This is a genomic window from Burkholderia gladioli (assembly GCF_000959725.1).
GTDB classification, from domain to species: domain Bacteria; phylum Pseudomonadota; class Gammaproteobacteria; order Burkholderiales; family Burkholderiaceae; genus Burkholderia; species Burkholderia gladioli.
This window is the reverse complement of sequence record NZ_CP009323.1, coordinates 4421202-4651887: the sequence shown is the minus strand read 5'-3', so window position 1 is coordinate 4651887 and position 230686 is coordinate 4421202. Positions and strand designations below refer to the sequence as shown.

191 protein-coding genes and 16 pseudogenes (2 of these 207 only partly in view) are annotated in these 230686 nt (G+C 59.5%); 146 read left to right on the top strand and 61 right to left on the bottom strand.

Annotated elements, in window-relative coordinates:
• The 4 genes from BM43_RS37270 to BM43_RS37255 form a co-directional block, all read left to right on the top strand.
• Nucleotides 1-1122, top strand: the 3' portion of a protein-coding gene (locus tag BM43_RS37270; RefSeq protein WP_036050407.1) for a 3-hydroxybenzoate 6-monooxygenase. It extends 111 nt beyond the left edge of the window; only the last 1122 of its 1233 coding nucleotides appear in the window; the start codon falls outside the window, past its left edge; its stop codon occupies nucleotides 1120-1122.
• Between the two features lie 64 nt (nucleotides 1123-1186).
• The gene (locus BM43_RS39870) at nucleotides 1187-2056 is read left to right on the top strand and encodes a fumarylacetoacetate hydrolase family protein (RefSeq protein ID WP_036050411.1); all 870 of its coding nucleotides are present in this window, start codon (nucleotides 1187-1189) and stop codon (nucleotides 2054-2056) included.
• Between the two features lie 3 nt (nucleotides 2057-2059).
• Nucleotides 2060-3124 carry a gentisate 1,2-dioxygenase gene (gtdA, locus tag BM43_RS37260; protein WP_036050414.1) on the top strand — a complete coding sequence of 355 codons (1065 nt, stop codon included), beginning with the start codon at nucleotides 2060-2062 and terminating at the stop codon, nucleotides 3122-3124.
• Nucleotides 3125-3670: 546 nt separating this feature from the next.
• Nucleotides 3671-5221, top strand: a complete 1551-nt coding sequence (locus tag BM43_RS37255; RefSeq protein WP_042284795.1) for a DHA2 family efflux MFS transporter permease subunit — start codon at nucleotides 3671-3673, stop codon at nucleotides 5219-5221.
• 345 nt (nucleotides 5222-5566) lie between these two features.
• On the opposite strand, the gene BM43_RS37250 is transcribed toward BM43_RS37255, so the two are convergent.
• A complete protein-coding gene (locus tag BM43_RS37250; protein WP_036050417.1) occupies nucleotides 5567-6454 on the bottom strand; it encodes a LysR substrate-binding domain-containing protein in 888 nt (295 codons plus the stop codon).
• A gap of 116 nt (nucleotides 6455-6570) precedes the next feature.
• Here BM43_RS37250 and BM43_RS37245 point away from each other — a divergent pair, with 116 nt between their 5' ends.
• The 5 genes from BM43_RS37245 (at nucleotide 6571) to BM43_RS37225 (ending at nucleotide 12885) form a co-directional block, all read left to right on the top strand.
• Entirely contained in the window at nucleotides 6571-8190 is a 1620-nt protein-coding gene (locus BM43_RS37245) for an FAD-dependent monooxygenase (protein WP_036050419.1), read from the top strand.
• Between the two features lie 13 nt (nucleotides 8191-8203).
• Complete coding sequence (locus BM43_RS37240) at nucleotides 8204-9154, top strand: VOC family protein (protein WP_042284793.1); 951 nt, start codon at nucleotides 8204-8206, stop codon at nucleotides 9152-9154.
• Between the two features lie 82 nt (nucleotides 9155-9236).
• Nucleotides 9237-10040, top strand: coding sequence for a fumarylacetoacetate hydrolase family protein (locus tag BM43_RS37235; protein ID WP_311133315.1), 804 nt, complete (start codon nucleotides 9237-9239; stop codon nucleotides 10038-10040).
• A 486-nt stretch (nucleotides 10041-10526) separates the two neighbouring features.
• On the top strand, nucleotides 10527-12080 hold the full coding sequence (locus BM43_RS42630) for a methyl-accepting chemotaxis protein (RefSeq protein ID WP_036050429.1): 1554 nt from the start codon (nucleotides 10527-10529) through the stop codon (nucleotides 12078-12080).
• Nucleotides 12081-12429: 349 nt separating this feature from the next.
• Nucleotides 12430-12885, top strand: coding sequence for a thioesterase family protein (locus tag BM43_RS37225; RefSeq protein ID WP_036050431.1), 456 nt, complete (start codon nucleotides 12430-12432; stop codon nucleotides 12883-12885).
• A 143-nt stretch (nucleotides 12886-13028) separates the two neighbouring features.
• On the opposite strand, the gene BM43_RS37220 is transcribed toward BM43_RS37225, so the two are convergent.
• Entirely contained in the window at nucleotides 13029-14354 is a 1326-nt protein-coding gene (locus tag BM43_RS37220) for a sensor histidine kinase (protein WP_158380932.1), read from the bottom strand.
• 44 nt (nucleotides 14355-14398) lie between these two features.
• On the bottom strand, nucleotides 14399-15112 hold the full coding sequence (locus tag BM43_RS37215; RefSeq protein ID WP_036050436.1) for a response regulator: 714 nt from the start codon (nucleotides 15110-15112) through the stop codon (nucleotides 14399-14401).
• A 161-nt stretch (nucleotides 15113-15273) separates the two neighbouring features.
• Here BM43_RS37215 and BM43_RS39865 point away from each other — a divergent pair, with 161 nt between their 5' ends.
• The 4 genes from BM43_RS39865 to BM43_RS37200 all read left to right on the top strand — a co-directional run bounded on the left by BM43_RS39865 (nucleotide 15274) and on the right by BM43_RS37200 (nucleotide 22417).
• Nucleotides 15274-16248, top strand: coding sequence for a MipA/OmpV family protein (locus BM43_RS39865; protein WP_227742942.1), 975 nt, complete (start codon nucleotides 15274-15276; stop codon nucleotides 16246-16248).
• 183 nt (nucleotides 16249-16431) lie between these two features.
• A complete protein-coding gene (locus tag BM43_RS37210) occupies nucleotides 16432-17661 on the top strand; it encodes an efflux RND transporter periplasmic adaptor subunit (RefSeq protein ID WP_042284790.1) in 1230 nt (409 codons plus the stop codon).
• Between the two features lie 18 nt (nucleotides 17662-17679).
• Nucleotides 17680-20898 carry an efflux RND transporter permease subunit gene (locus BM43_RS37205; protein WP_036050439.1) on the top strand — a complete coding sequence of 1073 codons (3219 nt, stop codon included), beginning with the start codon at nucleotides 17680-17682 and terminating at the stop codon, nucleotides 20896-20898.
• A 1-nt stretch (nucleotide 20899) separates the two neighbouring features.
• The gene (locus tag BM43_RS37200) at nucleotides 20900-22417 is read left to right on the top strand and encodes an efflux transporter outer membrane subunit (protein ID WP_042284788.1); all 1518 of its coding nucleotides are present in this window, start codon (nucleotides 20900-20902) and stop codon (nucleotides 22415-22417) included.
• Nucleotides 22418-22728: 311 nt separating this feature from the next.
• Here BM43_RS37200 and BM43_RS42050 read toward each other — a convergent pair whose 3' ends face one another.
• From BM43_RS42050 to BM43_RS37185, 3 genes are all read right to left on the bottom strand, one after another.
• Nucleotides 22729-22962, bottom strand: a complete 234-nt coding sequence (locus BM43_RS42050) for a hypothetical protein (RefSeq protein ID WP_198399534.1) — start codon at nucleotides 22960-22962, stop codon at nucleotides 22729-22731.
• A 233-nt stretch (nucleotides 22963-23195) separates the two neighbouring features.
• Nucleotides 23196-24137, bottom strand: a complete 942-nt coding sequence (gene ctlX / locus BM43_RS37190; protein WP_036050442.1) for a citrulline utilization hydrolase CtlX — start codon at nucleotides 24135-24137, stop codon at nucleotides 23196-23198.
• Nucleotides 24138-24178: 41 nt separating this feature from the next.
• Entirely contained in the window at nucleotides 24179-25240 is a 1062-nt protein-coding gene (locus tag BM43_RS37185; RefSeq protein ID WP_036050445.1) for an ornithine cyclodeaminase, read from the bottom strand.
• Between the two features lie 217 nt (nucleotides 25241-25457).
• On the opposite strand from BM43_RS37185, the gene BM43_RS37180 reads away from it, so the two are divergent.
• The gene (locus BM43_RS37180; protein WP_036050448.1) at nucleotides 25458-25889 is read left to right on the top strand and encodes an Lrp/AsnC family transcriptional regulator; all 432 of its coding nucleotides are present in this window, start codon (nucleotides 25458-25460) and stop codon (nucleotides 25887-25889) included.
• Nucleotides 25890-26558: 669 nt separating this feature from the next.
• Here BM43_RS37180 and BM43_RS39860 read toward each other — a convergent pair.
• A complete protein-coding gene (locus BM43_RS39860) occupies nucleotides 26559-27587 on the bottom strand; it encodes a LacI family DNA-binding transcriptional regulator (RefSeq protein WP_036053190.1) in 1029 nt (342 codons plus the stop codon).
• A gap of 262 nt (nucleotides 27588-27849) precedes the next feature.
• Between BM43_RS39860 and BM43_RS37175 the strand changes: the two genes are divergently transcribed.
• The 6 genes from BM43_RS37175 (at nucleotide 27850) to BM43_RS37150 (ending at nucleotide 36658) form a co-directional block, all read left to right on the top strand.
• Nucleotides 27850-28983, top strand: a complete 1134-nt coding sequence (locus tag BM43_RS37175) for an ABC transporter ATP-binding protein (protein ID WP_036050451.1) — start codon at nucleotides 27850-27852, stop codon at nucleotides 28981-28983.
• A gap of 27 nt (nucleotides 28984-29010) precedes the next feature.
• Entirely contained in the window at nucleotides 29011-30243 is a 1233-nt protein-coding gene (locus BM43_RS37170) for an ABC transporter substrate-binding protein (RefSeq protein ID WP_036050454.1), read from the top strand.
• 94 nt (nucleotides 30244-30337) lie between these two features.
• Entirely contained in the window at nucleotides 30338-31213 is an 876-nt protein-coding gene (locus tag BM43_RS37165; protein WP_036050457.1) for a carbohydrate ABC transporter permease, read from the top strand.
• 14 nt (nucleotides 31214-31227) lie between these two features.
• Complete coding sequence (locus BM43_RS37160; RefSeq protein WP_036050461.1) at nucleotides 31228-32079, top strand: carbohydrate ABC transporter permease; 852 nt, start codon at nucleotides 31228-31230, stop codon at nucleotides 32077-32079.
• Nucleotides 32080-32140: 61 nt separating this feature from the next.
• Nucleotides 32141-34123, top strand: coding sequence for a beta-galactosidase (locus tag BM43_RS37155; RefSeq protein ID WP_036050464.1), 1983 nt, complete (start codon nucleotides 32141-32143; stop codon nucleotides 34121-34123).
• Between the two features lie 258 nt (nucleotides 34124-34381).
• On the top strand, nucleotides 34382-36658 hold the full coding sequence (locus BM43_RS37150) for a beta-glucosidase family protein (protein WP_375371861.1): 2277 nt from the start codon (nucleotides 34382-34384) through the stop codon (nucleotides 36656-36658).
• Between the two features lie 331 nt (nucleotides 36659-36989).
• Here BM43_RS37150 and BM43_RS37145 read toward each other — a convergent pair whose 3' ends face one another.
• Entirely contained in the window at nucleotides 36990-38003 is a 1014-nt protein-coding gene (locus BM43_RS37145; protein WP_036050467.1) for an aldo/keto reductase, read from the bottom strand.
• Nucleotides 38004-38261: 258 nt separating this feature from the next.
• Between BM43_RS37145 and BM43_RS37140 the strand changes: the two genes are divergently transcribed.
• Entirely contained in the window at nucleotides 38262-38906 is a 645-nt protein-coding gene (locus tag BM43_RS37140; protein ID WP_036050470.1) for a TetR/AcrR family transcriptional regulator, read from the top strand.
• A gap of 366 nt (nucleotides 38907-39272) precedes the next feature.
• On the opposite strand, the gene istB (BM43_RS37135) is transcribed toward BM43_RS37140, so the two are convergent.
• From istB (BM43_RS37135) to BM43_RS37125, 3 genes and pseudogenes are all read right to left on the bottom strand, one after another.
• Nucleotides 39273-40091 (bottom strand): IS21-like element helper ATPase IstB, encoded by an 819-nt coding sequence (gene istB, locus BM43_RS37135; protein WP_036050473.1) that lies wholly within the window; start codon nucleotides 40089-40091, stop codon nucleotides 39273-39275.
• A pseudogene (istA, locus tag BM43_RS37130) lies at nucleotides 40088-41137 on the bottom strand (IS21 family transposase). The gene istB (BM43_RS37135) and the pseudogene istA (BM43_RS37130) overlap by 4 nt, the downstream one beginning before the upstream one ends.
• A gap of 1059 nt (nucleotides 41138-42196) precedes the next feature.
• Entirely contained in the window at nucleotides 42197-43129 is a 933-nt protein-coding gene (locus BM43_RS37125) for a LysR family transcriptional regulator (protein ID WP_036050479.1), read from the bottom strand.
• 128 nt (nucleotides 43130-43257) lie between these two features.
• Between BM43_RS37125 and BM43_RS37120 the strand changes: the two genes are divergently transcribed.
• The 9 genes from BM43_RS37120 to BM43_RS37080 all read left to right on the top strand — a co-directional run bounded on the left by BM43_RS37120 (nucleotide 43258) and on the right by BM43_RS37080 (nucleotide 52805).
• Nucleotides 43258-44604 (top strand): MFS transporter, encoded by a 1347-nt coding sequence (locus tag BM43_RS37120; RefSeq protein WP_042286087.1) that lies wholly within the window; start codon nucleotides 43258-43260, stop codon nucleotides 44602-44604.
• Between the two features lie 143 nt (nucleotides 44605-44747).
• Entirely contained in the window at nucleotides 44748-45812 is a 1065-nt protein-coding gene (locus BM43_RS37115) for a porin (RefSeq protein WP_227742943.1), read from the top strand.
• 77 nt (nucleotides 45813-45889) lie between these two features.
• Complete coding sequence (locus tag BM43_RS37110; protein ID WP_255222514.1) at nucleotides 45890-47419, top strand: FAD-dependent oxidoreductase; 1530 nt, start codon at nucleotides 45890-45892, stop codon at nucleotides 47417-47419.
• A gap of 4 nt (nucleotides 47420-47423) precedes the next feature.
• Nucleotides 47424-48761, top strand: coding sequence for an amidohydrolase family protein (locus BM43_RS37105; protein ID WP_036050485.1), 1338 nt, complete (start codon nucleotides 47424-47426; stop codon nucleotides 48759-48761).
• Nucleotides 48758-49747 carry an alpha/beta hydrolase gene (locus tag BM43_RS37100; RefSeq protein WP_036050486.1) on the top strand — a complete coding sequence of 330 codons (990 nt, stop codon included), beginning with the start codon at nucleotides 48758-48760 and terminating at the stop codon, nucleotides 49745-49747. The genes BM43_RS37105 and BM43_RS37100 overlap by 4 nt, the downstream gene beginning before the upstream one ends.
• A gap of 38 nt (nucleotides 49748-49785) precedes the next feature.
• A complete protein-coding gene (locus BM43_RS37095) occupies nucleotides 49786-50628 on the top strand; it encodes a fumarylacetoacetate hydrolase family protein (protein ID WP_036050488.1) in 843 nt (280 codons plus the stop codon).
• A gap of 66 nt (nucleotides 50629-50694) precedes the next feature.
• Nucleotides 50695-51636, top strand: coding sequence for a VOC family protein (locus BM43_RS39850; RefSeq protein WP_080742203.1), 942 nt, complete (start codon nucleotides 50695-50697; stop codon nucleotides 51634-51636).
• 243 nt (nucleotides 51637-51879) lie between these two features.
• Entirely contained in the window at nucleotides 51880-52254 is a 375-nt protein-coding gene (locus BM43_RS37785) for an amidase family protein (protein WP_227743043.1), read from the top strand.
• On the top strand, nucleotides 52251-52805 hold the full coding sequence (locus BM43_RS37080) for a carboxymuconolactone decarboxylase family protein (protein WP_036050492.1): 555 nt from the start codon (nucleotides 52251-52253) through the stop codon (nucleotides 52803-52805). Before BM43_RS37785 ends, BM43_RS37080 begins: the two co-directional genes overlap by 4 nt.
• Before the next feature lie 413 nt (nucleotides 52806-53218).
• Here the strand turns inward: BM43_RS37080 and BM43_RS37075 are convergent, their stop codons facing one another.
• The 6 genes from BM43_RS37075 to BM43_RS39835 all read right to left on the bottom strand — a co-directional run bounded on the left by BM43_RS37075 (nucleotide 53219) and on the right by BM43_RS39835 (nucleotide 59511).
• Nucleotides 53219-54136: a dioxygenase family protein gene (locus BM43_RS37075; RefSeq protein WP_036050494.1), complete on the bottom strand. Its 918-nt coding sequence runs from the start codon at nucleotides 54134-54136 to the stop codon at nucleotides 53219-53221.
• A 13-nt stretch (nucleotides 54137-54149) separates the two neighbouring features.
• The gene (locus tag BM43_RS39840; protein ID WP_080742202.1) at nucleotides 54150-55259 is read right to left on the bottom strand and encodes a maleylacetate reductase; all 1110 of its coding nucleotides are present in this window, start codon (nucleotides 55257-55259) and stop codon (nucleotides 54150-54152) included.
• A gap of 21 nt (nucleotides 55260-55280) precedes the next feature.
• Complete coding sequence (locus BM43_RS37070) at nucleotides 55281-56645, bottom strand: MFS transporter (protein WP_042286083.1); 1365 nt, start codon at nucleotides 56643-56645, stop codon at nucleotides 55281-55283.
• A gap of 82 nt (nucleotides 56646-56727) precedes the next feature.
• A complete protein-coding gene (locus BM43_RS37065; protein WP_036050496.1) occupies nucleotides 56728-57717 on the bottom strand; it encodes an amidohydrolase family protein in 990 nt (329 codons plus the stop codon).
• A 12-nt stretch (nucleotides 57718-57729) separates the two neighbouring features.
• Nucleotides 57730-58965: an acyl-CoA dehydrogenase family protein gene (locus BM43_RS37060; protein ID WP_036053197.1), complete on the bottom strand. Its 1236-nt coding sequence runs from the start codon at nucleotides 58963-58965 to the stop codon at nucleotides 57730-57732.
• Between the two features lie 57 nt (nucleotides 58966-59022).
• Nucleotides 59023-59511, bottom strand: a complete 489-nt coding sequence (locus tag BM43_RS39835) for a flavin reductase family protein (RefSeq protein WP_036050499.1) — start codon at nucleotides 59509-59511, stop codon at nucleotides 59023-59025.
• 138 nt (nucleotides 59512-59649) lie between these two features.
• Here BM43_RS39835 and BM43_RS37055 point away from each other — a divergent pair, with 138 nt between their 5' ends.
• A complete protein-coding gene (locus BM43_RS37055; protein WP_036050502.1) occupies nucleotides 59650-60111 on the top strand; it encodes a MarR family winged helix-turn-helix transcriptional regulator in 462 nt (153 codons plus the stop codon).
• A 67-nt stretch (nucleotides 60112-60178) separates the two neighbouring features.
• Here the strand turns inward: BM43_RS37055 and BM43_RS37050 are convergent, their stop codons facing one another.
• Complete coding sequence (locus BM43_RS37050) at nucleotides 60179-61138, bottom strand: SphA family protein (protein ID WP_036050505.1); 960 nt, start codon at nucleotides 61136-61138, stop codon at nucleotides 60179-60181.
• A 494-nt stretch (nucleotides 61139-61632) separates the two neighbouring features.
• Here BM43_RS37050 and BM43_RS42800 point away from each other — a divergent pair.
• From BM43_RS42800 to BM43_RS37040, 6 genes and pseudogenes are all read left to right on the top strand, one after another.
• Nucleotides 61633-61836: pseudogene (locus BM43_RS42800) on the top strand (2Fe-2S iron-sulfur cluster-binding protein); the annotation flags it as partial.
• A gap of 36 nt (nucleotides 61837-61872) precedes the next feature.
• Nucleotides 61873-62274 (top strand): annotated as a pseudogene (locus BM43_RS39830) (hypothetical protein); the annotation flags it as partial.
• A gap of 89 nt (nucleotides 62275-62363) precedes the next feature.
• Nucleotides 62364-62717 carry a BON domain-containing protein gene (locus BM43_RS39825; RefSeq protein ID WP_080742200.1) on the top strand — a complete coding sequence of 118 codons (354 nt, stop codon included), beginning with the start codon at nucleotides 62364-62366 and terminating at the stop codon, nucleotides 62715-62717.
• A gap of 394 nt (nucleotides 62718-63111) precedes the next feature.
• Nucleotides 63112-64149 (top strand): CDP-6-deoxy-delta-3,4-glucoseen reductase, encoded by a 1038-nt coding sequence (locus BM43_RS39820; protein ID WP_080742199.1) that lies wholly within the window; start codon nucleotides 63112-63114, stop codon nucleotides 64147-64149.
• A 52-nt stretch (nucleotides 64150-64201) separates the two neighbouring features.
• Nucleotides 64202-64672 carry a VOC family protein gene (locus BM43_RS37045; RefSeq protein WP_227742944.1) on the top strand — a complete coding sequence of 157 codons (471 nt, stop codon included), beginning with the start codon at nucleotides 64202-64204 and terminating at the stop codon, nucleotides 64670-64672.
• Nucleotides 64673-64690: 18 nt separating this feature from the next.
• The gene (locus BM43_RS37040) at nucleotides 64691-65671 is read left to right on the top strand and encodes a fumarylacetoacetate hydrolase family protein (protein ID WP_036050508.1); all 981 of its coding nucleotides are present in this window, start codon (nucleotides 64691-64693) and stop codon (nucleotides 65669-65671) included.
• 58 nt (nucleotides 65672-65729) lie between these two features.
• On the opposite strand, the gene BM43_RS39815 is transcribed toward BM43_RS37040, so the two are convergent.
• A complete protein-coding gene (locus BM43_RS39815) occupies nucleotides 65730-66398 on the bottom strand; it encodes a TetR/AcrR family transcriptional regulator (protein WP_059443143.1) in 669 nt (222 codons plus the stop codon).
• 255 nt (nucleotides 66399-66653) lie between these two features.
• Here BM43_RS39815 and BM43_RS37030 point away from each other — a divergent pair, with 255 nt between their 5' ends.
• Nucleotides 66654-68294, top strand: a complete 1641-nt coding sequence (locus tag BM43_RS37030) for a CocE/NonD family hydrolase (RefSeq protein WP_036050511.1) — start codon at nucleotides 66654-66656, stop codon at nucleotides 68292-68294.
• An 18-nt stretch (nucleotides 68295-68312) separates the two neighbouring features.
• Here BM43_RS37030 and BM43_RS41155 read toward each other — a convergent pair.
• A pseudogene (locus tag BM43_RS41155) lies at nucleotides 68313-68498 on the bottom strand (IS5/IS1182 family transposase); the annotation flags it as partial.
• A 209-nt stretch (nucleotides 68499-68707) separates the two neighbouring features.
• Between BM43_RS41155 and BM43_RS37025 the strand changes: the two are divergent.
• The 10 genes from BM43_RS37025 to BM43_RS36980 all read left to right on the top strand — a co-directional run bounded on the left by BM43_RS37025 (nucleotide 68708) and on the right by BM43_RS36980 (nucleotide 80309).
• A complete protein-coding gene (locus tag BM43_RS37025; RefSeq protein WP_036050514.1) occupies nucleotides 68708-69910 on the top strand; it encodes an ABC transporter substrate-binding protein in 1203 nt (400 codons plus the stop codon).
• A 306-nt stretch (nucleotides 69911-70216) separates the two neighbouring features.
• Nucleotides 70217-71413 carry an ABC transporter substrate-binding protein gene (locus BM43_RS37020; protein WP_042286079.1) on the top strand — a complete coding sequence of 399 codons (1197 nt, stop codon included), beginning with the start codon at nucleotides 70217-70219 and terminating at the stop codon, nucleotides 71411-71413.
• A 22-nt stretch (nucleotides 71414-71435) separates the two neighbouring features.
• Complete coding sequence (locus BM43_RS37015) at nucleotides 71436-72308, top strand: branched-chain amino acid ABC transporter permease (protein WP_036050517.1); 873 nt, start codon at nucleotides 71436-71438, stop codon at nucleotides 72306-72308.
• 61 nt (nucleotides 72309-72369) lie between these two features.
• Entirely contained in the window at nucleotides 72370-73398 is a 1029-nt protein-coding gene (locus tag BM43_RS37010; RefSeq protein WP_063769162.1) for a branched-chain amino acid ABC transporter permease, read from the top strand.
• Nucleotides 73388-74164: an ABC transporter ATP-binding protein gene (locus BM43_RS37005; protein ID WP_036050520.1), complete on the top strand. Its 777-nt coding sequence runs from the start codon at nucleotides 73388-73390 to the stop codon at nucleotides 74162-74164. The genes BM43_RS37010 and BM43_RS37005 overlap by 11 nt, the downstream gene beginning before the upstream one ends.
• Nucleotides 74165-74169: 5 nt before the next feature.
• Nucleotides 74170-74940, top strand: coding sequence for a branched-chain amino acid ABC transporter ATP-binding protein (locus BM43_RS37000; protein ID WP_042286091.1), 771 nt, complete (start codon nucleotides 74170-74172; stop codon nucleotides 74938-74940).
• Nucleotides 74941-75004: 64 nt separating this feature from the next.
• Nucleotides 75005-77083, top strand: coding sequence for a hydantoinase/oxoprolinase family protein (locus BM43_RS36995; RefSeq protein ID WP_036050523.1), 2079 nt, complete (start codon nucleotides 75005-75007; stop codon nucleotides 77081-77083).
• Between the two features lie 14 nt (nucleotides 77084-77097).
• Nucleotides 77098-78792, top strand: a complete 1695-nt coding sequence (locus tag BM43_RS36990; RefSeq protein ID WP_036050526.1) for a hydantoinase B/oxoprolinase family protein — start codon at nucleotides 77098-77100, stop codon at nucleotides 78790-78792.
• Nucleotides 78793-79608, top strand: a complete 816-nt coding sequence (locus BM43_RS36985) for an SDR family oxidoreductase (protein WP_036050529.1) — start codon at nucleotides 78793-78795, stop codon at nucleotides 79606-79608.
• Nucleotides 79605-80309: an HpcH/HpaI aldolase family protein gene (locus BM43_RS36980; protein ID WP_036050533.1), complete on the top strand. Its 705-nt coding sequence runs from the start codon at nucleotides 79605-79607 to the stop codon at nucleotides 80307-80309. Before BM43_RS36985 ends, BM43_RS36980 begins: the two co-directional genes overlap by 4 nt.
• 31 nt (nucleotides 80310-80340) lie before the next feature.
• Here BM43_RS36980 and BM43_RS36975 read toward each other — a convergent pair whose 3' ends face one another.
• On the bottom strand, nucleotides 80341-81309 hold the full coding sequence (locus tag BM43_RS36975; RefSeq protein WP_036050535.1) for a LysR substrate-binding domain-containing protein: 969 nt from the start codon (nucleotides 81307-81309) through the stop codon (nucleotides 80341-80343).
• The gene (gene nac / locus BM43_RS36970; protein WP_227742945.1) at nucleotides 81306-82328 is read right to left on the bottom strand and encodes a nitrogen assimilation transcriptional regulator NAC; all 1023 of its coding nucleotides are present in this window, start codon (nucleotides 82326-82328) and stop codon (nucleotides 81306-81308) included. Before nac ends, BM43_RS36975 begins: the two co-directional genes overlap by 4 nt.
• Before the next feature lie 226 nt (nucleotides 82329-82554).
• Here nac and BM43_RS36965 point away from each other — a divergent pair, with 226 nt between their 5' ends.
• Together BM43_RS36965 and BM43_RS36960 are read left to right on the top strand one after the other, a co-directional pair.
• Nucleotides 82555-83763, top strand: coding sequence for an aspartate transaminase (locus BM43_RS36965; RefSeq protein ID WP_036050537.1), 1209 nt, complete (start codon nucleotides 82555-82557; stop codon nucleotides 83761-83763).
• Nucleotides 83764-83886: 123 nt separating this feature from the next.
• Nucleotides 83887-84990, top strand: a complete 1104-nt coding sequence (locus BM43_RS36960; RefSeq protein ID WP_036050538.1) for a porin — start codon at nucleotides 83887-83889, stop codon at nucleotides 84988-84990.
• A 124-nt stretch (nucleotides 84991-85114) separates the two neighbouring features.
• Here BM43_RS36960 and BM43_RS36955 read toward each other — a convergent pair whose 3' ends face one another.
• Nucleotides 85115-85606: a gluconokinase gene (locus tag BM43_RS36955; RefSeq protein ID WP_230676264.1), complete on the bottom strand. Its 492-nt coding sequence runs from the start codon at nucleotides 85604-85606 to the stop codon at nucleotides 85115-85117.
• A 32-nt stretch (nucleotides 85607-85638) separates the two neighbouring features.
• Nucleotides 85639-86649, bottom strand: a complete 1011-nt coding sequence (locus BM43_RS36950) for a 2-hydroxyacid dehydrogenase (protein ID WP_036050540.1) — start codon at nucleotides 86647-86649, stop codon at nucleotides 85639-85641.
• A gap of 305 nt (nucleotides 86650-86954) precedes the next feature.
• On the opposite strand from BM43_RS36950, the pseudogene BM43_RS39810 reads away from it, so the two are divergent.
• The 8 genes and pseudogenes from BM43_RS39810 to BM43_RS41935 all read left to right on the top strand — a co-directional run.
• Nucleotides 86955-87569, top strand: a pseudogene (locus BM43_RS39810) (Rossmann-fold NAD(P)-binding domain-containing protein); the annotation flags it as partial.
• Nucleotides 87556-87855, top strand: coding sequence for an NAD(P) transhydrogenase subunit alpha part 2 (locus BM43_RS36935; RefSeq protein ID WP_036050548.1), 300 nt, complete (start codon nucleotides 87556-87558; stop codon nucleotides 87853-87855). The pseudogene BM43_RS39810 and the gene BM43_RS36935, both read left to right, overlap by 14 nt.
• Nucleotides 87855-89315, top strand: a complete 1461-nt coding sequence (locus BM43_RS36930; protein ID WP_036050551.1) for an NAD(P)(+) transhydrogenase (Re/Si-specific) subunit beta — start codon at nucleotides 87855-87857, stop codon at nucleotides 89313-89315. Before BM43_RS36935 ends, BM43_RS36930 begins: the two co-directional genes overlap by 1 nt.
• A gap of 108 nt (nucleotides 89316-89423) precedes the next feature.
• Nucleotides 89424-90458 (top strand): L-idonate 5-dehydrogenase, encoded by a 1035-nt coding sequence (locus BM43_RS36925; protein WP_036050553.1) that lies wholly within the window; start codon nucleotides 89424-89426, stop codon nucleotides 90456-90458.
• 53 nt (nucleotides 90459-90511) lie between these two features.
• Nucleotides 90512-91267 carry a glucose 1-dehydrogenase gene (locus BM43_RS36920; RefSeq protein ID WP_042286074.1) on the top strand — a complete coding sequence of 252 codons (756 nt, stop codon included), beginning with the start codon at nucleotides 90512-90514 and terminating at the stop codon, nucleotides 91265-91267.
• 184 nt (nucleotides 91268-91451) lie between these two features.
• Nucleotides 91452-92043: pseudogene (locus tag BM43_RS36915) on the top strand (IS3 family transposase); the annotation flags it as partial.
• A 330-nt stretch (nucleotides 92044-92373) separates the two neighbouring features.
• Nucleotides 92374-92760 carry a hypothetical protein gene (locus tag BM43_RS41940; RefSeq protein WP_174490199.1) on the top strand — a complete coding sequence of 129 codons (387 nt, stop codon included), beginning with the start codon at nucleotides 92374-92376 and terminating at the stop codon, nucleotides 92758-92760.
• The gene (locus BM43_RS41935) at nucleotides 92745-93212 is read left to right on the top strand and encodes a hypothetical protein (protein WP_174499540.1); all 468 of its coding nucleotides are present in this window, start codon (nucleotides 92745-92747) and stop codon (nucleotides 93210-93212) included. Before BM43_RS41940 ends, BM43_RS41935 begins: the two co-directional genes overlap by 16 nt.
• Here BM43_RS41935 and BM43_RS36905 read toward each other — a convergent pair.
• Nucleotides 93170-93829: a TetR/AcrR family transcriptional regulator gene (locus BM43_RS36905; RefSeq protein ID WP_059443144.1), complete on the bottom strand. Its 660-nt coding sequence runs from the start codon at nucleotides 93827-93829 to the stop codon at nucleotides 93170-93172. The two genes, BM43_RS41935 and BM43_RS36905, sit on opposite strands and share 43 nt — an antisense overlap.
• A gap of 83 nt (nucleotides 93830-93912) precedes the next feature.
• Here BM43_RS36905 and BM43_RS36900 point away from each other — a divergent pair, with 83 nt between their 5' ends.
• From BM43_RS36900 to BM43_RS36875, 7 genes and pseudogenes are all read left to right on the top strand, one after another.
• On the top strand, nucleotides 93913-95466 hold the full coding sequence (locus tag BM43_RS36900) for an efflux transporter outer membrane subunit (RefSeq protein ID WP_080742204.1): 1554 nt from the start codon (nucleotides 93913-93915) through the stop codon (nucleotides 95464-95466).
• Between the two features lie 3 nt (nucleotides 95467-95469).
• The gene (locus BM43_RS36895) at nucleotides 95470-96663 is read left to right on the top strand and encodes an efflux RND transporter periplasmic adaptor subunit (RefSeq protein ID WP_227742947.1); all 1194 of its coding nucleotides are present in this window, start codon (nucleotides 95470-95472) and stop codon (nucleotides 96661-96663) included.
• A gap of 13 nt (nucleotides 96664-96676) precedes the next feature.
• The gene (locus BM43_RS36890) at nucleotides 96677-99772 is read left to right on the top strand and encodes an efflux RND transporter permease subunit (RefSeq protein WP_036050560.1); all 3096 of its coding nucleotides are present in this window, start codon (nucleotides 96677-96679) and stop codon (nucleotides 99770-99772) included.
• Nucleotides 99773-100026: 254 nt separating this feature from the next.
• Nucleotides 100027-100551, top strand: coding sequence for a tyrosine-type recombinase/integrase (locus tag BM43_RS36885; protein WP_227742948.1), 525 nt, complete (start codon nucleotides 100027-100029; stop codon nucleotides 100549-100551).
• A gap of 203 nt (nucleotides 100552-100754) precedes the next feature.
• A pseudogene (locus BM43_RS42795) lies at nucleotides 100755-101090 on the top strand (class II aldolase/adducin family protein); the annotation flags it as partial.
• Nucleotides 101091-101230: 140 nt separating this feature from the next.
• The gene (locus BM43_RS42790) at nucleotides 101231-101467 is read left to right on the top strand and encodes a class II aldolase/adducin family protein (RefSeq protein ID WP_052409251.1); all 237 of its coding nucleotides are present in this window, start codon (nucleotides 101231-101233) and stop codon (nucleotides 101465-101467) included.
• 271 nt (nucleotides 101468-101738) lie between these two features.
• On the top strand, nucleotides 101739-102164 hold the full coding sequence (locus BM43_RS36875) for an aldehyde dehydrogenase family protein (protein ID WP_080742197.1): 426 nt from the start codon (nucleotides 101739-101741) through the stop codon (nucleotides 102162-102164).
• A gap of 35 nt (nucleotides 102165-102199) precedes the next feature.
• Here the strand turns inward: BM43_RS36875 and BM43_RS36870 are convergent, their stop codons facing one another.
• Both BM43_RS36870 and BM43_RS36865 read right to left on the bottom strand, forming a co-directional pair.
• Nucleotides 102200-103063: a citrate/2-methylcitrate synthase gene (locus BM43_RS36870; RefSeq protein ID WP_227742950.1), complete on the bottom strand. Its 864-nt coding sequence runs from the start codon at nucleotides 103061-103063 to the stop codon at nucleotides 102200-102202.
• Between the two features lie 42 nt (nucleotides 103064-103105).
• Nucleotides 103106-103747 carry a TetR/AcrR family transcriptional regulator gene (locus tag BM43_RS36865; protein ID WP_036050564.1) on the bottom strand — a complete coding sequence of 214 codons (642 nt, stop codon included), beginning with the start codon at nucleotides 103745-103747 and terminating at the stop codon, nucleotides 103106-103108.
• 405 nt (nucleotides 103748-104152) lie between these two features.
• On the opposite strand from BM43_RS36865, the gene purU reads away from it, so the two are divergent.
• From purU to BM43_RS36845, 5 genes are read left to right on the top strand one after another with little or no spacing between them, the layout of a single operon-like run.
• Nucleotides 104153-105028 carry a formyltetrahydrofolate deformylase gene (gene purU / locus BM43_RS36860; protein ID WP_036050567.1) on the top strand — a complete coding sequence of 292 codons (876 nt, stop codon included), beginning with the start codon at nucleotides 104153-104155 and terminating at the stop codon, nucleotides 105026-105028.
• 17 nt (nucleotides 105029-105045) lie between these two features.
• Entirely contained in the window at nucleotides 105046-106296 is a 1251-nt protein-coding gene (locus tag BM43_RS36855; RefSeq protein ID WP_036050570.1) for a sarcosine oxidase subunit beta family protein, read from the top strand.
• A 12-nt stretch (nucleotides 106297-106308) separates the two neighbouring features.
• Complete coding sequence (locus BM43_RS39800; RefSeq protein WP_080742196.1) at nucleotides 106309-106629, top strand: sarcosine oxidase subunit delta; 321 nt, start codon at nucleotides 106309-106311, stop codon at nucleotides 106627-106629.
• On the top strand, nucleotides 106616-109615 hold the full coding sequence (locus tag BM43_RS36850) for a sarcosine oxidase subunit alpha family protein (RefSeq protein ID WP_036050573.1): 3000 nt from the start codon (nucleotides 106616-106618) through the stop codon (nucleotides 109613-109615). The genes BM43_RS39800 and BM43_RS36850 overlap by 14 nt, the downstream gene beginning before the upstream one ends.
• A complete protein-coding gene (locus tag BM43_RS36845; RefSeq protein ID WP_080742195.1) occupies nucleotides 109608-110192 on the top strand; it encodes a sarcosine oxidase subunit gamma in 585 nt (194 codons plus the stop codon). Before BM43_RS36850 ends, BM43_RS36845 begins: the two co-directional genes overlap by 8 nt.
• A gap of 465 nt (nucleotides 110193-110657) precedes the next feature.
• Here BM43_RS36845 and BM43_RS36840 read toward each other — a convergent pair whose 3' ends face one another.
• Nucleotides 110658-111842 (bottom strand): amino acid aminotransferase, encoded by a 1185-nt coding sequence (locus BM43_RS36840; RefSeq protein ID WP_036050579.1) that lies wholly within the window; start codon nucleotides 111840-111842, stop codon nucleotides 110658-110660.
• A 613-nt stretch (nucleotides 111843-112455) separates the two neighbouring features.
• Here BM43_RS36840 and folD point away from each other — a divergent pair.
• The 4 genes from folD (at nucleotide 112456) to BM43_RS36820 (ending at nucleotide 117670) form a co-directional block, all read left to right on the top strand.
• The gene (gene folD / locus BM43_RS36835) at nucleotides 112456-113319 is read left to right on the top strand and encodes a bifunctional methylenetetrahydrofolate dehydrogenase/methenyltetrahydrofolate cyclohydrolase FolD (protein ID WP_036050583.1); all 864 of its coding nucleotides are present in this window, start codon (nucleotides 112456-112458) and stop codon (nucleotides 113317-113319) included.
• A 440-nt stretch (nucleotides 113320-113759) separates the two neighbouring features.
• On the top strand, nucleotides 113760-114902 hold the full coding sequence (locus tag BM43_RS36830; protein ID WP_036050585.1) for a porin: 1143 nt from the start codon (nucleotides 113760-113762) through the stop codon (nucleotides 114900-114902).
• 492 nt (nucleotides 114903-115394) lie between these two features.
• Entirely contained in the window at nucleotides 115395-116642 is a 1248-nt protein-coding gene (locus tag BM43_RS36825) for an aromatic ring-hydroxylating oxygenase subunit alpha (protein ID WP_036050588.1), read from the top strand.
• Entirely contained in the window at nucleotides 116639-117670 is a 1032-nt protein-coding gene (locus BM43_RS36820; protein ID WP_042286072.1) for a flavin reductase family protein, read from the top strand. The genes BM43_RS36825 and BM43_RS36820 overlap by 4 nt, the downstream gene beginning before the upstream one ends.
• A 3-nt stretch (nucleotides 117671-117673) precedes the next feature.
• Here BM43_RS36820 and BM43_RS36815 read toward each other — a convergent pair whose 3' ends face one another.
• Complete coding sequence (locus BM43_RS36815) at nucleotides 117674-118585, bottom strand: LysR substrate-binding domain-containing protein (RefSeq protein WP_127841046.1); 912 nt, start codon at nucleotides 118583-118585, stop codon at nucleotides 117674-117676.
• Between the two features lie 361 nt (nucleotides 118586-118946).
• Between BM43_RS36815 and BM43_RS36810 the strand changes: the two genes are divergently transcribed.
• Together BM43_RS36810 and BM43_RS36805 are read left to right on the top strand one after the other, a co-directional pair.
• Nucleotides 118947-121370, top strand: a complete 2424-nt coding sequence (locus tag BM43_RS36810; protein WP_036050593.1) for a GcvT family protein — start codon at nucleotides 118947-118949, stop codon at nucleotides 121368-121370.
• A 17-nt stretch (nucleotides 121371-121387) separates the two neighbouring features.
• A pseudogene (locus BM43_RS36805) lies at nucleotides 121388-121648 on the top strand (electron transfer flavoprotein subunit beta/FixA family protein); the annotation flags it as partial.
• A 77-nt stretch (nucleotides 121649-121725) separates the two neighbouring features.
• On the opposite strand, the gene istB (BM43_RS36800) reads toward BM43_RS36805, so the two are convergent.
• Nucleotides 121726-122544 carry an IS21-like element helper ATPase IstB gene (gene istB / locus BM43_RS36800; protein ID WP_036050473.1) on the bottom strand — a complete coding sequence of 273 codons (819 nt, stop codon included), beginning with the start codon at nucleotides 122542-122544 and terminating at the stop codon, nucleotides 121726-121728.
• On the bottom strand, nucleotides 122541-123587 hold the full coding sequence (gene istA, locus BM43_RS36795) for an IS21 family transposase (protein ID WP_036050476.1): 1047 nt from the start codon (nucleotides 123585-123587) through the stop codon (nucleotides 122541-122543). Before istA (BM43_RS36795) ends, istB (BM43_RS36800) begins: the two co-directional genes overlap by 4 nt.
• An 80-nt stretch (nucleotides 123588-123667) precedes the next feature.
• Here istA (BM43_RS36795) and BM43_RS39795 point away from each other — a divergent pair.
• The 10 genes and pseudogenes from BM43_RS39795 to BM43_RS42620 form a co-directional block, all read left to right on the top strand.
• A pseudogene (locus tag BM43_RS39795) lies at nucleotides 123668-124153 on the top strand (electron transfer flavoprotein subunit beta/FixA family protein); the annotation flags it as partial.
• A 16-nt stretch (nucleotides 124154-124169) separates the two neighbouring features.
• Complete coding sequence (locus tag BM43_RS36780) at nucleotides 124170-125114, top strand: electron transfer flavoprotein subunit alpha/FixB family protein (protein ID WP_036050597.1); 945 nt, start codon at nucleotides 124170-124172, stop codon at nucleotides 125112-125114.
• Between the two features lie 74 nt (nucleotides 125115-125188).
• Nucleotides 125189-126232, top strand: a complete 1044-nt coding sequence (locus BM43_RS36775; RefSeq protein ID WP_036050599.1) for a glycine betaine ABC transporter substrate-binding protein — start codon at nucleotides 125189-125191, stop codon at nucleotides 126230-126232.
• A 2-nt stretch (nucleotides 126233-126234) separates the two neighbouring features.
• Entirely contained in the window at nucleotides 126235-127206 is a 972-nt protein-coding gene (locus BM43_RS36770) for an ABC transporter permease (RefSeq protein WP_098153865.1), read from the top strand.
• Nucleotides 127203-128033: a quaternary amine ABC transporter ATP-binding protein gene (locus BM43_RS36765; RefSeq protein WP_052409181.1), complete on the top strand. Its 831-nt coding sequence runs from the start codon at nucleotides 127203-127205 to the stop codon at nucleotides 128031-128033. The genes BM43_RS36770 and BM43_RS36765 overlap by 4 nt, the downstream gene beginning before the upstream one ends.
• Nucleotides 128030-128599 (top strand): hypothetical protein, encoded by a 570-nt coding sequence (locus BM43_RS36760; protein ID WP_127841047.1) that lies wholly within the window; start codon nucleotides 128030-128032, stop codon nucleotides 128597-128599. Before BM43_RS36765 ends, BM43_RS36760 begins: the two co-directional genes overlap by 4 nt.
• A 477-nt stretch (nucleotides 128600-129076) precedes the next feature.
• Nucleotides 129077-130219: a branched-chain amino acid ABC transporter substrate-binding protein gene (locus tag BM43_RS36755; protein WP_036053231.1), complete on the top strand. Its 1143-nt coding sequence runs from the start codon at nucleotides 129077-129079 to the stop codon at nucleotides 130217-130219.
• A 67-nt stretch (nucleotides 130220-130286) separates the two neighbouring features.
• Complete coding sequence (locus BM43_RS41490; RefSeq protein WP_155296522.1) at nucleotides 130287-130457, top strand: hypothetical protein; 171 nt, start codon at nucleotides 130287-130289, stop codon at nucleotides 130455-130457.
• A 372-nt stretch (nucleotides 130458-130829) separates the two neighbouring features.
• Nucleotides 130830-131132, top strand: coding sequence for a hypothetical protein (locus tag BM43_RS42625; RefSeq protein WP_329956030.1), 303 nt, complete (start codon nucleotides 130830-130832; stop codon nucleotides 131130-131132).
• Nucleotides 131133-131395: 263 nt separating this feature from the next.
• Nucleotides 131396-131638: a hypothetical protein gene (locus BM43_RS42620; RefSeq protein WP_330219066.1), complete on the top strand. Its 243-nt coding sequence runs from the start codon at nucleotides 131396-131398 to the stop codon at nucleotides 131636-131638.
• Between the two features lie 141 nt (nucleotides 131639-131779).
• Here the strand turns inward: BM43_RS42620 and BM43_RS36750 are convergent, their stop codons facing one another.
• The 5 genes from BM43_RS36750 to BM43_RS36730 form a co-directional block, all read right to left on the bottom strand.
• Complete coding sequence (locus tag BM43_RS36750) at nucleotides 131780-133237, bottom strand: glutamine synthetase family protein (protein WP_036050604.1); 1458 nt, start codon at nucleotides 133235-133237, stop codon at nucleotides 131780-131782.
• A complete protein-coding gene (locus tag BM43_RS36745) occupies nucleotides 133237-134613 on the bottom strand; it encodes an aromatic ring-hydroxylating dioxygenase subunit alpha (protein WP_080742117.1) in 1377 nt (458 codons plus the stop codon). Before BM43_RS36745 ends, BM43_RS36750 begins: the two co-directional genes overlap by 1 nt.
• Before the next feature lie 87 nt (nucleotides 134614-134700).
• Nucleotides 134701-136242 carry an amidohydrolase family protein gene (locus BM43_RS36740; RefSeq protein WP_052409183.1) on the bottom strand — a complete coding sequence of 514 codons (1542 nt, stop codon included), beginning with the start codon at nucleotides 136240-136242 and terminating at the stop codon, nucleotides 134701-134703.
• An 11-nt stretch (nucleotides 136243-136253) separates the two neighbouring features.
• Entirely contained in the window at nucleotides 136254-137711 is a 1458-nt protein-coding gene (allB, locus tag BM43_RS36735) for an allantoinase AllB (protein ID WP_042285335.1), read from the bottom strand.
• A gap of 67 nt (nucleotides 137712-137778) precedes the next feature.
• Entirely contained in the window at nucleotides 137779-138579 is an 801-nt protein-coding gene (locus BM43_RS36730) for an SDR family NAD(P)-dependent oxidoreductase (protein WP_036050606.1), read from the bottom strand.
• Between the two features lie 291 nt (nucleotides 138580-138870).
• Here BM43_RS36730 and BM43_RS36725 point away from each other — a divergent pair, with 291 nt between their 5' ends.
• Together BM43_RS36725 and BM43_RS36720 are read left to right on the top strand one after the other, a co-directional pair.
• On the top strand, nucleotides 138871-139851 hold the full coding sequence (locus BM43_RS36725) for a LysR family transcriptional regulator (protein ID WP_052409184.1): 981 nt from the start codon (nucleotides 138871-138873) through the stop codon (nucleotides 139849-139851).
• A 196-nt stretch (nucleotides 139852-140047) separates the two neighbouring features.
• Nucleotides 140048-143323: an amidohydrolase family protein gene (locus BM43_RS36720; protein WP_080742118.1), complete on the top strand. Its 3276-nt coding sequence runs from the start codon at nucleotides 140048-140050 to the stop codon at nucleotides 143321-143323.
• 76 nt (nucleotides 143324-143399) lie between these two features.
• Here BM43_RS36720 and BM43_RS36715 read toward each other — a convergent pair whose 3' ends face one another.
• The 3 genes from BM43_RS36715 to BM43_RS36705 are packed head-to-tail and all read right to left on the bottom strand — an operon-like array spanning nucleotide 143400 to nucleotide 148202.
• On the bottom strand, nucleotides 143400-145046 hold the full coding sequence (locus BM43_RS36715; RefSeq protein WP_036050608.1) for a hydantoinase B/oxoprolinase family protein: 1647 nt from the start codon (nucleotides 145044-145046) through the stop codon (nucleotides 143400-143402).
• Nucleotides 145043-147169, bottom strand: coding sequence for a hydantoinase/oxoprolinase family protein (locus BM43_RS36710; RefSeq protein WP_227742951.1), 2127 nt, complete (start codon nucleotides 147167-147169; stop codon nucleotides 145043-145045). Before BM43_RS36710 ends, BM43_RS36715 begins: the two co-directional genes overlap by 4 nt.
• A gap of 25 nt (nucleotides 147170-147194) precedes the next feature.
• On the bottom strand, nucleotides 147195-148202 hold the full coding sequence (locus BM43_RS36705; protein WP_036050613.1) for an isopenicillin N synthase family dioxygenase: 1008 nt from the start codon (nucleotides 148200-148202) through the stop codon (nucleotides 147195-147197).
• Nucleotides 148203-148263: 61 nt separating this feature from the next.
• Here BM43_RS36705 and BM43_RS41485 point away from each other — a divergent pair, with 61 nt between their 5' ends.
• From BM43_RS41485 to BM43_RS36635, 15 genes are all read left to right on the top strand, one after another.
• Nucleotides 148264-148476, top strand: a complete 213-nt coding sequence (locus BM43_RS41485) for a hypothetical protein (protein ID WP_157693207.1) — start codon at nucleotides 148264-148266, stop codon at nucleotides 148474-148476.
• A gap of 38 nt (nucleotides 148477-148514) precedes the next feature.
• Entirely contained in the window at nucleotides 148515-149615 is a 1101-nt protein-coding gene (locus BM43_RS37770) for an ABC transporter substrate-binding protein (protein ID WP_157693206.1), read from the top strand.
• 138 nt (nucleotides 149616-149753) lie between these two features.
• The gene (locus tag BM43_RS36695; RefSeq protein ID WP_042285344.1) at nucleotides 149754-150542 is read left to right on the top strand and encodes an ABC transporter ATP-binding protein; all 789 of its coding nucleotides are present in this window, start codon (nucleotides 149754-149756) and stop codon (nucleotides 150540-150542) included.
• A complete protein-coding gene (locus tag BM43_RS36690) occupies nucleotides 150532-151347 on the top strand; it encodes an ABC transporter permease (RefSeq protein ID WP_158380931.1) in 816 nt (271 codons plus the stop codon). The genes BM43_RS36695 and BM43_RS36690 overlap by 11 nt, the downstream gene beginning before the upstream one ends.
• Before the next feature lie 11 nt (nucleotides 151348-151358).
• The gene (locus tag BM43_RS36685; protein ID WP_157693204.1) at nucleotides 151359-152165 is read left to right on the top strand and encodes an ABC transporter permease; all 807 of its coding nucleotides are present in this window, start codon (nucleotides 151359-151361) and stop codon (nucleotides 152163-152165) included.
• Nucleotides 152165-152971 carry an SDR family NAD(P)-dependent oxidoreductase gene (locus BM43_RS36680; RefSeq protein ID WP_036050619.1) on the top strand — a complete coding sequence of 269 codons (807 nt, stop codon included), beginning with the start codon at nucleotides 152165-152167 and terminating at the stop codon, nucleotides 152969-152971. Before BM43_RS36685 ends, BM43_RS36680 begins: the two co-directional genes overlap by 1 nt.
• A gap of 39 nt (nucleotides 152972-153010) precedes the next feature.
• Entirely contained in the window at nucleotides 153011-154216 is a 1206-nt protein-coding gene (gene metC / locus BM43_RS36675; protein WP_042285349.1) for a cystathionine beta-lyase, read from the top strand.
• Nucleotides 154217-154303: 87 nt separating this feature from the next.
• A complete protein-coding gene (locus BM43_RS36670; protein ID WP_036050625.1) occupies nucleotides 154304-155797 on the top strand; it encodes an aldehyde dehydrogenase family protein in 1494 nt (497 codons plus the stop codon).
• A gap of 359 nt (nucleotides 155798-156156) precedes the next feature.
• Nucleotides 156157-158526 (top strand): TonB-dependent receptor, encoded by a 2370-nt coding sequence (locus tag BM43_RS36665; protein ID WP_127841049.1) that lies wholly within the window; start codon nucleotides 156157-156159, stop codon nucleotides 158524-158526.
• Nucleotides 158527-158535: 9 nt separating this feature from the next.
• On the top strand, nucleotides 158536-159180 hold the full coding sequence (locus tag BM43_RS36660; RefSeq protein WP_052409188.1) for a MotA/TolQ/ExbB proton channel family protein: 645 nt from the start codon (nucleotides 158536-158538) through the stop codon (nucleotides 159178-159180).
• Nucleotides 159181-159213: 33 nt separating this feature from the next.
• Complete coding sequence (locus BM43_RS36655; RefSeq protein ID WP_036050628.1) at nucleotides 159214-159618, top strand: ExbD/TolR family protein; 405 nt, start codon at nucleotides 159214-159216, stop codon at nucleotides 159616-159618.
• Nucleotides 159619-159621: 3 nt separating this feature from the next.
• The gene (locus tag BM43_RS36650) at nucleotides 159622-160332 is read left to right on the top strand and encodes an energy transducer TonB (protein WP_052710585.1); all 711 of its coding nucleotides are present in this window, start codon (nucleotides 159622-159624) and stop codon (nucleotides 160330-160332) included.
• Nucleotides 160329-161147, top strand: a complete 819-nt coding sequence (locus BM43_RS36645; protein WP_036050631.1) for a putative hydro-lyase — start codon at nucleotides 160329-160331, stop codon at nucleotides 161145-161147. The genes BM43_RS36650 and BM43_RS36645 overlap by 4 nt, the downstream gene beginning before the upstream one ends.
• A gap of 50 nt (nucleotides 161148-161197) precedes the next feature.
• A complete protein-coding gene (locus BM43_RS36640) occupies nucleotides 161198-162082 on the top strand; it encodes a phytanoyl-CoA dioxygenase family protein (RefSeq protein ID WP_036050633.1) in 885 nt (294 codons plus the stop codon).
• Nucleotides 162079-162888, top strand: a complete 810-nt coding sequence (locus BM43_RS36635) for an SDR family NAD(P)-dependent oxidoreductase (protein ID WP_036050636.1) — start codon at nucleotides 162079-162081, stop codon at nucleotides 162886-162888. Before BM43_RS36640 ends, BM43_RS36635 begins: the two co-directional genes overlap by 4 nt.
• Before the next feature lie 54 nt (nucleotides 162889-162942).
• Here the strand turns inward: BM43_RS36635 and BM43_RS41145 are convergent, their stop codons facing one another.
• A complete protein-coding gene (locus BM43_RS41145) occupies nucleotides 162943-163356 on the bottom strand; it encodes a hypothetical protein (RefSeq protein WP_127841050.1) in 414 nt (137 codons plus the stop codon).
• A gap of 354 nt (nucleotides 163357-163710) precedes the next feature.
• Between BM43_RS41145 and BM43_RS36625 the strand changes: the two genes are divergently transcribed.
• Nucleotides 163711-164136, top strand: coding sequence for a DUF3830 family protein (locus BM43_RS36625; protein WP_036050642.1), 426 nt, complete (start codon nucleotides 163711-163713; stop codon nucleotides 164134-164136).
• Between the two features lie 300 nt (nucleotides 164137-164436).
• Here the strand turns inward: BM43_RS36625 and BM43_RS41480 are convergent, their stop codons facing one another.
• Nucleotides 164437-164598, bottom strand: coding sequence for a hypothetical protein (locus BM43_RS41480; RefSeq protein ID WP_155296523.1), 162 nt, complete (start codon nucleotides 164596-164598; stop codon nucleotides 164437-164439).
• Between the two features lie 954 nt (nucleotides 164599-165552).
• Here BM43_RS41480 and BM43_RS36620 point away from each other — a divergent pair.
• Nucleotides 165553-167688 carry a hypothetical protein gene (locus BM43_RS36620; protein WP_198399531.1) on the top strand — a complete coding sequence of 712 codons (2136 nt, stop codon included), beginning with the start codon at nucleotides 165553-165555 and terminating at the stop codon, nucleotides 167686-167688.
• A gap of 58 nt (nucleotides 167689-167746) precedes the next feature.
• Nucleotides 167747-168268: pseudogene (locus BM43_RS39790) on the top strand (transposase); the annotation flags it as partial.
• 154 nt (nucleotides 168269-168422) lie between these two features.
• On the opposite strand, the pseudogene BM43_RS36610 reads toward BM43_RS39790, so the two are convergent.
• Nucleotides 168423-169321, bottom strand: a pseudogene (locus BM43_RS36610) (IS30 family transposase); the annotation flags it as partial.
• A gap of 19 nt (nucleotides 169322-169340) precedes the next feature.
• On the opposite strand from BM43_RS36610, the pseudogene BM43_RS42420 reads away from it, so the two are divergent.
• The 8 genes and pseudogenes from BM43_RS42420 to BM43_RS36575 form a co-directional block, all read left to right on the top strand.
• Nucleotides 169341-169757, top strand: a pseudogene (locus BM43_RS42420) (ATP-binding cassette domain-containing protein); the annotation flags it as partial.
• Between the two features lie 366 nt (nucleotides 169758-170123).
• Nucleotides 170124-170429 (top strand): annotated as a pseudogene (locus BM43_RS41140) (IS21 family transposase); the annotation flags it as partial.
• A 723-nt stretch (nucleotides 170430-171152) separates the two neighbouring features.
• On the top strand, nucleotides 171153-172265 hold the full coding sequence (locus BM43_RS36600) for an ATP-binding cassette domain-containing protein (protein ID WP_036050648.1): 1113 nt from the start codon (nucleotides 171153-171155) through the stop codon (nucleotides 172263-172265).
• Complete coding sequence (locus BM43_RS36595; protein ID WP_036050651.1) at nucleotides 172262-172912, top strand: ABC transporter permease; 651 nt, start codon at nucleotides 172262-172264, stop codon at nucleotides 172910-172912. The genes BM43_RS36600 and BM43_RS36595 overlap by 4 nt, the downstream gene beginning before the upstream one ends.
• A complete protein-coding gene (locus BM43_RS36590) occupies nucleotides 172909-173610 on the top strand; it encodes an ABC transporter permease (RefSeq protein WP_036050655.1) in 702 nt (233 codons plus the stop codon). Before BM43_RS36595 ends, BM43_RS36590 begins: the two co-directional genes overlap by 4 nt.
• Nucleotides 173611-173668: 58 nt before the next feature.
• Nucleotides 173669-174583, top strand: coding sequence for an ABC transporter substrate-binding protein (locus BM43_RS36585; protein WP_036053257.1), 915 nt, complete (start codon nucleotides 173669-173671; stop codon nucleotides 174581-174583).
• A 60-nt stretch (nucleotides 174584-174643) separates the two neighbouring features.
• A complete protein-coding gene (locus tag BM43_RS36580) occupies nucleotides 174644-176179 on the top strand; it encodes an HAL/PAL/TAL family ammonia-lyase (RefSeq protein WP_052409190.1) in 1536 nt (511 codons plus the stop codon).
• Nucleotides 176180-176247: 68 nt separating this feature from the next.
• On the top strand, nucleotides 176248-177147 hold the full coding sequence (locus BM43_RS36575) for a 3-hydroxyacyl-CoA dehydrogenase family protein (protein WP_036050657.1): 900 nt from the start codon (nucleotides 176248-176250) through the stop codon (nucleotides 177145-177147).
• 22 nt (nucleotides 177148-177169) lie between these two features.
• Here BM43_RS36575 and hutC read toward each other — a convergent pair whose 3' ends face one another.
• The gene (gene hutC / locus BM43_RS36570) at nucleotides 177170-177931 is read right to left on the bottom strand and encodes a histidine utilization transcriptional repressor HutC (protein ID WP_059443145.1); all 762 of its coding nucleotides are present in this window, start codon (nucleotides 177929-177931) and stop codon (nucleotides 177170-177172) included.
• Nucleotides 177932-178121: 190 nt separating this feature from the next.
• Here hutC and BM43_RS36565 point away from each other — a divergent pair, with 190 nt between their 5' ends.
• The 5 genes and pseudogenes from BM43_RS36565 to BM43_RS39780 all read left to right on the top strand — a co-directional run bounded on the left by BM43_RS36565 (nucleotide 178122) and on the right by BM43_RS39780 (nucleotide 183634).
• A complete protein-coding gene (locus BM43_RS36565; protein ID WP_042285353.1) occupies nucleotides 178122-179309 on the top strand; it encodes a CaiB/BaiF CoA transferase family protein in 1188 nt (395 codons plus the stop codon).
• A 20-nt stretch (nucleotides 179310-179329) separates the two neighbouring features.
• Nucleotides 179330-180109, top strand: a complete 780-nt coding sequence (locus tag BM43_RS36560; protein ID WP_036050659.1) for an enoyl-CoA hydratase/isomerase family protein — start codon at nucleotides 179330-179332, stop codon at nucleotides 180107-180109.
• Nucleotides 180110-180190: 81 nt separating this feature from the next.
• On the top strand, nucleotides 180191-181360 hold the full coding sequence (locus tag BM43_RS36555) for a porin (RefSeq protein WP_036050661.1): 1170 nt from the start codon (nucleotides 180191-180193) through the stop codon (nucleotides 181358-181360).
• Nucleotides 181361-181546: 186 nt separating this feature from the next.
• Nucleotides 181547-182562 (top strand): annotated as a pseudogene (locus BM43_RS36550) (IS110 family RNA-guided transposase).
• 391 nt (nucleotides 182563-182953) lie between these two features.
• On the top strand, nucleotides 182954-183634 hold the full coding sequence (locus tag BM43_RS39780) for an IS5 family transposase (RefSeq protein WP_230676266.1): 681 nt from the start codon (nucleotides 182954-182956) through the stop codon (nucleotides 183632-183634).
• Between the two features lie 75 nt (nucleotides 183635-183709).
• Here BM43_RS39780 and BM43_RS36545 read toward each other — a convergent pair whose 3' ends face one another.
• From BM43_RS36545 to acnA, 3 genes are read right to left on the bottom strand one after another with little or no spacing between them, the layout of a single operon-like run.
• Nucleotides 183710-184438 (bottom strand): ABC transporter substrate-binding protein, encoded by a 729-nt coding sequence (locus BM43_RS36545; protein WP_036050663.1) that lies wholly within the window; start codon nucleotides 184436-184438, stop codon nucleotides 183710-183712.
• A gap of 9 nt (nucleotides 184439-184447) precedes the next feature.
• Complete coding sequence (locus BM43_RS36540; protein ID WP_036050665.1) at nucleotides 184448-185341, bottom strand: GntR family transcriptional regulator; 894 nt, start codon at nucleotides 185339-185341, stop codon at nucleotides 184448-184450.
• 36 nt (nucleotides 185342-185377) lie between these two features.
• Nucleotides 185378-188002 carry an aconitate hydratase AcnA gene (gene acnA / locus BM43_RS36535; protein WP_036050666.1) on the bottom strand — a complete coding sequence of 875 codons (2625 nt, stop codon included), beginning with the start codon at nucleotides 188000-188002 and terminating at the stop codon, nucleotides 185378-185380.
• Nucleotides 188003-188081: 79 nt separating this feature from the next.
• Between acnA and BM43_RS36530 the strand changes: the two genes are divergently transcribed.
• The 7 genes from BM43_RS36530 (at nucleotide 188082) to BM43_RS39775 (ending at nucleotide 196284) form a co-directional block, all read left to right on the top strand.
• Entirely contained in the window at nucleotides 188082-189311 is a 1230-nt protein-coding gene (locus BM43_RS36530; RefSeq protein ID WP_375371862.1) for a lactonase family protein, read from the top strand.
• 53 nt (nucleotides 189312-189364) lie between these two features.
• The gene (locus tag BM43_RS36525) at nucleotides 189365-190684 is read left to right on the top strand and encodes an MFS transporter (protein ID WP_036050671.1); all 1320 of its coding nucleotides are present in this window, start codon (nucleotides 189365-189367) and stop codon (nucleotides 190682-190684) included.
• Between the two features lie 70 nt (nucleotides 190685-190754).
• Nucleotides 190755-191948: a porin gene (locus BM43_RS36520; RefSeq protein ID WP_036050675.1), complete on the top strand. Its 1194-nt coding sequence runs from the start codon at nucleotides 190755-190757 to the stop codon at nucleotides 191946-191948.
• 381 nt (nucleotides 191949-192329) lie between these two features.
• Nucleotides 192330-192959, top strand: coding sequence for a helix-turn-helix transcriptional regulator (locus BM43_RS36515; RefSeq protein ID WP_036050678.1), 630 nt, complete (start codon nucleotides 192330-192332; stop codon nucleotides 192957-192959).
• Nucleotides 192949-193920 carry an ornithine cyclodeaminase family protein gene (locus BM43_RS36510; protein ID WP_036050679.1) on the top strand — a complete coding sequence of 324 codons (972 nt, stop codon included), beginning with the start codon at nucleotides 192949-192951 and terminating at the stop codon, nucleotides 193918-193920. Before BM43_RS36515 ends, BM43_RS36510 begins: the two co-directional genes overlap by 11 nt.
• A 276-nt stretch (nucleotides 193921-194196) precedes the next feature.
• Nucleotides 194197-195342, top strand: coding sequence for a threonine synthase (locus tag BM43_RS36505; RefSeq protein WP_227742952.1), 1146 nt, complete (start codon nucleotides 194197-194199; stop codon nucleotides 195340-195342).
• 12 nt (nucleotides 195343-195354) lie between these two features.
• Nucleotides 195355-196284, top strand: a complete 930-nt coding sequence (locus BM43_RS39775; RefSeq protein ID WP_036050685.1) for an asparaginase domain-containing protein — start codon at nucleotides 195355-195357, stop codon at nucleotides 196282-196284.
• 319 nt (nucleotides 196285-196603) lie between these two features.
• Here BM43_RS39775 and BM43_RS36500 read toward each other — a convergent pair whose 3' ends face one another.
• Nucleotides 196604-197749: a branched-chain amino acid ABC transporter substrate-binding protein gene (locus BM43_RS36500; RefSeq protein WP_036050688.1), complete on the bottom strand. Its 1146-nt coding sequence runs from the start codon at nucleotides 197747-197749 to the stop codon at nucleotides 196604-196606.
• Between the two features lie 450 nt (nucleotides 197750-198199).
• Between BM43_RS36500 and BM43_RS36495 the strand changes: the two genes are divergently transcribed.
• The gene (locus BM43_RS36495; RefSeq protein WP_375371863.1) at nucleotides 198200-198328 is read left to right on the top strand and encodes a RidA family protein; all 129 of its coding nucleotides are present in this window, start codon (nucleotides 198200-198202) and stop codon (nucleotides 198326-198328) included.
• Between the two features lie 217 nt (nucleotides 198329-198545).
• Nucleotides 198546-199664, top strand: a complete 1119-nt coding sequence (locus BM43_RS36490) for a sensor histidine kinase (protein ID WP_036050691.1) — start codon at nucleotides 198546-198548, stop codon at nucleotides 199662-199664.
• Between the two features lie 34 nt (nucleotides 199665-199698).
• On the opposite strand, the gene BM43_RS36485 is transcribed toward BM43_RS36490, so the two are convergent.
• Nucleotides 199699-200340 carry an acyltransferase family protein gene (locus tag BM43_RS36485; protein WP_042285383.1) on the bottom strand — a complete coding sequence of 214 codons (642 nt, stop codon included), beginning with the start codon at nucleotides 200338-200340 and terminating at the stop codon, nucleotides 199699-199701.
• A gap of 20 nt (nucleotides 200341-200360) precedes the next feature.
• On the opposite strand from BM43_RS36485, the gene BM43_RS36480 reads away from it, so the two are divergent.
• The gene (locus tag BM43_RS36480) at nucleotides 200361-200639 is read left to right on the top strand and encodes an HU family DNA-binding protein (RefSeq protein ID WP_036050693.1); all 279 of its coding nucleotides are present in this window, start codon (nucleotides 200361-200363) and stop codon (nucleotides 200637-200639) included.
• 364 nt (nucleotides 200640-201003) lie between these two features.
• On the opposite strand, the gene BM43_RS42785 is transcribed toward BM43_RS36480, so the two are convergent.
• On the bottom strand, nucleotides 201004-201375 hold the full coding sequence (locus BM43_RS42785; RefSeq protein WP_375371864.1) for a phage portal family protein: 372 nt from the start codon (nucleotides 201373-201375) through the stop codon (nucleotides 201004-201006).
• Nucleotides 201376-201442: 67 nt separating this feature from the next.
• Between BM43_RS42785 and BM43_RS36475 the strand changes: the two genes are divergently transcribed.
• The 4 genes from BM43_RS36475 to BM43_RS36470 all read left to right on the top strand — a co-directional run bounded on the left by BM43_RS36475 (nucleotide 201443) and on the right by BM43_RS36470 (nucleotide 204814).
• A complete protein-coding gene (locus BM43_RS36475) occupies nucleotides 201443-201889 on the top strand; it encodes a hypothetical protein (protein ID WP_127841052.1) in 447 nt (148 codons plus the stop codon).
• A gap of 443 nt (nucleotides 201890-202332) precedes the next feature.
• Complete coding sequence (locus tag BM43_RS39770) at nucleotides 202333-202596, top strand: BBE domain-containing protein (RefSeq protein ID WP_227742954.1); 264 nt, start codon at nucleotides 202333-202335, stop codon at nucleotides 202594-202596.
• Nucleotides 202597-202926: 330 nt separating this feature from the next.
• The gene (locus tag BM43_RS39765) at nucleotides 202927-203808 is read left to right on the top strand and encodes an AraC family transcriptional regulator (protein WP_036050699.1); all 882 of its coding nucleotides are present in this window, start codon (nucleotides 202927-202929) and stop codon (nucleotides 203806-203808) included.
• Between the two features lie 343 nt (nucleotides 203809-204151).
• Nucleotides 204152-204814 carry a glutathione S-transferase family protein gene (locus BM43_RS36470; protein WP_042285359.1) on the top strand — a complete coding sequence of 221 codons (663 nt, stop codon included), beginning with the start codon at nucleotides 204152-204154 and terminating at the stop codon, nucleotides 204812-204814.
• A gap of 95 nt (nucleotides 204815-204909) precedes the next feature.
• On the opposite strand, the gene BM43_RS36465 is transcribed toward BM43_RS36470, so the two are convergent.
• The 5 genes and pseudogenes from BM43_RS36465 to BM43_RS36440 all read right to left on the bottom strand — a co-directional run.
• Nucleotides 204910-206103 (bottom strand): acyltransferase family protein, encoded by a 1194-nt coding sequence (locus BM43_RS36465; protein WP_042285361.1) that lies wholly within the window; start codon nucleotides 206101-206103, stop codon nucleotides 204910-204912.
• Nucleotides 206100-206972 carry a class A beta-lactamase gene (bla, locus tag BM43_RS36460; RefSeq protein ID WP_036050702.1) on the bottom strand — a complete coding sequence of 291 codons (873 nt, stop codon included), beginning with the start codon at nucleotides 206970-206972 and terminating at the stop codon, nucleotides 206100-206102. The genes BM43_RS36465 and bla overlap by 4 nt, the downstream gene beginning before the upstream one ends.
• Nucleotides 206973-207022: 50 nt before the next feature.
• The gene (locus tag BM43_RS37765) at nucleotides 207023-208783 is read right to left on the bottom strand and encodes a M56 family metallopeptidase (protein ID WP_052409192.1); all 1761 of its coding nucleotides are present in this window, start codon (nucleotides 208781-208783) and stop codon (nucleotides 207023-207025) included.
• On the bottom strand, nucleotides 208780-209163 hold the full coding sequence (locus BM43_RS36445; protein ID WP_036050706.1) for a BlaI/MecI/CopY family transcriptional regulator: 384 nt from the start codon (nucleotides 209161-209163) through the stop codon (nucleotides 208780-208782). The genes BM43_RS37765 and BM43_RS36445 overlap by 4 nt, the downstream gene beginning before the upstream one ends.
• 350 nt (nucleotides 209164-209513) lie before the next feature.
• Nucleotides 209514-209819 (bottom strand): annotated as a pseudogene (locus tag BM43_RS36440) (transposase); the annotation flags it as partial.
• On the opposite strand from BM43_RS36440, the pseudogene BM43_RS39760 reads away from it, so the two are divergent.
• From BM43_RS39760 to BM43_RS36425, 6 genes and pseudogenes are all read left to right on the top strand, one after another.
• A pseudogene (locus tag BM43_RS39760) lies at nucleotides 209813-210299 on the top strand (transposase); the annotation flags it as partial. The pseudogenes BM43_RS36440 and BM43_RS39760 overlap by 7 nt on opposite strands.
• Complete coding sequence (locus BM43_RS41125) at nucleotides 210296-210604, top strand: hypothetical protein (protein ID WP_127841053.1); 309 nt, start codon at nucleotides 210296-210298, stop codon at nucleotides 210602-210604. The pseudogene BM43_RS39760 and the gene BM43_RS41125, both read left to right, overlap by 4 nt.
• A gap of 252 nt (nucleotides 210605-210856) precedes the next feature.
• A complete protein-coding gene (locus BM43_RS41120) occupies nucleotides 210857-211165 on the top strand; it encodes a hypothetical protein (RefSeq protein ID WP_127841054.1) in 309 nt (102 codons plus the stop codon).
• A gap of 247 nt (nucleotides 211166-211412) precedes the next feature.
• Complete coding sequence (locus BM43_RS39755; protein WP_080742122.1) at nucleotides 211413-211943, top strand: hypothetical protein; 531 nt, start codon at nucleotides 211413-211415, stop codon at nucleotides 211941-211943.
• A gap of 10 nt (nucleotides 211944-211953) precedes the next feature.
• Nucleotides 211954-212646: a nucleotide-binding protein gene (locus BM43_RS36430; protein WP_036050713.1), complete on the top strand. Its 693-nt coding sequence runs from the start codon at nucleotides 211954-211956 to the stop codon at nucleotides 212644-212646.
• The gene (locus tag BM43_RS36425; RefSeq protein ID WP_045577506.1) at nucleotides 212639-213358 is read left to right on the top strand and encodes a hypothetical protein; all 720 of its coding nucleotides are present in this window, start codon (nucleotides 212639-212641) and stop codon (nucleotides 213356-213358) included. The genes BM43_RS36430 and BM43_RS36425 overlap by 8 nt, the downstream gene beginning before the upstream one ends.
• Here the strand turns inward: BM43_RS36425 and BM43_RS41115 are convergent.
• From BM43_RS41115 to BM43_RS36415, 3 genes are all read right to left on the bottom strand, one after another.
• Nucleotides 213276-213677, bottom strand: a complete 402-nt coding sequence (locus BM43_RS41115; RefSeq protein ID WP_127841055.1) for a hypothetical protein — start codon at nucleotides 213675-213677, stop codon at nucleotides 213276-213278. The two genes, BM43_RS36425 and BM43_RS41115, sit on opposite strands and share 83 nt — an antisense overlap.
• Nucleotides 213678-213791: 114 nt before the next feature.
• On the bottom strand, nucleotides 213792-216134 hold the full coding sequence (locus BM43_RS36420) for a ParB/RepB/Spo0J family partition protein (protein WP_227742955.1): 2343 nt from the start codon (nucleotides 216132-216134) through the stop codon (nucleotides 213792-213794).
• A gap of 134 nt (nucleotides 216135-216268) precedes the next feature.
• On the bottom strand, nucleotides 216269-217102 hold the full coding sequence (locus BM43_RS36415) for a DUF932 domain-containing protein (RefSeq protein ID WP_036050716.1): 834 nt from the start codon (nucleotides 217100-217102) through the stop codon (nucleotides 216269-216271).
• A gap of 732 nt (nucleotides 217103-217834) precedes the next feature.
• Here BM43_RS36415 and BM43_RS41110 point away from each other — a divergent pair.
• Nucleotides 217835-218119 (top strand): hypothetical protein, encoded by a 285-nt coding sequence (locus tag BM43_RS41110; RefSeq protein ID WP_127841056.1) that lies wholly within the window; start codon nucleotides 217835-217837, stop codon nucleotides 218117-218119.
• A gap of 423 nt (nucleotides 218120-218542) precedes the next feature.
• Here BM43_RS41110 and BM43_RS36405 read toward each other — a convergent pair whose 3' ends face one another.
• The 3 genes from BM43_RS36405 to BM43_RS36395 form a co-directional block, all read right to left on the bottom strand.
• On the bottom strand, nucleotides 218543-219166 hold the full coding sequence (locus tag BM43_RS36405; RefSeq protein WP_080742123.1) for an SET domain-containing protein: 624 nt from the start codon (nucleotides 219164-219166) through the stop codon (nucleotides 218543-218545).
• Between the two features lie 185 nt (nucleotides 219167-219351).
• Complete coding sequence (locus BM43_RS42415; RefSeq protein ID WP_036050718.1) at nucleotides 219352-219543, bottom strand: hypothetical protein; 192 nt, start codon at nucleotides 219541-219543, stop codon at nucleotides 219352-219354.
• Between the two features lie 520 nt (nucleotides 219544-220063).
• On the bottom strand, nucleotides 220064-220474 hold the full coding sequence (locus tag BM43_RS36395) for a hypothetical protein (RefSeq protein WP_036053280.1): 411 nt from the start codon (nucleotides 220472-220474) through the stop codon (nucleotides 220064-220066).
• Between the two features lie 1349 nt (nucleotides 220475-221823).
• Here BM43_RS36395 and BM43_RS39750 point away from each other — a divergent pair.
• On the top strand, nucleotides 221824-222729 hold the full coding sequence (locus BM43_RS39750) for a tyrosine-type recombinase/integrase (RefSeq protein WP_080742124.1): 906 nt from the start codon (nucleotides 221824-221826) through the stop codon (nucleotides 222727-222729).
• 9 nt (nucleotides 222730-222738) lie between these two features.
• Complete coding sequence (locus BM43_RS39745; RefSeq protein ID WP_080742125.1) at nucleotides 222739-223764, top strand: hypothetical protein; 1026 nt, start codon at nucleotides 222739-222741, stop codon at nucleotides 223762-223764.
• Here BM43_RS39745 and BM43_RS36390 read toward each other — a convergent pair.
• Nucleotides 223714-226161: an AAA family ATPase gene (locus BM43_RS36390; RefSeq protein ID WP_036050721.1), complete on the bottom strand. Its 2448-nt coding sequence runs from the start codon at nucleotides 226159-226161 to the stop codon at nucleotides 223714-223716. The genes BM43_RS39745 and BM43_RS36390 overlap by 51 nt on opposite strands.
• An 813-nt stretch (nucleotides 226162-226974) precedes the next feature.
• Here BM43_RS36390 and BM43_RS36385 point away from each other — a divergent pair.
• The 4 genes from BM43_RS36385 to BM43_RS36370 all read left to right on the top strand — a co-directional run.
• Nucleotides 226975-227673, top strand: a complete 699-nt coding sequence (locus tag BM43_RS36385) for a DUF6088 family protein (RefSeq protein WP_036050724.1) — start codon at nucleotides 226975-226977, stop codon at nucleotides 227671-227673.
• Complete coding sequence (locus BM43_RS36380; protein ID WP_036050726.1) at nucleotides 227670-228716, top strand: nucleotidyl transferase AbiEii/AbiGii toxin family protein; 1047 nt, start codon at nucleotides 227670-227672, stop codon at nucleotides 228714-228716. The genes BM43_RS36385 and BM43_RS36380 overlap by 4 nt, the downstream gene beginning before the upstream one ends.
• 206 nt (nucleotides 228717-228922) lie before the next feature.
• On the top strand, nucleotides 228923-229825 hold the full coding sequence (locus BM43_RS36375; RefSeq protein WP_036050729.1) for a DUF4007 family protein: 903 nt from the start codon (nucleotides 228923-228925) through the stop codon (nucleotides 229823-229825).
• Nucleotides 229818-230686, top strand: the beginning of a protein-coding gene (locus tag BM43_RS36370) for a hypothetical protein (protein WP_127841057.1). The gene runs 2575 nt beyond the window's last position; 869 of the gene's 3444 nt are visible here — the first part of the coding sequence; the start codon lies at nucleotides 229818-229820; its stop codon lies off the right edge, out of view. Before BM43_RS36375 ends, BM43_RS36370 begins: the two co-directional genes overlap by 8 nt.

Below are 230686 nucleotides of genomic sequence, written 5' to 3'. Positions count from 1 at the left end.
GAGAAGGCACAGGAAATCAGGGAGATCGGCGCCGGCATTCAGATCGGCCCTAATGCCTTCCATGTCTTCGAGCGACTCGGCGTCACCGCAGCGGTTCGGGCAAAGGCAGCAATGCCGGAACGGCTGGTGATGATGGACGGAATATCGGGAGAGCAGGTGGTCTCCATTCCTCTTGACGACCAGTTTGTAAGGCGGTTCAAACATCCTTACGCGCTGATACATCGGGCGGATCTGCATCGGATTCTGCTTGATGCGTGCGTGCGTTCCAGTCGCATCGAGGTGTCGACGAATACGACAGTCATCGGTTTCACTGACAACGGCGATGGTGTCACCCTTCACACAACGGAGGGGGACATTTCAGGCCACGCATTGATCGGCGCCGATGGACTGTGGTCGACCATTCGGGACCAGATTGTTGGCGATGGTTCGCCAAGGGTTTCGGGGCACATCGCTTATCGGGCTGTCCTTCCTATCAGCGAGGTGCCCGACGAATTGCGCTCCAACACCATGACCCTATGGGCAGGCGCGAAGACTCACCTCGTACATTATCCGCTACGGGGCGGAGATCTGTTCAATCTGGTCGCTGTGTTTCACAGCGATCGATATGTGGAGGGGTGGGACGCAGTGGGCGATGCACAGGAACTCCACCTGCGGTTCCGTGACGCGGTACCTACGGTTAAGGCTCTCCTCGCGAAGATCGATACGTGGCGCATGTGGGTTCTTTGCGATCGCGACCCCATAAGAAACTGGTCAAAGGGTAACGTCACCCTTTTGGGAGACGCGGCTCATCCGATGCTGCAGTACATGGCCCAAGGTGCGTGCATGGCAATGGAGGATGCGGTTGTACTCGCGGATGAACTGGCGTGTGAGAGTAGCGACGTGCCTGCCGCATTTTTGCGCTACCAGGACCGACGCTATCTGCGGACTGGAAAGGTACAAATGAGCGCGCGACTATATGGGGAGTTCTACCACGCAAGTGAGGTGAAACGCGAGCTTCGCAACCAGTTTTTGCAGGCGCGATCGCTTGAGCAGACACTGGACGGTATGGCATGGCTATATGACCCCACGCCGATTCAGCCGATTTCCACGGAGTCGGACCAGGGCGTCGTTGCCTCCAGTTGACGTGGCCCAAGAAAAACCTGGCCACCGCGCGATCCGCCGCTTCTCGAACTTTTCCAGGCTAACTATGAAGATCTGTCGCTTTAACGAAAATTGTCTCGGCCTCGTTGAAGGCAATGTAGTTCGGGACGTGACGCAAGCACTCAAAGTGCTACGTCCGGCTGACTATCCTTTTCCCCGGTATGACGTACTGATCGCTAATCTCGATCTGATCCGCAGCGCTGTGACGGAACTGGCGCCGCGCGCACGTACTGTTCCACTATCGGATGTGGCCCTTCTCAGCCCCGTCGCGAATCCTGGAAAGATTGTGGCCGCACCAGTAAATTACCAGAAGCATCTCAAGGAGGTTCTCTGCGATCCTAATCTGCATCACGACAATCAGATCAATCACATCCAACGCGCCGGTCTCTTTCTTAAGGCGACGAGTTCGCTCGTTGGCCCGTCTGAAGGGGTTGCGCTTCGAAAGCTTGACCGTCGTAACGACCATGAGGTGGAACTCGCCGTCATCATTGGCAAGAAAGCAGCCAACGTGTCCAAGGTCGATGCACTCAAATTCGTTGCGGGGTATTGCATCGGTCTCGATATCACGATCCGCGGACCGGAAGAGCGAAGTTTCCGGAAGTCTCCGGACTCTTATACTGTGCTAGGGCCGTGGCTTGTGACGAGCGACGAACTTCCAGACCCGAGCAATCTCAGCTTCTCCATTTCCGTCAATGGTGAGATTCGTCAGCGGTCCAACACAAGTGAACTGATTCTTGGTGTTAGCGAACTGATCGAATTTGCTTCCTCTTATTACACTTTGCTACCCGGTGACGTGATCATCACCGGGACACCAGAAGGCGTTGCATCGATCCGGCCGGGCGACTCCATGTTTGCAGAATTCGAGGGGATCGGCTCGATGGAAGTCGATGTGCGATGCAGTGTTCAGGAGGGTTGAGTCATGGCAACGTCTTCCCTTCAGTCTGCAACATGCGGGGACAGCGCTGAACGCCTTGCGCTGTACGACCAACTCGACAACGCGAACTCCGCTCCGTTGTGGGCCGTGATGTCCCAACTCGTGACGCCTGAGCCGCGACCGTACTGTGTACCCTACAAGTGGGACTATTCAGTCATGCGGGAACTGCTCCTGAGTGCTGGGAAGCTCATCACCGCGAAGGAAGCAGAGCGCAGAGTGCTGGTGCTGGAAAATCCGGGGATTCGCGGTATCTCACAGATTACTCAGAGTCTGTACGCCGGGCTTCAGCTAATTCTTCCAGGCGAAGTTGCGCCGACTCACCGACACGCAGCGGCGGCCTTGCGCCTGATCATCGAAGGTGGAGGCGGGTACACGTCAGTAAGTGGCGAACGAATACCGATGTCGCCAGGTGATTTCATTCTCACGCCATCCTGGACGTTTCATGACCATGGGAATCTCGGGGATGACCCCGTGATATGGCTTGACGGTCTGGACGTTCCCATGGTCAACCTCTTCGACGCGAGCTTTGCCGAGGCCTACCCGGCGGGTGAAACACAGAAGGTTGAGCGATTGACTGGTGACGCGCTGGCGCGTTACGGATCGAACCTGCTTCCGGTGGAGTACGTCCCGCAAGGCGCGGCTTCCCCGGTTTTTCATTACCCCTACTCGAGGGTAAAGGACGTCCTTCAGCGATTGCATGCAAGCGGCAGCCTGGATCCGCGCCACGGCATAAAGCTTCAGTATGCCAATCCCGCCACCGGTGGTTATCCGCTGCCGACCATCGCGGCATTCATGCAGCAGTTGCCCGCGCGATTCACTGGAGCTCCCTATCGCTCCACCGATTCAACAGTTTATTGCGTCCGCGAAGGCCGCGGGTTCAGTTCGATAAGCGGTGAGTGCATCCGCTGGCAGGCCGGCGATGTCTTTGTCGCGCCATCCTGGAGCGTCACCTCGCATCACGCGGTTGAACCGGCTGTGCTGTTCAGCTTCTCTGATCGGCCGGCGCAGAAGGCACTGGGATTGTGGCGGGAAGAAGCCCTCGATTACTGAATTGAGTTTGTTGTAGTCGGCTGGAGACCCGGCGTTCGGTGCATTGGTGCATCGGCGGAAGTCCAGGCCTTCTGAGCTGGCGTCGCGTCGGAAGTAGGTCCCGGCTGGAGACCGAAGCGCAGGCCTTCGGATCAGCCTGCTTCAGCATTTCCGAGACGGTCAATGCGCAAATAAACTTGCCTAGGCTATGATAGCTATAGCATTGACTAGCGTGTTATTTCGCAGTTGAGAAGGTCGTTGAGTCCAAGCGCGCGCTGGCAGACGCGAGCTGAGGTTGGGCCCTTGGTTCTAGCGGTATACGGGAAAAGGGGGCCTGTTTGGTGCAGGCAAGTCGCGTCGTAGATGACTGTCAACTAGTGGTTAAATTGGATGACATGGCAATTATTTATATAACTTCTCCAGTCCAATGTTGTTGCCTGGCCTGTCTATTCCGGCACGAGACAAATGGACCGGCGCACGCCGCGGGCCGTTTGCGGACATCGTAACCGGGCCATAGCGGGGCACTTCCAAACTCCAAACGAGTAACACGAAATACGCGGTGAACCCATGAATCAACCGAATATCGATCTTCCGCCTCTTACAGGCGGCCGTCTGGCTCTCGCGACGATTGCCGTTGCGTTGGCCACATTCATGAACGTGCTCGACTCCTCGATCGCGAACGTGGCCATTCCAACCATCTCGGGCAATCTCGGTGTGTCTGTCGATGAAGGCACGTGGGTTATAACTGTATTCGGCGCAGCTAATGCCGTGTCGATTCCGCTGACCGGATGGCTCACGCAGCGCTTCGGACAGGTAAGACTGTTCGTTGGCGCCATCCTAAGTTTTGTATTTGCGTCCTGGGTATGCGGCGTTGCCCCGAGTCTTCCGATTTTGCTGGTCGCGCGCATCTGCCAGGGTGCCGTGGCGGGTCCGCTGATTCCGCTGTCTCAAGCCATTCTGCTAGGCTCATATCCGAAGCAGAAGGCGTCGACAGCCCTCTCGCTGTGGGCGATGACCGCGACTGTTGGTCCGATCGCCGGTCCTGCTCTGGGCGGATGGATTACAGACAGTTATAGCTGGTCGTGGATCTTTTACATCAACATTCCGGTGGGGATCTTCGCGGCGGCCGTCACGTGGATGATTTATCGTAGCCGCGAGTCGGCCACACGCAAGCCGCCTATCGACCTCGTTGGACTCGGGCTTCTGATCGCCTGGGTCGCCTCCCTGCAGATCATGCTTGACAAAGGTAGAGACCTAGACTGGTTCTCGTCGTCAACGATCGTACTTTTGGGTATCACGGCACTTGTCAGCTTCGCGTTCTTCCTCGTTTGGGAACTGACAGACGAGAATCCAATCGTCGATATCAAGCTCTTTGCACAGCGCAACTTTCTCGGCGGGACGGTCGCGATTTCAGTCGCGTACGCTGTCTTCTTCGGCAATCTGGTTCTCATGCCGCAATGGATGCAGGAATATCTTAACTATCGCTCTCTCGACGCCGGCCTCGTGACGGCACCTCTCGGGATTTTCGCAGTGCTGCTTGCGCCTGTTATGAGTCGGGTGCTTCCGCGAACCGACGCGCGCGTCATTGCGACAATGTCGTTTATCGGTTTCTCGGTAGTTTTCTATATGCGATCAAAGTACGTGATCGAAATAGACACGTGGCACCTGGTGATTCCGACGCTCCTTCAGGGAATCCCGACGGCCCTCTTCTTCGTGCCGCTAACTGCAATAATACTTTCCGGACAACCGCCCAGCCGGATTCCAGCGGCGGCAGGCCTATCGAACTTTGTACGCGTGTTCTGTGGCGCGATCGGGACTTCCATGGCGGGCAACGAATGGAACAACCGCACAGTGTTGCATCATGAAAGGCTGACAGAGCAGGCCTCGATCAATAATCCGCTGTTCACCGGGCAGATCGATTCAACACAGTCGCTGCTCCATATGAATTCACAGTCGGCGCACGCGCTGTTCGACCTCACCGTCACGAGTGAGGCTGCGATGATGGGCCTGAACGATATCTTTTTCGCCTCGGCTGTAATTTTTCTGCTCATCATTCCGCTTATCTGGATCACGCGTTCAGTCAGGGGAGGCGCCGGTGAGGCAACCGGTGCGCACTAAGGTCTCAAAGGTTAAGCGGCGGGGCTGACGCCGGTCCCGCAAAAGGAGCGCTGCCGCCAGGTTTTCTTTTGGGAAAGTGTTGTTGGCGATGGGCAATGGAGCAAGACGCCTGGCTAACGCCGACCATATGAATTCACGACGGCGTCCGGTTGATCGCAAAAGATATGCACCGGAATACGGGGTGTTTCGGAGGTGCGTATGAGGAATGGCTCCCGACGTCGTCCAGCAAGCCGGCAGGAGGTCGGCGATCCGCAGGCAGCCGGGCAGGCGGCGATGGTTTTGCGCAAAGTGGAGTTCTGGTGGGTGAGTCTCGTCAATTACACACACGCCAGCAATGCGGTTCGGTCACGTCGCAATACGACGAATCAGTGTACAAAAATACTCCGTTGCCGGAGTGAGCGGTAGCCCGGTGCGCTGGACAATGCAAACCGGAGGGGCATGCAACGGTTCTGCAACCCTGATTTCTTCAAACAACTCGCTTAGTGGTGGATACTTGATCCACTGGACCGGCAGCATCATCAACAAGTTCGAGTTTGCCAGCGCAGTCATGAAAGTTAACGCCGACTGTGCCCGCATTGCCAGGCGCGGCGCAGGCAACCCGTGCTTTTCAAACAACGGACCGAGTTCCTCTTCGGCACGGTGCGTGATGGATGTCGTTATCCATTCAGCTTCGACCAGTTCGCACAGTGACCTCGCCTTGGCCAGCGGATGCCCCCGCCGGGCGATGATCACCCTGTTGTTGTCAAACAATTTCTCGATCTGAAGTTCGCCTGGCACCGTTACTGGTGCCGGTCCAATGTAACAGTCGACTGTCCCATCCATGAGGGACGCTTCCACTACCGGATACACTCCGTCAATGATCTCAAGGTTGATGTCTGGGTAGCGGCTGCGAAATGGTCGCAGAACGCCCGGCAAGAGTCCAAGATGCGCCGCGGTTGACATGCACAGTGTCACACGGCCGTGCGTTTCGCCGCGCATCTGCTCGATTTCATCTCTGGCACGCTGGAGCTCATTGCGGACCACGTTGGCACGCCGCAGGAAAGCGCTTCCGGCCGTTGTCAGCCGCACGCCCTTGACATGGCGTTCGAACAGCGCGACCCCAAGTTCTTTCTCCAGGTCGCGAATGCTGCGGGAAATTGCAGGTTGTGGTTGGCCAAGAAACCGCGCGGCTGCCCGCAACCCACCACGCTCAGCCACAGCAATGAAGTCCCGCAACGTGTTCAGTTTCACCATTGACACCGATTCAGTTCTGATATCACCTCGACGATTTTGCCATCTTTGTGAATCGCGTGGAAGTCCCTACGATGCAGCAATACATGATTCAAGAACGGGTAGAAGGAGACTGAGCCGTGGGTAAGTTGGGAAAACCGCGCGTATTGATTGTGGGGGCGGGCCCGGCCGGCCTGGCAATGGCAATCGAGCTGGGACATAGAGGTATTCCGTGTCTGCTCGTTGAACGGAACGATAGGGTTGGCTATGCACCTCGCGCCAAGACCACCAACGTGCGCACCAGGGAACACCTGCGCCGTTGGGGTATTGCCGATCGGCTTCGGGCGGCCTCGCCGCTTGGCGTCGACTATCCTTCGAACGTCGTATTCTGCACGCGGCTAGCCGGGTTCGAACTGGCACGGCACGAGAACGCAATGTTCTGTGCGCCTGGCCGCAATCCGCTCTATTCGGAGCATGCCCAGTGGATTCCGCAGTACACGGTTGAAGATGTGCTGCGATCGCACGCGCAGTCGTTGCCCGGCGTTGAAATCCGGTTCCGCTGCGAACTGCGAGAGTTTGTGCAGGACGATGAGGTGGTAACTGCCATTCTGCACGACCTCGATCAGCAGCGCGACGTGGTGGTCGACGTGGACTACCTGGTAGGGACTGATGGCGCACGCAGTCTCGTGCGAAATATCATTGGAACGCGGATGGAAGGCCAATATGGTCTCTCGAAGAATTACAACATTGTATTTCGAGCACCAGGACTGGCTGATGCGCATGGTCTGGGACCGGCCATCATGTATTGGCAGATAAACCGCGATGCACCGAGTCTCATCGGACCGATGGATGTTGGTGATACGTGGTTCTTCATGCCCACCCACGTCTCGTCGGGCGCACCCATCGAGGGTGCTGATGCGCGTGCGATGATTGCCACCGCCACCGGCATTGACCTGCCGTACGAAGTGTTGTCTAGCGATGAGTGGGTCGCAAGCAAGCTGCTTGGCGACCGATACCGCAAGGGGCGTGCTTTCCTGGCAGGGGACGCCTGTCACTTGCATCCGCCCTTTGGGGGATACGGGATGAATATGGGCGTCGCGGACAGCGTCGATCTTGGCTGGAAGCTGGCCGCCGTATTACAAGGTTGGGGCGGACCCGCGCTTCTCGATAGCTATGAGGCCGAGCGGCGCCCGGTGCACCAGTGGGTGCTTGACGAAGCCGTAGTTAACCACGCGACGCTTGGTAACCAGTTGGTCATGGACGATATCGAGGCCGACTGTGAAAGGGGGGAGAGCGTGCGCCGTGAAATTGGCAGCCGTATAACCGCTGCGAAGATGCGGGAATTTTCCACCTTGGGCGTGGTGCTTGGCTACCGCTATGACGATTCGCCGATCGTGATACCAGATGGCAGCGCCTCGCCGGAGAAGGACTTCATCAACTATGTGGCTTCGTCGCGGCCAGGCGCGCTCGCACCACACGCGTGGTTGCACGACGGCAGTTCCCTCTACGACCACTTCGGCAGCGGATTTACATTGCTTGCGTCGACCAGGGCGAGCAAAGAGGAAGTTGCATCAGTCGTTTCGGATGCGACAGATTGCGGGTTGCCGTTAAAGGTCATCCAACCTCCGGAGGGCGGCATTGCGAACCTCTACCCGGCCCGTTTTACGCTGATCCGCCCCGATCAGCACGTTGCATGGCGTGGCGATGCACAGCCAGCAATGGCGACGATCAGAACGGTGGCCGGCTTCGCTGCAGATTGAGAAGGGGAAGCCTATGACGACGCAAACAGGCCGCCGGCCGAATACCATTGGCGTTCATTCCGTTCACGAGTTCGTTTTCTCGGTTCCCGATTTGGGCGAAGCTGAGCGGTTTTATACAACTTTTGGCCTCGACGTGCGAAGACATGACGATCGTCTCGATTTATATACGTATGGCCATTCGCACCGCTGGGCGTCGGTCCATCTCAATGCGGAACGCAAACGGCTTGAGTATGTGAGCTTCGGGATCTTTGCTCAGGACCTGGAGGCCTTTCGTTCGCGCATCACATATCACGGTCTGGAGGCCGCTCCACATCGTTTGTCAGATGGCGCTGGCATCTGGTTGCGCAGCCCGGACGGCACGCTCATGCGACTGTTGGTTGTCGACAAGGTGTCGCCGGACGAGAAAAGTCAGCCGACGCCCGCGCGACCCGTCACCCGCGGTCGCGGAGCTGCTCCGTCGCGTGGCACCGTCGCTCCGGTACGCCCGCGCAGGCTGTCTCACATTCTTCTCTTCAGTCCGGACGTGCTGCGTATGGTTAGCTTTTGCGAAGCCGTGCTGGGCATGCGACTGTCCGACCGTTCAGGGGATCTTGTTGCGTTTCTGCACGGCCAACACGGTTCCGATCATCACCTCGTCGCGTTTGCGAAGTCGACGGCGCCTGGTTTGCACCACTCCAGCTGGGATGTGGGCAGCATTGATGAAGTCGGAGCCGGTAGTGAACAGATGCGTAATGCTGGCTACCTCGAGGGATGGGGCGTCGGCCGACACGTGCTGGGCTCCAACTACTTTTACTACGTCCGCGATCCGTGGGGCAGCTTCGCAGAATACTCGTTCGATATTGACTATGTGCCGAACGACATCGACTGGCCATCTGCGAACCATGCGCCCGAGGATTCCCTGTATGTCTGGGGCCCCGCCGTCCCGGACTACTTCTTTACCAACTTTGAGCAGGCTGCGACCTGAAGGAGACAATGTGAGACTTGTAGCATTCCTTGATGTCAATGGACGACCGGCAATCGGCGCACGTATCGATGCAGATACAATCGTGAACCTGACCGCCGCAGGCCTGCCCGATTCGCTGGACGCATTGCTGCACATGGAGAGCGCCGGCATGCAAGCCGCACGGCAGGCGCTGGAGCGTCGCGGCGTGACTGTCTCGACCCATGGGCTGCGATACTTGCCGCCAATAAGTACCCCATCGAAAGTCTTCGCGATCGGGCTGAACTATATCGACCACGCAGCAGAGAGCAACTTTGCGCCGCCGAAATACCCGGTCATTTTCAGCCGGTATCCATCGTCGTGGGTCGCGCACGACGAGCCGATTGTGCGGCCGCATGTATCGACGCAATTTGATTACGAGGCCGAGCTCGTCGTGGTAGTCGGCAAGGCTGGGCGATATATCTCCAAAGAGGCGGCGCTCGATCACGTGGCGGGTTATTCAGTGTTCAACGAAGGCTCCATCCGCGATTTTCAACTGCGCACCAATCAGTGGACAATCGGCAAGACCTTCGACTCTAGTGGCGCTTTCGGCCCGGAGCTCGTCACCGCCGATGAGTTACCCGCAGGTGCAAAGGGGCTGCGGATCAGCTGCCGGCTGAACGGAGTGACGATGCAGGACGCGAATACCGCTGACATGATTTTTGATGTCGCGACTCTCATCGCTGCCTGTTCGGAAGCGGTTGAATTGCAGCCAGGCGACATCATTATCTCCGGTACGCCGTCGGGTGTCGGACTTGCTCGCGATCCACAGGTGTGGATGAAACCCGGGGACGTTTGCGAAATCGAGATCGAAGGAGTCGGCCTACTGCGCAACCGCGTTGTCGATGAGGAAAGAAACACGCGGCCCTGACTCATCAATGCTCTTGGCGACCGGTATAGTTCGACGGACATGACAAAAACTGCATGCCGGTCCATGTCTGCGTACCGTCGGCTTTATTGGAGTGTAGCCAGACTTTATGTGCTTTGTAACGTCGGGTCTCGGCATGCGACCGGTATGAGACAACAGTGGATCCCGGACACGCGACAGCCAGCGGCGGCTTCGTTGCCCATTTCTTCCAGCAGCATTCCGACCGCTTCGCCGGAATTCGACAATGCACGGAAACCCAGGGCGGGTTCGCCCCAGTCCGAACAGCGCGCCGACAGTGTCAGCCGCGCTAAGGCGCTTGCCGGTCGGGCGATTTCTCTATCAATGTTCCAAGATGCGCGATGGCGACCAGTGACCGATGGTTATTGCGGTTCGCCGATCAAGGTCGGCTCAGTTTGACCGTTTAAGGCAACTCGCAGGCGCGGCATTGTTTGCACTTCAAGGCAAACTGGATAATTTCTCGAGGGCTCCGTGAGACTGACCGTTCGAAACAGACTTCTGTCGAGTATTGTCCTGCTCGTGATTTGCATGATTGGGCTCTCCACATTCCTCCTTCAGCGCCTCGAAGAAGCCAATGATCGAACAACGTCATTGTATCAACGCGACTTCGCGAACGCGTCGACGCTGGCTGAGATCGACGGGCTATTGACGCGCTCCTACATCAACATTCAGCGGATGGTCGCCGCTGGTGACCCAGCTACTACGGTAGCCCTGAAGCAGGAGAACGAGGAACGCTACGCGGCCATTGAAAAGTCTCTAGCGGCACTTGTGGCAAACAGCAGTGTCAACGAGAAGGCAAACGTCGCCAAGCTGCAGAACGCATGGTACGGGATGCAAGTCGGTCTAAAACACCAGATGGAAAAAATTGACGCTGGTGATAGCAAGGGTACCGCTGAGGTAACCCGGCGGGAACTGGGCGGCAATGTCAGTCAGATCTTTGCGATACTGGCCGATCTGAAGCGCAGCGCGGGAGACGAGGCTCGGCAGACCATTCGGGAGAACGTCGCGAGTGCCGCGCGAGTCCTATCCGTCTCCATTACCGTTATTGCGCTGGTGTCTATGCTGGCATTGGCGTTTGGCTTCTATGTAGTCCGCTCGGTAACCGGAGCCCTCGATACTGCGCTCGGCATCGCGAATCGGATCGCTAACGGATACCTCGGCAACAAGATAGAGGTGCATGGGGAAGATGAAAGCGGTGCCTTGCTCGACGCCCTATGCAAGATGGACCAGCAGCTTCGTCATCCCGTGCGCCGGATCATGGCCAGTGCAGAGTCCGTGACAGCTGCGTCGCGGCAGATCGCGGTCGGCAACACCGACCTGTCTTCGCGCACGATCGAACAGGCTGCCTCTTTAGAGGAGACTGCAGCCAGTATGACGCAACTCACGCAAACAGTGAAGCAGAACGCCGACAACGCCCGGCAGGCCAAGGAACTGGCGACGCGCGCCACACTTACTGCCGACGAAGGCCATGAAGCTGTACAAAACGTGGTTCGGACTATTGACCGTATCAATAGCAGTTCCGCCAAGATCTCGGAAATTACGGGCGTAATCGAGGCTATCGCATTTCAAACCAACATACTCGCGTTGAACGCAGCCGTCGAGGCGGCGCGCGCGGGGGAACAGGGACGCGGCTTCGCGGTCGTCGCGACGGAAGTGCGCGGGCTCGCGCAACGCTCTTCCGCTGCGGCGAAGGAGATCAAGGCGCTTATTGAATCGTCGGTGGCAATGATCGATGAGGGTGTACGTCAGGCCTCTGAAGCCGGTTCGACAATGAGCAATGTAAAGCACGTCATAAAGCGGGCTTCGGACTTCGTAGGCGAAATCGCCATGGCATCAGGCGAGCAGAGTCTAGGAATCGAGCAGGTGCATCAGGCCATTGTTCAAATGGACCACGCGACTCAGCAGAGTGCATTGCTGGTGCAGGCGGCCGCCCTAGCGGCGCAGTCACTCGACGAACAGGCTGGCAATTTGAACAGCGCAGTGGCAGTGTTCAGGTTGCCTGACGCCGATCTCGCGGCAGAGTGAACAAGTCGTATCATGTCGCTACGGAAGTCGGCGAAACATATTCACCGCTCCGGCTTTTCGACAACTTCGGATCAACGACGCGTTGCGTGGCAGCACCACACGGAATTGCAAACCGTGCCGCTAGACGTCCTCCTGCTGCCAAGGGCGGGCTTGGTGAGTTCAATTGGCGGATCGTCGCGCTAATGCCCTCGGGTAGAAAATCCTGAAACTCCGATTCCGTTTCGGCGCGCCGCATTAGACGGCCCAGTTTAGGCTAGCTTTATCCGTGAGTGCGTTGTTGCGGCCGATTCTGATATGCTAAATTGCGCCGGAATCCAAATGCACCGCTCATTTATGTGGAGGCTACAACATGTTCGAAACGGAAGCCTTCGCCAGCTGGGGCGATATGGATTTCAACTCACATATGCGTAACACCGCCTATCTGGACAAATCGGTTGATGCGCGGATGTTGTATCTGACGAGCCAGGGATTCTCAATGTCGGCACTCATGCAGCTACGCATTGGCCCGGTCGTGATGAGAGACGAGATTGAATATTTCCGCGAAATCTATCTCCTCGAACGAGTTTCAGTGAACCTCGCACTCGCTGGCTTGTCTGCCGATGGAAGCCGAATGTTGTTGCGCAACGAGTTTCTTCGCGGCGACCAGATGGTAGCTCGCGTGACGTCGTCAGTGGGTTGGCTCGATCTAGAAAAACGCAGGTTGACATGTCCGCCCTCTCAGTTGTTCGACGCAATGAATGCATTGGAAAGAACCGAACAGTTTGTTGAATTGCCCAGCTGCGTAAAAGCGACGCGATCCAGTTGATTGCCTGGTTCGGCGCACCGCAAATCCGGACTTTGAGTCGTTGCGATGGGCCATGTGCGGGCAGTGTGACTGCACTTGCAGCGAACCGGAAGGGCGCCCGAGGCAGGACGACTCGCAACATATTCGTTCACCGTACATGAAGCTTAAGGGCCGTAGGTTGGAAGGCCAATTGGGAGGGTTATGCCCACCTGTAGTCCACCGCTTGGACGGTTGGCGAGCTTAATGTCGCCGCCGTGCGCGCGGACAATAGCGCGCGCAGACGTAAGCCCCAAGCCCATTCCACCTGTCGTGCGGTTACGGGATTTTTCGAGGCGAAAAAAGGGCGCAAACACCTGCTCGAAAGTGCCAGCCGGGATCCCGGGGCCGCGGTCACAAATCGTGATTCTGATCTGACTTTCGTCCCCGTGGAGTTCGAGCTCTGCGCAATCGCCGTATTTCAAGGCATTGTCTACAAGGTTCATACAGGCGCGTCTCAATGAAAACGGGCGCCCAGTGAAAACCAGGCGCTCCGGTCCCGCATAAGACACATGCTCGCCGTGATCGGCGTAGTCATCGGCCATCGCATGTAAAAGACCTGCGAAGTCGAAAGCGGTTGGCTCTTCAGCCGTAAAATCGTCCCTGAAAAAAGACAACGCCGAATCGGCCATCGCCTGCAAATCGTCGACATCCCGAAACAGGCGCGTCCGCTGGTCCTCGTCTTCAATAAACTCGCCGCGGAGCCGGATCTTCGTGAGTGGAGTCCGGAGATCATGCGACATTGCCGCCAGCATCGCTGTGCGGTCTTCGACAAACCTCCGGAGCTGCGCCTGTAAGGTGTTGAAAGCCGCGATCGCCGCACGTAATTCATGGGGGCCTGCTTCAAGCAAGGGACTGGTTCGCGGATCGCCTCCGAATGCGCGAAGGTCATCCGCAAATTGCCTGATCGGTCTGGCGAGGTAATGAGTGGCAAGCAAAGCTGCGGCAAGAATTGAAACCGCAACGAAGATGAGGGCAAAGGCCACCTGCGCAGGCTCTGATAACCCCCATACCCGGCGAGTCGCATTGAACGCGACCCAACTGTGGTCGCGAAGCTCGAGCGCAAGGAGATAGGCGTGCGGCTGCGACTCTACGCCGTACTTTTGACCGGGTACGGGTCTGTCCGATTCGAACAGTAGTGTGCGGCGCCGCTGTCCGCCGTTGTCAAACCAACTGGACAGTTCCACATCATTCTCGTTCATTGTTGATGTGGCAAAGCTTCGCGCCAGCGACGTGTTTGCCGCGTACCATTCGGCATTCACTTCCGGAATCTGTGCGGCTTTCGCCAGAGGCTCGCGAAACTCCGGGGGAACGATCTCGATCATTCTGACAAGATCGTTGGCTCTACTGAGAAGTACAGACTCCTCGGCCACCGGCCGGACCCAAACCCCCGCGTACCGGTTAAACAGGGCGCTAACCACCAGCACACCGACAATGGCGGCGCCGACCGTCATAGCGATTCGCCAGCCGATTGTGTCGCGCGGTAGGGGCATCGGGATCATCCCCGTCGCACCATCGGCGTGAACATATAGCCGCCGCCGCGCACCGTACGGATGACAGATGGTTCCTTGTCGTCGATATCGAGCTTTCTGCGCAGTCGGCCAACCTGTACATCGATGCTTCTATCGTAGACGTCGTGAGACGAACCTCGCGCAATATCAAGCAACTGGTCTCGGCTCAGGACCCGTTGCGGGTTTTCCGCAAACGCAAGAAGCAAATCGAATTCGCTGCTGGACAGGATCGTAAGGGTGTTCTCCGGCGAACGCAGTTCACGTCGGGCAATATCCAGCCGCCATCCCGCAAATGAGAGGAATGGCCTGGTTTGCGTCCCCGTCTTCGTCATGTCAAGGTACCCGCTTCTACGCAGGAGCGCCCTGACGCGTGCAAGTAGTTCTCGTGCATCAAATGGCTTGACGAGGTAATCGTCGGCACCTATCTCCAGTCCCACGACGCGGTCGACGTGGTCCGTAACCGCGGTAAGCATGATGACAGGCACCTTCGACACGGAGCGCAGTCGGCGGCACAGGCTGAGACCATCTTCTCCAGGCAGCATGACGTCAAGGACCACGACGTCTATCAACTGTGTATCGAGCACTTCAAAAAGGTTGTCTCCGTCGGTCGCAACACTGACCGTATAGCCGTGTCTGTGAAAAAACGCGCTCAATAAAGATCTGATGTCCTCTTCGTCATCAACTACGAGTATGTTCGGCATCGCATCCATTCCCGAATAGTAACCAGCGACCGCGTTCCCAAGATGTCGAACGCCGGCTCGAATGTGTCAACCCTGACACATTGTATCCGGGCCGAAATCCGACGCACATCATCCGGTTGAACTTCCTGTTTAGCCTTGAAACTCCTCAACGGAGGTTTCGAATGGCGTTTCAACCAGAACAGACGGGTCCTAACGGCAGGTCACTGCCATTGCGCCATGCGATGACGGCATCCAGGTTCGCCAATGCATTGCGTGCGAGTTTTTCCGATGCCGCAGCGAAGGAAGACCGGGCAGCGCATCTGGCGCGCGAACAGGTTGGCGCAGCGGCAGCGCGACGAAAGGCGAGGTCAACATGGTGGCCATTTCTGGCTATCACTTCATTCTTCATCTCCAGCGTAGCGTCGGCGGACGATGGTGCGGGCAGCGACCCGTCCGGCTTCACGCTGCTGAGCAACGCGACGAACGTCACGCATTGGGGTCTCGGTGCGGGTGCGGAAGTGCAGACAATGCCATACAAACACTATGGCGCCAATGTCGCACCGATTCCGCTAATCTATTTCGACGACAAATGGGTGAACGTTGTTGGCACGACGGTCGACCTGAAGGTAGGCCAGTGGGATAGCGTCTCTATCGCACTGCGTGGACGGGTGGGAATTCTCGAAGGGTACAAACAATCGGACGCGCCTGTCCTTAACGGCATGCAAAATCGCGATTCGGTCGCATTCTGGTACGGACCTACGCTTGCATGGGATAGCGCGCTCGGGACGCTCTCAAGCAGCTATCTCTTCGGCGGAAACAAGGGACGACAGGCCAGTCTCGACTTCAGAAAAGAAATTCAGGCGGCCAGGTGGACGGTGGTGCCGCATATGACCGTCGAATGGCTAAGTGGCGATTACGTCGACTACTACTATGGTGTAACGCCTTCGGAAATGCGGCCTGGACGCCCGGCGTATAAAGGTTCCAGTGCTTCGAAGGTTTCGATCGGCACACGCGTGGCGTATCAGCTCACAGAGCACCAGTCGGTAGGTGTCGACATCAGCGTTGCGCATCTGGGTGGAGGCATTACTGATAGCCCGCTGGTAGGTCGGCGGTTCGTTACCGGTGCGACGCTCGGCTACGTCTATCAGTTCAGGTGAGTGAGCCCGCCCGAAGCAGGTGTGCGGCGATCAAACCATCCGATGTTCGACCATTGGCACAGCCGTCGCCACAGCTACCTTTATATCTTCTTTTGCGCTGCTGCTGCAGCAGGAGGCCCGTCGTTTAATGGCGATGCAGGCACAGCCTTCTTTTTTTAAAAATCCATAAATTACAGGAATCCTATGTTAGGCAGGAGACTGTTTGACCTGTCGTGTGTTACCATCGCAGCCCTTCTGCTTACAGCGTGCGGACCAAGACAATCTGTCCCGCCGCAACAGACGCCCGAAGTAGGCGTCGTCACAGTCCGGCCGACTACCGTACCTGTCGTCACTGAATTGCCGGGCCGTACCAGTGCTTTCCTTATCGCGCAAGTGCGCGCGCGGGTGGACGGCATCGTGCTGCGCCGCGAATTCACCGAAGGCGGCCAGGTCAAGGCTGGCCAGCGCCTGTACAAGATCGATCCGGCGCCGTACATCGCCACGCTGAACAACGCGAAGGCGACGCTCGCCAAGGCGCAGGCCAACCTCGCGTCCACCGCGGCGCAGGCAAGCCGCTTCAAGGTGCTGGTTGCCGCCAATGCGGTCAGCAAGCAGGACTACGACAACGCGGTCGCCTCGGAAGGCCAGGCCGCCGCCGACGTCGCCGCGGGCAAGGCCGCGGTCGAGACGGCGCAGATCAACCTGGGCTATACCGACGTGACCTCGCCCGTGACGGGCCAGATCGGCGTGTCGCAAGTCACGCCGGGCGCTTATGTGCAGGCGAGCGCCGCGACCCTGCTCGCCACCGTACAGCAACTCGATCCGGTCTACGTCGACCTGACGCAGTCGAGCCTCGAAGGTCTGAAGTTGCGTCGCCAGATGCAGGAAGGGCGTCTCAAGACGAACGGCCCAGACGCCGCGAAGGTTTCGCTCATTCTCGAAGACGGCCGTACGTATTCCGAAAAGGGCAAGCTGCAGTTCACCGACGTGACGGTCGACCAGAGCACCGGTTCGGTCACGGTCCGCGCGATCTTCCAGAACAAGGACAAGGTGCTGCTGCCGGGCATGTTCGTGCGCGCGAAGATCGAGGAAGGCGTGAACGAGAACGCGCTCGTCGTGCCGCAAGTGGGCATCACGCACGACCAGAAGGGTCAGCCGACCGCGCTCGTCGTCGGCGACGACAACAAGGTCGTATTGCGTCAGCTCGTCACCTCGGGCACGTACGGTTCGAACTGGGTGGTCGAGAGCGGCCTGAAGGCCGGCGACCGCGTGATCGTGCAGGGCACCGACAAGGCGAAACCCGGCATGCAGGTCAAGACCGTTGCCGCGCAACTTCCCGCTACGCCCGCCTCCGGCGCAGCCGCTCAAGGGGCGCCAGCCGCCAGCGGCAGCGCCCAGACGGCTCAACCTGCCTCCGCTGCATCGGGCGCGTAATAACAGGGAGCCCGCCACATGGCAAAGTTCTTCATTGATCGCCCGATTTTTGCATGGGTGATCGCCATCATCTTGATGCTCGCGGGTATCGCGTCGGTGTTTACGTTGCCGATCGCGCAATACCCGACCATCGCGCCGCCGGCCGTGCAGATCAGCGCAACGTATCCGGGCGCTTCGGCGAAGACGGTGGAAAACACCGTCACGCAGGTGATCGAGCAGCAGATGAGTGGTCTCGACCACTTGCTGTACCTGTCGTCCACGTCGGACGACTCGGGTACCGCAACCATCACGCTGACGTTCGCGGCCGGCACCAATCCCGACATCGCCCAGGTGCAGGTGCAGAACAAGCTGCAGCTCGCCACGCCGCTCCTGCCGCAAGCCGTGCAGCAACTGGGCACCAAGGTCACGAAGTCGAGCAGCAGCTTCCTGCTGGTCATGGCGTTCGTGTCCGAAGACGGCAGCATGGCGAACATCGATCTCACCAATTACGTCGCATCGCATGTCCAGGACCCAATCAGCCGCATAGATGGAGTCGGAACGACTACCTTGTTCGGGGCCCAGTACGCCATGCGGATCTGGCTGAATCCAGAGAAGCTCATGAGCTTTGCACTGACACCCGTCGACGTCACGACCGCTCTTGAAGAGCAGAACGTGCAAGTGGCGGGGGGGCAGCTTGGCGGAACGCCAGCAGTTTCCGGGCAGATGTTACAAGCCACCGTCACAGAGGCGACCCTGCTGCGTACGCCGCAGGAGTTCGGCAACATTTTACTGAAGGTAAGCAAGGACGGTTCGCAGGTGCGCGTCAGGGACGTTGCACGTGTGGAGCTGGGCGGCGAAACGTACAATCTGGAAACCATGTACAACGGCCGCCCCACGGCAGGCGTGGGTATACAGCTCACGAGCGGCGCAAACGCCCTTGAGACAGCAAATCAGGTGCGTCAGAAGATCGACGAGCTGTCGAAGTACTTCCCGCACGGCCTCGTCGTGAAGTATCCGTACGACACCACGCCGTTCGTGCGTCTGTCTATCGAGGAAGTGGTCAAGACGCTGCTCGAGGGCATCGTGCTCGTGTTCCTCGTGATGTATCTGTTCCTGCAGAACCTGCGGGCCACGCTGATCCCGACGATCGCCGTGCCGGTGGTGCTGTTGGGCACGTTCGCGGTCATGAGCATAGTGGGCTTTTCGATCAACACGTTGTCCATGTTCGGGCTCGTGCTGGCAATCGGCCTGCTGGTGGACGACGCGATCGTGGTGGTGGAAAACGTCGAGCGGGTGATGGCGGAGGAGGGCCTATCCCCTCGCGAAGCCACGCGCAAGGCGATGGACCAGATTACCGGCGCGCTCGTCGGCGTGGCGCTCGTGCTGTCGGCGGTGTTCGTGCCGGTGGCGTTCTCGGGCGGTTCGGTCGGCGCTATTTACCGGCAATTCTCGCTGACCATCGTGGCGGCCATGGTGCTGTCGGTGCTGGTCGCGTTGGTTCTGACGCCGGCTTTGTGCGCGACGATTCTCAAGCCGATTCCGCAAGGTCATCACGAAGAGAAGAAGGGTTTCTTCGGCTGGTTCAACCGGAACTTCAACAAGAGCCGCGACAAGTATCACTCGGGCGTGCACCACGTGATCAAGCGCTCGGGCCGCTGGCTCATCATCTACATGGTGGTGATCTTCGCGGTCGGCCTGCTGTTCGTGCGGCTGCCCAAATCGTTTCTGCCGGAAGAGGATCAAGGCAGCTTCTTCGTGCTAGTCCAGACCCCGTCCGGGTCGACCCAGCAGAGGACCGCAAGAGTGCTCTCTAACATTTCCGATTACCTGCTTGATAATGAGAAAGCGATTGTCGAATCGGTCTTCACGGTTAACGGCTTCAGTTTCGCCGGTAGTTCCCAGAATTCGGGGATGATCTTTGTGCGCCTGAAGGATTACTCCCGAAGGCGAGGCGCAGAGCAGGGTGTGCAGGCCATAGGAGAGCGCTTGTATGGGCGCTACATGAACTTCAATGACGCGATGGTCATACCGGTGAACCCGCCGTCCATCCCCGAGCTCGGCACGGCCGGGGGCTTGGGCTTCGAGCTGCAGGACCGCGCGGGTGTCGGCCACGAAAGGCTGATGCAAGCGCGCAACATGCTGCTCGGCATGGCCGCGCAGGATCCGACGCTGGCGCAGGTGCGCCCGAACGGCCTGAACGATACGCCGCAGTTCAAGGTGAACATCGACCACGAAAAGGCCTCGGCACTCGGCGTATCGCTGTCCGCAATCGACCAGACGTTCTCGATCGCGTGGGCGTCGCAGTACGTGAACAACTTCCTCGATACCGACGGCCGTATCAAGAAGGTGTACCTGCAGGGCGATGCACCGTTCCGTATGACGCCGGAAGACCTGAACACCTGGTACGTGCGTAACACGGCAGGCGGCATGGTGCCGTTCTCGTCGTTCGCAAGCGGCCAGTGGACCTATGGTTCGCCGAAGCTCGAGCGTTACAACGGTATTTCCGCAGTAGAAATCCAGGGCGCGGCGGCGCCGGGCAAGTCGACCGGTCAGGCAATGACGGCGATGGAAGCACTCGTGGCGAAGTTGCCGGCGGGTGTCGGCTACGAATGGACGGGCCTGTCGTTGCAGGAACGCCAGTCCGGTTCGCAGGCGCCCATCCTGTACGGCATCTCGATCCTCGTCGTGTTCCTGTGTCTCGCGGCGTTGTATGAAAGCTGGTCGATCCCGTTCTCGGTGATCATGGTGGTGCCGCTCGGCGTGATCGGCGCATTGCTGGCCGCTACGCTGCGCGGGCTCGAGAACGACGTGTTCTTCCAGGTCGGTCTCCTGACCACGGTGGGCTTGTCGGCGAAGAACGCGATTCTGATCGTCGAATTCGCGCGCGAGTTGCAACAGAGTGAAGGAATGGGCCCGGTCGAGGCCGCGCTGGAAGCAGCGCGTCTGCGGTTGCGTCCGATTCTGATGACCTCGCTCGCGTTCATTCTCGGCGTGATGCCGCTCGCGATCAGTAACGGCGCCGGCTCGGCCAGCCAGCACGCAATCGGTACGGGCGTGATCGGCGGCATGTTGACGGCCACCTTCCTCGCGATTTTTATGATCCCGATGTTCTTCGTCGTGATCCGCGCGAAATTCGGCGGTGAGAAGGAAGACCCGGATGAGGCGCTCGCACACTACAACCAGCACCATCCGCATGACGGCCAGGGCGGCGCTTCGGCCGGGTCGACGGATGAAGGCTCGGGCAAGGACGGACATTGAGATGCAAAAACACTCTCTGATTGCAGTGGCGGTCGCGCTGTTCGCCGCGGGGTGCACGATGGCGCCGAAGTACGAACGCCCCGCCGCGCCGGTGACGAGCACGTTCCCGACCGGCGGCGTGTACGCCATGCAGCCGGGCGCGACGCAGCCTGGCGGGGCCGGCGCGCGCAGCGCGAACGGCCTGGCGGCGGCCGACATCGGCTGGCGCGATTTCTTTATCGATCCGCGCATGCAGCAGTTGATCGACATCGCGCTGAAGAACAACCGCGATCTGCGCGTGACGGTGCTGAACATGCAGGCGTCGCAGGCGCAGTTCCGTATCGTTCGCGCAGGGCTGTTCCCGACGCTCGACGCCGCGGCATCGCAAGGCAAACAGCGGACGCCGAAAGATCTGTCGGTGTTCGGCAATACGATTTCGAATTCGTATTCGGTCGGCCTGAACGCATCGTGGGAAATCGACTTCTTCGGGCGGGTTCAAAGCCTGAAGGACCAGGCGTTGGCTCAGTACCTGGCCACGGCTCAAGCGCGCAAGGCGGCTGAAATCGCGTTGGTCTCGCAGGTGGCGAATCAGTACCTGACGGTGCTCGAACTCGACGATCTGCTGAAGGTCACGCAAGGTACGCTGAAGACCGCGCAGGAGTCGTTTCGCATCACGAAGCTGCAGTTCGACAACGGCACCGGCTCCGAACTCGACGTTCGCCAGGCGCAGACCGTGGTCGAGCAGGCAGAGGCGAACCTGCAAGCGCAGGCGCGTCTGCGGGCACAGGCGGAAAACGCGCTGGTGCTGCTGGTCGGCGAGCCGTTGCCTGCCGGCCTCGCGCCGGGCCTCACTTTGAACGACCAGAATCTGCTCACGGATATTCCGGTGGGTCTGCCGTCCGATCTGCTGACGCGTCGTCCCGATATCATGGAGGCCGAAGAGAATCTGCTTGCGGCCAACGCGAATATCGGCGCCGCGCGCGCGGCCTTCTTCCCGAAGGTTTCGCTCACGGGCAGCTTTGGCACGCTGAGCCCGACGCTCGGCGGCTTGTTCAAGCCGGGTTCGGCAGCGTGGAGTTTCGCGCCGTCGATCACGCTGCCAATTTTCGAGGGCGGTCAGAACATGGCCAACCTCGATCTCTCGAATATCCAGAAGAACGTCCAGATCGCCACGTACGAAAAGGCGATCCAGACGGCCTTCCGCGAGGTAGCAGACGCGCTAGCCGCGCGCGGCACATACGATCAGCAGATCCAGTCCCTCGAGCGCAACGCGTTTGCGGAACAGCGCCGGCTGGATCTGTCGGATCTGCGCTATACGAACGGGGTCGACAGTTACCTGGCGGTGCTGACCGCGCAGACCGCTTTGTATTCGGCGCAGCAGTCGTTGATTACTGCGCGCATGGAGCGTCTGCAGAACCTGGTGACGTTGTACCAGGCGCTCGGCGGCGGCTGGATCGAGCATAGCGGCGATCAGCTGCGCGAGGCCGATGCCACTGATCCCGTGGTGCCTTGCGGAACGTCGGCGTTTCAGACGTGTTGAGGCGGAAGTACAGGCCGACGCCCGCCAGCAATGCACTGGCGGGAAACGGAACGCTCCATCCCCACGACAGCAGCGACTCGGCGGCAAGCCCGGTGCTGTGAAGAGAAAGGCGAGGTTGGCCATCAGTGTGCCGGCGGCCACGTCGATCTGCACCCACGAGCCGTACGGTCCGCGCTTGGCCGCGAGCGGATGTTCGACAGCCATCAGCATGGCGCCCCCCATTCGCCGCCGAGCGCCAGTCCCTGGATGGTGCGCAGCGTCAGCAGCAGAACAGGCGCCCAGATACCGATTGCCGCATAGTTGGGCAGCGGTCAGATGCAGAAGGTCGCACAGCCCATCAACAGGAGCGAAACCAGCAGCATCGATTTACAGCCGAGCCGGTCGCCGAAGTGACCGAACAACGCAACGCCGACGATGCGCGCAAGATACGCGGACGCGAACGTGCCAAACGCGAGCAGATGCCGATGAGCGGGACGAAACCCGGAAAGAACACCTTGTTCAACACGAGCGCGGATGTCGTCGCGAACACAAATAGGTCGTACCATTCGACCGTCGTGCCGATCACGCTGGCACGGCGATCTTCGTCATCTCGTTGGGAGCGGCATCGTCTGCGACGGGCGATGCGGCAGGGCGGACGGTACTCATGGTCTTCTCCGGACAGTGTAGCGTTGACGGGGGATGCCGCGTGGGGAGCACGGCGTTCCCCGTCTTTATCCGGAGCCAAAAACGACAAGTAAAAGTCTGATTCCTAACTCAGTGTATTAATGGCGTTGATGATTCAGGTGCGACGCGCGAGATGAATACCGGCGAGCATGCAACGCACCGAGCCGCCTGCCAGTTCGATAGTCGGCACGTCGAGCGGTAGCAGCTGCGCGGAGCGCTCGATCAGCCTGCGCTGCCGCTGTGTGAGGCTATCGAGTGCGCGCCGCGAGAGTGCCAGCACCCGAGCGTCGCACCCCGTGAGCTCCAGCGCATTGCCAGCGAAATTGGCAATCTGCGCGGTATCGAGTGGGATGACCGTGCGGCCGGTTTCTACCAGGCGCCGAAGAATCTGCTCGCGGCGGCCGGCGTCGCTGATCAGATCGAAGCCAACGAGCGCGAAGTCCGTCGCGACGCTCATCATTACGTTGGAGTGATAGATGGGATCACCGTTGGCGTCGGCGGTATCGAAACACATTGGTTCGAAGTTGAAATGCGTGCAGAAGCGTTCGAGTGCGATGGGATCGGCGCGTCGCGAGCGGGCCGTGTACGCGATGCGCGCCACGTGATCGAGCACCATCGAGCCCGTACCTTCGAGAAAGATGCCATCGTGTTCAAGGCCCGAATAATCGACGACATCCTGCACCCGATACTCGGTCTTGAGCATGTCGATCACATCAGTGCGTCGCTCACGTCTGCGGTTATGGCAGTACATCGGATATAGCGCGACATGGCCGCCCGGATGCGTCGAGAACCAGTTGTTGGGAAAGACAGAGTCGGGCGTGCCCTTGTCTCCGGGGTCATCGAATACATGCACGCGCACGCCCGCGTCTGACAGGAGTTGCGCGGCCGCCGTTACTTCGTTGCGCGCGGTCTCGGCCAGAGCTTGCGCATCGGTATCATCATGGCTCGTGGGCGGGCGTTGAAAGGCGTTGTCCCCCGCGGTCTCGGGGTTCGGTGTGAAGCGGTGAGGCCGTACCATCACGACGGCCGACGGGGCCTGTATCGACAAGCGGTTCATAGATGAAAGCAGGATGCGGTTGATCGATGAAACGTTGTGAGTCAATGCGCCAGTTCGATCGCTGCGAACTCCAAAGCAGACTCGTTTGACGCACCTATCAGTGCAAAGAGGTTCTTCGGATCAGCGGCAGGGGGGATCAGCGAGATATCCGTTCCGGCGCCATATTGAACGGCGAGGGCATGGAGATAGCGCAGGGCGGCGTAATCCTCGAGCGCAAAGCCGACGGAATCGAAGATGGTGACTTGCGATGCGCTTTCCCGGCCTGCGACTTCCCCTTTGAGCAAGCGCCAGAATTCGACGACGGGAAAATCGACGGGCATCTGCTGGATATCGCCTTCGATGCGCGTTTGCGGCTCGTACTCGACGAACACGCGGCCCATGCGCAGCACGTCGGCATGCAACTCGGTCTTGCCGGGGCAATCGCCGCCCACTGCGTTCAGATGCATGCCGGGTTCGATCATGTCAGGGGTAACGATCGTCGCGTAGGTCTTGTCGGCGGTTACCGTCGTCACGATGTCGGCGCCGCGTACGGCCTCGGCAATGGATGCTGCACGCATGACCCGAAGGGCAGGCCATGCACGCAGATTGTGAAGCAGCTTGTCCGTTGCGTGCGCATCGACATCGAACACGCGGATTTCGTCGATGCCGAGTTGCGTGTGAAAGGCGATTGCCTGGAATTCGCTTTGCGCGCCGTTGCCGATCAGCGCCAATGTTCTTGAGTCAGGACGTGCAAGCGCCTGGGCGGCGAGCACCGAGGTCGCAGCCGTACGCAACGCGGTAGTTAGCGTGAGTTCGGCAAGCAGCAAAGGGTAACCAGTATCGACATTGGCGAGTGCGCCGAAGGCCATAACCGTGTGAATGCCGCGTTGCGCGTTGACGGGATGACCGTTGACGTACTTGAAGGCGAACAGCTTCGCATCGGCTACAGGCATCAGTTCGATCACGCCGTCGCGCGAATGGCACGCGACACGCGGTGATTTGTCGAATTCCGCCCATCGAAGAAAGTCGGCGCGCAAAGTGCCGACCAGTTCGTTGATAAAGCGCGGCACGCCGACGGTCGCAATGAGGCGGCTTGTGGCGGGAACGTCGAGGAAGCGGGTCATGGTTTTGTCTCCGGTGAAGTCTTGCGGCTTCGATATGCCGCCCGATAGAGACATTATTTCCAACCGCGAAGCCAACAGAAAGATGGCAAAGCTGACAAAATTGCTGGTGTTTCTGGCATTCTGGTAACTGTGGATAGCATTTGGTTCGGTTCCCGCTGTCCAGACGGGTGCTGGAGCCGTATCGTCAACCTCCGCTCAATGCATTCGAGGTATTTACGTGATCAATCTTGACGACGTCGATCGTCAACTCATCGCGCTATTGCGTGATGACGCGCGTGCGTCAGTCGTTACGCTGGCGAAGCAATTAAGAGTCGCTCGCGCCACCGTGCAAAACCGGCTGACCCGGCTGGAACAGAATGGTGTGATCGTGGGTTACACGGTGCGACTCAAGCAGGTGGCAGAAAAGCATCGGATACGTGCGCTAATGTCAATTGCCGTGCACGGCAACCGTGCCGCTGAAGTGATCAAGGTCCTGCGTGGGCATCCGAGCGTGGCTACTATCCACAGCACCAATGGGCGTTGGGACTTGATCGCAGAACTCCACGCCGATTCGCTGGAGAATTTCGATCGGGTGCTCGGGGCGATCCGCCTGATAGATGGCATTGCGAACACTGAAACCAGCATTCTGCTGTCGACGCATAAGGCGTAAGGGAGTTCGGGCCAACCGTGGTCGACGCATCGGGTTGTGGGCCGGGCTGTTGCTAGCTTGCGAGCGTCAGAAACGCGACACCTGTAAATAGCCAGAACACGACTGCCGCTGTCGGATGAATAGTCCTGTTCCGGGCATGAGCTGCTCGCTGAGACTGCGCGATGGGTAACATAGTCTTACACGCGACTGGCTGTGCGCAGTGCTGCGAGCGTAGGTGGGAGGATAGGAAGCTGTTTGGCATAGCTTCGTTCACGCTTCGGGACCGGCGGAGCAGGTGCGCTTCCAGTAGCTTCCTTAATGTCTCCCGTTCCAGTGCGCTCCACGGACATAGGCTGCGTTACTGGTAGCTCTGGCCTTAGGCAGTCGTGGCCATATGGCCGGAAAGACTCGCATTTACCAAGGGTTTTTTCGCGCGGAAGCGGTGTGGCGACCGCGCTGGTTCGATCTGCGAAAGACGGCGCGACTCCGGAGAGCCGATCTCGAAGCGTAGCGAACTTAGTGACTCAATAAAGCGAGGTGGGCGCTCACTGGGCAGAAAAGCGGGCGTCGCAGTTGCGGCGAAGACGGATCAGCGTCGCGTCACAGAATTGAAACGCCTACCGTCAGTATCTGCAAAACAAGTCAAGTTGAAGGCAGCCGACGGCCTTCCGGCTCTTCACAAAATTGGTTCTAAGTGTTTGTTCCTTGCTTCACATAAGTCGTCGACGCACGCTGTATCAGCACGGGTTCAGCAGTTCGAACCATGTGAGGCACGTCGTGCGCGTTCGATGCCAGTTTGATAAGGAGTTCAATGCTCTGCTCGGCCATCTCCGCAGTGGGTATCGCGACCGTAGTTAGAGCTGGCCGTGATTGGCTCGCCAACTCGATATCAGTTATGCCAACAATGGAAAGATCCTCGGGCACATTCAACCCTAGCGAAGCAGCGGCGTTCAGGGCACCTAGTGCGGGCAGATCGTTTGAAACGAATAGCGCCGTGAGGTCGGGGCGGCGTGTGAGCAGCTCGATAGCTGCGTCGTAACCACCTTGATACGAGTCTTTGCCGAAATGCGCATCGGCGAGGACGTGCTTGACCTTCCTCGCCCTTAGCGCTTCCCGGAATCCCTGATAGCGACCGCCGTGAATTCCATTTTTCTTGCTCGCAACGAGTGCACCGATCCTTCGATGTCCAAGGTCGATCAAATGCTCTGCAGCGACGAAACCCGCCTTGGGTGAATCGAAGACCACACACGGGATGCCGGGATACACATCGGGGTGCTCCCAGACCGATATCACCACTGGTGTTCCAGATGCCTGAATGACCTTGAGTTCTTCGATGCGGAGCTCGCCGTTATTTGCCACCAAAATGCCATCGGACAGAGATCCCGCAACGTCGGCCAGAAAGCTGGTGCCGCCGTCCGGCTCATAATCTGTATTGCATACCAGCAAGAATCGCCCATGTCGACGTGCAGCATTATTAGCCTGCAAGGTGAATTCTGGGTAAAACGGATTGGTGATGCAGCCGACCATCAGCGCGAGTGTCGGCGCGCGACGCTCGACGAGGGCGCGCGCATTCAGGTTAGGCCGATACCCTTTGGCGGCGACCGCCTTCAACACTCTCTCGCGGGTGGCCTCTCCGACACGGCCTCGCTCGCGGAGCACATTAGACACCGTCGTCGGCGTGACGCCAGCGAGCTCAGCGACTTCCTTGATCGTAGCCATCAGGCTTTCCCGCTTACCCATTCATTATCCCTAGGTGCCCATGAGGAACCGCTTGCACTGCGTCAGTCATTATCACCTAGCCTATATGTTATCAACATAGCGGGAGGAATTCCGGGAAGACCCTTGATCAAAAAGGCTTGCCAAGTTGTCCGAGCACTGCTAACTTGCAGGACATATACACGTTGTCGGAGTCACCTACGCGGCCTCACGCCGTTTTTTTTCGGTGCGCTGATTTAACGTTAAACCAAAACTGGAGACGTTGGTGGCAGCCATATCCTTGCGACGCATCTCAAAGCAATTTGTCGGTAGTGCGCCCGTGCTGCGCGACGTCAATCTTGAGATCGAGCACGACGAATTCTGTGTGTTCCTTGGCCCATCGGGCTGCGGAAAATCCACCTTGCTTCGCATCATTGCGGGGCTGGAAGATCCTAGTCATGGTGAAATTTCCATTGGTGGTCATATTGTCAACGAGGTACCTCCGGCAAAGCGCGGCGTTGCAATGGTGTTCCAGAGCTACGCGCTGTTTCCACACATGACCGTCGCGGAAAACATGAGCTTTGGGCTCAAGCTAGGCGGACTGCCTGCGAAGGAGCGCCTTCGCAAGGTTGCGGAAGCTGCGCGGATTCTTCAGTTAGAGCCGCTGCTGGATCGCAAACCGGCGGCGCTGTCCGGCGGCCAGCGACAGCGCGTTGCGATCGGACGGGCTATCGTCCGCGAGCCAGGGGTTTTTCTCTTCGATGAGCCTCTCTCCAATCTTGATGCGACGCTGCGCGGCCAGACGCGTGTGGAAATCGCGCGCATTCATCGACGCTTCAGTGCATCGAGCACGGTCTACGTGACCCACGATCAGGTGGAAGCGATGACGTTGGCCGACAAAATCGTGTTGCTCAACGTGAGCCGTGACGCCTCCGATTCGAGCAGCATTGCGCAGGTCGGCGCACCCATGGACCTCTATTTACGCCCGAACAGCCGTTTTGTCGCAGGCTTTATCGGTACGCCGCAGATGAATTTCTTGCCGGCCACCGTCCGGCACGCGACGGATTCAGACGTCATCATTACGTTGAACGGCTCCGGGGAACAAATTCTCATAACCGGCGTCCGGAGAAGCGTAGCCGCTGGGGAGCAGGTGACGCTTGGTGTGCGTCCTGAGCATATTTCCGTCAATGGGATAGATGGACAACACCATGATGCGAGGCCGCGGTCAGCTGTCACGCGCTGTGTAACGCTTGTTGAGCGACTGGGTGAGCAAACCTTTGTGCATTGCAGTGAACAGGATGGGACCAGCATCCTTGCCAAGGTGCAGGGGGATGCGTCAGTCAGGCCGGGCGAACTGATCAAATTAGCATTCGATCCGGCATCCAGTCATTTATTTACAGAAGACGGATTCGCCGTTTGAGCGGACGCGTAATTTCAGGAGACGACAATGAAGAAAAGGTTGCTTTTTTCCCTGCTTTTCGCGGCGTTGACCATGGCGGTACAGGTTCAGGCCGGCGAGTTGACCATCAATCTCGCGTTCAAGGGCGCCAATCAGCGTGCCTTCTGGGACGCCACGATCGCACAGTTCGAGAAGGCGAATCCGGATATCAAGGTGAGAGCGTCGTTTATCGAGGAGGAGGCATATAAGGTCCAGCTGCCCGGCTGGTTGATCTCACAGGCACCCGATATCATCAAGTGGCATGAAGGCGAGCGGATGCGCTATTACGCGCAGCGGGGATTGCTGGAGGACGTCTCAGCAGACTGGCAAAGGAACGGCTGGAATACCAGCTTTGCGTCCTTGGAGGATCCGTCGTCTTTTGCGGGCAAGCAGTATGCGTTACCGACTGACTACTTCTCGTGGGGACTGTTCTATAGAAAGGATCTGTTCGAGAAAGCGGGTATCAAGAGCGATCCGAAAACATGGGACGAGTTTCTCGACGACTGCAAGAAACTGAAGGCAGCAGGTTTCACGCCCATTGCAGTCGGAGGTCGTGATTCGTGGACGCTCGCAGCGTGGTTCGACTATATCGACCTGCGTCTGAATGGCTACGCGTTCCACATGCAGCTTATGGACGGCAAGATTCCCTACACCGACGATCGCGTCAAGAAGGTCTATGCTGCGTGGAAAAGCCTCATTGACAACAGATACTTCGTTGATAACGCACTGTCCTATACTCTCGATTCTGCGCAACCTTTACTGATACAAGGGCAGGCCGCGATGATGTTGATGGGCACGTTTATCTCCGCCGGTTTGCCCAGCGCAGTCAAGTCGAAAATGGGTTATTTCCAGTTTCCTGTCATCGACCCGAAGCAACCCATTGCAGAAGACGGCTCCGCCGACTGCCTGAATATTCCGGCTCGAGCGAAGAACAAGGCCGACGCGCGACGCTTCCTTGCATTCATGGCGAAGCCCGAAATCGATGGGGCGCTTGCCAAAGCGTTTGGGTCACTTCCCGCAAACAATCAGGCTGCCGTTCCAGACGACCCGTTTGCAAAGAAAGGCTTTGAGATCCTTTCCAACACGAAGGGTGGCATTGCCCAGTTTTACGACCGCGATATGAACAAGGAGATGGCGGACGAGGGGATGAAAGGAATGCAGCGTTTTGTAAATGATCCGTCTACGCTTAGTGAGGTGCTGGCGCACCTCGAAGCGACACGCGCACGCATCTACAAGCAATAACACGGTCCGTGGTCGCTTGCCCTGACACAAGCTCACGTCGGGTCAAGCCTTCGGAATCCACAAGCGCGACCTGCGCGCCTTACCGAGCCGTACCATGTCCTCATCTATCGTTGCGTCTCCGCTCGCACAGCGCCGCCGCCGCGCAGCCGCTCTTTTTTTGACGCCTGCGTGTTTGATGTTCCTGATCTATGTGATCTACCCGATCATTCGCAGTCTTGTCTTGAGTTTTTACGCCTGGGACGGCGTCGGACCGAGCACTTTCGTCGGGCTCGACAATTACCGTGAACTACTGCATTCCGATACGTTTTACACCGCGCTAAAGAACAACGTGATCTGGCTCGTTCTGCTTCTCCTCGCGCCGCCGATTGGACTTCTCCTCGCCTTGTATCTAAATCAGAGTGTTCGCGGGATGCGGATCGTCAAGTCGCTATTCTTCACTCCGTTCGTCGTGTCGGGCGTGGTTATCGGCCTCGTCTTTAGCTGGTTCTATGATCCGGCTTTCGGTTTGCTAAAACTGATTGTGGGTCACGGCATCCCCATACTCGGTAGCGAGCATGAGGCCACGTTTGGCATCATTGTCGCTGCGCTCTGGGTGCAGGTGCCGTTCTGCATGATCCTGTTTCTGACCAATCTCACGAGCATCAATCCGGAAGTGATTGAAGCGGGTCGCCTGGAAGGCGCGCAGGGATTGTCCTTGCTGTGGCACGTCGTTCTGCCGCAACTGCGACCCGCCACGTTTATGGCCGTCACATTGACCGTAATTGGCGCGTTGCGCAGCTTCGATTTGATCTCCGTGATGACAGCCGGCGGCCCGTTCGACAGTTCAACGGTACTCGCGTACTTCATGTACGACCAGGCGATCAAGTATTTTCGCTTTGGTTATTCGGCCTCGATTGCGGTTGTATTGTTCCTGATCATGCTCGTATTCATTGCCTATCAACTGCGCAGGTTACTGCGCGCTGACCGTTAATCTGCGAGGCTACTGTGTATCCGCTACCCGTTGCTCGCTGGAAGGCCGCGAATCGTGTCCTGTACAAGATCTCGCTGCCCGTTTCACTACTTATCTGGTTATTGCCCCTGCTTGCAGTCCTCGTGACCTCCGTACGGTCATCGGACGAACTCATGCAAGGAAACTATTGGGGTTGGCCGCATGATTTTGCGGCTTGGCACAACTATCGGACCGTGCTTGTGGACTCGCCCATGTTGCACTACGCATGGAATAGTTGCCTGATCACCTTTCCGTCGGTTCTTGGCGCGATCGTTCTGTCTGCGATGGCCGGTTTCGCACTCTCCACCTATCAGTTTAAGAGCAACGCAGCCGTGCTCGCCGCGTTCGTCGCGGGGAATTTCGTGCCCATCCAGATTTTGATGATTCCCGTTCGTGATTTGACGTTGCAGCTGGGTTTGTTCAACACCGTTGGTGGTCTGATCCTCTTTCACCTGTCGTTTCAGACCGGCTTTTGTACGCTGTTTCTGCGCAATTTTATTAAAGAGTTGCCATATGAACTCATCGAAGCGGGTCGCGTGGAAGGCGCGAACGAATGGCAACTGTTTTACAGGATCGTGCTTCCGCTGATTCGTCCCGCACTTGCAGCACTTGCAGTTCTGGTCTTTACGTTCGTCTGGAACGACTACTTCTGGGCACTCTGTCTGACCCAGGGTGACGATGCTGCTCCGCTCACTGTTGGTGTTGCGGCGCTCAAGGGGCAGTGGACCACTTCATGGAACCTCGTGTCCGCAGGCTCACTGCTCGCAGCCTTGCCTTCCGTGTCACTGTTTTTCACTATGCAACGGCATTTCGTCGCCGGTCTGACGTTCGGTGCGACCAAAGGTTGAGCGGTCCTTTACGCCGTTCTGCGAGGCAGTCGGCACATATCCCTATTTTCGGAAAACGTTTATGAAGGTTGGAGTTGATTATTATCCCGAGCACTGGGACCGCGAAATGTGGGAGGAAGATGCCGCTCGCATGCAAGCCGCAGGGATCACAATAGTGCGACTGGCGGAGTTCGCCTGGTCACGACTGGAACCGTCGGAGGGCCAGTTCGATTTTGCATGGCTCGACGATGCTATCGCTACACTTGGCAGAAAAGGCATTCAGATCGTGATCGGCACGCCTACGGCTACACCACCGAACTGGCTGGTGGCCAGATTTCCCGATGTGCTTCCGCTTGATAACAAGCGCCAGCCGGTCTATCCCGGCGTGCGTTTGCATCGTTGCTACAACAGTCCTTCCTTGCGCCGCTACACGGAGATCGTGGTCGAGAGGATGACTGTACATTATGCGAAGAATCCGCATGTGATCGGTTGGCAAACTGATAACGAAATGATTGGCAATGACAGCCATAGTGATGGGGCTATCAATGGCTTCCGGCTTTGGCTACAAAACAAATACGGTGATCTGAAGACGCTTAACCACGAATGGGGGACGGTAGTCTGGAGTGGCGAATATACCGAATGGTCGCAAGTAACCACGCCCCTCGGTGGATCACCGTATCTCAATCCTTCGTACCTGCTGGACTATCGCCGCTTCTGTTCGGATTCGGTTGCAGATTTCAATCGTTTTCAGGCGCGTATTATCCGCACGAATTGTCCGGGCCACTTTATTACGCATAACCTGTGGGGCTATCCGGTCGTCAACGACTATTATGATCTGTTCGAGAGCATGGACTTTGCGTCGGTGGACTACTATCCCAGCACTGATCTCGTGAATGACGGCAAATCCCGGATCTACCACGGTGCCTTGACACATGACCTTACTCGCGGAATAAAACAGCAAAACTTCTGGGTGATGGAACAGTTGAGTGGCACTCCTGGTTGCTGGCATCCGATGTCGCGGATGCCGTTTCCGGGTATGGTCCGCGCGTATGCGTGGCAGAGCGTCTCCCGTGGCGCGGACGCTGTGGTGCAATTTCGTTGGAGGACAGCGAGAATCGGCGCCGAACAGTTCTGGCACGGCCTTCACGACCACCACGGCAAGCCGGGACGTCGATTTGATGAGTTCCTCCAGTTCAGCGAAGAAGTGCGTCGATTGTCCCCGATTCTCGACGGCACTGCTGTTGTAAATGATGTCGCCATGCTGTTTTCCCATGAACAGTTGAACGCACTGACGATTCAACCGCAATCGGACGGATTCGAGTACCTTGCCAACTTCAAACAGATCCACCGGGCATTTGTCCGCCTTGGTATCGGCACTGATGTCATTAACTGGACTTCCGACTTCAGCAAGTACCGCCTTGTGGTTGCGCCATTTCTGTTTCTCGAGAATCCACAGGTTGTAGACAGGCTAACTCGTTACGTTAGGGCGGGGGGGACGGTCATCCTGACGACGCGCTCAGGTGTGAAGAACATGAAAAACGTCTGCCTCGCGTCAGAATTGCCCGGCGCGCTTAGCAACGTGACCGGCGTGGTCGTGGAGGAATATGATCCCGTCGGCCATGACGTCCAGTCGCTCATGCTGAACGATGCAGTTGAGGTGACATGCTCGCAGTGGTGCGACGTTCTTGTTCCTACGTCGGCACAAACGGTCGCCGCTTACTCGACGGACTTTTTTGCCGGACGCGCGGCGATCACACGGAATTCGTTTGGTCAGGGCACGGCGTACTACGTCGGAACAATCCTTGACGACGCGGGGAATAGGGCGTTGATTCTCGGCATCGCGAGGGCCGTCGGGCTTGACGTAGTGGAGAACCTGCCAGCGGGCGTTGAGATATCCGTGCGATCGGGCGAGGGTAGACGCCTCATGTTCATACTTAATCTGACAAAGGAAGCAACTACGATTCACCTCCGTATGGACGGCGCCGACAGTGTGCTTACTGGCCAGCGCGTGGCGCCATCATTTGTTCTTGAACCGATGGGCGTTGAGATTTTGGAAGTTCATTAGTCGACAGATGATTTGCGTAAGTCTGGTGGCCATCTCAGGCGTTAGACGGCCGGAGTAGCGTCTGCCAAAGGATGCATGAATGAGACCCGGAGTTAAACGGGCGAGTCTTTGAAACTACGACGAGGAGGACGTCGTAACGGGGAAGTTCTCCATTGTAACTAATTTAACGTTAAATCAAATCCGCTGTGCGCACGGATGTATTTCTTAGCTCGCACGTCAGCGGCTTGATCGTAATCATCGAAAGAGTAAGGAGACGAGATGAAATCGCTGCTGAAAGTGCAAATGCATTCCGGGCGGCCCCTCACCTGGGTCACGTCGGTCGCTGCGGCGGCAATGGTTGTTGCCTGCGGCGGAAACGTGTCGGATGGCAACACTGCGTCTGGCGGGAGTACTGATCCTGACACGGCTGCAGATCAAAAGGCTGCGGCGCTCGTCGCCCGGATGACACAGGACGAAAAAATCCAGCTCGTGCATGGTGTGGGGATCGAAAATCTGCCGCTGGGCGGGGCGAGTTACATCCCAGGGATTGCCCGACTGGGCATTCCGGGGGTAAGCAGCGTCGACTCCGCGAGCGGCCCGACTATTGCCGGAGCAACTGCACTTCCATCGACTCTGGCGCTAGCAGCCAGTTGGGATCTGCAATTGGCGTACGACTTTGGGGCGGGAATCGCGAAGGAGATTCGGGCACTTGGCTTCGGTGAAGGCCTGGGCGGAGGCGTAGATCTGGCGCGCGAGCCCCGAGACGGCCGAACCTTCGAATACATGGGTGAAGATCCCGTCCTTGCTGGAACGATGATCGCACAACGATCCCAGGGCACCCAATCGCAGAACGTCATTGCGACAATCAAGCACTATGCAATGAATGATCAGGAGACGAACCGGTTTTCCTCCAACTCGGAGGTCGACGAACGCACGATGCGCGAATTGCACTTGCTATCCTTCGAAATCGGCGTGAAAGAAGGTGCGCCAGGCAATATCATGTGCTCATACAACCACGTAAATGGTTTGCGCGCATGCGAAAACCCGTATCTGTTAACCGATGTATTAAAGAAGGATTGGGGGTTCAAGGGGGTAGTTCAATCCGACTGGTTCTTCGCTGTCTCGGACACCGCTCGAGCCGCAAATGCGGGGCTTGACGAAGAAGAGGCGGGATCGACAGATGACGCTGTTGGCACGATAGGGGTGCCCACTTATTTCAACCAGAAGCTCAAGGCGGCGGTGGCTAATGGTAGCGTGCCCCAGTCCCGCCTGGACGACATGGTTCAGCGCAAGATCCGCACCTATTACAGAGTGGGGCTGATGGACAACCCTCCGGCGAAAGGGGCGATCGATGCGGTAGCGGGAGACGCGCTGGCGCTTAGGACGTCAGAGCAGTCAATGGTATTGCTGAAGAATGGGACACCAGACGGAGGCACTTCTCAGGTATTACCTCTGTCCGCGGCTAGCGTGCACTCGATCGCAGTTATTGGCGGGCATGCCGACGCAGGGGTCATTTCTGGCGGCGGGTCGGCTAGTGGGCCGGGCCGTGCGGCGAATGCCGTCGCCTGTGCGAGCCCGTCATACAAAATCGGTAACCTTCAGGCGATTTCAGGCTGCGGGTACTGGTATCCGTCGGCGCCGCTTGCAGCGATTCGTGCGAAGGTGCCGAATGCGACGGTCACCTACCTTGACGGCAACGACACGACAGCGGCACTAAGTGCGGCTGCCAGCGCGGACGTGACGATCGTCTTTGCGACGCAGTGGGAAAGCGAGGACATGGATCTCAAGAGCCTGTCTCTACCCGATGCGGCTGCAGATCCGGCGAACCAGACCTACGATCAAAATGCGTTGATCGCAGCAGTCGGGGCTCGGGCAAAACGCGCGATCGTTGTGTTGGAGAGCGGGACTGCGGTGACGATGCCGTGGATCGATAAAGTCCACGGGGTTCTGGCCGCCTGGTATCCGGGATCGCAAGGCGGGTCTGCGATTGCAAACGTGCTGTTTGGCGACGTCAATCCGTCCGGGAAACTTCCCTTGACATTCCCCGTTGCCGACACTGATCTGCCGCAGAAGAGTATTTCGGCGACCGACTTGAATGTCGTGTATTCGGAAGGCCTGCAGATTGGATACAGATGGTTTGATGCGCAGCAGATCCAGCCGCTTTTTCCTTTCGGTTTCGGTCTGTCGTACACGACATACTCGTACTCTGGAATGCAGACGTCACTGGACAGCTCGGGCAACCTTACTGTCGCTTTCCGGCTGACAAATTCGGGGCAGCGTGCTGGCTCCGAGGTCGCTCAGGTCTATGCACAGTTGCCTTCGAACACTGGCGAGCCGCCGAAGCGCCTGGTCGGCTGGCAAAAGGTGTCGCTGGAAGCGGGGACTAGCCAGACTGTCACCATCGCAATTCCCGCAAGTCGCCTGAAGATTTGGGACGTTGCCAGCCACTCGTGGCTACTGCCGGCGGGAGGCTTTACCATCTACGTTGGAGGATCGTCTCGTGACAGCCAGGCGCTTGTCAGCCAGGTGAACGTGAACGGCAGCACAGCGCATTGACAGTTATCGCTCGAGACGCGACCTGGATCTTGTTGGGACCGTTTCGATATCCGGGTGAGTCGCGTTTTTTGAGCCGCAGGACTCAAATGTCGAGGCGCCTGCAGCGGTCCGAGGGCCGCTGCAGGCGAGGCTACCCTTTGTTTCCTCGTGGTTTTGCATGTTCCTGGCTATTAAGCTTCGTAATATGCCTGGTCCAAAACATCCGGCAGATCGTTTTTGAAGCCGGTTATGGCCACGGAACTCGCTTATAACTATATGTTTGAATTCTCGCCGGCGATGCATTTGGTTCGCGCCCACACCGGCGTACGTAGTCGTTCCAAGGCGAACACGATTACCCGTGATTGCGCTTTTCGCTATCCAGATGCGCCATCTGCGCGGCTGCGTACCGATCGCCTGCTGCAGTCCCCTTAGGCACTGCCCTGCTAATCGCCGCCAGATCGTCAGAGCTCAGTGTGACATGCATTGCCCCCAGTGCCTCCGCCAGACGGTCGCGCCGGCGTGCTCCAACCAAAGGCACAATATCGCTGCCTTGTGCAGCGACCCAGGCAATGGCGATCTGCGCGACGGTGACCCCTTTCGTATCGGCGACTTTGCGCAAAGCTTCGACGAGAATGAGATTGTGGTCAACGTTCTCGCCCTGGAAGCGAGGGTTCATTCCCCGGAAATCACCCATGGCTGCATTATCCTTGCTCCAGTGTCCGCTGATGAGACCACGTGACAACACACCGTATGCTGTCACGCCAATGCCGAGTTCCCGACACGTTGGCAGGATATCCTCTTCAGCGTCACGCGAAATCAGCGAGTATTCGATCTGGAGATCGCTCACCGGATGAATCGATACCGCGCGACGGATGGTCTGCACGCCGACTTCCGACAGACCGACATGCCGCACGTAACCCGCCTTGATCATGTCAGCGATCGCGCCAACCGTGTCTTCGACGGGCACGCTTGGGTCAAGGCGGGCTGGTCGGTATATGTCAATGTGATCCACACCGAGTCGCTGCAAGGAGTAGGCAAGGAAATTCTTCGTGGCGGCTGGGCGCCCATCATTAGCCGCCCAGCCGCCTGCCGGATCACGCATCGCGCCGAATTTAACGCTCAGTACCGCGGAATCCCGCCTCGACGGCGGCGCGCTTGCCAGCGCTTCGGCAATCAGCATCTCGTTGTGGCCGGAACCGTAAAAGTCCCCGGTATCCAGCAGCGTTACGCCCGCCTCAAGTGCAGCGTGGATCGTTGCGATGGATTCTGTGCGGTCTGATGGCCCATACATTCCGGACATTCCCATACAGCCGAGGCCGATGGCGGAGATGTGCGGCCCTGTCTGGCCGAGTTGCGTTTGCCTCATGATGATCCTTGTCGGATGAGCCCGCGAGCGGGCGTTTATTTGAGATTCCATGGATTCGCCGGAGCGATGTCGGGCTGCTGGTCCGAACGGGATTCGTGCGGAGCGGCTGACGATGCGGTGCCCGCACCGCAACTTGCATTGTCTTCAAAATTGTCGCACCCGGCGCGGCATAGCAATCCGTCCTTTTCAGCTTGTTGTCTCGATCGTTTCACGATGTTCGATAGAATACGACGAAGCAGTGAGACTTGGAATTCGCATATGCCGATTGATAACAGAAAGGGGCCATACTCCCGCAGGCAGCCGCAACAGGCCCGTTCCCGCGCCACCGTAGATGCCATTCTCGTTGCCACTGTTCAGGTTTTGCTGGCTGATGGGTTGCCGCGACTTACGACTGTCCGGGTGGCCGAGAGAGCAGGGGTATCGGTCGGCACGCTTTATCAGTATTTTCCTCAGAAGCGGGAACTCCTTTTCGCCGTGCTTAAGCAACGATTCGAACGAGTCGCGAGTGCGATTGAGGATGCGGCGGCGTCCGCACATAACGCGCATTTGCCGACGATGGTGAAGACAGTTGTCGCAGCATCCCTGAAGACAAAGGCGGAAAACCTCGAGGAAGCACGCGCCCTGTACGCGATCGCCCTCGAACTGGACTCGCGCGGCTATGCTCGAGAAGTGGAAGCTCGCCATCATGCTGCAATAGAAGCAATGCTGGAGACAGCTCCAGACGTGCATTTCGTTGACATTGCCGCTACCACTTCGATGTTCATGGGCGCATTGATGGGCCCGATTCGCCTGCTCCTTGAAGGGGCGTTGCCGCAACCAATGATCTCGAAGCTCAGTGATCATCTGGAGTCACTGTGTCTTGGGTATCTCGAAGGAGAGTCTGTCAGAGGGGGCTCAACCTGATAGTCCGTCGGGCGTCGGTGAGCTTCATCCGGCCTCCGACCGCTGACTTTCCGCGCGTCCCATGCAATGATCGCGCTGTTGCGAAGTCACCTTCGTCGGTGGGAGTCTTATTGACGGACTTTACCAGTGGCTACCGAAGTCCCTCCGGCGGCGGACAGGACGAGGCATGTTCGGTAGGGTTACCTGGATTGGTCACCCTGTCGATCATCCATGAGCAGACTGGTGCGGCACGGGGCGGCCCCCGGCTGCAGTGCAGACCCCTCAAAGCTCAGCGTCCAGGTTTTTTGACGATGTCAACGGCACTCAGGAATTGATACAGTTTCTGTCGGCATCGGCACTCCAGATTTGATACACCGGGTTGTAGTGTTATTGCGGTGCCGACCGCATTCCGCTGGCGGCGTTCTCCTTTGTTGTAGTCGATCTCTTCATAACCAGTCCGGCGCGCCGCTTGTCGCGTAGTCGATAGCTCTCGCCCTGGATTGCCACGACGTGAGCGTGATGCAATAGCCGGTCGAGCATGGCAGCAGTGAGCGTTGCGTCATCGGCGAACGTCTGGTCCCACTGCCCGAACGGAAGGTTGCTGGTCACGATCAGACTGCCACGCTCGTATCGTTTGGCGATCACCTGGAAGAACAGGTTGGCCTGCTCACGGCTCATCGGCAGGTATCCGATCTCATCGATGATCAACAGCCTGTACGGGTTGACGAATCGTTTTAGCGCGTCTCCCAGCTGATTCTGTCGATGTGCCGTGGTCAGTATCATCAGCAGGTCCGCTGCGGTGATGAAGCGCACCTTGATCCCAGCTTGCGTTGCTGCATAACCAAGTGCCATTGCAATGTGCGTTTTGCCTGTGCCACTCGGTCCGAGTAATACGACGTTCTCGTTTCGCTCCAGAAACGTCAGACTTGCCAGCTCCTGGACCTGAGATCTGGGCACACCGCTGGCTGCTGCGAAGTCGAAGCCGTCGAGGGTCTTGATCGTCGGGAAGCCTGCCAGGCGTGCAAACGTCGCCCGCTGTCTGACGAGCCGCGCTGTGTGCTCGGCCTTTAGTACCGATTCGAGAAACTCGGTCAGGTTCACCTCGTCGGCGATCGCCTTTTGCGCCAGGTGTGGCAACGCGTCCGCGATGGTCGTGAGCTTCAGCTGGGCGCATAGCTGCGCCACTCGTTCGTGTGCGATGTTCATGCGGCAACCCGAATCAGCTGGTCGTACACGGACAGCGGATGCTGTAGCGGAGATAGCCAGTCGTGGAATCGCTCGCGCAACTCCTGTCCGCTCGCCGGTGTCGTTGCTGGCAACAGCGACGGATACGGTGGCGGTACGCTCTGCAAGGCCTTCTGCTCAACAAGCAGTTGCTCGCCTGGCTTAAGGCGGGTCGTTCCATGTATCCGGACATGCGCAACTTCGCGTAGCCCAACGGCCAAACTTCAGTGTTGGCGGTCGGTCACGTCCAGTTCGACGTTGGCCGCCTTGAACTGGGCGGCCAGCGGAACGTAGAAACTGCGGCGCAAATATCCGTTCATCCGTTCGACCTTGCCTTTGGTCTTCGCGCGATAGGGCCGACAAAGCTCGGGCTTAAACCCGTAGTGCCGGGCGAAGTCGAGAAACCCCGGCTGGAAGCGGTGCTGCTTCGGACCGTATGCATCCCGCTCGATGACAACGGTCTTCATGTTGTCGAAAAGCGCCCGGCGCGGCACACCGCCGAACCAGTTAAAACAGTTGACGTGACACCTGAGCAAAGTATCGAGTCGCATGTCGGAAACGAATTCGACGTAGGTCGCGCGGCTATGGCCAAGAGTGGCCACGAATGCGAACAGATTCGCTCCTTTGCGCCGACGGAACTCGACCCAGTCGACCTGCATCTGATCGCCCGCAGCAGTCTCGAATCGCACGAGAGGATCGGGCGCCGGTACAGGCCGCAATGTCGCAACGAACTTGCGCACGATTCTCTCGCCACCATCGAATCCCTGCGACTGGATTTCGCGCCACAGAACTGTCGCTGGAATCCAGTCCGGTGCCGCTGACGCGATCCGTTTCCGAAGATAGGCTTCGAACGGTTTCAGTATCGACTCGCGCGGAGTCGCCGCGGGCCGAAACGTCGGCGCATCCTGCGTCGCCAGATACTTCCTCACGGTGTTGACGGAGCAGCCAACCTCACAAGCAATGGCACGCAGGCTCTTGCCCTGCTTGTGCAATATCCTGATCTGCATGTATCCCTCGTACGAGATCATCGCCGCTCAAAGCGGCCATTATCCCTTCGTCGAGGTGTATCAATTCCTCAGTGCCGACGGTGTATCAATTTACAGGTGCCGATGACAACGAGCGCCGATGCCGGCCAAATTGGCATGATCGGATACTTGGCCGGTGGCTATACTGCGCTGATTCTGGCGGGAGCCTTCCCTGATTTTGCGTATGCCTGTGCGAACTGCGCAAATCACGATGATCCGGGATCCTGTCCGCGCTCAGCAGGCAGCAATGGTACGCAAGGCGCGCAGGTGAGAAACTCTCTTGCCGTTGTATCAGGCTTGCCTACACCGCCTAAAGTCCACATAGTGTCAGTAACCACTTCGTTTTCATCGATCCTTGTCCGGCCCCCGTGGCGGCCACTGTGGCACCGATCTGTCAGGATGCTCCGGGGATTGATCGTATGGAGACTTATCGACTTATCGTCAGATCGACCACGAGGTTGTGGGCTTCCTGCGCGCAAATCTGTCACTCATTCGGGCTGAACTCACATGCTCCAACGAGGCGGCGCAGCTCGGTCGTCGAGGTCTTTTGCTGGCGTCAATCGCTAAAGACAGTAGGCCGAGGTAACGATGTAGGTCGATACGACAGGCTGTGCAGATTTTGACGAAAGAGCAAAGATTGGCGCTCGCCATCGCCAGTGTCCCCGAACTGTCAAGCGGCGTCTCTTCCACTCGCCGTTCGCGACGTAGAGGATCAGGTTTGAGCACAGTTCACGCGGGCACGTCAGGGGGCCGCGCGATCAGGCTGTGGAGCACGACGCCAAGTGATTGATTAGCGCCGATGGCGGAGCGAAGACGCGGCGCGATGTCGGCGCGTCCCTGCCCGATGAGATAGCGCTCTCAAGAAAGCGCAAGTGACAATAGCGCAGCAGCGTGAAACGCACGAAAGCGGTGCGCCGACGGGGTTGGGGTTGGCGGACGACCCGGAACGAGAATGAGGCCGCGTTTCGTAACGCCGTCAGCGATTACACTCGACGCGGATCTCGTAGTATGGGGAAAGCGCCCCGCACTTTCGCGCCGACTAATGACACGTCCGGAAGTGATTTAGTCTGCAGAGAACCGTGCAGGGACAGGCAGGCTACGTGCCGTTTCCCTCAGCAGATCGCGCAACCAGGAAATTGCTGGATCGTGTTCCTGATACTTGTGCCACTGGACTCGCTCAGCGAACCTCGGAATCTCGATCGGACATTCGATGACTCGCAGTGGGAATCTCCGGGCCATCTGCAGGGCTAATCGCGTCGGGAGCGTGGCGATTCGCGACGTGCCGAGGAGCAGTTCCGGTACCAGCGTGAAGGTCGGCGAAATCACATCCTGCCGGCGAACACGTTTGCCCGTGGAGATCATGCGTGCATCGTAGGTCACTCGCCTGCCGCCGCCCCATTCCACGCCGACATGTGCCAGTTCGAAATACTGGTCTGCGGTGATCGAGCTACCTTTCGCTGGATGGTCGGTACAAACCAGACATGAAAATGTGTCGTCGAACAGTATCTCGGCCGGATGCCCCGCGACGTTATTGAATTCCGGTGCAATAAGCAACTCGACCTCGCCTGCCTCGAGGTGCTCCGGAGACTGGGGACTAATTGCTCTCAGATCAAACTGCATCAAGGGCGCGAGGGTCGCCGCTCTTCTCACCACCTCGGAGAGAAACACGCTAATCACGTAGTCGGAGGATTCCACCGTGAATCGCCGGGTCGATGTCGCTGGATCGAACGTCGGTCTGGCGCGCGTGATGGTCTGAATCTGCAGCAAAACTTCGCGAACCGGTTTCACCAGTTCGCTCGCCAGCGGCGTCAGAACCTGGGTCTTTCCCACGGACACCAGAAGCTCGTCTTCAAAATACTCACGCAGACGGGCGAGGGAGCAACTCGTGGCCGGCTGACTGAGAAACAGTCGCTCGGCCGCGCGTCCCACACTACGCGTGGCCAGGATGGCATCGAGTACGACCAGCTGGTTGAGATCCAGTTTGTTGAAGCGCATGTCGAGCGACCTTTACCGTATCAATGTAGCACATTTAAACAATAAATTCGGTAAATGTCCCGCCAAATTTATACTTGACCCAAAAGACGGCCATGCGTGGCACGCAAATCATCTTCGGAGACAGAAACATGGAGGAAAACCATGACCGCAGGCCCGTTGCGCGGCAGTGGGTGCTGGTCGCATGCCTGACCGCGGTGAGTATGCTGGCCCAGATAGACAAGAACATTCTTGTGCTGATGGCGGGGCCAATCCAACGGGACTTCAGTGCGAGCGACGTCCAGATCAGCCTTCTGATCGGCGCGGCGTTTGCCGTCTCCAACATCGTGGTGGGTCTGCCCGCAGGCTGGCTGGCGGATCGACTCAACAGGCGTACCATCATCGCCCTGGGCGTGGGGGTCTGGTCGCTCGCGGTTGCTTCCAATGCGCTTGCGTCGGCATTCGTAGCGCTTCTCGTGGCGCGAATCATCGTCGGAGGCGCGGAGGCATTAATTCCGCCTTCTTCCTACTCGCTGATCCGCGACGGCGTCGATGAACGCCGGAGGGCGCGCGCGCTGTCGGTGTACACGATGTCGTTGATGCTAGGAACGGGTCTGTCGCTCGTGCTGGGCGGCCCGCTTGTAGGCGCCATCCAGTTGTCGGGCATCCGGTCGATGCCATTCATTGGTGCTGTGTCGCCCTGGCAAATTACATTGTTTCTCGTTGGCGTCGTCGGGCTGCCGATGAGTCTGCTGATTTTTCTGGCGAGAGAACCGGGGCGACAGCAGGAGAGCGGCTCGACGACGGGTCGCAGCCTGGCGGGCGTCGCTCGATATCTTGCTTTGAATCGAGCCATCTTCTTGCCGCTATTCATCTTCGCCGTATTCAACGCGATGATTACTTTTGGACTTGGGAGCTGGATGCCGACGATGACCGCACGCCGCTTCCACCTTGGACTGCGTGAAATCGGTCTGATGCAAGGCAGCCTGTTGCTGACGATGGGGCCGCTCGGTCTGTGGCTCGCAGGCATGGCGATGGACCTGAAAGGAAAACGGAGCCTCTCGGGGGTTGCGCTGGTTGGTGTGTTCGTCACTATCGCCGTCACGGTGCTGACTGTCATGATGTGTCTGATCGGTTCAGTAACCGCCTTCTGGATTGTCGATGCGATGGTCGTGCTGTTCTCGTGGACCTTTATGGCTGTCACCTCAACGGTCGTCGCGAAAGTCGCACCTGCATCCATTGTCGGCGCGGTCATGGCTATTGTTCTGGTCCTCAATGGACTGATTGGCCAGGGCAGTTCGCCCACGGTGATCGCGCTCGTTAGCCAGCACCTGTTTGCGGACAGCGCAGACGCATTGCCGCGCGCGATGGCTTCTGTATTTGCCGTCGCCGGCGCGGTCGCGCTCTCGGCCGCCGTCGTGTTGTACCGCCACGTCAGTCGTAGCAATGTTGCCGGTGACCAGGTCGCTCTTGGCGTTCACATGGGCGACGCGGGATGAGATGCAAATGATCGGACCGGCGCGATGATGTACAGGAAGCCTCTCATTAGAAGGTTCGGTATGGTCCTGTCCGTGTGTTGTGAACCGCATTCATAGCGGTCGTGCATGAACGGGTTTATGGAGGAGGTGAGGAGACATGCAAAATGAAAGCAAGACTGTTGTTTTGCACTACTATGTATCTGGCGATTTCAGGTGTCGCATGTGCACAATCAAGTGTGACTCTTTCCGGTCTACTCGGAACGGGGATTGCGTACAGTTCAAATTCAGGAAAAGGCGGCGCGCAATATCAGATGAATGGGACTCACGCCGTTCCATTCTGGTCCCTGTCGGGGAGGGAAGAACTAGACTCGGACTCGACTGCGCTGTTTCGCCTGGCCCAGTATGCATTTCTTAATAATGGCGGTAGCTCTCCGCTTGAAAGCTACCTCGGTTTGAAGTCGATCCGGCTTGGAACAATCACGCTGGGCCTGCAATACGATCTGCTCACGGATATGCTTCCATACACATCAGAGCGCTGGACTTCGCTACTCGCCACTCATCCCGGCAATCTGGATCGTACTGTGGGCACTGCGCTTCCCAATCTGATCAAGTACAAATCGCCGGTTTTCGGCGGAGCCCTTCAGTTTGGCGCCCAGTACGGGTTCGGGCAGCAGGGTTCGACAACCAACACGGGACGTACGGTGGGGGCCGAGGCCAGTTTCACGAGTGGTTCGTTCCAGTCGTTGCTGGTATGGCAGTCGGTCGATGGCGTGCCGTACGCGCCTTATACGAGGCTGGGCGTGAGCCAGTTGTACGGCATTAACTTCGCTGCAAACCCTACGCGAACTGTCAGTCAGAACCAGAACACGGCGACAGTCGGCGTGGCCTACTCGAGCGAAACCGTGCGGGTTATGGGCAACTACAGCTACACGCACCTGACGGCCGCCGGCCAATCCGAAACGGCGCAGACTGTCGATGTTGGCGCCTATAAGTACATCACGACGCAAATGCGCATCGGTGGGGGCTATTCATACACAAAGCTGGATACATATAAATGGAACCAGGTTCACGCGCATGTCGACTATGCGCTGTCGAAACGCACGAGCCTCTACGCTCTCAGTGTGCTGCAACTTGCGGGCAGCGGCCAATTGGCGGTGTTGCGCAATCAGGCACCGGCGTCGACGTCGCGGCAGATTGTATTCGAGGTCGGGATGACACACCTTTTCTGATAACGCAACTGCCGGTCCGGTCCCGCACTTCCGGGGCCGGCTCTGGGACCAACTCAACGAAGGGGTCGCAGTAGCGGATCCCTGGCACTCGATGGAGAAATACGATGCAGTGGGATGTGATAGTGGTCGGTGGCGGTCCGTCGGGCCTGACGGTTGCCGCGGAACTTGCTGGCGCCGGTGTGAAGACGGTGGTGCTTGAACGCCGCACGGAGGGTGTTCAGTCACGCGCCGGCACGATCTTGCCGCGAGTGCTTGAGTTATTCGACGCACGAGGTATTGCCGACAGGTTTATCGAAAAGACGCGCAAGATGATCGCCGACTATCCATTTCGGCCATCCCACATCTGGGCGGGATTCCATCCTATCGAATGGAAGTATCTGGACACGCGTTTCGGCTTCACGTTAGGTCTGCCGCAGAACATGACTGAGGAAGTGCTTTGGGATTGGGCGATAGAAATGGGTGCTCAAGTTCGACGCGGCGCAGAGGTACAGGATGTCCGACAGCACGCGGAAGGCGTCGAGGTCGAAGTGACTGATGCTTTGGGCGTTGTCTCGACGTTGCGCGCACGCTTCCTGATCGGCGCTGACGGCGGGCGCAGTATCGTCCGCTCGAAAATCGGCCTGCCGTTCGAGGGCCGTTCGGGCACGTTCCGCGGCATCGTGCTGGATGCCGAGCTCAAGGCGCCGTGGCCCGGTGGGCGGATCAACATCGATAACGAAATGGGCTGGGTGCGCGGCTATACGTTCGGTGATGGCATTACCCGGTTCAATATCGTGCACCGCGACCGTCGCCATGCGCCGAAGGACGAGCCCGTCACGCTCGAAGAAGCGTTGCAGTGTATCCGTGACGTGCACGGTACGGACTACGGCATCAAGGGTCATCGCTGGGCGTCGCGCTTCGACGATCAGATGCGCGCGGTACCGAGCTTGCGCCAGGGCAACACTTTCCTCGTGGGCGAATCCGCGCGCATTCATTACCCCGCAAGTGGCGTGGGCATGAATTTCTGTCTGCAGGACGCCTTCAATCTTGGCTGGAAAGTTGCCAACGTCATCAATGGCGTGGCCGATGTGGCCACGCTCGACACCTACAACGCGGAACGTCTGCCGGTCATGCACGCACTGCTTGCCAGCGTGAAGGCGCAGTGCGCGCTGCAGTTCAATTTCGAACCGGAGGCCGTAGCCCTGAAGCGTCGTATGCAGGAGCACATCGTGCCGCTGCCCGATGTGCAGCGCAAACTCGCGCTCGAATTGTGCGGACTCGAAGCGTCCTATCCTCATGATGCTAATAGCCATTCACTAACTGGTCAGCGTTGCCCCGATTTCGATCTGGTCTTGCCCGACGGCCGCTCCTTTTCGGTAACCGAAGCGCTTCGGCGCCGACACTTCGTGTTGCTTGATCTCGAAGGCTTCAGTCGCCAGTTCGCTGCACTGGACATGACCGGGTTGCCGGTCACCGTATTGCAGGCGCGTGCCGCGCACATTCCGGCGTCGATGGAGGGCGTAAAGAGCTTGCTGGTGCGGCCCGACGGCTACGTCGCATGGGCGTGCACCGAGCTGGCGAGCGTGGGAGATGTAGAAGCGCAAATCGGTAAATGGCTGAAGCGGTGACATCATGAACGAACGACGAATTCTGCTGACGGGTGGCTGGGTCCTGAGTATGGACGAGACCATCGGCGACTTGCGCTCCGGCGACGTTCTCATCGAAGGGCAAGACATCGTTGCCGTCGGACCCCGCATCGACGCCCCAGATGTTGAGCGTATCGACGCCATCGGAATGATCGTGCTGCCCGGCTTTGTCGATACGCATCGCCATACATGGCAAACCTGCGTGCGCCATCGCTATGCGGATATCGATCCGCAAATCTACTTCGCCGAGATGCTGGGCGCCAAAGGCGCCGCATTCCGGCCGGAGGATGTCTATGTCGGCACGCTGCTCGGCGCCGTCTCCGCGCTTGATGGCGGCATTACCACCATGCTCGACTGGTCGCACGTGCAGAACAGTCCGGAGCATTCGGACGCGGCGATCATGGGCCTGCGCGACGCCAACATTCGCGGCGTCTTCGCCCATGGCTGGCCGCTGGTCGACGGCGCTTCGTGGATGTTCGACAGCCAGCGCAGCCACCCTGATGACATTCGCCGCATACGCGAACGGTTCTTCTCGTCGGACGATCAACTGCTCACGCTGGCGATGGCGGCACGCGGCCCCGAAATGGCCCGGCGCGATGTATGGCTTGCCGATCTGCGGCTCGCCCGCGAACTCGATATTCGTTCAACCATCCACATGGGCGCCTATGCGCGCAACGGGGCAGTGAGAGGGATTGCGCAGATGCACGAGGCTGGCGTGCTGCACGACGACCTCACGTTTGTGCATTGCTGTCATTGCGGCGCAGACGAAATCGCAATGATGGCCGATGCCGGCGTCAGTGCCTCGCTCGGCGTGCACTGCGAACTCAACGCTCAGGGCATCGGCGATATTCCGTTCGACCGGCTGCTCGCAGTGGGCATCCGTCCCAGCCTCAGTGGCGACACCGAAACGAAATGCTCGGGCGATATGTTCACCCAGATGCGGCATGCATTCGCCTATTACCGATCATGGATGGGCGGAAACCACTCGAACGTTGCGGACGCACCGGCCACCCTATCGATGCGCGACGTACTCGAGTTCGCCACGCTCGCCGGCGCGCGCGCGAACGGTCTGGATCACAAGGTCGGTTCGCTCACGCCCGGCAAGCAGGCGGACATCATCATGATTCGCGGCGACGACCTCAATCTCACGCCGGTTTCCGACGCGGTGGGCGCCGTCGTGCTGGCCGCGCATCCGGGCAATGTGGACACAGTCCTCGTTGCCGGGCGTGCGGTGAAGAGGCACGGACAGATGCTCAACGTCGATCTCGACGCGCTGCGACAGCGCGCGTTTGCATCGCAACAGTACATTCTCGGAATTCCATGAGAGACACGCCCCTTTCGCGACCGCTCGACCCGGAACTCGGCGACATTGTGGCAGCGATGCGAAGCGCCCATGCGCCACCTCCGTTCTCCGGTACGTCTGAGGAGGCCCGGGAGCGGTTCCGGCGCGCGGTCCTGACCGCACGCGAGCGTTTTCCGTCGCCTCAGGTTGGTGCGGTCGAGGACGCGCTCGCCGGAATGGATGGCGCCTACGTGCCCGTGCGCGTCTATCGTCCGCTGGGTGCACGCGAGGAGCTCCCAACCATCGTTTTTTTTCACGGCGGCGGCTTCGTGCTCGGCAGCGTCGAGCTGATGGATGACATCGCACGCAAACTTTGTCGCGACATGAACGCGGTCGTCGTCTCCGTCGACTACCGGCTCGCGCCGGAGCATCCATTTCCTGCCGCGCACGACGACGCATTGACTGCCACGCGATGGGTTATCCGCAACGTGTCAGCACTCGGGGGGGATGCTTCTCGAGTCGCGGTGGTAGGGGAGAGCGCAGGAGGCAATCTCGCTGCTTCTACCGCTATCACGTTGCGCGACCGCGGAGAGCGACTCGCGGCGCAGTTGCTGGTGGTGCCTGGCGTCGATCTCGCACGTGACGTATCGGCGATCGAAGCCAGAGGGCGTGACTTTCCGATGCTGTCGCCGTCAGACCTGCGTGATATTTCGCGGCTTTACATGGGAGCCAATTCGACGCAGGCCGGAATGTTTCCGCCGTCGCCTCTGCACGCTCCCGACTTGCGCGGGGTGGCGCCCGCTGTGATCGTGGTGGCCGGACACGATCCGCTTCGCGAAGAAGGGCTCGCCTATGCTCAACGCCTCGGCTCTGCCGGCGTTCCTGTACAAGTGCACCGGTTCGACGACATGTTTCATTCGTTCCTCGCATTTTTCGAGGCTTCGGCCGCGGCACGCCGTGCGAACGACGAGATTTGCCGTGCCTTCGCGGCGTGGCTTCTCAACCATGCGTGCTCGTCGCCCCGGTGAGGGACACGCTTTCCTGATCTAATATTTGGGAGTTTTCCATGCGTTATGTCTCGTTTCTCAAAGATGGTAAATCGCTTCTCGGGTTGCGCGAAGGCGACGATATTCGCGTGATCGGCGAAGTGTCACTTGAGTCCTTGCTCGCAAGGGGCGTCGACCTCGCGTCCTATGGGCTCGAATGGGGAGGTGACGAGATGGTCAGCGCTCAATCTGTAACTTTCCTGCCGCCGCTGACCCGTCCGCCGAAGATCATTTGCATCGGACTTAACTATTCCGACCATACGAAGGAGAGCAAATATGAACAGCCGACCTACCCGACGGTTTTTTTCCGCGTTCATACGAGTCTGATCGCGCATCAGCAGCCGATGATCCGGCCCGCGAGTTCCGATTCGCTCGACTTTGAGGGCGAGATCGCCGCAGTCCTGGGCAAGGGCGGCCGGCATATCAGCAAGGGCGACGCGTTGTCCTGCGTCGCGGGTTACACGCTATTTAACGATGGCTCTGTGCGGGAATACCAGTTCAAATCGCCGCAATGGACGGTGGGGAAAAATTTCGACGGCACGGGTGCCTTTGGGCCCGATCTGGTAACGGCAGACGAACTGCCTGCCGGTGCCAGGGGGTTGCGACTTGAGACCCGCCTGAACGGTGAAGTTGTGCAATCCGCCAGCACCGACGATTTGGTGTTCGACATCGCCAGCCTCATTAGCATTTTGAGTGAAGCGATCACCCTTGAGGCAGGTGACGTGATCGTTACGGGCACGCCGTCGGGTATCGGTTGGGCACGCACACCGAAACTGCTCATGAAACACGGCGATGTGTGCGAAGTCAGTGTCGAGGGCATCGGCACGCTGCGCAACGAGGTTGTCGACGAACAGCAGGCCTGAGCGGCCACGTCGGCATGATGCAGGCCTCAGCCTCAGCCTCCGCCAGTCTGTCTTCAGGAGATTACGATGACAAAATCTATAGCGGCACAATCCCGGGCCGGTGTGCACTCGATTGACCATTTTGCGCTCAACGTGCCATCCCTCAGCGAGGCGCAGAGATTCTTCGACGCGTTCGGCCTCGATGTCACACCAGCGGGCGTGGATGCGCAGGAACTCGAACTGCGGGCTGCGGATGGGCATCGTTGGGCTCGCATTTTCGCTGCCGGACGAAAGTCATTGGCGTATTTGCGGTTCAACTGTTTTGAGCGGGATTTACCTGTGTTACGCGATCAGGCGGCAGCCGGAGGCGGTGAGTTGATTCCTTCGCCAGACGGTAACGACGACAAGGCTTTCTGGTTTCGCGATCCGGACGGCAATCTGGTCCAGGTCGCGATAGGTCCAAAGACAAGTCCCGATGTCAAGACGGGCAGAGCGAGCGTGGGCGCGACCGCCAACGTGCGCGGTACTTGTACGCGCTCTGAGGTACGACATGTCAAGCCGCACCGACTCTCTCACGTTTTACTATTCACACCTGACGTGCTCCGCGCGGTCGATTTTTATGAGCGGGTGCTTGGTCTGCGCCTGTCGGACAAGTCGCAGGACCTGATCGCGTTCACGCACGCGCCGCACGGCTGCGATCATCATCTCGTGGCGTTTGCGAAAAGCCACGCGCGCGGCTGGCATCATTCGTCCTGGGACGTGGATAACGTCGATGCGGTCGGTCAGGGTGCGGCGCAAATGGCGGCGGCCGGATATGAAAAAGGTTGGGGTACTGGCCGACATGTTCTCGGTTCAAATTACTTCCACTATGTTCAGGACCCTTGGGGATCCTTTTGCGAGTACTCGGCGAATATCGATTTTGTTTCGGCTGGCCACGTGTGGCCAGCCGGTGACTTTTCTCCCGAGGAGTCAATGTATCTTTGGGGGCCGCCCGTGCCCGCCGATTTCGTGCGAAACACTGAGGTATGATCTTCTTCAAGGCGTCGATATTAAGCGGGTGGTTCGAAACGTACGCATTCAACGAGCGCGGGACGCGGTGCTGAAAACAGCATCGCTCATCGGGCCGCATGGATCAATCGAAATGTCCAACGACGATATGCAACTCGTGCGTGGTGCCGCGACGATCGTCTCGAACGTGGAGGTCGCGACCGCGCACGCGAATCTGCTTGACGCACCGGGAGACAACCGTTGCGCAAGCGCCTGCTCGCGAGGGTGTTGAGTCCAGCCGCGTGGTACGGCCGTCCGCGGCACTATCAACGGCACTTCCGAGCGCGCATGACACGGCTTTTCACCGACTTCGACGTCCTGCTCGCGCCGTACACCCCCTTCGCCGCACAGAGGTTCACCGACGCGACTGTCACAGTCGGCGGTCAGGAACTCGAACCCGCAAAGCATCTCCTCATGTTGACTCAGCCGGTGTCCTTCGGCGGACTGCCTGTTGTTACGGCTCCCGTCTTGCGCGGCAGTCATGTGCCGTTCAGCGTGCAGATTATCGGTGCGCCGTTCGCCGAACCGGAGTGCTTCGCGGCCGCTGGAAGCATTGAACAATGCCTCATGAACACCTCACGGACATCAATCGAATTATGAACAAACGACTTCCCGATTTCCAGATTGCCACCGCGTCCGACGAACAGAAGGCCGTTTTAGAGGACATTCTGAGTGGCCCGCGCGGCAGTCTGAATGGGCCGTTCCTCGGCTGGATCTTCAGCCCGGAGCTCGCGCAGAACGCCCAAAAGCTCGGCGCGTTCTGCCGCTACAACACCGGTTTGCCACTGCGCCTTTCCGAACTTGCTATTCTCGTGACTGCGGCGCGCTGGCGATCGCAGGCGGAATGGCACATCCATTGTCCGATTGCGCTGGAAGCCGGCCTGCCAACCGAACTCGCCGAGGCTTTGCGCACAGGAGAAACGCCCACATTTGTCGATGCTGACGACAAGATCATCTTCGATTTGGCCACTGAGCTCTATGACAGGAAGCGCGTAAGCGAAGCAACGTATGACGCCGCTGTCGCGCGCTTCGGTCATACCGTCCTCGTGAATCTCGTCGGATTGCTCGGCTATTACGCGCTCGTTGCGATGACGCTCAACACGTTCGGAATGCGCGCAGAAGGGCAGACGCATCTCCCCTTCGCTGAGTGAAAAAATTCTATCGAGGTTTTATTGGAACGCCTTGTCGAGCGGCTCCGCATACCAACTAGCAAGCGTCCATAATGGGCCGCAGTCTGGTTCTGGCGACATAGTCTCTTGCGTTCTACCGTCTTTCTGCCGCCAGCCTGTCAGCCGGCAGGGAAGTAATGACTGCGGTCCAAGTCCTCGGTCAGGCCAGGCTGAGTGGGCTCCAAGCCGAGGGCCCGGCGAGTGATTGCGCTCGATGCCGCGAGGTCTAGCGTCACTACCGCTACGAGGAGCCAAAGTAGCCTGGCAGCATAAGTTCGTCAGCGCGAATGCTCTCGGCGGGCACATCGCGGCGCGCGGCAATGGCATCTGCTATTTCGCGGGACCGGATACCCTCGTCGCCGACCGCATGGCAGGTCTAGCCGGGAAGTTGTTTTTCAAGCGCCAGGCGAAACAAAGAAACCTGTCTTCGTCCGGTTTAAAACGAAGTCCTGATGAACCGACCAGAATGGAATTGTGAATCCAAGCGATCTCGCTTCATGCTGATCCGCGTGACTGACAAAGTTGCCGATGAGGCTCTCCTTGACGCCGAAGACCGTGTCTTCGGCGAGCCAAGGACAGTCGGGGGAAAAGATGTGCGTAATGACAGTGTCGTACCCAGGCGCCTGAACCAGGAAGTGCATATGTGCAGCACGATTCGGGTGTCGTCCGAGCTTGCGCAGAAGCTTGCCCACCGGACCGTCGTCCGGAATAGGGTAGTGTCGGGGCTTGACCGACTTGAACCAGAAGGCGCCGTCAGCATCGGATACAAATTTCCCCCGGAGGTTTCCCTCCGGCTGAATCCCTTTCTGCTGAACATCGTAGAATCCATCATCATTCGTCTGCCATACGTCGATGACTGCTCCCTGAATGGGCTTGCCTTCGGTATCGCGGACGGACGCAACGACTACGAGCGGCTCCCCCTTGCCATCTTTGCAAATGTCGACTCCATGGGGCGACGCCTCCACTCCTTCGACAAAAAACGGTCCGAGAATGGTATTTTCGGTTGCCTGATCGGGCCGTCGGTGATTGATGGCGTCAACCAGCATCGATACGCCGAGTACATCCGACAGGAGAATGAACTCCTGTCGCCAGTCGGTGCACATATGGCCGGTATCCGTGAGGAATCTAATCGCGGCATGCCATTCATCGTGAGTGGGTTCGATCTCTTTGACTGCCGCATGTAGATGGCGCACGACTGTCTCGGCGATGAGATGGGTTCGGGCGTCGACGTTCGAGCCGATGCGGGCATTAACGATTGCGGCAGAATCCTCTTCCCGAAATAGCGGGAAATTGTATTTGCGGTTTGTGTTCATCACTTGTCCTTGGTTAGCGAGCCGTATCAGACATGAGTCGTGCAATGGGTGGTACACCAGCGTATGCGCGTCCAATCAGATCTCGCAGGCCATTTCGCTCTAGAGGTCGCGGATTCCAATACGGATTGGCAAGCGCCAGCTCAACGGCCTTATCCACACCGTCTTCAGGCATGCCGATTTCGGAAAGGGCCATCGGTGTCCCGATAGCTCTGCTCATTTCATAGAGCGCTTGCGCCGGGTCCGCATGATTCAAAGCCTCAGACAGCCGCTCCATAACTGCGGGAATCGCTGGTGCGTTGTAGGCGAGCGCGTGCGGTAACACGATTGCGTGGCTCTCTGCGTGAGGGAGGTCGAACGTGCCGCCTAATGTGTGGCAGAGCTTGTGATGCAAGGCCATGCCGACCGAGCCCAGACAAACGCCCGCGAGCCACGCGCCGTAGAGCGCCTTGCTGCGGGCGGCGCGGTCGCGCGCGTTCGAACCGATGGCAGGCAACGACTGAGCGAATGCCCGAATGCTCTCAATGGCCAGAGAGCTGACAATGGGGTTTGCTTCTTTTGAGTAAAGGGCTTCTACGGCGTGGGCGATTGCGTTCATCCCACTGACGCCGGAAAGAGCCTTTGGAAGATCTAATGTCAGGTCGACGTCGTATATAACGGTTTCCGGCAGCACTTTAGGCGAGCGGATCGTGGTCTTGACACCATCTCGTGTTTCGCCGAGGATTGGCGTCATCTCGGAACCGGCGTACGTTGTCGGCAAAACGAGCTGAGGAAAATCTGTGCGTAATGCGATCGCTTTGGAAAGTCCGGTAGTTGAACCTCCGCCAATCGCAATCACCCCGTCAACGCCTGCGTCAGCGGCAAGTGCAAGTGCTTCTTCCGTTACCTGGATTGGCGTGTGCATCTGTGCGCCACCAAAAGTAGCAACATGTTGTCTGCCAAGGTCTTCGACGATAGCCTCTGCAATCACAGCGTGGGCGGGGTTATGCAAGATGAGAGGGCGCGCGATGCCAAGGCGTTCTGCTTCCTCTTTCACTTTGACACGCGTCCCGTCACCAAAAATGACGCGGCTAGGCAAGCTTTCGTAGATAAAGGACACAGATGCTATCGTTGTCGCGTCAGTCATAATGTGCTCTTGATAAACGGTCTAAACAGTGCGTACGGTTGCGTTCGTGCTGGAGATCTCGTTTGGTTCGGAACAGGCGCTGCGGGTTTTAACTGCGAAAAGGATGCTGATCCCTGCTGCAGCTGCAGCTGCGCTCATCGCCAGCAGCATCATGTTCTGCCCCTGAAACACCTGTTGCAGCGAGCCGCTGATGAACGGGCCAAGAATCGCGCCAAGCCGGCCGACGCTGAGCTCCATGCCAACGGCTGTTGCCCTGACATCCGTGTGGTACGAATGAGCGGTGAAATTGTTGAGCATGAACTGAGCGCCGATGACGCAAAAGCCCGTCAAGGCACAGAAGATCAGGTTACTCAGGTGGCCATGAAAAAATACAAGTCCACCAACTGCCACCGCGCCTCCCAGCCACCAGGCACTGAGCCATGCGCGGGGTGCGCCACGCCGGTCGATGATGTATCCGCACACCAGTCCGCCGACGAGCGACATGATCTGCATCAGGGCGCCAAAAGCGAAACTTGTCGCGAAACTCTCCCCGCGAGCTTGCATTAGAGTTGGGATCCAGCCAGACAGCCCAAAGATGCAGAAAAGGCTCAGGAAACTTGTCAGCCAGATAGAGAACGACAGCCGTCTGTGCGCGCTGATGAGGCTGGACGCGGTGGCGCGTGCGGAGATTTGCGGCGTGAGCAACGGGAGAACACGATACAGGTCGGCACGCTCTGGACGGAGTTTTGCGAGAATCACTCTGATTTCATCTGTTCGTCCGCGCAGCAGGGAAAACCTGGGTGATTCGGGAAGGTACATGTACAGCAGCGGAATGAGAAACGCGGAAAGGGATCCCACCCAATAGAGTCCTCGCCAGCCCGTGATGGGCGTAAGAAAAACTCCGATGATGGCGGCCGCGGCCCCGCCCAACGCCCAGCCCAGCGCCACGCCCCAGAGGGAAAAAGTGTTGGCTACCCGGCGCGGAGCCAGTTCGTTGATATAGGTAGTGGAAAGCGGAAGAAGAACGCCCAGCCCAAGTCCCGTGAGTACGCGCAGAACGCAAAAGGTAGTAAACGAGCCTGCGAACAGGGCAGTCAGTATCGAGAAGACGGTGGTTATCCAGAGGCCACTGATGAGTGTGTCCCTTCGTCCGAGTCTGTCAGCGATGAGCCCATGCAAGGCAGCACCACAAAGAAACCCAATCAGTCCGCTTGACACGAGCATGCCGGCCTGCTGCAGCAAGAGGGACCATGGTTCCCGTATGTAGTGGATAACATACGCCGGACTGAACGTATCGTATCCATCGAACATCGTAAGCAGGGTGAGTATGACGCCCAGACTGATGTGTGTTTTTCCGATGCTGGCACTGGCCAGCTCTTCATGCACGTCAATAGCTTCTTCTTGCATGGTGTCTCACTCCAGTGTAACGCCGGTGCCCTGCGCCATCCCTCGTGTCGTCTGTATCACCGGGCGTGAGGAAACTGCCTTGTTAAACTTCGAACTTGAAAAGTCGTGCTGCATTTGTGCGGCCGATTTTGATGCGATCGTTATCGCTGATGGACGCCGAGTCGAACCACTGCGCAGCATGATCGACGTTTTCGAAGGGCCAGTCGGCTGAAAATAGAATGCGATCCGAGCCGATCTCGAGGATTGCGTCGACGAGCGTCTGAGTCCGGAAGTTGCCTGACGTCGTCAGCCAGAAATTGGCCTGGAAGTAATCGGCAATTCGCTTCTTCGCCGGATAGTTCGGCGTTGTCTCGACCCATGCGTTGCGGTTGTCAACTCGCCACATGCTGTAGGGAAGTCCTTCCCCCATATGGCCCAGAATGATCTTCAGATCCGGGTAATCATCGAACAGACCGGAGCCCATCAGGCGCAGTGCGTGGACCGCCGTTTCGTGTCCGAAGGCCCACGTCGGGCCGAGCAGCCACGGGTGCCCATCATAGATAGGCGCGTGTGCCGTGAGCGGGTTGCGCGGATGCAGATAAAAGGGTACGTCAAGCCTCTGAACGGTCGCCCAGAAGGGGCGGAACTGCTGCAGGTCGTAGTAAAGGATTCCGTCGTTCTCGCTTTGGGAAAAGCCGTTAACCAATGTGCCGACGAAGCCGAGTTCGGTTACGCATCGCTCCAGTTCCCGGGCAGCAAGCTCGGGGGATTGCATCGGAAGAGCTGCGAACCCCTTGAAACGATCCGGCCGCCTCGCGATCTGCTCAGCCAGATAGTCGTTTGCGCGTCGCGACAATTCGTATGCGATATTGGTGTCGGGAATGGCCTGAACGGTGGGGGCGTTCAACGACAGAATCATCAGTTCGATGCCGTTCTCGTCCATCTCGCGGATGCGCCGCTCGTGCAGGTCGAGCAGGCGGGACTTAAGTTCTCCCCAGTATGATTGGGGAACAAACCCCGCTGAGTCCTGAACTGTCTGCTCGATCGCGAAGTGTTCCTCAAGAGCAATTTTCATTTCTGCCTTAAATTTCATTTCCCGCTCCGTTCAATATTGACCCTTCGGCTCGAGACCGAGGGCCATCTGTCCGTACATCGTCCCTACCGTGTCCCAGTTCATGCTGATATGGCGGCCGACCGCGTTTGCGTCGCGCCATGCGCGTTGTACCGGATGGGAAACGTCCAGCCCTTGCCCGCCCGTCGACGCGTTCAATGCTTCCGTCGCGCGAATCGCCAGGGAAACCGCAAACGCCTGTCCGCGGCGGCTTGTGATGCGGTCTTCCACAGTGATTTCCTTGGCACCCTTAACGGTAGCCTCACGATCCCGCAGATCAGCCAGCAGGATCTTCCTGGCTGCGTCGCAACTGGCGGCTGCGTCAGCCACACGGAGTTGAATGGTGGGAAACTCAGCCATTTTGTTGGCTGCGCCCGCCACCGCACCGCGCGTCACGCGCCAACTGGTGCGCTCGAGATAGTCATGCAGCGCGCCTTGCGCCGTTCCGACGGCGACGGAAGCCAGACAGGACGGGATAGCACTTAGCATGGGAATCGAGAAACCCGGCTGTTGCCCGTACAGTCGAGCTCCGGGCGTGTTTCCGGATGTCGTTTCCGAAAAAAGCAGCGCACGATGGGCGGGGACAAGGACCTTGTCGAGAACCAGCGTTTTGCTTCCCGTGCCGGCAAGACCAATGACATGCCATGTGTCTTCAATCCTGTAATCTGTTTCCGGGACGAGCAGGAACGCTGGAGCCGGTGCTTCGCGCTCCCCGGTGGCTGGCAGAATTGCAGCGCAGAGAGACCACTGTGCACAATCGCAACCGCTCGCGAAGCTCCAGCGGCCGCTGATCACATAACCGCCCTCGACCGGCTCCGCCTTGCAAACAGGAGCGTACGAGCCGCATACAAGGGCGTTCGGATCACTGTCCCATACGTCGTGCTGCGCCTGTTGCGGGAAGCTTGCCACGAGCCATTGGTGCGCTGATAGCAGACCAGCAACCCACGCCGTGGACGCGCACCACTTTGCGAGGTCGATGTTCAGGTCGACAAGCACCGAAAAGTCCTGCTCGTATCCGCCGAAGGCTCGCGGCTTGAGCAGATCAAAGTAACCGATAGCCCGCAGCTCTTCGATGCTTTCCATTGACACGCGTCGGTCGATCTCAACCTGTGCCGCGTACTCGAGCAGGGTCTTGCCCAATGCAGCGATCCGGTCACGCAGCACGTCGGCGGATGGAGCTTGAGCGGACGGGGGGAGAACAGCTTCAAGTTCCTTGTCATCAGCTAACATCATGTCGCCTCACTGGATATGTCTCTGGGGATTTCGTCATGGTCGACCCGGAATCGGTCAGCAATAGGATGCGTTTCGATATAGAAGCGGCTCCCCATCGTCATTCAACCGAACGTCGGTAACCGTTCCGATAAAAATCGTATGGGTGCCGAAAGGCACCGCGGCCACTTTCTTGCAAAAAACATTTGCCTGAGCGTCGGAGAGCCGATGAATGCTATTTTCGACGATCCATTCTCCGACCTGGAATCTCTCCTCAGGCGGTGCCTTGCCACTGAAGACAGTCGAAACCGCGACGTGATCCCGACGCAGAACGTTCACGCAAAAGCTTTGTGCCGATTGAAGGATGTCGTGCAAAAAGGTGGACTGATGTGTGCAGACGATCATGGAGGGCGGGTCCATCGAAAGCGAGCTGACGGCAGTCATCGTCATGCCGTGACGACGGCTGCCGTCGTCAGCCGTCACGATAGTCACGGTGGAAGTGATTCGCCGCATCGCAGCGCGAAAAGAATCGCCTAGTTGAGGATGGGGTACTGACAGGGCTTCCATGGTGTTTCCTGGTCGGTATTCGGTAATACAGCAGCCTTAAGACAATATACTTGCAAAAGCAATAGTTGCCAATGAAAATTAACCACGTGGAACAGTTGCTTTGATAGAATTTGGCCATGACCGCACAGGACCCAATCCGTGTACAAGCTCACCGACTCCGTTCCCTATCTTCTCAACCGCGTCGGGGTACGTATGGGCGAACTGTTTTCGCGCCGTATTGCCTCCTACGGGGTCACGTTGCCGATGTACCGGGTGATGGCTTCGCTGAAGGAGACCCCGGACCAACGGCTGAACGACCTGTCTGAGATGACAACCATCGAGCTGTCGACGCTCTCGAGGCTCATTGGCACGATGGAAAAAATGCGTCTGGTTTCCCGTAGCCGACTCGAGAACAACGCCCGGACGGTTGCAATTGCGCTGACCAAGGAGGGTGCTCGACTCGTGGCCGAACTGATGCCCATTGCCCAGCACTTCGAAGAGGTGGCGGTGAACTCGCTTTCGCCTGCAACGGTGAAGGTCTTCAAGAAAACCCTTATCGATGTCTATGCCCGGCTGGATAGCATTGAGGAAGAGCTGCATCTTCAGGTCAACGAGAAGTGACGTTGCGTCATGCCTTCGGACGTTGCGTCATGCCTTCGGGCTGAGAAGGCGCAGTTGCGGCAATCGATCAAAACTTGTAGGCCATCTGTATCCAGAAGCGGTTGCCACGTGTACGGTTTTCGACAAGCATTTCGTGCTGCCATTTGGCGGCGAATGCCAACGATCTCGTCGGCTGGTATTTGATGAACGGACCTGCCGACAGCACGCGGCCTTTATTCCCGTCTCCTGCCCTCACACCATTTTGTGTGTCATCGGTGGTTTGCTGGTAGAAGTATCCGTTGACTCCAAACTGGATTTTTGGTGTTGCCTGGTAACCTATGCCGTAGTCAATGATCAGTTCGTTGCCGGAATGGTAATTCGTCTCGTTGTTCGGACCATTGAACAGATACAAGGCCTTGGCGCTCACCTCGATGCTTGGAGTCGGCGTCAACGTGAAGAAGTATTCGGGAGCAGCCGAATAATAGTGCCTTCCCGCGTTCGCGACTCGATGCACGTCATAATCCCCAGTCGGAAAAAACAGCTCAACGCCAACCATCTGATGTAGCCAGGAACTGTGCCATCCGAGCGCAAGCGGAATGATCGCAGCATCAGACAATCCTGTGTCCGAGGACTGCTGATGGACGATGCCCTTCGGTGTCTTGACGTCGAAACTCAAGTGCAAGTCCACAAAAGGTACCCCCACACGAGTCATCAGATTGGCACCAAGAAAACTGATGCCATTCCAGACATGGTCGTAGCGCACAGCGAACGCGTTCACATGAGCGTTGAAATCGCTGATATTGGTCTTGTCGTTCCCATTGCTGTCGAGCGTGTGGTTCGCGTCATACCGGGCCCCGTACAGATAGACGTAGTCACCGGGTGGAGGCATGATGCCTGCAAGGACCGTGTTGCCCCCCACTGGATAGATCGAGCCACCTCCCTCCGTGGCGAACGCGGTCACGGGCGTACCCATTGCCAGCATGACTGCGGACGGTGCGAGCAGTAGGCGCGAAAGCGAGCTGGCGGTGCTCCGATGTGTCGTTTGCAAGTTACCTGTCTCCTTTGTTACCGCGGGCTTTTATTAATTTAAATAGTTGTACTTATTGATATGTGGCGCTGTGGCAGGTTGGACGACCACGCTCTGATTCTTGATCTTTAAGTTGCATGGGAAACACTTGCATGCGCAATTGAATTGCATCATGGCTTCATTTGAGTTGCAAGCGCAATGTTGGCGGAGGCAGGTAAGAAAAACCCTGGGTGAAGGTCGGATACATTGATGCGGGGCGGGTGGCCCCGATGCCCTGTGCGGAGCAGCGCATGAAGCTGCTTCCCAATCCCCCGACTTGCCAGGCAGGTTCAGTGTTAACGCCTACGGCGACAGGATTAACTTCCATTTACAATAATTGCATAACCAAGTTAAGTCTCCGTTTAGCTCCGATCGCTCGTTGCTCTTGCAGCAGATCGGGCACAGGTCGGGACTGCGCGTCGAGTTCCAGGGGCCCAACATGTCGTACCAGGTAGTGGTCTAAGCCAAGTGGTCACTCAGTGGAGGTTCAAGACAGCACGACGATCCTCGCTGCAGGGCTTTCGGCTGGCGGGTTTCTGCCGCACAGCCGTCGCACTGGCGTGTGCAACATCTGTAGGACTAGGGTCGCCGAAGAGATCGTCGATCATGGGAAGGTGTTGAAGACGTACGTCAACGATGAGACAAGGGGAAGGGTCCCTGCCGGTCAACGCAACGATTGAGGCAGAGCATGCGCGTGAAGCTGGAAAGGGTTCGCGGTCGTGGCGAGCGAGGTTCGCAAGCTCGCCGACCGGTCGGCAGAGGCAAGTCGCGGAAAAGGGGTCATCGCGAACGCTCTCAGTGAGTCGGCGTCCAGAGCAACGCAGGGAATTGAGGATGTCATCGAACATGCAGAGGCAGGCAGGGAACGTGCCGGTGAGGTGATTTCTTCAATGGGGGAAATTTTCGACATGGCCGAAGTTCCCGCGGAAGCAATGTCGGGCGTGCGCGACGGGATCAGCAGCCTTGAGTTCTCACGAGGGGACTGGCCGGGCATGCTGGCGGTTTGGCGTGATTGCGTCGTCGTTGCGCGACAACACCGCACTTACTCGATAAAGTTGGCGCCGAGGAAATCTGCCATTTTAGTTCGGGAGCGCATTGGAATCGGTCGCGCAGGATGACTATCGGTACTTTTGTGCTGTGCAAAGACCATTGCTGTTTGTTTGCACGAAGCGCGTGACTCACCAGGAGGAGTTTTAAAGTGGCGACCATGTCCGATCCTTTAGCAGTGGCAGTCGTAGTGTGCATCACCATCGCGGGATGCTCCGTGTCGTATGCGCAACAACCGACGTCCACAACCAGTGCTCACGCGGCATCCGCGGGTGTCAAGACGGATCGGAAAGCTGACCGCGCCCTGGCAGTATTGGTGAGAACGCAGCTTGGAAAATTCTTGGGCTTTGACGTTTCAGCGATAGCGGTCCGTGTGAAGAGCGGCGCTGTGACACTTAGTGGATCGGTGCTGACCGAAGACGAGAAAAACGAGGCTGAGACGGTCGCCCGGGGTGTAGGGGGTGTCTCGTCAGTTACCAACAATTTGCGTGTTTTGCATCGGAAGGGGAGTTGAGGTCAGTACCGATCCGCGTACATCCACTTTCCCGTCCGAGCAAGATGCGGGCGACGATGCAAGCGTTCCGCGGAACCTATTTCCTTTCAAGGTCCGGCTGACAGCCCGCCATGATCGAACCCTAAAAAATCATATTTTGCGCGTAAAAAAATGTACTATGATCGCAAATATAACGATCACCGACCGGTACTCGGGGACTGTCTCCGCTGTTATAGGGCAGTCGATTCTCGGATAAAGAGATCGTGATCGCTTTAGTGGCGGAGGCGATAACGCGATGGTCTTCTGCGTGAGCGACTCCTGGCAGCTTGTATTGGCTACAAACTGCATCAGCAGAGTGGACCAAGAGTCAGGAAGGCGCTTGGTCTCACTCTGGATCGGTAACGGAGACGAAAAAGTGAATTATCAAGTACTGCTAAGCCCTAGTGGGAATCGCTGCGTGGCTAAAAGCGGCGAGACCGTACTAAGCGCAGCCACGAACGCGGGACTTTTCTTGCCATATAGCTGCCGTTCTGGAGTGTGCAGAACCTGCAAAGGGCGGGTGATCAAAGGTCAAGTTGACCATGGACATTCTTTAGGAAAGGCGCTCTCCTCCGAAGAGCGACAGCAAGGTTATGCGCTGCTTTGCTCGGCGAAACCTGTCACCGACGTGACAATCGAGATAGCGGAGCTAAGCGGTCTTGATACCGTCAAAGCTTCAACTTATCCTTGCCGCGTCGCAGAAATTACGAGGCCCGCAGATGATGTTGCCGTTCTGAAGTTGCGCCTTCCATTGAACGAAACATTTTTTTTTCGGGCGGGTCAGTACATTGATATCCTGTTGAAGGACGGTGTGCGCCGCAGCTACTCCATTGCGGTGCCACCCGATCCGGTGTCATTGACACACATCGAGTTGCACATTCGACGTCATCCGGGCGGACTCTTCACAGAGCACGTTTTTTCCGCACTAGCGCAGCGCGACATGCTCCGCTTTGAAGGGCCGTTTGGTTCGTTCTTTCTGCGAGAGACAGCGGCGAAGCCTGTTGTTCTGCTCGCAGGTGGTACGGGCTTTGCCCCGATTAAAGCCATTGTCGAGTACGCGCTGCAACGAGATAGCTTGCGTCAATTTCACATCTACTGGGGCGGCCGCCAACGGCGCGATCTTTATCTAGCCGATCTGCCTCAAAAATGGGCCGCTGAACGCTCCAATGTTCGCTTCGAACCGGTCCTGTCAGGTCCGGAGATCGATGCCGACTGGACGGGACGCACAGGATGGGTTCATCGAGCCGTGGTTGAGGACTTTCCTGATCTTTCTGGCTACGAAGTGTATGCGTGCGGCGCACCGGCAATGGTCAACGCCGCGCGTGAAGAATTGACGGGTCAATGCAGTCTTCCGCAGGAAGCTTTCTATGCGGATGCGTTTATTACTCAAGCCGAAACCGCGAAGTGCGGCTGACTCGACCTTGACCGACCACAGCCGTTTCACTACAAAATGGAGTGCTCCCCTGATGCTTGAAATTCCCACCGAGGCCGTAGCACCGGTTACGAACAACCGAGCAATCAATCAGCCGTATCTGCTCGGGCACGGTACGCTCGAGTGCCGTGACATCGCGGAAACGCGGTGCTTCTACGAGGAGTTCCTCGGACTCGAAACTGTTCGGCACGCAGCGCCTGCGTTCGCCTTCAGACTAGGGTTGAAATTCCATGTGTTCTGCGTCGAAGTTGGCGACAAGATTCACGACGTGTCGTTCCTGACGCACTGGGGACTCGATGTGCGCAGTCGCGAAGAAGTCGAGGCGGCATATCGGGCGGCACATGAGCACAAAGATCGCTACAAGATTCGGCAGATCACGGAAGTAACGCTGCAGCATGGTGTGTATTCGTTTTACCTGCAGGATCTCGATTACAACTGGTGGGAATTCCAGTACTACGAGGGTTTCCAGGACGACGATATTTTTGACTTTGGCGACCGCTTTTAAGTACGGGGATCTTGCACAATGAACGACCGCTATCAGTTGCTAAGTTTCAACGATGCAGGGTGTCAGCGGGCCGGCCTACTGATCGGTGAGCGTGTTTTCCCTTGGAGTCAACGTCTCGGTGAGGCTCTGCAAATCGAGATGCAAGAGCGAACTGTCACTGAACTCGTCACCGGCTGGGCGGAATACGGGCCGCAATTGCGGGAGGTTGCCACTCGCATCAATATGGCGCCAGGGTCAATTGCGGGTTACTCGCTCGATGAACTGGAACTGCTTGCCCCATTGCTGCCCGGAACCATTTATGGTGCCGGAGCTAACTACCATGATCACGTGGCGGAGATGGACCGCGCGCTGGGCATGCCGTCGTCTCCGGATCCCCGCACGGTGTCAGGCACGCCTTGGCATTTCATCAAGGCTCCGTCACGCTCGGTTGTCGTCGGTCCCGGCGAGCCAGTGACCTTGCCGCCATACAGCGGCAGTGTTGATTGGGAAGCGGAGCTTGCGGTGGTGATCGGAAGAGCGGCGCGTAACGTCAGCGTCGATGATGCATTGTCATATGTCGCCGGCTACACGGTTGCCAATGATCTTTCGGTACGTGATGCCTTTGTGCGCGAGTATGTGGGAACCCATTCGCCGTTTCACTTCGACTGGATCGCGCAGAAGTGCTGGGAGGGAAGCTGCCCCCTTGGTCCATGGATCACGCCGGCAGACGATATTTCAGACGTGCAGTCGCTAGGCATCCGGCTTTGGCTCAACGGTGAATTGCGCCAGGACTCTAGTACTGCCCAGATGATCTTTGGCATTGCTGAACAGATCGCCTTTCTGAGTAGCCGGGTAGGCTTGTATCCGGGCGACGTAATCCTCTCTGGTACGCCCGCAGGGGTTGGAATGCCGCACAAACATTTCATCAAGCCTGGCGACAGGATCGAGGTCTGGATCGAGCATATTGGGTCGCTCACGACCACGTTCTCCGCGTTCGGCAGTGCGATGACGGAGCAGTGAATGAAGTACGGAGATGGCTTTACGAACAGATAGTGCAGCGTGGCGCGCGCCGCGAGTCTCACGGCGTACAAGCGGTTCCGGCGTCGGACTCCGGCATCGCGTGACCAATTCCGGTGACCAGCAGACGGAGCAGCTGCCGCAGTTCTACCATGCCGGAGGCGATGCTCCGGTCTTTCTCACCGATCCAGAGTCGTACTTCGGCGGAATAAATATCGAAAATTGCGCGCGCGATGCGGGAATCCGACGTCGTTGTATTGATTTCACCATGTTGGCGCGCAGCAGTGACGACTTCGGTAAGACGTAGCATCAGTGCTTCGCGCACCTGATAGAACTTGCGCGCCTGTGCGCCTTCAGCATAGAAGTGCAGCTCCCGAAGCGTGAGGCGTGCGAGTTCAGGTTGTGCATCAAAGAATGTGTAGAAGATCTGCCAGATATACATAAGTTGATCGAGTAGTGGTACGTCGGCCGGCGCGTTTTCAAACGCGTGGCGATTCATTTCCCGTAGATCATCAGTGACAACGAGAAATAAAAGGTCGCGCTTACTCGATGCGTACCGGAACAAGGTGCCGAAGCCCACATCGGCACGCGCCGCGATTTGCCGAAGTGTGGTGTCGTCAAAGCCATCTGTAACGAACAATTCATGCGCCGCCTCACGAATCCGCCGCAGTTTGTCTGCCTTGTTCTGCTCGCGTCGACTGGGCGAACTATTCGTCTCGGAGGCCGGCATCGTAGATGACTTCTCTTGTGGGTCTGCGTTGCGATTCATGGGCCTTAAGCAACAGGGTGACAGTTGAGAGATTTTAGCAGTCAGTTCGGTTTTGCCAGGAGTGGACAATTACTGGGCCTTGCAGCTGTCTGTGGAAGCCAGGCGCATCCAGTCTGAACTGGCAGCGACGCATGTCACACGGAAACGTTCGAATCCTCGAACAAGAGAGATCAACGTCACCTTCTTCAAGTGAAGAAACATAGAAAGGAAAGTAAAATGCTGACATCCGAGAGTACAATCCTGTCCGTGACGATGAGCGATGGCATTAGTGTCGCCGTGCGCGTGTACGGCCCGCTCGATAAGGCAAGGCCTGTGCTGTTCGCGGCCTCTCCTTACCGCTTCGACAATGACGATATCCCAGAGACAACGACGTTCCTATGGCGAGAAACCGGGCCGATCGATTGGTATGTGGAGCAAGGCTACACGTATGTTCACCTCGATGTAAGGGGGACAGGGCGATCGGGAGGTGAGTACGAGTTCTTCAGTTCGCGGGAACGCCGCGATCTCTTCGAGACTATCGAATGGATCGCCGTGCAGGACTGGTGCACAGGGAAAATCGGTGGAATCGGCCACTCCTACTATGCAATTAGTCAGTGGTGTATGGCTTCGGAGCGCCCTCCCAGTCTGGCATGTATCGCACCCTATGATGGCGGGTTGGATCTCTATCGCCAGTGGGCCTATCACGGCGGCCTTTTCTGCCATTTTACAGCTGAGTGGTGGCACGGCAATGTGCGCCCGATCAATCTGCACCCGCTGATGAGGGACGCTCCGAAACGTGACATCTCTCTGGATCTTCCGCGTCTACTTTCACTGCACCCGACTATCGACGCTTTCTGGGAGGATCGCGCATTCGCGCACAAGCTGGATGGGTGCCAAATACCGGTGCTTTCGTTCGGCGCCTGGGCCAAACGCGATCTGCATTTACCCGGCAATATTGAAGGGTTCAACAGGTTCGCAGGTCCTCGACATTTGCTGATCAGCGGAACGCCAAGCATGCCGGCTATTCAAGGTGACTTCGAGTCGATTTCGTTTCATCAGAAGCACTTGCTCCCCTTTTACGACAAATATCTGAAAGGATTGGACACGGGTTTCGAAAGGAGGCCGTCCGTCACATTCGAAATGCGCGAAGCGGGACAGACCGTCCTGTCGACCGCGTGGCCCCCAAAATCGCAGGATCTGGCGTTCTGGCTGTCAGGAACCAAGGCTGACGCTTGCGTGTCATTGAACGATGGTGCCTTGTTATCCGAGCCTCGTGATTGCGTCGCGTCGACGAGCTATAGCTATCCGGATCCCAGATGGGCATTTGGAAACGTCGAACTCACCTCGCGTGGTCCAGATCCGACGTCGCGCAATCTCACCTTTACATCCGCGATGCTGGAAGAGGACCTGGATGTTGTTGGATATCCGAAACTGCGACTATTCCTCAGCACCAACCGCTCTGATGCCGATGTTATCGTGAAGTTGGTGGAGTTGCGCCACCAGGCCGATGCATCCGTATCTTCTATCCAATCGATCGTGGTGGCAAAAGGTTGGCTGCGAGGCTCACATAGAGCTATTCGAGACCGTCGCTTCGGCATCAGTCATTGCCACGCTGCGTTGGATTTGCTGGCGCCCGGCGAGATCTATGAACTTGAATTCACCCTGACGCCCGTAGGACATAAGTTCAAGGCAGGCTCTCGTATTCGGTTGGATGTGAGTTGCGCCGATTCGCCCATTACCGATTCCATTTTTGTACACGAGTTCACGCCCGATAAGGTCGGCGAGGACACGATTTACCATAGTTTGAAGCATGGCTCGGTTCTCCATCTTCCTGTGATGGACGCCAGCGCGGTCGTATTCGAGCCGTGGCCAGGCTAACCGTAAGAGCCCAGTTTGAAAAGGCTGCACCGTACGCCTGACGATGTTCCAGCAGACGGCGGCGCAGCCGAATTGCAAGAACGCTTCGAGAATGTCAGCTAGACGATCGAAGCGTATCCGAAGACGACGGAAGTTGCGGAGCCAGGAGCGAGTCCGTGTCCGTTCAATGAACCAACGAAATTTACCCAAGTAGGGGTTACCGTGACACTTTTTTTGCCGGGAGGACCGAGCGGCTCCCTGGATCCACAGACACCTGCAAGCGGCAACTTGCCATCGCCACGATGACAGACACAACGAGCTTTCAGGAGTGGCGCATTACAGAACGTAATGCCAGAATCGGCATTTCTATGTATGATTTTTTTGGCGTCGGTAACGTGGAAGGAGGCGAACCCATTGAATCTTAGGAGGAGAAAATGGCTCGACGACTTCGCAGACCGGGACCACGCGCCGCTCTTGCATTGACGGTCTGCGCAATGACTGCTGCGCCAGGCGCATTTTCGCAGGAAAGCAAAAGTGGAGGCGAGACGTTAAAGATCGGGATCATCAGTCCTCAAAGCGGTGCCAATTCCCGGTACGGCGCATTCGCGTGGAAGGGCGCGCAACTGGCCGCCGAGGAAATCAACGCGGCCGGCGGCGTGCTGGGTCGCAGGATCATCCTTGTGAACGGCGACAGCCAGTGCTCGTCGGCCGAAGGCGTATCGGCCACACAGCGATTAATCCGCTTCGACCACGTGTCGATGATCATCGGCGACGTGTGCAGTTCCGTCACGCTCGCCATGCAGCCGGTCGTCGAAGCGGCGCACGTGATCCTGATGAACGCCGCGTCGTCGAATCCTGAGATCACCTATCGGGCCGGTGTCGGTGGATTCAAATGGACGTTCCGCAACTATCCGACCGACGAGTTGCGCGCCGCTATCGCACTGCAATACGCGGTGCAGGTCAAGCACCACCAGAAGTTCGCGGTCCTGTCGGTCGACTCCGACTACGGGCGTGGCGCCATTGCGTTCACGAAGAAATATCTATCGCGCTACACGGCGCAAATCCTGAGCGAAGACTACTACAAGGAAACCGAAACCGATTTCCGGCCGGTGCTCACGAAGATCAAATATTCTGGCGCACAGGCGATCATCGTGTACGGCCAGGCCGATACCACGCCGATCGTCGCGCGGCAGATGAACGAGATGATGCTTGCTGGTAAGGTCGGTCTGGTCGGCAATGGCGAGTTCGCGAGTCCGGTGACGATCGCCGCGGGGCCCAAGGTGATGGAAGGCGCGGTCGAAGTCGCCGCGTGGTTGCCGGAGTGGCAGAACCCGCGGAGCCGTAAATTCGTCCGCGATTACGAGCATGCGTATGACGGCGAGGTGCCGAGCGTGCAGGCCTACTCGCCGTGGGAGTCTCTCCACATGCTCGCGCAAGCAGTCCAGCAGGCGGGGAGAGTGGACAACCACAGCATTCGTGTCGCGCTTAAAAATATGAGATACAACGGCGTCATGGGCGAGGTGACGTTCGACGATCATCAACAGGCGGTCCTGCCGATGGTGCTTGTCGAAGACGAAGGCGGAAAGCCGGTGATCAAAGGCGCGATGTACTCGAAGGTCGACTACCTCCGGCGCTGATTCATCTGTTGTTTACAACATCGCACACGAGATGCGGCCATTGTTCCCGGCCGCATTGCCGAGCGCCCCAGGTCCCTGCTTCCCTGCTTCCCCGCTTTCTGCTTCTCCCTCTGCGTGATTTTGGGCTGTATTTCGTTTTTGCTCCTGCCGGCGGTTCTTTCGACCGCAGCGGTGCACTGTGCCTGTTGCCGCGCACGCTGCCCCCATCACGAACCGTTATGGCGGAAGCTGCATTCCATATTAGTCGGCCCTTATTGGTGTTGTACCTTGTTTCCCGTGCCCACTCTTCATCTACGGAGAAACTCTATGGGAAGGAAACTGCTGGCGAGTCGACTGCGGAGCGTGGCGTCTATCGCGGTATTTGCCGTCACGAGCTTTGTCATCGCCGCAACAGCATCCGCGCAGGATGACGACGTGATCAAGATCGGCGTCGTAAGTCCGCAAAGCGGTGCCAACTCACGCTATGGCGCCTATGCGTTGAAGGGCGCGACCCTGGCCGTCAATCAGATCAACGCTGCGGGCGGTGTGCTGGGCAAGAAGCTGAAACTCGTTCCGGGCGACAGTCAGTGCGTGCCTGCGGAGGGCGTGTCGGCAACGCAGCGGCTGATTCGTTTCGACAACGTGTCGATCATCATCGGCGACGTGTGCAGTTCGGTGACGCTCGCGATGCAGCCGGTCGTCGAGCAGGCTGGCGTTCTGCTGCTGAACGCGGCATCCTCGAATCCGGAGATCACCTACAAGGCGGGCGTCGGCGGTTACAAGTGGACGTTCCGAAACTATCCCACCGACGAAGCTCGCGCAGCGGCCGCACTGGCCTATGCGACGAAGCGGGGCTATACGAAGTTCGCCGTGCTTTCGGTTGACACCGACTTCGGACGTGGTGCGATCAACTTCACGAGGAAGTATCTTCAGCAGGACCACGCGACAATCGTCAGCGAGGACTACTACAAGGAGGCGGAAACAGACTTCCGTCCGGTGCTCAGCAAGATCCGCTACTCCGGCGCGCAGGCGATCCTGATGTACGGTCTTGCGGATACGACGCCGATCGTCGCGCGCCAGATGCACGAGATGGGACTTGGCGGAAAAATCAAGCTCGTGGGCAATGCCGAATTTACGACGCCCGGCACGATCGCAGCGGCGCCTGACGTGCTGAATGGTGCGATCGAAACCGTGGCATGGCTGCCTTCGTGGTCCGATCCGCGCAGTCTCAAGTTCGTTGCCGACTACAGGAAGGCCTACGATGGCGACACGCCCAACGTCCACGCCTATACGCACTGGGATACCGTGAACCTGCTGGCTCAGGCCATCAGGAATGCAAACAGTACCAAGCCGACCGATGTGCGCGCCGCGCTCGCAAAGATCCGGTACGACAGCGTAATGGGGCCGGTTACATTCGACGACCATCAGCAGGCGATCGTGCCGATCGTGCTGCTGGAGGTGGATGGCGGCAAGGCCGTGGACAAGGGCGTTTTGTCGTCGCGCGTCGACTATCAGGCCCGCTGATACCGTTCTGGAGCATTTGGCTATGGGCAATTTTCTGCTGGAGCAGATCGTCAACGGAGTCGTCGCGGGGTCTGTCTACGCGCTGATCGCCGCCGGCATGACGATGATCTTTGGAGTTCTGCGCGCGATCAATTTCGCGCATGGCGAGTACTACATGATCGGCACGTTCGCCGCGTGGTACGTGATCTCGAAGCTGGGTATCGACTACGGCGCGTCGATCGTCATTGCGGTTGCGGTCAGTGCGCTGATTGCCGCGTTGATCGGACGCCTTGTCATGCAGCGGCTGGTGAACGCTCCGTTTCAATCAGGTGTGCTTGCAACTTTAGGCATCTCGCTGGTCCTTCAGAACGCCGTCATTCTCGCATTCGGCGGCGGTTACAAGGTGTTTCCGGGCGGCTGGCTGGACCCGGTCGAACTCTTCGGCATCGGCATGGCGCAGCAGCGGGTGGTGCTGGTGGTGGCTTCGCTCGTAATGTTCGCGGGACTCGAATGGATGGTACGTCGCACGCGGATGGGCAAGTCGATCCGCGCGGTGTCGCAGAACCCCGAGTGCTGCCAGGTCATCGGTATCGATGTCGAGAAGGTCGTGCGGCAAACCTTCATTCTGGGTACCGCACTGGCGGCATTCTCCGGCGCACTTACAGGGCCGGTCAACGTCAGCGTGTATGGCGGCATGGGTGAGACGATCACATTGAAGACCTTCGCGGTGATCGTGATGGGCGGGATGGGCAACGTGCGCGGAACGCTCTTCGCTGGTTGGATGCTTGGCATTGCGGAGAGTCTGGTTGCCGGATCGATTGGCCTCGAGTACCGCGACAGCGTTGGGTTCATTGCGCTCCTTCTGATGCTGATGTTCCGGCCAATGGGGCTGTTCGCACCCAAAGCCCGGTTCTAAATGAAACGGCAATGTGTCGATTGAACCACTCCCGGCCCAGCCACTCTTTGGAAACTTAAACATGTCTACCACCCTCGAGACGATGGCCCCTGTGCCACGTCATCTGCCAGCCTTGCGCTGGGTTGGCGCGGTTACGGTGGTCGCCGCACTGGCGACCGCACCGCTCATGCTGGGCGGGTACTACCTGCACGCCCTGATCATCGCGATGATTTTCCTGCTGCCCGCGCACGGGCTGAATCTCATCCTCGGCTACACCGGCATGCTATCGCTCGCGCAGGGGGTGTTCTTCGGCATCGGCGCCTATGTGTCCGCGTTGCTGTCGCTGCATTTCAACACGCCGTTCGTGCTCAATTTCGTGGCGAGCGGCGTCGTAGCCGGGCTGATTGCGTTACCAATCGGCATTCCCGCGTTGCGGCTGCGAACTTATTCGTTCGTGATGTGCACGCTCGGCTTCGTCGTGATCGCAGAGACTGTTGCGAAGAACTGGATTAGCGTGACTCGCGGCGACATGGGGCTTGCGGGCGTGCCTTCGCCGTCGTTTCACGTCGGCGGATTCGACCTGGTTGTCAATTCGATTCCCGCCTACTACTACCTCGCGCTTGTGATTGCCATTGTCGCGACGCTCGCCTTCTATGCGCTCATCAAGTCCCCCGCCGGGAGTTGTATGGTGGCGATTCGTGACAACGAAACCCTGGCGGCATCTTTCGGCATACCGACCTGGACCTACAAGCTGGTCGTCTTCATGTTAAGCGCGCTGTTCGCCGGGTTGGGTGGAAGTCTCTATGCGCACTATATGACGGTGGTGAGCCCACTGGTTTTCCAGATGTATTACTCGACGACGATTCTCGTCATCGTGCTTGGCGGCGGAGTGGGGCGGGTGCCGGGTGCCGTCATCGGCAGCATTCTGTTCGTGGCGCTATCCGAAGCGCTACGGATCACGCCGGAACTGCGCATGATCATCTACGGGTTCGTGCTGCTCCTGCTGGTTTTCGTCGTACCACACGGCATTGCTCCGGTGCTGGACCGCGGTCTGGAGCGGCTCGCCCGGATCCGCTTCGACGTGCGCGGGGAGGTCCGTCATGACCGCTGATCGCGATGTGCTCCTGAGCGTCGAAGGCCTACGAAAGAAATACGGCGGCGTGCTCGCTTTACGCGGCGTCGACTTCAAGATACGGCGTGGCGAGGTCTGCGGTCTGATCGGACCGAACGGCTCCGGCAAGTCGACGCTGTTCGATTGCTGCACCGGTCTGCAGCGCAGCGACGGCGGCAAGGTTGTCATGAACGGCCACGACATTACGAAGTGGTCGATGAGTCGCATCGTTCGCGAAGGGCGTTTGCTGCGAAGTTTCCAGAAGACCGTCGTCTTCCCTAGCCTGAATGCGGAAGAGAACCTGGTACTCGCGGGGCAGATGGCGAGTTTCCCCGGGATACTCTCGACGTTTTCGCTTGGCCCCGCCGCCAGGCGGCGCTTGCGCCGCCTGCGGGAACGGGCTGCCGAACTTATCGAAATCTCGGGGCTGCAGCGGGTCGCGCGGTTGCCTGCCGGGAATCTCTCTGGCGGTCAGCAGAAGCTGATCCAGTTCGCGTCGATGCTGATGCCGGAACCCGAATTGATTCTGCTTGACGAGCCGCTTGCCGGCATCAATCCGGTGCTGATCGAAAAGGTGATCAACAGCATTCGCGAAGCGAACCGTCGTTTCGGTGTGAGCTTCGTTGTGATCGAGCACAACACCGACGTGCTGATGGATCTATCGCACAGGGTGATCGTACTGCATCAGGGGGGGAAGCTCGCCGATGGCGAACCCGAGGAAATTGTCCGGAATCCGCAGGTCATTGAGGCCTATCTGGGAGTGTGACGACGATGCTTGAAATCGAAGGACTGCGTGCAGGGTATGGCCATCTGGAAATCCTCCAGGGAGTCGACCTGCGGATCAAACAAGGCGAGTTCGTCACGTTGCTCGGGCCGAACGGCGCGGGCAAATCGAGCTTGCTGAAAACCTTGTACGGCATGACGACCCACAAGGGTGGGACGATCCGCTGGAAAGGGACGGAGCTGGCGGGCAAGCGTCCACGCGCCTTCCTGTCGCAAGGCATTGCCTACGTGCCGCAAGGCCGCTGCAATTTTCCGCTGATGACGGTTGAAGAAAACCTGGAGATGGCGGCGTACACGGTACGCGATGCGAAGACCCACGCCGAAAGGGAGTACGTCTACGAGTTGTTTCCTGTTCTGCGCGACCGGCGGAATCAATTTGCAGGAAATATGTCCGGCGGCGAACAGCAGTTGCTGGAAATGGCGATGGCGGTGCTGCGCCGTCCGGAAATCCTGCTGGTGGACGAACCATCGGTCGGGCTTTCGCCGCAGGCGGTGACGCTCGTATTCAACGAACTCAAGCGTCTGCACGAAGGGGGCCGAACCATCCTGCTGGTTGAGCAGAACACCCGCAAAGCGATGGAAACGGCCGAGCGCGCGGTGGTACTCCGTCTGGGCAAGGTGATCTGGGACAGTCCGGTTGGCGATCTAAGTCAGGCGAAGCTCGGCGAGCTCTTCATGACAGGACACGGTCTCGGCGACCAGCAGGCGACCCTAGCGCCCGGCTGGGGACGGCTCAGCAACGGCGAACAGGCAGGTTGACTTAAGTATTAACGATTTTTCAGTGATGGTCCGACAGGGCGACATGACATAAGGAACAGGAAAGATGAAGCTGGCATTCGATACGGGCGGTACGTTCACCGACTTCGCGATGGCGGACGACAAGGGAAACATTCTTCTGCACAAGGTGCTAAGCACACCTGATGATCCAGCGCGCGCCGTGCTGCAGGGCATCGACGAGCTGCTGGTGCGGGTAAGTGGCGGCGGCCGGGGCAATGGCGCGCCGCAAGTGCTCGGCGCGACGACGGTCGTGACCAATGCGGTGCTGGAGCGAAAAGGCGTGGAAACCGCCTTCATCACGACCGATGGCTTTCAGGACATGCTCCGTATTCGCACGGAAGGGCGTTACGATCTGTACGACCTTAACATCCAGTATCCGGAGCCGCTCGTCTCTCGTGACCTGTGCTTCGGTGCGGACGAGCGAGTGACGGCGGATGGTGTGATCGTACGCTCGCTGAATGAGCTCCAGGTGCAGGATATTGCCATTCAGCTCCGTGATGCCGGCATCCGATCGGTGGCGGTCTGCCTGCTGCATGCCTATAAATATCCTGGGCACGAGCAGCGTGTGCTCGAACTCTTCAACAGCGTCGCACCGGAGATCGCGGTGTCGCTGTCGTCTTCCGTCTGCCCCGAGGTTCGCGAGTTCGATCGCGCATCGACCACGGTCGCCAATGCGTACACGCAGCCGCTGATGGTCCGTCACGTCGACCACCTCGAACGTGAGCTGTCTAAACGCGGCATCGAGCGGCAACTGTTGTGGATGACATCGAGCGGCGGCGTCGTGCCGAGCTCGACTGCGGCGAGAGTGCCGGTGCGGCTGATCGAATCCGGGCCAGCCGCCGGCGCAGTGGCCGCTTCGGACTATGCGCGCACGGCAGGCGAGGAGAGCGTGCTGTCGTTCGACATGGGCGGTACGACTGCCAAGCTTTGCCTGATTCCGAACGGACAGCCGATGATCGCCAATGAACTGGAAGTCGCCCGCTACGAGCGGTTCCGGAAGGGCAGTGGTTTCCCGCTGAAGATCCAGTCCATTCACATGATCGAGATCGGCGCTGGTGGCGGCAGCATCGCATCGCGCAGTCAGCTGGGATTGCTGGCGGTCGGTCCGCGTAGCGCGGGCGCGGCGCCCGGCCCCGCCTGTTATGGCCGGGGCGGCACCGAGCCGACTGTGACGGACGCCGATCTGCTGCTCGGCTACGTGGACGAGCACTCGTTCCTTGGTGGCGACTTCGCGCTCGACCGCGCTGCGGCGAAGGCCGCGATGTCGCATCTGGCTGATCGACTCGAGATCAGCGCCGACCGTTGCGCGTGGGGGATCCACGACATGGTTAACGAAAGCATGAGCAAGGCGGCTGCAATGCAGGCGACGGAAAGCGGCGTCGATCCGCGCGCGCTGCCGCTGATCGCGTTCGGCGGCGCGGGTCCGGTGCACGCGTATGGTGTCGCGCGCAAGCTCGGGATCGGCAAGGTCATCTGCCCGCTGGGTGCTGGCGTAACGTCGGCAATCGGTCTGCTGGGCGCTCCGGTGGCATCCGATCTTTCTGCGAGCCGTCCGCTCGCACTCGCGTCGTGGGATCCAGCGCTGATCCATGCGGTGCTCGATCCGCTCGTCGAACAGGGACGCGAAGTGGTGCTCGCGAGCGGCGTTGCGTCCGCAGACATCACGGCGACCTTTACCGTGGATATGCGGCACGTGGGCCAGGGCCACGAGATTTCGGTCGGGCTGCCGGAGCGGGACTTGGCATCCGACGGGTTCGTCGAGGAACTGCTCGCGCGATTCTATGCAGCGTATGAATCGCTGTACGGCCGCACGGTGGCGGGCTCGCCAGTCGAGGTTATTACGTGGCGCGTGCGCGTCAGCGGTCCACGCAGCCACGTTACCGCTGGCCGCATCGGCGGTACGGGTGCCGCAACGAAAGATCCGCTCAAAGGTACGCGTTCGGTGTTCTTCGACGAACTCGGCACATACGTCGACACGCCCGTGTACGATCACTACGCGCTAACGCAGGACCGGCAGATTCAGGGCCCCGCGATCATCGAACAACGCGAGTCGACGGTGGTCGTCGGCCCGAGCGCGACGGCTTCGGTCGACGCACAGCAAAATCTGATCATGCTTCTTGCTTGAGGAAGGAATACGTCATGCCCATCCGCAACCCCGATTTCAACGACCCGATCACGCTGCAGGTGATGTGGGATCGACTCGTTTTCATCGCCGACCAGGCGGACAGCGCGCTGGGGCGCACCGCCTTCTCGCCAATCGTGCGCGAAAACCACGACTACGTGACGGTGCTGCTCGATGCGAAAGGCCGCGCACTGTCGCAGTGCACGTGGTCGATTCCGGTGTTCATCACGTCGCTGCCGATGGCGGCGCAGAATTACTTCCTCAAGGCGTTTCCGCCAGAGACGCTGGAGCCGGGCGATATCCTGGCCACGAACGATCCGATGATCGGCACCGGCCACCTGCCGGACCTTGTGATGCTGACGCCGATCTTCCGAAACGGGACAATCGTCGCGTACGCCGGCAGCATTGCGCATTTGCCCGACATCGGTGGACGGCCACAGTCGCCCGATTCGACCGACATGTTCGAGGAAGGCATCCGCCTACCGATCCTGAAGCTCTTCAAGGCCGGCAAGCCTAATGAAGACGTGTTCGCGGTGCTGGAGGCGAGCGTGCGTCTGCCGCATGAAGTTCGCGGCGACATCCAGAGCATGGTCGCGGCTAACGACGTGATCAACCGCGAACTGACGCGCTTCATGGACGAATACGGTCTCGACGATCTCGAGGGCCTTGGCGCGGCGATCTATGGCCGCTCGGAGCGCTTCATGCGCCGTGCGATCGCCGCGTTGCCGAACGGCAAATACGGTGCGGAAGTAATGCTCGACGGCTTCGAGAAAGACGTGCAACTGAAGGTCAGCGTCGAGATCCGCGACGAGTCGATTCACATCGACTATGACGGAACGTCGCCGGAAGTGGCGCGTGGCATCAACGTGATGCCACACTATCGAGTGGCGCACAGCGTGTATGCGTTGAAGTGCCTGCTCGATCCGGATACGCCGAACAACGAAGGCTGCATGCTCCCAATCACCGACGAAGCGCCGGCGGGCTGTATCCTGAACCCGGGTCGCACAGCTGCGGGCAGCGCGCGCAATCTGATCGGCCACGTGATTCCGAGCCTCATCTTCCGCGCGCTTCAGGATGTGCTGCCGGAACGCGTACAGGGCGATAGCGGCGGTGCGCCGATCTGGGGCGTCAATTGCCAGGGGCAACGCGAAGACGGGAGCGCGTACGGCAGCATCCAGAATTTCCACGGGGGCCAGGGCGGTCGCGCGACGGTGGATGGCAACGATACCCTCAGCTTCCCTTCGAACTGCAAGGTGACGCCGGTCGAAATGTACGAGATCGCAGTGCCGGTCCTCACCGAGCGCAAGGAGCTGATTCCCGATTCGGGCGGTGCCGGCAAATATCGCGGCGGTCTCGGCCAGCGCGGCGTGCTGCGCAATCTCTCGACGCGCCCGATGAATATCTATCTGAGCACCGAACGCGTCAACCATCCGTGCTTCGGAGTGGTCGGCGGAAAGTCCGGTCGCGCGGGCGCCGTGCTGCTCGAGGGTCGGGCCGCATTTCCGAAGGGGAAGATGGTTCTCGAGCCGGGACAGCAGCTGGTGCTCGAAATGCCGGGCGGTGGCGGTTGGGGTAATCCAGACGATCGACCCCACGAGCTGATCGAACGCGACCTGCGGGAAGGCCTGGTCACCGCAGCTGGTGCAAAGTCGGACTACGGCTACGCGAATCCGGTTACCGGCAGTGCGGGTACGTCCGGCAAGGGGCAATAAATGCGTGCGCTCGACGGACAGATTGCGATCGTCACGGGCGGCGGTTCGGGCATTGGCCGCTCGACCGCGCTCCGACTTGCCGCCGAAGGCGCGCGGGTCGTTGTTGTCGGCCGGCGGCTGGACGCGCTCGAAGCGGTGGCGCGTGAGGTCGGTGTGGCGGGCGGTCAGGCATACGCTCGCCAGGTCGACCTGCAGAAGCGGGCCGAAATGATTGACATGGTGCGCTGGGTGGAAGCGGAGCTCGGCACCGTCGACATCCTCGTCAACAATGCGGGAGCATCGAGCCGGGTCCGAAATATCCAGTGGATCGACGAAGCGGACTGGGACTCGACCGTGTCGGTGAATCTGACCGCGGTCTACGTGCTGGTCCAGGCAGTGCTTCCGGGCATGCTAGCCCGCGGCGGCGGAACGGTGATCACCGTGTCGTCGCTCGCCGCGGTGCGCCCGAGCCTGCTCGGCGGTGCTCCCTACGGCGCCGCGAAAGCCGGCGTGCGCAACCTGATGACCTATCTGCACTCGACGTTTCGCAACAACCACATCCGCTCCACGACGATTCTGCCGGGCGAAGTCAACACGCCGATCATGGATACCCGCGTGCGCCCGCCAAGTGCCGAAGAACGCGAAGCGATGGTCAGTCCGGACGACGTCGCGCAGGCGGTTCTGCTGTGTTGCACCTTGCCGGCGCGTACCACGATCGAGGAACTCGTCATCAGCCCGACCTTGCAGCGCGACCAGGGACCGGACACGGAAATTAGCCGCTGGCTCGGCGCGCCCGATGGCGTCGCGCCCGCAAACTTATCAGGAAAGCAAGCATGAGCACAACGCTTAAGCAACGACTCGCGAACGGGCAGTCCGTTCTGATGGTGAACCCGAATCACGTTTCGGTGACGCTTGCCGAGAAGCTGACTCGCTCAGGCGTGGATTCGATCTTCGTCGACTGCGAACACGGTGCTGCAGGCTTCGATCAGCTTCAGTTGATTGCAAAAGCGGCTCGCTTCGGCGGCGGGTATACGATCGTGCGTCCGCAGAGCCAGGATCGTTCGACCATTACGCGTTGCCTCAACTGCGGCGCGGATGGCGTGATGGTCCCGCTCGTGCATACCGCCGACAGCGCGCGCGAAGTCGTTGCTACGATCCGCTATGCTTGCCCCGACGACTTCGAGAACCGGCTGGTCGTCGTGATGATCGAGTCGATGCAAGCCGTGGAGAATCTCGATGAGATCCTGAAAGTGGAAGGAATCGATGTGTTCTTCGTCGGCCCAGGCGATCTGTCCCAATCGATGGGCTATTCGCCGAACGTCGCGCCCGGTGCGCGCCGGCCGCAGCCGGTGCTCGACCTGGTCGACCGCACGCTGGGACGGATCCGTCTGGCTGGCAAGCATGCGGGCACGCTGGTGGTGAAGGAGAACGTCGAGCATCTGGTGAAGGCCGGCGCCCAGCTTCTGTACTACCACGCGGATCCATTCGTGGCGGATGGCGTGAAGCTGATGCGCGGGTTGTCCGGGCAAGCGGTGTAGCAGAAGAACCGGCGGCCGCAACCCGGCCGCGTCAATCGATCGGCGCGCCCGAATGAGCGGGCGCGCTTACGCCAACGAAACGCTGCTCGGCAACGAGATCGCTGACCAGCTGTGCAAGCGCGCCGCGCACTGCCTGCGCCGCTTCCGAGACCGGCAGGCTATCCGACACGCAGAGCGAAACCGTCGCGCGCAAGGTCGGTTCGATCAGGCGGCGGGTAAGTGGACGTTGGGTTTCAGAGAACGTGCTGGCGAGTGCCCACGGCAGAATGGTCGCGCCTAGTCCGGCTTCGATCGCGTCGCGCAACGTCGCTTCCGATTCGATTTCCGCCGCGACGAGCGGTCTGACTCCAGCATCCGCGAACGATTTCTCGATCATCTGCCGCAGGAAGTGTGTGCGTCCCGGCAGCAACAGTTCGACGCTCTCCAGCGCCGTGAGCGGAATGGCGCCGTCGATGTCCGGTGGCAAATCCATGTGAGGCGGGGCGATCAGGAAGAGTTCCTCATCGAGAAGCGGCTGCAACACCACGCCTTTGATGGGCTGAGACGCGTAAATGATCGCCATGTCCATGCGGCCGGTAAAGACCATCTCGCTTAACACGAGACCGAAATTGTCGTTGAGGAACAGGTTGATGTCCGGATAGTCGCGTCTGATCGCCTTGAGCAACGGGATTGACAGGATCGATGACGTCGTACTGTACGTCGCGAAGCCGACGCGCACATTGCCGGAAATCACATTGGCCGACCGTGCGACATCGATCTCGGCCTTGTCGAGCTGGTCGAGGATGGCAAGCGCATGTCGGTACAACTCTTTACCTGCGTGGGTTGGCTGCACACCGACGTTGGTACGGATCAACAGCTTCTGTCCGAAGTGCTTCTCCAGGAGATTGACGTGCTGACTTAGCGCGGGTTGCGCGATATGCAGATGGCTTGCCGCGCCCGAGAGGCTCTCCAGCTCGATGGCCGCGACGAAGCTCTTCAACAGTTTGAAGTTGATGGTCATGAATTCTGCTCCGTCGCTTTGCGATGGCATCGAACCTCATCAGAACTGGCGCACGTCCCGCCGTCCAGCGACAGGTTCGATATCAGGTCGAGGAGAATCTGCTGAACCGCGACCGCCGGTTCCGAAAGCGGAAGATGGTCGGACACGCAGATAGATAGCGGTGCTTCGATTCTCGGCGCCACAATGCGGCGCTGGACGCCGTCTCCCGCGTTCGCGATGATGCGGGCCGCCGACTCCGGCAGGATGGTGGCGCCAATCCCTTCGCGGATTGCCGCGGAGAGGGGCGATGCCGATTCGATCTCGGCCACGATGCGCGGCCTCACTCTCGCGATATTCAGCGCGTCGTCGATGTACTTGCGAAGGTAGTTATAGGGGCTCGGCAGCATCAGGTCGACATCCTGCAGCATCGAGAGCGGTATCGGACCCACGGGCATGGTCATGTCGCGAGGCGTGACCAGAAACAGCTCTTCGCCTTTCAGGCGCCGGAAGGACAGTCCATGTGACGCATGGTCGCCATAGAGCACCGCCATGTCCATGCGGCCGTTTATGATCAATTCGCTGAGCGTCGTGCCGAAACTTTCGTTCAGGTAAAGAAGGATGCCGGGATGCTGCGCGCGAACCGTCTTCAGCAATGGTAGTGACAGCGCCGATGCGGCGGTTCCCGGCGCGAGACCGATGGCGACCTTGCCGACAAGCGAGTCGTCCCGCTTGTCCATATCGCTGCGCGCCTGCTCGAGTTGGCGAAGCACGATCTGCGCATGACGGTATAGCGTCAGGCCGGCCTCGGTAGGGGTCACGCCACGCTTTGTGCGAATGAGAAGCTGGTGACGGAACTCGCCCTCCAGAATCATGATCTGCTGGCTCAGGGCAGGCTGCGCAATATGGAGGATATCGGAGGCCTGCGTCAGGCTGCCCAGATCGACGATCTTCACGAAATACTTCAAACGTCTGAGGTTCACGGTCGTCCGTCCTGCGATTTGCGCATCATTCGACAATCGATGCCTGGAATCGTAAGGCATACGGCGGCGATCCGACATCCGGAAAAATAATAAGAATCGCCAGCCGGGGCGACGCGATCGCGAGGGTCGGCAGCGGCGGACGGATTCGCACGCGTGACCCAGGTTCGCTGCATTTTGACGGGGTATGGGTATAAGCGAACGCGATTCCGCCAGAGCGAATCCATCTTTGTGCGAAGAATTTGGCCCGCTTACCTTTCTCGCATACCCAGCAGACAAGGAGCGAAGAGTGAGTTCTTCCCGTATCGCGGCGCGGATGCAGCGCATCAAGACATCGCCGAGCAGCGCCGCTGCCGATCGCGTCGCGGAACTGCGTCGCCAGGGCCGTGCGATCATCAACCTCGCCATCGGCGAACCTGACTTTCCGACTCCCGTGCATATCAGACGGGCAGCCGCCGAGGCGATCGAGCGTGGCGAGACCCGCTATACCCAGACGGCCGGAACCATTGCGCTTCGCAGCGCAATCGCCGAAAAGCTTGCGCGTGAGAACGATCTGCGCTTCGACCCGAAGCAGATCATCGTCACATGCGGCGCGAAGCACGCGATCTTCAACGCGCTGTCCGTTTCGGTCGAGGCGGGCGATGAAGTTCTGATTGCCGCGCCGTATTGGGTCTCGTACCCTGATATGGTGGTCGCGTGCGAAGGCGTGCCGGTCATTCTGCCGTGCAGCGATTCCGCCGGCTTCAAAATGACGCCAGAGCTGCTCGAGTCGGCCATCACCGCTCGCACGCGGTGGCTCATCCTGAACTCGCCGAGTAATCCTACCGGGGCTTCGTACACAGCCGAAGAGTTGAGAGCATTGGCGAATGTTCTGTTGCGACATCCCAACATCCTCGTCCTGACTGACGACATCTACGAACATATCCGTTACGACACTGAGGGTAATCCCCATATCGCGGCGATCGAGCCCGCGCTTCGCGACCGGACGGTGGTGGTGAACGGCGTTTCGAAGACCTACGCGATGACGGGTTGGCGAATTGGTTATGCGGCTGGGCCTTCCGACATCATCGCCGCAATGGACACGCTGCAATCGCAGTCGACCAGTTGCGCTTCATCCGTCAGTCAGGCCGCTGCACTTGCTGCGCTGCAGGGACATCAGGGCAGCGTTGCCGAAGCCGTACAGATCTACCGCAAGCGCCGCGACCGGGCAGTGGCGCTGCTCAACGCGATACCTGAGTTGAGCTGCGCAGCGCCAGCGGGTGCCTTCTATCTGTTCGTCAAATGCGCGGGCGTTATCGGAAAGCAGACGCCAGCCGGCGACTTTATCGGTAGCGACAGCGACTTTGTGCTCTATCTGATCGAATCGGCTGGCGTCGTGGTCGTCGCGGGATCGGCATATGGCGTGCCGTCCTATTTCCGGATGTCGATCGCGACCGGTATCGGCGTGATCGAAGAAGGCTGCGAAAAGATCGGCAAAGCGGTAAGCGAACTGGTGTGATGCGGTGCCATGAGGTGGCCACGCAGATCGGAATGCCGATGCCGGTCGCGCGTGTGTCGTACCGCGCCTGACCGGATGTCGTGTGTAGTAGCGTGATTCATCCATAAACATGCAGGGGAAAACATGAAAGACAAATTATTAGTATTACTGATTGTTGGGGCGTTTTCGTCAATCGCCTCTGCGCAGTCCAGCGTGACGCTGTACGGCGTTCTCGATGTCGGCATACGGATGGATACCCATCAAACGGCAAACGGTGGCAAGCTATTCACGATGGGCAATGGGGGGATGCTGTCGAGCAATCGATGGGGAATTCTTGGAAGCGAAGACCTTGGTGGAGGCATGAAAGCGTTCTTCCGGCTCGAGTCGGGCTTCACACCTAACACTGGCGCGCTGCAGCAGGCGACGCCTGCTGGCGCCCCGCGCATCTTCGGGCGGTCTGCCTATGTTGGGTTGTCGAACAACTACGGGTCGGTAACGCTGGGGCGTCAATATACGCTGATTCACGAAACTGTCGCGTCCAACGACGTCTTCCAACTGGCGAACTATTCGCAAACCTACGCGTTCCAGGCAGCCGGCGAAACCGGTGGTGCGCGGCTGGACAATTCAATACGTTATACGTCGCCGCAGTTTGCTGGCTTCACCATCCGAGGACAATACACTCTCGGCGGAGTAGCCGGAGACTTCCATCATGCCTCTTCGCCGGAGATCTCGTTCACCTATGCGAGTGGCCCGCTCACGGTGAACGGCGCGTACGTCGTGATCAACGACATCGGCGGATTGACACCGGCCACCTCGACGTACGGCAGCACGTACTACGGCATCACGATTCCGGACAGCAAGCAGAAGGCTGCCGCGATTGGGGCGACGTACGCGTTCTCGAAATTCACGCTATACGCAAACTACATCTATAGCCACGTCTCGCCGGCCGACTACAAGAACAATTCGTTTTCCGTGGCGGGCGACTATTTCGTCACGCCGAGCTTCGATATCCGTCTGCCGGTATACTTCGATTTCCTGCACCATGCAGGCACGAGCGGCGCCCGCATCACAACCGGTCCTGTGTTCGACTATTTCCTGAGCAAGCTGACGGATGTCTACGCTGGATTCGACTACAACCACTTCACCGGCGCATGGACGACGCTCGCATCGAATTCGAGCTTCACGATGCCAATCCACGGTTATAACAGCGTACTCGAAACGTACGTCGGTTTGCGGCATAAGTTTTGAGCAGGTGCAGGTACTTTGAGGAGGGTGGCGCAAACGCGCTGTTAGGCGGCCAGGAATTTTGAATTCCGAGGCCGCTTTTTTTTGCGATCAATGCCGCTGCGTGACCAGCATCGGCAAACGCCTATCAGGCGGGCATTAACCAATCCATCGCGGCCCGAAGCTGCTGGGTTTCGCAATCGCTGGCGGATAGGCTCAGGACACCGGGCTCGCCCGCTGGCGACTCGAGCGTCGCGAACTGGTTCGCTACCAGACGGGCGGGGAAGGTATGGTTGCTGCGAAGGGAGACCCGCCTGTGCGCAGTCTGTTGGTCGAGTTCCAGAAACACGATCTTCAGGCCCGGAATCATGGCTCTGAGCGCGGATCGATACTCAGTCTTCAGCGCGGAGCAAGAGAGCACGACGTTCGTGGTTTGCGATGCACCTAGGCTACCCAGACGAATCAGCCAGGGCATACGATCGTCGTCGTTCAGTGCGATGCCGTTGCGCATCTTGTCCTGGTCCGCGGCAGAGTGATGATCGTCGCCTTCGATGAACACCGCTCCGATTGCGACGGAGAGGCTGGCTGCCAATGTCGATTTTCCGGATCCGGAGACGCCCATCACCAGTACCCTGATCACTGAGGCACTGCCGCCGTGTTCGCCAGGGCCTGTCATTCGGGCAAGTCCCATGATTGCAGGACCTCTCGATTCACAGGGGTGGGCGGCATCCGTGTGGACGCGTTCGGTGACAAAGCGGCGATCAGGTTGTCGGTGGCCAGCGACGCCATCGCGTGCCGCGTCGCCACGGAGGCGCTGCCGATATGCGGTGTCAACACGACATTCGACGCATCGAGCAGATCGGGATGAACGCGAGGCTCACCCTCGAACACGTCGAGACCGGCCGCCGCGATTAGGTGTTCGTTCAGTGCGAGAGCAAGCGCGGCATCGTCGACTACTCCGCCACGAGCGATGTTGACGAGCGTGGCCGTACGCTTCATTAACGCGAGCTCCCGCGTTGCTATCGCATGATGCGAACTCTTCGAGTACGGAACGACGATGATCAGGTGGTCGCTTTCGCGCAGCAGCGTGTCTTTGTCGACGTAATGCGCGCGATGGCTCGCTTCGACTTCGGGGGCGAGCCTTGAGCGGTTGTGGTAGATCACGCGCATATTGAAGCCGAACGCGCCCCGGCGCGCAATCGCCTGGCCGATGCGCCCCATGCCGAGGATGCCGAGGGTCGTGCCGTGAATATCCGACCCGACGAACATGTCGTAACGTCCGGTGAGCGTCCAGTCGCCTCGTCGAACGAAGTGCTCGGATTCGGTGATGCGGCGCGCGGTTGCCATTAACAGCGCGAATCCGAAGTCGGCCGTCGTATCCGTCAACACGTCGGGCGTATTTGTTACCAGAACGCGGCGAAGCGTGCAGGCTTCCACGTCGATGTTGTTGTAGCCAACGCCGATGTTGCAGACGGCGCGCAGTTTCGGACATGCATCCAGCAAGGTTCCATCGATGCGGTCGCTTCCGTGAACGACGGCGCCCGACCGGTTCTGCAGACGCCGGATGAGTTCGGGTTGGCTCCATATCGTATCGCTCGGGTTGTCGAGCACGTCGAAATGCTCGCGCAAGCGATCGGTGATACTCGGAAAGGTGGCGCGCGTGACGAGCACGGACTCCCGCATGATGGTTCTCCTGGTTGCTTGTGTTGAGACGGCTGGCATGTCATGCCGGCGCAGAAATGCGACTCTTGCGCGTAGCAGCCTACCGTCGGCTGTGCGGATCGGCCAAGACTGATTCGCTTTAGCCCGATAACGGATTTTTATGGCGTTGGCGGTTATCCGAGGCCGCTTCAGGAGCGTGTGCCGATGCGTAGTGCGCGCGAAAGATGACAGCCATAAGGGTTCGCTATTCCGTTAGAGGAAATAGGTCTTTGTGCTTCCCGCTTGCATCGATGTACGCTCGCGCTCGTCCATCAATGGAGGAACGCATGAAAATCGGCATCCCTGCCGAGACGCGGGTGAACGAAACCCGCATCGCCGCGACGCCCGAAACGGTCAAGAAGTACGTGACCCAGGGCCACCGGGTCACGATCCAGAGCGGCGCCGGCACCGGCGCCAGCTTTCCAGACGATGCCTTCACGGCCGCCGGCGCGGAGATCGTCGACGCGGCGAGCGCATTCGGCGCGGATCTCGTCCTGAAGGTCCAGTCGCCGACCGACGCCGAGTTGCCGCTGCTTAAACGCGGCGCGACGCTGGTCGGCATGCTCGATCCGTTTAATACCGAAAACTCATCAAAGCTGGCAGCGGCGGGCGTCACGGCGTTCGCTTTAGAGGCCGCGCCGCGCACCACGCGCGCGCAGAGCCTCGACGTTTTGAGCTCGCAGGCGAATATCGCAGGGTACAAGGCGGTCCTACTGGCCGCCACGCTTTATCCGCGCTTCATGCCGATGCTGATGACCGCGGCCGGCACCGTGAAAGCCGCGCGTGTGCTGATTCTCGGCGCGGGTGTGGCGGGCCTGCAGGCGATCGCGACCGCCAAGCGCCTGGGCGCGGTGATCGAAGCCTCCGATGTGCGTCCCGCGGTAAAGGATCATCTTCGTGCTGGCGATCTACGTCGGCTACCACGTGGTCTGGAACGTCACGCCCGCACTGCACACGCCGCTGATGGCCGTGACCAATGCGATCTCGGCGATCGTGATCGTCGGCGCGATGCTTGCCGCGGGTCTCACGTTGGGCGCGCCCGGCAAGTTCTTCGGCACGCTCGCGGTCGCGCTCGCGGCGGTCAACGTGTTCGGCGGCTTTCTCGTCACCCGGCGAATGCTGGAAATGTTCCGCAAGAAAGAGCCGAAGAAACTCATCGCTGACAAGACGGCCAAGGAGAACGCGTAATGAGTCTGAACGTCGTCACGCTGCTTTATCTGGTCGCGTCGGTTTGCTTCATTCAGGCGCTCAAGGGGCTGTCGAATCCGAAGACGGCGCGCGTCGGCAATACCTTCGGCATGGTCGGGATGGCGATTGCGATCCTCACGACCATCGCGCTGATCGCGAAACAGGCCTCGGCGCTCGGCTCGAACCTCGGTCTCGGGCTCGGACTGCTGCTGGTCGCGCTGGTGATCGGCGGCGCGGTCGGCGCGTTCGTCGCCGCGCGCGTCGAGATGACCAAGATGCCCGAACTGGTCGCGGCGATGCACTCGCTGATCGGTCTCGCGGCGGTCTGCATCGCGTATGCGGTGGTGTCGGAGCCGGCCGCGTTCGGGCTCGGCGATCCGGACTATCCGATCCCGGGCTTCCTGCCGTTCGGCAATCGCATCGAGCTGTTCATCGGCACGTTCGTCGGCGCGATCACGTTCTCGGGCTCGGTGATCGCGTTCGGCAAGCTGTCGGGCAAGTACAAGTTCCGGCTCTTCCAGGGCGCGCCGGTCGTGTACAGCGGTCAGCATCTGATCAACCTGATGCTCGCCATCGCGATGCTCGGCTTCGGCATCATCTTCTTTCTCACGCAGGCGTGGCTGCCGTTCATCATCATGACGATCATCGCGTTCGTGCTCGGCGTGCTGATCATCATCCCGATCGGCGGCGCGGACATGCCGGTGGTCGTGTCGATGCTGAACTCGTACTCGTACTCGGGCTGGGCGGCGGCGGGCATCGGCTTCTCGCTGAACAATCCGATGCTGATCATCGCGGGGTCGCTCGTCGGCTCGTCGGGGGCGATTCTGTCGTACATCATGTGCCGCGCGATGAACCGCTCGTTCTTCAACGTGATTCTCGGCGGCTTCGGCAACGATGCGGGCGCGGCGGTGGCCGGCGGCACGGCGGAGCAGCGTCCGGTGAAATCCGGTTCCGCCGACGACGCGTCGTTCATGCTCGGCAACGCCGAGACCGTGGTGATCGTGCCGGGTTACGGGCTGGCCGTGGCGCGCGCGCAGCATGCGTTGAAGGAGCTGACCGACAAGCTGGTCGAGAAGGGCATCGAGGTGAAGTACGCGATTCACCCGGTGGCCGGACGGATGCCGGGACACATGAACGTGCTGCTCGCCGAAGCCGAAGTGCCCTACGACATGGTGTTCGAAATGGACGACATCAACGGCGAATTCGGCCAGGTCGACGTGGTGCTGGTGCTCGGCGCGAACGACGTGGTGAACCCTGCCGCGAAGAACGATCCGAAGTCGCCGATCGCGGGGATGCCGATCATCGAGGCGTACAAGGCGAGGACGGTGATCGTCAACAAGCGCTCGATGGCGGCGGGCTACGCCGGGCTCGACAACGACCTGTTCTACATCGACAAGACGATGATGGTGTTCGGCGACGCCAAGAAGGTCATCGAGGACATGGTGAGGACCATCGAGTGAGCCATAAGCGGCCGCGATAGCCCTATAGGGCTTTTGTCTTTGCCGGCAAAGCGGATCGTCGCTACAGTATCTGAACTCTTCCTGTTTTTACCATCACAGGCGGTCATCATGGATGCACTTGTCATACACGCGCCGTTGGATCTTCGTATCGAGGACGTACCCACGCCGGAACCGGGCGAGCATCAGCTTCTGGTCAGGGTTCGCGCGGGCGGCATCTGCGGCTCCGATCTTCACTATTTCAACCACGGCGGATTCGGCACTGTGCGGATTCGCGAGCCGATGGTGCTGGGCCACGAAGTATCCGGCGTCGTCGAGCGGACTGGGCCACTCGTCACGGACATGGCGGCTGGAATTCGCGTCGCAATCAGTCCGAGCCGGCCGTGCGGCCTGTGCCGATACTGCCAGCAAGGTCTGCAGAATCACTGTCTCGACATGCGCTATTACGGCAGCGCGATGCGAACGCCGCATGTACAAGGTGCATTTCGCCAGGAAATCGTCGTCGACCGTTCGCAGGCGCATGTCGTGGCCGACACGTTGAGCGACGCCGAGGCAGCGATGACTGAGCCGTTGTCCGTCGCGCTGCACGCTGTTCGCCGGGCGGGACCCATGCTCGGCAAGAACGTGCTGGTCACCGGCTGCGGCCCTATCGGTGCGTTGATTGTGGCCGCTGCGCGCCGGGCCGGTGCCGCGAAGATTGTCGCGACCGATGTCAGCAGCTTTCCTTTGGAGGCTGCGAAGAAAGTCGGTGCGGATATCACGCTGAATGTCGCCGAGTCGCCGGATGCGCTGCAGCCGTTCGCGGCCGACAAAGGCAGTTTCGACATATTGTTCGAAGCCAGTGGCAATGCAGCGGCATTGCGAAGCGCGTTCGACGTCCTTAAGCCGCGTGGCATCGTGGTTCAGGTAGGGCTCGCCGGCGAAATCTCACTGCCGATCAATGTGATCGTCGCGAAAGAATTCGACCTGCGTGGCGCATTCCGTTTTCACGAGGAGTTCGCTGTGGCCGTGGAACTGCTGAATAAAGGACTGGTCGACGTCAAGCCCCTGATCACGGGCATCTTCCACTACAAGGAATCGCTGCGAGCGTTCCAGACCGCAGGCGATCGGTCGCAGTCGATGAAGGTACTGATGACGTTCGAATAGGATGCGTGACATCTAGGGCCTTCCAGGGAGTCAATTTGAAATCCAACCTGACAATGTTTAGTCTCGCAGGCCGTCGTGCCTTGATAACCGGTTCGAGCACGGGGATCGGCTTTGCTCTCGCGCAGGGACTGACTGGCGCCGGGGCCGAAGTCGTTCTGAATGCGCGCAACGAGAAACGTCTAGCGGAGGCGGTCGATCGGCTCCGCGACGCGGGGGCTACGGCCCATGCGGCAAGTTTCGACGTCACGAACCCGGAGGATGTCGACGCGGCTATCGAGGACATCGAGAGCCGGATTGGTGCTATCGATATCCTCGTGAACAATGCAGGTATGCAGCGGCGGGCACCACTGGAAGCGTTCACCCATCGGCAATGGGAAGAACTGATGAAGACGAATGTGGAAAGCGTCTTCCTGGTTGCGAAAGCGGTTGCTCGACACATGATTGCGCGCAAGCGCGGCAAGATCATCAATATCTGTTCGGTCCAGAGCGAACTCGGCCGGCCCAATATCGCTGCCTATACCGCTAGCAAGGGTGCGGTCAAAATGCTGACCAAGGGTATGGCGATCGATTGGGGAAAACACGGAATCCAGGTGAATGGCCTGGGGCCCGGGTACTTCAAGACAGAGTTGACTCAGGCGCTGGTCGAAGACGAGAAATTTTCCAGCTGGCTGATTTCGCGCACCCCTTCGCGACGCTGGGGCAATGTCGAGGATCTAACTGGAGCCGCGGTCTTTCTGGCCGGTGATGCGTCCGATTTCGTGAACGGCCATATTCTTTACGTCGATGGAGGCGTTACTGCAACGCTTTGAGCGATCCAATATCCGAAGTTGACCGAGACGTTGAAGGGGGACCGGCAGACCGTGCTCGCGGTTTACGACTTTCGCCTGAGTGTTGACGTTCACCAGAATTAACCCAAGAGGATGCGGACCAAATCTTGGACTGCTTTGGAGGTAGTCCATGTATTCATACGAAGAGCGCGTTCGGGCGGTCTAGCTGTACCTGAAACTTGGGAAGCGCATCAAGGCGACCATTCGCCAATTGGGTTACCCGAAGAAGAATTCTCTCAAGGCGTGGTGTGAGGAATTCGAGAAGAGTGGCAATCTGCAGAAGGGTATGCTCATGTAAAGCCGAAGTACTCAGAAGAGCAGAAGAACATAGCACTCGAGCATTACATCAACCACGGGCACTGCTATCTCCACCCTCAGGGCATTAGGCTGTCCCTGTCGCCAGATACTGTCGGCTTGGGTTCGCGAGCGCTATCCGGAAACCAGGAAACGCGTGGTTGGCCACGCAGGCCGACCGGCCGCGTCATTGGCGTCCAAGCAGGTCGCGGTGTACGAACTGTCCACACGGGAAGGGAGTGCACAGGCGGTGGCGCGAAAGCTGGACGTCGACAGGGTGACGCTGTACAACTGGAAGAACCAGTTGCTCGGCCGAGAGCTCCTGCATCCATGAAACGCGACAAGGGATCACCCGCAGAGACGGATCGCGACGAACTGGAGCGGCAGGTCGAAGGCTCCGGCGCGACATTCGCAATCTGCAGCTTGAATACCACCTGTTGAAGAGGGCGAATGAACTCCTAAAAAACTGCCCCACGCGCTTGCCCGCGTCCCTCATGAATAGAAGCTCCGGACGAGTACACTGGATACACGCAGAGACAGTGGTCGTAAGCTTCTTGGAGGCATGAACCCCGTCAAAAAAACCTGGCCCAGGGGAAGCTGCGGACTTCTGTGGCGGCGTCTTCGGATGACCCCGTTTAGGAAATTGATCAATTCCGAGTTCCGTCCTGCGCCTGACTATCCAGGAGGTGGGCCATGGCCAGCGACCGAACACGATCCAAGCCCTCGGGGTTGCCGATCATTCATCCGTTTGCAGCCGGTATCGATATATCGGTGCGCGGTTCCACGTTGCCGCCGTGAGTCCCGACCTGTGCGACGAACCGGTGCAGACATTCCAGGCATTTACCGGCGACCTGCAACGCATGGCGGACTTGCCCGTCGCGACCGGCACAAAGACGGTCGTGATGGAGTCGACCGGCGTGTATCGGGTCGCCGCCTACGAGGTGCTGAAGTCCCGGGGTCTTGAAGTTGTTCTCGCCGATGCACGCGAGGCGCGCGCAGTTTCCGGCAGGAAGAGCGACGTCACGACGCACAATGGCCGCAGCGACTGCACGCGTGCGGGTTGCTACGGGCCAGCTTTCGGCCTGGCCGAGACATCGCGGAACTGCGCGCGTACCTGCGTTGTCGCGAAAAGCATACCGACTATGCCGCCGCGCATATCCAGCATATGCAGAAGGCGCTGACCTTCATGAAGATCCAGTTGTACAACGTGACCGCGACTATTGCGGGCGTCACCGGAATGCGGATCGTCCGCGAGATTGTCGCCAGCGAACGCGATCCGGACAGGCTGTCGGCGATGCGCGACGTCCGCTGCAAGGAAAGCCTTGAGACCATGCGTGATGCGCTGGTGGGCAACTACCAGCCCGAGCATGTATTCGCCCTGAAGGCGCTCGCGCTCTACGACTTTTACCAGCAGTGCATCGACCAGTGCGATGTCGAGATCGAACGCGCTGTCGCGATTCTCAATATCGCTCAGCCGATTCCGGAAGCACCGCTGCCGATTGCGAAGCATCGCAGCAAGATGCTCAGTGATCCAAACTTTGATGTGTGCACAGCCATGTACCAATTGGCGGGGACCGACCTGACGCAAATTCACGGCATCGACAATTGCTTGCGCTTTCGTGGATTTCCGTAAGCGCGCAAAAATACATTCGTGCCGCGCAGTGCTTGCTGCGCGATTTCCTCCTCAGCCGCAGGCTCGACCACTCCGAACACGATTCGCGCCGGCAATCCACCTTCCCATAAGCTGACAAGATCCTGCGCCGCTTCTGCCGGCGAGTCGAGCAACAGTTCATCACGCTCCGCGGCCTCTTTGAGAATGCTCGCGAGCGCCGCCACGGTCCGTCCCGTCCCCGCGTTGTAAAACCGGTGTCTGAGCGCCTGATCTCCGCTAGACATGGGCAGGGAGTGCGCGATGCCGGTCACGTGCACGTTGATCATGACTGTCAGGAACGCGGTCCCAATGTCCGTCAGTCGCTCCCGCAGTGGCAGCTTCTCGGAGCCGACGTACGATAAACCACGCGTCATCCGGTCCGACACACCGCGCACCACGTCCTCGAGCAACGCCTCTTTGTCGGCGAAATGGCTGTACACCGTCATCTTGGACACCCCAGCCTTCGCGGCGACATCTTCCATGGTGACCATGTCATAGCGCTGCTCGGCGAACAGGCTGGTTGCGGCTTCCACAATAGCTACCCGCTTGGCCGGATCTTTCGGCCGGCCGGCGCGGCTCACAGGCAAAGATTTCTGCACGAAACAATTCCTTTTTTGCAATTTATGTACGGAGGAGTATAGTATCTAACATATTGTACTCATGGGTATAGAAATAGATGCGCATGCCAAAGATCTACCAGTCCCTACATCTTAAGTGCACACCCCGACTATTCGAAGCGCTCGAGTATGTCGCCGCGCATGGGCCACTCGTGCTGGTTGCACTTGTGGCACTCGCCACGTCGCTCGCGGGCTGCGCGGTCGGGCCAGATTTCGCCGCGCCGGCCGCACCCGAGGCGGCGGCCTTTACGGAAAAGCCCGTCCCCACGCGCACTGTTTCTGCTGACACCACGGCGGGCGCGGCGCAAAAACTCTGGGCCGGACGCGACATTCAGGGTGACTGGTGGGCGCTGTTCCATTCGCCCCAGATAAATGCGCTGGTCGAACGAGCATTAAAGGCAAATCCTACGCTTGCCGCTGCGCAAGCGAGCTTGCGTGAGGCGCGCGAGAATACACGCGCGCAGCAGGGTACCTTCTTTCCGCAACTCAGTGCGAGTACGTCTGGTGAGCGGGAGCGCAACGCTCTACACGGCTCCGTGCCCTCCACGTATAACGTGATCAGCGGATCTCTCAGCGTGTCATACACGATCGATGCCTTCGGCGGCGTACGTCGGCAAGTCGAGCAACTGAATGCCCAGGCCGAGTATCAGCGTTTTGAGCTCGAGGCGACCGAACTGACACTGATCGCAAACGTGGTCAATGCGGCAATCAACGAAGCGTCGCTGCAGGCCCAGATCGATACTACGCACGACATCATCCGTGCGTATGCCGCCGCTCTCGACATTAACCGCCGCCGCTTCGAGCTCGGCGGAGTAAGTCAGGTGGACGTGCTGCAGCAGCAATCGCTGCTCGATGCGCAGACCGCCACGCTGCCCGGTTTGCAGAAGCAGCTCGAACAGCAGCGCAATCAGTTAGCGGTGTACCTGGGAGGCCTGCCGAGCGATTACACAGCGCCTACACTTGATCTCGCGAACCTTGTTTTGCCCGAAGATCTCCCGGTATCGCTACCCTCGAGTCTCGTCGCCCAGCGGCCCGACATTCAGGCCTACAGCGCACTTTTGCATTCGGCGACCGCGAGCGTCGGCATCGCGGTGGCGAACATGTTGCCGCAAATATCGCTGACGGGGAGTTATGGCCGCGACGGAAACAACTTTTCGAATCTCTTCAATCCCGCAGGGATCGTGTGGAGCATCGCCGCTAGCCTTACGCAACCGGTTTTCGAGGGGGGCACGCTGAAAGCGAGAAAGCGTGCTGCTGATGCAGCAGTCGATGTTGCCGCCGCCCAGTACAGCAGCACGGTGAATTCGGCGTTCCAGGACGTGGCAAATGCGCTGGTGGCAATCCACCGTGATGCCGAGACGCTCGCCGCCAACCTGGCGGCGCAAAAGACGGCGGCCGCAAGTCTCAAAGTCTCCGAGGCGCAATACCGTGCGGGCGGCGGCACCTATCTTAACGTATTGAGCGCCGAGCAATCCGATGAGAGTGCGCGCCTCAAGCTGATTTCCTCGCAGGCCACTCGTTACACCGATACCGTCGCGCTCTTTCAGGCGCTCGGCGGTGGCTGGTGGCATCGAAACGATGTCGATCCCAAAGTTGCGCAATGTTGCGGAGTGCTTTAACTCATGATCTCTCTTTCCACGCGTGTTGATACGCCAAATTCGCCTGCAGAACGGCAGCGGCCTCCCCGAACCATGCTTCGGCTCTTCCTTATGTTGCTCGTAGTGGGGCTACTGACCGCTGCGCTCATCGGATTTCATCTGTTCAAGAGCAATATCCTGAAGAAAGTCACGGGGACGATCCAGTCGCAGCAGGCGATCGTGTCGACTACATCTGCCGTCATGCAGCAGTGGCAGCCAACTATCAACGCTGTTGGATCGCTGCGGGCGTCGAAGGGCGCAGATTTATCGTTGGAAACAAGTGGTGTGATCGACCAGATCAACTTCGATTCCGGGCGCGACGTCGAGGCTGGAGCGGTTTTGTTACGCCTGCGTCCGAATGATGATCCTGCAAAGCTCGATCAACTGAAAGCCAGCGCCGACCTGAGCGAGATCAACTACAGGCGCGACCTACAGCAACTTGCCGCACGGGGCGTAGCGCAATCGACCGTGGACACCGATTCGAGCAACCTGAAGTCCGCGCGGGCACAAGTCGTAGCACAGCAGGCGCTGATGGGCGAGAAAGTCATGCGTGCGCCGTTCCGGGGACGTTTGGGCGTACGGCAGGTCGATGTGGGGCAGTACCTGCCAGCGGGCACGACAGTCGTTACGCTGCAGGCGCTCGACCCGATGTTCCTCGATTTCTATCTGCCACAGCAGACGTTGGGTCAGATTCGCGTCGGGCAGGCGGTATTGGTGACGGTCGATGCCTATCCGGGCAAGACGTTTACTGGCAAGGTGACGTCGATGAATTCCAAGATTGATGCCTCCAGCCGCATGCTGCAGGTCCGTGCATCGTTGGCTAACCCGGATGGCGCTCTACTGCCCGGTATGTTCGCCACCGCAGGCGTAACAAGCGGCGAGCCACAATCGCTCGTGACCATTCCGCAGACGGCCGTGGCCTACAATCCGTACGGCAGCCTCGTATATGTGGTACAGAGCGGCAAGGACGCACAGGGCAAATCGCAGGCAAGCGTGCGTCAGCAATTCGTGACGACCGGCGAAACACGCGGCGATCAGGTCAGCATCCTCAAGGGACTGAAGGCTGGGGATGTGATTGTCACCGCCGGGCAACTCAAGCTACACAACGATTCGCTTGTGCAGATTGATAACAGTGTGAAACTGACGAACGACGTCGCGCCTGTCCCGCAAGATCACTGAGAGGCATGGCTCGATGAAATTCACTGATATCTTTGTCCGCCGGCCCGTGCTGGCGTGTGTAATCAGTCTGATGATCCTTGTAATTGGCTACAAGGCCTTCGCCTCGCTGCCCATTCTTGAGTATCCGAAGACCGAAAACGCTGTCGTGACTGTTACCACGACATACTACGGCGCTGACCCGCAGACCGTAGCGGGCTTCGTTACCACTCCGCTTGAAAACGCGATTGCACAGGCAAACGGCATTGATTACCTGACCTCGAAAAGCATTGCCGGTACAAGCACGATTACGGCAAACCTCGTGCTCAATTTCGATGCCGATAAGGCCGTCACCGAGATCAGCACAAAAATCAACTCCGTGCTTAACCAGTTGCCGAGCGGCGTGCAGCAGCCGACGATCACGGTGGCTATCGGACAGTCGCTGGACGCGCTGATAATCGGTTATTCCAGCGATGAGCTCACGCCCAACCAGATCACCGATTATCTCGTGCGCAACGTGCAGCCGCGCCTGCAAGCGGTGAAGGGTGTGCAGACGGCTGAGCTGCTTGGACCACAGTATTTCGCAATGCGTGCGTGGCTTGATCCGCAGAAGCTCGCCGCATATGGCCTCACCGCCACCGATGTCACCAACGCGCTAGCTGCCAATAGCGTGATTGCAGGACTGGGCACGACGAAAGGGCAGATGGTGCAGTTCAACCTGACGGCATCGACGGATCTCCATTCCGCACAGCAATTTCGCGAGCTCGTCGTGAAGCAGGTCAATGGCGGGATTATCCGTTTGAAAGACGTAGCGAACGTGACCCTGGGGTCGGAGGACTACGAGTCTGGCGTTTCATACAATGGAAAGAAGGGCGTGTACCTGGGCATCCAGTTGGCGCCATCCGCGAGTCTGCTTGACGTCATCAAGGGCGTGAAGGCCGTCTTGCCCGATATCCAGAAGGCGCTCCCTACCGGTCTGCACAGTGCAGTCATTTACGACTCGACCGTGTTTGTCGATAGCTCGATTCGCGAGGTGGAGGCGTCGCTTGTCGAGACAGTCGCGATTGTCACGCTCGTCGTGTTCGCGTTCCTAGGCTCGCCGCGTTCGGTGATGATACCCGTTGTCGCAATTCCTTTGTCGCTGGTCGGCACGTTCGGCATAATGCTCATGTTCGGCTTCTCTATCAACCTCCTCACCTTGCTGGCGCTTGTTCTGGCTATCGGGTTGGTAGTCGACGACGCAATCATCGTTGTTGAAAGCGTCAGTCGTCATCTGGAAGAGGGTATGCGTCCACGAGATGCAGCGATCAGAGCGGCGCGTGATCTCGCCAGCCCAATCATAGCGATGACCGTCGTACTGATTGCAGTTTACGTACCGATCGGCTTCCGGGGCGGGTTGACTGGCGCGTTGTTCACTGAGTTTGCGTTCACGCTGGTCGGTGCGGTAACAACGTCGGCTGTCGTTTCCCTCACACTATCACCCATGATGTGCGGCCAGTTCCTCAAGCCGCCGAGTCGGAGCGGCCCGTGGGTGGCGTCCATCGTGGAGATGATCGATCGTGTTTTCGGTTCCCTTCAACGCGGCTACGAACGGTCGTTGCGCAACAGTCTGAGGACGGTTCCGGTGACGCTGCTGTTCGCGGGGCTGGTCGTCGGCAGCATCTATTTCCTGTACACGAGCGCTGACAGTGAACTTGCACCGCAAGAGGATCAAGGCGTCGTGATTTTGCAGCCAACGTCCGCGCCCAACGCGACGCTGCAGCAAAAGCAGGTGTACGGGAGTCAAGTGGAGGACATCATGGCTGGTATGCCCGAAGCCGCGCAGACGTTTCAGATTGAAAGCCCGTCGCAGTCTATCGGCGGAGTCACGTTCAAACCGTGGGACGAACGCCACCGGGGCGCGACAGAAATCCAGCGCGACTTGCAAAACAAGTTCAACGGGGTAGCGGGGCAGAAGATTGTAGCGTTCCAGCCACCTCCATTGCCGGGTTCGCAGGGTTTACCGATCCAGTTCGTGCTGAAATCAACGCAGCCGTTGGGTACGCTGAATGCCGAAGCCCGGCAGTTCCTCGCCGATGCTGCCGCCACCGGTATGTTTCTTTTCATTGATAGCGACCTGAAGATCGATCAGCCGCAAATAGTAGTTGATATCGATCGCGACAAAGCCTCGGAACTTGGTTTGACGATGACGCAGGTCGGGACCGCACTGGGTGGTCTGCTGGGCGGCGGCTACACGAACTACTTCAGTCTCGATTCGCGCTCTTACAAGGTGATTGCACAAGTGCAGCAGCGCTCGCGCCTGACACTCGACCAGATCATGAATTACCGGATCGCGACGGTAAACAACGTTCCGATACCACTATCGTCAATTGGCCATGAGCGCACCGAGACCGTGCCCGAGACCATCAACCATTTCCAGCAGGTTAACTCGGCAACTATCTCCGGCGTAGCGGCGCTTGGCGTTTCGCAGGAGGCCGCGCTCAAGTCGCTGCAGGCCCTTGCAGCGCGTACGCTCCCTGCCGATGTCTCCATCGACTATGCGGGGCCCCTGCGGCAACTGGTGCAGGAGTCGAGCGGGTTTGTCGGTACGTTCGTGCTTGCCCTGATCATCATTTATCTTAGCCTTGCAGCCCTGTTCGAAAGCTTCCGTGACCCGCTGGTGATTCTGATTTCCATTCCGATGTCGGTCGCTGGCGCACTTATCTTTATCAGCCTTGGGATCGGCGGCGCGTCGCTGAATATTTATACCGAGGTCGGCCTGGTGACATTGATGGGACTGATCAGCAAGCACGGCATTCTGATAGTGGAGGTGGCTAATGAGGCGCAGCACGGGGGGATGTCGAAACTTGAATCGGTCGTTCATGCCGCAGGAATCCGGTTAAGGCCGATCCTCATGACCACCGCTGCAATGGTGCTCGGTGTTGTGCCGCTCATTCTCTCCACAGGAGCGGGAGCGGCGTCGCGATTCAACATGGGACTGGTCATTGCCAGTGGCCTGGCGATCGGCACCATTTTTACGTTGTTTGTGCTGCCAGCGGTTTATCTCGCTATCGCGGCGCGGCATGTGCCGGAGTCGCAGGCTGTGGAGGCAATGGACATCCGGGCTGATGAGGTTCGCAGCACGACCTCGTGACGACCGGGCAGCGCCACTCGCCGTTCAGCGTTTGAGGGGATAACCGCGTTAGTACTAAACCGCTGACGCGGTAGGGGGAGGTGGGCACAGGTCTATGGCTGACGTTTCATGAAGAGGGTTGTCTGACGCTGAACCCCAGCGAGGTGGTGAGCGGTGTCGCCAGGAGCAGTATGTGAACGCCCGGTTGGGCATTCTACCCACTGCTTCCAGGAGGCTCGCCATGACACCACTGCGCCAGCGCATGCATGCATGACATGCAGATCCGCAACCTTGCGGATAATACCCAGAAGTCCTATCTGATTCAGGTGCGCAGTTTCGCCCGGCACTTCAGCCGCTCGCCCGAACTGCTGGGTCCCGACGAGATCCGGGCCTGGCTCGTCTACCTCCTCGAAGAGCGCAAGCTGGCACCCGCCAGTCTCGGCGCAACGATCGGTGCACTGCGCTTTCTTTACCGCGTGACGCTCAAACGCGACTGGAGTGACGAGGACTTTCCCTTGCCCAGGAAGCCGTTCCGACTGCCAGTCGTCCTCAGCCTGGAGGAGATCACCACCTTCTTCGAGTCGGTCGCCAGTCTCAAGCACCGCACCATCCTGATGACCGCGTACGCCGCCGGACTGCGGGTGTCGGAAGTCGTGCATCTGAAGGTCACCGATATCGACAGCAAACGCATGGTTATTCGTGTGAACCAGGGTAAGAACCATAAGGCAGAGATTTTTTTGGTTGGCGGTCGCGGCAACCAGCGCATCGCCATGTCGTCGGACCTGATCCGCGACCGGTAATCAAAAAAATGTCTGCCTTATGTTGATTTTATTTCTCAATCTTGATGAATATGCGAAGGCACTTTACTGTCTCGCTACGGACAACTCCAGCAAGCGACAGACATAGGCTGCGGCGATGATCCTGCTTCCGTTCCTGCCTGAATTTGGTCCACTAGAGGCGACGAAGGGCTGGTTTCAAATGTGCATAGGAGGCACTCGTGAGTATGAGCGTAGACGAAGCTATCGATCTGCTGGTTACCGCCAATCACATTCTGGCCGATCAGGGCGTAGTCGATGGCTTTGGGCATGTCAGCGTCAGACATCCCGAACGCAACGGACTTTTTCTGCTTTCCCGTTCTATGGCGCCGGCGCGAGTCACGCGGGGCGACATCATCCTGCACGATGACAACGGTGAACCGGTCGATGCCGACAGTCGCGCCGTCTATGTCGAACGCTTTCTCCATGCCGAAACCTATCGCCGGCGTCCCGACGTGACGGCCGTCGCTCATAGCCATTCGCCCTCGGTCATTCCATTTTCGATTTCGTCGGTGAAATTGCGGCCCTGCTTTCATATGGCATCGTTTCTCAACGATTCGTCACGCTTCGAGATCCGTGAGCATTTCGGCCGCGACACGAATTTGCTGATCAGCGATTCCAGAAAGGGACGTTATATGGCGCAGGCTTTGCCGCAGGGAGCGCCGTGCTGTTGCGCGGGCACGGAACCGTCACGGTTGGGCGCGATCTGCAGAAGGCGGTTTTCCGGGTCGTGTATCGGGAGGTCAATGCGAGGATTCAGACTCAGGCACTGGCGCTCGGCGGCGAGGTCGAATTCCTGAGCGACGGCGAGGCGCTTGCGGGAACTGAAGCGAATGCCGCTCAAACGGGGCGGCCGTGGGCGCTGTGGGCAGAGCAGGCGCGCGTGAGGCGGGCTGCGTAGGGCGCAGCGTTTCCGCGATGGCAGTTTGCGTGACGCCCTTATTGGTTTCCAGCAGCGCGAGGTTGCAATAGTCGACGGGGCGGATTCCATGCTGTTCGAACACAGGTTCGAGCAGCATGTTCTTGAAGATTTCGATCTGGTGGATGATTAGCCGAGACGCCGTCGCAGGAAGCGCTAATCGAGCGTCGCGCTGGTCCACCCGCTTTGGGGCAGAGATATTGAAACACGATGAGCGTGTGCCGTCAGAAGCCGTAAGCAATCAGTTTGAGTTCTGGACGCGAGCGCACGGCTGGTGTGCGGTGGCAAGCCGTCGTCAGATCCGTCTCTGTCCCGCGGCCTTTTCGTCGAGCCGACCATCTTCGCGGACGTCGACGTATCGATGTCGATCGCTCGCGAAGAGATATTCGGTCCGGTGCTGTCGGTGATTCGTTGGCGCGACGAGAGGAAACTGTTCGATGCCCTCAATGCGCTCGATGTCGGCGTCACGGCATCGGTATGGACGACCACCCTGAACAAGGCGCACCGCAGCGCGGCGCGCATCGCAGCCGGCTACGTGTGGGTGAACAACTGCTCGATCCACATCCCCGGCGCACCTTTCGGCGGTTACAAGCAGTCGGGAATCGGCCGCGAAGAATCGGAAGAGGAACTCCCTGAATTCGCGCGTCTGAAGAACGTGATTGTTGCATTGGCGGAGTAGTTTTTGAACGGGGCGGCGGCTTGATTCGATCACGACTAGAGTCTCGACCCGGCAATATATTTTGCGTGCGGTGGAAGCAGGAGCGCCTGCGCACGCTGTTCCAGAACGTGTGCGACCCAACCCGCCGTTCGACTGATGATCCACAACGCCGTTGCCGTCCCGTCCGGCAAACCGAGCGCGCGCGCAAGCGTAACCAGCGCGATCGCGACGCCCGTACGTGTGCCGAGCTTTTTCTCGACGACCGCGAGAAACTCAAGCGTCGGAGCCGTTGCTGACGTGCTCTGACGGAGCGCGCGTACTTGCGCGAGGATGAGATTGGCGCGCGCGTCGCCGTCGGGATAAAGCGGGTGATTGAAACCGAACAGGCTGGCACCATACTCGCGCACGAGTCGCAGACGTGCGGCCGAATCGGTTGACGTAATGTCCCGGAGCGGCACCGTTTCAACCTTCTCTGTCGCGGTGCCTGTGGAGAATCCGACGTGAGAGCCGATCGCTGCCGCTATGCAGTTGAACAGATCGGCGTGCGTCAAGGCCGCAACCCGAGCCGCAAAAGTGGCAGGGGCGAGTTCATTGTCGGTTAACACCGTGAGTGCGCCATTCACCGCGAACAGGGCATCGGGCGTACGCTTTGCGCCCGCTGCGCGCAACACATGCGCGGCCAGGCTTTCGCCCGGTTCGCGAGGAACGAACCCTCGTTTTTTGCCGAGAAATCCGATACATCCCGCCATGGTTTGCATCATGAGGCGGGCGCATTGCACGGCAACGCCATCGGCGATTTCGGCCGCGCCGCGTCCGTGCATACGCAGCGCGAACGGCACCATACCCAGCAAATTGGCGATGTCGGTGCCGCGCAGCTTGCCTGCATACGCCGTTTGAATTGCCTTGTAGGCGCGAGTCACAGCGAGGCGCTCGCCCCAGTTCCGTGGGTGGCCTCTGACTCGTTAGCCGGCTTTCCCGGCTTGAACGATGACCCGCACCAACACCTCCAACTGGCCGTCGGTCTCCGTTTGGGCCACATCAAACAGATCGAAGAGGCTCATGCCTCGGAGCGATGCGAAGACGAACCCGGCAAATTGCTCAGGATGTGGATGGTTCGCCCCTATCTCCGGAAAGCAGGATATGAATCGCGCGAAGAACACCGGGTCGGAACGGGCCCTCGTGGCGTCAATCTTGGCAAACAACTCTGGCGACGCCTTACAGCCAAAAAACAGGCTCCATGCTGCGATATAGCTCGGGACGCCATAGATTGTCTCCCAGGCGAGGCGGACAAATTCGCGTGCTCGCTCCTCCAAAGGAAGGCCGTCCGGCGGCCAGACAACTCCATCATCGGACAGGGGCTCCATCACCTCGTCGATGAGTCGCTCCATTAAAACCTGACGATTCGCGAAATGATGCTGAAGTGCGCCGAGGGTCACACGGGCTCCACGTGCGATTTCCTGGAGATTCATCGCCTTGAACCCCTTCTTGTGCAACAGGCGCATGGCGGACTGCACGATGCGACGACGTGTGTGGTCGCTACGTTCTTCTTGTGTCCGGCGCGCAGGTGCGCGGCGAGGTTTCTCAGGCTTGGGCAGGGTGCTCATCGGTCGAACGAGTCATTGGCATGCGGCAGAAGTCTATTACAGACCGGATGCGGGTGGGACTTCTTGGGGGCAAAGTCGGGTTAACCCACAAACAAGTAACAATAATTTTTAATTGTTTTTTGATGCGGGTGCAATCTATACTTGCCCTCAAGCACCGCAAGAGAATGCGCCGCGGTTTGGCGCTTCCTCAACACTCGGCGACTCTGAGTCGGTCAGAAACATTTAATATTTATTGTTTCTTGGAGCCCTCAGCGACGACGGCGCAGGACCCGGCGAGTGCTCATCGCAACGCTGTGCGTCTCGTGAGCGACCGAGCCGTTCGCAGCAACCAGATGGACTGGCAGCCGTCTTTGCTTTTAGCGCTAGCCCATGTACGACTTCAAACCTTTGCCCTTGTAAGCCATCATGACCGCACCGACGCAGACCCCCGACGCTATCAGCTACCTGTTCACCTTCCAGTGTCCTGACCGGTTGGGTATTCTCGCCAAAGTCTCGACCCTGCTTTTCCAGGAGGGCGCCTATGTAACAGAGTCGTTGCACTACGGCGACCCGAAGACGGAGCAGTTTTTCGCGCGTATGGTTTTCGACGACCATGTGATGAAGGACGGTATCGGGGCGTTGAACCAGAAGATGTCATCGCTTGCGAGCGAGCTGGATATGAAGTTCGAAATTCGTCCAGCGGCTTACCGTCCCAAGGCGCTAATCGCCGTGTCGAAGTACGACCACTGCCTGAACTTGCTCCTGACGAAGTGGCGCGCAGGTGCACTCCATATCGACATTGTCGGCGTTGTCTCGAACCATAACGACTGTCGCAGTCTCGTCGAATGGTACGGCATCGCGTTTCACCACTTGCCGATTACGCCTGACACCAAGCCCCAGCAGGAAACACAGATTCTCGACCTCTTCGCAACGACGGGTGCAGAGTTGCTCGTCCTTGCCCGGTACATGCAGATTCTGTCTGACGACCTGAGCCGCAAGCTCGAAGGGCGCGCTATGAACATTCACCACTCGTTCCTGCCCGGATTCAAAGGCGCGCGTCCGTATCACCAGGCCTACGACCGGGGCGTCAAAGTGATTGGCGCTACGGCCCACTTTGTGACGAGCGACCTCGATGAAGGTCCGATTATCGCGCAAGAGGTCAAGACGATTGACCATGCCCACACGGCCGAAGACATGGTTCTCGTGGGTCACGACACGGAAGCTGTCGCCTTGGCCAATGCAGTTCGCCTATTCAGCGAAGGCAGGATTTTCCTGAACGGCCATCGCACGGTCATCCTGTAATCAGTGTCGAGGTTCGCTTGGAAAAATACTCTTTCTGGTCACTCGCAAAACACGCGCTCAGCGGCCATCGCCGCTGGACCCCGGCGTGGCGTACAAGCGAGCCGAAAAGTCGCTACGACGTGGTAATCATTGGTGGTGGCGGTCAAGGATTGTCGACTGCCTATTATCTGGCCAAGAATCACGGCATCACGAACGTGGCAGTAATTGAGAAGGGTTGGTTGGGCGGCGGCAATACTGGTCGCAACACGACAGCCATTCGCTCGAACTACTTCTATCCGGAAAGTACTCGATTCTTCGAGCGCTCCTTGCAGCTTTACGAAGGTCTTAGTAAAGAGTTCAACTATAACGTGATGCTCAGCCAGCGCGGCGTGCTCACGTTAGCGCATACACCGCACCAGCTTGACGGGCTCAACCGCTGGTCGAACTCAATTCAGCTGCAAGGCATTGACGCCGAAATGCTTAGTGTCGAGCAGATTCGCGAGTATCTGCCTTTATTGGATTTGAGCAAAGACGCGCGATTCCCGGTGCTCGGTGGTTTCATTCAACGCCGCGGCGGTGTCGCGCGACATGACGCTGTGGCATGGGGCTACGCGCGTGGCGCGGACGCGATGGGCGTCGACATCGTCCAGAACTGCGAAGTCACTGGTTTGCGCATTGGGGCAAATCGTATCCAGGGTGTCGAAACAAATAAGGGTTTCGTCGCAGCGGATAAGGTGGTCCTATCTGTCGCAGGGAATTCGTCAGTTCTTGCGCGCATGGCTGGTATCAGGCTCCCCATCATTTCGATGCCGTTGCAGGCGATGGTAAGTGAGCCAGTGAAGCCAATCCTCGATGGTGTCGTCAATTCTCCGGCGGTGCATGCATACGTGAGCCAGTCAGATAGAGGTGAAATCCTCATCGGCGGAAGAACTGACGCATACCCTTCATACGGTCAGCGGGGAACGCTACCCGCACTCGAAGACACTCTGAGCGCAACTCTTAACCTCTTCCCGGCGTTTAGTCGATTGAAGCTTATGCGCCAGTGGGCGGGCGTCGTCGACATTTCACCGGACTCAAGCCCAATTCTCGGAAAGACCCCGGTCAAATCGCTGTTCATGAGCACAGGCTGGGGTACCGGCGGATTCAAGGCGATACCAGTTGGCGGCGAAACCATGGCCTACACCGTGGCCAATGATCGGCCTCATCCTCTCATTGAACCATTTGGCCTCGACCGGTTCTCCACGGGTCGCTTCGTCAACGAAGCGGCGGCTGCCGGCGTCGAACACTGAACGGAAAGACCTATGTTACGCATTGCTTGCCCCTACTGCGGAAGCTCGCGCGATGAAGACGAGTTTTCATACGGTGGACCCTACCAACGCGTGCGACCTGCTAACCCGGCACAACTGAGTGACGAGGAATGGGGCGACTACCTTTTCACCCGCGAGAACGCTCGAGGCCACAGCCTTGAACGCTGGCGCCATACTTTCGGATGCCGCCAATGGTTTGGCATCGAGCGCGACACGGTCAGCCACGCACTGCTCAAGGTTTTTACCTTTGACGAGGTTCCACGCAGCGGTCCCTACGCGTTGAAGCAGGAAGGAGACGTTCATGAAGCGATTTGAACGCGTCCCGGTCTTCGGCGAGGCCAAAAGTACCCGACGCCAGTCGGTTGAATTCTGGTTCGACGGAAAACGATATACCGGACTCAAAGGGGACACGCTTGCATCGGCGTTGCTCGCAAGTGGCATCAGCATTGTCGGCCGTAGTTTCAAGCTGCATCGCCCCCGCGGCATCATGGGTCGTGGCATCGAGGAGCCCAATGGCCTTGTGCAGCTCGAGTCAGGAGGCTTCGACGAACCGAATGTTCGCTCGACCCTCGTGCCGCTCTATCCTGGCCTGAAGGCTACCAGCCAGAACGCATGGCCTAGTGCGGACCTCGATGTCATGGGCATTCTCGATAAGTTTTCGAGCTTGTTGCCCGCGTCGTTCTATTACAAGTCGATGATTTGGCCCAACTGGCATTTCTATGAGCGAATTGTCCGCCCGATTGCCGGCCTCGGAAAATCGCCAACAGTTCCTGACGCGCAGAAATATCAGAAGCGCAATGTTCATTGCGACGTCCTGGTCGTTGGTGGTGGTCCCGCCGGCCTCCATGCCGCCTATGTCGCCGGCTTGTCCGGGCTCAGGGTTATCCTTGCGGACGATGCGGAAGAGTTCGGTGGCTCCGTTCTGGGAGAACGTTTCGAGGTCGACGGTATCCCTGCCGCGCTCTGGGCCCGCGCTATCGTTTCGAAGCTGGAGCAATTGCCAAACGTTCAGCTTCTGTCACGAACAAACGTGAGCGGCTACTACGAGCAAAGCGTCGTTTCCGCTCAGCAGCGTGTGACGAACCATCTCGGACCGGCCGGTCAATCCGGACGACTCCGCGAGCGGCTTTGGAAAATCCGCGCGCGTGAAGTCATCCTGGCAACAGGCGCGATTGAACGTCCTCTGGTTTTTGCAAACAACGACAGACCTGGGGTAATGCTGGCATCTGCCGTTCGGATGTATGCAAATCAGTATGGTGTCGCTCCGGGCAACAAAGTGGTCATTGCAACCAACAACGACAACGCATACCTGACTGCATTTGACCTTCACTCGGTAGGCGTGCGCTCTCTCACTGTCGTCGATACGCGTGATGTGGTCGACGGGGCGCTGACCGCGAAACTGAAGGCGGCGGGCATCAAGCATTACCTTGGCTATGGAATTTCGGATGTCGTTGGAAGACGTAAAGTCAAAGCGATAAAGCTCGCGAAACATGGCGGTGACGGAGCACTCTTGGGGTCGACACAAACCGTGTCATGTGACCTGCTCGCGATGTCGAGTGGGTGGACCCCGACAATCCATCTATACAGCCAGGCGGGTGGTTCGCTGAAACTCGATAGCGCCCAGATGTGTCTCGTTCCTGACTCCTGCGTGCAGAATGTTCGAGTAATCGGTGCTGCCAACGGTGAGTTTTCGCTCGCGGCATGCCTGACTTCCGCCGCTACCGCGACGGCGGAAACGCTGCGCAAGCTCGGCGTTCAGCAAGTGCTGGAGTGCCTTGCGCCCCGTGTGCAAGCAGAGGACGAGGACTCTCTTCGTATCCAACCGTTCTGGTACACGCAGAGCGAGCGCACAAACAGGCAGTGGCTTGATTTTCAGTACGACGTGAAGGTCTCGGACGTCGAGCTTGCGATGCGAGAAAACTTCGTATCGGTCGAGCACGTGAAGCGTTACACAACGGGCGGCATGAGCGTCGACCAGGGTAAATCGAGCAATTTCAATATTCTCGCCATCATGGCAGAGCTGAGCGGCCGCCCAATTGTGAAAGTAGGAACGACGCGGTTCCGGCCCCCTTATCAGCCGGTTACACTCGGCACGTTTGCCGGAGGTACGGTCGGCAAGCTCTACGCTCCATATCAAAGCTTGCACGCGGCGGCGGCACATAGCGCACTGAACGCGTTGTTCGGAGACTACGGGTGGCAGCGTCCAGACTACTATCCATGCGGGTCCGAGGATATCCATCAGGCAACGCGTCGGGAAGTCGCTGCAGTCCGGGGCAACGTCGGGATGTTTGACGGCTCGCCGCTCGGAAAGCTCGAAGTAAAGGGGCCCGACGCGGCGAAGTTTCTGAACCGGATGTACGTGAACAACCTGTTGACGGTTAAGCCTGGTTCGGCACGTTACGCCATGTTGGCAAACGAGAACGGTGTTCTCGTTGACGACGGTGTCGTCGTGCGTCTCGCCGAAGAGCATTATCTTGTCCACACGACGAGCGCGGCGTCCGGAAGGGTCTTTCTCTTGATGGAAGAGTATCTCCAATGCGAATGGCCGGACTTGAAGGTCTATGTGAACAACGTCACCACCCAGTGGGCGAATGTCACGATTTCCGGCCCGAACGCTCGCGCCGTAATGCAGCGGGTGAAATCCGACGTCGACTTTTCACTCGACGCGTTTGCTCACATGCAGTTCAGGACGGGAAAGTTTGCTGGTGTGGACGCACGTATCTTACGCGCCAGCTTCACAGGGGAAGTGACCTATGAAATCTCGGTTCCTGCCCGATATGGACGCGCACTCTGGGTCTTCATGGCAAAAACCGGAGAACCCCTTGGAATCACGCCGTATGGCGTTGAGGCACTCGAGGTAATGCGTACAGAGAAAGGCTACCTTCACATCGGCGCGGATACTGATGGTTGTTCCAACGCACTTGACATCGGATGGGGAAAAATCGTCGAGAAGAAGAGCGACGACTTCATTGGCCGTCGCTCGATGCAACGCCCGGAAGACAAGAAGACGGGCCGCCTTGAGTTCGTCGGCCTTGAATGTCTCGACTCATCGACGCAATTACCTGTCGGTGGACACTTTGTCGAAGACTACACATCGGGAGAACCGTCACGCTCTGAAGGCTACGTCACGTCGTCTTGCCTCAGTCCCACATTGAGCAAGTCGATTGGCCTGGGCATCCTGCGAGACGGCTCGAGCCGACTTGGTCAAGAAGTACGAGTCTATTCCAACGGTCGCATCCTTGCTGCCCGCGTTGTACCTACCGCACACTACGACCCGAAAGGGGAGCGTCTCAATGCATAACCTACAAGCTCGCTCGACCGTCACATCCCACCTCGTGACAAAACGCACATTTCCGATTGCTACGCCTTCGTTGCGACTTGCGGAGATTCCGCTGCACGGCCTTATCAGGATTCAGGGTGATGGAAAAGCCTCAAAGTTGAAGGCGAGCATCGAGGCCGCGTTGGGTGTGGCTCTCCCACTTCCAGAGCGTTCGACCGTGAATGGGACAACCCGGCTTGTGTGGGTGGGACCAAACGAATGGCTGGTACTGTGTGCCCTGAAGGACGAGGAAACTATCCTGCAAAACCTGACGAGCAGCCTTGCGAATCAATTCGCCGCCGTCACCCTGGTATCTGACGCACGAGTGTCGTTCCTCGCATCTGGCAGCGAAGCTGTAGTCTTCCTCGCGAAAGGATGCGGGATTGACGTCAACGTCGCGGCATTTCCGGTTGATGCAGCGGTTACGACTCGCTTCGCCAGCCTGCCCGCGATGCTGCTGCGCCAAGCGACCTTCGAATATGTCCTGTACTTCGATGTATCGATGGCCGGGTTTCTCGTCGAGTGGTTAGCTGACGCAGCGGAAGAATTTGAAGCCTGAACGAATTCGTCGCGAAGGAATAGGAGCCTGAGTAGTTCGCGACCCCGAGAAGGAAAGACGCAGGTCCGCGTCTCGTCTTTCTCGTAGGTAGTCGCTCGAGGTTATTCCTTTATGCCGCCCAACACTTTGCGGTAACGCAGTCCGATGCGTTCGCGAACAATCGTGTTTTCCTTGATGGCGGTTAGGTAGTAGTCAAACTGCCCTGCTCAATCAGGATGGCGCGTGCGGCATCAAGCCTAACTCCCTGTCGACGACGAGACAAGACGCCTTTGTCATTCTCTTGCTCTGCATCCCGGTCGCCACGAGCTTTCGCTAATCATGTTGCTGGACGCAGGTCATGCCAAGCATGGCACCGTGTCTGACAAGCCTTCTGACTAAACATTCCGATGTATTCGAATGCTGTTGCACGTCGTAAAGCTCTATATGCGAAACGACGCACAACAAGTAGAAGTAGCTACATCCGGCTCATCGAAGGACTCGGGCAAAGGCCTCGCCGACGTAATCGACGTTCGAGTTGTTCAGACCGGCGGCGCAAATTCGACCACTCGATACCGCGTACACACCGAAGTCGGATTGCAAAGTTGCTACTTGGTCCACTGACAACCCTGTGTAGGCGAACATTCCGCGTTGGTCTACAAGGTATTCAAAGTTCTTCGAAGGTACGAGTTCGCTGAGCGTGTCGTACAGCCGCTTGCGCATAGCTGAAATGCGAAGACGCATCCCTTCGAGTTCGCCGGCCCACTGCTGCTGAAGTAGTCCATCGGAAAGTACGGTGGCGATGAGCCTCATCCCCTGAGTAGGAGGGCTGGAGTAGTTACGGCGGATGGTGAACTTGAGTTGCCCGATAACATTGACAGCTTCTTTCGCGTTTGCACAATGCACTGTCAAGGCGCCGCAGCGCTCCCCGTACAGGGAGAAAATCTTCGAGAACGAGTTGCTGGCCAGGAAGTCAAGGTTTCTGCGCGTCAGCTCGCGAACGACGAATGCGTCGTCTGCCAGACTTTCGGCGAAACCTTGATAGGCGATGTCAACGAACGGGATGAGCCTACGCCGTTCGACGACATCAAGAATTTTGAGCCAATGGTCTCGCGTCGGATCGACGCCAGTCGGGTTGTGACAGCAAGGGTGAAGAAGAACGATATCGTGCTCCGCCATACGCTCGAGGTCCTCAAGCATGCCATCAAGGTCGAGGCCTTTCGTTTCTGAATCGTAGTAGCGGTACCGACCAACCTTGAATCCAGCACCTTCGAAAATACCGATGTGGTTATCCCATGTTGGGTCACTGGCGAACACGGAACTGTTCGGAAAGTGAAACCGGAGGAAATCCGCACCAACTTTCAGTGCGCCGCTTCCTCCAAGGGTTTGAATGACGGCAAGGGAATCGGCTCTGACTTCCTTTCCAAAGAGCAAACCAGTTACCAATGACCGATATGTTCGGTCGCCTTCGATAGGCAGATAGGAAGTGGGTGTGTTGGACTCGAACACCCGCGCCGCAGCGGCCCTAACAGATTGCAAGACGGGAACTCGACCATCCTCGTCATAGTAGATACCTACGCCGAGGTTGACTTTATGCGGTCGCGAGTCCAAGGCGAATTTTTCCATCAAGCCGAGAATCGGGTCGCCAGCATAGGGCTGTACGTGAGAAAACATTTCATTGTTCCTTGAACGGGAGGCGGTCGTGAAAGCGGTCTACGTGAAAGCGCAGCGCCAGCCTTGGCGGCGTGTGAAGCGCGAGCCGAACGATGGCTCACCGGGGCCTTCGCATACGAGCTCGATGTGCGCTGCCTCAATGGGCGATTTCATGAGTTCATCAAGGGCCCGGTCAATAAATTCCGGTGAGTCTGGCGGTCCCGCCTGGAGAAGAGCTTCGCGCATCACGTTGTAATCCAGAACGTCGCTAAGTTCGTCGGTCTTTGCCGAAGCGTTTTCGTATCGAACCCAAATCTCAACGTTAACGTGCGTTCTGTGAAGTCCGTTCTCGGGCGCCGCAGGTTTCCAGCACCGAAGAAAGAGACGTCGACAGTCAATTGGGCAGTCTACTGGCCGGCAGCTATGCTCGTGCTTCACGATGTTTTATGGACAGGTGTGTATTGAATCTATCCTTCACCGAGAGTCTTTGCAATACGCCAAAACGGATGATTTCTGGCCCTATGGATGCAAAAAAATGGTGCATGGAGCGCTTTTCTGCTTATGTACAGTAATGGACATTTGAGCGATACAAGGCAGCGCACGGCTGCCCATTGCGGACAATGCGGAGCTGGATATGAGTCAGGCAACGGTCATTAACGGTGTGGCGGTGTCGAACCGCCTGCGGCATGAAGTTTCGATTCGAGCAGAGCAGCTTCGGAACAAAGGTGTGGTACCAGGGTTGTCTGTGATTTTGGTGGGCGATGACCCAGCGAGTGCCGTTTATGTGAGGAATAAGGTCAAGGCTTGCGAGCAGCATGGATTGCGTTCCACACTCGACCGCGTGCCGGCGGAGACGACGGAAGCACAGTTGCTCAATCGGATTCAAGAACTAAACCTGGACCCTACCGTGCACGGCATTCTCGTTCAACTGCCGTTGCCTCGGCATATCGACAGTCACAAGGTAATCGAGGCAATCGCGGCTGAAAAGGATGTAGACGGGTTTCATGTCGCAAATGCCGGCGCCCTCATGACGGGCAGCGCCCGCTTTAAACCCTGCACGCCATATGGTGTGATGAAGCTGCTCGAAGCCTATGAAATTCCGGTCTCAGGGAAACAGGCCGTCGTCATCGGTCGCTCAAATATCGTCGGGAAGCCGATGGCGCTGCTTCTGCTTGAGGCCGGTGCGACGGTCACTATCTGCCACAGCAAGACCCCCGACCTGACCGCATACACGAAGACTGCCGACATTGTCGTGGCCGCTGTTGGAAAACGGAATGTTGTGACGGGTGCGATGGTCAAGCCTGGCGCAACCGTAGTCGACGTGGGAATGAACAAGAATGACGAAGGCAAGCTCTGCGGCGATATCGATTATGCGTCGGTCTGTGAAGTGGCCGGCTTCGTGACCCCTGTCCCAGGTGGCGTCGGTCCGATGACCATTACGATGCTGCTGGTAAACACGTTGCAGTCGGCGGAGCGCGCTGCCGCCGGGCGGTTGTAGGGCACTCGCTCACAGCCCAGCTGTTCAAATATAATTTACAGTTCTGCCTGACGGGGCGTGAGAGCCGTCAGGCAGCCTCTACGCATCAAATCCGCCGAAATCTGCTGCAGTTTTCATATCAAGTTGTTCAGCATTCCCTTCCTTTGAATCTCAGGTTCGATGCTGGAGTCGTGCATGCGAGTTGCGAAGCCGCAACAACGTGCACGTGAACGCGCTCGTTGGGGCCTGGTGTTTTCACTCAGCGCTTGGTGGGCATGAGCCAACGAGGCCTTATGCCACGCATACATTCCGTAACGAATGCAGTGCATTCGTTTCTTTGGTTTGCGATGCACATTTCGGCTTCTTAGGCTCCTCCATGCCTCATTTCACAATGGCCAAAGGCCAAGCGAATTTTGCTCTGCCCGTAGCCACATTCACTAAGTGCATGTTCGGAGATACAAATGAAAAAGCAGCTTACTATCCTCGCCTTGGCGCTTGCGGCCGCCCCGACGGCTTTCGCACAGTCGACGGTTACGCTTTACGGGGTTATCGATGAAGGTGTGAACTACACGAACAACACCGGCGGTCACAGTAACGTCGAAATGCAGTCCGGCTACGCGTACGGTAGCCGGTGGGGGATGAGAGGCGCAGAGGACCTCGGCGGGGGGATGAAAGCCATCTTCACGCTCGAAAATGGGTTCGACCTCAATACGGGAAGGGCAAATCAGGGCGGCCGGATGTTCGGACGACAAGCGCTCGTCGGGGTCTCGAGCAACTATGGCACCTTCACCATGGGTCGTCAGTATGATTCGGTGGTGGACTATGTCGGCCCCACGACCGCAAATGGTTCGTGGGCTGGCTATCTCTTTGCGCACCCTTACGACAACGACAATACGGATAACTCGTTTCGGGTGAGCAACTCCGTGAAGTACGCAAGTCCGAATTTGGGCGGCTTCACCTTCGGCGGCGTTTATGGCTTCAGTAACGCGGCTGGGCAATTTGCCAACAACCGGCTGATGAGTGTTGGCGCGAGCTATTCTGGCGGACCAGTCACGGTCGCCGTCGCGTACATGGACATCGACAATGTGGGCGGCAATTCGACGGGTGCTGTTGCGACCAATGACAGTAGTTTCTTTGCTGGACATCAGCGTGAAGTTACTGCAGGTATCAACTACAACATATCCGGGGCGACGGTTGGCTTTGCGTACAGCCACGTTCGCCTCGAGAATCCGACGGGCAACGGGTATCTGACTCCTGGGACGTTTCCGACGGGCGTCAGCGTTAGCTCCCTGACCTTTGACAACTTCGAATTCAACGCGCTCTACCATTTCACGACAGCCTTCTATGTTGGTGGTATGTACACCTACACGCGCGGCCACTATGACGGCAGCAACGGTAGTTCGCACCCCAACTGGAACCAGTTCGGGTTGATGGCTGACTACAACATCTCGAAGCGGACAGATGTCTACGTGCAGGGTGTCTACCAGAAGGTTTCCGGTTCGACGGGCACGTTCCTCGACCAGGCATATATCACGGGGGCGGACAACTCCTCATCGAGCAACAAGCAGTTCGTGGCACGTGTAGCGCTGCGCCACCTCTTCTAATCAACGGTCTCAGTCGACAGCGCCCGGCGCTGTCACGCGTCATCATGCGAGGCCGCGTGCGGCCTCGCAAATACCCCCTTTGGCCAACGTCATCACGCCGGAAGTGTTGGGCCAAGCGACTGCGTTGGCGTGCATGCAGTTCATCTATCACGTCTAGAATTCGCGTGTGCCGTGCAAGTTATGTATGAATTTTTGAATGGCATATCGGTGCATTGGCGACGCTGACGGATTTCGCGTCCGGATAAGTGGAAGCATTTGGTTCACCTTGCAAAATGCGGAAAACCTTTATCCATGTTGATTTGACGGATGGGGCGCCGCAGTTTGCCGAAATCTCTCGGTCATCACTAACGCTTCCGGCGAAGCATTTTCTTGACCTCTAAAAAGACATGCAAAGCATCAAGATTTCTCGCTTGCGTGGGATTCTCGTAGGGATTCAAATTCGCATGTACATCAGTTCCCCACGATACATCTGAAACGAACACAGGCCCCATCATGCTGTCAAATTCGCAACTTTCTGCACTCGTCGATTCCCGTCAGCCCGGTCGGTCGCTGCCACAACCGTTCTACACGGACCAAGCCGTGTTCGACCGGGAGCTTGAGCTCATCTGGGAACGTCAGTGGCTGCTTGCGGGTATGACGGCGCAGATTCCCAAGTCGGGCAATTGGTTCACGGTCCAGGTTGGCAAAAGCTCCATCGTGGTCGTTCGCGACCGAACGAAAGCAGTTCGCGCCTTTTACAATACGTGTCGACACCGTGGCTCGCGGATTTGCGCGGGTGAGAAGGGTTCATCTGGCACCTTGGTCTGTCCATATCACCAGTGGACGTATGGGCTCGACGGCAAACTGATGTTTGCCAAGGAAATGGGGCACGAATTCGATACGTCCGAATTCTCATTGCGGCCAGTACATTGTGAAACCGTCGAAGGCTACATCTTCATCTCCCTCGCCGACGACCCCACGCCATTCGCGGAATTCAGAGAAAAGGTTTCGCCGTACATCCAGCCGCATGGTCTCGACAATGCGAAGATTGCGTACGAGACGACTATCGTCGAGAAGGGAAACTGGAAGCTGGTCCTGGAGAATAACCGCGAGTGCTATCACTGCACAGGCAGCCACCCGGAACTGCTGCGGACTATTTCCGAATTCGATGGTCCGACTGACCCGCGCTTCGGCGGAGATTACGCAGTTAAGTGCGAACTCGACGAGGCGCGTTGGACGGCTGCGGGACTGCCGCACAAACCCATCGAAACCGACGAGGGTTACCGCCTTGTTCGCGTCGCGATGGAGCGTGGTCTGTCGTTCACGATGAGCGGTGAGCTTGCCTGCAAGAAGTTCCTTGGGACCAACGGAGACGCCGACGTCGGTTCGCTTCGACTCCTGCGATTCCCGAACACGTGGAATCATGTGTTATCCGACCATGCGGTTGCATTCCGCGTACTCCCCTTGAGCCCCACTGAAACTCAAGTTACGACCTGGTGGCTGGTCAGCGGAGATGCAGTTGAGGGCGAAGACTACACGCTCAATGACCTTACTGCAGTTTGGACGGCGACGAATGCACAGGACCAAAAGCTGGTTGAGGCAAATCAGCAAGGCATCAACTCGAAAGGCTACCAGCCCGGCCCGTACTCACCGCTAGTTGAAAGTGGAGTGTCCGAATTCATTGACTGGTACCTCGAAACGCTTCGCAGCGAACTGCGTGCGGCGCCGAGGGTTATCCCGGTGGAGTGCAGCGTAATATGACTGGAAGTCCGTTCGTCGAGGCGACATGCTTTGGTATCCGACGCGAGAGTTGGAACGTCAAGACGTTTCGCTTCCGTGTCGCTAATCTCGAGCATGGGTTCGATTTCGCGGCCGGACAGTATGTAACCCTCGGACTCGAGCTTGGAGCTGAGACCATCTACCGCTGTTATACCGTGTCTTGTGCACCTGGCAGCCAGGGGCCTGGCGAATTCGAAATCACGGTCAAACACTCACCCGAGGGGCTTGTGTCGGCGTGGCTGCATGAGGCACTTGAAGTCGGCGTGAAGATTCAGGTCTCCCGGGCCACAGGCGATTTCGTGCTTCCGGAGGCCACCAGTGCGCCACTTCTGTTCATCGCCGGCGGCGTTGGGATTACGCCCCTGATGTCGATGGCGCGGCACCTGCATGCGCAAGGTAAGTTCTCGGACATCCAGTTTTTGCAGTTTTCCCGAACGCCCGACGACATTCTGTTTCGCGAAGAGTTGACGGAGATGGGCGCATCGGCGGGCGGGATTGTGCCGCACTTCTTTGCTTCGAGATCGAGTAGTGAAGCTTGTCAGGCAGGCAGGCTTTGCCCGGACCTGCTGAATAGGACGGTTCCTGACTGGACGACTCGTACGGTGCTGTGTTGCGGGCCAGACTCCTTCATGGCAGACATGCGGGAAGCCTTCGTAAGCAATGGTGGCGCCCCGGCAAGGTTTCATCAGGAAAGCTTCAATGTGCCCGAAGCGCCGCCGTTGCACGTTGTCAAAAACACAAGCGTGGCGACCGTCCGCCTCTCAGATTCTGGCTTCGATGTTGTCTGTGAACCGGGAAAGACAATCCTGGATGCGGTACATGCGTCACCGCACGGCGTCAAGATTCCGAATGCCTGCCGCTCTGGGGTATGCGGAACGTGCAAACTCCGTAAGCTTGAGGGCGAGGTAGATATGCAGCACAACGGCGGGATTACGGACGAAGAGGTCGAGGAAGGCTACATCCTTTCCTGCTGCTCGATACCTCTGTCGAACGTCATAATCGAATACTGATAGTCAGCTCCAGATGCTCCGCTTGCCGAAGTCAATCAACCAGTCAAGAAAGATTCGGGCTGGCGAGCTGAGCTCCTCGTTCTCGGTGTATATGATGTATTCGGACAGTCCTGTCTTTATGGAAATGTCGAGTGGCTTCACGAGTAGCGTTTCGCGGGCCTCATGCGGAATGCCGTACGACCATGCAAGAGCCACACCTTTTCCACTACATGCCGCTCTATACACCAGGTCATAGTTCGATACGGTAAGATTTTTGTGCAGTACGCCCGGCTGCACACCTGCTTCTTCGAACCACGTATCCCATGAGTTAAACGCTGAGATGCTGGAGTCGAGCTCTATAAGCTCGCATGTCAGCAGGTCTTCCGTGCTCTCAATCTTATGCCCCCGTTGGTATGCGGGGGCACACACCGGAAAAATCTCTTCCTCGAAGAGTTTTACCTTAGTGACGTTGGGCCAATGGCCGTCTCCGTAACGGATGGCGAGGTCGACCGGGTCCTGCCACGGGTCGACCGGTGAGTTACTCGCCAGAACCCGAATGTCGATGTCTGGATGCTGACTTCGAAAATCTATGATAGCCGGCATAAGCCAGAAACTGGCCATGGCGTTGCTTGCAGCAATGGTGACAGTGCTTGTGTCCAAAGCTTCAATCATCGTTACTGCGCGGCGAATTGAGTTCAGGCTTTGCGCGATGGCCTGCTGAAAGATGAGCCCGGCGCGTGTCAGTTGAATTTCCTTGTGGCGTCGATTGAACAGCGTCACGCCCATGCGCTCTTCAAGCACCTGAATCTGCCGACTCACGGCCCCCTGCGACAGGTGCAATTCCTCCGCTGCGCGCGTAAAGCTCATCAGTCGGGCCGACGCCTCGAAAGCCGCAATGGTGTTGAGCGGCGGTAGCCGCTTGCGTTGCGTTGCCACTTTTAAGCCTCTTTTCAGTGCGACCTGGGGCGCTGCATGCCACCGGGGATGTTGAATTTTCCGTCAATTTACTGGATTCCAAAAAAGCGGGCTACGCGATGAGTGCTTGCCGGCGTCAGGAGTTTCCCTACCCTCGTTCCGCTTGTTAGATAAAGGCTCGAGCGAAAGTCTCGTCGTATCAGTCCTTTGAAAGGGTTTCTTCTTTGCATGAAAAATTTCATGCTCAACCCCAAACTTTTTCAGTTTCCCCCTGATTTCTGGCTACCTACTTTTGAGGCTCGAAATTCACCCGTCGGTGGATGCGCTGATTGGCCTGCTCGATTCGCTCGGGTGCAGACCGCTAGATTGGAACTGACGAAAAATGAAATCTCACTATCAGGCTGTCGTAATCGGTGGCGGCGTTGTCGGCTGTTCAGTCCTCTATCACCTGACCAAGTTCGGCTGGAAAGACGTTGCCCTGATTGAGCGCAAGGTACTGACCGCGGGCTCGACGTGGCACGCTGCTGCGGGCTTTCACTCCATCAATAGCGACCCGAACGTCGTCCGCCTGCAGGCATATACCATCGCCCTGTACAAAGAGATTCAGGAAGTCGGCGACCAGGATGTTGGTCTGCATGTGCCGGGAGGCGTCGCTTTTGCTGCTACGCGCGAGCGCTGGGAGTTCCTGCGCACTGAATGGAGCCGCCATCGCTTCATGGGCATCGAAAGCGAGCTCATCACACCGGCCGAAATCAAGGCCCTCTGTCCCCTTGTAGAAACTGGAGAAGTGCTAGGAGGCCTGTGGACTCCAGACGAGGGCCACCTCGACCCGTACGGTGCCACGCAGGCTTATGCGCGGGCGGCCAAGAAGCAGGGTGCCGAGATTCACCAGCACACGAAGGTGGAACGTCTCGAGCAGCGGCCCGATGGAACCTGGAATGTCTATACGGGCAAGGGGATTATTCACGCAGAGCACGTCGTAAACGCTGCGGGTCTCTGGGCGCGTGAAGTCGGAATGATGGCGGGCGTGAAGCTACCCCTCATCCCGATGGAACATCACTATCTGATTACAGAGTCGATTCCGGAACTCGAATCGTTTGGCAAAGAGATTCCCGTCATGGTCGACCTCGACGGGGAAATCTATATGCGCCAGGAGCATTCTGGGGTGCTGTTCGGCGTCTACGAGAAGAACTCGACCCCTTGGTCCCTCGCGGGCACACCGTGGGATTATGGTGAAACTGACCTGCTTCAGCCGAATCTCGAAAAGCTGGAGAATGAATTGATGAAGGGTTTCGAGCGCTTTCCGAGCGTCGGCAACGCTGGCATCAAGCGTATAGTGAATGGTCCGTTCACCTTCACCCCTGACGGCAACCCTCTTGTCGGTCCTGTGCGTGGCAAGAAGAATTACTGGGCCGCTTGCGGATGTATGGCGGGATTCAGCCAAGGCGGCGGTATGGGCTTCGCGCTCGCTCAGTGGATGATTAACGGCGAACCGTCGGACAACGTGTTCGGTTTCGACGTGGCACGCTTTCCGAAGCTGACCCAGAACTTCGTTACCGCGAAGGCGCAAGAGTTCTACGAACACCGCTTCTACCTTGCCCGCCCGAACGAGCAGTGGCCAGCTGGACGCCCGATGCGCACCACGCCGCTCTACGAATACCAGCAGGAAAAGAACGCGGTGTTTGGCGTCAGCTACGGCCTCGAGACGCCCATGTGGTTTGCGCGCCCTGACGAGGACGCGTTTGAAACGCCCACTTTCAAGCGCTCGAACGCATTCGATGTTGTCGCTGAAGAATGCGCAAATGTGCGCCAGAACGTTGGCCTGTTCGACGCCAGCGGGTACGCCAAGTACGAAGTGACGGGTCCAGGTGCGTATGCGTGGCTGGACCGAATGTTCGCATCGAAGATTCCTGCCGTAGGTCGTGCACGCCTCGCTCCGATGCTTGGCGAATCCGGCCGTCTGATGGGTGATTTGACGATTCTACGGCCGAAGGAGGAGACATTCCTCATCACGGGCTCTGGGTATCTGCAGGAATGGCACATGCGCTGGTTTGAATCGCATCTGCCCTCCGACGGCTCGGTACGTATCGAAAACCGAAGCGACTCGCTTTCGATGCTCGCGGTCGCAGGTCCAAAGGCGGCCCAGCTTGTCGAACGGCTTGTTGGCAAGACGGCAATCGACGCGGCGAAACCTTTGCTCTCCGTGACCAATGCCGAAGCGGGCACCGTACCCGTGATGATGGCACGCATGTCCTTGACGGGCGAGTACGGGTTCGAGCTCTATTGCGAATCCGCGTATGTACGCACGCTCTACAAGCAACTCTTCGAAAACGGTAGCGAGCTCGGTCTGCGTGAATATGGCGTGTGGGCCCTCCTTTCGATGCGTCTCGAGAAAGGTTTCGGTATCTGGTCTCGAGAATTCGCACCGGAGTACACGCCATTCCAGAATGACCTCGGCCATTTTGTCGATTTGGCCAAGCCGGATTTCATCGGTCGCGATGGCGCGATTCAGGCGCAAGGAGAAACTCCGACTCACAAGCTAGTGATGCTCGAAGTGGAAGCGACTGATGCAGACGCGAGCGGATTCGAACCTATCTGGATTGGTGAGCAGGTTGTCGGGTTCACTACATCGGGCGGATACGGGCATGCGGTAAAGAAGAGCCTCGCACTGGGCTATATCCAAACGGCACTTATCAACGCCGACACGAGCTACGAAGTCCACGTGCTCGGCGAACGTCGGCCCGCAAAACTCCTTCAGCAAGTTCCGTATGACCCGACGGGCGCCCGCATGCGCGCGCCGAAGTAATCAAGGAAGCGATAGCAATGAAGATTCTCGTAGGTGTAAAGCGTGTGCCCGACCCGAACGTAAAGGTACGCGTGCGCGGCGATGGCGTGGACCTGGCAAACATCAAGATGACCGTAAATCCCTTCGACGAAATTGCTGTCGAAGCTGCGGTGAGACTGAGGGAAAAGGGCGACGCCTCGGAGGTCGTGGTCGTGTCCTGCGGAACAGCTCAATCGCAGGAGGCATTAAGGACGGCACTCGCAATGGGCGCCGACCGGGCAATTCTCGTCCAGACAGATGTTGTCAACGGCACTCAGGAATTGATACAGTTTCTGTCGGCATCGGCACTCCAGATTTGATACACCGGGTTGTAGTGTTATTGCGGTGCCGACCGCATTCCGCTGGCGGCGTTCTCCTTTGTTGTAGTCGATCTCTTCATAACCAGTCCGGCGCGCCGCTTGTCGCGTAGTCGATAGCTCTCGCCCTGGATTGCCACGACGTGAGCGTGATGCAATAGCCGGTCGAGCATGGCAGCAGTGAGCGTTGCGTCATCGGCGAACGTCTGGTCCCACTGCCCGAACGGAAGGTTGCTGGTCACGATCAGACTGCCACGCTCGTATCGTTTGGCGATCACCTGGAAGAACAGGTTGGCCTGCTCACGGCTCATCGGCAGGTATCCGATCTCATCGATGATCAACAGCCTGTACGGGTTGACGAATCGTTTTAGCGCGTCTCCCAGCTGATTCTGTCGATGTGCCGTGGTCAGTATCATCAGCAGGTCCGCTGCGGTGATGAAGCGCACCTTGATCCCAGCTTGCGTTGCTGCATAACCAAGTGCCATTGCAATGTGCGTTTTGCCTGTGCCACTCGGTCCGAGTAATACGACGTTCTCGTTTCGCTCCAGAAACGTCAGACTTGCCAGCTCCTGGACCTGAGATCTGGGCACACCGCTGGCTGCTGCGAAGTCGAAGCCGTCGAGGGTCTTGATCGTCGGGAAGCCTGCCAGGCGTGCAAACGTCGCCCGCTGTCTGACGAGCCGCGCTGTGTGCTCGGCCTTTAGTACCGATTCGAGAAACTCGGTCAGGTTCACCTCGTCGGCGATCGCCTTTTGCGCCAGGTGTGGCAACGCGTCCGCGATGGTCGTGAGCTTCAGCTGGGCGCATAGCTGCGCCACTCGTTCGTGTGCGATGTTCATGCGGCAACCCGAATCAGCTGGTCGTACACGGACAGCGGATGCTGTAGCGGAGATAGCCAGTCGTGGAATCGCTCGCGCAACTCCTGTCCGCTCGCCGGTGTCGTTGCTGGCAACAGCGACGGATACGGTGGCGGTACGCTCTGCAAGGCCTTCTGCTCAACAAGCAGTTGCTCGCCTGGCTTCAGGCGGGTCGTTCCATGTATCCGGACATGCGCAACTTCGCGTAGCCAACGCCAAACTTCAGTGTTGGCGGTCGTCACGTCCAGTTCGACGTTGGCCGCCTTGAACTGGGCGGCCAGCGGAACGTAGAAACTGCGGCGCAAATATCCGTTCATCCGTTCGACCTTGCCTTTGGTCTTCGCGCGATAGGGCCGACAAAGCTCGGGCTTAAACCCGTAGTGCCGGGCGAAGTCGAGAAACCCCGGCTGGAAGCGGTGCTGCTTCGGACCGTATGCATCCCGCTCGATGACAACGGTCTTCATGTTGTCGAAAAGCGCCCGGCGCGGCACACCGCCGAACCAGTTAAAACAGTTGACGTGACACCTGAGCAAAGTATCGAGTCGCATGTCGGAAACGAATTCGACGTAGGTCGCGCGGCTATGGCCAAGAGTGGCCACGAATGCGAACAGATTCGCTCCTTTGCGCCGACGGAACTCGACCCAGTCGACCTGCATCTGATCGCCCGCAGCAGTCTCGAATCGCACGAGAGGATCGGGCGCCGGTACAGGCCGCAATGTCGCAACGAACTTGCGCACGATTCTCTCGCCACCATCGAATCCCTGCGACTGGATTTCGCGCCACAGAACTGTCGCTGGAATCCAGTCCGGTGCCGCTGACGCGATCCGTTTCCGAAGATAGGCTTCGAACGGTTTCAGTATCGACTCGCGCGGAGTCGCCGCGGGCCGAAACGTCGGCGCATCCTGCGTCGCCAGATACTTCCTCACGGTGTTGACGGAGCAGCCAACCTCACAAGCAATGGCACGCAGGCTCTTGCCCTGCTTGTGCAATATCCTGATCTGCATGTATCCCTCGTACGAGATCATCGCCGCTCAAAGCGGCCATTATCCCTTCGTCGAGGTGTATCAATTCCTCAGTGCCGACGGTGTATCAATTTACAGGTGCCGATGACAATGTCGAACTGCAGCCGCTGGCCGTCGCGAAGATTTTGAAGGAACTGGTCGTCAAAGAAGCGGTCGGCCTCGTTCTCCTCGGCAAGCAGGCCATTGACGACGACTGCAACCAGACCGGCCAGCTGCTCGCCGCATTGCTCGATGCACCGCAAGCGACGTACGCCTCATTCGTTGAACGTTGCGGCGAACGGCTCGTGGTTGAAACAGAAACTGACGACGGTCGCGAGACGGTGGAGACGAGCTTTCCTGCCGTCATAACTGCGGACCTCCGCCTTAATGAGCCGCGCTACGTTACGTTGCCTAACCTCATGAAGGCGAAGAAGAAGCAGCTGGACGTAATCGACGCTATGAGCTTGAGCGTAGATATTGCACCGCGTTTGCGCACGGTGAGTGTGCGAGAGCCCGCACCCCGCAAGCCGGGTGAACTGGTCCCTGATGTAGTTACGCTCGTGTCTCGTCTGCGTGCCGAAACAATCTGAATCCGGAAGAAACGTCATGTCCATCCTTGTTATTGCAGATGTCCTGGGTGACACGCTGCTTCCATCAACCTTCAACACCGTGACAGCGGCGCGTGAAATCGCGAGCCACACCGACACTGAGATTCATCTCCTGCTGGCAGGAGAGCAATCCAACGATTTGGCGAAGTCTGCTTTCCAGCTTCCTGTCACGAAGGTTCTGACAGCGACTTTCGCCAGTCTCTCAGACCGCAATGCGGAAAGTGTGGCGAAGACCGTTCTTGCTGTAGCCAGGAACGGCTACACGCACGTGCTATTCAGTGCCTCGAGTTTTGGCAAAAGCGTTGCGCCACGCGTTGCGGCGAAACTGGATGTTGCACAGCTCTCCGATATCACTGCGGTCAAGGGGCCCTCGACCTTCGAGCGCCCGACTTACGCAGGCAATGTGATAGCAACTGTCGAAGCGCTTGATGGCGTAAAAGTCATTACCGTGCGTTCGACAGCATTCCATGCAGCGCAAGATCCAGGTAACGAAGCTGCGGTTGTTTCGATTGAGGCTGTTACTGACGAACGCGGTGCGCGAATCACGGGACGACATAGCGAGGTCTCCGACCGGCCGGACCTGGCGTCCGCAAAAATCATCGTCTCGGGCGGTCGCGGCCTCGGCAGCAAAGAAAACTACGACCGTGTCTTGACACCCCTCGCCGACAAGCTCGGCGCGGCTCTGGGGGCTTCCCGTGCGGCGGTCGACGCCGGCTTTGCTCCGAACGACCACCAGGTTGGGCAGACAGGGAAGGTTGTCGCGCCCGACGTGTACGTCGCGATTGGGTTGTCTGGCGCAATTCAACACCTCGCGGGCATGCGCGATTCGAAAATCATCGTCGCTGTCAACTCCGACCCTGATGCGCCAATTTTCGGTGTCGCGGACTACGGACTTGTCGCGGACCTCTTTGCAGCAATACCTCAGTGGCTTGAGGCGCAGTAAATGTTTGGCTGACCGACGTCGACCCGGCAAGCATTTGACGAGTCGAGTTTATTCTAAGACCCCACGAGGTACCCATGAATTATCGGAAGATTTTTGGAGCAGCGGCGGTTACTCTTGGCTTTGTCTGTTTGTCCGCGTCGGCGTCGGCCGCGACCACTTCGCCCTGGTGCACTTCTGGGAAGCCCATCAAGTTTGCGGAAGTCGGCTGGGACAGTGGCAAGTTCTTTACCGAAGTTGCGCGATACGTTCTCGAGAACGGTTATGGCTGCAAGACCGAAACGGTGAACGGCTCAAACTCCATTACGCTTGGCGCGGTCGCGACGAACGACCTCCAGGTGTTCGTCGAGTACTGGAACGGCCGCACGGCCGCTGTCGAAACGGCCGCCAAGGAAGGGAAGGTCAAACTCGTCGGCGACCTCGTCAAGGGCGGTAGCGTGGAAGGCTTCTATGTTCCCGCATATGTCGTCCAAGGGGACCCGAAGCGAGGTATCAAGCCGATTGCTCCCGACCTCAAGTCGGTCGCGCAACTGGCCTCTTACAGCAAGGTGTTCACTGACCCGGAAGACCCGACAAAGGGAAGCGTTCTCAACTGTCCTATCGGGTGGCAGTGCGAGTCCGACAACTCGCAAAAGCTGAAGGCGTACAAGCTGGACAGCGCGTTCACAAACACGCACCCTGGAACGGGGGCTGCGATGGACGCGACCATCGCCTCCGCATATGAACGTGGCAAGCCGATTGTCTACTACTACTACCAGCCGTCGACGCTGCTCGCACGTTATCCGTCAGTCAGGCTTGATGAGCCGGCATTCAATGAGCAATGCTGGAAGACCATCAACAGCAGTAAGGATGCCAATCCCTGCCCGTCGGCATCGCCCGTCACGAACCTCAAAGTCGTTGTCTCCGCTCCGTTCGCCGCGGCGGACCCGACAGCCGTCGACTTCCTGAGCAAGATGTCGTTGCCCATGTCGGCAGTGAACCAGGCTCTCGCGAACATGGGCGCGACGAAGGCGGACCCGCGAGCTCTCGCCGTCCAGTACCTGAAGAACAATCCGCAGGAGCTTGCCGCGTGGGTCCCCGCCGATGTGGCCCAGAAGGTCGAAGCTTCAATTTCGAAATAGGCATGACGCCCGATGCTCCTTGGTGCGCATCGGGATGTGGAGGCAATGCGGTGAAAGACATCTTTCTGTCGGTGAACCTGGCTGATAGCATCAATCAGGGCTTCACCCATATCGTCCAGCAGTATGCTGACCAGTTCCACGCGGTCAGCACCTGGCTGCTGGTTTGGGTCCTCAACCCGGTTGAACATGGGCTTCAGGCTGCCCCCCCTCTAATCGTGTTGCTCGCAGTCGCGGTTCTGGCATGGTTTGGCACCAAGCGCCTCGTTCCCACGTTTGGGATGGTCGCGCTTCTGTATGCGATTGGTTGCCTGGGACTGTGGGGCAAGCTCATGTCTACCGTTTCCATCATGCTTGTTTCTGTGCTGGTGACCGTCATCATCGGCATACCGATGGGGATTGCGATGGCAAAGTCCCGCATGCTCCGGAGGGTGCTGAACCCGATTCTGGACATGATGCAGACGTTGCCTTCATTCGTGTATCTGATTCCTGTCCTGATGCTTTTCGGCTTGGGGCGCGTGCCGGCAATTTTCGCGACAACCGTGTATGCCTTGCCGCCTTTGATGCGTTTGACGGAACTCGGACTTCGGCAACTACCCGAGGACGTGCTTGAGGCATCGCGGGCATTTGGCGCAACGGGATTGCAGCAACTACTCTCGGTCGAACTTCCCCTCTCTTTGCCATCAATCATGGCAGGCCTCAATCAGGCAGTGATGATGTCTCTCGCTATGGTGGTCATCGCGTCGATGATCGGAGCCAAGGGGCTCGGGGAAGATGTGCTGTCGAGTATCAACAACCTGGACATGGGACAGGGGATTCAGGCTGGTCTGGCAATTGTTATGTTGGCAGTTGTCTTTGACCGGGTCACGCAGGGGTACGGCCGCTCCCGCCGCGAGCGACTGAAGTCAGAGGCTGGTACGCTGCGCAGCCGTAAGGCGAGTCCCGTGGGTGCCGAACATCAGGAGGCAAACGTATGAGCTCCACGTTGATTGAACTGCGAAACGTCTACAAGATTTTCGGACGTGATTCCCGGAGTTTGCGTGCCGCGCAGGAGGCCGCGCGAAAAGGAAGCAGCAGACAGGACATTCTCGAAAGCACCCAATGCACCGTGGCAGTTCGGGACGTCTCGCTTGAGATTCGCGAAGGTGAAATATTCGTCATCATGGGGCTGTCGGGCTCAGGAAAGTCCACTCTCGTTCGGCATTTCAACCGCCTTATCGAGCCGACGGCAGGTCAGCTGCTTTTCCGGGGCAAAGACCTTTTGAAACTTTCCAAATCCGAAATGCGGAACGTGCGGCGATACAACATCGGCATGGTGTTCCAAAGCTTCGCCCTGCTTCCCCACAAGACGGTCATGGAGAACATCATCTTCGGAAGGATGCTACGGGGCGATTCGAAGTCCACCTCGATTGCAGAAGCAGAAAAGTGGTTGCAAGGACGCATTGGTTTACGGGGATATGGCGACAAGTTCCCCGATGAACTGTCAGGCGGTATGCGGCAGCGCGTGGGACTCGCCCGGGCGCTTGTGTCGAACCCAGATATCCTCTTGATGGACGAAGCCTTTTCGGCACTCGACCCGCTAATCAGGACTGACCTGCAGGACTTGCTGCTCGAAATGCAAACGGAATTGAAGAAAACAGTCATCTTCATCACGCATGACATTGATGAAGCCATGAAGCTGGGTTCCCGGATTGCAATCATGAAGGACGGGGAGGTCGTGCAGGTAGGAACCCCTCAAGTGATTCGGGATAACCCAGCGAATGACTACGTGCGGCGATTCTTTAAGAAGGGACCTGCTCATTGAGCAAAACGCTGTGCCGCAACGTCAACGGACGCGACATGGACCACCAAGCTCGGAGTTGGCAAACGGAGATAACGGACGCCTATGAGCAGGAACTTCTCGGTGTGTATAGAGGCGAGGTGTTGGGTCACAGGTTCTTCCTCGAGATGGCCGGACACTACCGACGGGACACCTACGCGAGGCGTGCCTTTGCGCTATTGGCGGTAGTCGAGCACGAGACGGGGCTGTTGCTGCGTGGCTTGCTGGTGAGACATCGTATCGAATGTCCTTTGCCCATCGAATCGTCAGCGAGCGGAGTGGCTGCCGCCCAGGCCATGACGGGTCTGCCGTGGCCCCTCCTCATGGAAGCGATGGCAGAAAGAATTTGCCCGGCAATCGTTCGTTTTGAAGCGCTGTTGGGAACGGCGCCAGCTGAAGACCATGAGCTTATCGAGCTACTGGTCGAGCATGAACGAGCCCTAGAGGCGTTTGTGCGATGCGGGCGGAGTCGGCGCAACGACGCGCTGAAGGCGAGTGTGAGGTATCTGCGTCGCCTGAAACCCACCAATTCGCAGAGACTGCTCATCTGACGCAAGAGTTTCCAGGCACAAAGAGTCGGTCAGACGGCGCCTCAGTCTTTCGGGTAACTGTGGAGCAACGCTGGCTCCCGTGCCTGAAAGAACAGCCGTCCGCTTACCATTCAGGTGCGCGGTACCACCTGTATCCACGGTCACTTATCTTCAGAGGTGAGGGAACTTTGGCGTCGTACGGATTTCCATACGACGCTTTTCTTTTTGTTGTGCGCCCGGTTTCGAACAGGCGCCTGGCTGGTGTTGATTCATGCAAGGTTCGGCGATTTTTCTCAGATCGCACTCAGAGAACAGGGCTTTACCCTGGCGCTGAGCATCGGTCGCAGAACCCCACAGACTGTGCGCCATTGTGGATGATGCTCCCGAGTGTGCATGATTATCCTCATGCAATGCACCGGTTCTTTCGTGTTGACTAGCACGTTTTGGCTCGAAATGATGAGCCAGGCTGATAGGTCAAATTGGAGTTTGGAGAGACATATGAAGTCAAAAATCGTAAGCGGGGTCGTCACGCAGGTGGCGCTTCTTGCTTGTTGCGGCGCGGCGATGGCACAGCAGACGGTCAAAATTGGCTATGCGGGACCGATGACGGGTCCGGTCGCTCAAATCGGCAAAGATAGCGAGAACGGCGTCCGTCTCGCAATCGACGAGGCGAACGCAAGCAACATCAGCATCGGCGGCCAACCCGTTCGATTCGAACTTGACTCTCAAGACGACATGGGAGACCCGAAGACGGCAACGACGGTCGCGCAAAAGCTGGTGGACGACGGCGTAGTCGGTGTCGTCGGACACCTGAACTCCGGGGCCACACTACCCGCCTCGAAGATATATTCCGACGCCGGCGTGACAGAGGTCTCGCCTGCTTCGACTAACTCTCTATATACGAGACAGGGCTTCAAGACAGCGTATCGTGTCATCGGAGACGACCACGACGTGGTTCGAGTGTTGGTGGGATATGTTCTCGACAAGATGCACGCCAAGCGCATTGCTGTGGTCGACGACCGCAGCGCCTACGGTCAGTCCTTCTCAGACGATGTCATTGCGCAACTCAAGGCGAAGGGCATTACGCCCGTCGACCGCCAGTATGTCTCGACGCAGACTATCGATTTCCGCAGCGTGTTGACGGCGCTAAAGTCCAACAACCCGGACGTGCTGATATATGCGGGTGTGGACGCGCAGGCAGGCCCTATGCGCAGGCAAATGGTCGCGTTGGGAATGAGCAAAACCCTGATTGCTGGCTGCGCAATCGAAACTGACAAGTTCGTTGAGCTCGCGGGAGGTCCCGCGAACGCAGAGGGTAACATCTCCTCTGAGTCCGGATTCGCGCTCGATGCCATGCCGAAGGGCAAGGAATTCACGCAAAAGTTCTCGAAATACGGAAAGCCGGTTCTCTATTCACCGTATGCATATGACGCAACATGGGCGTTAATCAAGGCCGTGCAGGCGGCTAATTCGGTAAAGCGTGCAGACCTGCAGCCGGCGCTTCGAAAAGTGAGCTTCGATGGTGTTACCGGCAAGATTTCTTTTGACGACCGGGGCGACCTGCAGATTGCGCGTGTCACGATTTTCAAAGTCGTCGACGGACATTGGAAAGGCGTCCAGTCGGTGTCGGTCGCGAAATAGGTTGTTTGTTGGTGTGATTTATCATACGTCGTTATCAGCAAAACGCGGATGAGATGGAAGGTATCAGATGACATACCACGTGTCTGACGTGAACAAGACGTTACACAATCGGCTTCCCTATGCATTTGTTGCGCTGAACTGTCCGGTTGTGCTGTTTGATTTCGCTGGTGCAAATACCTCACCGAAGGAAACCGGCACGTTGACAAAATCCGGTCTGCTCGCAGTGCGACGTATCTGATGTACGCATCGGACTTGGCCACGGAAGGTATCTTTTGCTTGCTTGCTTGCTGGGTGCGTGCGTGCGAAGCACGTCTTCAATCACTTTTGGCCAGCCACGCGGTGAGCGATATTCGAGCAGATTAATCGTTTGAATACCTGGATACCGTTCGCGCAGAGAAGAGCCGATGTTGTCAGCATCAATACCTCACGGTATCGGTGGGTAGCCTGTAGTTTTGGGGTCTTCATCAGGCTCCGCATGGTGAGCGGCGAAAACAATTGAACTCTACATCGTGCACTATCTGCTCCGCGTCGCCGAAGCCGGACTCTCCAGGGAGTCCTGCTATCTGACAGTTGTACCCGGACGCGCGGCGCGCGCATTGTCGCGCTTTTCATGGCCGGTCTGCCACTGTCGAGCATGGTCGGCAGCCCGATTTCCGGCTGGATCACGGCGGTCTTTAACGGCGCGCACGGTTTGAGCGGCTGGCAATGGTTGTTTCTGCTCGAAGCGTTGCCGCCGATCACATTCGGCATCGCGATTCTTGCGTGGCCGCCGAACAGCATCGAAACGGCGGGCTGCTCACTGCCGAGGGAAAGAAAACGCTGCGCGCGAATCTCGACGCGGAATCGTCGGCGGACAAGAGCCTTTTGCTGCGCGGCGCGTTCGCCGATTTCAAGGTCTGGGCGCTGGGCCTGATCGATCTATGCGTGTTGCTACGCCTGTACGCGACGAGTTTCTGGTTGCCGTCGATCCTGCGCGATACCGTGTCAAGGACCCGTACCACATCGGTTGGCACTGGTGGTGCCGAATGCGCTGGCCTTGTTGACCACACGTACTGCGGCGCCAGTTCCGACCGCCTGCGCGAGCGCCGCCGGCATATCGCTCCACGACATGTATGCCATCGAGCCTCAGACACGCTCCGAACTGGCTGTGCGTTATACGCGCGCGGAGGCGGTGGCGTGCTTCATCAGTTGCCCGGCAATCCGCACTGCGGGCGTGACGCCAAGCTGGAGGCAAGGCTCTCTGCGCTTGTACTTGCCAGCAACCAGATGATCGTGGAGGATCTCGCGCGCCGAATATTGCCTGAGGCGCCAATTGAGGGGTTTCGGCGCGCTATTCAGCTAGGTCTGCGTGCGCGCATTTCTGTATTCGGGAAGGGGCACGTATTGATCGTGAATCAGGACTGGTCGACACATGCCTGAGGTCTACGCTGACCTGTATGGCCCGGATCCTGCGGGCCGCTCTTTCGGTGTTCTAAGAAAGATGAACAGGCCAACGAATTAGTGGAGTGATTGTCAGGTGCGGCATTCGCACGGAGCGCTGATGCGGAAACGCGCCTACTGCTAGAGCAGATTGAAATACTCCCGTTGTTCCCATTGGGAAACCTCGTCCTCGTATCGCGCGATCTCGGCGCGTTTGATCCGGACGAAGTAATCGACAAAGGCCGCTCCGAGCGTTTCGCGCAGCATCGCATCGCGCTCGAGCGCGTCTAGCGCTGCGGATAGCGAGCCGGGCAGCGTATCGGCGGGCGTGGCGTAGGGGTTGTCGGCCGATTTGCCGGGGTCGGTTTGGCGTTCGATACCGTCGAGCCCCGATACGATCTGCGAGGCGAAATACAGATACGGATTCGCCGCCGGTTCCCCGACGCGATTTTCGATCCGCGTCGCTTCATCGCCAGCGCCTCCGAGCACACGCGCCATCGCACCGCGATTGTCATGTGCCCAGCAGGCGCGATCCGGCGCCAGCGAATTCGCGCGAAAACGCTTGTAGCCATTGATGGTCGGCGTCGCGAAGGGCGTCGCGGCGCGTGCGTGCGCCAGCAGGCCGCCGAGATAATGCATCCCGAGCGGCGAGAGCGCGGCGTTCGTCTCTTTCGGTATGAACAGGTTCCTACCGTGCGGATTCTCGCTCGAAGGCAACGTGGTCAGCGATTGATGCAGATGCCACCCGCTCGACACGACATTCGGAATTCTCGGACGACACATAAACGTGGCGTGATAGCCGTGACGCGCGCAGACCTGTTTGACTGCGTTGCGAAACAGCAGCATCGAATCGGCAGCGACAGCGGCGGTTTGTGGCGCAAACGTGAATTCGAACTGGCTCGGACCGAACTCGATTTCGAGCGAACTGACGGGCAGTTCGAGCCGCTGGCACGTGTCGCGCAGCAGTTGCATCAGATCGTCGACGGCATCGAAACGCAATTCCGTCAGGTACTGGTAGCCGTGCGTCAACAGTTCGATCTCGACCGGCGAACCGGGTTGTCCGGCATCCGTCGCGGCCATATGCGCGTCGGTGAGGCGGAATACGTGAAACTCGACTTCAAGCCCGGTAAGAAGTTGCCAACCGCGTCGTGCGAGTTCGCCTGTCGCGCGGCCGAGAATCGCACGTGTCGCAAACGGCACCGGCGCGCCGTCGGGCAGATACGCGTCGCACAGCAGCCAGCCCGTGCGCGGCGACCACGGCAACGCCCTGAAGGTCGTCGGGTCACCGACCAGCAATGTATTCGCAGTGCCGGCCAGCCCATCGAGGCCGAGCCCGCCGTCCGCCGAGAACACTGAAAACACTGACCGGTGCGATGTGTCCTTGGCGTACATCGTCGCGGTGAAGCCGACGCCCGACCGCAAGGCCTTACGCGCTTCGCTGGCGACCAGTGTCTTGCCGCGCAGAATGCCGTGCTGATCCGGAAACGAGAAACGCACGGTATCGAAATCGCCCTGATCGAGGCGGGCGATCAAACGCTCGGCGGCCGCGGCTTGCGCGTCGCTCCACAGCGCATGACGTTCTACGAACGGCCCGCTCATCAGTGCGACTCCGTAGGTAACGATGCTAACCGCGACGCCGGCTTCGGCGCGGGCGCGTCGGTGGTGACAGACGCCGCCCAACCCGCCGTCGCACGTCGTCGCTGGTCGGCGTCCTGCCAGTAAGTGGCTACCTCGGTAGCGGCGCTCACGCCGTCGATTGACGGCGGCCCATTCAGCGTTTTTGCTTCGTCGGGGGATAGCATCATGGTCGTGGTTTCGCCGCGCTGTACCGCTCGAATCGCTTCCTTCAGCATCCGTCTATACCGGACGATCGCCTTGTCCGCCGTGCCCAGATGTTCGCGCGTGCGATCCTGAATCGCGCCTTGCGATTCGACCGCCCACTGATCGTGGACGTTGATATCGTGGCCCATGCCGGTGTAGGTCTCGGTTAGCTGTTCGCCGATGTCGTAGCCGTAATTGTTGCGGCGATTGCGACGCGAGGTGTAGTCGGGCAGTTCATACAGTTCGAGGCGTTGCGCGCGCATCTGCGCCTTGTCGACCGGCGCGCCGAAGCTCGTGAAGATCGCATACCAGTAGCAATGCGTATCGTCGACCGGGACATGCCATTGGGCAATCGTCATTTCCGAACTCATCGGAATCACGAACGCCTGCGGAAACACCAGATTGGTCACGCGCACATGGGTGCGCTCGCTATCGAGTTCGCGCAGCGCGGTCAGTCGCATGCCATACGGCGTCGCGTCGACCTGGATGGTGGGGCGATCGTACTCGCGGAGCACGGTGGTAATCGCCACATCGGAATCTGACGACGTCCCGCGAAACTGTTTGCCGTAGCTTTCCGCCGGATTCCCGTCTTCGAAAAAGCGATGCAGATACGACGCGTGCGACGGATCGATGCCAACTTCGAGCGCCTGCAGCCAGTTGCATTCGAACAGACCCTTGAACGCAAAGATGTATTCGTCCGGCGCGACGAAGCAGTCGAAGTCGGGAAAGGCAGGCGGCTCGCCCTTGCCGATAAACGCAAACAGGATGCCCGCGCGCTCGGTCACCGGATACGCAGCCTGCTTAACGCGGTCGCAAAGCCGCACGTTCGGCGGTTCGGCGGGCGTTTCGAGGCACTTGCCTTCTACATCGAACAGCCAGCCGTGAAACAGGCAGCGTAAGCCGCCGTTTTCAAGGCGGCCATACGCGAGATCGGCGGCGCGGTGCGGGCAATGCCGGTCGAGCATGCCGTAGCGGCCCTGTTCGTCGCGAAACAGGACGAAGTCTTCGGCCATCAGGCGCACGGTCTTGACCGGGCGCTCTCCCGCCAGTTCCTCGATCAACGCGACCGGTTGCCAGTATTGGCGAAGCAAGGCGCCCCCCGGCGTGCCGGGTCCGACGCGCGTCATCATTTCATTGTCTGCCGCTGTTTCCATCCGGGATGCTCCTGAAGCGTAAATCTGGATACGTGAAAAGGCATGATGGCAGCGGAATCGCACCGCGTCCGCGAAGCGGCCGCGTACTCAAGCGGTGATCAGATGGCAGCCGCATGCGTAGAAATCGGATAGCGCAGCCTGAAGTCGGGCAATCCGCGCGGGATCGGCGGGCGAGCCGGTCTGCGCGGCGCCCGCCCGGCTGGCGTCGTCGAGTAGCGCCTGCTGAAGCGCATCGCGCGAGACACTCGCACAGGCGCCGTTGCGGACCACCGTGCGGCCCGCGACGACGAGCGAGTCAATGTCCTGCTTGCGCATGCGCGTCAGCAGCAGTTCGAGCAGACGTTCGTCGCCATCCGCGCTGTGTAGCGTGCCGGGCAAGTCGTGAAGATCTGGTGTGTCGGCAGTGATGCGTGACAGGTCGATCAAGAGGATGTCGGCAGACATGCCGGCTTCGAGCGTGCCGCCGCCGTCACCGACGATGGTCGCGCGCCCGTGCGTACTGGCCGCTTCGAACAGCGTCGCCAGCGGTAGGGTCATTTGTCCGTTCGCCTGATGCAGATGACGCAGCAGGCGCAACTCGCGCAGCATGTCGTCATCGTCGTCGAGCGCCATGCCGTCCAGACCGACCCCGAACTTCACGCCGCATTCGCGCAATAGGGCAAGCGGCGCGATACCCGATTGCAACCGCAGATTCGACGACGTATTCAGCGACACCGTGACGCCATGCGCAGCGAGCACGTCACACTCTTCGCGGGTCAACCACACGCCGTGCGCGAGCGTCAGGCGCGGCGACAGAAAGCCGATTTTCGCGAGCAGCGCGATCAGGCCGCCTTGACCATACCGCGCGTCGGCCCATTCGCGTTGCCGGCGCGTTTCGAACAGATGCATATGAATGCGCCGACCGGTCCGCGCCGACGCCTTTGCAACGGCTTCGAGCGTCGCGTGATCGACCCATTGTGGCCCGACAGGTCCGTACTGAACCGAGAACCACGGATGCTCTAGAGCGGCGATCCGTTCGGTGAGCGCGAGGTTCTCGGCGAGCGATCGGGCAGGGGTTTGCGAGGCGAGAACGGCGGCGTGGTCGGTGGGATCGAGACGCGACAGCAGCGCGCCGAGGTTGCCGTAGACGCTCGGATTGACGCCCGCAAAGGGCACCGCGAAGGCGATCCGCAAGCCGATATCGCGCGCGGCTTTCGAGACGGCGAGCGCTTCGTCGTACAGTGCGCTGCCGAGCTGCGTGTTGTGACAGTGATTGGCCGCGCACACGCCACCCTCGACCATCGCAGCAAAGGCGGTGGCGGCGCGTAGATAAGGATCGACGAGCGGCTCGCGCGCGAGCGCGGCCAGCCAGTGTTCGAGCGGTCCGTCGTGCGCGCCGAAGGCCACGCTGCGCAAGCCGCGACCGTGGTTGTGCGCATCGACCGGCGCGGGCAGTGCGACGAGATGCGCGACTGCTTGCGCCGCCTCGGAGTGTGGCGCAAGCGCCTCGACCTCGACGATGCGGCCGTCGCGGATCCTTATGCTCGACGGCCCGAGCGACGGCACACGGCCAGGCGCTGCGAACAGCCTCCCGACGTGAAGCGTAGTGTCGGAATTGCTCGTCGCGCGAGTGCCGTCCATCGCGATCATCGGCGCGGCCTTCAGGACGCGCCCGCTGCGGCATTGACCGATGCCGCCGCCGACACTGCCGCTGACGACGTAATCGCAGCGCTGGTCTGATCGATGTTGCGCGGCGTCGCGGCCGGCATCTTCTGGATGCGCGTGACCGGCTGGCCGTGTCCGCGCGCGCTTTCTACCAGTTCGCGGTCACGCATCACGAAACGCCCGCGCACGAGGGTATGGATCGGCACGCCCTTGACCGGCGTGAGATTGAACGGCGACGAGTTGCCGATCGACTTAAGCCGCTTTGACGAAATGATTTCTTCGCGATCCATATCGATCACCACGATATCGGCGTCCGCGCCGGGCAGGAGCACACCCTTGAACGGATAAAGACCGAAGGCATTGGCCGGTGCGGTGGCCGTCAGGCGCACGTAGTCGTTCAACGTCAAACGTCCGGCGGCGACCTGCGTGAGCATCAGCGGCATTTGCGTTTCGACGCCCGTGAAGCCGCAATCCGCGCACCAGATATCGTCCTTGAATTTTTCGGTTTCGGCGTGCGGTGCGTGATCGGTCGCGATCATGTCTATCGTGCGATTGCGGATAGCCTGCCACAGCGCATCCTGATGCCGCTTCTGACGTATCGGGGGATTCACACGGATCAGCGAGCGTTTATCGCGATAGGCGCGCTCGTCGAGCAGCAGATAGTGCGGCGCGGTTTCGGCCGTGATGTCGACGCCGCGCGCTTTCGCTTCGGCAAGCGGGCGCAATTCGTCGGCGGACGACACATGCAGGATATGAATCCGCGCGCCGGTCCACTCGGCCAGAATCGCTGCCCGAGCGACCGCTTCGACCGCAACCACCGGGGGACGCGCGTCGAGGTGTGCTAGCGGATCGTGACGTCCGGCTGCTTTCAACTGCTGCTGGCGACGCGCCATGATCGATGCGTTTTCCGCGTGCAGCGAAATCCGCATGCCGTGCTTCGCGACGATCTCGAAGCCTTCGAGCATCGCGCCTGTCGGCGGCGAAGGCAAGTTGCCGAAGGTATTGCCCATGAAACATTTGAACGCCGCAACGCCACCGCCGATCAGGTCTTCGAGCTGATCGAGATTGTGTTCGCCGAGCAGCCCATAGATACCGTAGTCGACATACGCTTTCTGCGCGGCTTCCTGCTTCATTTTCAGCGCTTCGAGCGTGCCGGTCGGCGGATTCGTGTTCGGCATTTCGAATACCGTCGTGACGCCGCCCATCGCCGCGCTCGCCGTTCCGGTCGCCCAGGTTTCCTTGTGCGTATAGCCGGGCTCTCGAAAGTGAACATGAACGTCGATCGCGCCTGGCAGTACGTGCTTGCCGTGCGCGTCGAGCGTTTCCTTCGCCTCGGGCATGCTCGCGTCGTCGCCGAGGCAGAGCACGCGCCCGTCCTTGATGGCAATGGAAGCGACGAACTGCGTGGTGTCGGTGACGATCGTGCCGCCGCGAATAATCAGGTCTGCAATCATGGAAGGTCGTGCGAGTGTGGGATCGGAGGGCGCAGAGCGCGGGGCGTGAGCGACGGGTGGCGGCGAATCAGAGCATGGCCCAGCCGCCGTCGACCGGAAGGTCGATGCCGGTGATCTGCCGCGACACGTCGGAGGCGAGGAAGAGGCACGCGTGCGCGACGTCGGCATCGACGCTGATCCGCTGCAAGGCGTAGTCCTGCGCGTGATGCGCGACCGCCTGCTCTTCGCTGATCGAAAGCTTGCGCATCACGTCGGGCACGACCTTGGTGCGGAACCGCTCGCCGTCCACCATGCCGGGCGCCACGTAATTCACGTTGATGTTGTGACGGCCCGCTTCGAGTGCCGCCGATTTCGTGACGCCGCGCAAACCCCATTTCGAAGCGGAATAGGCCATGCGTCCCGCACGACCACGCATCCCGAAGGTGCCGCCGACGTTGACGATCTTGCCGTAGCGCCGCTCGATCATCGACGGCATCACCGCATGCATCATGTTGAAACAGCCGGTGAGGTTCAGTCCGACGATCTGGTCGAACTCTTCAGTAGTGGTGGTCCACGTCGTGCCGCCGACCGGACCCGTGCCGCCCGCTACATTGACCAGCACGTCGATCTGTCCGAACCGTTCGAGCGTGGCCACCGCCAGTGCTTCGGCATCGGCGGGCTGCGTGACGTCGCAGCGTATCGTCAGGGTTTCGATGTGCAAGTCATGCACATCGTGCAACTCGCGGGCGAGCGCGTCGATGGCCGCCGTATCGCGACCCGCAAGCACCAGATGCGCGCCTTCGTGAGCAAACGCTCGCGTGATCGCCGGGCCCATCCCCTTGGCAGGTCCGGTGATGACGACGACTTTTTTGCCGAGTTGCAGTTCCATTTATTTTCCTCCCGGTAATGATCCATGACGCGCAGGGGGCATATCGCGCTCACCTTGCCGGTCGTATCCGGCCAATGGCATCAAGCTTGCTTTTTGCCGTACCCGGTTACTGCGCGTTCGGCGTGAATTGTCCGGTTGCAACGCTGTGCAACGTGATTGGACGATACTCGATCAATAACCGGCGACCAGGTGTTAATTTGGTTTGAACGTGTTGCCGAATCGGCTATGGAGAACGATTTTGAGTCTGCGTAACATGCGGGTGGTTCAACCCCTCTATAAAGGAGTGCGACCGTGACGCTGCGTAGCATGCGGGTATTGCGATACCTGGAAGAGGTTGCGCGAGCGGGCTCGGTCCGTCAGGCTGCCGAGCGGCTTTATGTGACGCCTTCGGCGCTGTTGAGAAGAATTCAGGACATCGAGGAAGAACTGGGTATCCCGGTGTTCGAACGCACGCCTTCCGGGGTTCAGTTGACGGCGGGCGGCGAGCTGTTTTTGGGCTGGATACGCAATCAGAACGCGGGACTACGCCATGTGATGTCGCAGATCGAAGCGCTGTCGGGATTGCGTCGCGGCGAAGTGCGCGTGTCCGCAAGTCAGGCAGTCGCGCGCAGTTTTCTGCTGCATGAGATCGTCGAGTTCCGACGTCTGCATCCACTCGTCAAGTTCCACGTGACGATCTGCGACCACGGCCGCGCAATGCGTTCGCTGATCGGCTACGAGACCGATCTCGTGCTGATCTTCCGTCCGCCGCAAGCGGCCGAACTGCAACCGCTGATGTCGGTCGGGCAGGGACTGGTCGCGATCATGGCGGCCCATCATCCGCTCGCGGGCCGTGCGTCGTTGAGGATGCGCGAGTGCCTCGAATATGAAATCGGTTTGCCCGACAGCACGTTTTCCGGGCGTGAGATCATCGATGAAATCGTCGCGCGCAGTTCGGTGCGCCTCAACCCGATCGTCGAGGCGAATTCGTTCGATCTGTTGGTCGATCTGGTGCGCGAGTCGCAGATCATCACGTTTCAGATCGAAGTCGGCTCACTGGGCTGGAAGCGCGATCCGGCGCTGGCCGTCGTGCCAATCGACGATGCCGACGCCGCGCACGGTCCGCTCGTGCTCGGGCAGTTGCGCGGACGTGCGTTGCCGCTGGCCGCCGCGAAGTTCAGCGAGCAACTGTCGAGAAAGCTGCACGAATGGCGCTCGCCACATGTGCCCGAAAGTCCCGACCCTGCGGGTGAGCGTTCGAGATTGAGGGAGACTTACGCGGTGGGTTCATGAGCCGCATCATCCGCTGATCTCGCGATACGTTGCCACGAGCTGATCGACGCTGCTTCCTGACGGAACGTTTCTCAACTCTCGCACCAGATCGCGTCGTATCGAACGTGGCGTGATAGCCGCTTGTGCATCGTGCACGGATGCAGGGCGCGGCACGCCCTGTGCGCGACCCGGTCCGCATGCGTCCAACCGATGAACGATGAAAGATTGCGATGTACCGCACCCGCTTCCAGACGAAGCCAAGGAGACCGACGTTACCGGATCCACGATTACGGTCGAACTGACCGAAGGCACGAGTCTCGCGATCGCGTTATCGCCCGATGGCCGCACGATTGCGATGGATCTGCAAGGCATCTTGTGGACGATGCGCGTCGAAGGCGGAACCGCGCGCCGTCTGACGGACGACTTCGGCGATATCGCGCGGCCGCAATGGTCGTCGGATGGTTCGCGGATCGTGTTTCAGTCGTATCGGAGCGGCAATTTCCATCTCTGGTCGATCGACGCCGACGGCACACACCTGAACCAGCTGACGCACGGCGAATTCGACTGTCGCGAGCCGCGTTTTTCGCCCGACGGCCGTGAACTTGCGTTTGCTTCGGACCTTAGCGGCCGTTACGCTATCTATGCGATGGATCTCGCTACCGGCGCGCGTCGCTTGCTCTCAAGCGAACATGCTGCGAGTGAGGCGTCCGAGCCGTGCTGGTCGCCCGATGGCCACCGGGTCGTGTTCGTTCGCGACGGCGCTTTGGCATGTGCCGACCGCAATGGAATCGACGTGACGACCGAAACGGTGGCTGCCCGATGCTCGCATCCCGGTGCCGTCGTGGGGGCGCCGGCGTGGACGCCGGACGGGCGCAGCCTCGTGTATCGGGTGGCGCTCGGCAGCGCGCGCGACATGCGGGCGAGCCGTCTGTTTGTCGACGGCGTCGCGTTGACGGGCGACGATGAAGACGTGTTTCCGTTTCCCATCGTCTGGCTCGATCACGATCGCTTCCTGTATACGTCGGACGGCAAGATCCGGTGTCGTTCGCTGTCGCGCGGCGCGTTGGGCACGATCCCTTTCGCGGCGAGCGTCCAGGTCACGAAGCCGCAGTACACGCGTAAGTACCGCGACTTCCATGCGGATACGCCGCGCAAGGTCAAAGGTCTGTCGTTCCCGGTGCTCTCACCCGATGCGCGCCACGTCGCGTTCGGCGCGCTGAACCAGTTGTGGCTGTTGACGATCGGCGACCCGCAACCGGTGGCGCTCAGCGCAGACCCCTACGCGAAAATCTGGCCCGCCTTCTCGCCCGACGGCACCCGTCTCGCTTATATCTGCGATCGCGCGGGCAATATGGATATCTGGGTTCGCGAGCTGGCGAGTGGGATCGAAGTACAACTCACGGATGCGGGTCATGCGCTAAAGCAATGCAAATGGTCGCCTGACGGGATGCAGATTGCGTGTGCGTCGCAAGACGGTTTCATCTACCGGGTCGATGCCGTGAGCGGATCGATGCGGCGCGAATTGCATCAGACGGTGTGGTCCGGACGGCCCGACTGGTCGCCCGACGGTATGTACCTGGTGCTGGCCGCCGTGCGCCCGTATTCCGCGCGATTCCGCGAAGGCCGCAATGCCATCCTGATTCACGAACTCGCGAGCGGGCGGCTTCAGTATCACGACCCGTCGCCGACTGCGGGCGACGCGCTCGACGTGCGCAACGCCAACGGTCCGATCTGGCTCGGTGGCGCGGACGCCAACGGCGTCGGCGCATCGCGCCTGTTGTTTACGATGCGTGGAACACTGTGGTCGCTTCCGCTCGACGCGCATCACATGCCCTGCGCGGCGCCGCTGCCGCTCGGCGACGAAACCGCCGACGCGATTAGCGCAAGCGCCGATGGCCGGCACGTGATGTTTCTGTCGAACGCGCGCTTGCGCCTGCTCGATCTGACGGATGGCACCGTGTCGGAAGTTCCTCTCGATCTGACATGGACGCCGCACAGCGCGAGCGGACGAACCGTAGTTCGGGCAGGGAAGCTATGGGATGGCGTCGCAGATCACTCCCTAAATGATATGGACATCGTCGTCGAACATGGTCATATCGTGTCGATCGCGCCGCATGATCCGACGGACGCCGCGGATCGTCAAAACCCCACCGCCCGCTACATCGACGCGCGCGCATACACCGTGATGCCGGGCCTGACCGATATGCATACGCATCGCGAGATGGGCAATCAGCTTGGCGCGCGTGAACCTCGGATCTTTCTGTCGTTCGGCATTACGAGTACTCGCGGTCTGTCCGACAACCCATATCTGGCGCTCGAAAACAAGGAGTCGGTGGATGCAGGCGCGCGCATCGGTCCGCGCAGTTTTGCAACCGGCGATGCACTCGACGGCACACGCACGTTCTGGGATGGCATGCGGCCTATCGGCGGCCGGCAGCAACTCGAACGCGAACTCGGCCGTGCGCAGGCGCTCGACTACGATCTGATCAAATGCTACGTACGTCTGCCGCCCGACCTGCAACAGATGGCGACGCGGGGCGCGCACGCGCTCGGCATTCCGGTCACCTCGCACTACCTGTTTCCTGCGATGGCGTTCGGCGCGGACGGCTACGAACATATGGGCGGCACCAGCCGCTTCGGGTACTCGCGCACCGGTAGCGCGTTGGGCCGGATGTATCAGGACGTGCTCGCGATTTCGGCGGCGGCGGAGTGCTACCGCACGCCGACCCTGTTCGGACTCGAATCGATGCTGGCCGATTCACCCGCGTGGTTGTATAGCGACCGACGCCTCAAGACACTGTTCAAACCGGACGATCTGTCCGCCTTGCAGCACGCAGCGGATAGCGAGCCTGGACGATATATTCCGATGGTCGCGAGTCAGGTGCAGGCCATCGACACGATGATGAGGGCCGGCGTCAGGATCGTCACGGGTAGCGATTTTCCGATCGTCGCACCGGGCATCAGTCTGCATCTGAATCTGCGCGCAATGGTCCGTTACGGCATGACGCCGGTCGACGCGTTGCGCACGGCGACGAGTGTATCGGGCAGCGCGCTGCACCCGAATCTAGGCACGCTGAGGCCGGGCGCGCTCGCCGATGTCGTGTTCGTCTCGGGCGATCCGACGAGCTGCATCGACGACGCGGCGAATGTCGAAGCGGTGATGGTCGGCGGCGAGTACCGGACGCTCGACGAGCTTATCGAACCGTTTGCTGGAACAGCACTGAAGGGACACAGCGCGCGGCATTCCGGCACCGCACCGCCGCCCGCCGTCGAAGCGTCGCATACTGCATCGGCAACGCATTACTGGTGGCACGACGCGCGCTGGATCGAATGTGTGAATGCGGCCTGCTGCAGCGCATTGATGCCGATCCCGTCATTGGACGGGTCTGATGCGCCGGATGGAGCCGATCCTGCCAACAGGAGCGGTCCAGTTGGCCCGGCTGCCCGGCGGGTGTCACGCTGGTCCGGCGCCTATCGCAGCGGCGAGGCCTGAACTACGCCGTGCGGTCAGCACAAAACGGCGGCATGACACGAGGTCATGCCGCCGTTTTACCGTGCAAGCTGAACGTTCAACCCACCGCTTGCGAATATGCCTGCGCTGCAAACTCCGCTGACAACCGCCCGTGTTCGATGTCCTGTGCGACGTGCTGCGGGTCGCGCGCCGACGGATCGCCCAATCCCGCTCCGCCCGGCAGTTCGAGCACCAGCCGGTCGTCGGTGGGAATGCGCTGCAAGCCTTTCGCGCGCAACGCCGGGCCGGAGCCGAGGCGCACGATACCCGTCGCGCCATCGTGACCGCCTGCGCGACCGCGCGCGGCCGACTGCACGCGCTCGAACATCGCCAGCACTTCGAAGCTGGAACCGTCGCGCGTGCCGACTTCGACGATCTGACCCAGCCCACCTTGCGTGCGTCCCGCTCCTCCGCTGTCGGGCCGCAGTTCTTTGCGCCAGATGACGATCGGAGCGCCCGCTTCGGTGACTTCGACCGGCATCGCGCGCACACCGCTCGGAAATGCGGTGGCCGACAAGCCATCGAGCGTCGCCCGCGCGCCGGAGCCACCGCTATTGAAGAACACGGTATCGAAACTCGCACCTGTATTGCCGTCGACGCCGCGCAACTGCACGCTCCACAGGCACGACGATCCTTCTGCGGGCGTCTTGTCCGGCAATGCCTGACCAAGACAACCAAATACCAGATCGGGCAGCATCTGACCGATCACATGGCGCGCGGCGACCGGAGCAGGGCGCTGCGCGTTGAGGATACTGCCCTGCGGCGCATCGACGATAAAGGGCAGGAGGGCGCCGTGATTGTTCGGAATCTCGGCAGCCACCACGCATTTCAGGCCGAACACCGTATAGGCGCGGCAGTAGTTCAGCACGACGTTGATGCCCTGGCTGACTGCGGGCGCACTGCCTCCGTAGTCGACGGAGATGGTGTCGGCAGCGATCGTCAGGCGGGCGCGCAAGGTGATCGGCGTGTCGTAACCGTCGATCGTCATGTCCGCGTGCCAACTGCCTTGGGGCAGCTTCGCGATGGCCGCGCGCGTCGCCGCGAGCGACTCGTCGACGATATAGTCGGCCAACGTGTCGAGCTCGCGCATTCCATACTCGTCGAGCATCGAGCGCAACCGCACCGAGCCCGACTGGTTGCACGCGATATACGACAGCATGTCGCCTTCGGCCTGCAAGGGCGTGCGCACGTTGGCGCGCAGGATGTCCATCAGATCCTGGTTCAGCACGCCGCGCGAGGCCAGCTTGAGCAACGGAATCTGGAGGCCTTCCTCGAAGATCGAGCGGCCGTCCGGTCCTTGTCCCAATCCGCCGATATCCAGCTGGTGACAGCAGCAGCCGATAAACGCGACCACCTTGCCATCTGCGACCACCGGGCTGACTACTGTGATGTCGTGCAGATGCCCGGCTGTCAGCCAAGGGTCGTTGGTGACGAAGTGATCACCGTCTTCCATGCGCTCGACGGGGAAGCGTTCGAGAAAGTGGCGCACGCCTTCGGCCATCGAATTGACGTGTCCCGGCGTGCCCGTCACCGCTTCGGCGATCATCCGTCCACGGCTGTCGAAGATCGCCGCCGACAGATCGCCCGCATCGCGCACCGTCGTCGAAAACGCGGTGCGCATCAAGGCCTGGGCCGATTCCTCGACGATCGAAATCAGCCGGGTCCACATCAACTGCTTGCGCAGGTCGTTCAACGCGCCGCTCATACGGTGACTCCGGAAGATTCACGACGCGTCAGCACGATATAGCCGTGCGCGTCGATGGTCGCATCGAACGAGGCCGAGACGACCGTCGTGGTTTCGTGTTCGACGATCAGCGCCGGTCCTTCGATCCGGTCGCCAGGCAGCAAACCTGCGCGTCCGGCGACCGCGAACTCGACCGTCTCGCCGCTCGCCGGATCGACCACCCGGCGCGTGCTGCCGGGCCTGACGGTGCGCTGCGACGCGCTCGACTCGACGCGACGCACCGGCGTGGCTTCGGTCGTCACCGACATCCGCCAGGTCAGCACTTCCACCGCGAGTCCTTCGGCAGTCGCGCCGTACAGCGCGCGATACGCCGCGTCGAAGGTCGCGCCGAGCACGGCGGCATCGTCCGCGCCGAGCGTGCGCACCGGCACCTCGATCGCGATCTCGAAGCCCTGGCCGCAATAGCGCGCGAACGCGGTGCGCCGCTCGATGCGCGCAACCGATGCATCGGTGCGCGCGACGATTTCGTGCGCTTCGCCCGCCATCCGATCGAGCATCGCGTTGATCGCGTCTGGCTCGAAGCGGTCGAGCCGCTGATGCAGGCTGCGCGACACTTCATAGGCGATGGGCGCGCGCAGGAAGCCGACCGCCGAGCCGACACCCGCGCTGCGCGGAATCACCACTTCGCGGATACCGAGTTTTTCGGCGATGCGCGCGGCATGCAAGGGCGCCGCGCCGCCGAACGCGAACAGCGTGTGCGCGGCGGTGTCCGCGCCGTTTTCCATCGCGTGGACGCGGGCGGCGCTGGCCATGGCTTCGTCGACGGTTTCGCTGACGCCGAGCGCCAGTTGCGTGGCACTCGCATCCCACACGTTCAGGGATTCGAGCGCGGCGCGCGATGCCTCGGCGTCGAGCCGGATCGAGCCGCCGGCAAATGCGGCGGGGTCGATCCGGCCGAGCACGAGGTCGGCGTCGGTCACGGTCGGCGAGGTGCCGCCGCGTCCGTAACAGGCCGGACCTGGCTCGGAGCCGGCGCTGCGCGGGCCGACGTTCAGACGGCGCGCGCTATCGAGATGCGCGATCGAACCGCCGCCCGCGCCGATCTCGACCATTTCCACCACGGGAATCCGCAACGGCAAGCCGCTGCCTTTGCGAAAGCGGTGCACGCGCGCTACTTCGAACATCTGCGAGATGCGTGGACGGGCGTGATCGATAAAGCAGATTTTGGCGGTCGTGCCACCGACATCGAGCGCCAGCATGTTGTCGATGCCGCGTTCGGCTGCGACGCTGGCTGCGAAAATTGCGCCGCCCGCCGGACCCGATTCGACCAGCCGGACCGGAAAGCGCGCAGCGGTATCGACCGTCGTCAAGCCGCCCGACGACAACATGAGGAAGAGCGGACACTGAAAACCCAGCGTTCCGAGCTTGTCTTCGAGACGGCGCAGGTAGCTCGCGACCAGCGGTTGCACATAGGCATTTGCGACGGTCGTGGAGAATCGCTCGTACTCGCGCATCTCCGGCGACACTTCTGACGACAGCGAAATGCTCACGCCGGGTAGGCATTCGGCGAGCAATGCGGCGGCCGCCTGTTCGTGCGCGGGATTGGCGTAGCTATGCAGGAACGCGACTGCGACGCTCTCGACGCCAGCCGCACCGAATTGCGCTGCGGCCGCGCGGACCGCCGCGGCATCGAGCGGCAACAACACGTCGCCGCCCGCCGCGATGCGTTCGGCGATACCGACGCGCATGGTACGCGGCACCAGCGGCGTGGGCGACTGCATTGTCAGGTCGTACTGATCGAAGCGGCTTTCCGAGGCCAGCTCGAGCACGTCGCGAAAGCCGCTGGTAGTCAGCAACGCAGTCTTTGCGCCGCGCCGCTCGATTAGCGCATTGGTGGCGAGCGTGGTGCCATGCACGATCAACCCGACATCCTCAACGCGCAGACCGGCGCGTGCCAGAACGATGTCGATGCCTTCGAGCAGGGCGCGCTCGGGCGCGTCGTAGGTGGTGAGGATTTTGGTCGACTCGCGGCGGCCGTCGAATTCGAGCACCACGTCCGTGAACGTGCCGCCGATGTCCGCACCGATCCGTGCGTTCTTGCCTGGCTTCGTACCAGGTTTCATTTCTGCCTTCACTGCTGGCATCACTGCGATCTCCCCGGTTCCATGCTCACATCTGCGCGGCTGCTTCGGCAGCGCGCTTGTTGAGACTCTCGTAGAAACGGCTCAGGTGCTTGCCGACGTTCACGGCTTCGAAGCGCCTCTCGTGGTCCTGCGCAATCAGTTCGGGCAAGGGCTCGACCACGACGTCGCGATCCGGGTTCATGAAGAACGGGATCGAAAAGCGTTCGTGGCGCGACCGGTTGCGTACCCGATGGAAGTTCGACAGGTACCGGCCGTTCGACCACCACATCATCATGTCGCCGACGTTGATGGTCAGCGCGCCGGGAATCGGCGGCGCTTCGATCCATGTACCGTCACGGCGCTTCACTTCGAGACCGCCGCGCATATCCTGCGCGAGGATCGTGAAGGGGCCTTCGTCGGTGTGCGAGACGGTATTCGACACTTCGATATCGGCGTCGTCGGGTAGCGGAATGTAGTAAAGGAGACTCAGCTGCGAAAGCGGCCTGTGAAAGTACCCGTCGAAGCGGTTCTCATGCAGCCCGAGGCCAATCGCGAACGCCTTGAGCAACTCCCGCGACAGAGCGGTCATCGCGTCGTAGTAGCGCGTACAGGTGTCGCGGAACACCGGCATGTCGGCGGGCCAGCGGTTCGGTCGATAGAACAGCGGATCGACCTCGCCGTCGTCGAATTCGCTTTGCAAGCGGTATTGCTCGTGCAACCGGCTGTTGCGCGAGAGCTTCTGCGCCGGCGGCATCGGCACCCAGCCGCGATACCAGTCGACGGTCGCAAGCGCCTGCTGCTTCTCTTCGGCGGGACGATGATAGAACTCGGCCGATTGCTCGAATGCACCGTCGATCAGCGCCTGATCGACGCCATGGCCACTGAGGTAGAAGAATCCGATGCGCGTGCAGGCCTCGGCGATCTGGGTGGCGACCCGCGCCTTGCCCGAAAGATCGCCACGCAGGAAAGGCGAGAAATCGATGATGGGAATTTCGGAGATATCGACCATGCGGGCGACGATCTTGTCTTCAATGCCTTCCGAGCTACGGGACATGTGATGTGCCTTGAAGGAGAGGGGAGCGGGCCAGTGAACGCGCGGCGAAACGAGATGCGTCATGCACGCGCAATCAAGCGACGATCGCAAGACTACACTCGCCGAAAAAACGCATGGAGTGCCGTTTGCGCATTTGCGTGTGACCGATTCGGCTACGACTCATGCGTATTTTTTTTTACTACCCGTCGTGCGTTTTCGCGAAGTAGGCTATGTCCCACCGCATGTGACGGCACGCTTCGATGCCCTGCACATGTACCGACTCTCGACGATGTGAGGCGTTGCTTCCGGACGCCGCACGCTGCGCAGTGGACCATGAGCCAATCAATAAATGTCAATCAGCACGTGGAGGGGCCGGACGCCGGTCGCAACAATCCGGATAGCCGTCGGCGGTCGCTGCTTGCGGGCATCGGCGCGCTGTCGGTGCTAGGCGTCGGAGCGTTGTCGATGCACGTATTGCCGCGCATGAGTAACGAACGGAGCGCCGTCGCAGGGCATGCGCGCATCACCCATCAACTCGGGTGGCTCAACGGCGTGCAGTTCGGCGGCGACTTCGTCGCGATCGAACGCGGCTACTTCGCGCATCAGGGGCTGGACGTGCAATACACGGCGGGCGGCCCCGGCACCGACTACCGGATGCTGGTCGCCAGCGGCCGCTCGACGGTCAGCGAATCCAATCCCGCCGGGATGATCTCGGGCTATCTGCGCAAGCAGCCGCTGGTGGCCTTTGCCGCCGTGATGCAGCGCGACCCGAGCTGTTTCGTGAGTCTCGGCGAACGGCCCGTGACCTCGCTGCAGGACATGGTGGGCAAGATCATCGGTGTGCCGAACAGTATTCGCGGCCAGGTTGAAGCGCTGCTGCGGCGCGCGAAGATTGCGCCCGAGCGCGTCAAGCTGGTGCCGGTCGGCAACGATCCGACGCTGCTGGCCGCACGTCAGGTCGACGCATACTATGGCTGGGAGACCACGGCGGTGCCGCCATTGCGCCGCGCGCATCTGAAGCCGCACGTCCTGCGTTTCTCTGATCTTGGCTTTCGGGGCTACGGCCAGGTGCTGATGGCCCGCCAGGACACGCTCGACGATCACCACGACGAACTGGTGCGCTACACCCGCGCGCTGGTGCAGGGCTGGTCGTGGATGGTCCGTCATCCGCGCGAGACCGCCGAAATGGTGGTGCGCCGCTACGCGCCACCGGGCACGCTGCTCGACGAACAGCTCGAAGAAGCCGACATGATGATGAGCTATCTGACCACCGGCGACGCGATGAAACACGGCATGTTGTGGATCGATCCCGGCGTGTTCGAAGACAGCGTCGCGCTGGGCGTCGAGGCCGGCTCGATCCCCGCGGGCAGCCGGATCGACATCTCGAAGATCGTCACCCAAAGCGTGATTCGCGCCGCGCTCGATCAGGCCTGACGCCGCATTCGGGGTGGTGTCAAAACGGCGCGCGTGAGGCGCGGAATTGGCAACTGCGCCGCGCTTTTGTCCGCGTAGTCTTTCAACCGGACGTGCGACCCGTTCGCACGCCACGCTTGCAACGCATCTGGAGTGTTCATGGCTGGTTTGTCCATCAACGCCGTGTCGAAGTCGTTCGACGTCGGCGGTCAACCGTTCGTCGCGCTCGATCGGACGACGCTCAATCTGGCCCCCGGTGAGTTCGGTGCGCTGATCGGTCCGTCGGGTTGCGGCAAGTCCACCTTGCTGCGGATGGTCGCGGACCTGGTGGCGCCAACCAGCGGCTCGATCGCCATCGACGGCGCGCCGCCACGTACCGCGCGTCTGCGTCACGAAATCGGCTTCGTGTTTCAGGACGCAACGCTGCTGCCGTGGCGCTCGGTTCTCGACAACATCAGACTGCCGCTGGAAATGCTCGGTAAGGAGGGCAAGCGCGGCGCGCTCACGCCGGCTCAACTGATCGAACTGGTCGGACTCGGCGGCTTCGAGCATGCGCGGCCCGCGCAACTGTCGGGCGGCATGCAGCAGCGTTGCGCGATTGCGCGAGCGCTGGCGGTCGCGCCGCAAGTGCTGCTGCTCGACGAGCCGTTCGGCGCGCTCGACGAAATCACACGCTACAAGATGAACTTCGAACTGCTGCGGATCTGGGCGCAAACGGGCACGACTGCGCTGATGGTCACGCATTCGATCGAGGAGGCCGTGCTGATGGCCGATCGCATCTTCATTCTGGCAGCGCGTCCGGGCCGCATCGTGGAGACGGTGGAGGTAGATATCGAACGGCCGCGCCGGTTCGATCATCTCTGCACGCCGCGCTTTGCAGCGCTCGTCGATCAGGTGCGTCGCTCGTTGTTCGGTGATGCCGGACAGAGGTTCGATCATGCAGCCTGACCGAACCGCTCCGCGTGTCGGCGCTGCATTGTCCGGCTTCGCACCCTCAGTGCTTCAGGCAATCCCGCCGGTGCTACTGATTCTCGCGATTCTCGCGCTCGGGGAATGGGCCGCGCGTGCGGGCGTGTCGCCCGCCGCCTTGCCCGCGCCGTCGCAGGTGGCCCGAGCGGCCGTGCACGATGCGGGCGCGCTGGTCGAGCAAACGCTACCGACCTTGCTGGTCGCAATCTACGGCTGCATTGCCGCGACGCTCGTGTCCCTGCTGCTCGCGTTCGCCGTCTATGCGATCCGCGGCATCGAGACCACGGTCATGACCTGCGCGGCCGTGCTGAGCAGCATACCCATCATGGCCATCGCGCCGATGCTGCTCATCTGGATGGGGCCTTCGGTGATCACGCGAATCGCCATCACGGCAGTGATCTGCGTGTTCCCGATTCTGGTGTCGGTGGTGCAGGGGATCCGCGCGGTCGGCGAGCGGCTCGACGAACTGTTCGTCGTGATGGCGGCCAGCCCGTGGCAGCGCTTCACGCGGCTGGCGTTGCCCGTCTCCGTGCCGTATCTGTTCGTGGGCTTGCGGATCGCCGCGCCGCTGTCGATTCTCGGTGCGCTGGTCGCCGAATGGAACGGCGCGGACACGGGACTCGGCGTCATCATGATCAACGCCATGTTCAGCCTGCAGATCGACCGCCTGTGGACCACGGTCGGCGTCGCTTGCGCGGTGTCGCTGCTGGCTTACGGCTATGTATGCATGATCGAGCGGCTGGCGATCTCCGCCGATCGCGTCGTCAGGAAGGCTTCGGTATGAACGTACTCAAGATGAGCGGCGCGCCGCGCCAGATACCGCGACCCTGGCGGCAAGGCTCTGCTGCGTTGCGCGTCACGATGGAGCGCCTCGCGAACTACGGCGCGTTTCTGGTGGTAGCCGGATTAGTGTGGACAGCGGTCGTCGCGATCTTCCATCTGCCCGATTACCTGTTGCCGTCGCCGGCGCAGGCGCTCAACGCGCTGGTGGTACATGCGCATGTGGTGGCCTCGGCCGCGTGGCTGACCGTGTGGTGCACGGTGGTCGGCACGTTGGTCGCGATGGTCGTGGCGATCGGTTTCGCGCTGCTGTTCGTGCTGTCGCCGCTGGCGAGCCGCACGGTCACGCCGCTGCTGATCGTGATCCGCACCATTCCGATGATCGCGGTGACGCCGCTGATTATCGTGCTGTTCGGCCGCGACCGCTGGAACACGATCGGCATGGTGGCGCTGCTGACATTTTTCCAGGTGATGCTCGCCGCGAAGAAAGGCTTCGAAGCGCCGGGCGAGAACATGCTGGAACTGATGCGTACCTGCGGCGCGAGCTTTACGCAGACGCTGATCAAGGTGCGGCTGCCCTGCGCGATTCCCTACGTTTTCACGGGGCTTCGACTGGCCGCGAGTTCGGCGATCCTGTGCGCGATGTTCGCGGAGTGGCTGTCGGGCTCGCCCGGTCTCGGCACGCTGATGCTCGACGCCTACTCGCAACAGCAACTCGACCTGATGTGGGCCGCGATTCTGGTCAGCACCACAGTTGCCTACCTGTTCTTCACGCTGACGATTGCACTCGAACGCGCCGTACTCGACCGGAGCGGCACGTGATGAGCACGCTGCAGGCCGGTGTTCCGGCGCTAACGCTGCAAGGCAAGGTTGCACTCGTGACCGGCGGCACGCGTGGTGTGGGCGCGCAGATGGCGTATGCGCTAGCGGCTGCGGGCGCCCATGTCGCTGTGCTGGGGCGTGACGCTGGCGCGGGCGCGTCGGTGGTCGCCGGAATTCGCGAGAAGGGCGGCACGGCAAGCCTCGAAATCGCCGACGTCTCGGACAGTGCGCAGATGGAGCGCGCGGCGCACGCGGTGCTCGCAGAAAAAGGGCGCATCGACATTCTGCTTTGCGCGGCCGGGATCGCCACCGGCAAAGGGCCGGTGTGGCACCTGAGCGAAGCGGATCTGCGCACCTGTCTCGACGTCAACGTACTCGGCGTGTTGCTGGCGATCAAGGCCGTCATGCCGTCGATGATCGAACGCCGCAGCGGCCGGGTGATCGCGATCGGCGGCACCTACGGTCACAAGGGCGTGGCCGGATTCGCTGGCTATGCCGCATCGAAATGGGCGCTGCGTGGGCTGATCAAATCCGCCGCGCTCGATGCGGGCGCCTATGGTATCGGCGTCAATCTGGTGTCGCCGGGCGGTGTCGAAGGCGACCGGCTGACCGGGCTATTCGAGCGCTCGGCGTGTCACGAAGGTCTCACCTACGAAGCGGTACTCGAGCGCTTCACGTCGCGCACGGCGTTGCGCCGCCTCGTCAGTCCCGACGATATCGCGCGCGCCGTGCTGTATCTCGCCAGCGACGCATCCCGCATGATCACCGGCCAGGACCTCGTCGTCGATGCGGGGATGCTGGTCTGATCCACGCCGTTCCATCACTGTTTCCACTTCTACGACATCATGGATTCCGCTCAAGACCCGAAACCGTATAACGTCGACACTCGCGTGGTGCATAGCGGCCGCAATCCGGCCGGCTTTCACGGCGTCGTCAATCCCCCGGTGTATCACGCATCCACCTTCATCTTCGACAGCGTCGAGCAGTTGCTCGAGACGCGCCGCGACCGCGCGAGCGGCGCTTACGAAGGCTTCACCTATGGGCGCGAAGGCACGCCCACCACGCGCGCGCTCGAAGACGCCATCACGGAACTCGAAGGCGGTTATCGCGCCGTAGTGACGTCGTGCGGGCTGGGTGCGATTGCGGCGTCGTTGCTGGCGTATCTGTCGGCCGGAGATCATCTGCTGATCGTCGACAGCCTGTACGGTCCTGCACGGGCCTTCTGCGAAGAGACGCTGCGCAAGTTCGGCGTCGAGGTGACGTATTTCGATCCGAATCTGGGCGCGGATATCACATCGCTGTTCCAGCCGAATACGCGCGTCGTCTATCTCGAGTCGCCGTGTTCGCTGACCTTCGAAGTGGTCGATGTCCCGGCGATTGCGAAAGCCTGCCGTGCACGCGGCATCGTGTCGATCATGGACAACACCTGGGCGTCGCCGCTCGGTTTTCATCCGCTCAAACACGGCATCGATGTGTCGATCCATGCGGCCACCAAATATATCTCCGGTCACTCGGACCTGATGCTCGGCATCGCAGTGTGCACGGAAGAGGCCTTTATCCCGCTGAAGAAGACCGCTTCGGGCGCGGGGTACTGCGGTGGACCAGATGACGTCTATATGGCCCTGCGCGGACTGCGCACCTTGCCGATCCGGATGGAGCGCCACCAGCGCAGCGCGACGCGCATCGCGCAGTGGTTGCAGCAGCGTGCCGAAGTCGAACGCGTGATGTATCCGGCCCTGCCCGACGATCCCGGTCACGCCATCTGGAAGCGCGATTTCGAAGCCGCCTCGGGTCTGTTCGGGCTCGTGCTCAAGCCGTGCAGCGACGCGCAGTTCGCTGCGATGCTCGACAACATGTCGCTGTTCAAGATGGGTTATTCGTGGGGCGGCTACGAAAGTCTGGTGGTGCCGACCTACCCCGGCACACTGCGCACCGCGCGCCCGTGGCTCTCCGAGGGTCGCGGGCTGCGCCTGCATGTCGGCCTCGAACATTGCGAGGACCTGATCGAGGATCTCGAACGCGGCTTTGCCAGGCTTGCCGCGGGCGGGTAAGCCGTCGCCGCCCAGTCACATGTCGCGGCACGATGCGCCGCATCGTCCCTTACTGCCTGAACCTGCCAATCTGTTTACCGCACGCCCATGACCCTGAACGACGCAGCAAGCCAGACACCCGCATTTCTCGACGGACGCGTGAAGCCGATGCTGATCGGCGGCCAATGGGTGCAATCGCTATCCGGTAGGACTTTCGAGGCGCGCAATCCGGCGAACGGTGCGCTGCTTGCCACTATCGCCGAAGGCGACAGCGCCGATATCGACCGTGCGGTGCACGCCGCGCGAAGCGCTTTCGACGGTCCATGGCGCACGATGAAACCGGATGAGCGGCAGATGATCCTGCTGCGTCTCGCTGATCTCGTCGAGCGTCATTTCGACGAACTGAGCCTGCTCGACACGCTCGATATGGGCGCGCCTTTGCGGCATACGCGCGGCAGCAAGCGGCATATGCTCGGCCTGTTGCGCTACTTCGCCTCGATGGCGGTCTCGTTGTACGGACAGACGGCCAGCACCTCGCTCGGTGGCGATCTGTTCGCCTGCACGCTACGCGAGCCGGTCGGCGTGGTGGGCGCGATCGTGCCGTGGAACGGTCCGTTGATGGCCGCGATCTGGAAGACCGGACCTGTGCTCGCGACCGGTTGCACGCTGGTGCTCAAGCCCGCCGAAGATGCCTCGCTGACGCCATTGCGCTTCGGCGAACTGCTGCTCGAAGCGGGCGTGCCGGAAGGCGTCGTGAATATCGTGCCGGGATTCGGCACGACCGCAGGTGCGGCGCTGGCTGCGCACCCGGATGTGGACAAGGTGTCGTTCACGGGTTCGCATGTGACCGGGCAGCAGATCGTTCGGGCATCGGCGGGCAACCTCAAGCGGCTGTCCCTGGAGCTTGGCGGGAAGTCGCCGAACATCGTGTTCAGCGATGCAGATCTCGATCGCGCCGCGCCCGCAGCAGCGATCGCCGCGTTTGCGAACGCGGGGCAGATCTGTAGCGCGGGCACGCGGTTGTTCATCCAACGGCCCGTCTTCGACGAATTCGTCGAAGCGGTGTCGCGCGCTGCGCGTGCGTTGCAGGTGGGTGACGGGCTCGACGCAACAACCGATATCGGGCCCCTCGTGTCGGCAAAGCAACTCGATCGTGTGACCGGCTATCTGCGCGCGGGCAAGGAGGAGGGCGCGCGGGCGATGACGGGCGGCGCGCGGCTCGACGACGACGCGCACCGCAATGGCTTCTTCGTGCCGCCGACCGTGTTCACCGATATTCGCGACGGGATGCGGATCGCGCAGGAAGAAATCTTCGGGCCGGTCGTGGCTGCGATTCCGTTCGATACCGTCGACGAAGTGGTGGCCCGTGCGAATGCCACGCCGTACGGTCTCGGCGCGGGCGTCTGGACGCGCGATGTAGGCCGCGCGCATGCGATTGCGCCGCGCATCCGCTCGGGTTCGGTGTGGGTCAACTGCTACAACACGATGGACCCGTCGATGCCGTTCGGGGGCTACAAGATGAGCGGCTACGGACGCGAGTCCGGCACGCAGCAACTCGACGACTATCTGAACACCAAGGCGCTGTGGATCCGTCGCGAGTGAGCGACCGCTAAGGCTTCCTGTGCGATGCGTGGCCGAACGGGCATAACGCATCGCTTTCCATGGCTTTTCACCCTGACGGCGACGCTTTGCGCGGCGCTGCACCGGCACGTCGCGAGCATGCCGTACACAGCGGAGACGACGCAACGCAATGTGTCCCGCGTCCCGAAAAATGCACGGCGAGGCGTAGCCACTTATGCGCCGGCGGCTCAAGAAAAAAGCACTCCTGGCACGCAAATTGGCCCGATACATTAAGCCTCAAGGAATGCATGTATCGACCGGTCCAAAGCAAACCCGACGGGCGCAATGCTGATCGACAGCGAGCCGCCCATTAACAACTTACGCGTTATCAGGGGTCTACGTTGAAACGGAAAACAGTCCTCACATGGATGGTGGTGGGTGCCGCCATTCCCCCGAGCGTCTACGCTCAGACCGCGCCGGCCGCAGGCAGCGGCGACACGACCGATATCGGTCGCGTCAGCGCAACCGGTTCGGGTGGTAAGGCGGCATCGACGGTCAATGGTCCGTCGGCGACGGGTGTGACACGCAAGGAGATCGGTGGTGGTCTGATCGTCGACGAAGATGTGCCGAAGTCGAAAAGTTCGGTGACGCGCGACTTCATCCAGAAGCAGCAGCCGTCGGCAGACGTGTTCCAGATTCTCAAGTACTCGCCGGGTGCAAACGCAGCCGCCGGCGATGCGTACGGCCTCAATCAGGGCGTGATTTCCGTGCGCGGCCTCGAAGGCGGCCAGATGGGTTTCAACTTCGAAGGCATGCCGCTCAACGTAGCATCGAACTGGTCGGTCTTTCCGGGCGAATGGATCGATACAGAAAACACCGACGTGGTGACGCTGAACCAGGGCACCCCGGACCTGTCCTCGCCCGACGTCAACGCAACCGGCGGCGTGGTGGACCTGTTCCTGCATACGCCATCGCATGAACGCGGCGGGTTGGTCGATATGTCGTATGGCACGGACGCGGCGCGACGCGTGTTCGCGCGGCTCGAAAGCGGCGATATCGGCGATACCGGCTTGCGCGGTTTCATCTCGTTCTCGCATATCGACGCGAATCATTTTCGCGGCCCGGGCAAGGACCGCAAGGACCATGTGGATATGGGCGTCGTCAAGGACTGGGGCGGCGGCAGCATGACCAAGTTTGCGCTGACGTATTCGGAGATCGTGCGCGACACGTACAAGAATCCGACGCTTGCGCAGTACAGCAGGGACCGCGGCATGGGTTCCGCATCGAACTATGCGCCGACCTATGCATCGGGCGGCACGAGCTACTATCAGCTCCTGAAGAACCCGTGGCGCAACCTGCTGGTGTCGGTGCCGTCGACCTTCGTCGTGAACGAGGCGACGCGAGTGACGGTCACGCCGTATGTGTTCTACGGCTACGGTGCCTCCGGTTCGGCCACGACGCTTAACGAAAGCTCGGTGGGCTTCGGCAATACCGTTCAGGCGGTGGACCTCAATAACAACGGCACGGTCAACGATCGCAGTGTGCTGGTCTATAACCCGATTCTCGAGAGCAACGTGCGAGCAGGCGTGACGGCCAAAGTCGATTACACGATCTCGAATCACGAACTTGTGGCGGGCGCCTGGTTCCAGCACTCCACGGACCATCTGTATCGCCCGTATAGCTATGCGAACAGCGACGGCACGGCGGTGGATTATCGCGGCAGCTCGAATCAGATCCGACTTTCCAACGGCCAGGTGATCAACGGTTGGGACCAGGATACACGAGACAATTTTGGTGCGCTTTTTGTCGGTGATACCGTCAGCTACCTCGGTGAGCGGTTGAAGTTCGATGCAGGCGTCAAACAACTCTGGATGCAACGCAAAGGCATCAACGGCGTGCCAAGCACCGTGACCGAAACGGAAGCCACGCATTGGGCCACTTTGCCGACCTTCGCCGTGCGCTTCACGCCGGCCGACGGTCATCAACTGTTTGCGGGTGTCTCGACAGGCTACCGGATCCTGCCAGCAGGTTCGCTCTATCCGCGCTACAACGCGACGACGGGCGCCGTCTCGACCCAGGCACAGCCGAACCAACCGTCGGAAAGGTCGGTGTCGTTCGAACTGGGTTATCGCTTTCATGGACCGATTTTCACGACGTCAACCACGCTTTTCCGTTATGACTTCAAGAATCGCCAGATCTCGTCGACCGTGTGCGATCCGGGCTGCTACAGCTCGCCGATCAACGGCGGGCGCCAGAGCGGCGAAGGCGTGGATTTCGAAATCGGTCTGCGTCCGTTTCACAACTTCCGTCCGTATGCGTCGTTCGAATATCTGCACACTGAGATCAAGGACGATATCGCCACTTCCGGCACGACCTTGCCGACGAGCGGCAAATCCGCCGTGCGTTCGCCGAAAGTGCAGGCCGCCTTCGCGGTCGATTACGACGATGGCCGCTGGTTCGGCAATCTGGGCGTCAAATATGTCGGCTCGCAATACTCGACGTTCATGAACGACGAAAAGATCCCGTCCTATACGACGATCGACACGACGATGGGTGTCCGTCTGCCCAGCACGCGTTTCCTGAAGAAGCCGGAAATCCGCGTCAACGTGCTGAACCTGCTCAATCGCCATTATCTGTCGGGTGCCTATAGCGTGACCACCAACGCGAAGGCCACCACCGCCGATAACGGCGCGACGATTGCCGGCAGCTCGCCGACTTACCTGGTGGGCAACGGTGTTACCGCAGTCCTGACTTTTGCAACAGCCTTCTGAAGGAACGTCATGTCGATCAACCGAGAATTCCTGCACGCCGCTTCGATCAACCTGCTGTACGTGGGGCTGGTTCTGCTCACGTTCGTGATTGTCGAACGGCTGGTCTATTACGTCTATCTGACTATACAGCGCGCGCGCATCGCGAAAGCGATCGCCATCGCGGTGGAAGCCTGTCCAGGCTATCCGCAGCCGCAGATCGAACCGGCCGCTGACGTGATGACGCGTTCGATGTCCGAGTACATCGACGCGCAAAAGGGCGGCGAGTTGCCGCGCGCACGCATCGAAGACCTGTCTTCGGCGCTGTACCTGCGGGTGGACGGCCGGATAAATCGCGGCTTGTGGATTCTCGATACGATCGTCACGGCGGCACCGCTGCTTGGTTTGCTCGGCACGATTCTCGGCATCATGGACACCTTCAACGCGCTGTCGGCCGGTGGTATTTCGGACCCTGGCGCGGTGAGTCGCGGCATCGGTTCGGCGCTGTTCGCCACGGCGATCGGGATCGGCACGGCGCTGTATGGCTTGCTCGGACACAACGTCCTGCACCGGATCGGCGAGCGTCTGACCGACCACTTCAAGGTGTTTCTGCTGGAAACGACGCTATCAGGCCAGGTGCAGCGCCGCGAGATGCTCGCCCAGCGCGCTGCCGCCTGATCGCCAATCTCGCCGAGCCGACGGAGTGTTCTTATGAGGCAGTTTCCGCAGCGTCGCGAACGCAAAGCACGCATCGAAATCATTCCGATGATCGACGTGATGATGTTTCTGCTCGCGTTCTTTGTATTGATCAGCATGAACGTGTTGCCCGCACTCGGACTGAAAGTGTCGCTGCCGAGTTCGGCGAGTCCCCAGAAGATCGACGAGCAGAAGCGCATCACGCTGACCATCGACAACGACGGTCATCTGCAGGTGGACGGCAAGCCCACCGAAGTGCCGCAGCTCGCCGCTGTGTTGCGCGCCGAAGCGGGTAACGACAAGCCGAGCGTCATCATCGCGGGGGATGGCCGCTCGAATCTCCAGGTGCTGGTGGATGTACTCGACCAACTGAAGGATGCGGGTCTGCCGGCCGCATCGATCATCGCGAAGGCGAAGTAAGCGATGCGCGCCGATCCGATGGAGCGCGTCAGTCACGGTACGGCGCTGGCGGCAGTGGTCGCTGTGTCGATCGCGATGAGTCTGGTCGCCTCGAAAATCCCGCTGCCCGAGCGCGTCAAGCCGAAAGAGCAGGAGTTCGTGGTGGCGCTTCAGGCGCCAGCCGAACCTGTGCATGCGGAGCCGCCCAAGCCGGTGCCACCGCCGCCGGCCAGGACACCGCCGCCGCCCAGGCCGGTACCGCCACGGCCTACGCCTGCGCCACTGCATGCGAGCACCGCGCCGACGCCGGTCGCAGCGCCGAAGCCGGTAGCCGTGCCGGTTACGCCGCAGCCGGTCACGCCGCCCAAGGCCGTTGCGCCCGATCCGACGCCTGCACCGGTCCCTACGCCCGCGCCGCCGCCTGCGAACAACGTGGCGCTGGAGACGACCTTCGTCGGCAAGCTGCGCACGTATATCCGTTCGATGACCGAGTACCCGACCTCGGGGGAAGCGCGCCGGTTGCGACCCGAAGGCGTGGTTGTGGTCCGCTTTACGTTGAGCCGCTCGGGAGCGGTCCAGGACGTCGATGTCGAGCACAGTTCGAATTCGCCGATTCTGGACAGGCAGGCGGTCGCGATCGTAAAGCGCGGCACCTATCCCGCGATCCCGTCCGACGCCTGGCGAGGAGAAGACGCGCACACATTCACTGTCACGCTGGATTTCGTCGCGCCATGAGTACCACTCAGACCAAAGATCTGTCGTTCGACACGCCGGTAGCCCTGCGGCGTGCGATCCGTGAAGGTCGTTATCGCGGCTTCACGAATCTGCACGCGCAGGAGTACGTGCAAGGCAATCTGATGATCGTGCCGGCCGATCATGCTGACCCTTTCGAGGCATTCTGCCGCGCGAATCCGCAGGCGTTGCCGCTACTCGGACGTTCGGAAAGGGGCGTGCCGTTCATTGCGTCGCTGGGTGCCGAGCTGGATTTGCGTACCGATGTGGGCGGCTACACGGTGTTTCGCGATGGCGTAGCAGTGGAGACGCCGGTGTCGATCGTCGAGCACTGGCGCGACGATCTGGTGGCGTTCGTGCTCGGTTGCTCGTTTTCGTTCGAAACCTTGCTGCGCAATCACGGCGTGACGCTGCGTCATCTCGACGAAGGCAATGTATCGGCGATGTACGTTACGTCGCTTCCGACGATTGGCAGCGGGCCGTTCGGTGGTCCGCTGGTGGTTTCGATGCGGGCGCTTTCACCGGCCGACGCGATCCGCGCGACGATGGTCTCCGCCCGTCATCCGATGTTTCATGGCGCGCCGGTGCATATCGGCCTGCCGGAGCTGATCGGCATCGACGATCTCGCGCAGTCGTATGGTGGACACGGTTTGACCGCATTGCGCGCCGACGAACTGCCAGTTTTCTGGGCTTGCGGCGCAACTGCGCAACTCGCAGCAATGCATGCCCGCCTGCCGTTTTGCATCACCCATTACAAGGCGCACATGGTCGTGACCGACGTGCGTATCGACGACCTCGTTGCATCGCCGCTGATCTGAGATCAAGGGTCTCAGGTCTGAACCGGCGACATCGTATTCAAGGACATAAATTGACTTCCGATCTATTCGACACTGCTTTTGCACAGTATCAGGCTCACGGGTACGCGATCGTGCCCGGCTTGCTGGACGCGACGCTGACCGCATCGCTGCGCGCATTGACCGACCGGCTGATGAACGACGCCGTCGACGACGGCGACAGGAACGCCGTGTTCGATTTCGAGGAGGGTTTCGACGGCGGCAAGCCGACCGTGCAGCGAATCAAAAAGCCGCATCGCGTCGATCCATTTTATTTCGAACTGGCGAAGCATCCTGAGCTGGTCGCGTTCGTGCAGCGCATCGTCGGGCCCGGTGTGCGTCTGAACCACAGCAAGATCAACGTGAAAGCCGCGCGCATCGGTTCGTCGCTGGAATGGCATCAGGACTGGGCGTTTGCGCCGCATACGAACATGTCGACCTGCGTGGCCTCGGTGATGATCGACGATGCGTCGGTCGAGAACGGCGCGATGCAGGTGTTGCCGGGCAGTCATCGCGGGCCGCTGTATCGCCATCACGACGCGAACGATCGCTTCGTCGGCGCGATCGATCCGTCGACGCCGGGTCTGGATTTTTCGGCGGCGGCCTCGTTGACCGGCACAGCGGGCACGGTGGCATTCCATCATCCGATGACGATCCACGGCTCGGGTCTGAACCGCTCCGGCTCCCACCGCCGCATCCTGTTTCTCGAGTTCGCGGCGATCGACGCGTGGCCGCTGTTCTATCACGTCGAATGGAATGAATACAATTCGCGGATCGTCGCGGGCGAGCCGTCGAGCACGGTGCGCGTGGAGGCCAATCCGTTGACGCTGCCGTTCCCGAGCGAAGCGGGCAGTTCGATCTACAAGACGCAATCGATGGTGCGCTCGCGCTTCTTCGATACGGCGGCGACAGCATCATGAGCACGTCTGCCGCAACGCAGGGCGAGCCGATGCCGGTCGCGTTCGTCACCGGTGCATCGAGCGGCACCGGCCGCGAGATCGCCGAACAGTTGGCGCAAGCCGGATACCTTGTCGCATTGGCGGGACGCAAGCTCGATGAACTTGACCGGACGGCGACGCATATCGCGGCGAAGGGCGGCGAGTCGCGCATATTCGCTTTCGATATCCGCGACGAAATCGCGACCGCCGAAGCGATCGACGCGTTTCTCGTCTGGTCCGGGCGGCGTATCGATGTGCTGGTGAATGCGGCAGCGATTCCCGGCCCGGTCGAAGTGCCGATCGGAAAGCTGTCGCTGGCCGAATTCGACGCGATGCTCGACACCAATCTGCGCGGTCCGTTTCTGACGATGTCGCATCTGTTGCCGGTGATGATCGGGCAGAAACATGGCCGCGTCATCAATATCGGTGGCAACCACGGGATGCGTGGACGCGCGGGACGGGTTGGCTACTCGTCGTCCAAATGGGGGTTGCGGGGCCTGACGCGGTGCGCGGCGCTCGAAGCGGGGAGTGCGGGCGTGACGGTCAATTATATTGCGCCAGGTCCGATTGCGGTCGAGCGGATGAAGCGCAATTGGGCCGAGCGCGCGCGTCGCGATGGAATCGACGATGCGACGGCAGTGCGTCGCTACACCGCTGAAATGGGACCGGCACTGGGCCAGTTGAACGAGCCTGCCGACATCGCTGCGATGGTGCTGTTTCTGGCAGGTGAAGGCGGCCGGAACATCACCGGACAGGAACTCGTGATCGACGGTGGAATCGTTGTTTAACAGCAGGCGTCCCGGCAGATGTGCGGGGACGCAATGCTAACGCGGCCGCCGGTATCAGCGTGAAGCGGCGACGCCGAAGTCTGCGGCAATTCGCAGTTGCAGCACCAGAATATCGGTATCCAGTGTGGCCTCGGTGCTGTCCGTGTATGGGTAAGTGCGCGATTGCAGCACCGTGTCCGATGCCGCGTCGATCAGATTGATTCGGGCGATCCCGCGATGCGCGTCGAGTGCGAACAACTGCTCGCCGAGTGTAGGAGACTCTTCAATAAAACGCGCCAGCGACAGATAGACTTTCTGATCGCGGGGAAGGCGCAGGCGCGAGCGGCTCGCAGTGCGTTGCGATGCCGTTCCAGAAGCAGGTTCGACGCGGCAGTCGAGACCGGCGAGGGCATTTTCAATCAGGCTGACGATCTCTGCGTGAGGGGTTGAAGACCCGGAAGCGTCGAACTGGAGTCGAATGGTTTTCATTTGATACTTTGGATGCCGAATGACAGTTGGTAGTTTCTATTCTTGCCGAAAAATATTCGACGATCCAATGTTTTTGTCCCGTATCGAAGATGAAAAGAAAGATGAGTGAAGTGATGATTTCAGCGCGAGTTCGTACCGTGCGATACGGTGCCGATCGCGTGCTTTGTTTGAGATCGTGCCGTTGCGGACGCACGGTTTACCTAGCTCAACTGCTTTTACCAAGCGCGGCGGTCAACGCGACGTGCGGTCCACTGTCCACTGCGTCGCTTGGCAGATGGCCCATCTTCCTCGCACACACTTCAGGGATGCCGTGCCGGACTGTGAAAAGCGCTAACTACTAGAGGAGAAATGGGAATGGCACGAGTACGTATCATCGCAGCAGGATACATGTTTGAAGCCGAGACACATCCGGATGCGCCGGAAACCGTCAAGGCGTTCTTGTCGCTGCTGCCTTACAGACAGAAGCTGATACATGTCCGATGGAGTGGCGAAGGATGCTGGGTCCCGCTGGGCGGATACCAACTCGAAAACGACGGCAAACCTGTTGGATTCGAGAACCATACAAGTCATCCGTCAGTTGGCGATGTGTTGTTCTACCCCGGCGGCTATAGCGAGGCGGAGATTATAATGGCGTACGGTCCCTGCGTGTTCTCGAGCAAGATGGGACAACTTGCTGGTAATCATTTCCTAACGATCGTGAAGGGTAAGGAACAGTTGCGGCCCTTCGGCCTTAAGATCCTGTGGGAAGGTGCACAGGAGGTGTTGTTCGGGTTGATGTAAAAACTCTTTGTTGGATCGTGAGGCTCGCGGTGCTCGTGATCGTGACACCGACTGAAAAACCAAGTGCTAAAGTTCTGTAACCTAGAGGAACGGGGGCATTGATAAGGCGAATCCCGAAAACGGCCTGCACGGGGGCTTCGAGTAGGCAGTCAAGCTAGCGTTGAGCGCCGTTGTATCACGGGCCCGTCGAAATCCCGGTGACGGGCATCGACAATCGCCGCTGCACCCTGTCAAGACTATCGGCAAACGGAAAGATCTCGGACGCTGCTGCGTTCAGTTCGGAAAACGACGGGCAACCGGCTATCTGGGGAGTTCGCGGATGCAAGCGGTGGCGTCGTCGCGCCATCGCAGCACGACGGTGAGGAAGACATCGAAGGTTGCCTGAACACCTTTGAACGCAAAGCGCCAACCAGAGCGCGTTGCCTCGGGCGATATCGGGCGGCGCATGAACCGTTCATCCATCTGATAGTGCCATCCGCGTCAACTGGACCGCGCCCTCGCAAGCTTCGATCAAAGCGTTCAGCGCCCGAACCGCTGCCGCCCCTGAGAAGGTATTCCAAATGGAAGTTTTTTATCGCGCTGATCCGAGCGCATGCCCATTGCGTAATCGCGTCACTCAGGTACTCCGGACCGTTATCGCACCATATCGCCGCTGGTTTTCCACGCCAACCAGTGATTTGCTCCAGGGCCCCTATCACACCAGACGGTAGCGAGAAGTTAATCTCGATACCCAATGCTTCTCGGTGAAATCGTCTCTCACCTTGAGCAGCCTGATGCTACGAGCGTCCTTTAACTGGTTATGCATGAAATCCACCTACCACACTGCGTCCATCGACGCCGATGCAGCCATCGGCTCCTAGGCCCCGCGCACAAGCCGCTTGCGCGGCTTGATGCGCAGATTCAGTTCGAGCTCGCGTTAGATGCGGTAGATCCTCTTATGGGTCCACCCGAACCGCTTCACAGGCTACTCTGCTTGAGTAATCTGAGCGCAATCAGGAACGCAGGAATGCGTGGCGCGCAACCTGATCGATGAGGGTCCCGCGCAGCGCTGCGGGGCATGGAGATCGGCGCTGCTTCGGGGACTTGCGACGGGGAGTAATCGGCCACTTCACTGTGAGTACCGTGCGGCCAGGGGTGGCGGCCGTGGTAAATTGCGTGAAGCAATAGTTGAAGAATTCCTGCCCCCGCGCGTGGCCGAAGCGGTTGACCGGATGTCTTGGCGGCTCGTTTCCAGTGTGGATTTCGCCTGAAGCGCCGCGGTTACGCTATCTGCCCGTGCGAGTGGGAAGGCAGCCACTATTCAGACCGTTCCAAGTCGGGCGACTGGCGCGAAGGCGTAAGAATTGGTTGGCGCCGATGTACACCGTAATTGCATGCCTCCCGAGCTAGGGGGAGCGTTTTTCTAGGAAATTCAAAATGATCGACGACTCGGACGGCCAAATCCAAAACGGGAATATGCGGGTGTGGTTCCGGCTGGTTGTACAGGCTGCGTTGCTGATAGCGATAGCGAATGTGGCTTCGGCAGCAGGCTCGCCGGCTGCAGTGTCGGCTTCTCCGCCTGAGTGCGTAGCTGGGTCCCCCAACGGTCCGGTGTTTATAACCGGCGACTGTGTCGACCCGCTGTTGGACAAACCCTACATCGATGTCAAACGGCCTCAAACCGTTACGGATTTGACCACAGGTCTCACGGTCAGTTACCTATATGTCCACGGCGGCTTCAGCGGAACCAACGTCCGTTTCTCCTTTTACTTTCCGGCCGCGGAGAAGTATCAGCGCCGCTTCTTTGAAACCACTTATCCGACCATTGTCCGAGAGGACGCTGCCTTGGGCTGTCCGGAGGTAGGGACCTCGGTCTGCTCAGTCGTGTTCGCCATTTCCAACGGGGCCTATGTTGTGTCCACAAATAACGCCGGGGGGCCCGCTGCTGGCGGCGTGCTGGCGGCCTACCGGGCCAACGCGGCGGCCGCCAAATATTCCCGCGTTGTCGCTCAGCAGCTTTACGGCAGTTCGGCGCGACCCCGTGGCTATCTCTACGGCGCGAGCGGGGGCGCCTACCAGACCGTAGGGTCGATGGAGAACACCGATGGTGTATGGGATGGCGCTGTGCCCATGGTTTTCGGCGTGCCGAACGCCATTCCGAGCTTCATGACCGCACAGCTCCTGGCGCTGCGGGTGCTGGCGGACAAGTTGCCACAGATCGCCGACGCCATGGCGCCGGGTGGCAGTGGCGATCCTTATGTGGGTTTGAGCGCGAAACAACAAAGCGTTCTGAAGGAGGTAACCCGGCTTGGACATCCCCTTAGAGGGTGGTGGCAGTACAGCACGCTTAACGGAGGAGGATTCCTGGCTGTGCAAGGCGTAGTGCGATCCATGGACCCAACTTACGTTGAGGACTTCTGGACCAAGGATGGCTACGAGGGGCACGAACCCTCGGTTCAGGCGGCACGGATTCAATACGATACGGTGGTTACCAGCGTCGAGGGTTCGACCGCGCTAGTTTTGGCCAATGTTCTTCCTGCTGGCGCCCTGACCATGGCGGATCTATCGATCACCAGTGGTCCGAAAGCCGGCGAGTCGGTCCAGATCATGAGGGCGGCCGGCAATACCGTGAAACTCAGCGCAAATCCAGGAATTACGCCCGGAACCAAAGTGCGACTTGACAACTCCTGGCTGATCGCACTTCAGTACTACCATCGTCATCAGATCGGCGCACCCGATGAATATGGCTGGGACCAGTACCGAAGCGCGGATGGGGCTCCCCTCTATGCGCAGCGTCCGCTTCTGGTTGGTCCTCTGCTCGCCGCCAGCAGCGCCGGGGCGGTGCCCAACGGGCACTTTTACGGAAAGATGATCATGGTGGAGTCAACCATGGACGTATCGGCCTATCCATGGTCAGCCGATTGGTATCGCCATCGGGCACAAGCCGCTCGAGGAGGGGCGTTCGCCGATAGCTACCGCCTGTGGTTTATGGATCACGCCGATCACGGGCCGGATCTTTCGGGATACGAGGCCGGTGTGGGTTTCGCGGGTATCCCGCGCGCTGCGAACCACATCGTGGGCTATCTCAGCGAAGTTCAACAGGCTCTTCTCGACCTCGACGAATGGGTCGCCAACGGTGTGCAGCCCCCGCCGAACACTGAATATCACATCGATGCAGACAATCAGGTCCGGTTGCCCGCGACGGCAGCGGGACGCGGTGGGATTCAGCCGGTCGTGATACTGACTGCCATGACGTCAGCAGGTAGCCTGCCCAGCAGGAGAGTCGAAGCCATGGCCGGCCGCCCCGTGATATTGGCCGTGAAAGCCCAGGTGCCGCCAACGGCTGGAAAGATCGTCAAGGTGGAGTGGGACTTCGAAGGTAAGGGCAGCTTTACGGACAACAGTCCACTGCCCGACGGGCGCACGGAGATCAACCTGGAAGCGACTTACGTATTTTCCAAGCCCGGCGTCTATTTCCCCGTTGTCCGAGTCGCATCTCAGCGCGATGGGGAGACGACCACGCCGTTTGGACTAGTCCAGAACATCGCTAGCGTCAGGATTGTCGTCCATTAGAGAGCGAAAGATCCTATGCCGGACGGGGCTACGGAACCCGCACGACGCTGATCGTAAAATGAGCCGTGTGGCCGTTACTCAAGGAGAGGATCAGGCAAACACCATGACGCATTCGGAAGCGCTCGTGCTGGCGGTATCGCTGGAACTGGCTGCGGCGAAGTGGAAGGTGGCGTTACATGACGGTTGCCGCGACAGCCCGGCCGTACACACGGTAGCGGAGCCACAAGCCGCATCCCGTCTGCATGCGGTGCTGACGTTGATCGGGCAGCAAAGGGAGAAATGGGCACTGCCGACGGATGCACGAGTCGTCGTCAGCTATTGGGCTCGCGGGATCGAATGTCACGTCGTCGATCCTGCGAGCATCCCATTTGAACGCCACAAACGGCGCGAGAAGACTGACCGGCTCGATGCAATCAAACTTGTCATCAGTCTGCGTGCCTGGTTGCGCGGCGAACGCGACCTGATGCAGGTGATCCGGGTGCCATCGGCGCAGGACGAAGCATCTCGCCATCTGATGCGCGATCGCGGGCGACTTCAAGAGGAAGTCCTCCAGCACCGTGACCGCATGCGCAAGCTTCTCACTTGTGCTTCGTTCATGTCGACCACCATCATCCTGATGATGATCGACCCGACACGCCGGCCAACTGCCCGTGAGCCAGCCTTCTACTCTCGTTCCCGGTCTCTCTAGGCTCATTCCTCGTTGGCGGTTTCAAGGGTGAAGCGCAACAGCGGGGTTAATGTTTAGAGCCTTGAGGTTGACTTGCTGATGCGAGGGTCGCGGCGAAGACCTCAAATGGTGAATGGAAGTTGTGAGTTGCACGAGGCCGGCTATTCAGGCTGTCGGCGATGGCGTCGAGTTCGTCCTGAGTGTAGACCGAAAGGTCTGTGCCTTTTGGCAGATACTGGCGCAGCAGCCCGTTGGTGTTTTCGCAAGTGCCGCGTTGCTAGGGACTATGCGGGTCGCAAAAGTACACGTTCACGCCGGTTACGGCAGTGAGCTCTTTATGGCGCGACATTTCTTTGCCTGGTCGTAAGTGAAGCTCTGGCGCAGTGGCGCGACAATCGAATTGAGCTTGGCGGAGAAGCCCGCCCCTGCCGAAGCTGCGGTGGCGTCTTCCATCTTTGCAAGCAGCACCAGGCGGCTGGTCCGTTCAACCAGGACGCCGACCGAGGACTGGTTGCCCGCGCCCTTGATGAAGTCGCCTTCCCAGTGTCCAGGCAGCAGCCGGTCCTCAATTTCGGGCGGCCGTACATGCATACTGACCATGTCGGGAATCTGTCCGCGCGGGTCTGTGCCGCGTGTACGCGGCGTGCGCGTGCTGTGACCCTGGCGCAGGCAGGCGATGAGCTGACGACGCAGTTGGCCGCGCGGCTGGGCGTAGACGGCCGTGTAGATGGTTTCGTGCGAGACCTGCTGGGTCGGGTCGGTCGGATACATACGTTTCAGTGTGCCCGATATCTGCTGAGGTGACCATTTCCACTTGAGCAGGGTGAGAACGATACGCCAGCAGACGCTTTGCAGGCAAAGCTTTGTGGGACGGCGCCCCGCGCTGCGCGTGCGGCGCTGAGCGCTTCGGCCGGCACCGAGCAGCGAGGGGCAGGTTCCGGCGTTGCAAGCCAGCCGTCTGCACAAGGCTTACAACAACGTCGAGGTGCTTGGCGCGGTCAGCCTGCAGATCCAGCCCGGTGAAGTGGTTTCGGTGATCGGTCCGTCCGGCTCGGGCAAGACCACGCTGATTCGCCTGCTCAACGGGCTTGAGCAGATCGACAATGGCGATATCAAAATCAACGGCCAGCCCTTCATTCATCTGAGCAGGCATGGCGCGCAGAAGCTGCAGTACGTGGAGCATGCCGAGCACCGCCTGAACATCGGCATGGTGTTCCAGAGCTTCAACCTCTTCCCCCATCTGACCGTGCTCGACAACCTGCTGATGGCGCCGCGTTATCACCGCCTGGGCCGCGTCGAAGAGCTCAAGCAGCAGGCCTACGCGCTGCTGCACAAAGTGGGAATGCTTGATCACGCCTGGAAGTACCCGCATCAGTTGTCCGGTGGCCAGCAACAGCGCGTGGCGATAGCCCGGGCCTTGATGATGCGTCCACAGATCACGTTGTTCGATGAGCCGACCTCGGCGCTGGACCCGGAGAAAGTCAACGAGGTGCTACAGGTCATCGAGGCGCTCGCTAACAGCTTCAGCTACGTATTGACAGCGGCTTTGCTCGGTGTTGGTTACGGGCTGAATTACTCGGTCATCAACGGTCTGGCCGCCAACGAAGCGCCACCGGGCCTGACGGCCCAGGTCCTGTTGCTGTTCAGCCTTGCCTATTTCATTGGCATATTCGGATTTCCTTTTATTGCGGGCAAGGTCATTGCCGACATGGGCGTACGACGCTGTATCAACATGAGATTGCGTTTGACACACGGGATCTGCTGGGGGTACCTGTCCGGCGTGCTGGTCCATAGCACCGCTCGGGGCTCACGTGCGCACGACAACCGGCCGCGCTTGATTACCGCCACTTCATTGACTCCCTGAAGCGCAAACCCCAGGCAGTCAAGGGGCTCGCGTTTCGTGAGGCACTGTTCCCGCGTGAGGCGTACTGCAGAGCCTGGGAACCTCGACGCCCGCCTGTCACAACGCGACGCATGCAAGACGATGGTTGGCCTGCTTGAGCTTGCAGGGCTGCATGGCGTGGAGGCCGTACTCGCCGGGCAGCTTGACGCGTTGCTGGAGTCCGGCGAACTCGCCCATTCGCTGTGTCGTGCGCGAAACCAGGTGTACGCGTAACCGTCGGGGTGCTCGGCCTTGTACTCGTTCCAGAGCAGATCGAGCGTCACGCCTTTGCAGGCAAGCTCGCGCCTCACGTCGGCTAGTGCGGTGCAGGCAACGCACCTTTCCACTTCGCCGCCGCCAGTTCGGGCGACAGTGGCAGTACGAGCGCTTCCTAATTTGTCATGTTTGCCTGACTGTGCGTGTGATCCTCTCCTCCGAATAACGGCCACGCGGCTGATTTTACGACCGGCGTCGGGCGCGTTCCGTGGGCTCTTCCTGCATAGGAGCTTACTAATTTCTATGCTGCTGCAGCAGGCTGCAGTCTTCTTCCGCTCTGATTCTCATAGACGAACCGCCTCGCCGTCGACGGATAAGCTCATTTGCTCCGCAAAGGGAGCTGCGCGGGGCCGACTCTTGTCTGCAGCGTTTGCTGCGAGAGGTTATCTGGTCAGCTTGGCTGCGTCAGCTCACTAGGGAGTCGTAACGTCGGGCGGGTGGATCCGCTAACATTTTTTTTTGACTTGCGGCCTGCCGCGATTGATGACAACATTATCTAGACATGTAAAGACAAGTAATCGCCACTCGGCGCTGCGCCTGGAGCAAGAGCACCTCGGCACACAACGCGATGTGTCGCCGGCACGGCGGAACGTCGGCCAGATATGGGGCTGGCATTAACCTGTCTAAAAGGATGGAATCGTGATTTCTTTCGAAAGCGTTACCAAGCGTTATTCCGACGGCACCACTGCAGTCAACGGGCTTTCGTTCATCGCGCCGTCGGGCAAGCTGACGGTGCTCGTTGGCCCGTCAGGCTGCGGAAAGACGACGTCGCTGCGAATGGTGAACCGGCTCATTCAGCCCTCTTCGGGGGATGTGCGGCTCGACGGGAGATCGACCGTCGGCATGGGCGAGGCGACGTTGCGCCGGCGCATCGGCTACGTAATTCAGCACGCTGGCCTCTTTCCGCATCGCACCGTGCTTGACAACATCGCTACGACGGCGCGGCTCAATGGAAAGAGTCGCAAGGAGGCGCGGCTGATCGCGCAGGAGTTGATCGAGCGCGTCGGCCTGTCTGCTTCGTTCGCTGGCCGCTACCCGTGGCAGCTTTCGGGCGGACAACAGCAGCGCGTGGGTGTGGCGCGCGCACTTGCATCCAATCCGCAGTTCATGCTGATGGACGAACCCTTTAGCGCGGTCGATCCCGTGGTGCGCACACAATTGCAGGACGAATTTTTGCGGCTGCAACGTGAAATGGGCAAAACCATCATTATGGTCACGCACGACATCGACGAAGCGCTCAAGCTCGGCGACCAGGTCGCGGTGCTGCGAACGGGGGGGCAGCTCGCGCAGATTGCGACGCCGCAGCAATTGCTGCGTCGACCCGCGGATGCATTCGTCGCGGATTTCATTGGTCGTGATCGTGGTTATCGCTCACTGGCATTCGAGGAGTTCGGTGCGGATCTGCCCGTCGCGCCGGAGCCCGTCATAACGCTGGGCGGTGCGCCGGAGTCTGCGCGCAACATCGCGCGTGGTCGCTGGCTACTGGTTATCGATCAGGCCGACAGGCCACTGGGCTGGGTCGAACATGCGCAATTACGTAGTCCGGTGCGGACGGAAGATCTCAATCTGAGCGGCACGATCGCACCGCTTCATGGCACGCTGCGCCAGCTGCTCGACGCCGTGCTCAGCTCGCCGAGCCGACGCGGGCCGGTAGTCGATGCACAAGGTAAGCTGCTGGGCACGGTGAGCAGCGAAGACGTGCTTAACCTGATCGACGGCCGGTCCCCCGGACGGGCGGGGAGGGCAGCATGAACCTAGACTGGCTGGTTCGCGAATCCGGCAACATCGCGGTGTTGTTGGGGTGGCATCTCGTTCTGTCGCTTGTACCCCTTGTAATCGGTTTGGTCTGCTCGGTTCCGCTGGGATGGATTGCCCATTGCAGCGGTGCGTTGAGATCGCCACTGCTTGGGATGGCGGGGCTGCTCTACACAATTCCGTCACTTGCAATGTTCGTACTCCTGCCTGCCTTGCTAGGAACGCGTATTCTCGATCCGGCCAACGTGGTCGTTGCGTTGAGTGTCTACACGGTCGCGCTGCTGGTGCGGACCGTGGACGATGGCTTGGGCGCAATCGCGCCGGAAACGCTGCAAGCGGCGGACGCCATGGGTTATCGCCAGTTTCTCCGCTTCATTACGGTGGAGCTGCCGGTTGCAGTGCCGGTTATTACAGCCGGAATGCGCGTAGCGGCCGTGTCGAACGTCAGCATCGTGTCGGTCGCCGCGCTGGTCGGCATGCCACAACTTGGTGCGTTGTTCACGCAAGGACTGCAATTGCATTTCATCACCCCTATTGTCGTCGGCATCGCGTTGTGCATTCTGCTCGCGGTGGCGCTTGATGGGCTCGTCGTTTTTGTTGGACGTTGGCTCACCCCTTGGCGGCCCGAGGGCACGCGATCATGATTCACTGGCTTCTTGACGGTTCGCATTGGAGTGGGTCGGATGGCATCGTGGCCCTCATTTTCCAACACCTCACATACACGGGGGAAGCGCTGTTTGCGGCCAGTCTCGTCGGCCTGCCGCTCGGCTTGTATGTTGGCCACACGCGGCGGGGCGTCTTTGTCATCGCGGGCCTTGCAAATGCGATGCGCGCGTTGCCGAGCTTGGGTCTGATCGTGCTATTGGTCATCGTGTTCGGGCCAGTGTTCGAGTCAGACCTCGCATTCGAGGTGCCAAGCTTGATCGTCCTCGCAGTATTGGCGATGCCGCCCATCGTGACGGCAACCTATGCGGGCATTCTCGCCGTTGATCCAGCAGTGGTCGATGCCGCAAGGGGAATGGGCTATCGTCCGCTCAGGCTCCTCTTGAGCGTGGAAGTGCCATGCGGATTGCCGATGATCGTTTCCGGATTGCGCAGCGCGACGCTGCAAACCATTTCGACGGCGACGATTGCCGCTTATGTGTCGCTCGGCGGACTCGGTCGCCTGATCATCGACGGCCGGGCACAAAACGATTATTTGCAAATGGCGGCGGGCGCGATTCTTGTCGGCGCACTCGCGTTATCGGCGGACTTGTTGATGGGAGCGCTGTCGCAATTGCTGGTTTCACCCGGAATTACGCGGCGGCGCTCGAGGTGCTTTGGCAGGCCAGCAAGTGAATGAAGCGGGGCGGCGCAATGGCACCGCGCCTTTGGAATGTTAACTTCAACGAGGAATGACCATGCTGAAGAAGCTGTGTATTGCAATGTGTTCCGCGGCGATGGCGACCGCAATGCTGGTTCCGGTGCAGGCAACCGGGAATCCACTTTCGTCGGACGGGAAGAGCGCCGCCGGTGGATCCCTCGTGGTCGGCTCCGCCGATTTCCCCGAAAGTGAGCTGCTTGCGACGATCTTCGCACAGGCGCTGCGCGCGAAGGGCATCAACGCAGACGTGAAGCTCAATATCGGCAGCCGGGAGGTCTATATGCCTGCACTGCTCGACGGCTCGATTAGTGTAATACCCGAATATACGGGCGCCACGCTCAGTTATCTCGACAGGAACGCATCTGCCCATACGCCTGAAGACGTCGCGAAGGCGCTGGCCGCCGCGCTGCCGAAGCAGATTGCGATGCTTGCATACTCGAAGGCCGAGGACACTGACGTGCTCGCGGTCACGCAGGCGACGGCGAAAAAGTACTCGCTCACGTCAATCTCCGATCTCGGCCCCGTAGCCGACCAATTGGTGCTGGGCGGACCGCCGGAGTGGAAGACGCGCCGCGAAGGCGTAGTGGGGCTCAAGGAGGTCTATGGCGTCACCTTCAAGTCTTTCCGGACTCTCGACGTCGCAGGGCCGATTACGTTGTCGGCATTGAAGAACGGTCAGGTCCAGGCGGCGGACATGACCTCGACGGACCCAGCGATGAAGCAAGACAAGCTCATTGCGCTCAAGGACCGGAAGAACCTCTTTCCTGCGCAGAACATTGTCCCACTCGTGGCGAAGGATCGACTCAACGACAAGATTCAACAGGTTCTGAACCAGGTCTCCAGCGCCTTGACGACAGACGATCTGGTCGTGATGAACGCGCGGCTGGCGAAGCAGGAAAGCTTCGACACCGTCGCAGCCGATTGGCTGAAAGCGAAAGGGCTCGGTCGATAAAGGCCCTGCATGGAATACACACTCTCGCGGATCTCGCCGCAGCTTCCAAAAGGATGAGAAGTGAAACAGCAATCAGTGGTGGATCGCCCGGCTATTGAGCTGGGAACGGCATCCACGTCCGTCGCGGATATCGCTGCAATCGCAGCCGGTGCGCCGGTATCGATTGATAGCGGCGCGCTCCATGGCGTGCGCGAAACACATGCGCGCGTTGCGCGAATGATGGCCCGTGGCCAGGCCATTTACGGTCTGACGACCGGCGTCGGTGACCTCTATCGCCAAATGCTCTCTCCCGAAGAAGTCGCACGTGCCCAGTTAAATATGCTCAAAAGCCATGCATGCGGCGTGGGTGAGCCGCACGAGTCCGAAGAGGTGAGGGCGATTATGGCCGTCGTCATCAAGAGTCTTCTACAGGGTAGGAGCGGTGTCAGTGCGAGCCTTGTCGAGACGATGGTGGCGATGCTTAACGCGGGCGTCACTCCATGGGCGCCGCGGGGAGGCTCGGTGGGATATTTGATCGCGACGGCGCATATCGGCCTCGTGATTTTTGGTTACGGGGAGGCATGGTACGAAACCGAACTGCTGCCCGGTCGCGAAGCGATGCGGCGCGCGGGAATTGAAGTGAGGGAGCCGGGCATTCGCGAGGGCCATGCTCTCCTAAGCGGCGCCCATGAGGTGACGGCTATCGGCGCGCTTGCGGTGCATCGCGCCATGCGTCTGGTCGAAACGGCCGACGTGGCGGGTGCGATGAGTCTGGAGGCGCTGCGTGGCAACAGCCGCGGATACGACGAGCGGCTACAGCGCTTGCGTCCACATCCCGGCCAGGTGGAGACCGCGCGCCGGTTGCGCGAAGTGCTGGCAAACAGCGAGATACTCGAAGCGAACCGGCAGCATCGCTTGCAGGATGCGCTCAGTCTGCGCTGCATTCCGCAGGTCCACGGTGCCGTGCGCGACGCGCTCGATTATTGCAATCGCGTCTTCGACATTGAGATCAATTCAGTCACCGACAATCCAGTCTTCGTCGACGACGGCGAGCAAATCGTGGCGCTGCCTGGCGGGAACGGGCATGGCGCGCCGACGGCGCTTGCGCTCGATTTCCTCGCTATCGCAATAGCCAATTTGAGCACGATGTCTCAAGCGCGCTCCGACCGGCTCACCAACGAGCACATCAGCGAGTTGCCGCCGTTTTTGGTGAGCGAAAGCGGTGCAAATTCCGGGCTGATGATTCCACCGTATGTTGCGGCAGCACGTGCGGGCGAGAATCGCGCACTGGCGGCACCGGCCAGCGTGCACACGGTATCGACGTGTGCGGCGCAGGAAGACCATATCAGCATGGGTGTGACGGCCGCGCAGAAGGCCATGACGGCTATCGACAACGCCTTGGACATTCTGAGCGTCGAATTTCTATGCGCTGCCCAAGCGCTCGAATTCCATCGCCCGCTCCGTGCAGGTCGTGGCACAGGTGCGGTGTACAACGTGCTGCGCGAACACGTGAGCCCGCTGGGTGCAGATCGTGAACTGCATCGGGATTTGCGCGCCATTCGTGAGTTGATCAAATCAGGTGCTTTCGAACTGGCTCTGCAACACGCGCGCTCATGAACGATGACATACGAGGATCGGAATTTCCGGTTGCAAGGACACAACTAGTTGGATGTGGAGAAGACGGAATGCTGGAAAGAGCAGCGGTAGTGGGTGCAGGGACGATGGGCGCGGCAATTGCCGCGGTATTTGCATCAAATGGTTATTCGGTGAGCGTCTATTCGCGCAGCGAGCGGACGCTGGAGGCGGCGCGCAAGGTCGTCGCGGCGTTGGCCGGTGAGCACGCCCCAGTCGACTATACGGACACGCTCGAACAGTGCGTGAACGGCGCCTCCATTGTCAGCGAGAACGTCGCGGAGGATGTCGCCATCAAGCAGCAGATATTCGGCGAGATAGAGGCCGTGGTGTCACCTGACTGCCTGCTGACAACCAATACATCGAGCGTACCGATTTCCGTGATCGCAGAGGGTCTGCGCTACCCCGAGCGCCTCGTGGGACTGCATTGGTTCAATCCGGCAGCCATCATGCCGCTGGTAGAAATCGTGCGCGGCGCGCGTACAGCCGACGAGGTCGTGAACCGGACGCGCGCAGTTTGCGTCCGTCTTGGCAAGGCGTCGATCGAGGTTAATCGGGACATTGCCGGCTTCGTCGTCAATCGGCTGCAATACGCCATGCTGCGCGAAGCGCTTTATCTTGTCGAACAGGGCGTGGCGTCGATTGAGGACGTGGATCGTGCCGTGGAGACGACGCTCGCGCCGCGCTGGTCTGCATCCGGTCCGTTGCAGTTGATGGACCTGGCGGGGCTCGACGTGGTGGAGAAGGTGTCCAGCATGCTGATGCCGTCCTTGTCGCGAGACATGGACACGTCCCTCATTGTGCGGCAATTGTGCGCGGAGCGCGCTTTCGGCATCAAGAGCGGTCGCGGCTTTTATCAGTGGACGACCGAGAGTATTGCGACGGCGCTGCGGCGCCGCGACGAGACTGTACAGATGTTGCGGGACCGAGCCGCGAGCGGCGCACAGTCCTGATGCGGTTCGATACGCTCGCCGCCTAGGACGCGATCGAGTCGAGCGACGAGCGGCTGAAAAAAGTGTGACGGGAGCCAGGATGCAGAAAACGCGAAAAAGTGGTGACCGTGCTGCCAACCCAGGTTTTGCGCCTGACCAGCAGACATGGCTCGATTTCGGAAACGCCGAGCAGCGACGCTTCTGTTGCCTCGGGGTTGACGGCCTGCATCTCGTGCTCGGTCGCGGTGGGCAGCGCGATGGACTGAAGGTAGTCCGTTGTCGACTGCTGTGCGAAATCCTGCTGCAGGTAGTCAGGTGCGAAGCCAGGCGCGACGTAGCGGTCTTCGAGTTGCACCGGCATGCCGTTCGCGCAATAGACGACCAGGCTGTGGAAGATCGAGTTGCGGCGTGTCGTTTCCATGCGTGTGGCGATTTCGGCAGTGGGCCGGATGCGCCCGAGTTCGAAAACTCGCGTTGTCAGCGCCTGACCGCGCGAGCGAATGTCGTCGGCGATGTTATGAAGGTGAATGAACATGGAAGCCGCTTTGGGTTGCGCCACAAACGTACCCACGCCATGCAGGCGCTGCAGGACGCCACTGCTCGACAGCTCGCGCAATGCACGGTTGACCGTGAGTCTCGACGTGCCAAAGATTGCAACGAGTTCGTTTTCGCTGGGAATTTTTTCTCCCGGGCGATACAAGCCGTCTGCAATCTGGTCCAGTACGTACTGTTTGATCTGCTCGTAAAGCGGCCGGGGCAGATCGGCAACGGTGTTCCTCGGAGAGGTGTGGCGCATGTTCGGCATACCGCGAAGGCTCATGGCATCGTTGATGGTTTGCCCATCATAGCATGTCAGGTATAGATCACCGGGCGCATCACTGAACCGTCTGCAGCAAGCCGGGTCATCTGACGCTTGGGGAGCGTAGCTTTTTGAAGTGTAAAGGCACTGTATTTATTCGAGGACTCCCCCGTTCTCTTCTGATCGAAGGTTTTTTATGACAAGTTCGCATGAGCTCTCCCCACATGAACGCGAGGGCGCGGGCCCGTTGAAGGGTCTTAAGGTGGTCGATTTCACCCGGGTGCTCGCCGGGCCCTTCGCCACGGCGCTGCTCGCCGATCTCGGGGCCGAGGTTATCAAGATCGAATCACCGCAAGGGGACGACTACCGTCATGTCGGCCCATTCGTCGATGGCTCCAGTGCGCTCTTCATGTTCGCAAACCGGGGCAAGAAAAGCATCGTGCTCGACCTGAAGGAGCCTCAAGACAGGGCGCGCGCCATTGCGCTTGTGGAAGACGCCGACGTGGTGATCGAGAATTTTCGCCCCGGCGTGGCGAAGAAGCTCGGCATTGGCCACGAAGCGCTTCGCGCCCGCAATAGCCGCCTCGTATATGCGAGCATTTCCGGCTTCGGTCAGGACGGTGCGTCGAACCGGCCAGCCTATGATCTCGTGGTGCAAGCCCTCACGGGACTCATGTCGATCAACGGCGAAAGCGATCGGCCGCCGATGATCGTGGGCGAAGCTTTCGGTGATTTGTCCGCGGGGCTATTCGCCTCCTGGGGCATTCTTGCCGCGCTCGTGCAACGCAATGCGACAGGCGAGGGTTGCTACCTGGACGTTGCGATGTTCGACACATTGCTGACGCTCATGCCCACGGCGGCTTGCGCGTACATCGCAACGGGGACCGCGCCGACCCGCGTCGGCAACCGTCATCCGCTTTCCGCACCGTTCGGTGCTTTCGCCGCACGAGACGGCAATTTCATTCTCGCAGTACTGAACAACAAGCTATTCGCAACGTTTGCGGCGTTGATCGGACGCCCCGATTTGTCTTCAGATCCGCGGTTCGCATCCGATGAATTGCGCGGCGGTAATGAGGCGGCGTTGCGCGAAGCGATCGCACAATGGTCGCGGACCCTCGATGTGTCGGTCATTCTCGACGCGCTTTCGGCAGCCGGCATTCCCTGTGCGCCGATCGAGGACGTGGCGAATGCAGTGGACAGCGAACAGGCGACGCGCCGCGCGCTATTCCGCTCCGGGGCCATGGGTGACGTGCACCTCAAAATGCCGGAGCAGCCTGTGCACTTCTCGACAATGAGCAGAGGGCGCGCGACCTATGCGCCAGTTTTGGGCGAGCACAGCGACGAGCTTGCCGAACGGGTCGCCGGCGCAGCGCCGACTCGCTAACAGGAAGGGTAACGACGATCATGAGCGAATTTGTATACCTGGATCTTGAGGGTGCGGTGGCAACCGTCACTATCGATCGCCCGCAAGCAGCCAACGCGCTGAACGGTGAAGTTCGGACGCTGCTCGACCGCGCGCTCGACGCCGTCGAGGAGAATCCGTCGATACGCGCAATGGTCTTGACCGCTGCGGGGGAAAAGATCTTCGTCGCTGGCTCCGATATCAGGGACATGTTGCCAATGAGCGCGAGCGATTCTGTTGCCTTGTCAGAATCCGCGTTGCTTTTGAACAACCGTCTCGCGTCGTTCTCCAAGCCCGTAGTCTGCGCGGTGAATGGATGGTGCCTGGGCGGCGGTCTCGAAATTGCACTCGCGTGCGATATCCGCGTCGCTGCGGAACACGCGCGATTCGGCTTTCCTGAGGCGAAGCTCGGCATCATGCCCGGCACGGGTGGCGTGCCGCGTTTGCTTCGGACGATTGGAGGCGGCGCCGCCCGACACATGCTGCTGACCGCCGAATTCGTCAGTGCGCAGCGTGCCTGCGAAATTGGGCTTGTTACCCGCGTGGTGCCGGCAAAGAGCCTGCTCGCCGAGGCGAAGGTGATTGCGGGGCGTGTCGCCCTACTGGGTCCCGTCGCGCTGGAGCGGATCAAGCACACGATTCGCGTGGCCGAAAGTACATCGCTTTTTGAAGGCATTCAGGCGGAAACGCTGGCGTGTGCAGACTGCTTCGATACAGACGATAAAGTCGAAGGCATGACGGCGTTTATCGACAAACGCGCGGCACGATTCACGGGGCGTTAATTTTAATATTTTTATATTGCAGTGCAAAGTTTCTGAAGTCAAGAAAGTAAATCCATAAACACGAAGGTTTGGAGAGCGAAAGTGAAGAAGCATCTACTAGCATTGACCGTGTCGAGCATGCTCGCCGGAGCTGCCTATGGGCAAAGCAGCGTCACGTTGTACGGCATTATCGATGAAGGTTTCAATTACACAAGCAATGCGGGTGGAGGCAGACTTTTCTCGCTTTCGAGCGGCGACGTCGCGGGTTCGCGTTGGGGGCTCAAGGGCAATGAGGACCTGGGCGGCGGCTTGGCAGCAGTCTTTCAGCTCGAGAACGGGTTCAATGTAAACAACGGTAAGCTCGGGCCCGAAAACCAGTTGTTTGGCCGGCAGGCTTATGTTGGGATATCTAGCACGACCTTCGGCACGGTCACGTTTGGGCGTCAGTACGATTCGCTGGTTGACTACCTCGCGCCGCTGACTGCAAATGGCAACTGGGGTGGAGCGATGTTTTCGCATCCGTATGACAACGACAATACCGACAATACGTTTCGCATCAATAACGCGGTCAAATATGCGAGTGCGAACTATGGCGGTCTGACGTTTGGTGGGGCGTATGCGTTCAGCAATTCGACGTCGTTCGCCACAAACCGGGCGATGAGCGTCGGACTGCAATATTCGCTCGGTGGGCTGACGGCGGCGGCCGCTTATCTGAACGTCGACGCACCCAACAACGGCGCGGCTGGTGCGGTCGCGGATCTAGGCACAGCCGGTGCGGACGGCGCTTTCACGGCCGACCGGCAGCGGGTCTTTGGCGCGGGTATCAACTATGTCCTGGCCTCCACGACATTCGGCTTCGTCTACACGCATACGAGCCTGTCGCGCCCGACGGCGTCGCTTTATGCCTCCTTGATGCCGAGTCCGACGCTCGGCGCAGCTTCGTCGGTAAAGTTCGACAATTTCGAGGTCAACGCGAAATATCAGTTTACGCCGGCGTTTTTTGTGGGCGGCATGTACACATTTACGGAAGCGACCTATAACGGCGACTCAAAAGGCAGCGCGAAGCCGAAGTACCATCAATTCGGCCTGATGGCAGACTACAACGTGTCGAAACGGACTGATCTATACGCCCAGGGAGCCTTTATCAAGGTCGCGAACGCCTCAGGCGTGGCGGGTACGGGGTTCGAATTCGCATCGAATCCCGACATCGCGAGTCCTTCTTCCAACAGCAGGCAATTGGTGCTACGCGTGGGCGTGCGCCATCAGTTCTGAGCCATATGGGCGTCCCCCCGCAACCGATGCGAACTACGTCTGTGGCTCTTTCGGTTGCGGAACATAAGAGGCCAGTTCAAACCCCCTGAGGGGGCTGTTTATTTCTCGGCAAGCTGTAATGGGATGGTCACTCCAGCCTCTCAGCGGGTCGGCTGGAGATAATTTCCACCGAGGTCATTTCCATGCATAACGATCACGTTGATCGGGATTGATCTGGGCAAGCACTCTTTTCACGTGCATGGGCAGGACAAAGCCGGCAAACCCGTGTTTCGCTGGAAGTTCCCACGTAATCAGTTGGTCGAGTTCTTCGCCACGTTTCACGCATGCACGGTGGTGATGGAGGCCTGCGCAGGCGCTCACAGGATCGCACGCAAGCTCGGCCAGTTCTGACATACCGCCAAGCTGATCTCTCCACAATTCGTGCACCTGTTCGTCAAGAGCAACAAGAATGACTTCGTTGACGCGGAGGCAATTTTCGAGGCTGCTGTACGACCTTCGATGCGGTTTGTCACGCCGAAGACCGAATTTCAGCAAACGCTCGCAGCACTGCACCGGGTTCGCCAAGCCCTGGTTCGCGACCGTGTATGCACTACCAACCAGATGCACGGATTCCTGCTCGAGTTCGGCATACGCCTCCCTGTTGGGCACGCCGTTGTGAAGCGCCTGTCCGTAGTGCTGGCTGAACATCAGTTACCGCCGCGCCTTGTCTCGACTCTTGAACGCCTGCACGCGCACTTCAAGAATCTTACCCAGCAAATCGGCGACATCAAGAAAGAACTCGATCGGCAACTAGCCGAGGATCCGGTTGGGCGACGCCTGCTGACGATTCCCGGCGTTGGCACTGCCAGTCTGCTTGCATCGGGGCTCGGTGACGGAAAGCAGTACCGAAGCGGACGAGACTTTGCCGCCGCAATGGGGCTGGCACCAAAGCAATACAGTACAGGCGGTAGCGCGAACCTGCTCGGAATCTCCAAGCGAGTTGACAAGAATATCCGCCACCTGCTGGTCCAGTGTGCCCGAGCATTTATGCTTCGGCTAGACCGGCAGTCCGGACGCGTGGTCGACTGGGTTCGGGCAATGCTTGCGCGGCGACATTCCAGTGTCGTTGCATGTGCCTGATCAGCAAGCTCGCACGAACGGCATGGGCGATCGCGAGCTCTAACGCTGTATTCGAACGACAAGTGTCTATTCCGGTTTTTTGACGGACTGTTACCGATAGTTTGATGAAGTCAAACCCACCTAGTTTTGCGACTGCTGATAATCGATGGCGTGAACGGCAAAACGGCCCGGCGGAAAATCTGAAAGGCTAACGAGCTTCCTGAAGCTGCAGCTGTTATCAGGGCAGCCAGGCGTGATTTTCATCGTGGCGCGAGGAGCGTTCCTCGCAACGACGCCGGATAGATTTGTGCAAGCCACCCACCCATCAACATCAGTGTTGTAAAAATGGGGGGGCCGTAGATTAACCTTTTCGGCAAGCTGTTTACCTCGGCTATCTGAACAACGGGAACCAAGGGGATGGGCTGTGGGCATTGATCGAACCTTTGCTGCCGCCGCCCTGTTTCGGACTGGACGGCACTGAACGGCATCCTGTTCGTGTTCAAGACCGGCATACGCTGGCGCGACCTGTCGATCAAGTTGGGATTTGGTTCGGGCCCGACCTGCTGGCGTCCCCTGCGCGACTGGCAAAAGGCCGGCGTGGGACCGCCTGCACTAGCTGCTGCCCGCGAAGTTACGCGAGGCCGGCCAGCTCGATTTCTCACGTGCAGCCGTCGATTCGTCGGCGGTGCGATCCGTTGGGGCGGGCGAAAAACTGGCCCGAACCCCACGGATCGCTCGCGACCCGGTTCCAAGCAGCACATCCTCGTAGACGCCAATGGCGTTCCCATCAACGCCGTCCTAACGGGCGCGAGCCGCAACGATGTCACCCAGTTGCAGCCGCTCGTCGACGCGATTCTTCCGATCCACCGCTCTGGCAGCCGACCACTTCAGAGACCCAAGCTCATCTATGCCGATCGTGGTTACGACTCCGATCCGCATCGCCAACGATTGTGCGAACGCCGCATCAAACCGATGATCGCACGGCGCCGGACTGAATATGGCAGTGGTCTGGGCAAATTCCGTTGGGTCGTTGAACGGACTCACGCGTGGCTCGACAACTTCGGTCGTCTTCGCATACGCTTCGGTCGCCGAGCTGACATTCACGAAACATTCTTGAAATTCGGCTGCGCCCTCGTCTGCTGGAACATCTTCAGGCGTACGGAGCAGCCTTTTTGAACTGGCCTCTAATTAGCGGACGCGAGCGACGTAGTGCCAATTGTTCCAGCGGCTGAGTACCAGAAGCTACTTCGCTCACGGCGCCATGGTTCGGTCGTCGATTCGATGCCGCGCCAGCGCATCGGCAATGAACCCCGACGCCTTCATCTCGTCGACGAACCGCGCGAGCGCTTCCGCCGCTGCGGTTCCGCGACTTTTGGGCACGCCCATCGCCTGACGGATGACCATGAAGCTCTCATCGAGCAGGCGCAGCCCGGCGATCTCGCGCGCATCCGACTCGAGTTGCTGCTTCACGCCTGCCGCGACTTCGAGTTGCTGGTCGATGAACGTCCGCACTACGGTCGGCGAAGTCGGCGCGCGGACGATCTGCGCTTCCCTCAGTTCGCGCGTCAGAAACAGGTCGTACGCGCTGCCTTTGCCAACCGCCACGCGATTGTGGGAGCGATCGACATCGGCGTTCGTTTTGATGGGCGATTCATTTCGCACCAGGTAGAAGCCTTCGATCAGCACATAAGGCGCGGTGAAAGCGATAGTTTCGCCGCGCAACGGGTCGATTGCAAAGAAGCCGAAGTCCGCGCGCTCTTCGCTCACCGCCTGGACCGACTTGCCTGCGGCATCGAATACCACGAGTTCCAGTTCGACGCCGAGGTGCTGCGCGAAGGCACGCGCGAGATCGATGGATACGCCTAATGGCTCTCCGCTTTGCGGGTCCCTGTTGGCGAGGATCGGATTTCCCAGATTGATGGAGGCGCGCAGCGTGCCCGTGGGCGTGAAAGCGGCAACGATGTTCTGATCGATAGTCATAGGGCGTTATCAAGGTTCAAGAATCTGGCTGATGCGCGACAACGCCTCAAGCGTATGCAGCAAATGCTCACGCATTGCTTCGGACGCTTCTTCGTTCTTGTCGCGCTCCAACAGGTCGAGCACTTGAAGATGCTGTTTCGCGTGCTCGGCATAGCGTTCACGATGTTGCATGGAGCGATAGGAAAGCAGGCGGCGCACCCGGTTCACGCGCTTGATCGTGTCGATGAAGAAGCTGTTTCCGGATGCCTCGACGAGCGACTCATGAAAGCGCACGCCGCGCTCATGCAACTGGTCGGCGGTGTCCGTTTCAATGCCGCCCGTAAGCAGATGCCTTTCGACATCACGGCATCGCTGGAGCACCTTCCTCTCCAGCCGATAGCCCGGTTCCAGTAACGCGGCCGGCTCCAGTGCAAGACGCAGCCGATACGATTTCAGCAGACTGTCGGGCGTCGTCAGCATCGGCGAGAATTGCCAGCCGTAGCCGGGCTTGCGCTCAGCCCAGCCTTCCTGTGAGATACGTGTGAGCACGGCGGTGAGTTGCGCACTCGTCAGGCCATAGCGCGTCCGAATCATCTGCTCGGAGAACTCGTCGGGCAGTGTGCCTTTCAGGCGGTCGTCGGCAATCTGGAAGTACACGCTCGTGACGACATCGGTCTCTACGAGCCCGAGTTCGTCGACAACATCCGACAGCGACTCGACCACCGGCTTCGCGACAAAGAAGCCGCGATTCTTCTCACGCCTCAAGATGCCCTTCTCGTGGAGAAGCGCCAGCGCCTCGTTCACGGGCGAGCGCGACACGCGCAGGCGGTCAGCGAGCATCTGGGCTGGCAGGTGGGCGCCGGCCATCATGCCTTCGTTTTTGATGAGTTCGACAATCTGGGTCGCAATCGAGCGGTCGATCATTTCAATGTGCCTTCTGCCGCGGCGCGGGCGGCGGTCTCAGACCTCCTGCGTCGTCAGGTGTTGCTGCAATATCAGCGGGATGACGCCGCCTGAGCGCAGCAGGCGGCATTCGAGTTGCGTCTCGACGGCGGCTGTCGCATCGACCGGCTGAACGCTGCCGTCCGCGCGTACGATTCTGACGGGCACCTTGCAGCGCGGCGACAGGTCCCCGACGGGCGCGTCGACTTCCAGCTTATCACCCGGCTGAAGATTCAGCGTAGGAGCGCCGGTGCCAGCAGCGAAGCGAAGCGGCAGTATACCCATGCCGATCAGGTTCGAACGATGGATACGCTCAAAGCTCATCGCCAGCACCGCTCGGATGCCGAGCAGGCGTTGGCCCTTCGCGGCCCAGTCGCGCGATGAACCCGTGCCGTAGCGCTCGCCCGCGACGAGCACAACCGAACTGCCTTCGTCGCGATAACGTTGCGCCGCTTCGAAGATCGGCATCACCTCGCCGCTTGGCACATGCAGCGTATGCGCGACGGGTATGCCCGGCTTTAGCCGGTTTAGGAGCGTGCGGTTATAGAACGCGGCGCGCACCATCACTTCCCAGTTGCCGCGTCGTGATGCGAACACGTTGAGATCGTCGCGATCGTCGCCGCGTTCGACGAGGAAATCCGCGACGTAGCTGTCTTTTGGAATCGCGCTGGCGGGCGAGATGTGATCGGTCGTCACGTCGTCGCCGAGCACGAGGAGCGGATACGCGCTGTAGTGGCCGAGCTGGCTGCCCTGCGAAGCCGACGCGAACGGCGGTCGGCGCAATGCCGTCGACGCTGGATTCCACGGAAAGCGCGCGGTTTCAGGCGCGTCGAGATCGTGCCACGCGGGATTTCTACTCGCGAGCGCGAACGCTCGCGGATAGTCGCGCGGATCGGCGGCGGCTTTGACAAGCGCGGCCACTTCATCGCGTGTGGGCCAGAGATCGCGCAGGTAGATCGGCTTGCCGTCCTGCGTATGTTGAACCGGATCACGGCTCAGATCGGCCTGCGCATCGCCCGCGAGCGCGAAAGCGATCACGAGCGGAGGCGACATGATGAAGCCGAGATCGAGATCGGGATGAATGCGGCCGGGAAAGTTGCGATTACCCGAGAGCATCGCGACGGGATACACGGTCTCTTCCGCCATCGCTTCGCGAATCGGCGTGGTGAGCGGTCCGGAGTTGCCGATGCACGTTGTGCAGCCATAGCCCACAATATCGAAGCCCACCGCCGACAGGTCGTCGATCAGTTTCGCGCGTTCGAGATACGCGGCGGCGGCGGGCGAGCCCGGCCCGAGCGAGGTCTTGATCCACGACGGCACTTTCAGGCCAAGCGCACGGGCCTTGCGCGCGACCAACCCCGCAGCGATCAGCAACGCCGGATCGGACGTGTTCGTACAACTCGTGATCGCGGCGATGGCGATGGGATGCTTCGGCATGAACGCGTGCTTCGCGGCGGGCTGGAACACCAGCTTTGACAAAACTTCGCGCGTCTGAGAATAGTCGAGCAGGTCCTGCGGACGGCGCGGACCGGAGATATGCATGCCGATCGTGCTCAGGTCGATATCGATCGTCCGTGAATAGCGCGGCACGCCTTCGGGATCGAACCACAAACCCGCCGCGCGCGTGAACGCCTCGACGAGGCGGACCGAACCCTCTGAGCGGTTCGTGGCGCGCAAATAGGCGAGCGTGTGCTGATCGACTGGGAAGAAACCAGTCGATGCGCCATATTCCGGCGCCATGTTCGCGACGACCGCGCGATCGCCTGCTGTCAACGTCGACACGCCTGGCCCGAAAAATTCGACGAACTCGCCCGAAACACCGATCTCGCGCAATCTTTGCGTGACCGTCAGCGCGAGGTCGGTGGCGAGCGCACCCGTCCACAACGCGCCAGTGAGCCGCACGCCGATCACGTCCGGGATGCGCTGCATCACCGGCATACCGAACATCACGGTCTGCGCTTCCAGTCCGCCCACGCCCCAACCGAGCACACCGATGCCGTTGATCATCGGCGTATGGCTGTCGGTGCCGATGAGCGTATCGGGCACGGCCCAGGTTTCGCTGTCGCGCTCGACTGTCGTCACCACGGTGGCGAGCTGTTCGAGGTTGATCGTGTGCATGATTCCCGTGCCTGGCGGATGAATGCGCACGCCCGACAGCGTCTTCGCCGCCCAGCGCAGGAAACGATAGCGTTCGGCGTTGCGCCGCAGTTCGAGCTTCAGGTTTTCGGGCGCAGCGTCGGGCCGCGCGAAGTATTCAACCGCGAGCGAATGATCCACCGACGAATCCACCGGCAGCACCGGATTGAGCGCAGACGGATCCGCGCCAGCTTCGGCGAGCGCGTCGCGCATGCCGGCGATATCGACGAGTGCGGGCGTGCTGGTCGTGTCGTGCATCAGTACGCGGTTCGGCTGAAAGGCAATTTCCTCAACGCTCGTCGCGTGCGTTGTCCATCCGAGGATGGCGGCGATCGCCTGATCGCGCTCCGCGCCTTCCATGTTGCGGATGACGTTCTCGAGTAAAAGGCGCAGCACGACGGGCAATTCGCGCAACCGGTCGCCGAAAAGAGTGGGCAGATCGACATAGCGGCAAACCTTTCCGCCGACGCTCAGTTGGGCTTGGGAGGGGGTGTAAGTGTTTTCCATGACTGTATTTTTGCATTTCAATGGTTAAAAATGCAATCTAGTGCAAACCCGAGATCATAAAAAAAGACAGGAGACACCCGTGAAGAAGACCAATGCCGATCGCACCGACACTGACGTGACGGGTCGCCGCAACGCCCTGCAGGGCATGGCGTCGCTTGGCGCGATGGTCGTTCTGAGCGCGATTTCACCGCCGGTTTTCGCAAGCGGGAAAACTGCGGGCCAACCCAACATCAAGGACAAAACTTCTATGTTTGCTTACGTCGGATCGCGAACTACACGAGAGCGCAACGCACGCGGCGACGGCATCAGCGTCTATCGCGTCGATGCCGGAACCGGCGCACTCACCCTCGTGCAGCTAGTAAAGGATCTCGTCAACCCGTCATTTCTCGCACTGTCCGCAAACGGCGAGCGACTCTACACGGTGCACGGCGATCTGAGCGACATCAGCGCGTTCAAGGTCGATAAAGCTACCGGCGGGCTCACCTTCCTCAACAAGCAGAGCACCGAGGGCAAAAACCCTGTGCACCTCGCGATAGATCCGACGGGGCGCTACATCGTTGTGTCGAACCATATCGGCGCGAGTCTCGCCGTTTTGCCGATCGCGGCCGACGGCTCACTCCAGCCGCTCACGCAACTGGTGAAGCTCGAAGGGCCGATCGGTCCGCATCGCGTCGAGCAGAAGCAGGCGAAACCGCATTTCAACCCGTTCGACGCGTCGGGTAAGTTTGTCGTCGTACCCGACAAGGGACTCGATCGCGTGTTCTCGTTTCGTTTCGAGAATGGCCAACTGACGCCGGCAGAGTCACCGTTCGTGACCACGCGCGAGACGGCGGGGCCGCGACATATCGCGTTCCATCCCAAGGGGGCGTATGCGTATGTGGTTAATGAGCTCGACTCGACGGTGACGACCTATCGCTACGACATGAAGACGGGCGCGCTGCAGCCGCTACAGATTCTCTCGTCGCTGCCCGATACGTACACCGGCAACAGCCGCGCGTCCGAGATTGAGGTGGATCGCAGTGGACGCTTCGTCTATGCGTCCAATCGTGGCTACGACAGCATCGCGACGTACCGCATCGATACGGAAACGGGCCATCTGACTTTCCTCGGCACGACGCAGACATCGGGGCGCACGCCGCGCTTCATCACGAGCACGCCCGATGGATGCTTCATGTACGCCTTGAACGAAGACAGCGACAGCATCGTGGCCTTTTCCATCAATGCCGCGAACGGCGCGCTCCATCCGACAGGCTTCTCGGCCCAGTCCGGCAGCCCGGTCTGCATGGTGTTTTCGATGCAGCACGCGTGAAGCCGCCTCTATCTCTTCTGAAGGTCCGACGGCATGCCGCCGGAAAGCGAAACATGCAAACATCCCCTGCAATCGACGAACGCGCATTGGTCAGGAATATCTCCTGGCGCATCATTCCGTTCGTGTTCATCCTCTACATCATTTCGTATCTGGATCGAGCGAACATCGGCTACGCCGCGCTGCAGATGAACAAGGAGCTGGCCTTGAGCAGCGAGGCGTTCGGCTTCGTATCGGGCATCTTCTTTATCGGCTACTTTCTTTTCGAAGTGCCCAGCAACGTGATGCTCAACAAGTTCGGCGCGCGTGTGTGGATTGCCCGGATTCTGCTCACTTGGGGCGTGGTCGCCGTGATCTCTGCGTTCGTACAGAACGCGACGCAGCTTTATGTGCTGCGCTTTCTGCTGGGCGTGGCCGAAGCGGGCTTCTTTCCCGGCATCATTGTTTATCTGACGCACTGGTTCCGCGCGAAGGAGCTTGCAACGACCGTCGCGCTGTTCACGGCGGCCATACCCGTGTCATACATCATCGGCGCGCCGCTTTCGACATGGATCATGGACAACGTCCATTGGCTCGGCTGGAGCGGATGGCGCTGGATGCTCGTGCTGGAAGGCGCGCCCGCGTTAGTAGGCGGCATCATGTGCTTCGCGTGGTTGACCGACAAGCCGTCCGACGCAAAGTGGCTAAAGCCCGAGGAGCGCGAGTGGCTACTCGATCAGCTCGCGAGCGATGCAAGGGCGCGCCCGAGCGCAGAGCACTTCGGCTCGCTCAAGGCGATGACCAATCCGAAGGTGCTGTATCTGTCGTTCATTTATTTCGTGTATCAGTGCGGCAGTCTGGGGGTCGGTTACTGGATGCCGCAGATCATCAAGGGCTTCTCGAAAACGCTGAGTCATACGCAGGTCGGCCTCATCGCGATGGTGCCGTATCTGGTCGCGACGATCGTGATGGTGCTGTGGTCACGCAGTTCCGATCGCCGCAATGAGCGTCGCCTTCATTCCGCGATTCCGCTTGCACTCGCAGCCGCCGCGTTGCTCGGCGCGGGTCTGACGACGAACCCGTATGTGTCGATCGCGATGATCAGCCTGAGCCTCGCGGGCCTGTATGCGTTCAAGTCGCCCTTCTGGGCGCTGCCGACGCTGTTCCTGACGCGCTCGACCGCGGCCGTTTCGATCGCGGTGATCAATTCGGTCGGCAACCTGGGCGGCTTCGTTGGTCCTTTCGCGATTGGCTATATCAAGGGCGCTGACGGCACCGCGACGCATGGCTTGATTTTTCTCTCGGGCCTGCTCGTCACATCGTTCCTGATGACCATGTTCATCCGTCTCAACGAGCACAAGGCCCAGTCCGCCGCGGTGGCGAAGCCGATTCACTGAAGCACACAAACGTCATATTGGAGGAGATTGCACCGTGAAAAGAAAGTCAATTACACCCGTAGTAGTACTTATGGCATTACCATGTGTTGGTCATGCGCAGAGCAGTGTTACGTTGTACGGCATCATCGATAGCGGTCTCAACTACACGAACAATGTGCAGACGGCGCGAACGTCGTCGAGGCTCGTCGGCGGTCGTCAGATTGCGATGATCGAAGGCGGCTCCGCCGGCCTTCAGGGCAGCCGATGGGGCCTGCGCGGAACGGAGGACATCGGCGGCGGACTTAAGGCGCTGTTCGTGCTCGAAAGCGGCTTCTATAGCAACAACGGCGCGCTGAACCAGGGTGGCGCGGAGTTTGGGCGGCAGGCTTACGTTGGTTTGAGTCATGCGTTCGGCACGGTCACGCTTGGCCGTCAATACGATCCCGTCGTGGACATGTACGGTCCGTTTCTCGCGGCGCCGCAGTGGGGCGGCTATATGGCGTCGCATCCGAGCGACCTCGACAATGCGCTCAACTCGCGCCGCATCAACAATTCAATCAAGTACCGCAGCGCGAACTATCGCGGCCTGACCATCGAAGCGATGATGAATCTCGGGGGCACAGCGGGCTCGTTCTCGAACAGCTGGATTTGGGGCGCGGGCGCCGCTTATGCGACGGGGCCGTTTTCGATCGGCGCGGGCTATCTGAACATCCGCAATCCGAATACGTCGTTCTTCGGCGCGAATCCAAACGCGGGTCCAGCGACGACTAACAATCTCGGGAGCTTCGGCAGCCCGACGAGTCCGGAGAGCAACCCTGTGTTCGCGGGATACGCATCGGCAAAGATGCTCGAAATCGTGGGCATCGGCGCGGGCGTGAACTTTGGACCCGCAAGCGTCAACTTCGCGTATTCGAACACGCGCTTCGAGGGCATGGGTTCGTCGTCCGGCCCGAACCCGCTGCGCTATAGCGGCACCGCGGCGTTCAACAACTTCGAAGTCAACGCGAAGTACCAGTTCACGCCGTCGCTGCTGGCCGGGCTCGCGTACGACTACACGCGCAACGGCGGCGCAGGCGGTAAGGGCGGCGCGAACTACAATCTCTTCAGTGCGGGCGTCGACTACTTCCTGTCCAAGCGCACGGACGTGTACACGGTCGCGGTCTACGAGAAGGCAAGCGGCACCGATTCGCTTGGGCAAAGCGCGGTCGCACAGATCACCGGGCTTACGCCATCCACGACCGACAAACAGGTGTCACTGCGCGTCGGCGTGCGGCACAAGTTCTGATCCATTCATCTATAACGCTTTAAACCCGCGTCAGGCGTTTCCCGGATTCTGGCTCGGAACCAACGATTCGAGGTGGCCACTTAACGACTTGAAGCGGTCCATCGTCCCGGCTTTTTGGGCAAGTGACAGAAGCGGGTCCGAACGCGGCCGAGATGGAATGGACATCGCGCTCCCTTCGGGGATCTGAGCCGCATTGGGGGCCCCAGAACCGAACGGCATCAATGTGCCAAAGTGGCGTTTCGACACGTCCACTCCACCGGGCGTTGGAACCTGCTAGCCGAACACCTCGGGATTTTCGGTTGGACGGTTTGTTGGGTGTTTGACAAATCTTCCAGTAATGGCCAAACTGCCCAGCATGTCAAAGAACCTACTGGAGCCGACATGCCGAAGAAGACTCCCGAACAGCAGTTACTGCTGGGCCAGATCAAACAGGTCGCCGAAGGGCTGGCACAGACTTTCGCCCCATTTACCGAGGTCGTGGTCCATGATCTCCTTGACCCGGAGCACGCGGTGCTTGCGATCCACAACAATCTGTCAGGTCGAGAAGTCGGGCAGCCTGCGACCGAACTCGGGCTTGCGCGGATCATGGACCCTGCGTACGAGCAGATCATCGCCAACTATCCGAACCAGTTCTCGGATGGCCGCCAGGTGAAGAGCACCTCCATCGGCATCAAGGACTCGAAGGGCGATTACATCGCCGCACTGTGCATGAACGTCGACCTCACGCTATTCCGAGGGTTTCAGAACATGCTGAGCAGGTTCATGGCTGTCGAGGGCACCACACCTGCCAGGGAGTCGCTGGATCCCGCCAGCGCCGACCTCATTCGCGCCCGTATCGACGAGTTCGCCGCACGCATGGCGTCGACACCGCGCTCGCTCAAGGCAGAGGACCGCCGCTCGCTCCTGAAGGAACTCAAGGCGGCCGGCCTGCTCGAGGTCCGTCGCGCAATGGACACCATTGCCATCCACCTGGGCGTGTCTCGCGCAACGGTGTACAGCGATGCCAAGTGACGCCACGCTCCTTCTCGTCGACAAGCATGTCGTCGAGCAATTGCTCCTGCCGGACGACGTGATCGCGGCGGTGCGCGAGGCTTTCGAACTGCACGGACAGCGCGCGGGCCGCGTCTTCCCGGTCGTGCGCGAAAAGCTGAGCACAGGCGGGATCTTCGGTATCAAATCCGGGGACGTCGGTAGCCAGGGCCTGCTAGGGTTCAAGGCGGCCGGCTTCTGGCCAATGAACCGGACACTCGGCGGCGAAGCGCATCAGGCCACCGTGCTGCTGTTCGATCCGGCCACCGGCCGGCCCATGTGCGTGGTCGACGGCAATGCCATCACCACGGCGCGCACCGCCGCGGCTGGGGCCCTGGGGCTTTCCTTGTTGGCGCGCCAGGACAGCGCCGTGGCAACGGTCTTCGGCACAGGCATTCAGGCGAAGGCACAGCTCGCGTTTGCGCTCAGAACGTTACCTTCGCTGACGCATGTGAATTACGTCTCGCTGGATCGGGAACCGCAGGCCGACTTTGAATCTCTGTTTGCGGGCCAATGCAGATTGAGATGCGCGGCAAATGCGGATGACGCGGTCGCTGAAAGTGACCTCATCATCACCGCGACCACCGGCGGGGGCCCACTTTTCGACGAAGCAGCGCTTCGCGTCGGGACACATTTGAACTGCGTCGGCGCGGACACCCGTGGCAAACGCGAGCTTGCGGCTGGCGTGCTCGATCGGGCCCGGATCGTCGTCGATGACCTTGAGCAGGCCCGTGAGCTTGGAGAACTGCAATGGGCACCGCACGCACCTGCCATCGAGATCGGAGACCTGGTAACAGGCCGTTCCCAATGGCAGCGCGAACCGACAGATATCAGCGTTTTCGACATGACCGGTCTCGCCTTGCAGGACTTGACCGTCGCTCGATTGGTCCACCATCGCGCCACTGAGCTGGGCCTCGGAGTCGCCGTGGCGTGGCCCTGGTGATCGCTGTCCTGGCCTGAACCCGGAATCCGGACAATCCGCGATGATGACCCGCACCGTGCACGCTCGTCGCCTTCATCGAACGTCGCCGTGCGATCACCCCGCGCGCAGTCGATGGCGGCCCCGGTCAATCGCTGACGCCAAGGGCGCCCGGCGTTTGGCTCCCCAATGGCCACCTTTTCATCAACCAATGGCCTTCCCGTAACACCCAACAACGTCACAGCCATCATTGTCTTGCTCTTGCAGCGATCCGGTATGCGCCATAGAGGAGTCGGAAACTTGAAATCGCACTATGTTGAACCGCTCAGCGGCACCACCTATCCTTTAGACACACCCCGGTGGTGTTCGGACGACCGCAGGCCGCTCATGATCTCGCCGCTGGCTGGAATGTCCCGGGACGACATCGACCGACAACTTCGATCCCAATGGCGCTATCGTGCATCGCTCCCGGTCGAGATCGTCTCCCCCATCTCTATGGGGGAAGGGTGCACCCCGCTAATCCAGAAGACATGGGACGACCACAGGCCGTATTTCAAGTTGGAGTGGTTCAGCCCTACCAGCAGCTTCAAGGATCGCGGCACCACGGTGATGCTCTCGATGTTACGGCAACAAGGTATCGCGTCCGTTCTGGAGGACAGTTCAGGCAACGGCGGAGCTTCGGTGGCCGCTTACGGCGCTGCAGGCACCATGCGCGTGAAGATTCTGGCGCCAGCCTACGCGTCTCCCGCGAAGATCGCCCAGATGCGAGCCTACGGGGCGGAGGTGCAACTGGTGGACGGGCCTCGACAGGCGTGCGAGGACGAGGCAGTCCGGCAGTCCTCGAGCATCTTCTACGCCAGTCACAACTGGCAGCCATTTTTCCTCGAAGGGACCAAGTCGGTTGGCTACGAAATCTGGGAGGACCTTAACTTCCAGGCGCCCGACAACATCGTCATGCCTGCAGGCGCGGGCAGCAATGTACTCGGTTGTTATCTGGCATTCTCGGAATTGATGCGCGCGGGCCAGATTCACAAAATGCCCAAGCTCTTCGTTTGCCAGCCATTGAACTGCTCTCCCATCGATGCCAGCTTCCAGGCCGGCGTTACGACTCCCGTTTCGCGCGAGATACGAAAGACGGTCTCCGAGGGGACGGCCATCGCCCATCCTCTACGGCTCGCGCAGGTGGTCAACGCTGTCAGAGAGACGGGCGGCACGACTGTGGCTGTGGAAGAAGAGGCAATCGTCGAAGCGCTCAGGCGGATTGCGCGGCTAGGCCTTCTGCCGGAGCTGACTTCGGCGACTGCGGTTGCAGGATTTGATCGGCTTACACAGGTTGGGGCGATTCGGGCTCGAGAGGAGACGGTTGTCCTGTTAACAGGCACGGGTATCAAGAACGCCGGAGCCATCGCGGAGATGTACTCGCAAACTCTCGATACTCTTGTCTAAAGGCCGATCCTAATGAAAATCGGACTCCTGAATTGTGGTGGAACCATCACGGAAAGCTATCAGCTTGATGGGACGATCACCCGTCTATTGGCACGCGATCTGATCGCATTGAGCGGTCAGGCAGACTGGATCGGACATGACATCGATCCTGTCGATAGCTGTGATCTGACCTTTGCCTCACTTTGCCGTGCTCGTGATGTCATGCGGCAGGATCGGGAGAGCGAAGCGTTCGTCATGTGCTGCGGCACCGACGCAATGGAAGATGTCGCCTATGCCGCCGCTTTGCTTTTTAATCGTGACCGGCCTGTCGTTTTGACCGGTGCGGCGATCCCCGGTGGCAATGCCAATGCCGATGGTCCGCGCAATCTGGTGGATTCTGCAAATCTGGCAAGGGCCATGCCGCAGGGCGCGAGCGTCCTCGTTGCCTTTGCGGGACGGATTTTCGATCCAGTCTCAATCGTCAAGGTATGGCCGCAGGCCATTCAGCCCTTCGGACCAGAAACAGCGATCCGCGGCTCCATTGAAGCTGATATCGTCACGCTCGCAGGATCGGGAATCGTCGACGAGAGTTACGCGGAACTCGATGTATCCGATCTCGGCGCCCGCGTTGCGATCGTCATGGAGACCTTCGGGTTACTCGTCGGCTTCCCGGATATCTCCAGACTCGACGGTATCGTCGTGGCAGGCAAGGGCGCAGGTGGCTTCTCCGCTCAGTCAGAGAGACTTCTGAGCGAAGCCGCTGGGCATATTCCTGTCGTGCTATCGACACGCTGCGCCCATGGTTTCCGGGTCAACCCAACCGTCACCAAATATGCCTATGATCGCGCCCACAACCTCGGCCTGACCACGGCAGGTTATGACGGTCTGAACGCATCGAAGGCACGAATTCGGCTCATAGCCGAGCTTGGTCGTGCCAATCGCAGCGGAACAGCTGGGCGTTGATCAGCGCGTCGTCCACTTGGGTACCGTTTGAGCGCTGCAATGCCATGAGCTCTTGTATCCAGAGTTGACGGTCATTCGATCAACCCGGTGAGCGAGCAGTTGTCGTGTTGTATTGCCGCGCTGTCTTAGGCGTCAATCTACAGTAGTCAGACTCCCCACATCTTTTTCAATCAAGGTCGCGATGCACCGCTTGCAGTGCCCCCGGAGCACACAAGAGAAACGCCGCCGGGGACGGCGGCCATTCGAGGATCTCTGCAAAGATCCACCCGGTGCCTGCTGGCGCGGGGACCAGGAGGCTCCCGCGACAGCCTTGCTCCGATTACATCTTCTCGACCTCCAGCAGGGTTCGCTTGCCTTTGACGTATTTGTAGAGTGAGATGGAGCTGTCCTTCAGGTCGCCGTGCTCGTCGAACCGGATGTTACCAATCAGGGTGTCCAGATTGGTTGGGGACATGGCGGACAGAACGCCTGCGCGCGTGATCGAGTTCGAGCGCTTCATGGCATCGACGATCACATAGACAGCGCTATACGCGACCGGCGAGTAGACCACCGGATCGTGGCCGTACGCGGCCTTCAGTTCCTTGCCGAACGCGGCGCTGCCGGCCATCGCGGACAGATCGCCGCCCGCGACCGAGCAAACCAGGTTGTCGGCGGCGTCGCCGGCGAGCCTGGCCAGGTCCGTAGTGCAAACGCCGTCACCCGCGAGGATTCTGGCGGGAATTGCCAATTGCATGGCCTGCTTGGCGAAGGGGCCCCCGGTGGCGTCCTCTCCGCCATACATGATGGCGTCGGGGCGTTCGCCTTTAATCCTGGTCAGGATGGCCCTAAAGTCTGTGGCCTTGTCATTGGTGGCCTCACGAGATAGCACCCGGATGCCTTCGGCCTTGGCCGTCTTCTCGAACTGGTCTGCAAGGCCCTGTCCGTAGGCCGTGGCATCGTCGACGATGACGACCGTCTTGACTTTCTGGTTTTGGGCGTACTTTGCAAGTGCGGGGCCTTGCTGGGCGTCGGTGCCGATCATCCGGAAAGCGGTTTTGTAACCTTGCAGCGTGTACTGCGGGTTGGTAGAGCCGGGGGTGATCTGGGTGACGCCGCTATCGTTGTAGATTTTGGACGCGGGGATTGACACGCCGGAGTTCAGGTGGCCGATCACTGCCACGACGCCATCGTCCACCAGCTTTTGAGCGACATTTGTACCAATTCGGGGATCGGCTTGGTCATCCAGCGACTCGACCTCCAGAACGACCTTCTGGCCACCGATGACCAGATTGCCAGCTTTGTTGATCTGTTGGACGGCGAGCTTGGCGCCGTCGGCCGCATCCTGGCCCATGTGGGCGATATTGCCAGTCAGCGGTTCAGCGCTGCCGATCTTTACAGTTACGTCGGCGAGAGCGGGTTGGCCATAGGCCATAACCGTGCAAGCGAGAGTGAGCGCAGCGGTGAGAGGTTTGAGTTGAGATTTCATGGGTTTAACCTTTTGTTGAACGGGTTGCTGCTATAAATACGTAGGCGTCTCCTATCGAAGTTGTCAGCGCTGGCGACATTTCGAATGTAAGTATTAGTGAGAGCAGCCCATCAACCGGTGACAAGCTGATTAGCACTACGTAGCGTGATGATGCTCTGGCCACTCGACATCGGTCCATTGTTCCGCGGCACCATTTCCAGAAAGATTATCTAGAATTAAATAAAATGTATTGTAGGGGTAAACGCTTAGTATCGATGCTGGTTCCCACAGCGGGGTGAATCACTCACTGATAGATGAAGAGGAGGCCGAGACACCCTTGACTTGAACACAACATCGATCGCCGGATCGACTGGTGATCTGTGGCAGATGCGAACCGGTGTCGGCGCCCCAGGCGGCTGAATGCGAGACGGAACGCCGAGCCGGACATGCACAAACAGCTGCGGCCCGCCTTTGGAAACTCTGAATGCGATCCTGCACGAGACCAGATGCACGCTCGACGATGTCCCGGACGTCACAGTGTTCAAGGTCAATCCGCAATCAATCTTCGAGAGCGTCTGGCAGGTCGTGCCCGAGTTCTAGGGCGATGCACCGCATCCGACGCTAACCGCAGTATGAGTGACTTGGTTCTACGGCTTCGACTTTAAAACCAAAGTCGTTGCTAAGCTTCCGCTCTATGAAGCCAGAGCAGGGCACGATGGGTTCAAGGCTGTCTCCCGCCCCGGTTTCTCCGCACCCCGGGTAACATGGGCGCATTAACCGCAGCAAGCTACGCCGATTTTGCCCAGGAGATACATAGATGCGACTAGCGGATTTCATCATGCGAGACATGGAACCGATTCTTGGGCATTGGGAAGCGTTTGCAGCGACGCTAATGCCGGCGGCGGAGAACATGGGACCGCTGGCCTTGCGCGACCATGCGCAACAGATACTGCAGGCGGTGGCAAAGGATTTGCGGACATCGCAAACCAGCGACGAGCAAAGAAGAAAATCGTTGGGGCAGGCCCCGAGGCTGATCGATGCGACTGAGACTGCCGCGCAAACGCACGCCGTTCTGAGGGCACGCGCGGGCTTCAATATTAACCAGGTCATCGCCGAATACCGTGCACTGCGAGCCAGCGTGCTTCGCCTCTGGATGGACGATTGTGAGCCCGATCTGCCTTATCTGGATGACGTTGTACGCTTTAACGAAGCGATCGACCAGGCACTCGCCGAATCTGTCTGCTTTTTCAGTAGGCAGGTCGATCAGAACCGGAATCTGCTCCTCGGCATGCTGGGCCACGACATGCGCAGCCCACTTCAGGCGATACAGATGACTGCGGCGCACCTGGCCGCACTGAACGCGGATGAGAAGGTGTCAGACGCTGCGGCCCGCCTCATACGCAGCGGAGCCCGCATGCAAGCGCTGCTTGACGACCTGGGCGATTTCAACCGGACCCAACTGGGGCTAGGCATTAACGTGACACGCACCGGTATCAATCTGGCGGACGTCATTGCGGACGAACTGGACGAGGTGCGCGCCATTCACCCCGACCGGCAAATCGACCTGGACGTGAATGGTGATTTGCGTGGAGTCTGGGATGCGCACCGAGTGCAACAAATCGTACAAAATCTTGTACTTAACGCCATCAAGTACGGTGCACGGGACACGCCTGTGCGTGTTGAGGTGATAGGCGATTCAACGCATATCCGCATCGACGTCCGAAACCGCGGACGTGCGATTGAACCCGCGACTCTGCGCTGCATGTTTAATCCCTTGACGCGAGGGCACGACCAGCAGCGAGCATCCGACGAGGGAAGAAGTCTCGGACTGGGTCTGTACATCGCCAACGAAATCGCCAAGGCCCATCACGGTGCGATCGAAGCGCGCTCCGACGAAACAGAAACTTCCTTTTGCGTGTCGCTCCCGCGCGAATGAGGCCACAACAGGACAATGACGGGACCAAGGCCAATCAGAGACGGTAACGGGCGTTCCCGATCCCGCGTGAAGAAGGGATCAAGGCCCCCAGAGTGAAGGCTAATGCATAGTGGAGCGAGAGAGTGCGTGGAATCGGCGCGAGAGATATTAGTGCAATCAGGACGATAAACGGCGCGCGCGTGCGCTCATTCGTCACCATGATGAAAATCGCCGGAAACAGAATCGAATAGAACAGTTCCACCCGCAATGTCCACATTGGCCAGTTCAGATGTACATAAATCGCGGCCAACAACAGTGCCAGTGATCTCACAGTGATCTGTGGAGGATAAGCGTCCAGCGCCCAGCCACTGTAAGCAGGAGAGGCGAGCCCTATCTTGATGACGGGCCAAAGACACAGTGTTAATGCGATCGACACCCACAAAGCCGGATAAATCCGGAAGAACCGCTTCACGTAGAATTCTTTGATCCGCAACTTGTCGGGAGCGCGCGAGGCGCTTCGCAAGGACATCGCGAGGACGCAGCCACTCAGAACAAAGAAAATCTCGACGGTGGCCTGTCCATTCAATGTTCTGTCAACCAGTATCGATATGAACTCTTCAAGCGAGTCCGAGCCATATCGTCCCACGATCAGGCGGCGAAGATCGAAAATTGTCCAGACGTGCGTGCCTACTACCACAAGACAAGCAGGACACCACCATGAACAAGCAGGATCTCGTCGAGGCCGTCGCCGCCAAAACCGGCACCAGCAAAGCCTTGGCCGCCGAGACGCTCGATGCGCTGCTCCGCACCGTCACGGCGACCGTTACGAAGGGAAACACCGTGCAACTGATCGGGTTCGGCACGTTTTCCAGGGGCGCCCGTGCCGCGCGTGTTGGTCGCAACCCTGCAACCGGCGCCGAGATCCAGATTCGGGCGGCGAGAACGGTCAGGTTCACCGCGGGCAAGGCGTTCGAGAATTCGGTGAACGGCGCCTGAGTCCAACACGGGTCCGCCCAGACGGGGGCGACCGCGCATGGCCAAGCGATATTTGTGGCTGAGGCGTGTGGGCCTAGGTCGGCGTCGCGTTTTAGCATCGGTGACGCCGGGACAGCGAAGTGCAACGACAGCCGTATTCGCCTGATGATGAACGGAGTTGGGCACTACTGGCAGAAGCATGGGATCCGGCACCGAAGTTAATTGCGTTGCAGAACATGATGTTTCCCGAGGCATAGTGGGTGACGGATTCAGCGGGCCTGAAATGGTTTGGCTGCGCCCTCCCGGCGGAACCGGCTCGCTTCTCGCGCTGTGTGCGCTGTGCTGGTGAACTGTTCAAAGCGGGGTTGCGAGCGCGCAATTTCTTTCAGGCCGAGCACCTCGGCCGTCGGATCCGCTGCGTCGAAGTCGCCGCGATTCCCTTGAGCTGCGGCGGAATGCGGTCCGCCGCGAGCAGATCGTCGCGCGTCACGTTTTCGACGTTGAAGAACTCGAGACCCTTGCCGTGACCTGGCATAACGGAGCGCAAGATCATTGCACTACGAGCCGAGCTGATGGCGAACTGTGTCGTGAATCTGGCATCGGCATGCCCGATGGGATTGCGGATAGCGCCAACGAGGAAGAGATCATTGACCTTTTCACAATCTCGACCGGGCGAGGTGTGATTAGCGAGATCGCGGCAGAGGGGCAGAATTCCGGCGCTGCGTCCAATACACAGGCGGTTAAATACCAGCCGCAAGTTCGGCTTGTATCACGGCGGAGGACTGGAGATGCGTTGTAGCAGAACTTGAGGATGATGAAAATCGATGAAGAGCGATGCTTCGCCCGTAATATGGTTGATCAGACATTGCATCGACAGGCGAGCAATGCAATGGGTGTCGATTACTGCGATGGCTCTGGTCGCTGCGTCACTGGCGGCGGCACTACAGCCGGTCTTCCTGGAGGTGCTGGTCAACTCGATCACCTCCGCCCCCGAACAATGGCGACAGGCGTTCGTCGGCCCCGTTGTCACCATCGTCGTCGCCGAGGGTGGCAACTCGCTGGGAGACATCGCCAGCTCGATCCTCCAGCAGCAGGCCGCGTATTTGTTGTCGGTCAGTTTCACGCGAAAGATTCCAGCGTTGGATCTGGAACCAGATTGTCGCAACGGCCCGATCGAGTGTTCAGTCGCTTATCCAGACGATATGCGGAAATGTGTTTCCGATTCTTATCAACACGGTGTCTGCGTGTGTCATCCTGATCATTGCCGATGATTGGGTCGTCGCGTTGTCGGTTGCCACTTACGCAGTCGTCTACAGGCTCTACAACGCACTGTCCAATTGCAAGCTCGTACAGCTAAAGAGACGTCTCGCTGACGAGATGATGCGATCATCACGTATCTCGGGAGACACTTTCACGAATTTCGCATACGTCAAGACCCAAGGATTTTCGACTGTACTGACAGAAAGGTACATGCGAAACCAGGATCACGTGCTTGATGTTCAGGCCAACTATAACCGTGGCGTCGCGACGGCCCGTATCATCCGCGTCGCGTGTTTCACCATAACGTGCGTATTCCACGCCAAACCGAACGCTGATTCCACAGCAAAGCGAGCGCCGATTCCACGGCAAACCGAGCAGGGATTCCACGACTGCCCGAGCGCGAATTCCACGCGTAACCGAGCAGTAAGGTGGAGGGACGGCGACGCGGATAACCATGGCACGCTCGACGATTTTGTCGGGCGATAAAAGGTTATCCAAAGCTGCGGCCGTTCTGAAAGCATTGTCACCACAAAGCGGCTCCTATCTTTCGGAGACAGATTTTTTCCGTGAAGATTGGCGCGAAGCCTTCTGGGGGACGAATTATGCCCGGCTCAAAACGATCAAGAACCGCTACGACCCTGAGGGGTTCTTCTTCGTCCATCACGGGGTCGGCAGCGAGGACTGGAGTCCCGACGGCTTCACGCCGGTGCGGTCCTGACCATTGGCATGTCCCTTCATCGACTTGCAGCGAGCGCGCGGCGCCCATTCGAACCACAGACTGCTATGGTCAACTCGGTGCGCTCGCCGTTGGCCCGGAGACGGCCATGAGCAATCGTTCGGCATTCCGGCTCAGATCGTTGACATTCGAGCCCACTGGCGCTCGCCTCAACCATCGGGAACCGGAAAGCGCCAGGCGGCGCGTGCGCAGGACTGGCGGGACGAGCAGAGGCCTTCGGACACGCCGTCTGGAGATTGAGCAAGAGCGGCTAGGCGCGATGGTTAGTCGATGAGCGACCATACACAAGTCGCACAACCCAGATATCCAGCCATGCAAGCTCACGTTGACGCCACTCGCGCTTACACGAAGCGTTTCAACGCCGTACTCGCGTACATCGAATCGAATCTTGAGGGCGAGCTCTCAGTGGAAGCGCTAAGTCGCATTGCGAACTTCTCGAAGTTTCATTTTCATCGGCAATTTGCGGCCTTTGTAGGGGTGCCAGTCGCGCGCTACGTTCAACTTATGCGACTGCGGCGGGCTGCGCACCGCCTGGCTTCGCGTGAGTCCTGCTCGGTGCTCGATGCCGCGTTCGATGCGGGCTTTGACAGCCCCGAAGCCTTTAGCCGGGCATTCAAGCGCGCGTTTGGCACAGCGCCGAGTATCTTTCGACAGCATCCGAACTGGCAGATCTGGAGCGCGACTTTTGTTGTTCCCTATCTTTCGAGGAAACTCACCATGCAAGTACAAGTTATTGATTTTTCCGAAACTCGCGTCGCTGCGCTGGAGCATTGCGGGCCTGCTGGGCTTGTCAACGAAAGCGTGCGCAAGTTCGTGGACTGGCGGAAGCAAAGTGGGCAATCTCCGGTTGCATCGAGCAGAACTTTCGGTATTCCGCGGAACAACCCGGACACGACCCCGGCGGATGCGTTTCGCTTCGACATCTGCGGAGAAATCTCCGAGCCTGTCGCGTCGAACGTCTTTGGGATCCGCGAACTTGTCATTCCGGGCGGCCGATGTGCAGTGATCCGCCATACCGGATCGACCGACCATGTCGGGGAGACGATCTATCCGGTCTATCGCGACTGGCTTCCTGCAAGTGGTGAGGAACTTCGGGATCATCCGTTGTTCTTTCACTACCTGAGCGTCTTCCCGGAGACGCCGCATGACCAATGGAAAACCGATATCTACATTCCCCTCGTTTGGCGGGAATGATCTGTTCGCGGCGACCTACCAATCGCTGCGGTGGGGTCGCTTACCGTGAAATCCGCAGGCTGCTTTCCCAACGTCCCGCCGCTTTATTCCTCGGCTTTCGGGTAGCGAACGGCGAGCGCCGCGGGGAGGCCGCGAACGGCGGCTTCGGAGCGAACGCAAGGATCACAACAGGTCGCGGTCAGCCAACTGCGTTGGGGCGCCAGTCGGCCACAAGCGAATCTTCAGACTAGCGTGTGGATCATCGCCAGATTCGTAGCGGCTGGTGGCCAATCCACAATCGGCAGCAGCGAACCGCCACTGGGAATCATCTTTGTTTGAGCCGACTGACTTATCCGCGCCTCTCATGCGCGACTGGAGCGATACTGTGACGAGCACCGCAGCGGTAAATCTATACGGAGCCGCATGGAGCGTATATGTACGGATCGTCCGCCTCGCGTTGGAAGAGAAGCAGGTCGACTATGTCCTGCGCGAGGTAGATGTATTCGCGGAGGCCGGTGTCCCGCAGGAGCACCTGGCTCGTCACCCGTTTGGTCGTATCCCGGCGTTTGAGCACGGAGATTTCAGTCTGTACGAGACCGGGGCAATCGTTCGCTACATCGATGAAGCCTTTCCCGGATGCAAACTGCAGCCGACGAATCCCCGGGCATGCGCCATGGTGAACCAGATTGTCGGGATAATGGACGCCTATGCGTACCGAACGCTCGTTTGGGACCTTTATGTCGAACGCGTCGTTTCCGCGCGCGAACGCCGGTTACCCAATAAGCAGAAGATCGAAGCCGCATTGCCGCGTGCCGCCGTATGTCTATCGGAGTTGGCTCGGCTGTCGGACAACCATGGGTTCCTGATTGGCGATAGCGTGACACTCGCTGACCTATACGCCGCCCCGATCTTCGCATGCTTCATGCGAACCCCTGAGGCCGGCCCATTGATGGAAGGGTATGAGAAACTGCTTTTGTGGTGGCAGCGATTTTCTACCCGAGACAGTATGTCCCGCACTCAGCCATGATGAGTTCCCCTGCGGCATGCAACGGCCCAAATTCCGACATTGGTGGTGGCAACGGGACCGGCCGCACCCCGATCAGTACCAGTCGTTCAGCCTGCTCACTCGATTCGAGATCTGGAGTGTTCGACGTCAGGTTGATTCCGCTCGTGGTACTCGCTTTCAGGTCGGGATCTCATCTGAATCAGCCACTGGCGCACAATGCGACCCGACGGCTCAGCGTACATTCGCGCAATGCATAAGCTCAAACAGGCAGAAAGCAACAGATAACCGACCAGGACCGCCAGCTTCTCGTCGCCGGCCATGCCGGAAGGCGGGAAAATCGTCCGCAGCAGACCCAGCACGATAAGGTGAAACAGATAGAGCTCGTAGCTAAGCCTTCCTAGCCATTCCAGCACCGTGGACGCACGCGCGCTTCGTACTGTTGATCCGTGCGGGCGATCATTCGCGGCCAGCAGCAAAACCGCAGTGCCGAAGGCCATTACCGTGACACCGAACACGTTGCTTTCGCGGATCGGCCAGCACAGATAGACGAACATCATGACCACCGCGGTCGGCCACGCCAACATGCTCCACACGCGGCCACACCGCACAGCGCGCCTCGCGACCAGCGCCGCGCAGCAGCCGATGGCGATTGCATCGAAGCAGGCGAAGTACGCGTAGAGATAACCACCCTCGTCGCCTTGATGCAGGAAACGGTAAGCCGGACCGACGACAATGCACGCGAGCCAGAAGGCAACGAGCCGCGCCTCCCGGCGGAGCACGATGCAAAGCAGCGGAAACGAGAGGTAAAACACCTCTTCGACCGAAAGCGACCACAACATACCGAGCGCATAGTTGGTCCATCCGTGCGTCCCGATGAGCACGTTCATCCAGAACGTCAACGAAGCCAGATTCACGAGCCAGAACGAAACCGGCGTGCCGGCCGGCGAGTAGTTCTGAAAGATGGCAATGCCGGCAATCGCCAGCGCGTTCACCACGGCCAGCAGCAGTAACAGGCACGGAACGATGCGCGCGAAACGCAACCCGTAAAATGCCTTGACGTCGACATGGCCGAGTTCGGACCAGCGACGAACTGCGTTCCCGGTGATCAGATAGCCCGAGATCACGAAGAATATCGTGACGCCGTAGCTGCCGTTTCGCGCAACGGCCCGAACCGCTTCCCATCCGAATACGCGCGACAGAAAACTGTCGTCGAGCCGATAGGCGATATTGAAGTGGTGAAAGAGCACGAGCAGGATCGAGATGCCCCGGAGGAAATCGATCTTCCGGTTTCGCGTGGGGGCGTCGGTCATGCCGCGCTCGTGGCCCACTGCACGAACGCCGTGCCCGCTTCGCGCAAAACGGCCTCACGCACTTCCATGCTGACGCCCGGCGCATCGTAGTAGACAGCAAAGAGCAACGGCGCGCGCCCAGGCGGGCGCACGAGCGCGTAGTCGTTGGTTTCGCGCTCGACGCTGGTACCGGGCCGGTCGGCCGCCTGCCAGCCGGCGGGCAACACGGCGCGAATCCGGTTGAGGCCCGGTTTGCAGTCGGTCATTGCGCGCTCCAGTTTTGCGCGAGAACTGGCGCTCAGCGCATCGCCGAGCAGAAGGTGTTGCGCCGTGGTGGCGATGGCCTTCGGCGACGTGGTGTCGAGCACACCGCGATAGCGGTTCGATTCGGGCTCATAGCGGTCCGAGCGCGTAACTGTATCGCCAAGTCCACGAACGAACCGGGTCAACGCAGCGGGACCACCGGCGCTGCGCATCAGCAGGATCGCGGCCGTGTTGTCGCTCTCCACCAGCGTCGCCTGGCAGAGCGCATCGATCGACAACGCACCACGCGCGACGTTGGCCTTCGTCACGGGCGAAGTGAAAATAAGGTCTTTTTCGGTGTAGTGAACGAGTCGATCGAGTCGCTCTGCGCCGCTATCGACACGTGCCATTATCTGCGCCGCAAGCAATCCCTTGAACGTGCTGCACATCAGGAAGCGTTCTTCGGCACGGTGGCTCAGTGTGCGGCCCGAGCCGGTATCGATCGCAAACACGCCGAGGCGGCCGCCATTGCGACGCTCGATATCGGAGAACGGTGAATCGGCGGCACGCAATGCGGGAGCGACGCCCATGCCGGCGAGCAGCGGCAATCCAATCAACAGCTTTCGACGCGTGATCGAGTGAGTCAAGGCTAGGTCCAGTTAGTCAGAGTGAGGAAACGCGATGAGCGCGACGAACGCTAGGCCAGCTTGCGGGCGAGCAGGAGGCGACGGATGTTGATCGCGTCGCGCGCAGGAAACGCAGCCGTCCCGGCGTCCAGAAACACCATCGTGACGCTGTCCCCAACCGAGCGCAGCCGCATGATCAGGCAACGTCCGGCCGCATCGGTAAAGCCGGTCTTCGATAACGCGATGTCCCAGCCCTTTTGCCCGACGAGCGGATTCGTGTTCTGGTACTCGACGAGCTGGCCGTCGATCGGGACAACGCTGCGGGGGGCAGTCGTGGCGCGCGCGATCGCCGGATAGCGGGCCGCCGCGTTCACCATGACCGAGACGTCACTTGCCGTCGACGTATTGAGCGGCGAGAGGCCGGTCGGCTCTTCGATCGTCGTGTGCTTCAACCCGAGCGCGGCGATCTTGGCACGCATCGCGGACTGGAACGCCGGGAAGCCACCAGGATAGTCATGCGCCAGCGCATACGCGGCACTGTTATTTGACGACATCAGAGCGAGTTGCAGCACTGCATCGAGGGGTAAACTCGCGCCGACCGGCAATCCCGTGCGGCTGGGCCGCAATGCTTCGGCGTCGCTGGCGTCGATGCGAATGGTCCGGTTCATGTCGGGCCGGGCATCAAGCACGACCATGGCCGTCATCAACTTTGTCAACGACGCGATCGGCACGATATCGTCTGGTCGCTTCTGGAACAGGACCCGACCGGAGTTGTCGTCGATCACCACGACGTGGTTCGATGCGAGCAACCCGACAGGCAGGATGCCCGCGGCGTGTTGCGACATGGGCGCCTGCCACATCGTCTGCGCCACCACGCACAACGTGACGAAGCCGACGATGATAGCCGGGACGTAAGCGACCCTGTGCGGCGACGGCGGGACGGGATGACAAAGGCGCCTGATGCGGTCCAGCAATTGGCCACCGCGCGCTGATTGCGCCACTGGCGCGTATCCAGCACTCGTCGATTGAAGAGCATCGAGTTGCTCAAGCGCAAGCGCCAAACGTCGCGGGCTTTGAATCAGCGTGCCGGCGATCTGGTCAGCGACGCATTCCCGCTCGATACGCATTTGCTGCGACAGCCACCACACTGCCGGATGAAAAAAGAGCAGCGCTTCGATCACGCTCTGCGGCAGGTTGACCAGATAGTCGGCGCGCCTGATATGCGCGATCTCGTGGGCAAGCACCGCTTCGAGCAGATCGGGTGGTATGCGCGTCAGCAACGCAGCCGGAACAAGCACGAGCGGTCGCCACCAGCCGATCGTCAGCGGGCTTGTGAGATGCGTTGCCACGCACAGCGTCACCGGACGCGACAGCCCGCAACGCGCGGCCAGCGCCGACACGTAGTTTTGCCACCGGGGATCTGGCCAATCGGCAAACGCGTCGCCGATCCGACGCACCCACAGCAAACCGGCGGCCAGACGGCACGCCATGGCGGCGACACCGACCAGCCATGCCGCAACTAGCCAGGGCAGGACGGTCTCAATCGTGAATGCATCGGGTGTGTGCTTCGTTGACACGATAAGAGAATCGGTCGCGCGAAACCAGCCAGATGGCTGCGACGCGGCTTCGATACCCCGGTACACGTCGAGCACTGGTATAACGAGACACAGAAGAAGCGAAAGGCAAAGGAGTGCATAGCGACTTTGCGGGCTAGCGTTATGCATCAGCCGCAACGACAGCGCCGTTGTCACGCCGATCAAGGCGCCCTTCCACGCGAGGTGAATGAGCGCCCAGCCCAATGCCTGAACAAGCGTCCAGGCAAATGGGCTCATCGCTCATCTCCATGGAGAAACTTGCGGATATCCTCACGTTCCTCCCGGCTAACGTGTTTGCGCAAAGCGGCCATGACAAGTGCCTTGCCGGACCCTGAGAACGCCTTGTGAATCAGTTCCTTCAGCAGGCTGGTTTGCAGCATCTTCTGGCTTTGTGCAGGCGCGTAGATATGGGAACGCTCGCTTTCGTCGCGCGTAAGCAGCCCCTTCGCATGCATGACCTGCATCTGGCGCAACACGCTGGCATAGGTAACGTCCGCGCGTTCCTCATGCATGGCCTGATGGACCTGCTTGACCGTGGCAGAGCCGATTGGCCATAGAACCCGCAAAAGCTCGAGTTCAGCCGCAGTCGGCCTGGTCATGGGCGTGGCTTTGGTCATGACGACACCTTCGTGCAGAGACAGAATGACGTAGAGTAATTTGTCTAGACCTAATTGTCTATATTTACGTGATGATGTCCTCACTCCCGACGTTCGTTTATGGCTTCCCTCGCGTCATACGCGCCGCCCTCGTGGCGGACGCCTCAGGGTCGTCAAGGGAAGCTCGCCATTCGAGGCGATGAGCGGCGAGCGTCGCAATGACGAACTTCCCCAGTCGGGCCGAGGTTGTGTAAAAACATATGGGCCGACAGGCGGGTAGGACAACTGTGAGGCCGCCGCGTCTTCGTAGTTGACGATTTCTGAACGCTGACCAGATTGAGATTCGCCGGCGAGCATGGGCAGGCGTGAGATTACCCGCCTGCCAGCTTCATCGCTCGCAGTGTCTTCGCAAATCCGAGGATCTTCATCACGCGTTCGAGGTTATACGCTAGCACATGCAAGCTCATTTCAGTCGAGACGTTCCCAAGCCTTCCCATCTGGAAGTGGGTTGAGCCCATCCAGTACTTCAGCGTGCCGAGCACGTACTCGACCGTCCGTCGCCGTATTGTCATCGCATCAAGCTGACGATCCAGTCTGCGTTGCATTCTGTCGAGTACCGCTTCGCGTTCCCATCGGCGAATGCGCCGAGACGGCGCCGGCGTGCACTGCTTCCTCAGCCACCCTGTGCTACCGCGGGCACGTGCTGATGGAGAACCGCTCGGGTCTGGTGGTCGGTGCAGTCGTCAGCCATGCCGATGGTTTTGCGGAGCGGGCGAGTGCCTTGCGTCTGCTCGATTGCGTGCCGGGTCGTCATGCTAAAACGGTGGGGGCTGACAAGGCGTATGACACGCGTGACTTCGTCGGCAACTGCCGGGTACGCCACGTGACGCCTCATGTGGCGCGCTGCGATGATCGCTGGGGCGGCAGCGCAATTGATGGACGCACCTCGCGGCACGCCGGTTAAGGCATTAGCCAGGTCAAGCGCAAACGCATCGAAGAGCATTTTGGTTTGGGGCAAGACCGTCGGGAAGATTCGCCAGACCGTGTATCGCGGTATCAAACGGGTCGATCAGCATTTCAAGCTGACAATGCTGGCAAGCAACCTGACTCGAATGGCCCGGATAATGACGGTGGTCCCAACTGGAGCAACACGATGAACCGCGCGAACGCGACTCTTGCATGGCCGCACGCCAGCCGCTCCGTTCGCCAGCCGGGCACTCGCGACGATTCGTCTGAAAATCAGCGATCGATTGCACGCGTGATCCATTTAAACAGCGACCTCGGTCGTCAAGGCGCAGTGCTTTTCAACAGCCTGCTAGGTCGTTCCACTGAGACGCTTTGGGTCGTTTCAACAGGCGCGGTCTTCATACACATGGGAGAAAAGCGCTATCGGCGCCCGAAACCGGCGGTAGCCTATCCTGCACTCACTCATTTTCATTGCGCTTTTTGTCGCCCGGAGTAAACGTTTTGCGCGGAGGTAGCGGCTTTCACGCAAATGACAGGTCAGGCCCTATAGAAACGCCGCGTCATCCCGTGCGAAGAAATGGTGTAACTGTCGCCGGGAAAGCGTAAACGCCGCGCGTTTCCGGGTGAGCAGAAAACGCGTAACTCCGTGCGTCATGCTTTCCCGTTTCAGATTAAACCCCGTGAGAGAAAGTTGCGTATCTCGTGCGTACAGAGATGCGTATCGGTGTGTGTGCCTCGTGTGCATCTCGTGCGTCAAGCTGGTTACACCAAGCGCAAACCGCATGCGTTAAAAATGCGCTTTGCCGGAGCAATGCAATCGTTCCGGCTGCGCACCGGAAAAGAGGCGAAAGCGTATCGGCTGCGCTCGGCGGATACAGGGCTTATCCGGTGCCGCGTGCAACACAAGGCGCAAGGTGAGCGTGATGTAAGCGTAGAAATGGTGGATCGCTGGCAAACCTCGCGCGTTGAGCTTCACAAGATGTGCAAACCGGTTGCGTTAGCGGCGGCGATGTTGCGGCGTCACGGTGTCCGTGTTGAGCGGAAACTTAATGCGTAACGACGGCGACAAGCTCTCGACGATCAGCGCAAATTGCCTGCGCAATGGCGGTGAATGGCAATGCGTCAGGGTGGAAACGTTGCGTGTGTACGACATGCGAAAAAAGTGCGTTGTTCCCCCGGGCTCTCATGAGTTCTCTGGAGTTCCCACGGCGTCTTGGGGACCAAAAGGACGGCGTTGACAGGTGCGCTATGCGTGGGCAGGATGATGCGCAGGCGGTGTGGTCCGACGTGCGCTGGAGGTGGCGATGCCTGTTGCCAGGGTCTATACGAAATCGCAATGGGATGCGTTTGCCCGGACGCTCGATGCGCTGCCGGAAAAACCGCAGGCCGAACGCGGCCTGAGTGTTCGCGAAGCGATGAGAGAGGTGCGTGCCCCTATCCGTCATGCGCAGGGGAAGGGATATACGCTGGAGCAGATCGCGGAGCAGGCAAAACGGGCAGGCCTCGATATTACAGCTGGCACGATCCGGTATGCGCTGCGTTCTGAAGGGAAGGGAAGCCGCGCAGGAAAGGGAAACAGCGCAGGCAACACGGCGCGTCGGGCGACCGGAGCGCCTCCAACGGGAACTGCCACAGCACCGCCCCGCGTGCATGGGGTAGCGCACGGTGGCGTGTCACATGCGAACAGCCCCCGCAATGAGGGGCGCACGGAAGGTCGCACTGAAGGCCGCAATGAAGCGCGTCCACATGGGGGAAAAGCAGAAGTCAAACCGCAACCCATGCCGGTACAGGGCTCGCTCGGATTTACGATCAAACCCGATACCGACGACCTGTAAAGGGACGGCAATGGCAACGACCCTCAACCCCATCTATCTGGTCGGCGGCAGCAAGGGCGGCGTGGGCAAAAGCATCGTTGCGCTGGCGCTGGCCGATCACCTGCAACGGCGCGATACGCGCCTCGTACTGGTCGAGACGGACACGTCCAATCCGGATGTCATGAAGGCGGTCCACGGCGAGATCGAATGTGCGGCGTTCGACCTTGACGAGGCGGATGGCTGGATTGGACTGGTCAACTACTGCGATGCGAAGCGCGATGCGGCGGTGATCGTCAATACGGCGGCGCGCAATCAGGCGGGCGTGGCACGCTATGGCGCGACGCTGGCGAGCACACTCGATGAACTGGCGCGGCGGCTCGTCGTGTTCTGGGTCATCAACCGGCAGCGCGACAGTCTGGAACTGCTGCGCGAATTCGGTGCGACGTTTCCCGATGCAACCACTCACGTGGTGCGCAACGCCTACTTCGGCACGGCCGATAAGTTCACGCTCTATCAGGATTCGAACATCCGCAAGGGTATCGAGGCGAAGGGGAGGTCACTGGATTTTCCGGACCTGGCGGATCGCGTGGCTGATGACCTGCGCAGCCAGCGTCTGTCGGTAAGCAGGGCGGCAGAGACGTTGCCCATCGGGCAGCGCGCCGAACTGCTGCGCTGGCGGGCGTTGTATGACGCGATGTTTGCTGGTGTGATTGCCGATGCCTGACCGGTCCCCGGAACCCTCGTATCGCACGCGACGCGCGGGACGCTCGAGGGGTGTACGCCCGCCCGATCCGCTCGCGCGCCTCTTTCTCGACGTGTCGGGCGAAGTCCCGGACGACGCGAGCATGGCGCGTATGCGACGCGTGTCGGCGGCACTGAACCTGCACGATAACGATGCGCTGTGGTCGGTACTCGCCGTGCTCGAATACTATGCGCGGCTATACGAGGTGATGCCGGATCGCATCAGGAAAGTGGGCGAGGGCGGCCTCGACACGATGCGCGCCGAAGCGAGGGAAGCGGCGGATGTGCTGATGGCGCAGCACCGCGATGCGCTCGCGCGTTGCAAGGAAACGATACGGCTTGCCGAGCACATGATCCACGAGCATGAGGAACGCTACCGGGCCGCTCTCGCGGGGCTGAACGAGGCCGCGCTCGATGTGCTGGTGGACCGCGCCGCTAACCGGATCGCGCGTGTGGCGGGCAACCGTCTGATGGGCGTGTTTGTCATCGCGGCACGTGAGCAGCGCGCGCGACTTGACGGGGCCGTTGCGGCTTTCGAGCGGGCGACGCTGGAAGCGGAACGGCAGGCACAGGCCGGGGCGCAAATACTGGAGTGCCGGTACTGGCGCGCGCTCAGGGCCACGCTGGCGCTCGGGTTGACAGTGCTGGCCGGTGCGGCAGCGATAGCTGTCTGGCTGGCCGTGTGGCGGGGATAACAAACGGGTGCGACAGGCCAAACAGGTGCGACAGGCGCGAGAGGTGGAAAGGGGATTCCGGGCCTGTCGCGTGATGCGCCAGTGCATGGCATTGTGCCGGGGCGATGAATGTCCTGATGTCCATCAGCAGGCTGACCAGATCGTCGGCCGCCAGTGCCAGCATGGGAGACACGAAGCCCGTGTCGGTGGCCCGCGTGACCGCGATACGGAAATGCTCGCCGTTGCGGTATTCATCGTCGGTCACTTCAACCGGGGTTGTGAAAACGTGGCCGGAGCCGCCGTTGATCGCGATTACGATGACCTTGATGCATTGTTTCATGATTACCCCTGTCCGGATATGCACGCCTGACCCATGCGGGGAATGCGGCGCAGTCCTGTCGGGCTGCGCCGGGTCAGCGGGTTCCACCGGACTGACCGGCGGAACCCACGCGGACTACACAGCGTTCTGCGTCATTGACGCGTCGTCAGGCGGCGTTGCGGTTGCGGCAGTCGGGAACGGCCACGCGGGCAGCGCACCGTTGCTGGCTGTCGGGGCGGCCTCCTGTGCCCCGGTCGGGCCGTCCACCGGCGACGGCGAGCCGACACCTTCGCCGGGTTCCTTGCCGTTGATCCGGTCGTTATCGGACTCATCAGCTTGGTCGTCGCCTTGTGCCTCGCCGTCCTGCGCTTCATCGCCGGTGTCGCCTTCCTCATCGTCATCCTCATCCGCGTCATGGGCCACGCCACAGGAGCGGGCTGCCGGGATTTCCCGATCGGCGAGGATTTCCGGCAACCATGCCGACTTTGCGAGCCGCAGTTCGGCGGCGGCGGCCGCGTCGGCTTTCTTCATCTTGCCGAGGTCGGCGGCGATCTTCGGTGACACGGCGCTGGCGACGACTTCCGCGATGCGCGCCTTGCTGACATGATCGAAATACGAGGCGCGCGTGGGCGTCCAGTACCGCGTCATGTCGAGGTTCAGCGCGCTGGCAAGCGCATTGATGGCGTGAGGCCTTTCTTCCCCGGCGATGCCGTCCAGCAGGGTGCCGGTGCAGAAGGCGAGCAGGTCCAGCAGGGTTGTGCCGGGGTCCTGTTCGATCAGCCACGGCAGCAGGTCCGCGCGCCGCGCGGGCAGTTCGCGGCCCCAGCGCTCGCGCTGCGCCTCGATGACGCCCCACGCGGTGGTGGCGGGCAGGTCGTCCGCCGCGCCGAGCAGGCTGTCGCGGTTGCTGTTGCAGGACAGTGCCAGCGCATGCGGCGTGAAGCCAAGCCCGTACCGTTCCGGAAAGATTTCCGGAATCATGCGGTGCAGGAGCGCGGCGAGTGCGATGGAGGGCTGCGCGATGAGTTCCGCATGAACGGCGGCGGTACGGTGCGCGCTCAGGCGCTGGCAGAGCTTCGCGCTGTGAACCGGCTTCTCTTTCTGCGCCGGTTGTGCTGCTGTGTCCGGTTCACTGTCAGCTTCCGGCGTGCCGGTCACGGTCGCGCCCGCTGCATCCAGTGCCGCATTGTTCTCGCGGCGCACCAGACCCCGCTCGACCATCACTTCGCCCTGCGGGCTCAGGATCACGAAAGCGCCTGCCTCGGTCATGTGCTGAGCGTCCCACGTCAGCATGCGGCTTTCGAGTGCGATGAGGGCAGCCTTCACCTGGTCGATTTCGGTTTCGAGCCGTTCGGCTTCCTCGTACGCGTTCTCGTCGTGTTCCCCGAGGGCATCAAACTTTTCGACCAGTTCGTCCTGCTGTGCGGTGAGCGTATCCATCTCACGCTGTTCGTCGTGGGTGAGGGCGCGCTGCACCGGTTGTAGCCTGCCGTAGCGGTTCAGTTCAAACATGTCGCGCTCGATGCGGCCCTCGGCCCAACCCCATCCCTCACTTCGGACTGCTTCGGCAGCGGCGTCGAGCTTCTGTGCGGCGAGACGCTGCAGCAGTTCGACATCGGCAATGTATCCGCCGTTTTCATCGTCGCTGAAGAGATCCCGGCGCACGTAGCCCCCGGCTGCCTCGTAGGCGTCCAGCCCCACGAAGCGCACCAGACGGCTGCGGCTCGCGTCGATCTCGGTGCGCGTGATCGCCTGACGCAGATAGTTGGGCTGGCGTTGCCACTCGTTTGCATCGAACCAGATGCGTTCCTGCGTTTCGTGGTCATCGCTGAGCGCGAGCGCCGAAAGCTGGTCGAGCGTGATGGCGTCCTCGCGCAGCAGGGCAAGCAGCTTCGGGGAGGCGCTGGCGAGCTTCATGCGTCGTTTTACCGTGATCGGCGCAGCCGAGAAAAGCGCGGCCACGTAATCGACGCTACGACCTTCCTCAGCCAGCATCCGATAGGCGCGCAGCACGTCGAACGGGTCGAGTCCTTCGCGTTCGCTGTTCTCGATCAGCGAAATGGCGAGGGCTTCGCCTTCGCTGACGATGCGCACCGGCACCGGGTAGTCGGCGGTAATGTGGCCCTGCCCGAACAGCAGGTCGAGCGCGGCCTGTCGGCGCTGACCGGCACAGACGCCAAGCTTGCGATGTTTTCCGCGTGCCCCCTTCATCTCGTGAACAATGAGGTTTTGCAATAACCCTTTCGCCCTGATGTTCGTGGCGAGCGCGTCAATGCCGGACAGTGGTTTCGTACGGGCATTGAGCGGCGAGCGCCGCAGGGCGGAATACGGCACGGTCACGACCGGCTGCTCGTTGCCGAAACTGGTTTCGAGCAGCGGCGCAGCGTTAGCCGTCGCGTCCGTGACGGTGTCGGTTTCGGCGGCGTTTGCGGTGTCGTTCGCAGTGTCGTTCATTTGCGTGTTGACTTCGGCTTGCATGATTCACTCCAGATAGAAAAAAGGAAGATTCCGGGTCACGTGGGTACGGAACGCCGTCAGGGCCGGACACGGATAGGAGTCCTGACGGTATAAGCCGGATGCAGACGGCGATGGGCTGCCGCCCGTGCCATTGCTTACGCCTTCATCTGGCGCATGGCGTCCGCGAGCATCCACAGCGCGCGGTTCAGTTTCACGTTCTGGTCGATGCCGGTGACGGGGCGGGTGGGCATGGCACGTCCGCTGCGCGAGCGTCCGTGCAGTCCACCTTTAGTCAAGGATTCCTGAATCCGGTTGAAAACCGTCCACAGGTCATCACGGCGATCCTCAAAGCGGCGTACGTTCAGAAGCTGACTTTCGGTGATCGGCGCGGGCGCTTCCGCGTCGGTCGGGTCGTAGCGCAGCGCGAGCGCGGAGCGGGCGAGGGCGTGCTGTTCGTCGCGGGTGAGGGTCACGGCGCGCATGCCGTCCTTCTGTTCGCGGATCAGGTCAAAGCCGTCGAGCACCTCGAATGCGCCGTTGATGACGTTCTGCACAATGGAGCCCTTGTGGGGAACGCGTACCTCGCCGACGGTTTCACCCGCGACCATGCCGTTCTGGCAAACAAACCGGTAGACGCCACCCAGCATTTGATAAGAGCTGGTCCCATCGTGCGAATTGAGGAGGATGATTTCATTGATGTCCTCGCCGGTAATCTCGCTCGCAGGGCGCATGCGGATCAGATGTTTTGTGAATTCGCGTTTGTCCTGATCGCGCACGCGGGTCTGGCAGACCATGAACGGCTGGAAGCCTTCGTTGCGCAGGCCGCGCAGCACGTCGATGGTGGGGATGTAGGTGTAACGGTCCGAGCGGCTTTGGTGCTTGCCGTCCGCGAAGATGGACGGGGCGACGCGGCGGATCTGGTCGTCCGACAGGGGCGAGTCGGAGCGGAGCATCGGGGAGCCGTAACGGAAAGAGGAAGCGAGTTGCATGGCACTCTCCACAACAAAAAGATTGATCGGTGTTGCGCTGACCGGGCTCCAAGATTCCGCCCCGCTGTAGGGGTTGGGCTCGTCCTGGTGGAACCCGGGGTTGGCTTTGCCGCCGCCAGTCTCCTGAGTTCGCGCCCGTGCGACTCAAGGAGCCGGTGGCGGGCAAACGTCAAGGAACAAAGGTGAGGGAGGGGTGCGGGCAACACGGTCCCTCGCCCCTTGACGTTTGCCCGCCATCGGCTACGGTCGCGGGTGTCGGGCGGGAACACAGGGGACTGGTGGATGCGAAGCGTCGGGTTTGACCGGGATGAGCCGCCGCGCGGCGAGCGCGAATGTGGAGGCCGCGTGCGGCCTTCACCTGACTGGGGTAAAGGTGCTGGTTGTCGGGGGAGAGGTTTTGCGCCAGGGATTGAAGCCCGGGAGGGCGGGACGCCGCCGGCGGCCCGGTGCGAAGCACGAAAGCCCGCCCGCAGCTCAGCGTGGGGGCGCCCAGAGGGTTTCAGGACTGCGATGACACAGCCTGCTGCATCGAACCGCTGACACTGGCCGTTGAGGACAACGCCATGACAGGCGGTGGCGACGTCAGGCTGAAGTGAACACGCGCCCCTTTGCGGCGAGGTCTTCAAGGTATGTATGACGGATAGCCTATGCCCGCGCGGATACCTGCCGGCGGAGCGGCATCGCCCTGATCGTTGCTAGAATGCCGGACTGGACAACAGACCGTTATGACCCATGCCTTTGCCAGCCGATGTTGAACTGCTCGCGGGTTTGAGCATGAATGACCGGGACGCCACATCGACACCGCATGGCCCTGCACCCGGGCGTTCACGGACCAGCGCGATTGCCGGATCGCGCATCCGGTTCCGGGACCACGAACTCGTGGTGGTCGAGATTGGACCCTTCGCGCGTGCGCAGGGCGCCACCGTGATATTTCGCGCGCGATCGGTGGGCGCGCAGGCCGTGCCGGTGGGCGCAATCATCGGGACGCGCTGGGGCGTCTGCGAAGTGGTGACCTGAACAGTGAAGTGAGCAGGCGGGAGATCCCTCGCTGACTGCTCACGCGAAGCTAATGTGCACGCACAAATGCGGCGTAAAATAACCGACCGGGTTCGCGCGTTGGGGCAGATCCTTGCGACGTTCGGGCAGATCATGATGACGTGCCTGACGCTCGAGATTCAGCGGACCGGGAACCAGACGCATCACCCCGCACAGGTGTGAACTGTCGGAAGGGCTGAGCGAAGCGCAACCCGCGTGCGGGACGGGTTTTCCTGACCTGCGCCCAGGCAGGAAACCAGACGGGACCGGCGGTGTCGACCATGCTCATGCGGAAGGTGCCGGTGTTCTCCCCGGTGTTGCCGGGCGTTTGCACGGGAGGTTCGCGCCGGGCATGACGCCCTATGAATTCCACCGCTCCGCGACGAAGCAGCATCGGGGGCCCCGCTATGCGTCGATCAGTGTGTCCGCGATAGTCGTTCGAATGTAGATTGCGGGCCGTGCTGCCACGTCCGCATCCATCCTGTCCTCGACCAGCCCACGGGCAGACGCTGAAATATGCTCCTTCCATGGCCGCCTTCCCCGTCTGGCCAGCATGGTTCCCCGGCAGTCTGGCGCGCCGCAGTGGCAGGCGTACCGCTCCCGAAGCTGACGGGTGAGCCGTCCCTCCACGAAGAGGGCGTAGTCGATGCTGAGTTCTTCGCCGGCCGGTACCGGGTTCACGGTGCGAATGAAGATCCGGCCATCGCGGTCCTCGGCTTCGCAGTTGGGGCGACATGCATGGTTGAGCCATCTGGCACTGTTGCCGCCGATTGCCCCGTCGATGACGGTACCGTTGCCGACGTCGAAATAGAAGGTGTGATCCGGCTGTGCCGGATCGCGTGGGTGACGGAGCACGGCCTCGTCCCATGATATCCGTTCACCCAGGTATTCGCAGACGAGTTCGCCGGCCACAAGCGCGCACGTCGCGAACACCCCTTTGCCGTGAACGGGCGAGCGCCGCACAGTAAACCGGCTGCGGCGACGCAGGACACTGGCAGGTTTCAATGAGAGGGTATCAAGGGCGTTCATCAGCGGCATCGTCGATACGGTTGCGGGGCCGACGTAATCGACCAGGGAATAAGCATAGATTGCACGGCCGAAATTTCCGTTGCAACCGGTGCAGCGCGTTACCTGCGTCAACGCTGACGATGGCAGGGGAGACAGCCGTGTGGCGTGAACCGGGCTGCGCAGCAGTTGCGTCTGGCCGGGAAGCGCTACAGTATTCTCAGGTCACGGATCCTGCCGATCTGGGGGGATCGTTTCAGAATCAGGTCTGCGATGAATTCGGGGAGCAGGGCGCGCGGAATGTTCGCAGGGACGTCGTCGACCAGATGCGAAGTGATACGGGCGATATAGTCATTGGGGGCGCTTGCCAGACTGTGCTCATAACTGACTCGGTACTCCATGATCAGCCGCGCTCCGACAGATATTTTCTATGCGACCGATTCTATCAGCAGTTGGCGCGACGATTGATGATCGAGCAGCCGGCTCCCGGTGAATGCAGAGAGGCGGGGGCTCCTGAATGGTCGGCGAAAGTCCCAGGTCGGAAGTCTGCCTGTGCAACGTGGTGTCCGGGCGCATCGCTTCGGAGACACCGCGCGATGCCGACATACGCATAGATGTCTCCCGGGGGAGCCATGCGCGATCAGTGTTCTGGCCTTACGGTCAGTTCTCGCGCTGATCCCTTGTGCGGTGCCCACACCGGGGACAATGGATCGTTCGCAAAGATCTGCTGCCTGAAGAAGCGCGGGCGGATCGCCTGCCCATATACCCGCACCACGCTGACTGGTCTCACGAAGCAGGGTGTCCATCGGTCTGGCAAGGTGCTCGATATACCAGCGAAGTCGTTGTGCAAAGAGCGGCGCCGCGCGAGTTTTGCCTGTATGTCAGGCTATGGCCCGACGTGTGCGTCGGGAACCCCGCGATTCAGGTGTCGTGATCGTCGTCTGGCGCAATCGGCGACAGCGCGTCGGTGGCAAGAAAAATGTTCAACTGCTCGTCGGCCTGTGCAATCCGATGCGAGGGGAGCGTCGAAAGCTGCTCGTCGTGCAGCGACAGAACGTGTTCAAGGGCTCGCCCGTCAGCTTCAGACAGCGACCAGTCGCCTGCGGCCTTGATGCATGCGGCGATAGCGTGCAGCGCCGCCTCGCAGATCAGGAAAGGCCTGAGGGAGCGACGAGCACTCAACGTTTCGTGAATGAAATAGGCGAGGTACACGGTCCTGAACAACCGGCCGATCAGTTCGATATTGCAGTTTCCCGAGCGCAACGCGGCAAGCGCCAGATGGTGCTCGAGTGAGCGGCGACGCCAGATCGTCGCCGGGAGCGGCAGCAACATGTCCCGCGTCATCGGCCGTCTGCCGCCAGATTGTCTTGACTTGCGTGGCTTTGGGGTCGGCGCCATAAAATAGCTTTTAGTCCGTTGACGCATTCTACGGCACGTGCAAGATCCTGAGGCCGCGGCTGCAGGATGTGCGTGGCAAGGCGTACCGGTTAAGAAAAAGTCCCAAGATATGTGGTGTTCCCACCACCGGCAAAATAATCGAGCTTTCAGATCGGCCTACAAGCCGCCCCCTGGATTCGATTTAAGAGCTTAACCATCCTCGTCCACGCGGCATCACGCACATTGTTCAGGTCGCTTGTCGCACGGAGGACGACGCCCCGTTCATTTCAGAGTCCTTCGGTAGTTCTGTTCAGGCGGGAATAGGCCTTACACCATTTGCAGATTGGCTTGCAGTTGCGGTTTGGCAGCCGCATCTGCAAGCCCGCGGAACGTGGGCCGTCGATCCGTTCCGGTTGGTCTCAAAAAATTGAACGACCTCCTCGAACGTTTCTTCGTGTCACCGGCTATCTGCCGGCGGTGTTGCGTTGATCTGCGTGACTTTGGGTTGGGTGCCATAGAAAATTTTCGGCTCGTTAGCGTATTTTACGACACGGCAACTCTACGTGCGGGCGGCGGCGTCAGGTCAATGATATGAACACAAATGCCCAGCAAATCTGGTGAAGAATATCAAGTCGCGCTTGCCGAAGCGGTTGACACCGGTACATTGCGCGACACCAGAGAGACAGCCGCGAGTAAGAATAGACGAGGCGACGAGGGCAAAGAAATGTTGGAGGAAGCCGGCTCCTGTATCCACGGCGTCTGACGTCTGACTCGTCCCCGATGACGCTGCCCCGAGATTGCCCGCTCGCCGGCAGCCGCCTACTGCGCTTATTGTCTGCCGAACGACGCTATTGAAATACTGACGAATTCCTCATTGCTGACGCCGCTCGTGACGGAAGGCGCAGTCGTACGCGACTACACCACCGCGGAATACGACGTCCGGTAAATCCGGCTCCTGAAGCAACACCAGTCTGTTACGCGGCCACGACACCGTTCCCGAACATGCGTGCCATAGGGAATGGCGCTCACGCCGTGAATTCTCGCTGAAACGTCGTTTGTGAGCTGGTCGATGATCTATTCCGGCCAGTTGCCAAGCAGCGCTGACGGTACGCGTCGTGGGTGATTTGCAAGCGTTGAGCGATCGCCCGGTGGCGTCAGCGACACATAACCCCTCCCGCGTTACGTGCCGGATTGCGGGGTATCAGTGCATCGCTGTGATAGTGGTTCCTATGTTCTGTTTTGGGGTCGTTGACACACTTCGCAAGTGGGCGGCTCTCCGATAACCTAACCGTGATGAGATACCTATGACCTTGACGGAAGCAAAAAAAAAATTCCTGCGGCACTGCGGATTGGCCGTTAGCTTATCCGAGAATACGTTGCGGGCGTACACCAGTGATCTCGATGACGCACTTCGACACCTTGGTCGACGTGGAAAACTCGAAAGCATTCGAACGGAACATCTACGGGGGTATATCGAGTACCTGCGTGTGCAGCGTCGGCTCAAAGAGACAACCATAAAACGTCGACTGGCAAGCCTGAAGTTATTCTTTAAATGGGTCCAGCGTGAAAAGCTGATCAGCGAGAATCCGTTCGATATGCTCAATGAGCGGATAAGATTACCCAAGCGTCTTCCACGGGCACTCGATAGAGGTGATAGGGAGTCGCTGCGAAAGGCACTAATCTGGTGCCGCGGCACAGACGACTTTGACGCGATTCGCAGCAAGATTGCCGTCCACTTATTACTTGATACGGGCATCAGGGTCGGCGAGCTCGTTGCGATCGACCTTACAGACGTGTCTCTCGCGAGTGGGTCTCTAGTTATTCACGGTAAAGGAAACCGGCAGCGCCTGGTTTATCTGTTACAGAAGCCGCTATATCGGAAGATGGAGAAGTACCTCGCATACCGTCAATCGGTCCAAGCGTCTAGCGAGCGGCTGTTTGTCTCGGCGGGCGGAAGGCCAATTTCAACCGTCAGCGTGCGGGCTGAATTGCGACGAATTTCCAGAGCAGCGGGTATTGCTCGTCATGTTACGCCTCACATGCTGCGCCACACGTGTGCGACACAGTGGTTGGAAGGCGGCCTGGATATCCGATACGTGCAAAAACTGCTCGGGCATCAGAGTATCTCCACGACCGAAATCTACACGCACGTCTCCGATCAAGGTTTGAGAGAAGCTCTTTTCAGGGCCACAGGAGGCTTCAGACGATAACTAGGAATTATGATCACTGAGAGCAGCCCGAAAGTTTGGGACGAAACGATCCTCCTCGTCGCGGATGCGACCCAAGCAAATGTGCCTCGAGATGAATTTGATCGTCGTATCGATCAGCCGCTTCGTCGCACTGTCGACGCCATGCACGGGGCACTCGAACGTTGCTGTAAGACCGTACATCGCTACTCAAATCTTAATGACTTCACGCAGCAGATAGGCAGGTACCCTAACAGCCTCGTGTTTCCTTATTGGTTCGGCCAACAGAGTCGAAGCCGGCACGGACTTGTGCCAGCGATTTGTGAAGCAGCAAACACTATGTTTGTAGGTGCAGATGCCTTTGCAAAAGTGGTATGCAACGACAAGGAGCTTTCCAAGGAGATCTGTCGTCAGGCTGGTTTGTCGGTTCCATTGTCTGCCGTTCTTATGGAGCCCGGTGATCTCCGTTACGCCGACTACTTGTCCTTACCTGTAGTCGTGAAGCCGAACTATGAGGGCACTTCGCTCGGCATCACTCAGCGCAATCTGTGCAGGACATGGGCTGAGGTCACGGAGATATCAGGGCACCTTTTTGCACGCCTTGGGCAGCCCGTCATCATCGAAGAATTCATTGCTGGGCGAGAATTTTCCGCGTGTATGCTGGGTACATCGAACCAGACCGTTGCGATCAACATTGGCGGCTGGAAGATCGACGGTGATCCGAGATATCTTGACGAGCGGCTGAACACGTTTGATCTGAAATTGCCGAATGAACGGACGTTCGAGTGGGAGGCTCTCACGCAGATGTTTCCTCAAGAAAGCCTGGATGCGTTCCGAAGCTGTTTCACAAGGCTTGGAAAGGTAGAGCTCTTAAGGATCGATGGCCGAGTCAGGGGAAACGATGTCGTGATACTGGAACTCACCCCCGACATCTATCTTGGTGACGACGGTGAGTTTTGCCGTGCATTCGGACATAACGAAACGAATTACGATACCTTCATCTCGCGTTTAGTCTCCAATTGCCTCGAAGGGTACAAGGCCGGCATGCCAATGTGCTAGGTAGATAGGGTGAAACACCATCCGGTATCGTCGAGAGCCCGTGTTGGGTGCTGAGCGGCGAGCTCGGCGATAAGCCCAGTAAGCTTCGTCGATGCCGGAATCCAGCGCCGACCATCTGTCGTAGAGTCGGTTAGCTGACTCCTCGTTTCCTTGATTGCGTTCGAGCTGCTCGAGGTTATACAGCACAATTCGTCTAATTTCGGTATCGACCGAAACGTCGTCGATGCGCTCGTAAAGCACGCGAGCAACGGACATGGCTTGCTGTACGCTACCTGCCATTACGTACCAGATCAGGATATTAGTCTGTATGAGAATCCTGTCCAATTGGTCGTAGGACAACACGAGGGCCTGTTGTAGTAGCTGCAGGCACGCTCTTTCCGCATGCCCGCGGTACATTGACAACACTGCACGATTTGCTAACAGCATCGGTTGCTGCAACCACACGCGTTGCCCGACCTCCTCGGCCTCGCTAAGGAAAGCCTCGGCTTCGTCAAGTGCCTCTGTATAACCGAGCTGCTGCACAAGCGAGATGCATATGCTTGCGTAGTCCCGCCATTGATTGGTTGCTTTGGTCAAGGCGGCCGCCCGTTGGAGGTACTGGTTGCAACGTTTGATGTCACCGTCTTTGTACATACATAAATCTGCATACCTAAGCAACGTTGGGAAAGCGGGCAAGCCAGAGAAACGCTGTTCATCCACGAAACTCAAGTAATACTCTCTCGCCTCAACGAGACGATTTGAATTTCGCAGACCGTGCAGCTTTACGAGCCTCAAACATAGCTCGGCATCAAAGTGATCAGGATTAAGGGGGTCTAGTTGTGCGAGGTGGCTTTCCGCCAATCTTATGCCCCTCGCCGCCTGCCCTGCGGAACAATAGAGTTCGGCGAGAAGGAACTGATATCGTCTTGGTCTATCTTCAGTCAACAAAAGGCAGGCTAACGCTTCATCAAACCATCCTGCCTCGTAGAAAAAGCAGCATTGCGCGCGAACAATTCTCGCGATCGCGTCTTTTTCACCTCCAAATTTTAGCTTATCGATGACATGCCTGAGGTACGTCACCATACTTCGAGGATTACGTGAAGATATGCCCTTGTAACCAATCTCTTCGAGCGTTCGCGCAATCCCCACGATATCGTTGAGCTCCGCGCACTGATGGAGAAGCTGCCGGCAACGGTCTTCGTCAGAGGCGAAGACCGTTCTATGAGGCAAGGTGCGATATAGGTCGCGCCAGTGCTTTCGGAATGTTGTCTTAATCGTGGACAGCAGCGCATCGCGCTGTACGAGATCGCTAACGCGAGTTTGGCACATCACGTCGTTCTCGGTGGCAATAACGAGTAATTGGCTGTCCAATTGATCGATCGCAAGGTCGATGTCAACAGCGCCGTCGAATAGCGACGCGACCATAGGTTCGTCGAGTAGTTCGCTCAGCACCCCGCGGTCTACCGGACCGGCATGGGCCGAGATGGCTAAAAGGACCTTCTTGGTATCGGTGTCGAGGATAGAGAGCGCGGTAGCAGTGGTTCGAACAAGGTTGTCCTCAGTGATGTCGAAGATTTCAAGAATGCCCCGGTCACGAGACTGAAGATACACAGCCTCATCAAACGGCCTGAGATCGCCCGTCTGTGTGAATTGCGTGCGTAAAGGCCTTGCAAATCTCGGCGGCAAGGTGGCGAAAAGACGATCCGCGTATTCTTCCCCAAGCGGATCTACCGCAAACTTTAGGACCCTACGACCAACGAACTGGACTGGAAGGGCTCTATCGCCATCACCGGCCTTCTCGGTGTACTCCAAGAAAAGGATGGCTTGTGTGTCGTCGAGCAGATGCACCAACAAGTCTAGCTCTGCGCCTTCAAGCAAGTGTGCATGATCGACATGTACGATTGTCGGCACCGATTGCAACACTGACTGTGCGTAAACGATTCGCTGGTCGTCGCCAGGCCCGGTCCAACGCCGTTCTGAAAGGCGACTCGTAACTGCTGACGACACCTGCCCATAAGTTTCCATCGCGAATTTTGACGCTAAACCGGGGAGCATCGACCTGGCGACGATGGACCCTACGGCCTCCGTTGCGCGCAGCAGCGAAGTGGACCACTGCTTGTTTGTGCGGAAATCGGCGAAGGTGGCGAACCCGTGCTCAGGCGCCACAGCCGATAACCGTCGTTGAATTAATTCCGGCACCGGAGCCCCATCGGCCAAGTCTCCGGACGCGGGGGCTCGGTCGCAGTACAGGTAGCAGTACTTGGAAGCAACCTTGGATGCTGCCTGTCTGAACAACGCCGATTTCCCCACACCAGCCTTTCCGGTCGCGATCACCATACGCGTGGACTCCCGGGAGGCTGTCGCCAGCACCTCGGATAACCGTTCTAGGTGGCGGCGACGGTTCAGAAACTCAGCCATATAATTCCTAGTTATCGGTTGTGGCTTGAAAATCTCCGTACTTACAGTACGCACCGTCGCAGGTGGCGTGATCTTACGGAATAGTCGAGGGTCAGTCTGTCAAGTTTCTTGCTGAGGTCTGGAATACGAAGGCGAGTCAACATCATCGCATTGGTGACGCCCGATGGAGAAAGAATCGTTCGAGTCATTTTTTCCTACCGGAGAACCCGCGTCTGCTTCGGCGATTGTGCAGCGGTCATAGGTGGGTAACGGCAGATTGAGACCGAATTTTAGGGCCGCCAACCGGAAAGAAGCCGGACAGCCGCCCTAGGGAGGCACTCGTGGAGTCCGGATGGACGGTGTCATAACTCACCATCGGCGACGCGGTCGCATATTGCATTTTAGTCGGCGGCGCGCAGCCAGAAGGCTGCGGCTCACCTCTTCTCGCAACAGAAGAAGGGCATGTATCCTGGTGATACCACCTTAACTTCTCCAGGTAATGCATTCCAGACATGCTCGAGTAACTTCACCCCAGTACGGGCGGGCTACGCTGGCTGGGCGTACATCTGGTAATGTCGGTCAGCCATTTCTGATTCGGAGCGGCTGCATGGCTGTGGCCGGTCCGGATCGTGATCTTCGCGTATTCCGGGGCGGTCCGGAGAGGCGTTGACTATCGGATCGGGAGCATAGCAAGGGCTTCCGGGGCGTTGCAGTCTTCTGGATCGCGCAATTACGCGGGTAACATGGGTAGCTCGTCTGAAATAATTATACAAATTTCGGACATCATTGCTTTTCGTCCGAAAATAATGTACAAATATCGGACGGAGGTGCCCAATGAGCGATCTTAAGGCCGCGATAATCGCCCAGACGGATATTGCCCCTTCTGGACAGGTATGGGTGCCGACCGACTTCGCCCATCTCGGAGGGCGCGATGCCGTGGACAAGGCCTTGCAGCGCCTTGTCGCGGCAGGCCAGTTGCGTCGCATCGACCGCGGTTTGTACGATCGCCCCAAGATGAACAGCCTGACCAAGAAGGCCGCGGCCCCGGATTATCGTGCGATCGTGGATGCGATCGCACGCCGGGATCAACTACGTCTGCTGGTTGATGGCATGACCGCCGCGAACGACCTGGGCCTGACCGATGCCGTGCCCGCGCATGTCACGATCCACACCGATGCACGGCGGCGCGCTATTCAACTCGACAAGCTGACGATCCAGTTCAAACTGACTGCCCCAAGCCGCCTGTATTGGGCTGGCCGGCCGGCTATGCGCATCGTGCAGGCGCTGCATTGGCTTAAGGACACCTTGCCTGCGGACAAGCCACGCATCGTCAAGCGGTTGACCGCGCTGTTGGATGACCCTGTACAAGGAGACTCCATTCGCCATGATTTGCTGGTGGGTTTTCACACGCTACCCGCATGGATGCAGGCCATCGTTCGTGAGCTGCCCGAATGCGATCCGCAGGCTGGCGAGTTCGAGGCGCCGGGCGCTGTTTCCAGCAAGCGCCTCAAACATAGAGAGGCGTCGGCATGAATCCGAATTTCAATACGGTCATCCAGGTCAGTGACGACGAGCGGCGTGGTCTGTTCCTGACGGCGGCGGCCCGCCTAGGCACGACGGTCCAGAACATCGAAAAGGACTTTTGGGTCTGCTGGACTCTGGACGCGCTGTTCAGCGGCCTGCCGCCAGATGGCCCGCGATTGCTGTTTAAGGGCGGCACTTCATTATCCAAAGCCTTCGGGATTATCTCCCGGTTTTCCGAGGACATCGATATCACGGTATTCCGTCAGGACATCGGCGAGCCGATTGAAGCCGAGGATCTCGATGCGTTGAGTGGCAAACAGCGGCGTATACGGCTCGATCGCATTCGTAACGCATGCCAGCGATACATCGCTGAGGGCATGGCAGCACAATTGCGGGCGATCGCGGAGCAAATTATGCCCGCCGACCGATTCCGCCTAGACTTGGACCCCGACGATCCCGACCAGCAAACACTGTTGTTCTGGTATCCCGTCGTGTCGGCGGCCACGGACGGTTATATCCGCTCCGCAGTGAAGATCGAGGCGGGCGCGAAGTCGGCGCTCGACCCCCACGAAGCGGCCACCATCATTCCCTACGCTGCTGATGATCTGCCCGATCTTGAGATGGCTGTGCATAACGTCACGACCGTCAAGCCTGAACGTACCTTCTGGGACAAGATCATTATTGTGCATGGGCTGCGCCAGTGGTATGAGCGCCGAGGGCAACTGCGGCAGGGCGGCCAGCGTGTTTCCCGCCATTATTACGACATCTACCGTCTGTTGCAGCATCCTGACGTAGCGACCTGGCTGGCTGATCGCGAGCTGGCGGGGGACTGTGCACGGCATGCCCGGCTGTTCTTCGGATCGCCGGACCTCGGGCTCGATAACGCAGCGCCGGGAACGTTCACGCTGGTACCTCCGCAGCAAATGCATGAGGCGCTGACCAGGGACTATGGTGCCATGATGGGAATGATTTTCGGAGACGCGCCTTCCTTTGATGCCATCCTGGCAACAGTCCGTGAATTGGAACAAACGATCAATGCTGCATGCGCCTAGGACGGTGCCTATTCCCGCGCCTGTCCACAATGATGTGCAGAGGTATTGGGACCGCTGCCAGGACCAAGAATTTGGAGTTGTAATAAAATGCAAACACAACATAGGCGATCTGCTGTCGCAAATCGAAACAGGCGCATGCCCGTGGCATATTCCTTTGCGGAAGATGGGCTCAAGGTGAATAAATACAAGAAGGAAGGGAGCACGGCGTGAGTAGCGACAGACAAGTCAATCGTTTTTCCGGACACGAATCGTTTATCTGCCGCTATGGCTGGCTGCCGAAGGTATATCGCGCGGTCAAGAATGACGCTTCGCTGCTGCGCAACGATGAGCGCGCCACGCAGGCACTCGGCATAGGCCGCAACATGGTGAAATCCATGCAATTTTGGGGTGAGGCCAGTGGCGTTTTACGATCGGCGAACGAACGGGGTCATGAACCGGGACCCGTCGGCAAACTGCTGTTTGGCGGGCGCTCGCCCTGGGATTCACACCTGGAATCATTGGAGTCGCTTTGGCTAATTCACTGGTATCTGGTTTCTAAGGGTGGCCTCGCAGCCTGGTCAGAAGTGTTTGGCGAAGGCAATCTCATTCGTTTCGAGAAGAAGCAGCTTGTGGCCGCGCTAGCACAACGTGGCGAAGGTGCAGCCCGCCCGCTTGCGATGAGCACTCTCGAACAGCATGCGAGCATCTTTATCCAGTCCTACTACCAAGAGGAGCGAGGGACAGACGACACACTATGGTGTCCGTTACAGGACCTCGGGCTGATGAAGGCGATCAAAAGCGAGAGTGGCAGCACGGTATATAACACGGAAGCGAAGGCGCCTGTGGGCCTAACATGCCGGATATTCGGTATCGCGCTGACGGACTTCATTGCGAACTCCGAAAACGGGCAGTCTATTGAATTCCAACGATTGCTCAAGTCTCCGGGATCTCCCGGCCTGGTATTTCGGCTCGACGAAGCACAATTAAGGATTTTTGTGGACAAGCTTGTTGAACTGAATCCAACGGCAATTCGTTTCGTCGATACAGCCGATACGCAGAACGTCATCATCGACCTGGAAAAGATTGACCAGCAATATCGGCTGCAGTTAGAAGAGGTGGCTCATGCCTAAGAAGATTATCGACGGCCTGACGCTAGCTGGGAGCCATACGCGGTCTGTAGCGCTGGATCGCGACATTGGAAATGCCGCTGCGGCGAGCAACTACATGGTGACGGCCGCCGCAGCGGCTGCCTTGCGACAGATCGGGGACGGCCTCGCGGAAAAATCGGTTCAGCGCGCATGGAAGATCGTGGGACCGTACGGCAGCGGAAAGACAGCGCTGGGAGTTGTGCTGGCACAACTGGCATCCGGATCCAAGGCGTTTCCCGCAACCCATCGTATGGTCGCTGGTGTTGCTCCGCGGCTATCCACATTATTTGAGGGCTGCAAGCGGTACCCATTGACGGTTGTTGGATCACGTACCTCGGTAGGCCGAGCCTTGGCTGCTGCGGTGGCGAACACGCTTGCCGGATGGCATGGCAAGGCAGCAGCGGCGTTGCGGCGCGCTCTGGACGTACAAGCAGGGACGTACAAAGGTCTCGCTCTGAATTCTGTCGCGGGGGAGTTGGCTGCTGATGTGGCGACCGTTGCACAGGCTGAGGGGTATGACGGAGTACTGCTGCTGGTGGATGAGGTCGGTAAGTTCATTGAGCATGCCGCGCTTCGCCCGGAAGAGGGCGACCTGATTGCTTTGCAGCAAATAGCCGAGCGTGCTTGCACTGAAGGTGATGAGAAGCTGGCGGTGGTCGTAATGCTGCATCAACACTTTGCGAGCTATGCCGCTGGGGTCGGTCGTTCACTCAGCGACGAATGGCACAAGATTGCCGCGCGGTTCGATGAGGTGGCCTTTGACGAACCTGTCGAACGTTATGCCCACTTCGCGGCACATGCCCTCAAAGTAAAGTCTGTAATCAAGAGCGATACGACGCTGGT

Coding starts and splice junctions, on each gene's coding strand:
- BM43_RS36990 (WP_036050526.1), top strand. CDS start 77,098: ATGCCCATCCGCAACCCCGATTTCAACGACCCGATCACGCTGCAGGTG.
- BM43_RS36480 (WP_036050693.1), top strand. CDS start 200,361: ATGAACAAGCAGGATCTCGTCGAGGCCGTCGCCGCCAAAACCGGCACC.
- BM43_RS36540 (WP_036050665.1), bottom strand. CDS start 185,341: ATGATCGACCGCTCGATTGCGACCCAGATTGTCGAACTCATCAAAAAC.
- BM43_RS36745 (WP_080742117.1), bottom strand. CDS start 134,613: ATGGAAACAGCGGCAGACAATGAAATGATGACGCGCGTCGGACCCGGC.
- BM43_RS39870 (WP_036050411.1), top strand. CDS start 1,187: ATGAAGATCTGTCGCTTTAACGAAAATTGTCTCGGCCTCGTTGAAGGC.
- BM43_RS36465 (WP_042285361.1), bottom strand. CDS start 206,103: ATGACCGACGCCCCCACGCGAAACCGGAAGATCGATTTCCTCCGGGGC.
- BM43_RS37170 (WP_036050454.1), top strand. CDS start 29,011: ATGAAGAAAAGGTTGCTTTTTTCCCTGCTTTTCGCGGCGTTGACCATG.
- BM43_RS37165 (WP_036050457.1), top strand. CDS start 30,338: ATGTCCTCATCTATCGTTGCGTCTCCGCTCGCACAGCGCCGCCGCCGC.
- BM43_RS37155 (WP_036050464.1), top strand. CDS start 32,141: ATGAAGGTTGGAGTTGATTATTATCCCGAGCACTGGGACCGCGAAATG.
- BM43_RS36740 (WP_052409183.1), bottom strand. CDS start 136,242: ATGATCGCGATGGACGGCACTCGCGCGACGAGCAATTCCGACACTACG.
- BM43_RS41125 (WP_127841053.1), top strand. CDS start 210,296: ATGAACCGCGCGAACGCGACTCTTGCATGGCCGCACGCCAGCCGCTCC.
- BM43_RS36445 (WP_036050706.1), bottom strand. CDS start 209,163: ATGACCAAAGCCACGCCCATGACCAGGCCGACTGCGGCTGAACTCGAG.
- BM43_RS42050 (WP_198399534.1), bottom strand. CDS start 22,962: ATGGTACGACCTATTTGTGTTCGCGACGACATCCGCGCTCGTGTTGAA.
- BM43_RS41480 (WP_155296523.1), bottom strand. CDS start 164,598: ATGGATGAACGGTTCATGCGCCGCCCGATATCGCCCGAGGCAACGCGC.
- BM43_RS37185 (WP_036050445.1), bottom strand. CDS start 25,240: ATGACCCGCTTCCTCGACGTTCCCGCCACAAGCCGCCTCATTGCGACC.
- BM43_RS36405 (WP_080742123.1), bottom strand. CDS start 219,166: ATGAACGCCCTTGATACCCTCTCATTGAAACCTGCCAGTGTCCTGCGT.
- BM43_RS36715 (WP_036050608.1), bottom strand. CDS start 145,046: ATGAGCGGCGCGTTGAACGACCTGCGCAAGCAGTTGATGTGGACCCGG.
- BM43_RS37030 (WP_036050511.1), top strand. CDS start 66,654: ATGCTGACATCCGAGAGTACAATCCTGTCCGTGACGATGAGCGATGGC.
- BM43_RS36850 (WP_036050573.1), top strand. CDS start 106,616: ATGAAGCGATTTGAACGCGTCCCGGTCTTCGGCGAGGCCAAAAGTACC.
- BM43_RS36620 (WP_198399531.1), top strand. CDS start 165,553: ATGATCGACGACTCGGACGGCCAAATCCAAAACGGGAATATGCGGGTG.
- BM43_RS37115 (WP_227742943.1), top strand. CDS start 44,748: ATGAAAGCAAGACTGTTGTTTTGCACTACTATGTATCTGGCGATTTCA.
- BM43_RS36670 (WP_036050625.1), top strand. CDS start 154,304: ATGACCCTGAACGACGCAGCAAGCCAGACACCCGCATTTCTCGACGGA.
- gtdA (WP_036050414.1), top strand. CDS start 2,060: ATGGCAACGTCTTCCCTTCAGTCTGCAACATGCGGGGACAGCGCTGAA.
- metC (WP_042285349.1), top strand. CDS start 153,011: ATGGATTCCGCTCAAGACCCGAAACCGTATAACGTCGACACTCGCGTG.
- BM43_RS37060 (WP_036053197.1), bottom strand. CDS start 58,965: ATGTTAGCTGATGACAAGGAACTTGAAGCTGTTCTCCCCCCGTCCGCT.
- BM43_RS36925 (WP_036050553.1), top strand. CDS start 89,424: ATGGATGCACTTGTCATACACGCGCCGTTGGATCTTCGTATCGAGGAC.
- BM43_RS36900 (WP_080742204.1), top strand. CDS start 93,913: ATGCCAAAGATCTACCAGTCCCTACATCTTAAGTGCACACCCCGACTA.
- BM43_RS36425 (WP_045577506.1), top strand. CDS start 212,639: ATGCCTGACCGGTCCCCGGAACCCTCGTATCGCACGCGACGCGCGGGA.
- BM43_RS37040 (WP_036050508.1), top strand. CDS start 64,691: ATGAACGACCGCTATCAGTTGCTAAGTTTCAACGATGCAGGGTGTCAG.
- acnA (WP_036050666.1), bottom strand. CDS start 188,002: ATGGAAAACACTTACACCCCCTCCCAAGCCCAACTGAGCGTCGGCGGA.
- BM43_RS36380 (WP_036050726.1), top strand. CDS start 227,670: ATGAATCCGAATTTCAATACGGTCATCCAGGTCAGTGACGACGAGCGG.
- BM43_RS37225 (WP_036050431.1), top strand. CDS start 12,430: ATGTTCGAAACGGAAGCCTTCGCCAGCTGGGGCGATATGGATTTCAAC.
- BM43_RS36840 (WP_036050579.1), bottom strand. CDS start 111,842: ATGTTTTCTCACGTACAGCCCTATGCTGGCGACCCGATTCTCGGCTTG.
- BM43_RS39800 (WP_080742196.1), top strand. CDS start 106,309: ATGTTACGCATTGCTTGCCCCTACTGCGGAAGCTCGCGCGATGAAGAC.
- BM43_RS36960 (WP_036050538.1), top strand. CDS start 83,887: ATGAAAGACAAATTATTAGTATTACTGATTGTTGGGGCGTTTTCGTCA.
- BM43_RS37250 (WP_036050417.1), bottom strand. CDS start 6,454: ATGGTGAAACTGAACACGTTGCGGGACTTCATTGCTGTGGCTGAGCGT.
- BM43_RS37120 (WP_042286087.1), top strand. CDS start 43,258: ATGGAGGAAAACCATGACCGCAGGCCCGTTGCGCGGCAGTGGGTGCTG.
- BM43_RS36395 (WP_036053280.1), bottom strand. CDS start 220,474: ATGTTGCTGCCGCTCCCGGCGACGATCTGGCGTCGCCGCTCACTCGAG.
- BM43_RS37765 (WP_052409192.1), bottom strand. CDS start 208,783: ATGAGCCCATTTGCCTGGACGCTTGTTCAGGCATTGGGCTGGGCGCTC.
- BM43_RS37100 (WP_036050486.1), top strand. CDS start 48,758: ATGAGAGACACGCCCCTTTCGCGACCGCTCGACCCGGAACTCGGCGAC.
- BM43_RS36775 (WP_036050599.1), top strand. CDS start 125,189: ATGAATTATCGGAAGATTTTTGGAGCAGCGGCGGTTACTCTTGGCTTT.
- BM43_RS36500 (WP_036050688.1), bottom strand. CDS start 197,749: ATGAAATCTCAACTCAAACCTCTCACCGCTGCGCTCACTCTCGCTTGC.
- BM43_RS36520 (WP_036050675.1), top strand. CDS start 190,755: ATGGCATTACCATGTGTTGGTCATGCGCAGAGCAGTGTTACGTTGTAC.
- BM43_RS36690 (WP_158380931.1), top strand. CDS start 150,532: ATGCAGCCTGACCGAACCGCTCCGCGTGTCGGCGCTGCATTGTCCGGC.
- BM43_RS36980 (WP_036050533.1), top strand. CDS start 79,605: ATGAGCACAACGCTTAAGCAACGACTCGCGAACGGGCAGTCCGTTCTG.
- BM43_RS41145 (WP_127841050.1), bottom strand. CDS start 163,356: ATGAAAACCATTCGACTCCAGTTCGACGCTTCCGGGTCTTCAACCCCT.
- BM43_RS36510 (WP_036050679.1), top strand. CDS start 192,949: ATGCCAAGTGACGCCACGCTCCTTCTCGTCGACAAGCATGTCGTCGAG.
- BM43_RS39825 (WP_080742200.1), top strand. CDS start 62,364: ATGTCCGATCCTTTAGCAGTGGCAGTCGTAGTGTGCATCACCATCGCG.
- BM43_RS36810 (WP_036050593.1), top strand. CDS start 118,947: ATGAAATCTCACTATCAGGCTGTCGTAATCGGTGGCGGCGTTGTCGGC.
- purU (WP_036050567.1), top strand. CDS start 104,153: ATGACCGCACCGACGCAGACCCCCGACGCTATCAGCTACCTGTTCACC.
- BM43_RS39860 (WP_036053190.1), bottom strand. CDS start 27,587: ATGGCTACGATCAAGGAAGTCGCTGAGCTCGCTGGCGTCACGCCGACG.
- BM43_RS37220 (WP_158380932.1), bottom strand. CDS start 14,354: ATGACGGTCGGCGCCGCCATTGTCGGTGTGCTGGTGGTTAGCGCCCTG.
- BM43_RS36730 (WP_036050606.1), bottom strand. CDS start 138,579: ATGGAACTGCAACTCGGCAAAAAAGTCGTCGTCATCACCGGACCTGCC.
- BM43_RS39755 (WP_080742122.1), top strand. CDS start 211,413: ATGCCTGTTGCCAGGGTCTATACGAAATCGCAATGGGATGCGTTTGCC.
- BM43_RS39770 (WP_227742954.1), top strand. CDS start 202,333: ATGGCACGCTCGACGATTTTGTCGGGCGATAAAAGGTTATCCAAAGCT.
- BM43_RS36575 (WP_036050657.1), top strand. CDS start 176,248: ATGCTGGAAAGAGCAGCGGTAGTGGGTGCAGGGACGATGGGCGCGGCA.
- BM43_RS37205 (WP_036050439.1), top strand. CDS start 17,680: ATGGCAAAGTTCTTCATTGATCGCCCGATTTTTGCATGGGTGATCGCC.
- BM43_RS39775 (WP_036050685.1), top strand. CDS start 195,355: ATGAAAATCGGACTCCTGAATTGTGGTGGAACCATCACGGAAAGCTAT.
- BM43_RS37010 (WP_063769162.1), top strand. CDS start 72,370: ATGTCTACCACCCTCGAGACGATGGCCCCTGTGCCACGTCATCTGCCA.
- BM43_RS37770 (WP_157693206.1), top strand. CDS start 148,515: ATGAGCCAATCAATAAATGTCAATCAGCACGTGGAGGGGCCGGACGCC.
- BM43_RS41115 (WP_127841055.1), bottom strand. CDS start 213,677: ATGAAACAATGCATCAAGGTCATCGTAATCGCGATCAACGGCGGCTCC.
- BM43_RS42415 (WP_036050718.1), bottom strand. CDS start 219,543: ATGGAGTACCGAGTCAGTTATGAGCACAGTCTGGCAAGCGCCCCCAAT.
- folD (WP_036050583.1), top strand. CDS start 112,456: ATGAGTCAGGCAACGGTCATTAACGGTGTGGCGGTGTCGAACCGCCTG.
- BM43_RS36975 (WP_036050535.1), bottom strand. CDS start 81,309: ATGACCATCAACTTCAAACTGTTGAAGAGCTTCGTCGCGGCCATCGAG.
- BM43_RS36515 (WP_036050678.1), top strand. CDS start 192,330: ATGCCGAAGAAGACTCCCGAACAGCAGTTACTGCTGGGCCAGATCAAA.
- BM43_RS39750 (WP_080742124.1), top strand. CDS start 221,824: ATGACCTTGACGGAAGCAAAAAAAAAATTCCTGCGGCACTGCGGATTG.
- BM43_RS36720 (WP_080742118.1), top strand. CDS start 140,048: ATGAAAGATTGCGATGTACCGCACCCGCTTCCAGACGAAGCCAAGGAG.
- ctlX (WP_036050442.1), bottom strand. CDS start 24,137: ATGAACCGCTTGTCGATACAGGCCCCGTCGGCCGTCGTGATGGTACGG.
- hutC (WP_059443145.1), bottom strand. CDS start 177,931: ATGCCGAACATGCGCCACACCTCTCCGAGGAACACCGTTGCCGATCTG.
- BM43_RS36865 (WP_036050564.1), bottom strand. CDS start 103,747: ATGAGCACCCTGCCCAAGCCTGAGAAACCTCGCCGCGCACCTGCGCGC.
- BM43_RS37200 (WP_042284788.1), top strand. CDS start 20,900: ATGCAAAAACACTCTCTGATTGCAGTGGCGGTCGCGCTGTTCGCCGCG.
- BM43_RS37070 (WP_042286083.1), bottom strand. CDS start 56,645: ATGCAAGAAGAAGCTATTGACGTGCATGAAGAGCTGGCCAGTGCCAGC.
- BM43_RS36695 (WP_042285344.1), top strand. CDS start 149,754: ATGGCTGGTTTGTCCATCAACGCCGTGTCGAAGTCGTTCGACGTCGGC.
- BM43_RS36920 (WP_042286074.1), top strand. CDS start 90,512: ATGTTTAGTCTCGCAGGCCGTCGTGCCTTGATAACCGGTTCGAGCACG.
- BM43_RS37105 (WP_036050485.1), top strand. CDS start 47,424: ATGAACGAACGACGAATTCTGCTGACGGGTGGCTGGGTCCTGAGTATG.
- BM43_RS37080 (WP_036050492.1), top strand. CDS start 52,251: ATGAACAAACGACTTCCCGATTTCCAGATTGCCACCGCGTCCGACGAA.
- BM43_RS37015 (WP_036050517.1), top strand. CDS start 71,436: ATGGGCAATTTTCTGCTGGAGCAGATCGTCAACGGAGTCGTCGCGGGG.
- BM43_RS36635 (WP_036050636.1), top strand. CDS start 162,079: ATGAGCACGTCTGCCGCAACGCAGGGCGAGCCGATGCCGGTCGCGTTC.
- BM43_RS37065 (WP_036050496.1), bottom strand. CDS start 57,717: ATGAAATTTAAGGCAGAAATGAAAATTGCTCTTGAGGAACACTTCGCG.
- BM43_RS36420 (WP_227742955.1), bottom strand. CDS start 216,134: ATGCAAGCCGAAGTCAACACGCAAATGAACGACACTGCGAACGACACC.
- BM43_RS36680 (WP_036050619.1), top strand. CDS start 152,165: ATGAGCACGCTGCAGGCCGGTGTTCCGGCGCTAACGCTGCAAGGCAAG.
- BM43_RS37075 (WP_036050494.1), bottom strand. CDS start 54,136: ATGAACACAAACCGCAAATACAATTTCCCGCTATTTCGGGAAGAGGAT.
- BM43_RS37025 (WP_036050514.1), top strand. CDS start 68,708: ATGGCTCGACGACTTCGCAGACCGGGACCACGCGCCGCTCTTGCATTG.
- istB (WP_036050473.1), bottom strand. CDS start 122,544: ATGAACATCGCACACGAACGAGTGGCGCAGCTATGCGCCCAGCTGAAG.
- BM43_RS36490 (WP_036050691.1), top strand. CDS start 198,546: ATGCGACTAGCGGATTTCATCATGCGAGACATGGAACCGATTCTTGGG.
- allB (WP_042285335.1), bottom strand. CDS start 137,711: ATGATTGCAGACCTGATTATTCGCGGCGGCACGATCGTCACCGACACC.
- BM43_RS36525 (WP_036050671.1), top strand. CDS start 189,365: ATGCAAACATCCCCTGCAATCGACGAACGCGCATTGGTCAGGAATATC.
- BM43_RS36655 (WP_036050628.1), top strand. CDS start 159,214: ATGAGGCAGTTTCCGCAGCGTCGCGAACGCAAAGCACGCATCGAAATC.
- BM43_RS36430 (WP_036050713.1), top strand. CDS start 211,954: ATGGCAACGACCCTCAACCCCATCTATCTGGTCGGCGGCAGCAAGGGC.
- BM43_RS36755 (WP_036053231.1), top strand. CDS start 129,077: ATGAAGTCAAAAATCGTAAGCGGGGTCGTCACGCAGGTGGCGCTTCTT.
- BM43_RS36660 (WP_052409188.1), top strand. CDS start 158,536: ATGTCGATCAACCGAGAATTCCTGCACGCCGCTTCGATCAACCTGCTG.
- BM43_RS37255 (WP_042284795.1), top strand. CDS start 3,671: ATGAATCAACCGAATATCGATCTTCCGCCTCTTACAGGCGGCCGTCTG.
- BM43_RS36950 (WP_036050540.1), bottom strand. CDS start 86,649: ATGCGGGAGTCCGTGCTCGTCACGCGCGCCACCTTTCCGAGTATCACC.
- BM43_RS41485 (WP_157693207.1), top strand. CDS start 148,264: ATGCACGCGCAATCAAGCGACGATCGCAAGACTACACTCGCCGAAAAA.
- BM43_RS36985 (WP_036050529.1), top strand. CDS start 78,793: ATGCGTGCGCTCGACGGACAGATTGCGATCGTCACGGGCGGCGGTTCG.
- BM43_RS37140 (WP_036050470.1), top strand. CDS start 38,262: ATGCCGATTGATAACAGAAAGGGGCCATACTCCCGCAGGCAGCCGCAA.
- istA (WP_036050476.1), bottom strand. CDS start 123,587: ATGATCTCGTACGAGGGATACATGCAGATCAGGATATTGCACAAGCAG.
- BM43_RS36780 (WP_036050597.1), top strand. CDS start 124,170: ATGTCCATCCTTGTTATTGCAGATGTCCTGGGTGACACGCTGCTTCCA.
- BM43_RS36470 (WP_042285359.1), top strand. CDS start 204,152: ATGCGCGACTGGAGCGATACTGTGACGAGCACCGCAGCGGTAAATCTA.
- BM43_RS36595 (WP_036050651.1), top strand. CDS start 172,262: ATGAACCTAGACTGGCTGGTTCGCGAATCCGGCAACATCGCGGTGTTG.
- BM43_RS37000 (WP_042286091.1), top strand. CDS start 74,170: ATGCTTGAAATCGAAGGACTGCGTGCAGGGTATGGCCATCTGGAAATC.
- BM43_RS36995 (WP_036050523.1), top strand. CDS start 75,005: ATGAAGCTGGCATTCGATACGGGCGGTACGTTCACCGACTTCGCGATG.
- BM43_RS36585 (WP_036053257.1), top strand. CDS start 173,669: ATGCTGAAGAAGCTGTGTATTGCAATGTGTTCCGCGGCGATGGCGACC.
- nac (WP_227742945.1), bottom strand. CDS start 82,328: ATGCCTTACGATTCCAGGCATCGATTGTCGAATGATGCGCAAATCGCA.
- BM43_RS37045 (WP_227742944.1), top strand. CDS start 64,202: ATGCTTGAAATTCCCACCGAGGCCGTAGCACCGGTTACGAACAACCGA.
- BM43_RS36705 (WP_036050613.1), bottom strand. CDS start 148,202: ATGTCCCGTAGCTCGGAAGGCATTGAAGACAAGATCGTCGCCCGCATG.
- BM43_RS39815 (WP_059443143.1), bottom strand. CDS start 66,398: ATGCCGGCCTCCGAGACGAATAGTTCGCCCAGTCGACGCGAGCAGAAC.
- BM43_RS36625 (WP_036050642.1), top strand. CDS start 163,711: ATGGCACGAGTACGTATCATCGCAGCAGGATACATGTTTGAAGCCGAG.
- BM43_RS36885 (WP_227742948.1), top strand. CDS start 100,027: ATGCAGATCCGCAACCTTGCGGATAATACCCAGAAGTCCTATCTGATT.
- BM43_RS36475 (WP_127841052.1), top strand. CDS start 201,443: ATGAAGAGCGATGCTTCGCCCGTAATATGGTTGATCAGACATTGCATC.
- BM43_RS37125 (WP_036050479.1), bottom strand. CDS start 43,129: ATGCGCTTCAACAAACTGGATCTCAACCAGCTGGTCGTACTCGATGCC.
- istB (WP_036050473.1), bottom strand. CDS start 40,091: ATGAACATCGCACACGAACGAGTGGCGCAGCTATGCGCCCAGCTGAAG.
- BM43_RS36650 (WP_052710585.1), top strand. CDS start 159,622: ATGCGCGCCGATCCGATGGAGCGCGTCAGTCACGGTACGGCGCTGGCG.
- BM43_RS39835 (WP_036050499.1), bottom strand. CDS start 59,511: ATGGAAGCCCTGTCAGTACCCCATCCTCAACTAGGCGATTCTTTTCGC.
- BM43_RS36750 (WP_036050604.1), bottom strand. CDS start 133,237: ATGAGCGGGCCGTTCGTAGAACGTCATGCGCTGTGGAGCGACGCGCAA.
- BM43_RS37145 (WP_036050467.1), bottom strand. CDS start 38,003: ATGAGGCAAACGCAACTCGGCCAGACAGGGCCGCACATCTCCGCCATC.
- BM43_RS36830 (WP_036050585.1), top strand. CDS start 113,760: ATGAAAAAGCAGCTTACTATCCTCGCCTTGGCGCTTGCGGCCGCCCCG.
- BM43_RS36770 (WP_098153865.1), top strand. CDS start 126,235: ATGACGCCCGATGCTCCTTGGTGCGCATCGGGATGTGGAGGCAATGCG.
- BM43_RS36845 (WP_080742195.1), top strand. CDS start 109,608: ATGCATAACCTACAAGCTCGCTCGACCGTCACATCCCACCTCGTGACA.
- BM43_RS41935 (WP_174499540.1), top strand. CDS start 92,745: ATGCAGAAGGCGCTGACCTTCATGAAGATCCAGTTGTACAACGTGACC.
- BM43_RS36415 (WP_036050716.1), bottom strand. CDS start 217,102: ATGCAACTCGCTTCCTCTTTCCGTTACGGCTCCCCGATGCTCCGCTCC.
- BM43_RS37095 (WP_036050488.1), top strand. CDS start 49,786: ATGCGTTATGTCTCGTTTCTCAAAGATGGTAAATCGCTTCTCGGGTTG.
- BM43_RS36385 (WP_036050724.1), top strand. CDS start 226,975: ATGAGCGATCTTAAGGCCGCGATAATCGCCCAGACGGATATTGCCCCT.
- BM43_RS36710 (WP_227742951.1), bottom strand. CDS start 147,169: ATGCCAGCAGTGAAGGCAGAAATGAAACCTGGTACGAAGCCAGGCAAG.
- BM43_RS36765 (WP_052409181.1), top strand. CDS start 127,203: ATGAGCTCCACGTTGATTGAACTGCGAAACGTCTACAAGATTTTCGGA.
- BM43_RS36390 (WP_036050721.1), bottom strand. CDS start 226,161: ATGGCTGAGTTTCTGAACCGTCGCCGCCACCTAGAACGGTTATCCGAG.
- BM43_RS41110 (WP_127841056.1), top strand. CDS start 217,835: ATGCCTTTGCCAGCCGATGTTGAACTGCTCGCGGGTTTGAGCATGAAT.
- BM43_RS37150 (WP_375371861.1), top strand. CDS start 34,382: ATGAAATCGCTGCTGAAAGTGCAAATGCATTCCGGGCGGCCCCTCACC.
- BM43_RS36820 (WP_042286072.1), top strand. CDS start 116,639: ATGACTGGAAGTCCGTTCGTCGAGGCGACATGCTTTGGTATCCGACGC.
- BM43_RS36560 (WP_036050659.1), top strand. CDS start 179,330: ATGAGCGAATTTGTATACCTGGATCTTGAGGGTGCGGTGGCAACCGTC.
- BM43_RS42625 (WP_329956030.1), top strand. CDS start 130,830: ATGGCCGGTCTGCCACTGTCGAGCATGGTCGGCAGCCCGATTTCCGGC.
- BM43_RS37210 (WP_042284790.1), top strand. CDS start 16,432: ATGTTAGGCAGGAGACTGTTTGACCTGTCGTGTGTTACCATCGCAGCC.
- BM43_RS36545 (WP_036050663.1), bottom strand. CDS start 184,438: ATGACTATCGATCAGAACATCGTTGCCGCTTTCACGCCCACGGGCACG.
- BM43_RS39840 (WP_080742202.1), bottom strand. CDS start 55,259: ATGACTGACGCGACAACGATAGCATCTGTGTCCTTTATCTACGAAAGC.
- BM43_RS37005 (WP_036050520.1), top strand. CDS start 73,388: ATGACCGCTGATCGCGATGTGCTCCTGAGCGTCGAAGGCCTACGAAAG.
- BM43_RS37020 (WP_042286079.1), top strand. CDS start 70,217: ATGGGAAGGAAACTGCTGGCGAGTCGACTGCGGAGCGTGGCGTCTATC.
- BM43_RS36825 (WP_036050588.1), top strand. CDS start 115,395: ATGCTGTCAAATTCGCAACTTTCTGCACTCGTCGATTCCCGTCAGCCC.
- BM43_RS36890 (WP_036050560.1), top strand. CDS start 96,677: ATGAAATTCACTGATATCTTTGTCCGCCGGCCCGTGCTGGCGTGTGTA.
- BM43_RS39850 (WP_080742203.1), top strand. CDS start 50,695: ATGACAAAATCTATAGCGGCACAATCCCGGGCCGGTGTGCACTCGATT.
- BM43_RS36930 (WP_036050551.1), top strand. CDS start 87,855: ATGAGTCTGAACGTCGTCACGCTGCTTTATCTGGTCGCGTCGGTTTGC.
- BM43_RS36895 (WP_227742947.1), top strand. CDS start 95,470: ATGATCTCTCTTTCCACGCGTGTTGATACGCCAAATTCGCCTGCAGAA.
- BM43_RS36565 (WP_042285353.1), top strand. CDS start 178,122: ATGACAAGTTCGCATGAGCTCTCCCCACATGAACGCGAGGGCGCGGGC.
- BM43_RS36590 (WP_036050655.1), top strand. CDS start 172,909: ATGATTCACTGGCTTCTTGACGGTTCGCATTGGAGTGGGTCGGATGGC.
- BM43_RS36685 (WP_157693204.1), top strand. CDS start 151,359: ATGAGCGGCGCGCCGCGCCAGATACCGCGACCCTGGCGGCAAGGCTCT.
- BM43_RS39865 (WP_227742942.1), top strand. CDS start 15,274: ATGGCGTTTCAACCAGAACAGACGGGTCCTAACGGCAGGTCACTGCCA.
- BM43_RS37215 (WP_036050436.1), bottom strand. CDS start 15,112: ATGCCGAACATACTCGTAGTTGATGACGAAGAGGACATCAGATCTTTA.
- BM43_RS36645 (WP_036050631.1), top strand. CDS start 160,329: ATGAGTACCACTCAGACCAAAGATCTGTCGTTCGACACGCCGGTAGCC.
- BM43_RS39765 (WP_036050699.1), top strand. CDS start 202,927: ATGCAAGCTCACGTTGACGCCACTCGCGCTTACACGAAGCGTTTCAAC.
- BM43_RS41490 (WP_155296522.1), top strand. CDS start 130,287: ATGACATACCACGTGTCTGACGTGAACAAGACGTTACACAATCGGCTT.
- BM43_RS39745 (WP_080742125.1), top strand. CDS start 222,739: ATGATCACTGAGAGCAGCCCGAAAGTTTGGGACGAAACGATCCTCCTC.
- BM43_RS37240 (WP_042284793.1), top strand. CDS start 8,204: ATGACGACGCAAACAGGCCGCCGGCCGAATACCATTGGCGTTCATTCC.